Below are 230,686 nucleotides of genomic sequence, written 5' to 3'. Positions count from 1 at the left end.
ATTGCTGCAACACTCAATTCTGCCAAAGAAAAGCCCCCGCAATGCGGGGGCTTTGTGTATGCAGGCTTGGGGTTTGCTGCTTACTTGTAAGTGGCTTCGCGGGCCTTGGCTTCTGCTTCCCACTTGGGCAGCATTTCTTGCTTGAACTTGGCCTTATCGGCGTTCATCTTGTCCATGTCCATACCCAGAGCAGCCTGAGCTTTGGCCTTGGTAGAGATGTCCGGCAGCTCGATTGGCTGCTTCACGCCTTTGGTGGCCAGCAACTGTGCCAGTTGAACGCGGGCATTGGCAGCCTTGTCCACGGCAGTACCCAGTACGCGCAGGGCTTCAGCTGGAGCGTGTGCAGACACACCGTGAGAAGCAATGGCGTAGTCCCAGCGCCACTGAGCGTGACGGATGTTGGTCAGGATAGGCTTCATTTCTTCTTCGGTGGCACCGGCTTTCCAGGCAGCACCGGCTTCGAAGTGAGCAGCAACCAGCTGAGTTTCAGCCTTGGACTTCAGCTCCATCACTTTGGACTTGTTGTCCTTGTAGACGGTCAGCATGTGTTCTTTGTCCTGGCTGTGGCAGGTACCACAGGTTTCTTCGAAACGATCGAATGGGTTGCCCACTTTGTGATCGGTAAACTTCTTACCCTGTTCGTTGGTCACTTTCGGCATGTGACAGTCAACACAGGACACATTGTTTTGACCGTGAGTACCCAGTTTCCAGGTTTCATAACCTGGGTGCTGCGCTTTCAGCATTGGGGTCTTGGACACAGCGTGGGTCCAGTCAGCAAATTGGATGGCGTCATAATAGACTTCCATGTTTTCCACTGTGGTGCCGCCGTCCCATGGGAACTTCACGAAACCTTTGCGATCATCAGACTTTTCGAAGTAGTACTCCACGTGGCACTGGGCGCACACCATGGATTCTTTATCCTGCTTGGAAGCCTTGTCGAATGGGGTACCAATGGCTTCCATGGCGCGGGAAGCAAATGGACGTGACAGGCGCAGTTTTGGGGTGCCTTTTTCGTGACAGTCACCGCAACCAATGGTGTTGGCCACTTCGGCGCCACCTTTGGCCCACTTGCCGGTGAAATAGCCTGATTCGCCCTGCTCTTCAATCAGACGGGGCACGTCAGGGCTCTTACAGCTCCAGCAGGCCATTGGCATTGGGCCATCTTCGGCTGAGGTAGGAGCACCGGTACGCAGGGTGTTGCGCACGTCGGTCAGTGCATACATGTGACCACGGGGGGCGTTGTAGTCTTTGGCAAAACCGTAGCCGGCCCACAAAATCACCAGTGCAGGATCCTGCTCCAGCGCATCTGTGATGGCTTCGCTTTCGGCAGTCGCGTGCCAACTGTTATATTGTTTGCTGAATTTGTCTTTGTATACATCATTGCGTGGCTCGGTTTTATCACTGGCCATCGCACCGGCAGCTACAAAGCTGGCGGCGACCAATGCGCTCAGCGCAAAGGATTTTCCGGTTAGCTTTCTCACCATCTCATCTCCGTGTTAGTTTTTGTGTTTCTGAAATACCCACGACATCTCCAGGGTCAAAAGTAGTCCTGTTAACTCTCCTTTTACATACCTATTAAGTGGTATCGGAGCCAAAGTTTGCACAAGATCAAACTCTGGATGTGTCATTGTTCACACTTTTGCATGAGTACGGGTGTGGTAAAGAAAAAGCTAATGTAGAACATAGGCTTTAGTTGCAAACATCGGCTCTCCTTCTCGACAGGAATTTTCATGAAACGTGGCAGTCTCACCTCCAAGATTCTCGGGCTGATGATGGTGCTTATCCTGCTCTCCAGTGGGCTATCTATCTTCGCACTCGCCAACCTGTCATACAGCTTGGGCGATGCCCGTGCCATCAATGCTTCAGGCTCACTGCGGATGCAGAGTTACCGGTTAATGTTTTATGCCAACTCCGGCAGTGACGAGGCCGAAGATAAAATCCGTGAGTTTGAAGCCACGCTCTATTCACCGGCACTCAAGAACTCCCTTGACTGGAGTACGCCCCAACGCCTTAAAGATCAGTATCTGCTGGTTATCGACAAATGGAAGGTGATGAAATACTTCATCGAAGAGGAAAACTCACGTCTTTATGCCTCTTCGTTGAAGGACTTTGTCGATACCATCGACCTGTTCGTACTGGAAACCGAACATCACGCCGCCTTTAAATTAAAACTCCTTGCAGCCAGCCAGTTGCTGGGCCTGGGGATGATGCTTGCCATCGCCCTGGTGGCGGTACGCTATACCAAGCGCAAGGTGGTGGAGCCGCTAAACCAGCTGATGCTTTCCGCCAACACCATCTCCAAGGGCAATTTCGATGTGGACATGCCCCAGAGCGAGTATATCGAGCTGCAGGCACTGGCCGATGCGCTGGACTCCACCGCCAAGGAGCTGTCGGCGCTCTATGGGGATCTTGAGTCTCAGGTGCAGGAAAAGACCCTGGCACTGACCCGAGCCAATCAGGAGCTCAACTTTCTGTATGACAATCTGGTGATGCTGCACGGCAAAACCCTCGATTACCGTGCATTAAAGGCAGCCCTGGATCAGCTAAAGCAATATGAACAGCTGGATTATTTGCGCCTGATAATTCAGGACGAAGGGGACACAGAAGAAGCCATTGAGGCCGAAGGTGGCTGGCCGGCCGAGCTTGAAGCCTCGTGCCGTTTTCCGCTCACCTTTGAGCACACGGATTTGGGCTACCTCGAGATGGTGTCAGGCAAGGCGCCCAACCGCCCCCTGTTTGAAAACTTCGCCATCATGCTGGCCCGCTCTATTCTCATTCACCAATCGGCCGAGCAGCGTCAGCAACTGGCGTTAATGGAAGAGCGGGGTGTGATTGCCCGCGAGCTGCACGACTCGCTGGGTCAGGTGCTCTCCTTCCTCAAAATCCAAATTTCTCTACTGAGAAAAGGCCTGGACGACAGCTGCCGTAATCCCGAAGTAGAGCAGCAACTTAATGAAATCAACGAAGGTGTGAGCACCGCCTATGTGCAGCTCAGGGAACTGCTTTCAACCTTCCGTCTCACCATCAAAGAACCCAACCTCAAGCACGCACTCGAGGCCATGCTGGAGCAGCTTCGCGGCCAAACACACACCAGGCTCACCCTGGATTACGGTATCCGCGAGCAGCTGCTTGGTGCCAACCAGCACATTCATATACTGCAATTGACCCGCGAAGCCACCTTGAATGCCATAAAACATGCCAACGCCAGTGAAATTGTGATTCAATGCGCTAAGAATTACGAAGGTATGATCAATATCAGCGTCAGCGATGATGGTGTCGGTATAGAACACCTCAGAGAGCGGGACCAGCATTTCGGCATTGGCATCATGCACGAACGAGCCAGCAAGCTCGATGGTCAGCTGCACTTTTCCAGTAATGAAGCAGGTGGTACAACGGTTACACTCACGCTTCCCCCACATCAGGAGCCAAGTCAACATGGGTAAACCCTATTCAGTTCTGGTGGTCGACGACCACCCCCTGCTGCGCCGCGGTATCTGTCAGCTCATTGGATCTGATAAGGATTTCACTCTGTTTGGCGAGGCTGGCAGTGGTCTGGATGCCCTGAGCGCGGTGGCCAATGACGAGCCTGACATCATATTGCTGGACCTGAACATGAAAGGCATGACGGGCCTCGATACCCTCAACGGCCTGCGTCAGGAGGGGGTGACCTCCCGCATCGTTATCCTGACTGTGTCTGACGCCAAACAGGACGTAATACGCCTGCTGCGAGCCGGTGCCGACGGTTATTTGCTTAAAGACACAGAGCCGGATCTGCTGCTTGAAAAACTCAAGCACGCCATGTTGGGGCACAGGGTGATCAGCGAAGCGGTGGAGGAATACCTGTTTGAGCTGAAAAATGCCACCGACGAAAACGAGTGGATAGATGCCCTGACGCCACGTGAGCTGCAGATCCTGGAACAACTGGCAGAAGGTCTGAGCAACCGACTGATTTCAGAGCAGCTGCACATCAGCGAAGGCACGGTGAAAGTGCATGTAAAAAACCTGCTGCGAAAGGCCAACGCCAAGTCCCGCACCGAGATGGCGGTGAGATACCTGAACCGCTGATCACAAAAAAGGCAGCCGAGGCTGCCTTTTTCAATCCCTGTATTTCAGCGGGTTTCCACTATAAATGCCTGCCAGCTTTTCAGGGCTGCTTCCAAATCTTCGAGGCCACAGCTGGCCTCAAGTTCGGCATCGTAGAGGGACATGCCATCGTCCAGCTCATCCTGGTTGTCATACCCCAGCACATTGGCATAGACCCGGGCCTGCTCCTCATCCAGCTCCAGACTGAATTCCCGGCCCGTCAATCGCCACTCGCGCAGCTCCCCGGCCTGAATCGCGGAAATGGCCGCTAGTACGGTAGCCGTGGCAGTGGGCTTGTCACCGAGCTCTTCACCAAACCATCGCCCCATCACCTCATGCTCCATGCTGAAACGAGCCATCACGGAACCATCCAGGCCGTTGCGGCGAAATTCGTACTCCATAATCTATCCACTGTGATTCAAACATCGTTATCGATACGGAAATTTTATCCTATACACGCGGCTCTTGCCTCTTCGCCGCAACAAAGCGGTACTTGAATCCTCTCCCCGCTCTGGGCTAGTGTCATGAAAAGCTTTGAAAAGGAACCAAACATGTCACAGGGATTCATCTACAGCTATTGGCTGAGCGGCGAACGGGCCGGACACCCTCTCGACGAGGATACCCTTAATACCTGGACACCCGACCAGGGAAACATCTGGGTCCATCTCAATTATCACTCCCAGGCGGCACGTGAATGGCTGCACCGAACCGATTTGCCCAAACTCGAAATTGATGCCCTGCTGTCCCGGGACACCCGGCCCAGAGCGATCGCGGCAGACAGCGGCCTGCTGCTGGCTCTGCGCGGTGTTAACCTCAATCCAGACGAGGCGCCGGAAGACATGGTGGCACTGCGGCTATTTGCCGATAAGCACAGGGTGGTGAGCACCTGTCGTCGCAGCCTGCAATCGGTCAAAGAGCTCGCGGCCCTGATAGAAGCCAAAACGGGCCCCACGACACCGGCTGAGTTTATTTTGTCCCTGTGTGACAAGTTAACCACCCGCAAAACAGACTTTATTCACGAGCTGGAAGAAAAACTGGATTTGCTGGAAGACCAGGTCGTCGGCAGCAAGAGCAAGGATTTGCGAAACGACATTGCCGACCTCAGGCGACAGACTGTCATGGTGCGCCGCTATCTGGCACCGCAGCGGGAAGCCTTTACCACACTGCAAACCGAAACCGGGCAACTGTTTAAAAAGAGCGAACAGCTAAAGATGCGGGAAATTCGCGATCGCCTCACCCGCGCCATTGAAGACCTCGATGCCCTCAGGGACAGGGCCAGTGTGACCCAGGAAGAATTGATGAGCCGCCAGTCCGAAGAGCTTAACCAGCGGCTGTATTTTCTGTCGCTGGTGACGGCTGTCTTCCTGCCGCTGGGCTTTCTTACCGGGCTGCTTGGCGTCAATATCGGCGGCATCCCCGGCGCCGACACTCCCTGGGCCTTTGCCCTCTTTTGCGCCATTTTGGTGCTTTTGGTGATATTGCAGCTGTGGCTGTTTTACCGAAAACGCTGGCTGTAACAAAAAGGACGCCATCGGCGTCCTTTTTTCATTTCAATATCAGTCACAAAGTGCTGTCCAGAGTGTCAGCAAAGGTATCCGCATCAATTGGTGCGATAACGGGCCAGTACCTTACCCAGCGAGCGGGAGGCCTCAGCGAGTCTGGCGACCCCCTCTGATGACTGCTCAGCCACTGTACGTATGGTGTTGGACTGGTTACGTATATCACTGAGCTCAGCTGCAATGCTGTTGGCAACGCTGCTTTGCTCTTCGGCGGAAGTGGAGATCTGGATGCTCATGTCGGTAATGGCGCGCGATGAGTCGGCAATTCCCCTCACATCGGCACCTATGTTGGCAATCACACCACTGCTGGACTGGGCCTGACTGACGGTCTTTTCGGTAATATTGGCGATATTACGGCTCTCGCCCTGCAGCTTTTCAATCATGGCCTGAATTTCAACGGTTGCCGCCTGGGTGCGGCTTGCCAAAGTACGCACCTCATCTGCCACCACGGCAAAGCCTCTGCCCTGTTCGCCGGCACGGGCCGCTTCAATAGCGGCGTTGAGGGCGAGCAGGTTGGTTTGCTCAGAAATTGCATTAATGGTGGTGATCACTTCGTTGATTTGGGTGGTGTTGACGTTGAGCGTCGCCACCGAGCTTGACGCCTGCTCAATCAGACCGGACAGCTGCTCAATGTCAGAAATGGCCTTTTGCACCCGCTGGAAACTGCTTTCTACCTGAGTGGCATCCTGCTCGGTTTTTTCAGTGGCCTGACGGGAGATATTGGATACTTCCTGCGCTGAAGCCGTCATTTCTTCCATGGCGGTGGCAACCGAGTCCAACGACACATACTGTCGATTAATCTGCTGCAGGCTCTGTTTCATTTCCCGTCCGAAGGACTCAGAGGTATCGCTCAGGGTATCGGCGTTGGCTTTCACCACCTTAACCAGCTCGGTCAGGGTATCCATGGCTTTATCCAGTGCACAGCCAATGGTACCGAACTCATCACGTCCGGGGTGGAAGCCTAAACGCGAAGTCAAATCCCCCGAGCCGATTTTCTCGGTGGTGGTGTACAGCACCCACAGGGCACCGCCGATAAAGGTGGCAACCCAGTATAAAAATATCGCAAAGGGTAATAACCACACCCCAGTCCAAAGCAGGCTGGCACTGGCCGCAGAGCGCGCCTTGCTCTCCTGGCTGCGCACATCCTGTTCCAGGGAGTAGCTCTGACCATTGGCGGCGATGGCGCTGACAGTAACTGAATCCCCATCGTGGCGATTTTTGCCGCTTCCCATGGTTAATCCCAGGCCGGCGGCTTTCTCAAACTGGCCCGTTGCATTCAGGGTGTCCAGCATGCCCGCTAACCTCGCTTCTGCGGCTTTAACCGAGCTTGCCTCTATGGCATCGACACTCTGGGAGTAGCGCAACCCGGCAGTGGTGCCCAGCGCCAATACAAACAGCAAAAACACGACCCACATCTTGTCGTTAATGGACATGCGGATGAAAATTTTATCGATAGTTCGAAAATCGACCTGCTTCATTGGTACTCCAGAACGCGATTCGGCGAGTTGTTATTATTGCACCAAATTCAAAATCTTGCTCAGTCACTTTACTGATATTCTGCGTGGATTTGCACCAAAAAAAAAGACGCCCAGGGGGCGTCTTTTACCAAAGCATTCCGGATTATTGCGCAGGAGCAGCTTCGGCAGGTGCGGCTTTTTCGATGGACACCAGTTCCACCTCAAATACCAGAGTCGAGTTAGCTGGGATAGTGCCATTGTCACGCTCACCGTAGGCCAGCTCAGCGGGGATCACGAAGCGGTACTTGGAACCCACAGACATCAGCTGCACGCCTTCGGTCCAACCGGCGATTACACGGTTCAGCGGGAATTTGGCAGTCTGGCCACGGTCGTAGGAGCTATCAAATGGCGTGCCATCGATCAGGGTACCGGCATAGTGCACTTCAACCACATCTTCAGCGGCTGGCTTGTCGCCTTCAGCGGCAACCAAGACTTCGTACTGGAGACCAGACTCGGTAGTGGTAACGCCTTCTTTGGCCTTGTTGGTTTCCTGGAACTTTTTACCGTCTTCCAGATTTTTGGCGGCCATGGCTTCTGCCTGAGCAACGCGCTTGTCGTTCAGCTTCTTGTCCAGATTCTGCAGCACTGTCTGCATTTCTTCTTCGGTCAGCTTCAGGGCACCGTTCAGGCCGTTGGCAAAACCTTCAACAATCAGGGTGCGATCCGCTGGCAGGCCGAGGGCTTCCTGCTCTTTGATGTGACCTGACATGTAGCTGCCGATGGAAGCGCCAACACTGTATGCTTCTTTCTGGGCCTCAGTGGTCAGGGAAACAGCTGGTGCAACTTCTGCTGCTTTTTCTTCTTTATTACAGGCAGTTAAACCTACTACGGCCAGGGCGACCAGAGAGTATTTATAAATAGATTTCATTGAAGCTTCCTTAGCGTCCTCAAGTGGTTACAATAACCTTTGTTATTCATCAAACCGCCCCACTTTATACTAGTTACTAAGCTTATGCCATGGGCAGCACCAAGCGGGGGCTGTCCGGAAATACAGACAGCAATGAGACCTGGGCATGTGGAATAAGTTCAACCTATGTAATCTGTGGCTGGCACTGGTTTTAGTGCTCTTATCGGGCTGTTCCCCGAAGCAAGCCGATGGGGTGTTGGTACTCAGTGACGCCCCCAGTTATGGCGCAACCCTGAGCCAGGACGCCGGCATGGCACTCATCAGCACCGAGTCCGGTGGTGTTGAGCTGTGGCAGCTCTCTCCCAAAACCCTCAAACACAGATGGCAACACGGACCTACCAGTAACGAGTCCATCGCCCTTGCCCTGTCGGACAACGGCGTTTATGCCGCCTCATTAAGCCGGGATTCAGTTGCACTGTGGAGGATAGATGACGGTTCTCAGGTGGGGCTTTGGTCACTGCCTTCGGCGGGGCAGGCGCTGGCGCTCTCCGATGGCGGAGGTCTCTTGATAGGACTCGCCGATGGCTCTGTGATGTCGCTCGTGGCCGGCCAAACCAAACTTATCCGATTCCTTGGACACAGCGAGAAGGTCAACAGCGTGGCGCTGTCAGCCGATGGCAAGTTGGCACTCAGCGGGGGCAACGACTATCAGGCCATTCTCTGGCAGGCCGATACCGGACAGCCGTTGCAAACCCTGCAGTTTGATGCCCGGGTACTGGCTGTGGCGCTGTCCTCAAACGGTGAGCTGGCATTCGCCGCCGACGCCAAGGCCGATGCCCGCATTTTTGCCAGCCAATCCGGCAAAGTCATCAGTGAATTACGGATAAAGCAGCGCACCATGACCTTTTCTGCGGCCCGATTCAGCCACAACAATGCGGCATTGCTAACAGGCACCCCCTTTAGGGAAGTACTGCGCTGGCAAACAAAAGATGGAAAAGTAACCGGTCGCTGGCAGGTGAGTCTCTCCAATCGACCGCAAAACAAAGGTGCCGTTGTATACTCAGTGGCCGAAACCGGCCTGCCACAAACACCTGTTGCCAGCATCAGCAGCAGTGGCAGAGTGGAATACTGGTCAACGAGGTAACAATGCAAACAGATATAAAGGCAATGCAACAGCAAATCGAAGAGCTGCAAACCAAGCTCGCTTTCAACGAGATGACGGTGGAAGAGCTGAATCAGGAAGTCATTAAGCTCAACGACATTGTTGCCAAGCAAACTCACGCGATTCAAATGCTGGTGAGTAAGCTTAAAGCGATGGAACCGAGCAATATCGCGACCCAGGCGGAAGAAACGCCGCCGCCCCACTACTGAGTATTCGCCACAGGAACAGGGAATTTCATGGCCAGCATCCAAACCGCCCCCATCGTTATCACAGGAGACCCGGTGCTCTATCAAAAAGCGGCACCTGTCACTGTGTTTGACGCCAATCTGGATAGGCTCGCGCAAACCCTGATGGCCACCATGTTGCAGGCCAAAGGTGTGGGCATAGCCGCGCCGCAGATTGGCGAGAGTCAGCGGCTTTTCATCGTCGCATCCCGCCCCAACGAGCGTTATCCCGATGCACCCCTGATGGAGCCTGTGGTGATGGTCAATCCTGTGCTGCTGTCGGGTTCATCAGAATGGGAGCTGGGTGAAGAAGGCTGTCTGTCGGTGCCGGGAAAACGGCTGGCCATCGCGCGCCATCTCTGGGTCGATGCCCAATGGCAGGACTTGCAGGGCAATACCCACTCCGGTCGTCTTACCGGCTTTATCGCACGGATTTTTCAGCACGAGCTGGATCACCTCGATGGCATCACCCTGCTGGAGCGCATCACCATGGCGTCACAGGAGCAGGCAGCGGCTTCGGGAGAGACACTACTGTGAGCCAACGCTCGGCAGTACTCATAACAGCGCTCTTCCTTGGCGGCTGCGCCATGGGCGGCTTCTTTATGAGTTATCCAGCGCAGATGACACAGGTTAAGCAAGCGCTTTCGGGCCCGACGCCCCTGTCACCGCTGGCACAATTAAGCACAGAGCTCAGCGGCAAAGACGGCCTGCTTTATGCGCAGGAAGCCGGACGGGTCGCACAGGTCGGTGGCGACTTTAAAGCAAGCCAGGATTATTACCGAAGTGCCATTGCGACCTATGCCAAATTCGATGACCAGGCCACCGTCAGCCTCAGCAACCTCGGCGCCAACGCCGGCAGTCTGGTATTGAATGATAATGTTATTCCCTACCGTGGCCCGGGATTTGAGCGGGTGATGGTTCACCAGTATCAGGCGCTCAATTACCTGATGCAGAACGACTTTGAAGGCGCTCTGGTGGAGGTGCGCCGGGCCAATGAATTACAGGCGCTGGAGCAAAAGCGCTATGAAAAATCCAAAGAGTCGGTCAAGGCCATGGCCAATGGCACTGTGGACAGTGAAATAAACCGCCTCGAACAGCAGGCTGGAACGGTTACCAGTTCTTTCTTAAATGCCTACAGCTACTACACCACAGGCCTAATCCATGAGCTCCTGGGGGAAGAAAACGACGCCTTTATCGATTATCGCAAGGCAGCGCAAATCTTCCCGGGCAATCCATACCTGGAGCAGGATCTGGTGCGCTTGGCCAAAAAGCTCGCCATGCCCCAGTATGAGGAATTCAAAGACAGGTTCGGCGAAGCCATACTGCCCGGCCAACAGGACGGCCAGCTGGTACTGCTGCTGGAGCGGGATTTCGTGTTGGCCAAGCAGCCACTCACGGTCCCCTTTACCATCAGCGGAAACTGGCAAACCGTATCGCTGCCAACCTATGGCAGCAGTGGTCCGGCGCCAGCGCCCCTCAGCCTGAGGGGGCTGGATGCGCCCCTGCAGCCGGCAACCATCGCCAACATGGACGCACTCGCCATCAACGCGCTTAAAGAAGACTTGCCCGCGCTGCTCATTCGTCAGGCGGCCCGGGTCTATGCCAAATCAGAGCTGACCCGCAGTGTGGAAAGCCAAAGCAAAAAACGCCGGGACGAGTTTGATGGCGCCGCCGTGGCCATGCAGATTTTTAATGTGTTAAGCGAACAGGCCGATTTACGCAGCTGGCTGACCCTGCCAAAACAGGCCCAGATTGGCCGCCGGTTTTTACCTGAGGGCGATTACAGTGTTACCCTTGGCAATGCCAGCAGGAACATAGAGATACGTCCCGGACAGACTACCCTGCTATGGGCGATTGACACGGGCAGCAACATCCGCTTTTATTCAATCAACATCAAAAGTAAATGGAACTGACTATGAAACACTTCAAACTGATTTTCATCCTGGCAGCGTCCCTTGGCCTGGGCGCCTGTCAATCCAAGGTTGAGTACGGAGACGCCACCGAAGTGGAAACGGTGAATGAGAACTTCGGTTCCACCGATCTGCAGGCCATCACCTCCAAGATGGTGGACAGCATGCTGACCTTCCCGCCTGTGGTGGCCATGACTGCCAAACAGCGCCCCATCATCTTCGTGGACAAAATCAAAAACAAAACCTCAGAGCACATAGATACCGAGTCGGTGACCGACTCCATCAGCAACAAGCTGCTGCGCTCCGGCAAGTTCCGCTTTATCGATATGACCAAGGTGGACGCCGTTCGTAAGCAGCTGGATTACCAAAACAACTCTGGTATGGTTGACCCATCAACCGCCATCCGTTTTGGCCGCCAAATCGGCGCGCAGTACATGCTCTACGGCAACCTGTCCAGCATTGTGAAGCAGGAAGGCAGCACCAAGGATGTGTACTACAAGATGACCATGCGTCTGATGGATTTGGAAACCGGTCTCATCGAATGGTCCGACGAAAAAGAAATCCGCAAGACCAAGTCCAAGTCATTCCTCGGCATGTAATTGCCTGTCTGGGAAGACAAAATCTGAAAATAAAAAACCAGCGCCAATGCGCTGGTTTTTTATTGCGGTGAATCCATCCGTTACAGCCAAATCCCGCCAATCAGCGCAAAGCCTGCCACCAGCGCCAGAATGGGCAACCTGAGCACCTTCAGCGCTGCGAAACCGGCAACCACCAGCGCCATGTCCATGGGGCCCACCACAGCAGAGAGCCAAATCGGCTGGTAGAGCGCACTGAGCAGCAGCCCCACCACAGCGGCATTGACGCCTGCGACCGCGCCCGCCACCCTGGGGCGTTGGCTCAGGCCCTCCCATGCGGGAAGAAACGCCAGCAGCAATAAAAAGCCCGGCAGGAAGATAGCCAGGGTCGCAATCAACGCCCCTGCCACAGCATCCCCGGTGGCCACATCGGCGCCCAAAAAGGTCGCCAGGGTAAACATGGGGCCAGGAATAGCCTGAGCGGCTGCATAGCCGGTCAAAAACCGGTCCGGCGACATCAGCTCGCCAAAATGTCCTTCCAGCAGCGGCAACACCACATGGCCACCACCGAACACGAGGGAGCCAGCCTGAAAGTTCACTGCTGCAATCCACGCCTCACTGCCGCCGCTGAAGGCTGAAACCCCATAAAAGGCGCCACCAAGGAGCAGGGTAAAGGCAAGCAGCCAGCCCCAGCCTATGCCGGCGAGCTTACCGCCAGACCCGCCGGATGGAGACAAGTAAACAACTCCCACCACAGCGGCCAGCGCCAGTACCACAAACTGCACCCAACTGAGCCCGAAAAGCAGCAGCGCTATCGTACTGGCAGCCATAATCAGTCTCGCTGCCGCATGCTGGCAAAACTGGCGGAACATACCCAAACAGGCATCCATCACCACCACCACGGCAAGCAGTTTAAGCCCGTGAATGAGGCCGTCGAACCAGGACTGCCCCAACAGATTGGCACTGGTCACGGACAGCAGATACATCAACATGGCCGATGGCAGGGTAAAGCCGACAAAGGCAGCCAGAGCACCGCCAAGCCCACCGCGGGTGAGTCCTATGGCAAACCCCAGTTGGCTGGAACCTGGCCCGGGCAAAAATTGCGACAATGCCACCAGGGCACCGAACCGCTTTTCATCGACCCAATTGAGTTCGCTGACGAAAGTCTGCCTGAAATAACCGATATGGGCCGCAGGCCCACCGAAGCTGGTCAATCCCAGCATGAAAAAACGCACGAAAATCTGCCACATAGCCTTGAGTTTTCCCCGAATGCGATGGCATCAGAGTATGACATCTTTGTGACACCAAGTTGACATAAAAAAACCACCGCAGCTGCGGTGGTTTTGGGTTTTGCTGGCCCGGGCACGAATTTCGTCTCCCGGGTCTTAACTGCATGATGGGCATTATGCGTGTCGCACTGTCAACTACATCACCAGTAAGCGGCACCGACAAGCAAGAGGAACGAAACACATCGCTCCAGCGTCCAACATCCAGCACTTACTTTTCATACAAAAGCAAAACACAAATGGCATGTAGCATTTTGTAGCCTTTTCCAGTATTTGCTGGAGAGCACAGATTATCGTGATAATCTCTGGGCAAAGAGCCCGAAAAACACACAAACTTATTCCAAAAGCGCTAATAAGAAATAACCCATGAAACCCCTGATACTGTTTATGCTGATGCTGTCTCTGGCTTTCCCCGTGAAAGCGGAAGAGTTGCAAACAGTGACTCCGGGAGACTGGCAGGTCTCGCTGGCCCTTGGCTATGGGATACTGGAAAACCCCCGCAAAAAAACCGAAGACATCACCACCTATGTACTGCCAAGCTGGTATTACTACGGCGAAGACTTTTACGTTGAGAATTTCACCCTGGGATACAGCCTCTACGAAACCGACTGGTTGAGTGTCGATGTACAGGGACAGTTAAACGATGACGGTATCTATTTTGAGTACGATGGATTTGGCAAGTTGTTACTGTCGGACATCCTCGGCTACAAACCCAATACCGGCCCCATAGTTCGTCCGGGGGTTGAGCCGCCCAAACTTGAGCCGGTAGAGCGCAATCTGTCTTATCTCGGCGGTCTCAGCGCAACCTGGTACACGCCCGTGTTCGACCTGACGACAGGAGTGTTTTACGACATCACCGGTGTACACAACGGCTATGAGTGGCAACTCAGTGCCAGAAAGTCCTTCGCCTGGTCTTGGGGCGCCGCAGGCATAGAGATTGGCGGCGTATACAAAAATGCCGATTTGGTGGACTACTACTACAATGTGACGCAAGCAGAGTCCGGCGCCAGACGCCCACCTGCGCCGCTTGAAGCGGCCACCAACTGGCACGTCAAAGGCGTGCTGAACATTCCCCTGAGCGACAGTCTGAACTTTATTCTCACTGTCAATCATACCCGCCTGGGTAAAGCCATAAGAGAGAGCGCTCTGATAGAAAGAGACGATCTTTTCTCGGGTTTTGCCGGCGTCAGCTACAGTTTCTAGGAGCGGGTATGGGAAAGCGAATGTCACTGTTGTTCTTGCTGTCGCCGCTGTGCATAGTGCCGCTGGCCATGGCGGACGAGTTGAATGTTGCACCCAAAGCCTGCGCCACCAGCAGTGAAGCACTTCCCTGCCGTTTCAGTATTTCGGTACATTACCAAACAGATACAGAGCAGAATCTGTGTCTGTGGCTTAAACATGAAGCAGAGCCCCGTCGTTGTTACACGGGGCTGAAAGAGCTCAGTGAAGAACTCTCGCTGGCACTGGAAAAAGATGCCACCATCGAAATCCGGGACATGAATTCCCGCGTACTGCTTTCAACCCAGGTGTCGGTGGTCTTGTTTCAACCACCGCAAAAACGCAAACGCAGGGGGCTGAATTGGGATCTGCTGTAAAACACAAACTGCTGCTGATTGAAGACGACTTGCCCCTGGCAGAACTCATTGTGGATTTTCTTGAGGCCGAGGAGTTCAGTGTTATCCATGCCGAGTCCATTGAAGAGGCCTTTACCAAAAGCCAGGGGCAGAACATAGAGTTGGTGCTCTGTGATGTGATGCTGCCCGGGCAGGATGGCTTCAGCGCCTTTCCGACCTTATCCAAAAAGGTTCCCGCACCCATTATTTTTATGACGGCACTGGCCGCACCGGAAGATGAAATCTTTGGCCTGGAGCTCGGCGCTGCCGACTATATCAGCAAGCCAGTGGTACCCAACCTGCTGCTTGCCCGCATTCGTGCCCGGCTCAGTCGTCCGCCATCGCCCCAGAGCAACAGCCAGATTTGGGAGCAGGATGGCCTCATCCTGCACAAGGCACATCAGCAACTGTGCTTTGCCGATCAGAATTACCCGCTGACAACCCAGGAAACCGAGCTAATGTGGGTCTTTGTGCACCATTTGGAGCAGGTATTGAGTCGTGAATACCTGTTTGAGCAAATCATAGGCCGTGAATACGATGGCCTTGACCGTGCCATGGATCTGAAAATTTCGCGCCTGAGACGTAAACTGGAAAACATCGGCATCCTGGGCCTCGCCATTCGCACGGTGCACGGCCGGGGCTATCTGCTGAGCTTTGCGACCGACGAGATATGAAGCCTCAGCTTATCCGGCTGTTTGTTCTTATCATCGCCTCCTGCGCCTTTATTGTTTGGTCCTTCAACCTTATCTACAGTGCGTCCGACGAGGCATATGGCTACAGCCTCGATGCCGACGCTCTATTAAAACAGGGGCGTTTGGGATTTCGTGAACTGCAACCCGGCAGCATTGCTTTTGCCCCCGAACTGCAGACCCGTCTTGACAATGGCGACGTTATTTCCCTCACCCATCAGGATGGCAAAGAGTTTTATTATCTGCGTCTGGACAGTGGCCATATTCGGGAAATGGGTCCCGTTAATCCCCAGGCGCAGCACGGCCAGCTAAACACCCTGATCCCACTCCTCTACGCTTCACTGGCACTGGCGATTCTTCTGCTTATCGGAAGAGTGTTCAAAGATTTAAGCCTGCTTCAGTCACAGGCGCTGAGTTTTGGTGCGCACCCCAAGCGAATCAAAACCGGCATCAGCCAACGATCGGCGATTTATCCCTTAGCCAAGGGGTTTGAAACCATGACGGGGCAAATTGTCGACTTTTTGGAGCTGCACCGGGATCTGTCGCGGATCATGTCCCACGAGATCCGCACGCCGCTGTCGCGGATGCGGTTTGTGCTGGAGTTGGCCCGGGCGCAATTGTCTGAAAAACACAGCGCCCGGCTGGAAGAAGATATCAATCAAATCGAGGCCCTGACCAAGAGCTATCTGTCGTTTGCGCGGGTTGAGCACCAGCAGCCCAGTCAACATAGCCAGTGGGTGAATGCGCCTGAATTTATCAAAGCCGTGGCAGATAACTTTGCCGTATACGCCCCCAAATACAACGTGCACTGCCAGGTGGACTGCGCCCTCAGTAACGATAAGGTGTTGATTGACCCGCTGAGCATGGATCTGGCCAGCCAAAACCTGATAGCCAATGCTCTGCGATTCGCCAGCGGCAATATCAAGCTGACCCTGGTCGCAGAAACCCGCCATTGGCGGCTAACCGTTGAAGATGATGGCCCGGGCATACAGGAGCCGGGCAAAGACTTGCGCCAGGCATTTCAGCGGGGCAGTAAACAGCAAAGTGCCGGATTTGGCCTGGGCCTCTATATCGTCCGCAAAATTGCCATCTGGCATCAGGGCAAACTGACAGTGGAAAACTCGGCCGAACTTGGCGGCGCCTCAATCAGTCTGCGCTGGCGCAGGTCGCTTCCTTGAGCAGCAGACACAGCACCTCAAAGTGGTCACTGTGGGGGAACATATCGAACAGCTGTATCCGGGCAATGCGATAGCCGGAGATCAGGGCCAGATCTTTAGCCAGCGTCTCGGGGTTGCAGCTGGAATAAATAATGGCTTTTGGACCAAAGGCCGACAAACGCTCACACAGCTCCTCACCTATACCCCGGCGCGGTGGATTCACTATGATGACCTCAGGCACTTCCTGTGCCTGCTGACCCATGGCAAAGTCGGTGGAATCCAGCGCTGCAAACGACAGATTATCCAGTCCCATGGCCGCTGCCGAGGTTTTGGCGCAGTCGATGGCTTCGGCTTCAATCTCAATGCCTGTCACAGGCAACGACGCACTGGCACAGTGCAACCCAAAGCCGCCAACACCGCAAAAAAGATCCCACAGGCTCTTTGGCTTTAATTCTTCGACCCACTTGGCCGCGGTGGCGTACAAACTCGAGGCCACCTCGGGATTGGTTTGGAAAAAGCTTTTGGGGCGGATAAAGAGTGGTACCCCGTTAAAGAACTCATCAAGGCGGGTGACTTGGGTAAGAAAGATTTCCTCTTCACCTTCGAGCCTTGCCATGTGCACCGGTTGCAGGTTCACCGAGACCACCTTGATGGCCGGGTAATCGGCCATGAGTTTAGGCAGTTCACGTTCGACACGGGGAATGGCATCCTTGCTTCTGAGCACAAATCGCAGCATAAACTCACCGCGCGCGGCGCTGCGGGTCAGCAAAATAAACTTAAGCTCGCCCCTGGCTTTATCGACCCGGTAGGGAGGAATGCCTGCGCGGCGCACAAAGGAAGTGAGCTCAAGCAAGAGAGCCTGCATGTCTTGTGGATAGAGGGGGCAATGGCTAAGGTCCACGGGTTGACCATCGGGACCCGGAATGCCCAGTACAGGGGCGTGGGCAGCGCCCATAACCACCATTTTCGCTTTGTTACGAAAACCAAACTCAGGACCGGATACCGGAGCCAAACGCTCGTCTACCTGCAGATTGCCCAGCAGATGGGTGAGCCTGGCTTCTTTCTCCAGCAATTGCTCACTCACAGGCTTGGGCATCAGACGGCACGACTGACAGAGTCCCCGGTTGAAATAGTCACAGCTCACGTTCGGCTCCCACATCGAAAAACGGCGCACACTTTAGCCTGTTTGCGCCATAAAATCATCCCGGTTCACCGGACGGCTGAGGGGCAACTTATCCACATCGGCAATCGCGGTCCTTTCTCCCAGTTGTGCCCTCACCCAGCCAAGGACTTCGGCGGCACTGCTGCGAAAAGTGGTCAGCTTGCCGCCGTAGAGGCTAAGCAGTCTGGGGTGAGAACGGCACGTGTGCATCAGGGTGTCCCGCGGGGCATGAAAGGCATCGCCGCCACTGCGGGGGAGCACCCTGACCCCACAAAAGGTATCTGTGACTTTTTTCTCCAGTTCATCCACTCCACCGGCGTTGGGAAAATAGTGCGCGTAGAGCGCCAACAGGTAACGTTTTTCGGCTTCGGTGACCACGGGCTTGTTGTCCAAATGGGCCAAACGGGTTTCGGTGGTACCCACCAGGGTTTTACCGTACCAGGGCATAACAAACACCACCCGCTGGTCGATGGGAGATTCGAGGTAAAGCACACCGTCGACAGGCGGAATGTCCAGCAGCAAGTGCGCCCCCTGCACCCAGTCAATCTCCAGCGCCGATACACCTGGCGTCACCCGCTCAAGCAGCTGATTCACCCAGGGGCCGCAGGCGTTAATGACCACACTGGCCTGTATTTCATGTTGCAGTCCGTGCTGCGTGAAACTCACCTGACAAGCATCACCACTGTGCTCGATGTGCCCCACTTCAGCCCATTCAAACACGTCAGCTCCAAGCAGGGTTGCACTGTGCGCAACCGCCTCACACAGCAGCCTGTCGTCAGTTTGCGCATCCCAGTATTGGAATACTGCCTCAAGCCCCGAACTGTTTAATCCCTGTAACCTGGACCACTGAGTCTGGCTCAGGGTTTTAAAGCGTCCGAGGGCATCGAATTCGCTCAAGAGTCCATACAGGGATAAGCCCGCCCTGATGGTGAGCGCGCCGCGGCGACTGTTGCGGTAGACAGGAAAATAAAAGGGAACGGCCTTCACCAGAGAGGGCGCCAGCCGTAGCAGTGCACGGCGCTCTTTCAGGGATTTGCGCACGAGATCCAACTGCATTGTCTCGAGGTACCTGAGCCCACCGTGGATGAGTTTACTGGAATTACCGGAGGTCGCTTCGCCTATCCGCTGCCGTTCAATCAGGGCCACCGAATATCCGTCCGCCGCAGCAAACTGAGCTATGCCCACGCCTGCAATACCGCCGCCCACCACCAGCACGTCCACTCGCTTCATCCTAGGATTCCCGCTCCAATAACTTGGCCGCTTTGTCGCACAATCTTTTCAGCTCGGCCAGTTCTTCCAGTCCGGTCCCCACCATACAGCGCATTCTGTCGGGAATATCCCGGGCACCGCGTTTGAGGAGCCTGCCATCATCGGTTAAATGCAGCACCCTGACTCTTTCATCGTGCTCCGAACGGCCACGGCTGACCAGGCCCTTTTGTTCCAGGCGTTTGAGCAGTGGCGTCAGGGTACCCGAGTCCAAATGCAGGCGCTCACCCAGCGATTTTACGCTGAGGCCTTCTTCTTCCCAGAGCACCAGCATCACCAGATATTGGGGATATGTCAGTCCAAGCCCATCCAACACGGGACGATAGGCGCGGATCATCGCATTACTCGCCCGATAGAGCGAAAAGCAGACCTGTCGGTCCAAAGCCAGAGTATCTTGCACCTGAAGCCTCACATCGATTTATATTGCACACAAATTAGTTGTGTTATAGCAAAAAAAATGACCCTATGGCGAGCCAATTTCAGTGAAAAATTACAAATTGTCTCAGCCAATTTACTGACACCCAAACACCGAAAAGAGAGATAGAGACAGTCAGGTTGCGGCGTTGGTTTTCTGACGTTTTTTTCGAAACTGAAACCACCCTGCTTGCCTCTGTCTACAAATTGAATTCCGCTGGGCTTTCCCTTACAGTGGCAGGCCTAAAGAACCCAGGATTTACAGGATTTTGTTCTTTAAAGGTGAAGGATGCTGAAACATATAACTATGATAATAAGCCTTGCAGTTTTTGGCGCCAGCGCCAGCTGTGAAGGCATTACAGAGCTCGGTGCTGTGAATTTCGACAAAAACAGCTCCTACTTCGATGCCGCGGGCACTGCCACCCTGAAACAACTGCTTGAAACCCAACAAACCAGTGCCGACACAGGTAATGGTTATCTGTTGCTCGAATTTGCATTCAATCGCAATGCCGGTGACGATGAGCTGAAAAAATACAATATGTGGCTCGCCGAGCGCCGTATCGAGCGGGTAAAAAGCTACCTGACCAACGCAGGCTTTGGCGCTGTGATGGTAAGCCGTATTCGTACTGCGGTGGATACCGAAAGCCGCGCCCTGGCATTGAAATGGTGCAAGACCAGTGATGAAGACCAAGGCCCAATGTTGGCCGATGCCTCCGTCGCCGAACACCGTCTTTGAAATCAAAGACCTTTCGGTGACCCCAGGGGCATCTTGATCTCAATTCCGGTATTTTTCTGATGTGTTTTACAGTTTTGAAAGCATGATTTAATCCGCCATGGGGATTTCAGTAAAGTAGAGTCAGAGGTTTTGTCTTTGCTTCCCACCTGAGGTGGGTCTGGAGGCCCTATGGTCCGCGCAATCTTGCTTTCATTACTGATGCTATTGTCTATTCCGGCATTTTCAGCCACTGAAGATCTCACCACATCACCGGTTTGGCATCAGACAGATGCCGACGGCAAGCCTGTGGTAAAGCTCTATTTTTTCTGGTCAAAGACCTGCCCCCACTGCGCCGAGGCCCATCCTTTTATCGATGCACTGCCAGAGCAGTATCCCTGGATTTCCCTCGAGTCTTATATGATTACGGCGCCCGGTGCCCGGGAAAAATGGCAGGCCGTTGCCAAGGCCACCGGCTCAGAGGCACGCTCTGTGCCCTATTTCGCCATTTGCGGTAAGGCCAGCGTGGGCTACAGCAGCGCCGAGGTCACAGGTCAATACCTGCTTGGCAGGCTCAAGGAGTGTTATCGCAGCCTCGGTGGTACAGTCGGTGACGATGGCCCCGCGATAACTCCTGCATCCAACACACAGCAGCCGCTCTTTGGTACCTGTAGCTCCGCCGGTGAGGCCGGCACCTGCGATCTGGGTGAAGAAGCCGCCAGCTCTGATGTACAGCCGGTCGAATTACCCTTTATCGGCGTTGTCACACCGGACCAGCTATCCCTGCCACTGCTGACCCTGGTGCTGGCCGGCGTGGATGCCTTTAATCCCTGCGCCTTTTTCGTGCTGCTGTTTTTGCTGTCCATCATGGTCAACGCCAAGAGCCGCAGTCGTATGTTGGTTGTAGGCGGCATTTTCGTGTTCTTCTCAGGCTTTATTTACTTCCTGTTTATGACCGCCTGGCTCAACATGTTTGAACTGCTGGGCGCCGATGGGGATGGTGGCAACATCATTCTCGCCGCCGGTTTGCTGGCGCTGGTGGCAGGTACCATCAACGTCAAAGAATTTTTCTTTGAAAAGGGCGATGTCAGTCTGTCGATGTCCGCCGAAAAACGCACAGGGCTGATTAAACGCATGGGCAAGCTGTCCAGTGCCAGCTCCATGACTGCCATGATCCTGGGCACCACAGTGCTGGCCATCCTCGCCAACGCTTACGAGCTGCTCTGCACCGCCGGCTTCCCGATGATTTATACCAGTGTGCTGGCCATGCACGAGCTGCCCGCAGCCGAGCGGTATTTTTATCTGGTGATGTACAACGTCGTCTACGTGATCCCGTTGGCACTGATAGTGCTGGTGTTTGCCCTGACACTGGGTAAGCGCAAACTGAGCGAGAAGGAGGGGCAAACCCTCAAGCTGATGTCTGGCATCATGATGGTGGGCTTGGGTGGCATGCTGGTACTTGATCCCACCTCACTGCAAAATGTGGTGCTGGCGGTGGCGTTGATCCTCGGTTCCATCGGCATTACCAGCGTGTTGATTATTGGGCGAAAGTTACTTACCGCCCGTCAAAGCTGATGCCAAAGGCGCCATGTTCCGTTGCTATGAGCCCTTGCAATGAGCGACTGTGGCGCTAAAGTTTACTGCATGGTGGCCGATAAGCCGGTATCGACCACATGCAGTCTGGAGGAGTTTTCCGTCGATGAGCATCAACAGCATTGAACCCAATCTGAGCCACGGCGCCATTGGCGTGAAGGTGGCACAACTGGCGAAAGATCAGCAAAAAGTGGAAGGGCAAATCGCCGTCGACCTGATTGCTGCCGCCACTGCGCCTGCCCCAAAGGCAGAACCCGTTGGCAACATTGGCCACAATATAGACACAACCGCCTGACCGTCAACGTTCAATGCGGGAGGCAATGGCCTCATCCAACAGCGCCTGCTGCTCTCGAGCCAGGCGCTTTTGTTTTTCGGCCGCTCTTTCGTCCATATGCTGCTCTACCTGCGCCTCACACTGACGCCGGTCACCATAAGGGTCAACAGGATCCCTGTCGGTTCTAAGCTCGCACAACATCTGGGCACAGCCCCCAAGGTTTAAAAGACTCAGTGCCAGTAATAAGCCCATTCGCCAATGTCTCACACGTCCCCCATCATCAGGTTACCTACAGATGCTCACTAAATAGCATACTGTGACTGTATCCACACTGACTCGGCTCATCCCTGCCACTTGTGATAGAGCACTTACAACTTGAATTGGGACGTCGCGCTTTGCAGCTCTTCGGCAAACTCAGATAGCTCAGACGAAACCTGATGCACCTGATCCAGAATATTCAGGGTTTGTTCGAAAGACGCATTCATATCAACCACATTATCCACCACCCTGGAGGCCACCTGAGACTGCTCATCGGTTGACCTGGCAATGTGGGTGTTCATGGCATTGATACTGACAATTTGTTCCTGAATTGTCTTGAGCGCCAACCCCGTCTTTTGGGCATGCTCCTCGTTTTCACTCGACTTGGACATAGCCACTGTCATGGTACTGACAGATGATTCGGCGGCGCCTTTGAGCCGGGACAGTACCTCACGAATTTCCTTGGTGGCATCAGCGGTTTTCGATGCCAGGGCACGCACTTCATCTGCGACCACCGCAAAACCCCGCCCCTGCTCGCCAGCCCTCGCCGCCTCAATGGCCGCATTCAGTGCCAACAGGTTGGTTTGCTCGGCAATGGACGTGATGACATTCAGTATCGAACTGACACTTTCCGTATCTTTCGCCAATTCATTAATGGCATTGGCCGCATGTTCAATTTCGCGGTTCAACTCCAAAGAGATGTCCATGGTGCGCTGCACCACTGCCATCCCGTCCATGGCTTCACGCTCTGCTATTTGCGCCGCATCTGCTGCCTGACTGGCATTATGGGAAATATCAATCACTGACAGGCGCATCTCTTCCATAGAGGCCTGAACGGTTTGAGCATCACGACTCTGACGCTGGGTAGCGCCCGTTGCCGTTTCCATCTTGTCTTTCAAATCATGGGCATTCTTGAGCAGCGGCGACGTCACATTCACTACCCTCTGGATAGAATCGGCCAGGAGTCCCAAAAAGCGATTGAAGTTACTGGACACCTGCCCAAGCTCGTCGCGACTGCTGGCGGGTAGTTGATGTCGCAAATCCCCCTTGCCATCGGCGAGTTCACCAAGGGAATGGGCCACCCCTTTGGCACTGGCGCTGATTGCACGGGCGATGGACATGGTCACTATGGCCATAAACAGCAGCAGCACAACCCCCACCACCATGGTTAGCCAGAGGCTGTTTTGCGATCTGTCGGCGGCCTCCTTGATGGTATTTTTGAACTCCAATACCTTGGCCTGCTTGTATTGCTGCACATGACCCAGCAGGGCTTCATATACAGCGGACTTTTTCTGACTGATGGCACCTATGTTGGCCATATCTGCAGAACCATCCAACATGCTCTTTGCCAAGCCAGAGGTTATCTGGTTGTAATTGGCGAGCTGCGACTGCATCTGTCGAAGCGTGTCGGTCTCTTTTATGTCTGAGCTCTGCAACAGTGTAAGGTTGGCCGCCAGGTTTTCATGTAGGCCGCCTGCTTGTTCCAACAGGTCTTCATCGGCAAATGACACCGCCTGGGTGTATACCTCCTCGAGCCGCTGCACCAACATCAAATTTTGGTTGGCCAGTTCAACCCGCTGGTAAATCTTCTCTTCCATAAATCCCAGGGTTTCACGATTTTTATTGATAGAGACCAGACTGATAGCCAGGTTCACCGCAAAGATGATCACAGAAATGATGAAGATGACACCGACTTTTTTAAAGATGGGAAGGTTATTAAACCATGTCATAGACAGCCCCTTAAAAGGGGTGCCGACCTGAGTCGGCACCGCCAGTTAGAACTCGGCAACCACCTTTACCGAGCCATTTACCTGACTACTATCAATATAGCCAATAATGTTGGGATTGGAGGATACCAGTCCCAGTACCTCTTCGGCAGTGGTCACTTCCTTGGGGGGAGTGCCCTTTCCTGTAAAGACCTTCTGTGACCAGTATGACTTGAGTTGACTTGATGACTTACCCAGTACATTGGTATCGAAGGCTTCCCTGACAGGCCCGGACTCTATGTTCACCGGCACGGCTTGACTGCCGCCAGGAAAGGACTTTGTTTTTCCAAGATAAATATTCTCAATCGCCTTTTTATCAATAGTGTCGCCATTACCTGGATGCACTATCACGGCTACCCCGGCCCAGGCCTGCATGGCGCTCAGGCATAAAAGGATGGCAGAAATCACGGTTTTCATGGCTCTCTCCTAAAATACCAGGTCTACACCCAGGCTGATTGACTTGGAGTCCCCGGCAACCCGCCAGGAGTCGTCGGTACCGGCCCCGGTTCCGTCGTCTTTTACATCGTCATATTGGATTTTAAAGGCGGCCGATGGGTGGAAATCCCAGCGAAGCCCCACTGAAGTGGTGTTGTGGATTTCACTGCCATCATCAAAGTCGGAATAAGAGACAAAAGGCATGAAGTCTTTAATGCGATAACCCAGAGTCACCAAATAGGTATCGAGATCTGAGTCTTGAAGGGTCAAGCGATTGATTTCAGTCAGCACCACCAGATTGTTCCAATCGATGTTGACCGACAAACCATAAAATTTTCCATCACGTTCGGTTTCGCCGTCCCATTCCACCTGTTCACCACCGATGTAGCGCTCGTTGGTGTACTGCATATGGGTGAGACGTATATCCAGCCATTCATAGTTAAGCTGCACCACCACGCCGCCTATGTCCTTCCAGATTTCCCGGGTGGACTCGCCGAAAAAGAATTCCGACAACAGCTTGTTGGGCTCATCATCTTCGCGGCCAAAATACACCTGACCTGTCAGCGTCCAGTCCCCTATCAGGTAGTTATAAAGGGCACTCACGCCTGTGTAGTTAAAAATCTGCCAGGTGTAATTGTCTGCGGGTGGCCTAATCCAGGGATAGGCGTAGCCCACGTCAAAGAAATCGCTGTAGTAGTAAAGCGGCAGGCGTTTTTTACCGGCTTGTAATGTCCAGTGTTCATTCAGCTCATAGGACAGATAAGCCCACTCAAAGCTGGCAGAGAAGTCGTCTGCGCCCCGGGAGACGATTTGCGCTGTAGCGGAAAGTCCGTCCAGAAGGTCAGCAGAAATTTGCAGGCCAAACAGGGTGTCGGGTTCAAAGCTGAACTCCTCTGTGTAGGCACCCACCAGGGGATAATCGGCCAGGAAGGTGGGTTCGAGCCCAAACTCTTCCACCCCACTGCCTTCCAACACCTTGCCACCGACCACAGAGGCAAACCCGGATATATTAATCTCGGCCAACGCCGGTGCAGAGAGCAGCAGCGTACCAAGACAGATAGCCAATTTGTGCTTCATACAAAACCCTTTATTTGTCAGGTGTATCCGACTTTAAGCTTAGGTCCGAGCAACAAATTGACAACTTTTTGACCAACTTTTATGAACAAAATCAAAAAATGCCTGTCTAACCCGCCATCTCCCCTACTGGCGATGTTGATTGTACGTAGCGGTTACGACCATCCTCTTTGGCCCGGTAAAGGGCCGCATCACTGGCCTCCAACAGGGCTGCCGCATCCATTCCCCGCTGCCACTGAACCAAGCCCTGAGACACGGTAATATGCGCAGCAACCTGAGAATCAGGGTGAGGTATGGCCGCTTTAGCCAGGAGTTTTGCAATACGATTGGCCACTTCCACCGCGCCTGTTAGCGTGGTTTCTGGCAGCAGCACCGCAAACTCCTCACCACCATAGCGCACCGCGAGATCCCTGGGTCTGGCCGCCACATCAGACAAGAGTTGCCCCAGTTGCCGCAGACAATCATCACCGGCCTGATGCCCGAGCGCATCATTGAGCCGTTTGAAAAAATCGATATCCAACAGAATAAGGCTTAACGGATGCCCGGTCCGGGTCGAGGCCCGAATTTCCTGAGCCAGAATTTCATCAAAATGGCGCCGGTTACTGAGGCCGGTAAGGCCGTCAAGCAAGGCCATGCGGCGAAAATGCTTCACCAACCGCCGCTTTTCCACGTTGCGCCGCACGGCTTTTTGAAACCATTTAAAAATCACCCGCTGGGCGCTCATGATGATCAAAAACATAAACAGGCTGCGCATCACGTTGAAGTAAATGCTTTCCGGGTAGACTTCGTAGCGATAGAAAGCCGAATAAAGTAAAAAAGGCGCTACCGTAGCGGCAGTCAGCTTTATGCTGGGAAAGAGCGCCACGGCCATGGCGAGACTGAGCACATCGCTGAGTGTTTCGATTCCGGGCAACACTAAAAGCCCAGAGCTTCGCAGAAACGACATGGATATCAACCAACTGATGACCAGTACCGCTAAAAAGAAGAGGTTCCAACCAAGACTTCTCGACCAGGAGACCCTGGTAAATCTGAGCCCCAGATGTAACAGGCAAAGCGTCCCCGGCAACAACATCATGGTAAAAGCGGTATCCAACCCCAAATCCAGTCCGGGGTCCAACGCGATATTGAGGCCAACAGCAGTCAGCAGCACCAGGCTGGTAAAACTCAACCATTGAAAGCTTGCCAGCATGTACTGGCGCGATTCGTCCTTGAGCGCTTCATCAAACGACAGTGATTCTTTATCCACTCAGATTTCCGATACTTACGAAGATGATTGCATGACTATAGCATGTGCTGCGCGCCATTCTAGGTGTACACAAGCATGAAGAAGTGACAAAAAAGCCGGCAAGAAGCCGGCTTTTACTGTGGTGGTTATCAGGCTGCTGCTGAAGTATCCGCCTCACTGTGGCGAATAAGGTAATCAAATGCACCAAGGCTTGCAGTAGCGCCGCTGCCCATGGCGATGATGATTTGCTTGTAGGCCGAATTGGTCACATCGCCTGCGGCAAACACACCGGGCAGCGAGGTTTGGCCTCGCTCATCCACCATGATTTCGCCGCGAGGGGTCAGCTCCAGTGTGCCCTTGAGCCACTCGGAATTGGGCACCAGACCAATCTGTACGAAGATACCTGCCAATTCAACACTGTGCACATCACCTGTGGCTCGGTCAGTGTAGACCAGGCCGGTTACCTTGTTGCCATCCCCCACCACCTCGGTGGTTTGTGCCTGGGTGATGATGTGGATATTCCCCATAGAGCGAGCCTTGCGAACCAGCACCTCATCGGCGCGCAGCTTACTGTCGAATTCCAGCACAGTCACATGCTCAACAATATTGGCAAGATCGATAGCGGCTTCGATACCCGAGTTGCCGCCACCAATCACGGCAACGCGCTTACCCTTGAACAGCGGGCCATCACAGTGAGGACAGTAAGCCACGCCGCGGCCACGGTATTCTTTCTCGCCGGGCACATTCATTTCGCGCCAGCGGGCACCGGTAGCAATCAGCACGGTTTTACCCGACAGCACAGCACCATTGGCCAGCTCCACCTGATACAGACCGTCTTTGGTCAGCTTCAGTGCCTTCTGGTTTTCCATCACATCCACATCGTAATCGCGAACGTGGGCTTCCAGACTCGCCACCAGCTTGGGGCCTTCGGTGGCTTTCACCGAGATAAAGTTTTCAATGCCAACGGTTTCAGTCACCTGGCCACCAAATCGGTCGGCAACCAGACCGGTACGCAGGCCTTTGCGGGCCGAATAGATGGCTGCAGAGGCACCGGCAGGGCCTGCACCTACAATCAATACTTCGTATGGGGCTTTCTCACTCAGGGCATCGGCTTCCCGGGCTGCGGCCTGGGTATCCACCTTAGCCAGAATTTCCTTCAGGCTGATACGCCCCTGGGAGAAAAGTTCGCCATTGAGGAACACCGAGGGTACAGCCATGATCTGCCGTAACTCCACCTCGTCCTGGAACAGGGCACCATCAATCATGGTGCTGCTGACGTTCGGATTCAGCGCAGCCATCATGTTCAGCGCCTGCACCACATCCGGGCAGTTTTGGCAGCTCAGCGAGATGAAGGTTTCAAACTTCAGCGTCTGTGGCAGTGCCTTGATTTGTTCAATAACAGCCAGATCCAGCTTGAGTGGATGACCACCAGTGTGCAGCAATGCCAACACCAGTGAGGTGAATTCGTGGCCCATGGGCAAACCGGCAAAACGAATGTCGGTTCCCTGAGCATTGGTTACCTGCATCTCAGGGGTGCGCTCGAGCCTGGCCTGGGTCACTGAAACCAACGGAGACAAGGAGGAGATGTCATTGGCCAGGTCGAGCAATTCCTGAGATTTTTTGCTGTCATCGGCAGACACCACGAGTCTGACGTCTTGCCGTAGATTTTGCAGATAGGTCTTAAGTTGCTGTTTCAAATCCGCGTTTAACATGGTGGCTCCAGATGCAAGCAAAAATAAATAACGGGGAGAAAAAGCTCCGGGCCAAATCAGGGGGAGGCCCGGAGCAAGGGGTGATGCGGGTTAAGCCTTAGATTTTGCCAACCAGGTCCAGAGAAGGCGCCAGAGTTTCATCACCTGGCTGCCACTTGGCTGGGCAAACTTCGCCATCGTGGGTAGCAACATACTGGGCAGCCTGAATCTTACGAACCAGCTCGCTGGCGCTGCGGCCGATGCCCAGGTCGTGGATCTCAGCCACTTTTACCTGACCTTCTGGGTTGATTACGAAGGTACCACGCAGGGCCAGACCTTCTTCTTCGATCATCACGCCGAAGTTACGGCTGATGATACCGGTTGGGTCAGCCACCATCGGGAATTCAATCTTGTTGATGGTGTCAGACGTGTCGTGCCACGCCTTGTGGGTGAAGTGGGTGTCGGTAGACACTGAGTAAACTTCAACGCCCATGGACTGCAACTTGGCGTAGTGATCAGCCATGTCACCCAGCTCAGTAGGACATACGAAGGTGAAGTCGGCTGGGTAGAAGAACACCACAGACCACTTGCCCAGCAGATCCTGCTCGGTCACAGGTACGAATTCGCCCTTGTGGAAAGCAGTGGCTTTGAATGGCTTGATGGTGCTGTTGATGATTGATTGAGTCATGTTTTGCTCCTTTATAAACAAACGCTTGGTTCAGTGAATTTGTCAGGGCAACGGCTTGGCGCCCCGTCGATGGAGAGCATAGTAGCCAATGGAATCAATCATTGATAACGGATAAAAACTATCACCTTAATCGGTTTTTTACTTGAACCAATCAAAAAAAGGGAAAACAGTCGTTTTCCCTTTTTCGTTACGGATCAATCAGTGCCGGGTCGTGGCAGTATCAATCAGCACTCTGCCCAGCCAGCCAATGGCTGAGTAAACGCACCCCAAAGCCGGTAGCTCCGGCTGGGCTCAGCGGTTTTTCCGATGAGGACAGGGCATTACCGGCAATATCCAGGTGCGCCCAAGGCACATCCGCGGCGAAGCGCTTGAGGAACATGGCGGCAGAAGACGCGCCGGCACTGCCTTCGGCACCGGTGTTTTTCAAATCCGCGATATGGGACTTAAGTTCATCGCCGTAGCCCTTATCCAGCGGCAAGCGCCAGAGCTTCTCACCCACGGCGGCGCCGGAGGCGGTCAAACCTGACACCAGAGCCTCTTCATCACTGAAAATACCCGCATACTCACGCCCCAGGGCTCGCACCTTGGAGCCGGTGAGGGTTGCCACATCAATCAGCACCCTTGGCTGATAATGGGTTCTGGCATACCACATGCCGTCAGCCAGAATGAGCCTGCCCTCGGCATCGGTATTCATCACTTCCACTGTCAGGCCCTGCGCGGTACGCAGCACATCGCCGGGACGCAGGGCATCACCGGAAACCATGTTTTCAGCCAGCGGCAACACGGCCACCAGATTCACCCTGGTCTTCTGCATCGCCATGGCTTTAACCGTACCCAAAATGGCAGCTGCGCCGGCCATGTCTGATTTCATGTGAGAGATGGAATCCCCCGAAGCCTTAATGTTGTATCCGCCCGAGTCAAAGGTAATGCCTTTGCCGACCATGGCAATGGGCGCCCCCTTGGCGCCTTCCCAGTGAGCCACCACAAGACGGGGGCCGCTTTCGCTGCCCTTACCGACACCGGCCAGGGCGCCCATACCCAACTTTTCTATACCCTTGGCATCCAGCACTGTCACCTTGACGCCCAGGCTCTTGAGTTTACGGGCCTCGGCGGCAAAATCTTCAGGGGTCATATCTCCTGCGGGGGTATTCACCAGATCCCTGGCAAGCACCACTCCTGCATCCACCGCAGCCAGGCGGGCATATTCGGCGGCTGCAGCTTTGGCATCCGACAGCGCGAAGCTGAGTTCACGCTCATCCTGCGTCTTGTCGGTATAGCGACCAAACTGATAGCGTTTCAAATCAAAGCCATGGGCAACTTCGGCTGCCAGATTGGCAGCGTCCGGAGCACCTTCGGCAATCAGGGTGATACGGGTGTCTTTGTGAGCCGCGAGCTTGTCGGCGAGCTTCGCACCCAGAGTATTGAGTTCGCCATCGGTCAACTTGCCATCACCCAGCCCCATCACCAGGATCCGGTTAAGTTGACTACCGGCAGGGGCCAGCACTTCCAGCATTTCCCCTTCGCCACCGTCGAAACCATTTACCTGCATGGCACGCTCAAGGTGGGTGAGACTGCCGTCGCTCATCACGCGCGCACCGGGAAAATCAGTATCCTTAACCTTAAACAGCACCAGAGTTTCGCCACTGGCAGTCAGCTCGGAGGAGAAGTTCACCTTGTCGGCCACTGCGGGCAATGAGAGTAAAGAGGCGAACAGCACAGCAAGAGTGGATTTAGAGGTTTTCAGCATGAGAACACACCTTGTTATTATGGGACTGGCAAGAATAACAAAGGAGTTTTCGGGGGGTAACCCGACCTTACGCCGGGTTAACAGAGGCTTACAATTTTCAACGTCCGCTTAACCAGGTCGTCAGTCCAGCCAGGGGCCAAATCCCAACGAGGCCTTGCCGACATTGAACTCCAATTTGGCCGACAATTCGGCCCGGGCTTGTTTCAGGCCTTCCTCTTTCAGCACGCCCGGCGTCAAGGTGGCAAATACCACCCAGTTACCGCCACTGCTGAGGCTGCCATACACATCGCAGAAGTGTTGCTGCAGTTGTTCACGGACATCACTTCTCTGACGGTGTTCTTTCCAGCAATTGAGCACCAACATACCGCCCGGTTTAAGCAGCCTCACACAGCCCTGAATAAAGCTCGCGGTGAGCTGCTTGGCATCGACGCCGTCGGCACCGTAAAGATCAGCGAAAATAATGTCGACTTTTTTATGCTCGGCGTCGCTGACAAAAACGGTGGCATCTGCCTCAATCAGATTGAGCTTTTTACCCACGGGGAGATAAAAATATTTCTTTGCAATATCAATCACCTCCCCCCTAAGCTCTACCGCTGTTAGCTTAAGCGCACCGTCAAAGCGTCGCAGGGCATGCACCAGAGCGCCGCCCCCCAAACCCAGAACAATGGCACTCTTGGGGCTGGAAAACATCAGCGACTCCAACATCACCTGCACATAGGAGTGTTTGGGCACGTGGGGCGTTTTTTTGTTGAGCTTGCTTTGCTCATCGTTGTCGCCAAAGGCAAGAATGCGCGACTCGCCATTGTCGAGTACCCTGATAGGGCCAAGGGCATCGGAAGTTTGATAGATAACCGAAAAATCAGACAAAATTTTACATCCCGGCCGCTGAATGGCCCTTCACTGGTCCCGGTGTGCCCCTTTAGAATAGAGGGCTTGTGCCGAGGTGTTTTCAAAGGGCTATTATGACAAACCAAATACTGCTTGCCTGTTTTTATTTGCTGGCTTTTTACATTATTCAGCGCAATCTCAAGCGGGTGATCAATGCGCTGGCCGAAAAGAAACAGGTCAGTGCCGCCAGAACCAGTCTTGTCAGCCGCTTTTTAACGGCGGTGTTGTTTTTTATCACACTCTCACTGATGGCCGTGTCGGTTGGGCTGGGTTATCACGATGTCGCTCTCTTTGTGTCATCCGCATTTGCCGTGCTCGGGGTGGCCCTGGTCGCTCAATGGTCCATTCTCAGTAACCTGACTGCGGGCGTGTTGATCTTTTTTGTGTTCCCCTACCGCATTGGCGATCGCATCAAGGTGGTGGACAAGGACGAAGATATTCGCGGTGTTATTCAGGAAATTGCCCTTTTTCATGTGCTTATTCAGCGGGATGACGGCAACCTTATTACTTACCCCAACAGCCAGATTCTGCAAAAATCGGTGATTAAGTTGCTGAACCCCGAGGTTTATGACAACAAAGCCCTCGACGCCAAGGCCATAGAAAGCAAGACAATAGAAGCCAAGACTCAGGAAACCCAATCCCTTGAGACCAAAGCCACTGAGACCAAAGCCACTGAGACCAAAGCCCCCGAGACCACATCTGTGGCTGCCAACGCCGAAGAAGCGCTGGAAGAGAGCGCCAAAAAAACAGTTGAGCAAAAGCCACAACCCAAGGCGCCCTAACCTGAGCGAAAAGCACAACTGTGCAAAACAGACAGAAAGAAAAAAGCGGCCCTGAGGCCGCTTTTTCTATTAGAGGGTTCGCTGAAACAGGGCGATGGCGCTTTGGTACATCTCCAGCGCCAGTGCCGGGTCATGGCGGACATCACCGTCCCGCATAAAGGCATGTTCGGCGTTCACTTCGAGCCAGCTGTGATTAACCCCATGCTGCTCCAGATTGTGCTGGATGAGCCTGCGGCCCTCGCCTGGCACGTGGGGATCTTGTTTGCCAAACACCATATAGAGTTCGCCGCGAATATCGCGGGTGCGACTGAGGGAGTCATTGCCCGGCTGACTGGGTATGGTGCCCGAGTGAATATCGGTGGCATACAGGCAAAAGGCCGCTGCTACATCCGGATTAACCGCGGCGCGATACGCCAGATGACCACCGATGCAAACACCCATGGCGCCAATTTTGCCCTGACACCATGGCTGCCGGCGAACAAAGTCCACCATGGCTGCTGTATCAGAGTCGTGGCTCTCGAGGGGCTTGGTGGCCTTGTCGCTGTTGCCCTTATCTTTGCCCTCATCATCGTAACCCAGCACAGTCCCGGCGGGGTTCAGCTCGTGAAAGATTTCCGGTACCAGTACCACAAATCCGTGCCCTGCAAGCACCGTGGCCATGCGGCTGATGGGCGCCGTTTCCTGAAAAATCTCAGAATAAAACAAAATGGCGGGAAAACTGCCGGGCCCTGCGGGTCGATAAACCCGGGTGCCCATGGGGCCGGTGGCAGTATTGATAACATGGTGTTCGGCACAGACGCGCATCGGGACCTCCTGGAATTGAAACTGCACTCAATCTAGCAAGCCCCGCTGCCGCTGTCAGCGCCGGGTATCAGAAAAGTTCGTTGCCGCAGCGCTCACCGGCCAGGGCTTTTTGCACATTGGTCAGGGTCGTGGTCGCAATGGCGCCGAGCGCTTCTTCGGTCAAAAACGCCTGGTGACCGGTAAAGACCACGTTATGGCAGGCCGACAGGCGGCGGAATACGTCGTCCTGAATGACTTCGTTGGACTTGTCTTCGAAAAAGAGTTCTTTTTCGTTTTCATACACATCGAGCCCGAGGGCTCCAATCTGGCCAACCTTCAGCGCCTCCATGGCATCAAAGGCATTCAGCAGGCCACCACGGCTGGTGTTGATGACCATGACACCCGGCTTCATTTTGGCAAAGGTCTCAGCGCGAAGCAGGTGGTGGTTTTCCCTGGTCAGCGGGCAGTGCAAGCTCACTACGTCACACAGCTTCAGTAATTCATCCAGCGCCAGATAGGGCACTCCGAGGGCTTCCACCGCTGCACTGGGGAAGGGGTCAAAAGCTACCACCTTACAACCAAAGCCCTGCAGGATACGAATGGTCGCAAGGCCAATCTTGCCCGTGCCTATTACGCCAACGGTTTTACCGTGCATGTTAAATCCCACCAGCCCTTCCAATGAGAAGTTGGCATCGCGGGTGCGCTGGTAGGCTTTGTGAATTTTACGGTTCAGGGTCAACATCAGGGCCACTGTGTGCTCGGCGACTGACTCGGGCGAATAGGCGGGTACGTTGACGACCGTCATGCCGAGACGTTTGGCTTCGTCCAAATCCACATTGTTGAAACCGGCGCAGCGCATGGCGATTACACGGGTACCGTTGCCATGGAGTTCATTAAGGACTTCAGCCGACAGCTCGTCGTTTACAAAAGCACAAATCACCTCAAAGCCGTACGCCAGCTTGACCGTTTGCATGCAGAGTCTTGAATCAAAATATTCAATATGGGCACCGAAACTGGCATTGGTGCGGTCAAAGTGCTGCATGTCGTAGTGTTTGGCGCTGAAGAATCCGATTTTCATGGTGGGCGTTCCTGGAAAAAGCCTGAATGGCCGCAGTGTAAGCCAAAATAAGCCAACTGTCGTCGCGCAAAGGGTGATGTGGATCACCTTTAGTTAAAGTCCGGGATAAGAAAAAGGCGGCCCGATTGGGCCGCCTGAAACAGGGTGTAATCACACCCACTCCGTGCTAAGGGAGATCAGTTGTCTTTGGCAAACTTGGCAGCTTCCGCACCTGCGATACGACCGAAGGTCACGATATCGGAGATGGCGTTACCGCCCAGACGGTTGGCACCATGCACACCACCAGTTACTTCACCGGCGGCGTACATACCCTTGATGAGCTTACCTTCTTTGCCCACGACCTCGGCCTTGGTGTCAATCTTCACACCGCCCATGGTGTGGTGAACAGCCGGGGCCACTTCGATGGCATAGTAAGGCGCGCTCGCCAGTTCACGTGGCATGTCGGCGCGTTCGAACTGCTCGTCTTTGCCGCTCTTCACAAAACCATTGTAGGTACCTATGGTCTTTTCAAGCTCAGCGGCAGGCATACCCAGCTTGTCGGCCAGCTCCTTCACTGTTTTGCCTTCGTTTACAATCTTGAGGTGCACGTAACCCTCAATTTTGCTCAGACTCTTGCGTACAGAGTCATCGAAAAGCAGATACGCGCTCTCACCTTTCTGCGCCAGGATTGCTGCAGATGCCTTGTCACGGGTGGTGATTTCGTTCACGAAGCGCTTGCCTTCGCGGTTAACCAGAATTGCACCGTTACCACGCACGGCTTCGGTCACCATCACACCGCCCACAGGGCTGTAGGTGGGGTGAGCCTGAACGTATTCCAGATCCACTGTGTCGGCACCCGCCTGGGTGGCCACATCCAAACCGTCCCCTGTGGCACCGGGGTGGTTGGTGGCTTTAAAGCCTTTGAGTTTGGCATCGTACTTGGCCACGCGATCGTTGTTCTTGGCAAAGCCACCGGTGGCGACCACCACGGCATCGGCCTTGATCACGTAGTAACCTGTATAGGCGCCCTGCACCAGCACACCGGTCACCTGACCGGCGCCGTCTTCCAGAATGCGGACCACGCGGCTGTTGAGGCGGATATCGGCATCACGGGCCACGGCAGCATCCCAGAGAACCTGCGCTACGTGCGCACCCACACCGGCACCACCGGTTGGGCGGTGACTGCGGTTAACGCTGGCGCCACCCATGCGGCCAACGTCATTCATGTCTGCGCCCAGGGCAGTCAGCCAATCAATAGAATCGGAAGAGTTGTTGGCCAGTACTTTTACCAGCTCAGGATTGTTGATGTTGCGGCCACCTTTCATGGTGTCGTCAATCATGATCTGCTTTTTATCAACAATGCCCAGTTTGGACTGAGGCTTGGTTTCGGCGGCGTTCATACCACCTGCGGCAAGCTTGGTGTTACCACCGGGAACGGGTTCTTTTTCAAGCACCACGACCTTGGCACCGGCATCGCGGGCAGAAACAGCGGCCGCAAGCCCGGCACCACCGGAACCTATGATGACCACATCTGTGGTTTCACGGGGACCTGCTGCTATGGCCTTATCCTGGGCAGCTTTATCAGCGTCCACAGGAACAAATTTGCGCTCCCACTTTCCAGCGAAGGGAATTTCATAGCCGAAGTTATGGCAAGCATCGCAATAAGTCACTGACTTTTCGTGGCCTTTGTGGCAGCTGGTACAGGCAATATCACCAATCAGGTGTGATTTGTGGGGAGAAACAATGCCTTCTCGCTCCCCTTCCGCCACTTCAGTAAGGCTGCCGTGGCAGCTAACGCATTGACCGTTTTCAAAGGTCAGATTGTCGTTGCTGGGGCCTTTGTCGCTTTGGTGACAGCTGTCACAACCGTTATCACCGTGGAAATCGGCCAGGTTATCGGCTCCCGCCCATGCAGTGCCCGCCATGATCCCGGAGATCAGTGCCGCCAGTACCGTTTTTTTCATCGCTCCCGTGAACATAAGTGTTCCTCCAAAAAAACTACTTATAAAGAGGTATTTTTATGGCGTGTTTTACACTTAATTACTGTTAATATTCGGAGCAAAACACTGACCACGGCAAAAATAGTAGCACTATCTAAAGGGGTATTTTTTAGAGTAAGTCACAGTCTTTCCACTGAAAATCCTATGCCCGTCGTTAATTGCAGGTGCGGGCAAGCTTTTCGCTCAAGGATTGAAGCCGGTCACAGCAGACCGCCGAAAAATGTCGACCAGGCAACACTTTATCAATAAAAGAACATCGGACTTGCTGGTTTCTCGCCGCAGAACTCCCCTGCAGGGAACACAGCTGGTATGCTGCCGTTATCAATGTCTGCAGATACAACACATGGCCAACAAAGAGCTCTCCGAATCCAGTTTTTGGGTCCAGCGAATAGGTAAAACCAGCCTCAGAGCACTGCATTTGCTCGGGGTTTGTGGTGTGGGTGGTGGTGTGCTGTTCCATCTCGCCAGGGTCGAGTGGCACGACTTTTGGCTCTTGGCCGTGGTCAGCGGCAGCCTCTTGATGGGATGGGAAATTTTGCGGGACTGGCGCTGGCTTATCCAACTGAAAGGCGTGCTCACCCTGGCAAAATTAGGCCTGCTGTGCCTGTTTGTGCCCTTTCCTGAGCACAAAGCCGTGCTGTTTGTGGTCGTTTTACTGCTGTCGGTGCTGGTATCCCATGGCCCTGCCGGGCTTCGGCATTATTCCATCTGGCACAGACGGCGTATTGAAAGCCGCAGGGAAATCAAAGGATGACCCTGGCGCCCTCACCGCTTTTCGATGCATATCCAGAGTTGTTTACCCAGACAAAGCCCCTGCAGGTACTGGATTTGGCCTGTGGCAATGGCCGCAACGGCATCTGGTTTCTGGAGCGTGGGCATCATGTTAGCTTTGTCGATCTGGAAACAACCGCACTTCCGTCCGAGATACAGGGGAATCCAGGCGCGAGCATCCACCCGTTTGACCTTGAACAAGGCAAGGCACCTCTGCTCGGACCGTTCGACGTGATATTGGTATTCAATTACTTACACCGGCCGCTCATGCCGTGGATCCGGGACTCGGTGTTGCCCGGTGGCATACTCGTTTATGAAACCTTCACCGAAGCTCAGGCCAGTATCGGCAGGCCCAAAAACCCGGCGTTTCTGCTGGGCAAAAACGAACTCAGAGAACGCTTTACTGACTGGGAACAAGTGTATTATCGTGAGGACACACCCGAGACACCCGGTGGCAGCGGCGCCTATAAAGCCAGTATCATCTGCCGCAAACCTCTGGATTAACTATGTTTCCTTACCCAGACCAATACCGTAATGCTATCCCACCGCTGATGACAGGCTTCATTGTCCTTTGGGCCCTTGTGGGGCGTGCCATTGCAGGACTCGGCAGCCCGGTCTTTTATTATCCCTTGCTGGCGATGTACCCACTCATTCTCGCCGCCCACGTCTGGCTTATTTGGCATGCACGGGGAATGCGGCGTCTCGATCAGGGATTTTATGCGCTGGTGCACTGCACCCTGGCCTTTGTGGTATGGACCTTTGCCATCATGCACTTGAGAGATGCCGGTTTGTAGCATAAATAAAAGCGGCACCAAGAAGATTCAAGGTGCCGGCTTTGGCGGAAAGGGAGATTTAGTCGTCCTTTTGGTCGAGCAAACATGATTCCTCGGACGCAAGAACCACATTGATGAACACGTAATAGATTATAAATAATCCACTCAGTGCCCCTACGATATATAGACTGATAGACCACATAAACTACCTTCTTTTATTTCGCAGGTATTTAATTAACGACATGTCTCGCTAATTAAAATTGGGAATAGATGACTACGGGTATTCAGCAACTGATTAACGCTCTTGCGTTAATTCTCCGTTATCATCTACACGATAAATAATGCAATCTGGAAATGGTTCACAAATAGCAAGCTTTGGTGCTTCTTCCTGCTGTTTGTTCTCTACATGTGACATATAAAATGGCACAGCAAATACAGTTGAAAGTGCTGCTGCAGATACCATAGTGATATATTTTTTCATAACTAAACTCTCCACGCCAAAAAAAGGCTTAATGATCCAAGGTTGATAAATGGCTGCAGAATGCCGTGCGTCAGTCGCCAGTCGATATACGAGTGGGAGATGCTCACACATTCAGCAGTTAACACATTAATTATCAACCGACCCGGCCACGGGGATGCGCCATTGCTTTTTGCGACCAGCGGATTAGCAACTCAAAGCGACTCAGGGTAAGGCGTCTTTGTTGTGCGCAACCGGGCCAGTTGATGAGTTCAACATTAGGCCCGGGCGTTCTGATTTGGCGACAAGGAAAAGGTTACGAAAAAGTGACGAACAAACAAGTCGCTGATTTAATTAACTAAAAATATATCAGTATTGGCATGAGCCAACACAGACAAGAGCACTTGGTTGTTGTTTGTCATTGAGAGTGTGTTCATAGACACATTGGTAATTTGTATTGGATGCGCAAACTCTCTGTCATTATTGACGTCCAGCTCCATTAGTTTGGTTAAACCATCATCACCTTTCAGGTACCAGATTTTGCCTTGGGCCACATGCCAACCACCTGAAAAGAGGGGCGTGATTTTATCGGTTACCTGCGTTTCCACACCCTGGATTAACTTCCATATTCCCGAACTGTTCATTTTAGAATAGTAAAACTCGCCTGATGCTCTATCGAACTTTCCAGAAAAACCACTTTCTGCCAACAGATTGAGTGTTTTTCCAGTTCGCATATCCACCAGTTGAAGTTGACGTTTCCCAGCCTCAGAAGAGAACAGCACTAATTCATCATCATTCATCCCAAATGAAATATTTCTCACCGAGGTTCTTCCAGGAATAAAATGAATTGCCGACTTGGCAATGTCCAAGGTAAAGGCAGCTCCATTAATAGTACCAGCAAGCAATTTACCATTCGGGGAAAATATCAGTTCGTCTATAAATGAAAACCGGTCAAAGTGGGTGAGTTTGATTTCTTCACCTTTCTGTTTCCTCAGCCATATTTGTGGCAAACCGGTTCGATTGGAGACGAAAGCCGTCAAGGCGCCGTCTGGACTGATGGCACCACGATAATCACGGCGACTGGATGACACCCATGGCTCGGGTTTGGTATTGCCCGGCGCTGACCAATGCCACAGCTCTTCTTCCATCAACTCGCCGACGACAGCGGCCGTTTGTCCCTTGCTGTTTGAGCGAGGAGAGTTGATTTCCTGAAGTATCTTGGTCAGACGAACGCGCTCGTTGGTATCTAAATCGAAACGGTGCAGCTGGCCTTCTTCCGCCCTATAGATCAAACCCTTACCATCTGCCGACCAGGCTACGCTCTTTAATGGGTAACCCACCTTAAGCACCTGGCGCCATTCTCCGGTACTGAAGTTAAAGACCATCAACTGGGTATCAAACCAGCTTAAGTTTCTCAGTACCGCCATTTGCGACTTATCCGGCGACAGGCTAAGGCCATAATCCCCGCGACCTATGCTGTGGGGGCGGCTGAGTTGTTCTTTCTTTAAGGTATTCAGATTGACCTGATAAATCTTTTTAAAATCTTCAATGCCGTCCGAGTCCACGAAGTAGAGCTCCTGCCCCCTTATGGCCAACGCACTGGATTGGGTGGCTTTGTCACACTGGGAAACGACCTTGGCGTTTCGGGTCAGCAAATCCAGCAGAATCAGCTCACAGCGACCTTTACCATCAAAGTTCAGGTACGCCAAATGGCCACCATCATCGCTCCAGGCCGGATAGCGCTGGTTATAAGCTGTTGGAGAGTTGTCAGCCAGTGAAACTTGCCCCGTGGTCAGGTCCTGTATCAGAACACGCCACTCTTTTGCATTGAGATCCCGAAAGGCAAATGCCAGCTTGTTGCCATCCGGTGATAACACGGGATCGACCTCCTGCCCCTCCAGTGAGGTTATAGGCAACAATGAAGCTATGCTGTCTTGCACGGGTTCGGCTTTTGACTTGTCGCTCTGGGTCACAGTATCCCAAACGACGAATGCCAACACAGACAGGAGTACGCCCGCCAATGCGTAAGTCGCCAGGATGAGATGACCAGGCTTTTGCTTGACAGGCACAGGCTTAATATCTGCTGCCATTGCTGAGGAGTCATGCTGCTGGCTGTCTTTAATGTCTATCGGCGCCACGGGAGCCTTTGCATGCCGGACTTCCGAAGTGTGCGTCAAATCAGCAGGTGTTACAGCCTGTCCTTCAAGTGATTCCACCTCTGCTATCAGCAAATAACCGACCTTGGGGACAGTTTGAATAACCTGTTGGCTTCGGGCGTCATCGCCCAAGGCACTTCTCAGCTGCGCAATAATCCTGTTGATGGCATTGTCGGAGACTTGGCCACCGCGCCACACTTCCCTGATAAGCTCGTCGCGACTGACTGGACGACCGGCACGCTCAAGCAGACACACCAATACCTGCATCACCCGAAGTTCGAGTTTGGTGTCAGAGCCATTTTTGGCAATCACACACCGCTCTGGGATAACCATGAAGGGGCCGAGGCGGTATTTTTTATTATTAAACATGCTGTTCGCTTTGTTACTCAGTCTTTATTTTTGTGTTATTTAATCAATATCGGCGAAGGAGTGGAAGCAAAGAACCAAGAAAGCCTGCTTTAGGCTTGCCGCCCTTTGCCCCCTTGGGTATCTTAAGCGCCCCTAACGCCGTGCCGAGAACCATGATGGACGATTTCAGCTACAATCCCCCCATAGACCCCTGGCTGGACATATTGCATCAGGACAAGGACATCATAGTGATCAATAAGCCCAGCGGTTTATTGTCGGTACCGGGCCGGGATCCCATTCACCATGACAGCGCCTGGAGCCGGATCAAGGCCGAACATCCCAATAGCCAGGTGGTTCACAGACTCGACATGGCGACCTCCGGGGTGATGGTGTATGCGCTGCGAAAGAGTGCCGAAGTCGAACTGAAACGCCAATTTCGCGACCGCGAAACCCACAAAACCTACTTTGCCCGGGTGGCTGGTCATGTCAAAGCTGATTGCAGCGTGGATTTACCACTGATTTGTGATTGGCCCAACAGACCAAGGCAGAAAGTAGACCATGAGATTGGCAAACCCTCGCTGACCCATGTCGACGTCATCAGTTACGGCAAGCGCTCCACCCTGGTTAAGCTGACACCTATTACCGGACGCAGCCATCAGCTAAGAGTACATATGATGGCCCTTGGTCATCCCATTCTCGGTGATGGCTTTTACGCCGACCCACTGGCCAAGTCCCTTGCCGATCGCTTACTGCTTCATGCCGCGAGTCTCAGCTTTACCCACCCTTACAGTGGCGAGGCCATGACCTTCAGCACAGAAGTTCCCTTCGCAGAGGCGACGACTAATCAGTAAAGTCACCTTTTCACTGGAAAAATAATACTGAAGCCCGTAAATTATTGTTCAATCATTCGGTAGTTAGAGCAGTTAGCAGTGGATACATCATTTCAGCGCGATCAGTTGGACAACCAGATCCTCGAGGCCCTGATGGCCGATGCCCGCACCCCCTTTGCTGAATTGGCAAAGCGTTTTGGTGTCAGCGCCGGCACCATTCACGTTCGGGTAGAAAAGATGAAGCAGGCCGGCATCATCACCGGCGCCCAAATCACTGTTAATCCCAAAGCCCTGGGTTACGACGTTTGCTGCTTTATCGGCATTAACCTTAAAAGCGCCGGTGACTATCCCGCCGCCATTTCCAAACTCAATGCCCTGGAAGAAGTGGTAGAGGCCTATTACACCACAGGTAATTACAGCATCTTCGTGAAAGTCATGTGCCAGTCCATCGACAGTCTGCAGCATGTGCTCATTAATCGCATCCAGTCCATCGCCGAAATTCAGTCAACCGAGACCCTGATAAGTCTGCAAAACCCCATAGTGCGGGCGGTTAAACCCTGATTGGGATATAGCAATAAAAAAACACCGGACTCAAGTCCGGTGTTTTTTTATTGGCTGAGTCAGAGCTCAAAGACCTTGGTCATCACCTTATAAAGCTCGGTGCCCTGATGTACCGAAGCCGAGGCAAAATGCAGTATGGGCACGCCATCTTCAGGCAGACGCAGCACAGTCAGCTCTTCACCTGTACCGTAGAGATCCAGTCTTAACAGGTTCACCAAGGGATCGCTTGCCTTCATCGGCACGCCCACCTTGCCAAGGTATTCCACCATACCCGCTTTGGGGGCATGAAACTTACGATAGTTTTTCAGGAAACAACCATAGCGTTTCATGGGTTTGGGCAACACGGTTTCGGCAATCACACCACGATGGCTCAAATAGGCCAGAATACCTTCCGCATCTTCCAGCGCATCATCCAAATCTATGCGTTCCTGACTGCCAAGCTCCAGGGTTAATGCCGAGACTCTCACCCCAAGTTCACGACCATGGCTGGAAGCCACCTCGGCCAGTGTCCACCAGGGAACAAAAGCCGCCTCATCCATGGCGCCGCCAAAGCTGTTGGGAATGAGCAAGGTATAAGGTATTGAAAAATATTGGGCGGCGCTGCGTTCATATTCCGGGCAATACAGATGCTTGCATGACTTGGGGCCGGTATGCAGGTCGAGTACTATGTCGGCCCTGTGAGCCATGGATTGCAGCGTAACCGCAAGCCTGTGCCCTGTGGTAACCCCCCAGGGACTATTCAGTCTGCGGGCACATTCTTCCACCAGGGTGGCGCGAAATGCAGTGATAAGCGACTCGTCATCCAGATGGGCGTGTTCCTGATACCAGACCTCGATATTAAACCCATGGTCCAGATACTCGCGGTTCCAATTGACCCCGGTAATAGGGTCGAAACGGCCGAGGGTAAACTCGCCACTTTTTTGGTTGATACCCAGTGGGTTTGCCAGCGGCACCAGAATGATATCCCCCAGAAGCTCGTAGTGCTCAAGGAGTTTCATCAGCTGATAGATCACCGCATTGCCCTGCACCTCTGCGCCATGGACATTGGCCTGAATATACACACTGGGGCCGGCCCCCTTGCCTTTAAAGCGATACACAGGCAAAGACAGTGGCTGACCCGCAGCCAGCTCACCGACCCGAACTTCGTGTTTATCGACGCGCATTATGCCTGACCTTCAAACAGGTTCTCGTGCAGCGCCTTCACGACCTGCGCCGCTTCACTCTCTGCTACCAGAACGCACAGGTTATGGGGGCTCGCGCCCTGACAGATCATCCGCACATTGTGGTTTTCGAGCACAGTAAACACCTGACGGCAAATCCCCGGCGTGCTGGCGATACGGTTACCAATAATGGCCACCAGCGCCAGATTGTCCTCGACCCGAACCCGGCAGTGCTGAGACAGCTCCTGCAGCAAGGCTTCACTGAGCAAACCGCTGCCGGTGGAGTCTGAGCCGGTTTTATCCAACGTCAGTGACACGTTCACTTCTGAGGTGGTGATAAGGTCAACCGAGATTTTATGACGCGCCAGAGTCGCAAAGGTCTCAGCCAGGAAACCGCGGGCATGGAGCATCTGCAGGCTGTGCAGGTTCAACAACGTCTGATCGCGGCGCACGGCCACTGCGCGGTAAATAGGGGGATTTTCTACCTGATGGCGTATCCAGGTGCCGCCCTTTTCTGGTTCGCGGCTTGACCCTACAAACACCTGAATTTGCTGACGTACGGCCGGCAAAATCGTGGCAGGGTGCAATACCTTGGCACCGAAAGTAGCCATTTCGGCCGCTTCATTGAAGCTGATTTCGGCAATGGGTCTGGCGTTGGGAGCCAGGCGCGGGTCTGTGGTGTAAATACCGGCCACATCGGTCCAAATCTCTACAGCATCGGCACGCAGGGCCTCAGCCAGCAGGGCGGCAGAATAATCGCTGCCACCGCGACCCAGGGTGGTGGTGCGACCTTCTGCATCGGCACCGATAAAGCCCTGTGTTACCACTATGTCCCGTTCGAGCAATGGCTGCAGGAAATCCCTGGCCAGTGCCGCTATATCTTCAATCTGAGGTTCCGCGCGGCCGAAGTGGCTGTCGGTTCGCATGACCTGACGCACATCGAAACTGCTGCTCTTGGCACCCTGCTGCCTCAGCACCGCTGAGAACAGCAGCGCAGAGCATTGCTCTCCCATGGACAGGAGCTCGTCCATGATAGCTTTGCTGCGATTGAGGATGAGCGACTCGCTCAGCACAGAAATGCGTGATAACAGGGCATCCAGCGCGGCAGCCACATCCTGTGGGCGCTCCAGCTTATCGAGGATGGCATATTGAATTTGCGCAATCTGCTTGAGCAGTTGCAGGCGACGCTCATCGGTCACTGTGGCCTGGGTCAGCTCTACCAGCAAGTTGGTCACACCGCTGGATGCACTGACTACCACCAAACGGGTAGCAGAATTGGCCAGCACTATGGCGGCACAGCGTGACATGGCATTGAAGTCGGCGACCGAGGTGCCACCGAATTTGGCTACAACAAGAGACATCAGCACACCTCCATCGACGGCGAGTGGAAGACAGCGACATTCAAGCTAAAACGGGTTTTCATGAGTAATCTCCGAACTGACTTCGTTCGAAGAGCCTGGTGCAAAGATACGGCACCCCAAAAGGAGGGAAAAGCGATCGTCACCAGAAGCTCTCCACCAAATAACAGGTGACAATCGTCAGGATTCAGCCTGAACGACCGACAAAACGCACTCAAGCACGTGGTTTTGCCTCGGCGCCAATCTCCCTCACAGGTCGTCTTCGGAGTGATTGCTCCTCAAACCTGCTACCTAGTTGACGCTCCTCTTCTGTGCCTTCCGCGGGGAAGGGACGAAAAAAGTAGCAATAAAGCGGTATTCAAGTCAATGCGAAATTATGCAACTTGAAAAAATGCTGTGTTCACAGAAACTGGAATCCCAATGATGCCACACCCTCTGCCCTGTCGGTTGGTACCAACTCAGGCAATTCATGCACCAGCCGAACCCGGGAGCGGAAGGACCCCAGCTTCTTGGGTTCGCTGTCCATTCGGCAGGGAAGCAACATCAGCTCGTCCCGCATCACATAATAGAGCGCATTTTGCCGGTATTTATGAGCCAAACGAACGCTGTCGTCAGGTTCCATAAACACGGCCCAACTTTTTTCCATGTGGGATAACTGCTCATTGGTGCCGACCAGGGCACGATAAGGCACGCCCAAAGCTTCTATATCCCTTAACAGTTGCCGGTCAAGCAAACGGTTTTGGCAGGCATCCAGGAGCTCACCCATGGGGTTAAAGGCCGTGATAATGGCAAAGTGTGCGTGGGGAGAAAGGTGTTGAGTCAACAAGAAACTTGCCGACTGATAGATGTTCCAAAGCTGCTGTGAATGATTTTCCATGTCAGTGATAATCATGCAAAAGAACCTGAGATAGTTTAGCAGACTCTGTTACGCTGCCTAGCCTTGTGAGCTGGATCTCATTCCGACCATCATCAGTTCATATATTATTCAATAACATAAGCAATATTAATGATAATTAATCGGCGACTACAAAGGATTTGTTAACATTTCAATTGTTAACAAATGCCTAAAACGAGTACAATTGACAGCGTTAGCCATCCAAATCATTCAGCCGTTCATTTGATACAGGCTGTTACAAATTTTCCGCTGATGTCAGTAACTTGGCTAAACAACTGTACAAAATGTGATCCATATTCAATTTAACATTTATACTTTGAAAAAAAATAACGACTTGGGAACTTCAGCAAGTAGTTTTTTATCGAAGTGAGTACAGTTCGCGCTTCCCTTTGAGGGAGGATTATTGAACTAGTCGTAGAGTGTGCCCCAAGGCGTTGTCTCTTTACCTCCTCAGGTTATTTGGGTCTTGCCGGAATAAAAAAGCAGGGCCTGGCTGACAGTCAGCCGACACACCCGATTAGCACAGATTTGTTTTAAATTTAGGTACTTGATTATGCAAAATCCGCACATTCTGATCGTAGAAGACGAAGCCGTTACCCGTAATACATTAAGAAGTATTTTTGAGGCCGAGGGATATGTGGTGACTGAGGCCAACGATGGCGCAGAAATGCATAAAGCCTTGCAGGAAAATAAAATCAACCTGGTGGTGATGGATATCAACCTGCCAGGTAAAAACGGGCTGTTGTTGGCACGCGAACTGCGTGAAATCAACAACATTGGCCTGATTTTCCTGACTGGCCGTGACAACGAAGTGGACAAGATCCTGGGTCTTGAAATTGGCGCGGACGATTATATTACCAAGCCGTTCAACCCACGTGAGCTGACCATTCGTGCCCGTAACCTTCTGACTCGCGTCAATAGCGCTGGCGCCGAAGTCGAAGAAAGAGCCGCGGTCGAGGTTTATCGTTTCAATGACTGGAGCCTGGAAATCAACAGCCGCTCTCTGGTCAGCCCAACCGGTGAGTCTTATAAACTGCCACGCAGCGAATTCCGTGCCATGCTGCACTTCGTTGAAAACCCTGGCAAAATTTTGAGCCGCGCCGATCTGTTGATGAAGATGACCGGCCGTGAACTCAAGCCACATGACCGTACCGTAGACGTGACTATCCGTCGTATCCGTAAGCACTTCGAAAGCCAGCCGGACACGCCAGAAATCATCGCCACCATCCACGGTGAAGGCTATCGCTTCTGCGGTAACCTGGACGAATAAGGGATAACCCCTCTTTAAAAAGCCAATCTTCGGATTGGCTTTTTTTATTATATTTCCCAAAGATACAAGCCTCTGCGCTGTTCCGGCACATGTTCGTAAAGCCAATAACGCCGTACAAAAAAGGCCTGTCGATGACAGGCCTTTTTATTAGGGTTGGAGTTCAGCCATCGCTCAGCGCTTAAGCTCGCTGTCGAGGAAATCTGCCAGGGTGCGATACAGGTGGGTACGCACCTTCTCACCGCGCATCGAGTGCTTGGAGCCGGGGTAATCCACTATACGGAACAGCTTGCCTTCGTCCTGCAACGCCTTGTAAACCCGGGTCGAGTTTTCAAACAGCACGTTATCATCCGCCATACCGTGGTACATCAAAAGCCCGCCCTGATAGCCGCCGACATGGGGGAACACGCTCGCCTTGTCGTAACCCTCGCCGTTGCGGTCCGGATGGCCCATATAGCGCTCGGTGTAATGAGTATCGTACAGGCGCCAGTCGGTCACAGGGGCGCCGGAAATCGCCGCTTTAAAGTGGCTTGGCGCCTTAAAGAGACTCATGAGTGCCATGTAACCGCCATAGCTGTGGCCGTAAATCGCCACCTTATCCCCTGCCACAAAGGGCAGCGTGCGCAGGTAATCCACCCCGGCCATCTGGTCGCGCACCTCGGCATCACCGAGGTTTTGGTAAATCACATACTCGAACTTGGTGCCGCGATTAGCCGAACCGCGGTTATCCAGCTGAAACACCAGATAATCGTTTTGCAGCAGGTACTGGGTAAAGTAATCCTGCTCGCTCCAGCTGTTGGTCACCAGCTGCGCGTGGGGGCCGCCATAAACCCGCACCACCACAGGGTACTTTTTGGCGGCATCGAAATTCACCGGCTTGAACAGACGGTAATGCAGCGCCTGACCATCGTCGGTCTTCAGCGTGCCAAACTCGGGCAGCTGCCACAGACCGGCAAAGGGATACAGTGGGTGGCCAGCTTTGACGGCGTTTTCTTCCACCCAGGCCAGATGCTTACCGGCCGAATCGTGCAAACTCACCTGCGGCGGCTGTGACAGGCTGTTGAAGTAATCCAGATATACAGGGCAGTTTTCAGCAAACACGGTGCCGTGCATACCGGCTTCGGTTGAGAGACGTTCAATCTCGCCGCCCTTGAGGCTCACCCGGTACAGATGACGCTCAATGACCTTATCCTTGCGGCCACTGAAGTACACAAGGCCTGCCTTTTCATCAACATAGGCAATACCATCCACAGTCCAGTCACCCTTGGTAAGCTGACGCTTAACCTTGCCCCTGGCATCGAACAGGTAAATATGGCTGAATCCATCTCGCTCTGAGGCCCAGAGGAAATCGCCGCTATCCTTTAAAAAGCGCAGGTCGTTATTGAGGTTCACCCAGGCCTTGCTGGTTTCTTTCACCAGCAGCTCTGTCTTGCCGGGGTTTGCCACCGCCACTTTACGCAGCTCCAGGGTCTGTTGGTCACGGCTTTGCCATTGGAAACTGAGCTCAGTGCTGTTTGGCAGCCATTTCACCCGCGGCAGGTAGATATCTTTCTCTTTGCCCAAATCCACCCAGTCGGCCTTGCCATCACCCAAGGCAACAATCCCCAGAGCGATTTCCACGTTGTCCTTGCCAGCATAGGGGTAGCGCTGCTCGGTGAGCTTAATACCATCGGCATAGATTTCATTGCGGGTCACCAGCTCCACCGGCGACTCATCGATACGGGTAAAGGCAATGCGCGCTTCATCAGGCGACCACCAGTAGCCGGTCATGCGATCCATTTCTTCCTGAGCCACAAATTCGGCCATGCCGTTTTTGACAGCGCCGCCACCGTCTTTGGTGAGCTGTGTGAGCTTATTGCTTGCCAGCTCATACACATAGAGGTTTTGCTCCTTGATAAAGGAGACATAGTTGCCCTTGGGCGACAGCTTGGCATCGGTGACAAAACCTTCACCAGTAGCAAGCAGACGCACATCGCCGCTCTTGGGGGTAAAGTAATACAGCTGCCCGGCAGCCGGGATCAGCAGCGCCTCGCCGTCTTTGGCCCAGAAGTACTCCATAATACCCTGGCCATAGATGCGCTGGCGCTCGCGGCGGGCCTTTTCTTCATCGGAAAGCTCGCCGCCCGCCAGTTTGTCGGCATCCAGCAGCAGGCTTACCTGGCCGCTCGCCACGTCCATCTGCCACAAATCATAGAAGTGTTGATTGTCGGCGCGGCCCTTCAAAAAGGTGACCTTGCTGCCATCGGGAGACAGCGCCAGACCACGGGGGCTGCTGCCCGCCAATGCAGGGGAGGCATACATGCGCTCGATTGCCAGAGGTTCAGTTCCTGCGCCCGGAAAGGCCGGCGCAGCCTGAATGGAGACGGCAACGCCCGCCAACATCAATGAAGCCACGATTTTTTTAATCATTGTTTTTTCCATGGGTGGTTCGTGAGGTGTGTAATTCAAATCAGTTATCGACTGTAAGCCAACCATTCTGCCCGAAAACTTCGGCCCTGCCAAAGTAATAGCCGATGGCAAAGCCACTGAAAATATCACCAATCTCAGGTATCATTAGCGCCAGAATTATTCCAAAGACCTCCCAAAATTTGTCTAATCAGAAGGACACAAGATGCAGACCCTGTCCCAATCCCTCAAGCAAAGCGCTATCAGTGAGGAACTTGCCAGCCTGTTAACCGTACTGGCCAACACCTCCAAAGACATCAGCCAGGCCGTGCGCCGTGGCGCTCTTGCCGGCGTGCTCGGCGTAGCCGGCACCGAAAACGTGCAGGGTGAAGATCAGAAAAAGCTCGACGTTATCACCAACGACATGCTGAAAGACGCATTGGCTGCCCAAGGCTCTGTGAAGGCGCTCGCCTCTGAAGAAGAAGATGAGATAGTACCGCTGGCGCAAGATGGCCAGTTTCTGGTGTGCTTCGACCCACTGGATGGTTCATCCAATATCGACATCAACTCACTGGTGGGCACCATTTTCTCTGTTCTGCCAGCCCCAAGCGGTGACGTAAGTGAGCAAAGCTTCCTCCAATCCGGTCGCAAACAAGTGGCCGCAGGTTATGTGCTTTATGGCCCATCCACCATGCTGGCGCTGACCACAGGTCAGGGCGTGCAGCTCTTCACCCTCGACCCGGTAAGCGGCGACTATCTGCTAACTGTAGATGGCGTGCAAATAAGCCCAGACACAGGCGAGTTTGCCATTAATATGTCCAACCAGCGCTTTTGGGAGCCGGGCATGCAGGCTTATATTGCCGACCTGATCCAGGGCAAAGAAGGCCCGCGCGGCAAGAACTTCAACATGCGCTGGATTGCAGCCATGGTGGGCGATGTGCACAGGGTGCTGTGCCGCGGCGGCCTGTTCACCTACCCTACCGACACCAAGGACCCGAAAAAGCCATTCAAACTGCGCCTGATGTACGAGGCTAATCCAATGGCATTCTTGGTTGAACAGGCGGGCGGCAAGGCCAGCACCGGCTACGAGACCATTCTGGACATAGCGCCCAGCGAAATTCACCAGCGCGTGGCGGTAATTTTAGGCTCGGCCAACGAGGTTGATGCCTGTCTCGGTTACCACAAATAAGGCTCAAGTTAGTCTTTAGTGCAATGGCGGCGGCCTTTGATTGGCAAGCCGCCAAATCGCGCTATAATACGCGCCAACCGATTTTCTGAAATCTGATTTCAAATACCGTTAAAGGATATGCAAATGAGCTTGAATGCAGTGCCAGCGGGCAAATCCCTGCCAGATGATATCTATGTAATCATCGAGATCCCACAGAACCACGATCCTATCAAGTACGAAGTGGACAAGGACAGCGGCGCCCTGTTTGTTGACCGCATCATGACTGCTCCTATGTTCTATCCTTGCAACTACGGTTATGTGAACCAGACTCTGAGCCTGGACGGTGACCCAGTTGACGTGCTGGTACCTACCCAGTACCCACTGCAGCCTGGCAGCGTGATCCGTTGTCGCCCTGTTGGCGTGCTGAAAATGACCGACGAGTCAGGTGAAGATGCCAAAGTGGTTGCCGTTCCTCATGAGAAAGTGTCTAAAGAATACGGCCACATTCAGGACGTGAACGACCTGCCAGCTCTGCTGAAGGCCCAGATCAAGCAGTTCTTCGAACACTACAAGGATCTGGAAGTTGGCAAGTGGGTGAAGGTTGAAAGCTGGGAAGACGCCGCTGCTGCCCGCGAAGAAATCCTCACCAGCGCCGAGCGCTACAACAAGCAAGCCTAATCGGCCTGTTTGCGACATATTGCGTAAAAGCCGACCTCAGGGTCGGCTTTTTTGTGCCTGCCGCCTGGTAACGTGCGCCATACTCACAGTAAAAAGCCGCCCGAGGGCGGCTTTTTGGTCAGGTATTATTACCTTATACCGGCTTAGTCATCATCGCTGGCAACCTGATGGGGGCGCTCGGTCTGATCGACAATCGTCAGCACCGCGGTGTCGCCCACCACGTTACAGGAAGTCAGTACCATATCGATAAGCCTATCCAGCGCGGCCACCAGCGCAAAGGCTTCCACCGGTAAGCCCATCTGGTGGATAAGCACGCCAATCATCACCATGCCGCCGCCGGGTACGCCACCGGCGCCTACAGAAAGCAGGAAGATACTGAATACCAGCGCCGGCAACTGCTCCATGGTAATAGGCATGCCAAAGGCGTTGGCGATAAAGAAAATTGCCACTGTGATGTAGATGGACACGCCGCCCATGTTCATGGTGGCGCCCAGCGGCACCCCAAAACCGGCCACGGCGCGGTTCACCTTGAGTTTTTCGGTGAGGGTTCGCATGGTCACCGGAATGGTGGCATTGGAGCTGGCGGTAGAGAGGGAAAACAGGATTTGCTCCTGGGTTTTCTCGCGAAACACGCTGGCCTTCACCGGGGTAAACAGCTGCACCGCATAAGGGTAGACCACGAAAATCCACAGCAGCAGCAAGCCAAGAATAAGCACCAGATATTCCATCACACTGAGAAATACCCCGGCTTCCAGGGTGGCGCCCAGTTTGAACATCAGTGCGCCAACACCAATGGGCGCCAGATGCATCACCACCGAAATCAGCTTCATCATGATTTTATTGGCGGTTTGGAACGCCGATACGGCGCCGACCACATGCTCACCCAGCGACTTGATGACGCCGCCAAGGAGCAGTGCCATAAAAATCACCTGCAGCATATTACCCGACATAAAGGCCGCCACCGGATTGCGGGGCACTATGTCCACCACCAGCGCCATCAGGCTCGGCAGTTCGGTGGCGGTAATGGCCAGCTCTCCGCCGCCGGTCATGTCCACTCCCTTGCCGGGTTCCAGCAGCAGGGCCACTGTCAGGGCTGCGAATATCGCCACCAGGGTATTGATGATGTAAAAGCCGAAGGTCTTGCCGCCGAGACGGCCGAAACTCGAGAGATCTTTAAGCTCACAGACGCCGCAAACAATGCTGACAAACACCAGCGGCACCACCAGCATCATGATCATGTTGACGAACATGGTGCCAAGGCCAGAGGCGATTTCAACCAGGGTGCCGGAGAAGAAATTGATATCGTGCAGCACGTACTGCACCAGAGTGCCGGACAGGAGTCCGATAGCGAGGCCAAGGAAGATCCTGGCCGACAGAGATTTGAACATAGATTGCATGCCTGTGTTGTTATTGTGTCTGGGGTCTGCTGCCCCGTTCGCTCCCGGATAGTGAAACATGCCAGCCGCAATTTCAACGAAAATGTATGGACACAATCCTGCAACCCTATAACAAGCAGAACATAACTAGCTGAAATTTAAAAGCTATCACTCAAAAGCAGAAATTTCTGCCTTTACACAGATGCAGCCAATTTTACCAATGGCAAACACTTCCAAAACAATCACTTAAAAACAGCCAGTGGATAAAACCAAAAATACAAAGGCTTTCAGTCAATATCGCCATAACGAACACACCTTACTCAGTAATTCTCTGCATCCACCGCCTCAGCCAGCCCAGCACGCCATGTTACAGCCAATAAAAAGGCCACCCTGAGGTGGCCTTGGCAAGACAAGGGGATTAACTGAGCCACAGCTCCACGTCGCGGATAATAAAGTTGCCGGTATACACAGGATGAGGCTCACCCAAAGGCTCCAGTTCGAAGAAGGACTTATGCTCTTCGCTCAGGCCCTCAAAGCCGCCAATCACCTGATAAATCCAGCTTTCTGAATCCCATGGCAGGGCTTTTTCCTGCAGGTATTCCAGCGCCGACTGGCGCTTGCCCGAATCGATTACCGCCACAAAGTAGTCTTCCACATCCTGCTTGAGCGGATTTTCCGGAATATCGAAGTCCTCCGCCGCACTCAGCACCACGCTGGTTTCTGCCGCCTTGGCCGCAGGCTTCAGATCGAGGCGACTGATGGACTTGATGCGCGCCACCATCTCCATGAGTTCCTGCTCCTGGCTCTGGTTATGCACATCCACATGGGCATCGGCCAGCATGGCCTCGGCGCGGTTAAACAGCATGGGCACCTTGCGGTGAGCCACATGATCCATGGGCTCGTAGTCGGGGTGCATATCTGTGTACAAAAGCCAGCCCCTGAGCAGCCGGGTGCGGCCCTGAATTTGCCGGAAGCGGCCAAGCAGCTCCAAAAGCCTTGCCTGCACCACACTGAGCTCCTGAGTACAGTCACTGAGGGTCTCCTGCAGGGTGGTTACCAGCAGTTTTCGAAGCTCACGGATATCAGAGGCAATCTCCCCAAGCTCGCTGAACTGAAACAGCTCCAGGCCATTTAAGAGCTCAGACACCTGGCTTTGGGCCAGTTCGTTCTCGCGGATTTTGGCGCTGATGGTACCGACATAACCGAATTCGTTGTTAATCCGCCCCCACAGCACCCGAATTGAGTAGCGCAGGTTCTCGGTAAAGGCGTACACATGCTCACTGAGATCGGCCAGATACGCCTCGGCGGCGCTGTAATCCGAGTGGCTGCGCGCCTCCTTATAGTGGTCGGCCAGGGTCTTGATGGTGGCAAGCGCCGAGCCTACGTTGGCATTGATCTGGCGATTGCGCTCATCCTTAAGGCCCTCTTCGAGCAGCGCACGCACGCTGCGGGTAAGCCTTAGGCCCTCATCTTCCTCAGGGCGCCACAAAATGCCCGCCTCGGTGAGCTTTTTCAGCACACCGGCATCGGCGTTGGCCTCGTCCACGGCGCCGCTCAGGTACACATCCATCACTGTCTCGGCGTGACGGCCAAGCATCCTCAGCAGCCGCACCCCGGACTGGTGCAGGTTGCTGCTCATATCAGCTCCCTCTGGGTGGCGGTTTCGGCCTGCGCCTCCAGGTTCAGCCCTTCAGTTTCATCAATAAAGCGAATCACTTCATAGAGATAATCAAGCTTTCCCGTGGCGATGTAGATTTGTTTTTCCACGTTGGGGCGGGTCAGGAAGCCAAGCTCCACCAGACGCTTGAACACCAGCTTAAGCTGAGCATCGACGTTGCTTGAAGTGGAGCCGAACAACCGGTACTGGCTGAGTTTGCCAAGCTGCTCGCGAAACGCAGGAGTCTCTTCGATGCGGCCCTGAAGTTCAGTCAAACGCACAGGCGCGCCTTCGGTAAGGGGCGCATCCTGGCCAGAGGCCTCCTGCACCAACACCAGCCACTCCACCAGCGGAATCAGCGCTTGGCAGATGTCTTTAAACTGGCTGGAAATCACCTTGCGCTCGGCTTCACCCAGCTGGGCATAACCGCAGAAAAACACTTCACCCTCGCCAGCGCTGGCAACGGTACGGTTGATTTGATTGAGGTAGGTTTCGATACGCTCGCGCACTGCAGGCGACTTGAGTGCACGCCAGCCGTCTTCGTCAGTCACGCGGCAGATAAACTCGCCCCGCAAAAGCCGCTCAATCAGTGCACCATGACCCACTAAGCCAGTACCAGTTCCTGAAAAGTTTGCGTCAGACATTACACCGCCTCCCTGGAAATACGGCTGGCCAGCTTATCGGCGATGGGGTTGCTCTTGGGCTTCACCACCTGCAGCTTGCGGGTTTGCTTGTTGATGATATAGCGGTTTTTGAACAGGCTCAGCACCTCAGACTCGGGATTCGGGAAGGCCCCCAGCACCGAGATATTGTTGTTCTCGCAGGCATCGAAAATTTTCTTCACGTTGTTGTGGTGCAGGGTGCCCAGTTCGTCGATGGGCCAGTGCACTGTCACCTGGGCCGAGCCCCGCAGCAGGCGGGTAAAGGCCAGCAGGAACTTACACAAAATCAGGTATGCCATACCATGGCTCGAGGATTCATTCAGCTGACGGTCAGTGCGAATAATCAGATCCGAGTTGCCTTCACGCAGGCGCAGCTCGATTTCCAGCAGCTTGGCGATACCGCCACTGAGCGCCGCCTTGCCGATGATATCAAGCGCCCGGCGCATACTGTTGGTGTAATGCTCGTCCGGCAAACCGGCAAAGCCATCGCTCTTCCAGCGACGGAAGGCGGCCACAAACACTTCCAGCTCGGGCCAGAACTCAAGCTCGCTGATCCGCGAGCGAATGCGCACTGCAGATTCAGACACCCCATCGAGGAACAGCTCTTCGCCCACCTCGCGGGTAATGCGGGCACTTTGGGATGCAATACGGCGGTCGATATCGGCCAGCACGTCGTAGAAGGCGGTGAGATCCACCCCGAAAATCCGGCCCTGCTCCCGCAGCGCCATAATCGACTGGGGCACCATCACGTTCAAAAGCTGCTCCAGACTTGGCACCAGCTTGCGGTAATCCAGAATACGGATGCCCTTGTCGTTGATGGAGGTGGCCTCTTCCCGGGCACGCTCCCAGGTTTCGGCAAGGCCAGAGCCCGACTTGGCGGCAATCACGGTATCGAAGTGCTCTACATACTGCTTCACCGAGCCCACCAGATAATCGCGTTTGAGCAGCAACTCTTCACCCTGACGCAGTCGCTCGCCAATGCTGCCCTGGGCCTCATCGTCGGTGGGCGCGAGTTTAAGGTCGGCCAGTTTACGCAGCAATGAGCGCAGCTTGGTGAGGTTTTCCGAGGCTTCCACCTGGGCGGCATCGGAGGCCTTGCGGCCCGACTCCAGTTCGCTGCGCTGGGTTTTCACCTCGCTTGAGAAACGGGCGAGCTGCTGCTCCAGCTCCGACTGGGCGCGGCGCACCTTGGCCAGCTCTTCGGCAAGCCGTGGCTTGCGGCTAAGCCAGGTGTGCTGATACCAGTCTTCGTAGCGCAGTACGTCGGCGCGGCGACCTTCGGCATCGGCAATCCGGCGCTCGAGGGTGCGGATATCGGCCTTGAGGCCCACAATCTTGTCTTCGTCCACACCGCGGGACTTAAGCTCATTTTTATACCACTGCTCACAGGCCTTGGTTTCGGCCTTGGCGTTGGCGCGGCGGCTCTCGATACCCGTCTTGACCGAAGCAATCTGGGCATCCAGTGCGCCCACCACTTCCTGCCAGTAGGCATTCTTTTCCATCCGCGCTTCGAGGGACTCTTCTTTGGTCTCCTCCAGCCAGTCCTGATGGTCGCGGCCAAGCTGCTTTAGCTGATGCTCGATGGTCACCAAACGCTTACCGGCCAGTTGCTTACGCTCGGCCAGTGCCTTGTTGACCCTGTCCTGCTCGGCGCGCTTTTCATCGAACAAACGGCGCAGGTCTTCACGGGCATTTTTAAAGGCGGTGCGGGCAAAGGTGAGTTCGCGGGAGAGTTTTTCCAGCTCGCCGTTGATTGTCACCAGCTGCTCTTCGGCGGCTTCCTGCACTTCGCGGGCACTGCCGAGGGCTTCTTCAGCCTTGGCAAGACGGCTTCTAAGCTCCTGCTCACTCTGGGCATACTCGGGAATATCCAGCGCCTTTAAGTCCAGCCCAATGCCGAACAGGCTATTGCCATCGGCGCCGCTGTTGGCGTTAAAAGGATGCAGATCGGTGCGGTGTAACAGCTCGGGGGCAATCACCTTACCCAGGTGCTCTTCCCAGCCGGGGGCTTCTTTACGCAGAAACTCCAGCAGGGTGTGCGACTGAGGAAAGAGCATGGTCTTGAGCTCGTCCAGAGCATTCTGGCGCTCGCTGACACGGATACTGGCAAGGCGCAGGGCTTCGCTGGCCTGATCGCGGCGGGAGCGCAGACGACGCTCTTCCAGCGCCAGACGCTCCACGTTGGCGTTGCTGGCTTCCTGCTCTTCGTCGGCACGTTCGATGCGCTCATCAAACACCGCCAGATTGAGCTTTTCCTCTTCGGTGTAGGTCACCGCATCCTGGCGCAGCTTTTCTTCAGAGGCTGCGAGCTTCAGCTCATATTCCTCTTCGCGGAAACGATTCTTGCCCGCTTCCAGCTGATCGCGCCAGAACTGCTCGAGTTTCTCAAGATCGCTGCGGGCAGCGGCTGCCTGACGCTCACGGGCGTCGCGCTGCTTATCCAGATCCTGATCCAGCACTTCCAGGTCGCGGTTGAGCTGCTCAACAATCTTGGAGCGGCGGGCGTTATAGGCGGCCTCTACGTCCTGGTGTTTGTCGGTGAGCAGCTTATGGCGCTCGCTTAAGTTTTCAAGGTCGGTGCGCCACAGCGGCAATTGCTCGAGGTCACCCTTGGCGGTTTCGATATCGGCATCGAGGAAGGCACCGTGCTGATCTTCAATCACCTCAAGTTCGTGCTCGAACTTGCTGACATCACCACGGGCGGCGGAGATTTCCTGGTTCAGCTCGTCGCGCTTTTCCTTCCACTCGTCATCGAGCTGGCGCAGGCGGAAGTTGTATTCCTTGGATGCGGTCTGACAGCGCTCCAGGCGCTCGGCCTCCAGCACTTCGTCATCCTTGTAGCCCTTGTGCAGCCCGGCCAGACGCAGCTCGGCAGACAGCAGCTGATTGAACTCCTGCTCCAGCTTGTCGAACTCGGGACGAATTTCTTCAAATCCGGCAATAAGTTGGCACTCGCGGATCCAGTTTTCCACCTGCTGCGGATTGATGCGCGAAGTAGGCGGATTTACGCCGTCTTCTTCCAGAATGGCGGCAATCATGGACTTCACAGTTTCCATCTTGCCTTCTTTGGAGTGCACCGCTTTGGCGAGTTTTTCGATGTGCCTTAGGGTGTGCTCAGCGTCGCACAGGGCAAACTGGCGGGCATAGCTTCTGAGCTCAACCCTGTTGGTGCCGCTCGACAAAAGAGTGCGATCGTTTTGAATAATGGCGCGGTATTCGCGGGTATTGAGCAGATTGGTGTGGGCAATGCCGGCACGTTTCATCTCGCGACCAAGCTCGGCGGCGGTGTGGCACACCAGGGCATCGCCGTTACGGGCCTTCACATAATCGTCCAGCTCGAAGCCCTTGGCGATAAAACGGTAACTGATGCCCTTGCCATCGCCGTTGGAACTTAATACTGCCTGATACAGCATGCCATCGCCGCGGCGATATTCGTAAATGATATAGCTGCTGTCGTGGGGCAGGTACCAGCGCTCAAAACTGTCACGGGTGGAGGGCACCACCCGGCTTGGGTATTCGCCATAAAACACCGGCACCAGTCGCTGCAGTGTGGTCTTGCCCGAGGCATTGGTACCACAGATATTGGTATGGCCGTCGAGGGCCAGCTCGACCACCCCAGGCAGGTGGGTGTCGATAAGCACGATTCGTTGCAAGCTAGACATCTTTATCCTTAAAGCAAAGCGGCCGCAATCTGGCGGCAAGAGGTCGGGATCACGACCAAGGCCCATGGATGGAATACACGCGTTTAGAGGCAAACACCTGAGCGGAGCGAACACACACGGGAAAGGATTATTAAGGTAAAGGAAAGCCCCGTGGATGGCAATCACACGGGGCCTTGAAGCGGCGCCATATCAGGCTTTGTGAGCTGTTTGGCGGGAATTTAAGCCAAGCTATGCGTTACAGGGTAGCGCGGCGCTCTTCGTAGAACTGTGCCATGCCATCGAGGGCGGCTTCATCGAGGGCTCGCAGGCCACTCATCACCAGGGTCTTAACGCCGGTGCCAACCTGCTTGCCGTCGCTGATAAGGGCAAATTCCAGGGTCACGTCGCCGCGCTTGCCATCCACGCTGAGGCGGGCATCGCTGAGTTCCAACGCAACCTGATCGAAATCCAAGGTATTGAGATCGAACGCCATGCTCTCGTAGATCACCAGTGGACGGTCGGGGTTAATCATGACCCCGTGTTCACGCATCATGGGCACCAGCACATGAATAAAGTTAAGCCCGGAGAAAGACACGTAGCTGCGCACGAAAGACTCGATTTGGGCCTCGCAGCGGCTCACATCGCCCTGGCGGCTGACACTGAGGTAAGTCTTATCGCGGCTGTCACAGATGGGGAAGCTGTCGCCCATCTCGGCCGGGAAGTTCAGGCACACGCCCTCGCCCACCATGCCTTCGAACTTGAATTGCATTTTCTGGCTCAGGCCATAGTGGCTCAGCACCAGCGCAAACAAAAGGTCGCCTGGCACACAAAAGCGCTTGGCACTTTCGTCGTGAATAGGGTTGAAATCTTCTGCGACCCGCTTGGCAAACTCGCTGGCCTGAAAAGGAGAAATCGTTACAGTTTCATCAGTTTGAGTAAAAAAAGGCTCGAGAAACATAGGCAGTGATACACCTGAAATCTTGTTGTGTCGTTTTTTTAGGCCAAGCAGTCTACCTCAATTATGACAATTAACTCACCCGATGACTTGCACCAGTAAGCAACACCTGCGACAGCGGCGAGATAAAAGGCTTTGACAGCAAGGTTTTACCTTTTTATTACAAAGGTAAAGAAATCGGAAATTAAGCTAGTCTTAAGCACCTTTACCTAACCTCCCGCTGCAAATGATAACCATTGTCATTATCATAAAAGGGAGAAACCATGACCACCATCGCCAAGCCAGCTATCAAGCTGAGCCTGCTGTCCAGCGCCCTGCTGGCAAGCTTTACCGCCACGGCAACCGCCAATGCCGACATCGAGCAGATCAGCATTTTCGGTAAAAAGAACCCCATCAACACAGTGCCGGGCAGTGCCCATCAGCTAAGCCAGGAAGAGCTGGATACCTTCAAGTATTCCGACATCATGCGCACCCTGGCCTCGGTGCCCGGGGTCTATATTCAGGAAGAAGAAGGCTATGGTCTGCGCCCCAATCTTGGCATGCGCGGCACGGGTCAGAACCGCTCAGAAAAAATCACCGTGATGGAAGATGGCGTGCTGGCAGCACCGGCGCCTTATGCTTCACCGGCGGCCTATTACTTCCCAACCTCAGGTCGCATGCAGCAAATTGAAGTGCTCAAAGGCTCTTCTACCGTGAAATACGGCCCGCGCACCACCGGCGGCGTGGTAAACATGGTTTCCCGCCAAATTCCTGATGCCGAACTGGCTGGCGCATTCGATGTGGCCCTGGGTCAGGACGGTTACGGCAAGCTGCACGCCCACGCCGGTGGTCAGGGCGAACGCATTGGTGCTGTGACCGAAGTGTACCGTTATCAGGCCGACGGTTTTCGCGACATCAACGGCGTTGGCGGTGACACAGGTTTTGTGAAAAACGATCTGCTGGCCAAAGTGGCCATCGACAGCGCTAAAGATGCCAAATACGCCCAGCGTCTGGAACTCAAACTCAAGTACGCCGATGAAGTCTCCAACGAGACCTACATGGGTCTGACCGATGCCGACTACGCAGCCAAGCCATTCAGCCGCTATTCGGCCTCGCAAAAAGATGAAATGACCACTGAGCACAAGCAGCTGCAACTGAGCCATATCATCGACTTTGGCAGCAGTGTCAGCCTCGCCACCACCGCCTATTACAACGACTTCAAACGTAACTGGTACAAAGCCGACAAGGTTGACGGCAAGAGCCTGTCCAAGGGTGGCATTGACGCCGCCAGCGCCTTCGATGCCAACCCTGAAGGGGCGATTGATGTCAGCGTGAAGGCCAGCAACCGTGGTTATCTGTCTCAGGGTATCCAGACCGAACTGGGGCTGCTGCTTGGCGATCACCAGTTGGATATCGGCCTGCGCCTGCATCAGGACGAGATGGACCGCTTCCAGTGGGCCGACACCTACAGCCTGGATGTCAATCAGCACATGAGCCTGACCAAGGCCGGTGTACCGGGTACCGACTCCAACCGCATCGACAGCGCCGAAGCCATTTCGGCCTACGTACAGGACAGATTCACCCTGGGCGCCTTTACGCTCACCGCCGGTGTGCGCTACGAAGATGTGACCGTAGAGCGTGAAGACTGGGGCAAAGCCAACCCAGGCCGCAACGGCGAAGGAAAGCTCAACGAAAACAGCTTCTCGGCACTGCTGCCGTCGCTGTCTGCCACCTGGCAGCTGACCGACAACACCCTGCTGCTGGCCGGTGTGCAAAAGGGCTTTGCCCCTGCCGCCCCTGGCAACACTGAGGGCCAGGAAGAAGAGAGCTGGAACTACGAGGCGGGAGCCCGCTTTGTGAACGGCAACTTCAATGCCGAAGCCATCGCTTTCTATGGCGATTACAGCAACATGCATGGCAACTGCACCGCCGCTCAGGGCTGTGATGAAGACAAGCTGGACAACCAGTACAACGCCGGCGAAGTAGTGGTGAAAGGGCTGGAATTGTCAGCTGGTCACCAATTCAGCACCGAAGGCGCTCTGAGCTTCCCGGTGAAACTGGCGTACACCTACACCAGCACCGAGTTCCAGAACAGTTTCGACTCTGAGTTTGAAACCTGGGGTTCGGTACAGGTGGGTGACGAGTTCAGCTACACCCCCAGGCATCAGCTATACCTGAGCGCCGGCATCAGCGCCGAGCAGTGGCAGCTGACCCTGGCCGGCCGCTATACCTCGGATATGCGCGCCACTGCGGGTCAGGGTGAGATTGGCGCCGATGACCTGATTGCCGCCAAGACTCTGGTTGATCTGTCCGGTCGCTACTTTATTGATAAGCAGCAGGAAGTTTACCTGACAGTGGACAATTTGCTGGATGAAACCTACATGACCACCCGCGCCCATGGCTCGGTGTTTTCAGGTAAACCCAGAAGTATTACCGTTGGTTATTCCTACAAGTTCTAAGAATAAATCTTAATATTCCTAAGGCGGCTTACATTAAGCCGCCTTTTTCATGCCTTAAATTTATATCTTAAAAATCAATTAATTGGATATTAATCACTGAACGAAAAAAAATCATTACAAATCAGACCACTTTACTTTTGCTTTACGTTTGTTGATCTGGATCATTAATCCCAATGCGAATCGTTTGCATTTGTTAAATCAGTTGTTAGAATCCGCTGCGTGCTTAACCCTCAGATAATAAAACGGGAAAGGGAAATGATGAAAAAGACTCTGATCGCCAGCGCCCTGCTGGGTCTGTTCGCCAGCCAAACTGCCATGGCCTCTGACGAAACCGCCGAACTGCGCAAAGTAATTGAACAGCAGCAACAGGTTCTGAAAGATCTCGAAAAGCGCCTGGAAGAGACCGAAAAGCGTGTTGAGCAGACTGCCGATGCAGCCGAAGCCAATGCCAGCGCCAAGAGCGCCACCACCATCGGCGGCTACGGTGAACTGCACTACAACAACATGTCCAACAAGGATGCCCAAATCGACTTCCACCGTTTTGTGCTGTTCTTTGGTCACGAGTTTTCCAGCAAGACCCGTTTCTTCTCTGAAGTCGAAGTTGAGCACGTAATTGCCTCTCACGATGACAAAGGCGAAGTAGAACTGGAGCAGGCTTACATCGAACACGACTTCAGCGATGCCCTGACAGGTAAAGCAGGTCTGTTCCTGGTTCCTGTGGGTCTTATCAACGAAACCCACGAGCCACCTGCATTTTACGGTGTAGAACGTAATCCGGTTGAGAAAGACATTATCCCGGCGACCTGGTGGGAAGGTGGTTTGGCTCTGAACATCAAGGCTGCACCAGGCCTGGCATTCGATGCCGCCGTGACCTCAGGTCTGAAAGTGGAAGAAAACTTCAAGGTGCGTAATGGTCGTCAGAAAGTGTCTGAAGCCAGCGCCGAAGCCCTGGCTTACACCGGCCGCGTGAAGTACACAGGTGTACCTGGCCTGGAGCTCGCTGCCACTGCCCAGTACCAGAGCGACCTGACTCAGGGCGATGCCTCCCTCGGTGAAGAAGCTGCTGCCACCCTGCTGGAAGCTCATGCCGTTTACAATATCGGTGACTTTACCGTTAAGGCACTGTACGCCCAGTGGGATATCGATGGCGCAGAAGCAGAAATGCTTGGTCGTGACAGCCAAAAAGGTTGGTACGTAGAGCCTTCTTACCGTATCAATGAGCAATTTGGTGTGTTTGCCCGTTACAACGAGTGGGACAACGAAGCCGGTGACAACACTGACAGCAAGAAGAAAGTAACCTCTGTGGGTGTGAACTACTGGATCCATGAAAATGTCGTGCTGAAGGCCGACTACGAGAATCAGAGCGGCGTCCTGGATGCCGATGGCTTCAACCTCGGTGTTGGCTACCAGTTCTGATGCAAGTAGATAGAGGGGGCGTCAGCCCCCTTTTACCTGAGTGACGGCATAACCATGAAGAAATACCTGCTGACCCTGTTGGCCTGCTGGCCCTTGTTGGGGCACGCCGAAACCAGCTTTCAGAGTAATGAAGGCTTTATCGCCGATGCGCTGGGCTCGGTTCCCAAGGCCAGTGTGTTGTGGCTGGATGATACCCAGAAGGCCAACATCGAGAACATTCTTGCCCACGCCTACAACAAACTCAGAGTAAGGTACTGGCGCGATGGGGCACAGACAGTGTGGGTCCTGGACGAAATCGGTAAAGAATCTCCCATCACTGTTGGTATCCACATCGCCAACCAACAGATAGTCAAAACCAAGGTACTGGTATACCGGGAAAGTCGCGGTGATGAGGTCAGGCATGATTTCTTTACCAACCAATTCAAATCGGCGACACTGACGCCCTCCCTTGAACTGGATCGCAGTATCGATGGCATCACGGGGGCAACCCTGTCGGTAAGAGCCCTGACCAAGTTGTCCCGGATAGCCCTGTATCTGGATGCTGCCGTGCAAAAGACCCCATAACGGATGACTCGACGCCTTTCGAATACTGCCGGTAAACAACTCGGTCACCGGCTGCGCAAACAAATCCGCCCCTGGCACAGACGCATCGGCATTGTCGGTGGCCTGTTTTTGTTACTGTTGACCGTAACCGGCGTACTGATAAATCACGCCGACGACGCAGGGCTTGGGCACGCCAGGGTGCGTTTGCCCTGGTTATTGGATTATTACGGGATTCAACTCCCCTCCCATAGCGCGCAATTTGGCGACTACGGCATCACAGATAATTTGCTGTGGCACCACGGTACCATGGTGCTGGAAGCCAAATATCCCCTCATCGCCGCAACCCAATGGCACAATCAAACCATCGCCATTGATGCCGAAAACCTGTATCTCCTCAATGATGATGACCAATTGGTAGAAACCCAGAATAAAGCCACCGGGCTACCTGTACCGCTTAAGGCCATGGCCATCGAAGGTGAATCCCAGCTGTGGCTGAGTGGCGAAAATGGGCAATATCTTGCGGATGAAGACCTGATTGAGTGGCAACGCACTACGTCATTTGCGCCATTGCATTGGCTTGAAGGCAAGGCCGCTGAACAACAGTTACTGGAGGATGCCCGCAGCGCACACCTGCACTGGGAACGGGTATTGCTTGACCTGCATGCTGGCCGGATATTGGGTCCATGGGGCGTCTGGCTTTGGGACCTGCTCGCCCTTGGCTTTGTATTTTTGTCTTTGAGCGGCCTTTACATCTGGATAAGCCAGCAACCCAAACACAAATAAACCCCGCCGCAGATAAAAAAAGACCCGGCATAAGCCGGGTAAAGCAACTGGGCTAAAGCACAGTAACCCAATTGAGGCAATGAAATGGGGTTGAGGGGTTAGGCAACCTTTGCCGGACGCGCAAACCAGCGACGCCACAGTGAAGGCTTAACGGCTTCCTGCGCATCAGGGGCAGGCGTTGCTGTCATCCACATACTGCTGACCCACATACTGCGATAGGCTTTCATCAAAATTCCTCCAAAGCTGAGATGCAGCTCAAGGTATCTCCCGGCCATCAATAAGTAAAATGAATCTATTCCATCGCTTCCATTCCATATTGGCATGAACATTCCAATCAAGAACTTGCACTGTTTTGTGACCCTTGCCGAGACCGGCAGTTTTACCCGCGCGGCCGAAAAACTGCACCTGACTCAGCCCACACTGAGCAAGATGCTGCAACGACTGGAAGACCATTGGCAGCAGCAGCTCATCATCCGCACCAATCAAAAGCTGTCACTGACCCAGGCGGGCGAACTCTTACTTGAACACGCCAGAGAAATTCTGGGGCAGTGGCATTTATTGGAAGAAGACTTATCAAACCTTCGCGGGGTACAAAGGGGATACTTACGTCTGGGCGTGTGTCCCATGATGAGCAGCCTGGTGATTGAACTCCTTACCGCATTTCGTGCCAGGTATCCCGGGGTCAGATTGGAGATGTTCGAGTACGGGGGCTTCGGCTGTGAGAAGGCACTGCTGGCAAACAATCTGGATATTGCCTTTACCGCCCTGCCCGCAACCCACGCCGATGAACTGACCGCGCAGCCGTTGACGGCTTATCCCCTGCTCGCATGCCTGCCGGCAGGCCACAAGCTTGCGAACAAAGCCGCCCTCGACTGGTGCGACTTTGGCTCCCATCCCTTTATCATGTACAACCAGGATTTTGCGCTGGCAAAGCTGCTCGACAGCCTGGCAAGAAATGCCGGAGTAGAGCTGAATGTGGCCTATCGCAGTGGCCAGTGGGACTTTTTGGCAAGCATGGTGGAAGCCAATATGGGGCTGGCCATACTGCCCGCCCCCATTTGTGAAAAATTAACCGACAAGTCGCTCTGTTTCAGGCCATTGAGTGGCGGCCATACGTGGGATCTGGCACTCATCTGGCGCAGTCATCTGCACCTGACCCCTGCGGCGGCTGCCTTTCTGGCCCTCAGTCGTGATAGGGGCCGAGCCACTGCGCATCCGGGGGCAGAATAAGCAGATTACACCTGAGTTTGTGCACCAACTGCTCTGCTGTGCTGCCAATGGAGGCACCGAATATGCCCTCCCTTTGGCGTGCTCCCATCACCAGGTATTGGGCTTTTAAACTGCTGCTGAGCTGATAGAGGCACTGGGCAGGGTCCCCGGCAACCACATGGACCTGCTCCGGTGGCAGGCCAAATTGCGCCAGCGTATCCCGGTGCTTTTCATGGGCTGCGATAAGGATTTCATGGGGAGTAATGATATCGAGCTCCCGCAGTACCCTGGGCACCCGCACCACACAGGCGAGGTGCAAAGGGAGATTAAGCGCACTGGCAAGGCGCTGTCCCTGTTCCAGCACCAGTCGATTGAGAAGCTGTTTATCAGCACTGGTCGCATCCAGGTCGACCGCCATCAGTACCAGCCGCCCCCGCGCGAGGGGATTGGCGGTGAGCAGCATCAGCGGCACCTTGGTATGCCTGATAAGCTGCCAATCTTCGGGCTCCGGTGATTCGGCGCCTTCGATACCCTTTATCATCAACGAATAGCCCTGGCGGGCCGCCTGGGGAAGTGCATGCTCGTGCAGGCGCTTACTCCACACCGCCTCATAAGCCACATCCTGCCGTTGCAGTGTGGCCAACGCTGTCTCCAGCTCATCATGGAGGCATTCGAGTAGCCGTTGTCGCGCAGCGCCTGCCAGGCGGGGATTATAGTACTCGGCACCGGAAAAATAGGCATGCCCATAGGCGTAAACCTTGGGTGTAAGTGCCATTGCATCGGCGATTTCCAGCGCCGTTTGCAATGTTGCGGTTGATTGACCATCCTGTCCGACAATCACAAAGACCTTGCTCATCAAGAGTCCCTCCTTTAAATAGGGTCTTTTGACACCAGTCTAAGCCGCCATGCTTGATTCAAACTGAATAACCCAAATTACAGGCATAAAAAAACCCGCCATATGGGCGGGTTTTTATGGACCGAAGTATTAATTACTTCTTGGCAGCGTTCTTGGCCTTGGTCTCAGCAATTACAGTCTCAGCCACGTTGGCAGGACAGGTGTAGTAGTGAGAGAACTCCATGGAGAACTGACCACGACCAGAAGTCATGGTACGCAGGTGACCGATGTAACCGAACATTTCGGCCAGCGGTACGTCTGCCTTAACGCGTACGCCAGTCAGACCAGCTTCCTGATCCTTGATCATACCGCGACGACGGTTCAGGTCACCGATTACGTCACCTACGTGATCGTCTGGAGTGAACACGTCAACCTTCATGATAGGCTCGAGCAGCTGTGGCTTGGCCTTAGGCATGGACTGACGGAATGCACCTTTAGCGGCGATTTCGAACGCGATGGCAGAGGAGTCAACTGCGTGGTAGGCACCGTCGAACAGCTCAACTTCAACGTCCAGTACTGGGAAGCCAGCCAGAGGGCCTTGACCCATCATTTCTTCGAAGCCTTTCTCTACGGCAGGCCAGAATTCACGAGGTACGTTACCACCTACTACAGCTGACTTGAAGCTGAAGCCGGTACCTGGCTCACCAGGACGGATGCGGTAGTCAATCTTACCGTACTGACCAGAACCACCAGACTGCTTCTTGTGAGTGTAGCTGTCTTCGATGGCGGCAGTGATGGTCTCACGGTAGGCTACCTGTGGAGCACCTACAGTCAGCTCAACGCCGAAAGTACGCTTCAGGATGTCTACCTTGATGTCCAGGTGCAGTTCACCCATACCTTTCAGGATGGTGTCACCGGTTTCCTGGTCGGTTTCAACCTGGAATGATGGATCTTCAGCAACCATCTTACCCAGAGCAACGCCCAGCTTCTCAGAAGCACCTTTGTCCTTCGGAGTCACAGCAATAGAGATTACTGGCGTTGGGAAGATCATAGGTTCGAGAGTACATTCGTGCTTAGGATCACACAGGGTGTGACCGGTCTGAACGTTCTTCATACCCACAACGGCAATGATGTCACCAGCCTGGGCAGAGTCGATTTCGTTACGATCGTTGGCGTGCATTTCCACCATACGGCCGATACGTTCAGTTTTACCGGTAGCAGAGTTCAGGATGGTGTCACCCTTCTTCATCTTACCAGAGTAGATACGTACGAAGGTCAGGGCGCCGAAACGGTCATCCATGATCTTGAACGCCAGAGCGCGCAGTGGCTCGTCTACAGAAACGGTAGCAACTTCGCCAGTCTCTTCACCAGTGTCTGGGTTGGTCAGAGGCTGAGGCTCAACTTCAGTTGGAGAAGGCAGGTAGTCAACTACGGCATCCAGTACCAGCTGCATACCTTTGTTCTTGAACGCAGAGCCGCAGAAGGTGGGGAAGAAAGACAGGTTGATGGTACCCTTACGGATACAACGCTTCAGGTCTTCGATAGAAGGCTCTTCACCTTCCATGTAAGCTTCCATCAGGTCGTCGTCCTGCTCAACGGCAGTCTCAACCAGCATTTCACGGTATTCTTCAACCAGGTCTACCATGTCGGCAGGAACGTCGGTCACAGTGTAGTTTTCTGGCAGACCAGAATCATCCCACACGAAAGCCTGACGGTTCAGTACGTCTACAACGCCTGTGAATTCGTCTTCGCGGCCGATAGGCAGAGTCATTACCAGCGGGTTGGCAGCCAGTACTTTCTTAACCTGACCAACTACGCGCAGGAAGTCGGCACCGATACGGTCCAGCTTGTTTACGAAGATCAAACGAGCTACTTCAGACTCGTTGGCATAACGCCAGTTGGTTTCTGATTGTGGTTCTACACCGCCGCTACCGCAGAATACACCGATACCGCCGTCCAGAACCTTCAGAGAACGATAAACTTCAACTGTGAAGTCAACGTGACCGGGGGTGTCGATTACGTTAAAGCGGTGACCTTTCCAGAAACAGGTGGTGGCAGCAGACTGAATGGTAATACCACGCTCTGCTTCCTGATCCATGAAGTCCATGGTAGAAGCGCCATCGTGAACTTCGCCCAGTTTGTGGATTTTACCGGTCAGCTTGAGGATACGCTCGGTGGTCGTGGTTTTACCCGCGTCAACGTGAGCGAAAATACCAATGTTTCTGTATTTTGATAAATCGGTCATGATTCAACTTTTTTGCTTGGTTTATAAAAGTAGACGGAGTATGCCACAAAAAAGCAGCAGACCACACATCAGGATTTGAGGCGCATATTGTAATTGGGAAGGGCGTCGGGCGCAAACTGCTTAGACGTTTTTTAGCTGACAAAACAGCAGCTACAGAGTTAGCTGGGCCAAAAACGGTTAAAAATCAACCTTGAAGCAGTTTATCTCTGGCAAATAAATTCGCTGTTTTTTTGCACGGACACCGAGTTAAGCTGCCGTTGCCATGGCGGTTTTTTTTGTTCAGGCTGCACCGGAAGAAATCCTGCCAATGCGAAAACTCCCCCGCCCCTGCTCCTTGACCTCATACATGGCAACGTCTGCGGCCTCAAGCAGCGCCTCCAGGGTATGGCCGTGGTGGGGATAAATGGCAATCCCCACGCTGGCGCCCACTTCGCAGGAAAGACTGCCCCGAATGGCTACCGGCCTGGATATCTGAACCAATATTTCCTGGGCAAGTTGACGCAGCTTGTTGTAATCCTCATCAACATCGGGAATGCCAATCAGAAACTCATCGCCGCCCCAACGAATGGTAATACCCTTGTCTGCCAGCTTCACCAGGCGTTCGGCAACGGTTTTCAATACAGAATCACCGGCTTCGTGGCCATAGATATCATTCACAGGTTTGAATTTATCCAAATCAATCAGCAGCATGCCCATCAGCGTCCTGGTTTGATCGGCTTTTCGCATCATATCAACCAACAGGCGTTCACCTGAGCGGCGATTTTTAAGCTGGGTTAAAGGGTCATGCTCGGCTTCAAACCGAATCATTCGTTCCCGATAGGTGCGTTCAGTGATGTCGTACATCATCACTTCGATCAGCGTCTGAGTGCTGTCCTCCACTTTGGAAAACAGGCAATGGACCCATTTGAGTTGGTCGCTTTGCTGACTTCGCAGTTGCAGCTCCATTTCCACGTGATTGAGATTTGCGTTCCCTCTTAGCTCATCAAAAAAACGCGCTAATTCGGCTTCTTCTTCGAACCAGTGGCTGAGGGCCGGTTGGTTTTCGATGGATTCAGTACCACACAAACGCTGGAATGCCTCGTTGGCAACGAGCACATGATTGCCTGGGTCTATCAAGCAAATACCGGCGCTGGCTCTTTCAAAAATGAGCCGGAATTTACGCTCAAGCAGCTCTGTCCTTTGCCGCAAGCTGCGCTCTTTTTCGATGGATTGATTCAGGTTGGCCACCAGCTGATTGATTCCCCGCACCAGGCTGCCTATTTCATCCTGAGCATGGTATTTGGGCACGCTGAGCGGGTTTTTGTCACCGGGCTTGATATTCTCAAAGTTCGAGGTCAGGCGATTTAACGGCGCTGTCAGGGTTTTATGCACCAACAGGGAAACCAGCAGAGCAATCAACGCCGATTGAAGCACCAACATCCACGCTTGTTTGAGTGCAACCTCGGTCGCCCTCGATTGGATGTATTCGTTATTTGGCAGCAATCTGAGCTTGCCCAGCACTTCACCGGCAAAGAACGGATGGGGAATATCGAATTCCAGCACCTGCAGCACATCATCTGCGACAAAACCCCTGGAACTCACCCAGTCGCCGCTGTCTGCAGTAAGTAAAGCGCCAGCCACCAGGTCATTGACCTCAAGACCCTCAACGATTTCTTTACCCAGTTCCACGTCCTTGACGTAAAGCGCAACTGAGGCCGTTTTTTGCACCGTTAAGGCGATTTGCCCAAGTTGATTTTTGACTTCCCTGAGCTTGGTTTCCCTGGCATCCCAGAAAAAATAGAGGCAGGCGACCACCGCCGCGAGAAAGGCTCCCAGCGCAATGGCAACGGCAACTTTGACATAAAGCTTCTGGCGATTAGGGATCAAATTTGTATACCACCTTTAATGCCGGGTCCAGTTCGGTGCTTTTGACAAAAGTAATACCCGAGGGGGTACTGTTCATCAGCTCAAGTAAAGCTTGCCGTTGGTCTACTTCCCTGGGTTGTGTGACCCGCGCAGAAAACTGTAATCGAGCCCAGTAACTGCTTACCTGTGCCAGACTGCGATTGACCAGCTGCCGGTAAAATAGTGCCCGGGTCTCGGTGTCGCTGCTGTTATCGAATACCGTGACCTTGTTTCCGTCCGGAAAAGCTCGGTCGCGCCCCATAAAAATATCGACCACTTCATGATGGCTCAAATTTTCAATACCGTTTTTCGCATTCACCACCACATACAGGGAATCGTCTGCCCTGGCTGGAAAGAATACGAGTAACCAAGCTATCAAACTGATTATTAATATTTTCATAGTCAGAAGGTAAAGCTTAGATTAACGGAAAACAGGTTGACCCTGTCATCATGGCCCATGGGATATGCCCGAACCCACAGACTGGAGCCCTTGGGGTCTATCTCCGAGTGATCCCACTGCAGTTTTAACGCCATGTCTTCGTAAAAGTCCCATCTCAGGCCCAGTGAATACGTACTCTGTGCCAGACGGGACGCCTGATAACTGTATTGAGCGGCTTGATGCAGCGTCAGCAGGGCATTCTTTTCAGGTTCAGACAAATAAGGCAATGAAGCCGGCAGCTCAATCTCGGGCGCCTCCCTGGTGTTTTCTACCTGCGCATATACGGCGTAAAGCGTGAGATCGTCGAATCGACGCCCCACACTGACGTAACCCGACACATAGGGCTGCAGCAAACGCCAATCGGATTTTGTGTATCCAAGCTCCGATTGCACAATCCACTGGCCATCATCGAATTGGAAACCAAGGGCGTAATAACGCGAAAGCATCTCTTCAAAGGCGATTTCCTGAGCCAAAGTCCCGGCCTGGGGCCAAAGAGTGACAGGCACGGCGCGCAGCGCATCCAACAGCATATTGGTATCGGCGTTGGTTCCGGAGGTATCGGCCTGCGCCATAGCGGCACGCACCAGCCAATCGTCCCCCGACAGCGACAGTGTCAGGGCCAGGATGTTATCCAGGGTCAGCAACACATCCTGCTCGGGCCCTTCCAGTTTCACATCGGTTTCGCCAAAGGCCAGCTTGGCCTCGAAGTTAAGCTCGCCTATATCTCGCCGATAGGTGATATCGGCGCCTTCATAGCGACTGATAGAGGAGATGAGATTATAAAACTCGGGAATGGGACGAACCCAGGAGTAGGCATAGCCCACGTCTCTGTACTCGGTCAGCATGTACAGATCGAGCCCCAATCGGCCAGCCCTGAATGCCCAGTTGTTGTTGGGGCGATAACGCAGAAACAACCATTCCAGATTATCTGAAAGTCTGTTGCTGACTCTGTCTTTAAAGACCATCTGAGCCACAGCATCAAAGCTGCCCGATATCTCAGCGTTGAGCTGTAACCCCAGCAGGGTGTCGCCAGCGGTGGACCAACCCTGTCCCACGGCATCCATAGTGTAATCGCGGTGAAAGCCAAGGTTGTCACTGTCGTTGTAGATGGCGCCAAGGCTGCCAAACCCACTGAACCGGACGCCCGTTTCCGCGTGTGCCCATCCCGCAAACATCAGCCCAATAAGGCCTGCTGCTACGAATTTGTGCAAAATTACTCTCCCCGGCTATAGCGCGTTTTATCTATCGCGTTACCAACAGCTTAGAATCTTTTTCTGATCATTGCCGTATTGGAAGCAGCAGGCTTAACGGATGAAAGACCTGCCCCAAAGTCACTTTAACCAAGATTGTAAATCTTTGTAACATATTCATAAAGGTACGGTTTTGCATAATATGTAGCGAACACCGGTTTTTGTGGGGACAGTCAATAAAAAAACCCGCCTCTGGGGCGGGTTTTTACCGGGTTTTACAACCCGTCTTCTGATGGAGTTATGTCAGCAATACGATATCAGTCTTCTACCGGAGACACCACAAACAGCAGATCGCCCTGAGACACCTGTTGACCGTTGGTATTCAGAATACGCTCGATGCGGTACTTCTTGTCTTCCGGATAGAGCACGGCGCCCTTGCGGTTAAAGCTTGCCAGAGTGACCTGGGAGAACATCTTCATCGCTTCGGTCAGCGCCAGCGTGGTGTCGGTGGTCACAATGTCACCTTCACGGACAAACTCAGGTTCACCCGGAGCAGGCGAGCTATAGAAGATACCAGCACCCTGTGCCAATACTTTCAGCTCGTTGGAGTCACCCACACGCAGCGACTCGGTATCCACGCCCTGGGTTTCGGCTGCGGCTTCCATCTCGGCAATCAGCTCAGGGATATCCAACTCAGCCATCAGACGAGGCAGGTAGTTGGTGTCGTACACGCCTTCGTTAAAGGTGGCATCCTTGAGGATACGCTTGAGCAGCGGAATGTTGGTCGCAATGCCTTTAATCACTACGCTGTCCAGGTAGTCGTACATCTTGGTGACCACGTCTTCACGGGACTCACCACGGATGATGATCTGGGCTATCAGGCTGTCGTAGTATGGTGATACTTCCTTACCTTCGGCGGCGATGGAGATAATTTCCACATCGTCACGCTCTGGCATCACGCATTCGGTGATCTTGCCTGGGTTTGGAACCAGCTGCAGTACGCCGTTGCTGTCAAGGGCAGCCTTCTCGGCAGTCACACGCACTTCCATGGCGTAACCGATTTCCTGAGGCTCCAGATCTTCGATTGAGCGACCCGCGGCAATGTCAAACTGGGCAGAAACGATGTCGATACCCGAGGTGGCCTCGGTTACAGGGTGTTCTACCTGCAGACGGGTGTTCATTTCCATGAAGTACACTTCATTGGCATCCAGGTTGTAGATAAACTCCACAGTACCTGCACCCATATAGTCCACGGCATCACCCAATGACTTGGTGTAAGCCATCACTTGCTGCTTCAGCTCAGGTGGCAGCATGGTAGAACCAGACTCTTCAATTACCTTCTGGTTATTACGCTGTACCGAGCAGTCACGCAGACCCAATACCTTGGCGTTGCCAAACTTATCGCGCAGCAGCTGCACTTCGATATGACGCAGTGAGGTCACGTACTTCTCGAGGTACAGGTCACCGTTACCGAATGCGGCAGCCGCTTCGGTAGAGGTCTTCATAAACAGTGGGATCATATCCTCTGGGCGTTTTACCACCTGGATACCCTTACCACCGCCGCCTTGTACCGCTTTAAGCAGCACTGGGTAACCGATTTCACTGGCCACGTTCACCGCCTGCTCGGCGTTGGACAGAATACCGTGTGAACCAGGTACCACAGGTACGTTCTGCGCCTGAGAGGTCTTGATTGCGTTGGACTTGTTACCCATGGTGGTCATGGAGTGCACGCTTGGACCGACGAAGTTAACGCCATTGTTTACGCACAAAGCAGCAAACTGTGGGCTCTCTGACAGAAATCCGATACCTGGGTGCAGGGCGTCTACGTTCTCGTATTCGGCCACTTTCAGCACAGAGTAGGCATTCAGGTAGGATTCGTCTGAGGTGTTACCACCCAGACACACCAGCTTGTCGTTTTCCTTCAGCATATCGGCTGGAACGGCAGTCATATCCGGGTCGGACGCCACCAACACCACGTTGATGTTGTTGTCATGGGCCTTACGGATAAGCTTCACAGCAGTACAGCCACGGGCATGTACCAGTACCTTGTCGATAGGCTTCATCAGGGCACGGGGATCATCCTGACGGATTTCTTCGTCCACCACCTGAGCCTCTGGCACCAGAGTAGAGATAGCGCCCTTGATAACTTCTTCAATCTTCTGGGTTGGCATCGGCATCAATGGGTCGATGCTGGCCAGCTGAGAATCCAGAGTGTCGCTGAAGGGGTTATACACCAGGCCATTCATGGCGCCCGGCACCTTCGACAGGTAGTTCGACAGGGTTGAAGTGGACGGCAGATAAGCAGGTACCACCATTTGACCTGCGAACGGCATATTGGTGCCTGACAGGTAATAGGTCTGCACCAACGGGTGAGTCACGAAGGATGCCTGGGCACCACCGGTACAGTCACCGAAACCGAACATCAGAACCGGCAGTTCGTTGTCACGGATAAAGCGGGTGATACGATCGTTTACCACGGCCATGGAGAACAGGGCTGCTGCACCTTCTTTGGTCTGCATACCACCGGAAGAGATAAAGCAGATAACCGGCATGTGGCGCTTGGCACACTCGATAAGCAGTGCAGAGAACTTCTCGGCGGAAGCCATATCGAAAGCACCGGCCTGGAAGGCGGTGTTGGAAACGGCGATACCTACCTTGAGTGAAGCCCCCTTGTGCTCAAAGTCAGCCATACCTGTGATAAGGCCGCAAGGACGAATGCCCTTGTCCAGCGCGTCTTCAATCGACAGACGGAAGCCGGGGAAGTTGAGCAGATTGGCGGTCATCTTGTCGCCGTTCAGTTCATCAAAATTGCTGAAGAACTTATTGATGACGTTTTCCCAGGTCATCTTGCCGGCTTTCTTCTCGTCGCGGAGCACCTTCTGGATCAGCAGATCCTGGTAACCCATGGTCAGGCGGTTCCAGAAGTCTTTACGACGACCGATACGCACAGGGTTGATGGCACCGGTGTACTTGCCGGTATCGTCTTCACTGTCGAAATATTCGGGCAACAGACGCTCGAAGAAGTACGTCAGGATCACGAACAGCGAGTCGTTCAGCTGTGGGAAGCCCACGCTCTTCCACTGTTCGGTCTTGGTCAGCAGTTCGGCACGGTTTGACTGAGACATAAAGTACTTCAGCCACTTGTAGAACTTGCTCTTGTCGTTGGCAATGTCCTGGGTGGACAGGGCGCGGTCGATGGCCTTGTGCAGCAGGCTGTCAACCGAGGCACGGGACAGACTCTTGCTCATCATGGCTTCTTTGGCGATAGAGGCCAGACTACCCACCACGTTGTCATACAGGGCGTTGAAAATAAGGATGTTATAGCACTGCCAAATAAAATCTTCGCGCAGTTCCTTATTCACCACCACATCCAGCACAGTGAGATTGTTCAGCTCAGGCCAGTTGGCCTCGGTCACCTCGGCAGGCAGGGTTTCCAGATAATGGATAAGTCCCTTGAAGTTGTTGGCAGCGTTGGATTTCCAGCGGTGGTACAAAGACCAGCCGATGTTGAACAGCAGCGCTTTTTTAGCTTTTTTGTAGTTCTCTTTTGGTTCACCCAAAATCAAACGGGTCAGCATGTTACGTTCGGTGCTGACTTCACTGCGTTTGTTGACAAAGTTGTTCCACAGCTTGGACAGCTCTTCGTCGTATACCACTTTATCCGGCGCAGACAACCAAGCCTGGAATACCTTTTCCTGCTCCTTCTGGATACGATCCAGCAAGTCACCCTCGGGTACGCTCACCTTGGACAGACGGCCATACTGCTCCATGGAGATGGAGTGGATACGGCTGCGCAGCGTCAGGTAACGCAGATAACGGTAAGCACTGCCGAACAGGTTAAGGTGCATGGTGGGGCTGCTCGCCACCGCCATGTCGGCCGTGCTTTCCAGCGCCTTGAGGCTGTTTGAAGGGTTGAGGAAACGGGTCAGACTGCGCTCGTAGTGCTCGCGCAAATCTTTGGATTCTTTAACGAAGTTAACAGCAGCGCGCTCAACAGCCTCAATAGAGCTGATGATGGCGCGGCGCAGATTGTGCTGACGCTCATCGCGGTCTGAAGGCGAGAAGTCGATGATGCCGTCGATGCAACCTGCGTTGTACAGTTCCTCTGGGGACACACCAACAGACTTGGCACATTCCTGCCAGGAGAGGTTGTACTTGCGGGCAATGCTCTGCAGACCCTGAGGCTGGATGGTGTTGAAGATACCATCACGCAGAGACAGCAGAATGTTGGCAGCCGCCAGTGGAATCGCACCACCGGAATAACCGGCACCAATCACGATACCCACGGTTGGCACATCAACGTTGGCACTCTCGGCGATGGCCTTGGAAATGGAGTGTGCCTGGTTGTTGCTGTTGGCAATCTCACCGGCATCGGCACCGGGTGTGTCGATGAGGTAAACAATGGGCATGGACAATTCGGCGAAATGACGAATAGCCTTGCAGGCCGCCAGGTGATGCTCAGGCATCCAGGCGCCGTTGGCGGTGGTACGTTCCTGGGCAACAAAACCGATACGACGGGTACGGCTGCCAAAGTTCAGGTCCACTTCAGCGCTGTAGAAAGAGCCCATATGGGTCTCTGTGATGACCTTACCCTTGAGATCGGCAATAATACGCTTGGCGCCGGGGCGGTTTTTGTCCTGGGTTGGCTGAATGACCTTGGCGACATAGCCGTCAACATCCAGTTTTGCCAGGGACTTGAGGTTAGTCTGGATGGCAGCATCGTCCAACAGACCTTTGATTTCCTCAGATAAACTTTGTTTGCTGTGCTCAGGGAACAGCGAAAAATCCTTTGCCAGGTGTTCCGCTTGCAGAAACAGCGGATCAGGCTTTTGTGCTTGAGTCATGTTTTTGGGCTGCTTGTTGGTGGTCATTAAGAGATCCTCTGCTAAGCCTCTGAAAATTTTTAGCCATCAAATATACCTTCCTTCGGTTTGCAAATACCATTAAACTGCCTTGGACGCTTTGTTCCATTTTTGAGACGATAGAAAAAACATGCCAGATTTGAATGGGATGGCGCTATTTGCCGCAGTGGTCAGATCTCAGGGTTTCAGCCAGGCAGCCCGGGATATTGGCATGCCAAAATCCACCATTAGTCGTAAAGTTGCTCAACTGGAAGAAGAACTTGGCGTACGACTGCTGCAGCGTGACAGCCGCAATTTGAGCCTCACCCAGGTCGGCACCCTTTTTTATCAGCACTGCGAAACCATAGTGAATGAGCTTGAGGCTGCCAAGGCGGTGATCGAGCATACCCACGCGGACGTTTCCGGTTCCCTTCGCATCGCCATCCCCGTCTCGTTCAGCCAGGAATTAATCGCCAATTTGTGCAGTGGCTTTTTACGCCTCTATCCCAGTGTTGAGCTCGATGTGCAGTTTACCGACTCGGATGTGGGTCTGGTGGGTGAAGGCTACGATATCGCCATCAAGTATGGCCCACTGCAACCTTCCGACAATGTGGCGAGATTACTGTTTGAGCGTCAGCCTATTTTGGTGGCAAGTCCCGGCTATCTGAAAAAGTACGGCACCCCCGCCACGCCAAAAGAGCTGGGGCAGCATGCCGGCATTCTACTTGGCACCACACGCTCAGCCCCCATCTGGCCCCTGGGCAAAGGGGGCCGTAAAACCATGGTCAGCTTCAATCGCAAGGTGCGGGTAAACAGCGCCGTGATGGTGCGTCAGTTCGCATTGGATGATTTTGGCATTGCCATGTTGTCCCATGCCCAGTGCAAGAAAGATCTCGCCAGCGGCGCCCTGCTGCCCATACTCCCCGAGTGGCCCATGGAGCCTTTTAAGGTGTATGGCGTCTATTCCAGCCGCAAACAGCTGGCCACCAACATCAGTGTGTTTCTGGACTTCTTTATCAAGCGTTTCGGCAGTCAGGAGTCCCTGCTTGGCATGATGGGCTAAGGCACTCCTATTATCCGCCTATTCATCATGGCGAGACCGAAAAGCTCGCCTTTTTCCCCATGCTGTGGTACCCCTAAAGTTTGACTAAACTAAAGCTAACCCCATAGTCTGAAAGATGAATTTTGTCGTTAAGGATGCCCCATGTTAAAGCGTATGCTCCCTGCTCTGTTCGTCGCCGGTCTGGGTACTCTCCCCCTCCTGGCACAGGCCAATCTCGACGTGGAAGAACTGCGGCTTCCCAAGGCAAACAGCGACCTCGGTGAAGTGGCAAGCCGCTATCAGGGGCTGATTGACGGCCTCAAAGACAAATTGGCCGCCGGCAACGAAGAAAAGGCCGTGACCCAGGCGATGGCATATCAGGGCATTCGGCTGTGGCAGCAGGCGGTGCGGGATGTGCAGTCCGGCCATATCGATGACCGCAGCTTGTATTGGGCAAGACTGGCTATGCGAACCAGCTTAAAGCAGGACAAAGCCGGCTATGCCATTGTGCCCTGGCAAAGAGATATTCTGGTGCGCGCCGTGGAAACAGCCTCCCGGGGTTTTTCGGATATCCATTTTGGTGACGATGTGCAAATTCGTATTCTGCTCACCGGCTTTGACCCTTTCTTCCTCGATCGCAACATTGGCCAGAGCAACCCGTCGGGCATTACCGCGTTGATGCTGGATGGCTATAAATTCAAGGTAGGCGGCAAGCAGGCGCAGATTGAAACCGTTATGATCCCGGTGCGCTTTGCCGATTTCGATCAGGGCATGATTGAATCACTGCTGACTCCCTTCTATCGCAAGCGCTCCATTGATGCGGTATTTACCGTGAGCATGGGACGGGATGATTTCGACCTCGAACGTTTCCCCGGCCGCAACCGCAGCGCCGAGGCCCCGGATAACCTGAATGTGCTCACCGGCGCCACCAAAACCCAACCCATAGCCCCCATGCTGAACGGGAAGTCACTCAATGGGGATGAATTCGTAGAGTTCTCGTTACCTGTGACAGCCATGCAAGCGGCGCCGGGTAACTACAAGGTCAACGACAATCGCAAAGTCACCACTCTGGGCGGAGGCACCTTTGAAGCATCTTCCCTCGCTGAGCTTCAAGAAGCCATTTCGGTTGAAGGCTCTGGTGGCGGCTATCTGTCCAATGAAATTTCTTACCGCGCCGTGCTGCTGAGGGACCAGTTTGGCCTCAGGTTACCCGTTGGTCATATCCATACTCCCAAGGTTGCCGGATATGACGGCGAAGCAGGGAAAGCCATAGCAGAGCAGGTGCGCGCCATGGTTGAGCTTGCCGCCGCAACGCTGTAAACACCGCCAGGCTTGTTTGGGTTCTGGGGACAGAGGTATTATGCCAACGCCTCTGTTTTCAGGACCCTTATGTTTTCCCTTTTTCGCCAGTCCAAACGGCCTGCCAGATCACAACTCGCCACAGATGCCATGGCGCCTGCAACCGCAGTTCAGGAAGATGCCTGCCTGCATCTCGAGCGCGCCTGTCTCAGGGCCGAAGCCGGACTTGGCCGGGACATTCCAAGGCCCACATTGAGGTTCGATATCCGGGGCAAAACAGCAGGTATGGCGTACAGCAGTCACAACCTTATCCGGCTGAATCCCAAACTGTTGGAAGAAAACCCGGACATCTTCTATACCGAAGTCATCCCCCATGAGCTTTGCCATCTGCTGGCCCATTCTCTCCACGGCAAGGTCAAACCCCACGGCAAGGAATGGCAAGCATTGATGCGCGGCCTGTTTGGGCTATCCCCCCGCACCACCCATAGTCTGGACACCAGCAGCGTCAGCAGAAGTATCGAATACCGCTGCCAATGTGGCCCGGTTCCACTCTCCGTCAGGCGCCACAATAAAGTTGTCAGGGGCGATACACGCTATCTTTGCCGTCGCTGTGGCGACTACCTGAAACAGCCCGATAAACGCTGACGAGACTCAGTGTGAATACATGACCACTCGCACTGCGGCATGCGCTGAGGTTGTCAGCCCTACCCCATTGGATTAACATCCCAGCCAATCAAAAAAGCCGCAATAAAAGCGGCCAGCAGCATCAGGAAACCCATTGCGCTATCTACTTGCTTTGGCAGCATTTGTTGCCCCATTGTCCCTGTGTTTTGCCCAGAATACGCCGCCATCCAACTTTGCCGAAGCCAAGCGTACGGCGCAAAAAATCTATGCCGCCCTGCCGATGCAGAGCTTTTACTGCGGCTGCAGCATTCAAACCAAGGGTAAACGCTGGGAAGTTGACCACAACAGCTGCGGCTATCAGGTCCGTAAAAACGCCGGACGGGCGGAGCGGATAGAGTGGGAGCATCTGGTACCGGCCTGGGAATTCGGTCACCAGCGCCAGTGCTGGCAACAGGGAGGCAGAAAGGAGTGCACTCAAAACGACTCCACCTTCGTGCGCATGGAGGCCGACTTACATAATCTGGTGCCCGCCATAGGCGAAATCAACGGCGACAGAAGCAACTACCGTTTCCGTGAATGGAACGCCGCCCCAACCCAATATGGTCAGTGCGAGATGGTGGTGGATTTCAAGGCCCGCCAGGTACAGCCACCACGTCGAAGCCGCGGCGCCATCGCCCGCAGTTACCTTTACATGCAGGCACAATACGGTCTCAAGATTGCACCGGCCCAATTAAAGTTGTTTGAAGCATGGGATAAAAGCTATCCAGTTGATAGTATTGAGTGCCAGAGAGACCAGCTTATTGCCGGCGCCCAGGGTAACCACAATCCCTTTGTCGCACGCGGCTGTAAAGCGGGTGCCCTCGATGTTCAAACCGCAGATTAACAGTTTCAGGATCCCGAATGCGAATTCCAAGAATTTTCCAGCCACTTGACCTGTCTCCTTCAGCGGAGTTTGCCCTCGATGAAGATGGCTTTGCCCACGTGGGTCGGGTACTTCGCATGGGTGAAGGCGAGCAGATCAGGGTATTCAATGGCGATGGTAAAGATTACCTGGCTGACATAGTCTCGGCAGGTAAAAAGTCTCTCACGGTAAAAGTGGTTGCAGTTGAAGACAACCAGAGTGAGTCACCGCTGCATTTGCATCTGGGCCAGGTCATCTCCCGTGGTGACCGTATGGATTTCACCCTGCAAAAGTCGGTGGAACTCGGTGTTAACACCATCACGCCACTTTTTTCTGAGCGCTGCGGCGTCAAGCTCAGCGGTGAGCGGCTCGATAAAAAAATTGCCCAGTGGCAAAAAATCGTGATCAGCGCCTGTGAGCAATGCGGCCGTGCTACTGTGCCAGAGGTTCGCCCCGTCATGGAACTGGCAGACTGGTGCGCCGAGCAAACACAGGCCCTTAAATTGAATCTCCATCCCCGTGCCGGCCATGGTATCAATGGCCTGGTGCTGGACAATCCCAGGGTCAGGCTGCTTATTGGCCCAGAGGGCGGGCTGTCGGCAGAAGAAATTGCCATGACAGAAACCCACAAATTTACCGAAGTATTGCTCGGCCCCCGGGTACTTCGTACTGAAACGGCCGCGCTGACCGCCATTACGGCACTGCAAATGAAATTTGGCGATCTGGGTTAAACCCGGCTCCCCCGCATGAGAGGACGCAAGATGATTAAACTCGGCATAGTGATGGACCCCATCAGCGACATCAACATCAAGAAAGACTCCAGCTTCGCCATGCTGATGACCGCCCAAAATCGCGGCTATGAGCTGTTTTATATGGAAATGCAGGACCTGGCCATGGTCAGGGGTGAGGCCCGCGCCCGCATGCATCCGCTCAAGGTAATGCAGAACGCCGATTGCTGGTTTGAATTGGGCGATGCAATTGAGCAGCCGCTGGCCGAGCTTGATGTCATCCTGATGCGTAAAGACCCACCATTTGACACCGAATACATTTACGCGACTTACATGCTGGAGCGAGCCGAAGAGGCGGGCGTGTTGATTGTCAACAAGCCGCAGAGCCTCAGGGACGCCAACGAAAAGCTGTTTACCGCCTGGTTCAGTGAGTTTACCCCTCTGACCATGGTCACCCGCGATGCCGGCCGTATCCGCGATTTCCATGCCGAGCATGGTGACATCATCTTAAAGCCGCTGGACGGCATGGGCGGCGCCTCTATCTTTCGCGTCAAACAGGACGATCCGAACCTTGGCGTCATCATAGAAACCCTCACCAACCACGGCAATTGCTACGCCATGGCCCAGGTGTTTATTCCTGAAATCACCGCCGGCGACAAGCGCATTCTGGTGGTGGATGGTGAGCCTGTTCCTTATTGCCTGGCGCGCATCCCCAAGCAGGGTGAAACCCGGGGTAATCTTGCCGCAGGTGGCCGCGGTGTGGCCCAGCCATTGTCCGAATCAGACTGGCGCATCGCCAAGGCGCTGGGGCCAGAGCTCAAGCGCCGTGGGCTGATTTTTGTGGGCCTGGACGTGATTGGTGACAAGCTCACCGAAATCAACGTCACCAGCCCGACCTGCATCCGTGAAATCGAAGCCGCTTTCGAGGTGGACATCACAGGTATGCTGATGAATGCCATCGAAGCCCGTATCAATAAGAAATAACCGTGGGCGCCTGGCGCCCTTCTGCCTTGGGGAACCCTATGTCATCGAAATTATTGGCCCTGTTGCTGCTGGCCCTACCCCTGACAGCCTCTGCGGCCGATCCGCTTAAAACCCCATCCAAGCCCAAAAACATGGTCATCATGATTGGCGATGGCATGGGGCCGGCTTACACCTCGGCCTATCGCTATTTTAAAGACAACCCGGACACGGAAGAAATCGAGCAAACCGTGTTCGACCGTCTGCTGGCGGGGATGGCGAGCACCTATCCGGCACCTGTGTCCGGCTATGTAACCGACTCGGCCGCCGCCGCCACGGCGCTGGCAACTGGCCACAAGAGCTATAACGGCGCCATTTCGGTGGATGTGAACAAAGCTCCCCTGCCCACCCTGTTTGAGAAAGCACGGGAAGCCGGTTTAGCCACGGGCGTTGCCGTCTCCAGCCAGATAAACCATGCCACCCCAGCCGCGTTTCTGGCCCACAATGAAAGCCGCAAAAACTACGACGAGCTGGCCACAGCCATACTGAACAGCAATGCCGAAGTGCTGCTGGGCGGCGGTCAAAAGTATTTTGATGAGTCACTGCTCGCCGACTACCGCGCCAAGGGCTACCAGCATCTCACTGACATCGCCGCGCTCGACACCATCAGCAGTGGAAAGGTGCTGGGCCTGTTTGCCGAAGTGCAATTGCCATGGGTGATAGATAACCCGGACGCACATCAGCTTTCTCGCCTCACGGCCAAGGCATTGGAGCTACTGTCCCAGAATGACAAAGGTTTTGTGCTGTTGGTGGAAGGCAGCCTGATTGATTGGGCAGGCCACAACAATGACATAGTGACTGCCATGGCCGAGATGGACGAGTTTGCCCGCGCCATTGAGGTGGTGGAAGAATTCGTCCGCACCCGCGGCGATACCCTGATGGTGATTACTGCCGATCACAATACCGGTGGTCTGAGCATAGGGGCAGATGACCAATACCTGTGGGATGCAGCACTGCTGCGGGGCGTGACGGCAAGTCCCGATGCGATGGCGGCGGCTATCATCGCCAACGATGTCTGGCAGGAACAGCTTGAAACGCAATTGGGCTTTACCCTTGAGTCCGATGAGCAAGCAGCGATTTCACGGGCGAGAATGCAAGGGCAGGACGTTTTAAGCACTGCCATCAAAACTATTCTGGATAAACGCAGCTATACCGGCTGGACCAGTGGCGGCCACACTGCGCTCGATGTGCAGGTATTTGCCCAGGGCCCCGCATCCGGACTCTTTATCGGCCATCAGGACAACACTGAAATTGCCCAAAAGATGATGAGCCTGCTGCCTAAACCTAAAAAAGCAGCAGCTGTGGTAGAACCCACAGCCCCCTCGGTAACCCTGCCACCGGAAGCGCCTGTCAGTAACACCGAACAGGCGAGTGAGTTTGTGCCAGAGTCCGCTCAGCTACCGGAAGTCAGCCAAGAGACTGAAGCCAAAGCGACCAGCAACTAACCCGCCATTTTGCCCAGGAGTTCGCCATCGCCACTCCTGGGCCACTCCCGCCCTTCGGTAATGCCGGTTAAGATGTCCATCGCCTTGTCTTCACTGATGGGTTTGGAGAAGAGATACCCTTGGGCAAGCTCGCAACCTGCAGTTTCCAAAAACTCCCTCTGCAGTTCGGTTTCAATGCCCTCGGCCACCACGGTTCTGCCCAGATGATGCGCTAAATCTATTACTGTGGTGACTATGTGGGTATCGGCACCATTCTCCAGCACCCCAGCGGTAAAGCACCTGTCAATTTTTAGTACATCAAAGGGGAGCTGCTTTAAGTAACTCAACGATGAGTAGCCGGTACCAAAGTCATCAATGGCAATGCGCACACCCAGCAGTTTCAGCTCTCGCATTACCTCCATGGCCTTGTCTACTTGTTCAATCACGCTCTCTTCCGTCACCTCCAGCAGTAAGCAACTTGGTGGAACGCCTGAAGCCGTCAGCAATTTACGAATAAAATCACTCAACCCCGGAGTGAGATAATGGCGGGCCGACAAGTTCACCGCAATATAGAGATCGTCCCACCCCTGAAGTCTCAACCGCTTGAGCATTTCCACGGCTTCGCCCAGCACATAATTGCCAACCTTGATAATGGCATCACTCTCTTCGATATGGGGGATGAAACTGCCCGGCATGATTAAGCCACGACTGGGATGAAACCAACGGATAAGGGCCTCAAAACCCTTTATTATGCTGCCATCCAACGAGACGATTGGCTGTAAAAACAGCATAAGTTGCCGCTCGCTGATAGCACTGCCGATTTCCTGCTCAACCATCAGGCGATTATTGGCCTTGTGCAACATATCTTCAGTAAAGACACGGAAGTTGGAGCGGCCGGCGTCCTTGGCCTGGTACATGGCGAGGTCGGCATACTTAATCAGCTCTTCGGCACTGGTGGTTGGCGAGTCACACATGGCCACCCCTATACTGGTGGTGACAATCAGCTTGTGATTCCCCAGTACCACAGGCTGCTGCAACGACGCGAATATCTTGTGTATTACCCGCCGCACGTCCTGCTCATCGCGGATACCCCGCAGCAAAATCAAAAATTCATCGCCCCCCTGGCGGAATACCGTGTCCATACTGCGAACACTGTTGCCCAGTCGCGATGCGATGATTTTCAGCAGCTCATCGCCCTCGTTGTGCCCTAGGGCATCATTGATACGTTTAAACGCATCCAGATCCAGAAACAGCAATGCCAACTTGTCGTGTACCCGCCCCACACAGGCAATCGATTTATTAAGCTCATGAATTAACATTGATTTATTAGGCAAGCCTGTGAGCATATCCAGCATCGCCAGCCGCTCCAGCTCTCGGGTATAAGAGTCGACATCGGATTCCAGGACTTGCTGCCGTTCAGTGAGCGCCATCATGGCCCGGCCCATCTCATCCACCTCATCGGATACCAGCACACGCCCCGAACCCAATTTCGTCCTGATTTCATCAAACTTTTGCTCGGCAATCAGCGGCAGCATGCGGGTGTATAGCTCAAGACGGCGGATGGGTGACCATGCCAGCAGCCCAAGGGTAGCACCAGTGAGCAACAAGGCAATCAGCAGTAATCCCAACATATTTTGCTGAAACGCTTTCAGCAGAAAATGCCATTCATCCAACTGCCACAGCACTATGATCCCGGGTCCATCTTCGGTGGCATCCAGAGAATAAAACCACATCGCGTAAGGGTGGCCAAGAATATAGTAGAGGCTCTGTTTGTTGGAAATTTCCTGCCAGTTCCACTGGATTTTGGCTTGTTCCAGCAAGGGAAGACTCAATGTCCGATTACTGATACTGAAAAGACGGCGCCCCCAGAAGAGCGAGTCCTGAGTTACGTTTTCCCTGGGCCCCAATACTGCCAACTCGAATTCCTCCTGGGCCCGGAAGCTACTGAGCAGGTTAGTCAGCTCAAATTCCAGGTAATACCGGAAAGACTCCTTGTTGTGCAGTACCGGCACCTGAATTTGCAATAAGCAACGTTCCACACAATCAATACGCCAAATGGGCACGCTGGCCTTGCTCCATCGCTGGAACCATTTGTACTCACTGTCACCCGGCAAGCGTCCAAGGTAAAAGCCGCTGTGGCTAACGGAGCCAATGCGTCCAAAAGCATCCATGCCCCAGGCAAGCTGCATATCCGGCCATTGCTCATTGAGATCTTTATGGCTTATTTGCGGTGCATATACACGGGGGCCAGCGTAAAGGAGCACCTGATGAGCACTGCTCACGGCATCTTCCACCGCCTGATTAACCGCACGGCGCAGGTGCTGCTGCAATGCGTGCTGTTGAGATTCAAGTAAAAACGCCTGCTGATGTCCAAGCTCTCGATAGGCAAAGGTACCCAGCACCAGGGTGAGAATACTCATCAGCGCAAACACGGCCCCCAATAATTTCCATCTCAGGCTCAGATACCAACGGCTTTGTGCTATCTCATTCATAGGCTCACCATTGCAATCGATACGAGAGTTGCAGCGCAAAAATGGACCAGTCTTCGTCCTGTGTTGCGGGATTTTTGTTGAGGATAGGTGGTACCCAGGAGGCGCCTTCGACCCAGTGATATTCCACCCCTAACAGCCAGCTGTCGGCAAAACGCCACTTGAGCCCCAGGCTCCAATCTTTGCTGTAACCAAAATACTCAGGCAATCCCTGCAGTGCGAGACGCTTCCCATCGGGATCGTCCAGATTTTCCACCGAATGGTCATAGCGAACAAACCATTCCAACCGTTCTCCCAGCAGATAACGGACATCAAGGTAATAGCCACGATAGGGCTGCTCGGCACCCCATTCCCCCAACATCATGTTGTCGCTTAAGGTTCGCCAACCCCGAGAATATTCAGTGGTGAATTCCCATTGGGCCCAACGGTACTGAGCAGAAAGCACATAGTTCAGCAACTTAATGTCGCCGTTCATATTGCTCAGATCGGTCTCGAAATTCAGCCTGGTTTGATACAAATTAGCGCCCAGCCGCCAGCTGTCGTTGCTGTAATCAAGGTCCAGCGAGTAAAAGTACTCAGACTCAAATTCACCAAAATCCAGGGTACCGAGAATATTCCGGCTCAAATCATCGGTGACATGCAGCACGCCGCCACTGACATTCCATTCCAGCGTGCCGCTGCTCAGCCTGTGACTGCCAAACAGTCCAACACCATCGATATGTGACTGGGCATCGCGGTAGTAGTCGGCATAAATGGACTGGGGCAGGAGTATGGCGGGGCGGGTAAAGGGCACGTCACGGGTACTGGAATAAAACCCGATTTCGTTTTTCACCCGGCCAACACGGATGCCGGCAAAGCCATTATCGAGGGGGTGAAGGTATTCGGCGAACAGGTAATCCAGGTGAAAATGTTCATCGCTGAGATTACCCCGTTGCCGGTAAACCAGGGCGCCTGCCAAACGAATATTCTCTGTGGGGCGCCAGGAGGACATCAGCGATGCTTCAGACAGCGCAACACTCACATCATCGCCATCGGTAAAAAAGTCACTGCCGTTTACACCCACAAGCCCCTGGCTGAGGTAGCCATTGAATTGCCACTCATCAGCATAGGTTACACCGCTGTAGAGCAACGAAAGCAGCAGACAATCAGTGACTTTCATGGGCAGTGTCCTTTGCAGTTGTCTCATCCGGTAGGTAGCCGATTGCGCCGGGGGTTTCCGTTACTTTGCGCCGCATCTGGTCAGGGGAGGCGACTATTTCGGGGCGATCGGCGGTCCCCGAATATACCAGTCGGTCCCAGTGACGTTGCAGTACATAGGGGAACACTTCCAACGACTCTGTACAAAATTGCCTGTGCAGTTCAGATTCCGGCGGCAATATAAATACCCGGATAGGGCTTCCATCAGGCCAAAACAATCGTTGCCGTGAAAAAATCAACCTCAGCTCTGACACCGTAAGACCTTTGGCCAGAGTCTCGTCATGGGCAATGATTTCGGCATTTGCTCCCAAACTAAGCACCAATAACCACATCCATGTCGTTAAACGGTACATTGACACTCCCTTTCTGGTCGCTAACGCCCGGGCAGCCATCCAAAAATTAGCCCGAAGCAGTCTGTAGCCTTCTTTTATAGCGTAGGTGACGAATCCGTTGTTTGCTCGTCAAAAGTGGCTGAAGACTCCCAAGCCTATGGGCTATAATCGGCTCAAATTTCGCGACGCAGAACACCACATTGCTTACCAATCCCTCCGAGCTCCTGACAAGAAACATAGAGCAGCTTGAAAATCAACGCGTTATGTTAATAAACATCGAGGCGGACGAGCTGGGCTATAGCTTGACTCGCCACTGCACCGAAGTCGCGGCGCTGGCGCTCGACTTTAATCATTTTCAGGCACAACCACGGGGTAAAAATGGGTTTCGCTGTGAGTTTGGTCACCAGTGGAGCCGGGATGAAAAGTTCGACGTGGTGGTGGTGTATTTCCCCAAAGCCAAGTCCCTGGCACCTTATTTATTTGCATTGGCAGCGTGGCACCTGCACCCAGATGGCACTTTGCTGATCACCGGTGAAAACAAAGGTGGCATCAAGTCAGTGGATAAACTGCTGGGCAGCGCCTTTTCCCCGGCCAGTAAAATCGATAACGCCAGACACTGCCTGCTGTACAGTGCCACCCTGATAGCAGAAGCAACCAAGCCCACTGCCGAAGATTGGGTGAGCCGGTATCGGCTTTCACTGCCCGGAGGGGATATTCAAATCTGCAATATGGTGGGCGTGTTTTCCGACAAGCAACTGGACCAGGGCACCGCTTTACTGTTGGATAACCTGCCCAGGCTTGAGGGCCGCGTGCTGGATTTCGGCTGCGGCGCCGGTGTGATAGCCATAGCGCTGATGCAGCAAAATCCCGAGCTTCAGTTGGAGTGCGTGGATATCAATGCCATGGCGCTCCTTTCCTGTGAGCTGTCACTCAAGGCCAATGGCATGCAGGCGAAAGTCTATGCATCCGATGGTTTGGCGCAGACTGAAGGCCTGTTTAATGCCATTGTTTCCAACCCGCCCTTTCACGACGGTTTAAGCAGCACCACAGATATCGCAACCCGGTTTGTGGCCGACAGTTACAAGCAACTGCAAAAAGGTGGCGATTGGCAAATCGTTGCCAACCGACACCTACCTTATTCAGATACCATTGCCAAGGTGTTTGGGGAGGTCAATACGGTGGCAGAAAACAACAAGTACAAGGTCTACGCCAACAAAAAACGTTGAAAATATTATGCTCTACGCCCTGATTCAGGGCGTTTGGCACCCCAGCCCTCATTCGCCAGTTGCGAAAAAAATCACTAAACTGAAAATCAGTGCACAAATTAGCCACTGAAGTCTTTTTTGGTGAAAGTTTATCTTGTTATACTCCGAAAGCTGTATCCCTGACTAAGCCCCTGCCGTAAATGGGGTTTATCGTCGTCATCCGGCGGCTCGAAGAAAAATAACAACAGATAAACGGGTAATAATTATGTTGGCTCCAGAACTGCTCGAATTGAGCGAAGATGGTCTTAAAGCGGAACTCAGACTGATCCCCGCAACACATGGCCCTGTCAGCGAAAATGATTTAAGGGAATTGCTGGCCCTGCCCGGCTTTACCGATCTTTGTCCACTGGAACCCGTTATCCAAAAAGCTGTCATCAGTATCAACAAGCTATGTGGACAGGATGATGGCAAATTTGAGCAATTTTTTGCCATTGCCGAGCGTCGTAATGGCAAAGTCATCATCGAGGTCAGCCCGGATCAAATGCAGGCTGAGATGGAAATTTTCGCCGCCTACGGCGGTAACCAAATTACCCTGCAGGATGTCTTGGTGGCTTTAAAGGCCGAAGGCGTTTCCATGGGGCTCAGCAAGGTGCGTATTGAGCAACTGCTGAAACAAATTCCCACCCTTGCCCCCGGCGCCAGTTGCAAACAAGTCATTGCCATCGGTAAGCCCGCGGTTAACGGTGAAAACGCAGTTCTTGACCGTAAAGTACCCCTCGCAAGGGAACGTTTGCTGCAACCACAGGAGCGGGAAGACGGTACCGTGGATATGCGCAACCTGGGCTCGGTTATCACGGTTAAACCCAATGATGTGCTGATGGTCAAGCTCCCGGCGACAGATGGCATACAGGGTTTTACCGTGAAAGGAACCCCTCTGCCTCCAACCCCCGGAAAAGACCTGCCTTTAATCCCCGGTGAAGGTACGGCGCTATCGCCCCAAGATCCCCATAAATTAATTGCCACTGTGGCAGGTCAGCCGGTTGAAACCCGCACCGGCATGCAAGTTGACGACATGCTGCAAATCAAAGAAGTGGATGTGAAGTACGGCCACGTCAACTTCAAGGGCTCGGTGTTAATCACCGGCGATGTGCATGAAGGCATGCAGGTGAAGGCCAGTGGTGACATTACCGTGATGGGTTTTGTCGACTCGGCGCAGCTGGAGGCCGATGGCGACATCATCGTCAGTAAAGGGGTCATTGGCCGCCAACTGGCCGATAACAAACACTCCACAGTGCTCAAGGCCAAAGGCCAGATTGCCGCGCAGTTTGTACAATACTCAGAACTCGTCGCCGAAGGCGATATTCAGGTGACCAAACAGCTGCTGCACAGCAACACCACTACCCTGAGTAAACTGTTGGTCAGTGACAACAACGGCCGCCGCGGTGATTTGGTCGGTGGGCAGGCCCACGCAGCCAAGGGCGTACGCGCCGTAGTTATAGGCGCTACCGCAGGCACCAAGACAGAAATATTCTGCGCCATGGATTTGAGCGACTTGAAGAACGAACTCAAGGCCCTGGATGAGAGCGTCAAGTCCATGGTGGTTGCCTGTCTCGACATCGACGCCCGGATCCGCAAACTGCCGCCCAAGAGCGAATGGCAGGACGATCCCGTTATGCTCGAACAGGTGCGTATGATGATGGAGCAGAAAAAACGCATGTCAGACGAGCGCGTTCTGGAAGAACAGCGATTCGAAGCCCTCAAGCAGGAAGTTGACAATTACTATGCCAATTATCGGGTAGAAGTGCTTAAACACATTTTTGCCAACGTCGAGCTGCATATAGGTCAGGCCTTTAATCGCACTCAAAGGGAACACGGTACCTGTATAGTCACCAATCAGGGGCAGGAAGTGCATTTCGATTACAGTGCCAAGCCCTGAGCGAATGATCACCGGTTACCTCCCCCATCGTCAGTTAATCTGGCCAGCCCTGCTCAAACAGCAGGGCTGTGACGAACTCTTACCGCTGGGTTCCGCCAACGATTGGCACAGGTTCTGTGCTGACTCCAAACATCTGCTGCAATATGGCGACAGCCTGATAGATGCCAACTTTAACCGCTTTGAACTTGGTGAAGATGCCCACTGGCACCCAACCGCCTCCCTGCCACCCGAGGGGCTGAACGACCTTATTCGCGCCCACTGCGCCACCCTCGGTCACTGTTGCCTCAGCAAAATGCATTTATATTCTCTGATGGATGCCATCGATTTTCTCAATGCACTGGAGGGCTGAAAAAGCCCGTATTTCCCGCTATGATGCTCGCCAATTTATTGTATATGGCCATGTTGACGGTCAGATGCGTGTTAACCGCAGGGAAATGAGGTGCATTTTGGAATTGCTCAGAGTTCAGTGTCTTGGAAAAACCTTGAGGTTGGAAGGCTCACTTGCCGGTTGGCAGGAACTCTATTGGGATAACCAATTAGTGTCACAAAAGGCAGCTGGCGTAGAGAATGACGGCCTGCGGGTACACGAATTCAATCTGCAATCCCACCAGCCCAATCAGGAAGCCCCGGAGCAAATCGCAGTGCGGCTCGAAACCGATCTGATTTGGCAACCCTTTAAGCTGAACTATCGCCTCCTGGCCGAAGACCAGGTGCTAGCCGAAGGCACCCGCACCGAAAAAGACATGGAGCGCCAGGAACCCGAACTGCCCCGGAAAAATACCCAAAAGCTGAGCCTGGTAGGTTTGGCCTCCCTTGGTTTTAAGCTGCTCAAAAGTGCCAAGGTCATCAAAGCCGTGCTGGCAGGTGCCAGTCTGGCCGCCTACAGCTGGCTGTTTTCATTCCAGTTTGCATTGGCGCTTATCGCCTGTTTGGTGATACACGAATACGGTCATGTGCGGGCGATGAAATACTTCGGCATGAAAACCAAAGGCTTTTATCTGATCCCCTTTATGGGCGGTCTGGCCCTGTCGGAAGACAAGATAAACACCCGCTGGCAGGATGTGGTCATCTCCATCATGGGCCCCACCTTCGGTCTTTTTATGTCACTGGCCTGTTTGGTGGGCTGGTGGGTAACTGACAATCCGTTTTTCGCCGGTCTCGCCGCCTTTAACTCGCTCTTGAACCTCTTTAATTTGCTGCCTATCCTGCCACTGGATGGTGGCCATGTGATTAAGAGCATCAGCTTTTCCATGAACAGCAAAACGGGCTTGTTGCTGTGCGTGCTCGGTGCGGTATTTGGCGTTTGGCTGAGCTACAGTCTGGGGCTGGCGCTGCTGGGCTTTTTACTGTTGATTGGCAGTGCGGAAATCCTGTTTGAGTGGCGCGCCCGTCATCACAGCCATTTGATCCCATTGGACAGATACGGGCAGATTTTCTCAACGGTCTGGTATCTCCTCACTCTGGCGGCCTTTATCGGCGTCATCTGGTATTTCGCCGGTATGGGTGATGGTTTGCTGGGACTGCCGCTGCAAATCCTGCAAAGCTGACCGACAAGAACTCAAAAGGGCGCCACTGGCGCCCTTTTTACTTTGGTTTACCCGTGGCTAACGAGCACGTGGGCTCGACCCCCGTACTTTCAATTGCACCGGCAGTCGCTGCAACCCCTGAATCTGCTTGCCACTGCGGATGTCTTCCAGTACCTGACATACTGCAGCACCGAGAGCATCGGCATCAATGGCGATGCTACTCAGCGCCGGCGTCATCAGGCAGGAGTCTTCCAAATCGTCAAAGCCTACAATCGCCATATCTTCACCGGGCAGAAGGCCCTGCAGCCTTAATTGCTCAATGGCACCGTAGGCAACAATGTCGGTAAAGCACACCAGCGCCTCGGGGCGCTGTGATGATGCGAGCAGCTCAGCCATGGCAAGGCGACCGCCATGGCGATTGGTGAGCGGCGTTTCCCACACACCTGCAGGTTCGAGTCCGGCTTCTGCCAGCGCCGCCTTAAAGCCCGCCAAACGCTCACCGTAGTCTGAAATACGCTGATTACCGCCAAAAAAGCCGATACGGGTATAACCCTGGCTCAGCAGATGGCGGGTCGAGGCCAGTGTGCCGGCGTGGTTGTCGGGCTGCACTGTGGGTACGCTCGCCCCCGCCACTTCCCGCATGATATGGATAACCGGCACTGTGGCGGCGAGCCTATCCACCCAGACCGCATCTGTGCCGGGCGCAGGACAAATCACGAAAGCCGCCACATTGTATTCTTTGAGGCTTTGCACCAATTGGCTTTGGGTATCTTTGTCTTCACCCGAGTTCACCAACATGGAAAACAGCCCCATCCGGCGGATATTGGCTTCAAGCCCCACCGCCAGCTGCGCCGAGTAGGGGTTGGTCAGGTCGTTGATGACAATCGCCACCAGATTGGAGCGCTTACCCCGAAGCGACGCCGCCTCACGGTTGTACACATAGCCCAGTTCGGCCATGGCCGCCTGCACCTTGTCACGGGTGGCAGGGTTGACCTTGTCACTGCCCTGCAGCACCAGAGATACCGTGGATTTGGAGACGCCTGCTGCCTTGGCCACGTCAATCACAGTCACGTTTTTCTTGGTTGTTTTTGCCTGCATTCCTGTTCCCTGAGTCTGGTCTGAAGAGTCGCCAGCGCATCAAAAGGGTTTGAATTATAACCAGTGACTCATTATATTAACACAAATTGGAACGTTCCAAATTTGTTTTATCCAGACTAACCCTTTGCCTTAAAAAGAGAACAGCGAGGAGCCCTGCGGATGGGAATGTTAACAAAATGGTCGCTGCTGACCGGCGTAATGCTGGGCAGCCTTCAGGTGCAGGCCGGGGATCTGACCCAGTGGGTCGACCCCTTTATTGGCACCGGCGGCGATGGCCATACCTTTCCCGGCGCCGTAGTGCCCTTCGGCATGGTGCAGTTAAGCCCCGATACCGACAACCCGATGCGCGGCGTCTCGCCCCAGAGTGAAATCTACAAACGCTGCGCCGGTTACCATTATGACGACAGCACCATAGTCGGCTTCTCCCACAACCATTTCAGCGGTACAGGCCACTCAGATCTGGGCGATCTGCTCATTATGCCACTGACCGGCGAGCCCAGAACCGAACCAGGCACGGCCGCCGACCCTGACAGCGGCTATCGTTCCCGCTTCAGTCACGACGATGAAGAAGCTTCCCCCGGCTACTACAGAGTAAAACTCACCGATTATCAAATCGATGCTGAGCTTACTACCACAGCCCGCACCGGCATGCACAGGTACAGCTTTCCCAAAACCGATCAAGGTCATGTGGTTATCGATCTCACCCACGGCATCTACAACTTCGCCAATAAGGTGATCTGGAGCGATGTGCGGGTGGTGGATGACAGCACCCTTATCGCCTCACGCCGCTCCAACGGCTGGGCGCACGAGCGCCCCATGTACTTCGCCATCCGCTTCTCCCGCCCTTTCGACGATATCGAGCTGATTAACGAAGACAACGCCCGCTACCGCTGCATGGGCTGTCTCGACAATAAAAATGGCAAGCACTCCACCATAGTCAACAGCCGCATTCCTTTCACCGCAGGTAAGGCAGTTAAGGTACTGGCCCGCTTCGATAATCCCCATCAGGCGCCGCTGTTGGTCAAGGTGGGCGTATCCGCGGTGGATAAAAGCAATGCACTGGAAAACCTGAACCGCGAGCTGCCCCACTGGGACTTTGATAAGGTACGCAGCGACGCCAAAGCCGCCTGGCAAACCGAGCTTGAGCGCATGGAAGCCAAGGGCGACAAGTCGCAAAAACGCCAGTTCTACACCGCGCTTTATCATGCGCTGCAGGCGCCAAGCCTGTATCAGGACGTCAATGGCGAGTACCTGGGCGTTGATGGTGAAATCCATAAAGCCGACTTTACTCACTACACCCTGTTCTCGCTCTGGGACACCTACCGTGCCCTGCATCCGCTGCTGACTCTGGTTTCCCCCGAGCGCGTACCCGACATGATTAACTCCATGCTGGCCCACTACGACCAGAGCTATGACCGCATCCTGCCGATTTGGTCGTTCCACGGCCACGAAACCTGGACCATGATTGGCTACCATGCGGTGTCGGTGATAAGCGATGCCTGGCAAAAAGGCATTCGCGGTTTTGATGGCGAGCGGGCGCTGGATGCCATGACGGCCACCGCCAACCACCCCAATTACGATGCCATTCCCGAGTACCTGAAATACGGCTACGTGCCCATGGATGTGCTGCCAGAGTCAGTGTCCATCACCCTGGAATACGCCTACGATGACTTTGCCATCGCCCGCATGGCCGAAAGCATGGGCGAGACAGATATCGCCAAAGCCTTCGATAAGCGTGCCCAGAGCTGGCGAAATGTGTTTGATCCTGAAACCAAATTTGCCCGTGGCCGCGACAGCAAAGGCAACTGGGATAAAGACTTTGATGTGGAAGAAGCCAAGTACATGGGCCCCTTCACCGAGGGCAACAGCTTCCAGTACAGCTTCTACGTACCCCACGATGTGGCAGGCCTTATCAACATCAAGGGTGGCGATGCCGCCTTTATCGAGCGTTTGGACGAACTTTTCACCCGCCCGCTCCATGCCGACAAAATCAAGGAACACGAAGACATTGCCGGCCTGATTGGCCAGTACGCACACGGCAACGAGCCCAGCCACCATATCGCCTATTTGTACAACCACGCAGGCGCCCCCTGGATGACCCAGGCACGTATTCGTCAGATCATGGACACCCTCTCCAACGACACCCCATCGGGCCTAGCCGGTAACGACGATGTGGGCCAGATGTCGGCCTGGTACCTGTTCTCCGCCATGGGCTTTTACCCGGTTACCCCGGGGGACATGACCTATGTGATAGGCGCGCCGCAGCTGCCGGAAGTCACCCTCAAGCTCAGTAATGGCAAGCGCTTTAAGGTTATCGCCAAGGGGCTGTCGAAGGACAATTTGTACGTTGCCAGCGTGAGCCTCAACGGCAAGCCGCTGAGCCACAGCTATCTGCACCATAACGACATCATGGCCGGTGGTGAACTGGTGTTTGAGATGGCAGCAACGCCGAACAAAGCCTGGGGCAAGGCGATTGATGCGCGCCCCAAGGCCATGAGCCCTTATAAAAACTAAAAGCGTCCACCGTCAAAACGGGAAAGGACACACAAGGACTGACAATGCACACACCCCGTACCCTAATCGGCCTGGCCGTCACAGCCGCACTGGGCGCCATCGCGCTCAGTGGCTGCGGCAGCAACGACTCAGACACAAATCGCAGCCAGGTTGGCAACAGCGCCGCCAATGAGGCGACCAAAGGCCCGAACTGGATTACCCAGCCGGTGGACTTTGTTAATCCGCTGATTGGCAGCCAGGGCGTATTCAACCATCGCCAGGCGGCCAACGTGGCCGTGGGCGCCTCGCTGCCCTTCGGTATGTTCAATTTTGGCCCCGAGCACGCCTACACACAGGCGCTGCTTGATGAAAGCGAAGGCTTGAAAAAGCGCGTACTGGAAGAAAAGGTGCGTATTCCCGTCTCCCCCGGCGGTTACAACTACGACGCCACCCGGGTTAAGGGATTCAGCTTCACCCGCCTGTCCGGCACCGGCTGCCTCGGCGCCTCAGGCGAAGTGCCTGTGCTGCCGTTTTTGGAACCCATCAGGCACTCACCCGATACAGATTTGATGGACGCTTACTACAGCGTGGGATATAGCCACGCCAACGAAAGTGTGCGCCCCGGCAGTTACCGTCTTACCTTGGATAACGGCGTTGGTGTGAACTTAAGCGCCACTGAGCGCAGCGGCATCGCCGAGTTTGATTTCCCCAAAGATGCCGACGCCAAGCTCCTGTTCCGCACCGCCTACAATCAGCTTGGCAGCGAACACGCCAGCACCCGCTTTAATCCTGAAACCGGCGAAATCACAGGCTCAGTCACCAGCGGCAACTTCTGCGGCTATCTGGGCGAAGCCAACCGCTACAGCTATTACACCCTGCACTTTGTGGCCAAACTGGACGTGCCCGTAACCTCCAGCGGTGGCTGGCAGGATGACAAGATGCTGCCGGGCGCCAGCTACAGCGAGGGCGGCACCGGCTACGGCCCCAAGGGCGTGCCCGAGCTTGGCAAGGGCTCAGGCCTGTGGCTGGAACTGGATACCGCCGCGCAGCAAAAAGTCACCATGCGGGTGGGGATCTCTTACGTGAGTGAGGCCAACGCCCGCCACAACCTGGCCGCCGAGCAGGCCCATAAAGACTTTGGTGCCGTGGAAACTGCGGCCAATAACCGCTGGAACGAGACCCTCGCCAAGGTCAGGGTTGCCGCCAACACGGAGGCAGACAAAGACCGGCTTACCACCTTTTACACCGCGCTTTACCATGCGCTGCACCACCCCAACCTTTTCAGTGACGTTAACGGCGAATACACCGGCTTCGATGGCAAGGTGCATAAGCTGAGCGCGGGTCAAGCCGCGCAGTACGCCAACTATTCCCTCTGGGATGTGTACCGCTCGCAGTTGCAGCTGATAAGCCTGATGGAGCCCAAAATCGCCTCCGACATGGCCCAATCGATGCTCAATCAGGCCAATCAATATGGCGGCGTGTGGGACAGATGGACCCACAACTCGGGCGCGACCTCGGTAATGTCCGGCGATCCCGCCACCATCGCCATCGCCAACTTTGTCGCCTTCGGCGCCGATGATTTTGCAGTGGAAGCCGCCTATAAGTCTCTTTACAAGGCCGCCACCGAGCCTACTCAGTTTGACCTTGGCGACACCGGCTGCCCTGTGTTCTGCCGTGGGCAGCGGCCTTCGCTGGATCAGTGGTTGTCGCTCAACTACATCTCAGACCAATCCAACAGCTGGGAAGGCGCCAGCGAAACCCTGGAGCAGGTGAGCGCCGACTTTGCCCTGTCGCAGCTTGCCGCAAGCCTTGGCCATGAGAGCCAGAGCAAGCAGCTGCTGAAGCGCGCCGGTTACTGGAAAAACCTCTACAACCCCAAGGCCACCGCCGAGCTTGGTTACATTCAGGGCCGCAACAAAGACGGCAGCTGGAAGGCCGATTTCGACCCGGCGAGTCCGCATCTGTTTGTTGAGGGCAGTCCGGCCCAATACCTGTGGATGTTGCCCTTTGATGGCGCCGGCATGTCGGCGCTGCTTGGCGGCGACGCCGCAATGGAAGCAAGGCTCGATGGCCACTTTATCAAGCAAGACGGTAGCTATGTGCTGTTCCGCGACGATGCCTTCTTTGCCGATGTAAGTAATCAGCCATCCATCAATAGCCCCTGGATGTACCTGCACACTGGCGCCGCCTATAAAACCCAAAAGGTGGTGCGCGAGACCCTGAACACCCTGTGGCTGCCAACGCCCAAGGGCATCCCGGGGCAGGATGATTTGGGGCAAATGTCGTCCTGGTATGTGTTCTCGGCGCTGGGGCTTTACCCCATGCTGCCGGGCCGCGCCGAGCTGGTACTGGCCGCCCCTGTGTTTGAAGCCGCCGAGATAGGCAAGCTCAGCATCCGCGCACCCGGCGCCAGCAACGACAGACTCTACATTGATGAAATAGTGCTTGATGGCAAACCCAGTCTGAAAAGCTTTATTCCGGCGGATTACGTAGAGCGAAAAACCTGCCTGGAATTCAAGCTTTCAGACAAGCCGAACCCGGCCTTTGGCCAGGCCAAGACCGACCGTCCGCCTTCATTTTCACTGACAGGAAACTAAGCCATGGCCTTCGTTTCATCCACCCCATCCCACAGCGAAAGCGCCACGCCGACTCAGAGCCATCAGCAACTGCTGTTTGGTGCCATGACCAGTTTGTTTTTCATCTGGGGCTTTATCACGGCGCTGAACGACATTCTTATCCCGCATCTGAAAGGAATATTCGAGCTCAGCTACACCCAGGCGATGCTGGTGCAGTTCTGCTTCTTTGGCGCCTACTTTCTGGTATCGCCGCTGGCGGGGCTTATCATCGCCCGCATCGGCTACCTGCGGGGCATCATCTTTGGCCTGTGCACCATGGCCACAGGTTGCCTGCTGTTTTACCCCGCCTCCAGCCTTGAAGAGTATGAACTGTTCCTGCTGGCGCTGTTTGTGCTGGCCTCGGGCATCACCATCTTGCAGGTTTCCGCCAATCCGTTTGTGGCTCGCCTCGGCCCCGAGCGCACTGCCGCCAGCCGCCTGAATCTGGCCCAGGCGCTGAACTCGCTGGGTCATACGCTGGGCCCCCTGTTTGGCAGCCTGCTGATTTTCGGCGCTGCCGCTGGCACCCACGAAGCTGTGCAGTTGCCCTATCTGCTGCTGGCCGCCGTGATTGGCATTATTGCGGTGGGCTTTATCTTCCTTGGCGGCAAGGTCAAACAGACCGATATGGGGGTAGATCATCGCCACTCGGGATCGCTGCTGACCCATAAACGCCTGCTGCTGGGCGCGCTGGCGATATTCCTCTATGTGGGCGCGGAGGTGTCGATTGGCAGCTTTTTGGTGAACTACTTTGCCGAGCCCAGCATCGGTGGTCTGAATGAGAAGAGCGCCGCAGAGCTGGTGTCCTGGTATTGGGGCGGCGCGATGATAGGCCGTTTTGCCGGTGCAGCTCTCACCCGCCGCTTTAACCCGGCCATGGTGCTGGCAGCCAATGCCGTGTTTGCCAACCTGCTGCTGATGGTCACCATCATTTCCAGCGGAGAGCTGGCCATGATTGCAGTGCTGGCGGTGGGCTTTTTCAACTCCATCATGTTCCCCACCATCTTCACTCTCGCCATTGAAGGTCTTGGGGAACTCACCAGCCGAGGTTCGGGCCTCCTGTGTCAGGCGATTGTAGGCGGCGCCATATTGCCGGTAATACAAGGCCTTGTTGCCGACAATGTGGGTGTCCAGCTGAGCTTTATCGTGCCAACCGTTTGTTATTTTTACATTTGTTGGTATGCCTTCTTTGCCCGTAACCGGGCACATGGAGAAACTGCATCATGAGTAAAAGGGTGCTGTGCTTCGGTGAAGCCCTGATTGATTTTCTGTGTACCGGCAACGATGAAGACGATGGCCTGATGCTGCCCGGCTTTCGTCAATATCCGGGCGGCGCCCCGGCCAACGCGGCGGTGGCGGTGGCCAAGCTCGGTGGCCATGCCCGCTTTGCCGGCTTGGTGGGCAAAGACAAGTTCGGCGACTTCCTGGCCCATTCGCTGGCCCGTTACGGCGTGGACATCAGCCTGCTTGGCCGCCACGAAACCGCCCCCACCTCACTGGCCTTTGTGCATTTGAACGATGAGGGCGACCGCAGCTTCAGTTTTTACCGTGATGGCGGTGCCGACACCCTGTTTGATGCCTCCGCAGTGGATAACAGTTGGTTTGAAAACACCGCCATCTTACACCTGTGCAGCAACACCCTGACCACGCCCCAAAGCGCAGAAGCCACCCTGTCGATGGCCGACAAAGCCATTGCCGCCGGGCTTTACGTGAGCGTGGATGTGAACCTTCGCCACAACTTATGGCAAGGCAACCGCGCCTGCAAAGAGACAGTGATGCGCCTAGTGCACAAGGCCCATGTGCTCAAGTTTGCCAGGGAGGAACTTGAGTATTTGGCAGATAGCAATCAGCTCGACTTTATCCAAACCCTGCTCGATTCCGGCTGCAAGTTGCTGCTGGTCACTGATGGCGGCAATCCGGTACGCGCCTTTTTCGGCAAGCAAAGCTTCACCTTGGCAGCGCCCAAGGTGGATGTGGTGGATACAACAGCAGGCGGTGATGGTTTTATCGGTGGCCTTTTGTTTTGCATCGCCCGCGATGGACTGGATAGCCTGCTCGAAACTGAAACCACCCTCAACGATGCCCTTGGCTTTGCCATTGGCTGCGGCGCTCTGGCGGTAAGCCGCCCCGGTGCCTTCCCGGCACTGCCGGGACTCGCCGAGGCCGAGGCGTTTCAGGCCTCGATGGGCGACACCTTCCAGCCGATGTCCTTTGAGCACACAGAAAACCAGACCTGAAAGCAGAGACACCTATGAACTTCTACAGTCGTGACTTTTTGATGGCTCACTCCCAAAGCATTCTGGACTTTTACAACCCACGGGTACTGGATGCCAGCGGCGGTTACTTTCACAACTACTATGATGACGGCAGCCTGTTTGACCCGGGGTTTCGCCAGCTCGTGAGCAGTTGCCGCATCACGGTGAACTATGCACGTGCCGCCGAGGTGCTGGATAAACCTGAGTATCTGGCCCACGCCCGTCATGGCCTGCAATATCTGCTGGAGGTGCATCTGCAAGCGGATGAGCGCTTCGCCTGGACACTGAAAAACCATCAGCCCGAGGACATGACCCAGCAGGCCTATGGCTATGCCTTCGTGCTGCTCGCCTTCGCTGCTTGCCGCAAGGCCGGGATTTTACCGGACAACGACAAGCTGCTGTGGATCTTCCAGTTGCTCGAGCAGCGCTTCTGGCAGCCGGAATATGGCCTCTATGCCGATGAAATCAGTGCCGATGGCGTGCTGTCTGACTATCGCGGCCAGAACGCCAACATGCACCTGTGTGAAGCCATGATTTCCGCCTTTGAAGCCAGCGGCGAAGGCCGCTTCCTCGACCGTGCCATGGAGATTGCCGACAGGATTGCCAATCGTCAGGCGGCGCTCACCGGCGGCATCATCTGGGAACACTTTACCCCCGAATTCGCCATCGACTGGGACTACAACAAGGACGACCCCAAGAACCTCTACCGCCCCTGGGGTTTTCAGGGCGGGCACCAGACTGAATGGGCCAAGCTGTTATTATCACTCGCCCGCCACAGCCATCAGTCCTGGCTGATAAGCCGAGCCAAAACCCTGTTCGACACCGCCTTTGACAAGAGCTGGGACGAGGAGCACGGCGGTATGGTGTATGGCTTCGGCCCGGATGGCGACTGGTGTGACGACGACAAGTACTTCTGGGTGCAGGCAGAAAGCTTTGCCGCAGCCGCCATGCTGTATCAGCAGACCGGCGAGCAAAAGTACCTCGATGCCTACAACGCCCTCTGGGACTACGCTTGGCAACATTTCGTCGACCATGAGCACGGCGCCTGGTTTCGGGTGCTGTATCGAAATAACCGCAAGTATTCCAACAAGAAAAGTGCTGCCGGTGCCAAGTGTGACTACCACACCCTCGGTGCCTGCTTCGATAGCCAGCGGGATTTAACCTAACCCGGTGTATCCAAGGTCTGTTCCAACGTCACAGAATCAAAGGTTCCTTCCATTTTGCCGCCCCAGGGCGGCTTTTTTTTGCCCGCAATTCAAGGAAGACCCCAGGTTCACCGGATGATTAGTGTACAAAATGCTACCCGAATCAGGTTGAGACGCCGCCGCCAACACCCTATGTTGCAAAATTGTTCATTGTCCTCTTTTGAAGACAGCAGGAAATAAATATGGACTTTAACGCCCACAATCCTGTCAAAAAACAAACGGGCAAACATGCATAATCAATTCATAGAAAAGACAATTTAAAGGCAGCGCATCCACATGAAACCATTGTTTGGGCTTTCAAAAATTGCCACCCTGTGTTTAACACTCACAGGTGCAGGCGTAGTCGCCATTCCGGCTTATGCCGATGACGATATCCAGGATCAGGCCTCAGCCACCCTGCAATTTACCCTGATCACAGGCGAAAAAGTCTCTGCCGTGGTCAAACCCAATGGCCAACTCGCGGGCATTCGTTTGCACAGCGAAGACGGCACTGAGCAAGTGACCAGCCTGTATCAGGTAGGCAACGACCAGTACATCATCACCCCCAAGTCCCAGGCCTTAGTGGAATCCCGACTGGTGGATATGGAGCTGTTTAATATCTCCAAACTCCATGCGGGTGGCTATGACGACGCCTCAAGCGCAACCTTGCCGGTGATCATTCAGTATCGCGATGGAGCCCTCGCCGGCAGCGCCGTACCTGTTGCACCGCTCGGCAGTGAGCTGGTCAGCGAGATTGAACTCATTGACAGCGCCGTTATCGGCATCAACAAAAAAAACGCCGCCGAAGTGTGGCAATCTCTGACTGCCGACACCAGCGTAGAAGCCCTGTGGCTGGATGCGGTTATCCACGCCGATAAGTCTATCCCGTCGACAGCCGCTCTCACTCCCACGGTACCATTGACCGGTGCCTATGGCCCACTGGCAATGCCGTATCAGGGCCATGGAGTAAAGGTTGCCGTGCTCGATACGGGTTACGACACCGAGCACCATGACCTGCACGGCCGCGTGATTGCATCAAAAGACTTCACCTATTCCAGTAACGGCGTGGACGATGTGAACGGCCACGGTACGCACACAGCCTCTACCATCGCAGGAACAGGTGCCGAGTCCAACGGCCTGTGGGTGGGTGTAGCCCCCGGTGCCGAGCTCATTATCGGCAAGGTGTTGGGTAACAACGGCGGCGGCAGCACCTCCGGGATTTTGAACGGTATGCAGTGGGCTGTGGCCCAAGGCGCCGACATTGTCAGCATGTCTCTGGGTGGCAGCGGCACCAGTTGCAGCGGCCCGCTGGTGGACATGGTTGAGGCCCTGAGCAATCAGGCGCTTTTTGTGGTTTCGGCCGGCAACAGCTTTACCCGCGAAACCGTGGGTTTACCCGGCTGTGCCCCAAGCGCCCTTACCGTTGGCGCCCTGGACAGAGATAACAACACAGCGTCTTTCTCCTCCCGCGGCCCGTCTCCCGATGGCCACTCGGCCAAGCCCGATATCAGCTCCCAGGGGGTTGATGTGGTGGCTGCGGCATCCGGTGGCTTTGGCAGCACAGCGTATCGCGCCCTGTCAGGTACCTCCATGTCGGCACCCCATGTGTCAGGTGGCGCAGCCATCCTCATGCAGGCACGCCCGGAGCTGAGCCCCAAGCAGGTGAAAGATGTGCTGACCTCTTCGGTGCAAAAAACCGACGCCCACGTGCTTGAGCAAGGTGCCGGCCCCATGGATGTGAACCGCGCCGTGGGTCAGGTCGTTATCGCTGCGGCGAATCAGGAGCTGGGACGCTTTGACTCTGCCGCGCCTGCCGGTATGCATCAAGCCGCCGTGACCCTGAACAACCTCTCTGACGCTGACGTTACCCTGAGACTGACCCTGGACCTGATTGGTGAAGACGGCAGCACCCGCCTGCCGGCTACCCTGGCCGGTCTGGGCACCAAGTCGGTCACCATCCCGGCGGGTGGCAGTACCGATGTGCCGGTATGGATTGATTCAGACGTTGCCCTGAGAAGCGGCGCCTACGGCACCATCACCGGCCGCTTGGTAGGCAGCGATAAAGACACCCAGGTCACAGTGCCAGTATCCTTTTGGATTGAGCCACCCATGGTGGAGCTGTCTGTCTCCCTGACAGATCATATGGGCTTGCCGGCCTCTTCCCCATCCAAGGTGTACATCATCAACGAGGAGGACGATTGGGGCAGCCTTATCACCCTCAGCAATGGTGCCGGCAGCAAGATGGTACCCAAAGGAAACTACAGCGTTATCGCCAACATCATGACCTATGATAACGCAAGCAAAACCTCGGGCCTGGTGGAATCCGCCACTCAAATGGCTTACCTGGACTACAAAGTTGAGACTGACACGGCGCTGAGCTTCGACTCCAGAACTGCCAAGAAACTGCAGTTCAAGGCCGACAAACCACTGGCAACTCAGGGGTTCTCCTTCGGCTTTACCTATGCGCTGGACGACAACAAGCTGGCCAAACTGGCGGCTATCGAGCTGGCACCCGACTACGTGGATAACTTCTACGCCTGGTCTCAGGGCCATGACGATCGTTTCCGCTCGTTCGTGACAACCCGCGCCGTGGCGCCTGAAACCGTGCTGACTACGGCAGACGGCGAAGTGCTGAACTATGTCAATCAGGGGTTGTCGCTGGCGTTCAATGGTGAAGGTGAGGCTCAGGTCGTGAATGTGGGCGATGCAGGCTACGGTACCGACTGGAGCCAGTTCGATCTGCAGGGTAAGATTGCGCTGATTGCCAACCCCTACTATCTCACCTCTTACATGATCTCCAACGTGGCCCAGAAAGGTGCTGCCGGGGTTATCTTCTATCGTCCAGGTGCTGCCGGGCGCTATAAAACCGGTATCACAGGCACGGCCAAAATTCCTGTGGTTGCCCTGAGCAGCGAGCAGGGACAAGTACTGGCTGACATGGTTGCCGAAGGCAAGGATACGGTACGCTGGTCGGGTACTGCACCGGAATACTCACCCTATTCCTACTTTATCAACCACATCACCGATGGCCACGTGCAGTCAGGCGTTATCACACTGCAAGAAAAGAAAATGCACAAGATAACGGCAGCTTATCATTCCCAAAATGACAACCGCCCTGCCTGGCAGGACACAATGGCTGCGACCAACAGTACCGGTGAATTCTACTCAACTGGCAGTCCGCACATGCTGATGACTCCGCTGGTTCGTGATGAGTACTACACGGCCACCAGCAAAAACGCCTGGACCAACATTGTGATGAAACACGATAAGCTGGCTACCAACGGCGGTTACTTTGATGGACCAAGACGCATGACCGAAGGCGCAGTTGAGCACACCAACTGGCTCAAGGGTGCCCGTACCGGCAGTCTGAATTCGGGCAATAGTGCTATCGCCAGCCGCGATACCAACCTGCTGAGCTTTGGCTTCTCCATCTACGGCGATGCCGATGGCCACGATGCCGTCACCGGCATGAACGAGAGCGGCGCCTATGGTGTTAAACTGGATGGCAGTAATGTGTATCTGAATGCCGGCACCCTGACAGTGCCAGACTATCCTGCCGAAGTGAGCCTGGAGCTGCGCTCCTATCCTCGCGGCGTGGGCAGTTCATCTCCAATTAGAGACAACTTGGGTTCTTTCTACATGGGGGTGTACAGCTTTACCACCATGCCGGAAAACCAGGGCGTTCAGCCAGTATTGATGCCAGCGGTGGACTTGCCGCTGGCACTGGATAACACCGCCGTTGCCGGTGAGCCTATCAAGGTGACCCTGGGCGCTATAGTCGATGGCAAGGGCCCAGCCAACCTGACCGAGGTAAGCCTGCAATATGGCTATGGTCAGGAATGTTTGCCGGTGAGCCCAAGCGTGTTTCTGTACTGCCCTGTTTCGCAGAAGTTCGCCGACAGCAGCTGGCAGTCTGCCGAAGTCACTCAGGAAAATGGCCAGTGGGTTGCCATCATCCCCAACGCGGCCGAAGCCGGTAACTACGTGCACCTGAAGCTGACCATGTCAGACGAAGGTAATAGCCGTGCCGAACAGCTGATGATGCGCGCCTATCAGTTGAAGTAAGCACTGCGTGTGTTTAAAACCTTCAAAGCCGCACTGCCAAAACCAGTGCGGCTTTTTCTTCGGATTCCACCGCTATCAACCAAGTCAAAGCACGACACTCAGAGGCTTGGGAAAGACGATTAACAACCGCGATTGCGTGGAACACAGTTCCCGTTGAAGTTATTGGCGCGACGGAAAAACAAAAAAGCCAGCTCAAGGCTGACTTTTAAGTTGGTACCAGAGGTCGGACTCGAACCGACACGCTTTTAAGGGCGGGGGATTTTGAATCCCCTGTGTCTACCAATTTCACCACTCTGGCACAAATTTTCTCATTATCAGGCTTCTAACCCGACAATGACGTTGGATTATACGCGGCCCCATTCTCTTGGCAAGCCCTTTCCCGCGCTTACCGAAAAAGGATGTTTCGATTGCGCAAAAATACGACAGGCGACGTTAGTCGGCGCCTTTGGCCAGCAGATAGGGAGCATATTCCTTATCGCTGCCCTGGATGTGGTTGATAAGCCAGGCCTTGAGAAACGCCATCAGCTCATCGGAGACATTTTCCCCCCTGCCAACCCGGCGCTGGAAGTCGAGCACCTGAGTGACCAACTGCTTGTGCTCGTTTTCGTGGGCCTGACTCTGAGGGTAGCCAAAGCGGGCAAACAGCTCCTCTTCGTAGCTGAAGTGGTTAGCTGTGTAATCCACCAGCCCCTGTACAATACGTTTGATTGCCGCCAACCCATAGCCCTCATTGATGGCCCGGTGCAGCTCGTTTATCAGGGTAATCAGTCTTTGGTGTTGGCGATTGACTTCGGCCATACCAATGTCGAGGGAGGGGCCCCAGCTGACAAAGGCTTTCTCATGGCTGATACGGCTCTTGTCCACATGGAATCTGTGCAGCAGCGAACCGATTTCCTGAGACATGTTGAAGAGTTTAAGGCTGGCAAGATTGTTACGGTTGGTATTGGCAGCATTTTCGGTCGCCTGATGGGAAATAGAGGCAATAGACTCGTTGATTTGCTCGGCCACTTGCTGCTGATGCTCGGACGCGGCGGCGATTTGGTGGCTCATCTGGGTGATTTCGCCAACCTGCGTCACTATCACTGTGAGTGCTTCGCTGGCCTCACTCACCAGCCCCCGGGTTTCCTCTGCAAGTGCTACAGAGGCATGCATCACGGCCACCCCATTGCGACTCCCCGCCTGCAGCGCCTGTATTTGCTGCTGAATTTCCACTGTCGCCTCTGAGGTGCGTTTGGCCAGATTGCGCACTTCATCTGCCACCACAGCAAAACCACGGCCGTGTTCGCCGGCTCTGGCACTCTCAATGGCAGCATTGAGGGCCAGCAAGTTGGTTTGCTCAGCAACCTGAGAGATGGTGTCGATAATGCTGCTGATGCTGGCGGCATCCTGCGCCAACTGCTCGATGACAATTTCACTCTGGCTGATCTGCTCGGCCATCGAGTTAATGCGTCCCACCGCCTGATTCACCAGGCGACCACCATGCTCGGCGCGGCCCATGGTGTCATCGACCGAAGCCGCAACACGTGAAGCGCTGGCAGAAATATCCTGCACCGTATGAACCATTTGCGCCATGGAGGCTGCCGCCTCTTCGGTACGCTGTTCCTGTGAGGCCACACCCAAGGCAGCAAGTTCGCTGACAGACTTAAGCTCTCTGGCAACCTGATTCATCGCCTCGCTGGTATCCGAAAGCGCCGACACGGTCCGGGTGACGTCTTCACTCATGCGCTGTAGCCCTTTGGCGACCTGCGCATAGTTATCACCAGCGTAACCATCAAACCTCTGTGTCAAATCACCGTCGGCAAGATTAGCTACCCCGGTCTCCAAACTCGCCAGGGTTTTGGCCTGCCCCATAAGGCCAACACCAATGATAACTGCCGCGAGCAGCAGCGCCATGGCTTCAAGCCACAGGGATTTGGCCAACAACAGCACCAATACAACTAACAGCAGCAGCCAGCCCAGTCGTTGGAACATCTTGTTTTCAAAAAGCATTGGCATCCCTCAAGCTCACTACGCGGCTACCCCAAAAGAGAGGGAGCCAGGTAGTTTCTCTGTTCATCCCAAAATCAATTATGGTTCAGGCTCTCAAAATTGAGCAAAAGTTGATTCACATCAAATTATTAACACTTGTTTTTCATAGTGCTAATCAATAGGGAGCTTTATTGATCAAGATCAGGAAAGCCAACTGAACTGAGAGTTACCTTAAATCCGACTTCACGGAAAAGAGGATTTCAATCATGGCGTTTTGGCTGGATTTGATGTTTGGTAACCCGATAGGGTTAATGTCAATGATAGTGATCTTCACCACTTTAGGGATAATTTCCTACATCATGTGGATGCTGTTTGTGAAGTCTGCGAAGCCTTAGTTTTTGCTTTCAATGTTCTTAACTGTGCATGTTTCAAGAGTGAATTAGGGGGCCGAATGGCCCCCCTTTTTATGTCTGTGTTTTTGTTCGGCGCGGCTCAGGCAGCGCGCTGGGGTGGCTTGCGGTGTGATACCACGTTACCCACAAAGCCAGGACGCGCCTTTATCAGGTTTTGCATATCTTCCTGACTCAACTCCCCATTGGGCAATCTGAGCACATTTCGGTTCAGATGCTCTCTCGCCAGCATGCTTATCTTGTAATCTGCCGTTGAACCCTGGATGGCATAGTGCTTCACATTGCCGAGGCACTCAAGAATATTGGTATCCACCAGGCTGCGAACTGCCAACTCTTCCGTCGGCAGGGTCAGAATGGTTTTTCCCTGTAAAAAGAACTCTCTGAGCAGCGCACGTTCAGCCGGATCGAGCAATTTCACCTTGTGCTCAATGACTTCTTTTTTCCGTTTGGTCCCCAGATAACTGATAGCCTCGTCCAATAAGAAATTGGCCAAAAGCGATGCAAAAAAAGCGCAGGCAACAATCAACCCAAGGCCTATCAAGGCCGACTCCTGAATTACCCACTGGTCAAGATGCAAAGTCGCCAGCCAGGATTGCGGCGCAAATTTCAATGTCAGGGTCGCTATCAGCAGCCAAAGCATGCTTCTAAATCCCCAGGCTTTCAGTGACGCTACCCCCGGGACATTCAATTCAGGCACCTTCATCACACACCTCTTCCGTCAAAAAATTGAACTTCTGCTCACTCAAAGCAAGTTGGATGCCAGCCTTAACAGATATGTCAATTTGTACTCAGGTTGCAGAATTTCAGCGTTTTTTTATTAGCCAAACTATGCTTATACATATTCAAATGCAGGTTAGGACTAATTAGAAAGCATGCTGGGTTTTTCTCGTCAGGCGGTGAGCAGCAAAATCGGTCGCAGGCTGATGATTTCGATCGTGCTGTTCAGCTCGCTTATCACCCTCATCACCACCGGCTATCAGCTGTTTAATGACTATAACGGCGATCTTAACCGTATCGATCGTGCCTTCTCAAACATCGAGAAAGTGAATCTCGACGTACTGGCGGCCAGTATCTGGGTGATTGATGAGCGTCTTATCAATACTCAACTTGAAGGCCTTATCCAGCTGCCCGATATTACCTATATCTCCATCGATGACGACAGCGGTCAGCATTGGAGCCGTGGTGCGCCCATCGACAAGAACTTTATCGAGAAGGTGTTTTCTCTGAACTACAGCTCCGGCAGTGAAAGCATCTCTGTGGGTAAACTCACCATCCAGGCCGACTTGAATGCCGTGTACGAACGTATTTATGACAAGGCCATAATCATATTGCTCTCCAACGCCATCAAAACCTTTTTGGTGGCCGGTATGATCCTTATCCTGGTGTGGCTCAACATTACCCGCCACCTCAATACCCTGGCAGCCTATTGCCAGGACATCAGCGTCGAATATGAGTATCAGCCGCTGACGTTTCAAAAGCGCGGTGCCCAAAACGAATTCGATCAGGTCGCCCTGGCAATAAACGAAATGCAGGAGCAGCTGCATCGCTCATTCGGTGCCTTGAAAAAGTCCAAGTCCGACTTGCAACACGCGCTGGAAGACCGGGAACGGCTGCTGGAACTGGAGCGTTCATATAAGGAAGAACTCGCCAAGCAGGTAAAAGAGCGCACCATGGAGCTGGAACAGTCGCTGGTGATTCTGAAACGGGCGCAGGAAGCGCTGGTTGAACAGGAAAAAATGGCCGCCCTCGGTGGTTTGGTGTCCGGTGTGGCCCACGAAATCAACACCCCAATTGGGATTTGTCTGACCGCCGCCAGCACCCAGTTGGCTCACATCGATGAGCTAATCAGCCTCATTCACAGTGAAGAGGCCACCCTGGAGGAAATCAACGCCATCCTCGAAGAGTATCAGCAAAGCTGTGAACTCATCGTCAGCAACATCACCCGCGCAAGCAACCTCATCCAGAAGTTCAAAACCATTGCGGCAGAAAACAGCCATGAGGCCCACGAGCAAATCCCCGTTGCCCAGCTGTGCCGTGACATTCACGACTCTACGCAACTTATCTATGCGCCAACAGTGGCCAATATGGAACTGGATATTGCCGATGAATTGCAAGTGGAAACAAACTACAGCCTGCTCAACCAGATCCTGAGTAATCTGATGTCCAACATCTATGCCCATGCCTTTGCACAGGGACGGGAAAATCTGTTCCGGGTAGAGGCGTATCTGGAAAACCGGCGCCTTATTATACGCCTTGAGGATAATGGGCCCGGGATTTCAGCCGATGTCGCCGAGCATATGTTTGAGCCCTTTTATACCACCACCCGCGCCCGGGGCGGCACTGGGCTGGGATTATCGGCGGCATTCAACGCAGCCACCCTGCTGAAAGGCAGCGTGCGTTATGAAGGAAAGTCAACCCTGGGAGGGGCCTGCTTTGTCCTCAGCATACCGGTAAAACGGGATGACAATCTGCAGGCCAGCGACTCAGTCAAAGACGGCTATCAATTCCATATTTAGGCTTTTTGCTTAAGCCACATCAACACCCGGCTCACCGCCATAAAACCAAAGGTGCCGGTGACCACGGTCACGGCGCCGAAGCCTGAAGCGCAGTCCATTCGCATGCTGCCACCTTCGGCAGGCTTGGTGGCACAAACCTCGCCATCCTTACCCGGATAAGTCAGCGCCTCGGTGGAAAACACCGCTTCGACGGCAAACTTGCGCTCGAGATTACGGGAGAAATTGTATTCACGACGCAAAATATTGCGCACCTTGGCAAGCAGGGGGTCCTGAATGGTGCGGGAAAGATCTGTCACCTGAATTTTCGTGGGATCCAACTGGCCGCCGGCACCGCCCACGGTAATGATGCGAATTTTGTTGCGTTTGCACCAGGCTATGAGTGCGGCCTTGGGTTTAACGGCATCGATACAATCCACCACATAGTCGATACCGCATGCGGGCCCCAGATACTCGGCGAGGTTGTCGGGGGTGATAAAGTCTTCCAACTCGTCAATCTGGCATTCAGGGTTGATAGCGCGGATACGCTCTGCCATCACCGCCACTTTGGACTGGCCTATGGTGTCGCTCAATGCGTGAATTTGGCGATTGGTGTTGGTCACGCACACATCATCCAGATCCATCAGGCTAAGGTGACCGATGCCGCTGCGGGCAAGGGACTCTGCCACCCAGGTGCCGACGCCCCCTATGCCTATAACCAGCACATGGGCTTGCTGAAAACGCACCAGCGCCTGCTGACCATAGAGTCTGCCAATACCACCAAATCGGTCCAGATAGGACTGTGTCAGCTGCTGTTCCACCTGTGGATCCCCATGCCGTAAAAAACGCCGCATTCTAGCCTAAAGTGCCGCAGCCCGAAAGCACGGGACGTTTCAGAGCGGCTTGATACAAATCAGGCCATGTGTGCCTGACATGTTAGCACTGTCAGCGACAGGTTCCAGAAGATAAATCGAGCGGTTACACTTTCAGCAAAAACCTGTTTTATCAAAGTAAAACAATAGGATATAAACAAGCCTCATTTTATTTAGCGTGATCTGGATCACGCTCTGCCTTTTAACGGACTGCCACACTGCTGCCGCATTCAAGAAAGGGGCGACAACCCAACGCCCCTGTCCCGTCAATAGTGAGGAATCCGCCATGAAAAAATCTCTTATCGCATCGGCCGTTGCCACGGGTGCCGCCCTGTCTTCTTTCGCCACCCTGGCTGATGGCCCTGCGTTTTATGGCCGTGTCGACCTGGCCGCCACCAATTCCAATACAGGTTACGCCACCCAAAACCAAAAAGATGGCACTGTATTTGAAAACAATTTCTCTTGGCTCGGCGTAAAAGGCAGCGAACAGCTTAGCCAAAATATCGCTCTGATTTATCAAATGGAATTTGGCGTAAATAACTTCGACAATTCAGGCGACACTTTTAATACCCGTAACACCTTCGTGGGCCTGCAAACTCAAGCGGGTACCGCTTTAATTGGCCGTAACGACACCGTATTCAAACAGTCAGAAGGAGGCTTCGACCTGTTTGGTAACACCAACGCAGATATTGATCTGCTGGTGGCAGGGCAAAGCCGCCTCGGTGACAGCATCACCTACTACTCCCCGAAAATCGCTGACATTCTCACGCTGAACGCCACCTACGTCATGGAAGATAACTATGAAAAAGGCAGCTGGTTCAATCCCGGTGAAGACGATGAGTGGAGCGGTAACACCTATGCTCTGTCCGCGACCCTGGGTGACAAGGCCCTGAAGGCCCAAAACTACTATGTTGCAGCTGCATACAACGATGGCCTGGATGGCATTAGAGCTTACCGCGGCGTGGCTCAGGTTAAATTCGGGGAGCTGATACTCGGCGCGCTCTATCAAAACTCGGAACATGTGGCAGATAAATATAGCAATCTGGAAGGTGACACCTGGTTTATCAACGCCGGTTACAAGCTGGGTAACACAACCCTGAAGGCCACCTACGGCCAGGACGATTCAGGGCTGGGTAAGTATGTCGGCCGCATGGTGGGTGATTCTGATTTTGGCATGGAACAGGTCGAGAACGTCGATTTACAGCAATACACCCTGGGTGCCGATCATCGTCTGAGCAAAAATACTTTGGTTTATGGTCATTTCACCCGATTTGATGGGGATATGTTGCTTGGCGGCACCAAGGTCTCTCTGGACGACGACGTGATCACCCTGGGTCTGCGGGTAGACTTCTAAGCATCTGATAAAAATACCCATAAAAAGCGACCTTCGGGTCGCTTTTTAATGCAAAAAATTTGTCACTTTTATTGCAGTTATATGCATCACTGCTAAAGTTAAATCAAATTTGTCGACATGAATTACCCATTTAGAGGTAGTAAGCACTGATTTTTACTCGATTTATCGTAAAAATGCCCTCAAGAAAGGATTCAGTCACAAAAATGCCTTAAATCCTTCCTGTACGGCCTGAAAATTTGATCCACTCCACAACTTGTAATCGGCAAACCTGTAAAAATCGTCGGCAACTTTGTTACGAGGCTGGCTGGATACCTGTAACAAACCAGCGAAAACAACTCAATAACCATAAAAATGGAATAGAACTTCGGTTCTAGGGAGCATGTAAACATGAAGAAGACCCTTATCTCTGCATCAGTAGCATCGGTAATGGCCCTGGCATCATTCGGCGCGCTGGCCGAAGGTCCTCAGTTCTACGGCCGTATCGAGCTTGCAGTAACCAACTCTGATGCCAGCTCTACCCTGCAATCCGGCACCAATGGCGCTACCGTAGGCGAAAGCGGCACCTACTTTGAAAACAACTTCTCTCACCTGGGCGTGAAAGGCTCTGAGAACATCAGCTCTGGTATCGATATCGTTTACCAACTGGAGTTCCAGGTAGAAAACACCTCTTCCAAAGGTGATACCTTCAAGCCACGTAACTCATTCCTGGGTATCAAGACCGGTGCCGGTACTGTACTGGTAGGTCGCAATGACACAGTATTCAAACAAGCCGAAGGCGGTGTTGACGTATTCGGTAACACCAACGCGGATATCGACCGTCTGGTTGCTGCTCAAACCCGTAGCGCCGACGGTATCTGGTACTACTCTCCAGTCATCGCTGACCTGGTGACCCTGAACGCCACCTACCTGATGGAAGACAACAACAGCAGCGACGACGCTCAGTATGCCCTGTCTGTAACCGTGGGTGACAAAGGCCTGAAGAAGCACAACTTCTACCTGGCCGGTGCCTATAACAAGGGCATCAGCAACGTAGATGCATACCGTGCCGTTGCTCAGGTAAAACTGGGTGGCTTCAAGGTAGGCGGTCTGTTCCAGAACACTGAAAAAGTGGACAGCGGCAACGACAACAACACTTACTTCGTCAACGTGGCTTACAACCTGAGCGGTGTAAACCTGAAAGCCGAATACGGTAAAGACGAAGCAGGTTTTGGTAAGTACTACTCTTCTCTGAAAGGCACTGAGCCAGCTACCGATGTAAACGTAACCAGCATCACAGTGGGTGCCGATTATCGCGTATCCAAATCCACCCTGCTGTTCGGTCACTATGCCATGTATGAAGGTGACCACGTGGTTGCCGGTAACAAGGTTGACCTGAAAGACGACAACGTGTTCACCGTAGGTGTACGTTACGATTTCTAAGCCTTGGCTTAACCAAATCGGAGGCCGGGTTTAAAGCAACCGGCCGCCGTGAAGGCACAAAAAAGCGACCGCATGGGTCGCTTTTTTTATGGTCGCCTTACCAGAAATGCCAACGGCAATAGAGAGATTACTTACGCACCAACAGGTAAGCAGCTTCATTGAGCCAGGGCACGGTTTTTTTTACAAAGCGGGGGTTGTCGGCAAGCACATCCTGACTCTCAAGCGTTGTGACCTCAAAATATGCCCCGATGAACTCCTGCACCCAATCGGGTGAAACCGCAAAAGGTGGGCCCATCAGGGCTTCCTGAGGATAGTCGAGGGTAATGAGCAATCCCGGCGTACCGGCGGGGATCAAGGCGGCGAGCTTACGCACATAATCGATGCGCATCTCTGCTGGCCAGGCGATGAGGGCGGCGCGATCGTAAAAACCACTGCACCCGGATATCAGATCATTATCCAGGGTGAAGAAGTCACCCTCAATCAAGGTAACGCCCTGTGCACTGTGATGTACGTGCTCACCCAGGGTGCGGCTTTGGGGCTGTGCACCTGCGGCTTCAAAAAACTGGCTCACTGCCAGTGCCGACAGTTCGCTGCCGATAACCTCGTGCCCCTGGGCGGCCAGAAATTCCATGTCGAGGGATTTACCGCACAAGGGGACAAACACCTTGCCTTTGCCTTCAAGTTTCAGGCTTTCCCAGTGTTTGACCAAGAATGGGTTGATATCCGATTGATGAAATCCAATCTGTTGTGACTGCCACTTGTCGTGCCAGAATCCGGGCTCCATGACCATCCCCTATGACGAAAAAAGACGCCTTACTCTAGCGGCAAAGTCTGGGGGATGCAAAGCTCGCTTCAGGGCGCGTTCAGTGCCTCGTTCACCTGACGCAACCAAACACAGTTTTCACACTGGCACTTGCGCCGGGTCAGGTGATAGGGCGACAAATTGGAGTCGACAAAGTCTACGGCCACCAACAACTGCTGCCTCAGATCTTCTTCGCTTTTCTCTTCCAGCGATACCAATTCGTCATTGTGATTCATCCACACGCATTCCATGCCCTGATGGCAATAGATGCAGCGCTCATCGACACTGTTATAAAAGCCCGAATGGGGGCAGTGCCTCAGTTCCATCGACTGAATGATACGCTTGCGTGCAAAGTCATACAGTTCAATCAGTTGTTGTTTCTTTTGGGCGTTCATCCTGCCCTCCTCAATCGCCGCCAGCCTGCGGTTAAGCAAAGTATAAATTGATAAAAACACCTTAGCCTGTGCTGTCTGCGCCGGAGTTGATTTGCATCAAAATGGAGGGTAAAAAACTTGGGTAGGCAGCCGCTAAATACCTTGCCTGTCTGCGGCGGATATGGCTTTAATGATGGATTGATATCAGCGCCGGGGATCCCGTTTTTGTCCGCCCAAACGCCACAGCTGCAACACTTCTATATTTCTGAAGAACAATCCATCTACCTGCTCAAGGCCGACGACGCCCGTAAACACAAGGCGTGGGTGCGCCTGTGTAAGCAACAGCTGTCCAAACTGGGTTACAGGGACATAGAGTTTATTGGCAAGGGCGCCTATGGCTTTGTGTTTGCAGGGGTCAACGAGGCCGGCGAAGCACACGTATTCAAGTTTTCCCGTATTACTTTGCCCCAGCAAATCCAGGACAGGCTGGAAGAAGAAGCCTTTATGCTATCCCATTGCCGCCACCCCAATGTGCCGCCGCTGGTCAAATTTGAGCGTGTGGGCAAACAGGGGATTCTGGTGATGGCCCGAGCTCCGGGGGAAGAGCTGGAGCAGCTGTGTCGGCGCCGAGGCGCACTACCTATTCCCATGATAATGAGCATTGCGCGCCAGCTGGCTGATTTGCTTGTGTATCTTCGCACCGGCAGGCCGTTGGTTCACGGCGATATCAAACCATCCAATCTGGTTTATGACGAAGCCACCGGCCATTTGTCCCTGATTGACTGGGGCTCGGCGGTGTTTGCCCAGCGAGATGAACTGGGGCGGCCGGTGGAAGAACATGTGATGAATCTGCTCTCCAGCGACCAGCAGCACACCAATGCCCGTATGGGGGATGTGTACTTTATCGGTGATGAACAGCTCAGTGGCGCCCTTTCGAGCCCCCGATTCGACGAGCAGGGGGTAGCGGCCACCCTGTATGCCCTGGCATCGGGACAAGCCAGCCGCTTTGGTTCCCGGGTTATTCCGCCCACCAGCATTGGCCTGCCGATGGAGCTAGCCCGTACTCTCGAAGCCATGCTCAGTGATGATGCCCAGACCCGTACCCGGGGCGGCGACTATTTCCTTCGCAGCATGCGCCACAGTCACCGCCTGCTGTTACCGAATATCCCCCGCCCCGAGGCCATGGCCGAAATTCCTGTGTGGGTACAAAACCGTGGCAAAGAGGTAGATACGGTGAGCTACAGCTCGCGCAAGTCCTTTTTACGCGAGCACAACGCCGATGAACCCATCGCCCGAGTCGATGATGTGCAGCTGGATAAGTACTACCGCAATTTCCTGGCCGGCATGGGGGATACGGAGAAGGGCTTTATCGCCGCGGTGGGCAGATTGGGGCAATACCCCATAGTGGGCGGACTCGCTATCCATTGGCAGCAGGACGGGGTATTTATCGACTCCAATCTGGCGCTCCACGACGCCGCGCTCAAGCAGGCGTTGGTGCAGGCGGTCAATAACATGGTCACCCTGGCCAGGGGCATAGGTCGCCTCGGTACCTTCAAGGCCTGCTTTTTTAATGCGAGGGACACTCTGCACATCAGCCGGGATTCGACCAGCGGCACCTTTGTGGCGAGCCCCGCTCAGCAGTTACCCTTTGAAGTGGGCGATGTGCCCATGTTGGAAGACAAGTCGCGGCTGCACTCGTACTTTGAAGATGGCAAAGATCCGGACGAAAATCTGGAGCTGCCCGCCGAAATCATGACCGAGCTTGGCTGGCTAAACCAAATTCACCACACAGGCTGCATCATCTTTGAGGCCCTTGGCGATCACTTGAAGATCCACAGCTACTTAAAGCTGCTTAACCCGCGCAAGCAGGCGGCCTTCAGGGCCAGCCTCGACAGGATTTTGCACCATGTGGATAAAATTCACGGTAACGGCGTATCGGGCTTTATGAAGCTGCCGTACAAGAACACCCGCAGGTTCGCCAAAATCAGTACCAAGCCCGAGGCCTTTTATCCCAAAGATCCCAGGCAGTTACAATCCGAAACCTGACTTATAGAGTGTGAGACAAGATGCTGAGAGCGCGCGGCCAGTATACCCGGCGCGCGGCTCAGTCTTTGGGCTTGTTGGTGTCAGACTGGGCGGCATCACCTTCACTGGCCGGATTTTTCGGCTGGTCCAGCTGATGACTTCGCGCCATGGGGTCATCTTTGCGCTCAAAGTCGCCGTCAAAGGTGTTGCCCCCATCACGATTAAAGGGGGCATTTCCGAAAGGACCCTGGCCGAAGGGACCTTGACCAAAAGGACCCTGACCAAAATTGGCGCCAAAACCGCCCTGACCTACCACTCTCAGTTGCAAGCGCTTCAGCAGCAAGGCAGCCAGGGGTTTGCGGGTAATGGGTGTCAGCAGCAGCAAACCGATAAAGTCGGTGACAAAACCCGGGATCAGCAGCAAGACGCCGGCCATGGCCAGCATCATGCCCTGAACCAATTCGGACGTGGGCGCCTCCCCCTTGGCCATTTTCTGCTGCGCCTGCATCAGGGTGGACAATCCCTGACTGCGCACCAGAGATACCCCCACCACCGCAGTAAAGAGCACCAGCGCCACTGTGGTCAGGCTACCGAGGGCTTCACCAACCCGAATCAGCACCGAGAGCTCGACCACGGGGATCAGGATAAATATCAGAACAAAAGCAAAAAACATGGCGGCCTCTAATGCAGTGGGTTGCAAGATATATGGGGGCTGTCCGGTCAAATTTCAAGAGTATCGGCTGTCGCTGCGGGGAAACAACCCGTATCACTATTTCAGCTTTCTCTTAATGCAAGAGTCAGACAAAACACGTAAAGTGTTTGCCAACCTGAGCTTAAGGCTAACTTAGCAGCCTTAAGGGAGTTTTAAACCTTGGGAGAGATCATGGCACATTCCATGGATGACTATATCCTGGTTATGACCACCTGCCCCTCAGAGGATGTCGGCCTTGCCATTGCCAAACGTCTGGTGAGCAACAGCCTTGCTGCCTGTGTGCAGCAGGGTGGCCCCGTGACTTCGGTGTACCATTGGCAGGGGAAACTCTGTGAAGACAGGGAATATCCCTTATTCATCAAAACCCGGCGGGCACTGTATGCCGAGGTGGAACGGGTGATTTCTGAGCTGCATCCCTACGAGTTGCCTGAGATTATCGCGACGCCCGTAACCGAGGCCCTGCCCGGCTATTTGAACTGGATAAACGACAATACACAATCATGAAAAAAATCATCACCCTGCTGTTTAGCTGTCTGCTGTTATTGGCGCCCTCGACCCATGCCAATGATATTTTTGGCAAGAAGTTCGATTTCCTTAAGGGCGAGCCCGAGCTGATGCCCGTGAATGAAGCCTTTGTGTTCGATGCCGTGCAGGACGGGGATCGGATGCGGCTGTCCTTTGTGATTGCCGATGGCTATTACCTGTACCGCGACAAGCTCAAGTTTGAGGCCGACAACGCCACCCTGGGCGAGGTTGCTCTGCCGCCGGGCAAGCTGCACAACGACGAGTATTTTGGCGAGCAGCAGGTGTTTTACAGCTATGTTGAGTTCACCGTTGCCCTCAAAGAAGCACTGGAGCAGGGCACGCTGACAGTCACCTTTATGGGCTGCGCCGAAGGCAAACTCTGCTTCCCACCCACCAAGGTCAGTAAGCAGCTTGCCGCTGTGGCACCCAACGATGGCAAGCTGTCGGGCGAAACCGCAGAGCAGCTAACCGGCGGCACAGTTTCAAGCACGTCCGCCTCAGCCCCCCTGACTCAACAGGACAGTCTGGCGCAGATGCTGACCGAGGGAAATCTCGGTTGGACCTTGTTGATTTTCTTCGGGTTGGGGATTGGTCTGGCACTCACGCCCTGCGTGTTCCCAATGTACCCCATTCTCTCGGGCATCATCGTCGGCCAGGGTGAAAAGCTGTCCACGGGCCGCGCCTTTACCCTGTCCATGGCCTACGTGCAGGGCATGGCAATTACCTACTCTCTGCTGGGGCTGGTGGTGGCTTCGGCCGGGATGAAATACCAGGCCGCGCTGCAGCACCCCGCCGTGCTTATTGGTCTTGCGGTACTCTTCTTTGTTCTCAGCCTGTCAATGTTCGGCCTGTATGACCTCAAACTGCCGTCATCCTGGCAGGAGAAGATGAATGGCCTATCCAACAACCAGAAAGGTGGCAACCTCACCGGCGTTTTCATTATGGGGGTGATTTCCGGTCTGGTGGCCTCGCCATGCACCACTGCCCCCTTGTCGGGTGCACTGGTGTACGTGGCACAAAGTGGCGACCTGCTGATGGGCTTTGCCGCCCTGTACGTGCTCAGCATGGGCATGGGTCTGCCACTGCTGCTGATGGGCACGTCCGGTGGTAAATTGCTGCCCCGCGCCGGTGCCTGGATGGAAATCATCAAGACGGTGTTTGGCTTCCTGCTGATTGCGGTGTCAGTGATGATGATTGGCCGCATCTGGCCGGGCATGGTGTCTGACTTGCTGTGGGCCCTGTGGGGCGTGGCACTGGCGGGCTACCTGCTGCATCAAAACAAAAAGACCGAGTTCAACTGGAAACAAACCGTGCGCACTGTGCTGCTGATGCTGGGGCTGCTGGCGGCGTTCTCCTACGGCTTCCAGGCTGTGATGGGTGGTTTGGGCTACCAGATGCCCACCAACAAGGCACAGCAAGCCGTGAAGGGAGTTGAATTCAAACGCATCAAGTCGGTGGAAGATCTCAATGCCGAGCTGGCCATTGCCCGCTTAGAAGGCAAGTTTGTAATGCTGGATCTCTACGCCGATTGGTGTGTGGCCTGCAAGGAATTTGAGCACATTACCTTCCCCGACCCGGAAGTGAAGAAGCGCCTGGATAACATGGTGCTGCTTCAGGCCGATGTAACCAGGTCAGACGCCACCGACGTAACCTTGCTGGAAACCTACGATGTGCTGGGCCTGCCGACGCTGCTGCTGTTCGATCCCCAGAGTGGCCTGCGTGATGACCTGAGAGTCACCGGCTTTATGGGCCCCAAAGAGTTTGCGGCGCACCTGGACCTGCTGCAAGTGCATTAATCCCCATTTCCCTTTATAACTAAAGGCAAAGATTTCACTGAAATCTTTGCCTTTTTCATCTCACATTAAATAAAGTCCGCTAAGATACCTGATTTATAGCTGAATTATCTGTTAAGGAGTTTCATGGAGCCGGCCATTCTCGTCATCACCCTCGCTTGCGGCCTCTTGGTCAACCGCGTCGGTTTGCCGCCATTGATAGGATATCTGGCCGCCGGCTTTGTACTCTTTATGTTTGGCATTGAAGAATCCAGTTTGCCGATGCTGCAGCAATTTGCCGATCTCGGTGTAACCCTGCTGCTGTTTGCCATTGGCCTGAAACTGGATATTCGCAGCCTGTTCAAGGCCGAAGTCTGGGCCGGTGCCAGCCTGCACCTGGTGGGCACCATGCTGTTTTTGGTTCCCGTGCTCAAACTGCTCGGTATTCTGGGCTTGAGCCAACTTACCGACCTCAGTCTTAATCAGCTGTCGCTGCTGGCCTTTGCCCTGAGCTTCTCCTCCACGGTATTTGCGGTGAAGGTGCTGGAAGACAAAGGGGATATGCAAACCCTTTATGGTCGTGTCGCCATTGGTATCCTCATCATGCAGGACATCTTTGCCGTAGGCTTCCTGACCGTGTCCAAGGGGGAATGGCCTTCCATCTGGGCGCTGACACTGCTGTTGCTGCCAATAGCCAGACCGCTGATTTACCGCGCTTTTGATCGCGTTGGCCATGGTGAACTCCTGGTGCTCTTTGGTTTGGTCATGGCCCTGGTGCTGGGTGCCTGGCTCTTTGAAGCCGTGGGGCTTAAGCCCGATTTGGGCGCTCTGATTATCGGCGTGTTGCTTGCCGGCCACCCCAAGGCATCAGAGCTTGCCAAGTCATTGTTTTACTTCAAAGAGCTCTTCCTGGTGGCCTTCTTCCTCACCATAGGACTCAATGGGCTGCCAAGCCTGGAAGACGTGGCGCTGGCGGGGCTCCTGGTGGCACTCATTCCCTTCAAGGTCGCCCTCTTTGTGGTGCTGCTGACCCGCTTCAAGCTGCGTTCCCGTACCTCTATGCTGGCTTCGTTCAACCTGGGTAACTATAGCGAGTTCGGTCTGATTGTCGCGGCGGTGGCCGCGTCCAAAGGCTGGCTGCCGTCACAGTGGCTCATTATTATCGCCGTGGCGCTGAGCTTCAGCTTTTTGCTCGCAGCTCCCCTCAACAATATGGTGGGTAAGATTTACCAGCGATACCAGCAGCCCCTCAGACGCATGGAGCGCCCGCCCCTGCATCCGGAAGACAGACCCATCCCCATTGGTAACCCCCGTTTCCTGATTTTGGGTATGGGCCGTATTGGTTCCGGTGCCTACGATGAGCTGAAACTCAGATTCGACGGGGAAATCCTCGGCATTGAGCACAAGCAGGAACTGGTGGACTTCCACCGAGCACAGGGCCGTAATGTAGTGCAGGGCGATGCCTCGGATACCGACTTCTGGGAAAAGCTCGACAGAGCCCCCAACCTGGATCTAGTCCTCCTTGCCATGCCCCATCACGCGGGCAACCTGTTTGCGGTAGAACAACTGAAGAAACAGGACTATCAGGGTAAGATCAGCGCCATTGTCCAGTACGCAGAACACACCGACTCCCTGAAAGAGAGTGGCGTGCACAGCGTCTACAACCTCTATGAAGCTGCGGGTGCGGGTTTTGTGGAACACGTCGCCACGGAGCTGATGCCCGCAGAGGGTGAACTGGCTCAGGCCAGAGGCTGATTTGAAACGCCGCGAATTCGCGGCGTTTTTGTTTGTTCACTTATCGCAAAAATCTCAGTTTTCCGGCTTTTTAAGACGTGGTATAACTCAGGGAAGCCGCCATTTCGTGCGGCACTTCAGAATAACCCGGTTATCAATGGGATCAGTGAGCATGTCGAACCCTGCGCAGCGCGCCACCAAGCTGTTTGTCCAAACTTTCGGGACCAAGGCCGATGCCTATTACCAGGCTCCGGGCCGGGTCAATATCATTGGTGAACACACAGACTATAACGATGGGTTTGTGCTGCCGGCAGCCATTAATTTTCATACGGTTATCGCAGTAAAAAAGCGTGATGATGACCGTTTTCGGGTCGTCACAGAGGCCTTTCCCGGTGAGCTGAGGGAGTGGCGTTTCGGCGAAGAAGGCGAAGTCACTGCCGGAGGTGACTGGGTAAACTACCTCAAAGGTTTCACCCAGGCAGTGGGCCAGGCCGGACTCAAAGCCAAGGGGCTCGACCTGGCGGTGGTAAGCAGCATCCCTATGGGAGCGGGCTTTTCATCCTCAGGCGCGCTGGAAATTGCCTTTGGCACGGCGTTGAATGACACCTGTCAGCTCCACCTTTCCCCCATGGCCATTGCCCAACTGGCACAGCGCGGCGAAAGCCGTTTCCACGGCAGTACCTGCGGCGTGATGGACCATATGACCAGCGCCCTGGCCGAGGCGGATTCAGCCCTGCTGATTGACTGCCTGGATCTGGATATAGAAGCCGTGCTGATCCCCGATAACCTGAGCCTTATCATCGTGCATTCGCCACTGGACCCCAAGTTACTGGAAGAGGCCTATAAGGCCCGGGCCGATGAATGCCGCGATGCCGCCGAATTTTTCGGGCTCGACTCCTTACGGGATCTGGAACTGGACGAGCTCAAGGCCGCCAGCGACGTGCTGGATGAAACCCTCTATAAACGCGCCCGACATGTCATAACCGAGAACCTGCGCACCCAGAGCGCCGGCCGGGCATTGAAGCGCGGTGATGTGGCCAGGCTGTCGGAACTGATGGCACTTTCCCACGCCTCGCTGCGGGATGACTTTGAACTCATGGTCCCGGAAGTTGAGACCCTGGTGCAAATCATGGCTCAGGCCATTGGCGACCGTGGCGGGGTGCGAATGACCGACGGCTGCAGTGTCGTTGCGCTGGTGGAACATGATTTGACCGATGCCGTGGTACACGCGGTAGAGTCGGAATACCCTGCCAAAACCGGGCTGGAGCCCGTGCTGTATATGTGTGCCCCAAGCGCAGGTGCAGGACGTATCGACGGCTGATTTTTTCAGCCAAAACATACGAATGCAATCACTGTTTCGTGCCAGGGCTATCGTTTATAGTGCTTTGACTTTTATATGGATAAGGCAATCTACTCATGGTGCGTCACTCAGTGCTCGACTCCTGGAAGGATCCCAGGGGCGGAGAAATCGAACGGGTCCGATTGGATAACGGCCAGTTGGCCATCGAAGTACTGAGTCTGGGCGGTATCATTCGCTCACTCTGGGCCCCCGACAGCCGGGGCGAGCGCGCCAATCTGGTACTTGGCTGTGACAGTGTCGAAGACTATCTCACCCAGAGTGCGCACCTTGGCGCCATTGCCGGACGCTATGCCAACCGTATCGCCCACGGCAAATTGCACTATGACGGTGAAGACTTCCAACTGGATGTGAATCAGGCAACCAATTGCCTGCATGGCGGCCGGGAAGGTTTTAATCGCAAGCAATGGACGCTGGGATTGCTTCCCGACGGTGTGCGTCTGAGCCTTCGCAGCCCCGATGGTGACATGGGATTTCCGGGCAATTGCTCGGTCCAGCTGGATTACCGGCTGGCGGGCAACAACCTCTACGTTGAAATCATGGCGATGACCGACAAACCCTGCCCGGTCAACCTGACCCAACACAGCTACTTTAACCTCGACGGACGCGCCGATTGTCTCGATCACACTGTGACCATGCACGCCAAGACGTTTCTGCGCTGTAACGAAGCTGGGATACCGACAGGACACGCCTCCACCTCCGGCACACCGCTGTCGTTGCAGGATGTTCGCCTTGGTGACCGGGTACAACACCCGGACTTGGCCTCCACCCGCGGTTTTGACCACTGTTTTGTTATCGACAAGACGCAGGACGAGCTGGCGTTGGCGGCCGAGCTTCACAGCCCACACTCGGGCAGACTCCTTAAGCTCTATACCAATCAGCCGGGTGTACAGCTCTATGGGGCGAATTTTCTCGATGGCGAACGTGGGCGGCAGGGCAAAATTTATCGACCCTATCAGGGTGTTTGCCTGGAGCCACAGCTGTTTCCGGATGCGCCGAATCAACCCGACTTGGGCAAGGCCTGGTTAATGCCGGGGGAAATCTATCATCACATCAGTCGTTACCAGTTCGAGGTCAAAGACTGAATCGAGGTAACCCAGCGCGCCATTGATGCAGCTCAGCAAGGTCCTACCAACAAAGTGATGGAAGGTGCTGAAGCACTGGATGCTGCGGGGTGAGATCTCACCACTAAACAGAAAAGCGCCAGGTCGACCATTGGGTCGACCTGATTGCAGCAATCGAAGGATTAATCGTCGAAATCGTCGGACCAATCGTCTCCGAAATCGTCGCTGCTACCGCTGCTGCCACCACCACTCAAGTCTTCATACTCAGGCTCAGCTTCGGCTTTGGCCTTGCGGGAAGAGGCTGGTGCATCCTTGATATTGCTCAAGTTGATCCGTGCGTGGTGCTTTTCCATAAAGGACGCACGAGCGGCTTTCCATTCTCCGCTGTAATTGCTCTCGGCAGCCTTGAGTCCGGCATCATCAAGCTCATGCAGGTTGGGCTTAACGATGTCTTCAACATACTCAATAATGGCTTTGCGCTCGGTGTTATAAAGATAAACACGTCCCGCGGAAGCTTCGGGCAACTGATTGTCGTGAATGACGATGGAAGTTCCGCGAGCAGTTTTCAACACTCCCCACCAAACCTGTTTCTTCGCCGTGTTATACATATATGCCAATACCTTTTAATCAACACATACACTAGGAATTTACGGTTGTTTGAATTCGCGGGGAAGCACACCACCCCAGCAAAAAATCGACCGAATAACTCGGACGCTTCAAGTTGGGTATTCTTACAGAATCTTTCCGAGAATCAATGCCAAATTAAGCGATTTTTTTGTGATATTTAGATTAATTTCAACCTGTTTTTTTCATTTTTCCGTTTAATCTCGACTTTAGTCGAAAATTTCGCCATATCAAGCAATTCCCTTGAGGCTGAGCACCAGCTTTCCATGATGGGATTTTGCCTCCATGATGCTGTGGACCTTCACCACTTCATCAAGGGGATAAACACCAAAAAGGGGTATACGGCATTGACCGGCTTCGAGCAGCGGCCAAACCTTCTCTTTAAGCTGCGCTGCGATGGCTGCCTTGGCCTCGATACTCTGGGGTCTTAAGGTTGAGCCTGTCCACAGGATGCGTTTACTCATGATGCGAAACACATCCACCTCAGCCTTGGGGCCAGCCTGCATGGCAACAGAAACCATGCGGCCATCATTGGCGAGCATTTTCAGATTGTTATTAACCATGGCACCACCCGCCATGTCCAGCACTACATCCACACCGCGGCCTTCAGTGGCTGCAAGCACCTTGTCCACCAGCGCCTCATCCCGGTATTCAAAGGCCATGTCTGCCCCCAAACTCAAGCAATAATCGCGTTTATCGGCACTGCCTGAGGTTACCAGCACCCGCGCCCCAAACGCCCTGGCCAGCAGAATAGCCGTGGAGCCAATGCCACCGCTGCCGCCCTGAATAAGCAAGGTCTCGCCCGCCTTGAGGCCACCGCGCATAAAGAGATTGCCCCACACGGTAAAGAAGGTTTCAGGCAGGCCTGCGGCCTCCTCAAGGGACATAGTTAAGGGTATGGGCAGACAGTGTACTGCGGGGGTCACCACCAAGGCGGCATAGCCACCGCCGGGCACCAGGGCGCAAACCTTGTCTCCCACTTTTGGCCAGCTGACATCGGCGCCAACCTCAACCACCTCGCCGGAAACTTCCAGGCCCAAAATTGGCGAAGCGCCCGGCGGTGGAGGATAAGCGCCTTTGCGCTGCGCCAAATCCGGTCCGTTAACGCCGGCGGCGGCGACCCGAATCAGCACCTCGCCGTTTTTTGGGGAAGGCGCAGGCCCTTGCACCAGTTTCATCACCTCGGGGCTTCCGGGGGCATCAAACACAACCTGAGTATGGAGTGAAGTCATAAAGAAAAATTACGCAGACTGAGAAAAGTTGTCCCAAGCATAGCAGCTTCCGGCAAGGCTAAAAGATGAAACTTAACCGGGACTTGAAACATACAACCGCCAGTCTGGGTAAGCAGTGTCCACAAAGCAGCGCCTCCCACAGGGAAGTGCCCCTTACACTGGTTTTACGTCTTGTGCGCGAGAAAATAAGATAAAAAGGTCCGCGATAGCGGACCCTTCATATCAACACCTGGCCAAAAATGCTTGCAACCTAACCTCGGCCGCTTACGCTTTTTTGCCAAAACTGCTTGGATAAACCACTGGTTTTACTTGAAAGGCGTGACATACGTGCCCCCAACTGCTCGGCCTCACGGGATTGGCTGAGCACGGCTTCGGCCAGCTCATTGATGGTTTGCAGCGAGTCGCTGATACTGCCCGCCGCGCTGGACTGCTCGGTCATGGCGTGGGCACTGTGATCGGAGAGGGATTTAATGGTGTTGATGGCACTATCCAGCGCCCCAAAAGCCTGTTGCACCTGCTCAAGTCTTGCGGCCAGATTCTTGAGCTGCTGCTGACTGTTATCCAGATTGGCTTCGGCCCTCGCCGTACTGGACTGGAATTTGCGCACTATGCCTTCTATCTGTCCGGTCGACTCGCCGGTGCGTCCTGAAAGCTGTCGCACTTCATCGGCCACCACGGCAAAACCGCGTCCTGACTCGCCGGCACGGGCGGCTTCGATGGCAGCATTGAGCGCCAGCAGATTGGTTTGCTCTGCTATGGTGCCTATGACTTCAAGCACCTGATTGATGGCCTGGCTGTCGCTGGCAATCTCACGCACAACGGCGTCGCACAGACTCATTTGCTGCTGCAGCTGCTGCATGGCCCGTTCAACCTCCGCTAGCTGCTGTTGCCCAAGCCCCATGGCACTCTGGCACTGTTCCACATCGCTGGCCACCGCCAGCGTATGCTCTTTGACCTCGGCAAAACTCACGTGCAGCTCTTCCACCGCAGCGGCGGCCTGCTGAGTTTGCTGACGCTGACCATCGGCCCGTTCGGCGCTGCGGGCAATGGCATCAAGCAGCTCATTGCTTTGGTTCGCCATGGTCTCGGTGGAGTCGGCCATCCGCCCCATCACACCGCCGGTTTCGTTGGTCATAAAACGCATGGCGAGCATAAGATCACCAATTTCATCCCGCCGACCTGTGTATACCGCTCGGGCCACGGGATCCTGAATAATACCGCGTGCCTCACTGGCAAGATCGCGCAGCGGCGCCAATAAACCACGGCACCCCAACAGGGCGATGGGCAACAGCGGTAACATCAACCAGAAAGACCACTGGGCAGCAAAGGCCGACAATCCGAGCATCAGGGCAGTCCACAGCATGAGTTTGCCACACACTCCAAAGCGGCTATCCCTGAGTGTTGCGGGCTGATGACCTTTCACCAACTCGGCATACAATGACTCGGCGCGCTCCCTGTGTTTGGCGTTCACCTTGCGGCGCACCGACTGGTATTCGTGAACTTCGCCATCTTCATATACGGGAGTGACATAGGCATCGACCCAGTAATAGTCCCCGTTCTTACAGCGGTTTTTCACCAACCCCATCCAGGGGCGTCCTTCGCGAATTCGATTCCAGAGCATCTTGAATGCCGCAGGTGGCATATCGGGGTGACGGATGAGATTGTGAGGTTCATTCACCAGTTCCTCTTCCCGGAAACCGGCAATATTACAGAAGTCCTGATTGACGTACTTGATACGCCCTTTCAGATCCGTGGTAGAAAGAATGATGGCCTCGTTGTCGAGCACCACCTCCCTGAGGGTAACGGGTTGGTTGTTGCGCATCTTTTATTCTTGTTGGCCAATTGATGCGCAAGATTTTCACCTTTTAACGCCTGTATTAAATTGATGCAGTGCAAAAAAAGTGTCTCTGAGATGTCTGTTTATTGATCCACTGCACATTTGCAGCAAACAAAAAGCGCTAGTCAAAACCTTTAAAATATACAGTCACTTAAAATCTACTCAGCCGCGAACTCAGCCAGCTATTGCGGCAAAACTCCCCCGACAAAGCCCAGCCAGGCTTTGGGGTGCCAGGGCAATCTCAAGCCCCCGTCGACCGGCGCTTACATGCATCTGCTTCAAGGGCTCGGCACTGATATCTATGAGTGTGGGCAACGGCTTTTTCTGCCCCAGTGGACTTATGCCCCCCACCAGATAACCGCTGGAACGCTCGGCGGCCGCCGGATTTGCCATCACCAGCTTTTTTTGCCCCAGGGCTTTGGCAGCCAGTTTAAGATTCAGCTGCTTTGCTACCGGCACCAAGGCCACGGCGATGGGGGCAGACTTTTCGTCCAGTGCCACCATCAGGGTTTTAAAAACCAATTCGGGCGCAAGCCCCAATTTGTCGGCGGCCTCCATACCGTAGGACTGAGCGCGGCTATCGTGCTCATATTCGAGCACCTCAAAAGGGATCCCGGCCTTTTCGGCCTGTTTAATCGCTGGAGTCATGGGCGTGGCTGGTTTGGAATTTTCTCCAGTGTGCCAGCCTGATAGCGATGGGTAAATCCAGTCTGAAGCGAAAGCGTGTTAATGCGGGCTGTATGCCAAAACCCAACAGGCACCATGTGACCCAAACACGCTTTCCTGAAAGTGATTAAGAAAAACCACACCTGTAATCTGTGGTGGCAGCCCCAGACTAGCTGACCTGGCTTAACTCCAGGCCATTGTGAAATGCAACCCTGTCACGGCCGGATTGTTTGGCATGGTAAAGCGCCGAATCGGCACGCTCGAGGATTTGTAGCCAGCTTTGGTCCCTTTCACGCCGCTGAGCCACACCTAAGCTGACGGTAAGATTGACTCTGTCTTGCCCAAGGGTAACAGGTTCATTTTGAATTTTGACTCTTAGCCGATTGGCCAACTTACGAGTGCACTCATCATCACTGCCGGGTAAGAGAATGACAAATTCCTCGCCGCCAAAGCGGAACAGATAATCGTAGCCACGCAGCAATAAGGCGCAGGTGTTGGTGACATGTTTGAGCGCCGCATCACCATCAACGTGGCCATAGGTGTCGTTGATTTTCTTGAAATGATCTATGTCCAACACCATGAGCCCCAGCTCGGATGAAGTGCGGGCACTGCGCTCAAACTCACGCACGGCAATGTCATTCAGGGCACGACGATTGAACCAGCCGGTAAGGGGATCTGTAGTGGTAAGTTGCCTCAGTTCAAGCTCCTGGCGGCGAATAACCATCGTGGCGCAGGCCATGGTACCCAGGCTTAAAAACACAAAAATCGCCAGGGTGCCCGAGGTTTGGAAAAACTGGCTCCCGGCGTATGTCAGGTTCATCTCGGCTGAAGTGCCCAGGATCAGAGTGCGCAATAACAATTGCAGCAAAAACAACAGCTCCAACACTAACAGGGGCATGCACGCCAGCCTCAGCTCCCTGGCGCCGTAACGCCAGAGTACGGAGATAGTCAGGCCGCTGATGAGCATCAACAGTGGGAAAAACAGTAACAGACGGTTGGCGACGGACGCCTGAACCCAGGGCACGGCGTGCACTGCCGCAATGAAGATGGCCACCGCCACACCAAACTGCCAGTGGGTTTTCAGGCCGAAGTAACGCCTCACCCCCATCAGAACGGCACAGTGTCCGGCAAAATAGAAGGCGTTAGTGAGTACCGGTGCCACCCAAAATGGTTGCGGAAAATGAAACACCAACACAGTCAAACCATTAGTCGCCAAAAAACATAAACCGGCAAAGGACCAGTCGAGCAGACTGTATTCCCTGGGGCTGGCGATAAAGAGTCCCAACAGGCTGATGGTCATCATGGCGCTGGCAAAGGCCGTGGCTATATGTAGGGTGTAAGCGTCCATTCTCACTCTCTTTTTATTGCACTGCACAAATCAGAATGCAGTACCGTATAAGATATTTCTGGCGCCATGTTAACCCAGTCTCGCCAGCGAACTCCAACAAACTTTGATCAGGTTTACCCATATCCGGGCTCACTGAGATCCAGCTTGCCCAAGTTGGCAAGCCACAGACCGCAGAGCTCAGGGGCGGAGTTTGATATAAAGCTCTCCTTCGCGGATTTCTATATCTTCGACCCCATCGGCAAAGGCATTCCAAAAGCCACTGTCGCCGAATTCACTCACCAAATTCACCTGCTTCATATTGCCAAGCCAGGCATTGGGAAGGGGCACGCCCATCAGGCTCACCCCAACCAAAGCCACCACAGGACGGCGACGCTGATCCAAATGGATATCCAGCCCCGCATTCACCCTCAGGGTTTCACCGGCCATGATGGGAAAGTCTCTGGGAATGGGGATCAGCAGTTTGGCACTGGCGAGGTTGTCGGAAAAATCAATCGCCAGTCGCTCGGCAAACTCCGGGCTGCGACCAATCATGGCGTTGACCTCTTTTTCACTGAAAGTCACCTGTCGCAAATCATCCCGCTCCCGGTAGGGCTCGGGAGTCAGGTCCGTACTTCCCCGGTTGGCTGTCCCTTGCCTGTCTTTATTCGATGGACGTTGAATATCCCAGCCCAGGGTGTCCAGCTTGGCCTCGAGGTTCTTCTCCTCTTTGGCGCTCAGGGTCACCGGGGTAAAGGGGCTTGGGAAAATATAGGTACGGATAATCAAAAAGCTTGCCACGACAGTCAATAACATCACGGCCAGAATAATGAGCAATACCTGTGCACCACTGAAGCCACGTTTATCAGCGCTGGTTCTTGTATTCATCCACTTGTCCCCTATCGTCTTTGCCCGGCATGTTACCGCCCTGACGCTCGAAAGGACAGCACCACGGATAGCGAGAGTAGTCAGGACAGAGCCCTGGCTGGCCCGAATCACTCACGCTGCTTTTTCCCTTCCATTAAATTATTCTAATGTTATCGATTTAGGTTTATGCTGAACATCTTTCATGATGGGAGAAGATTTCATGACATCCAAACTAATCGTGGCTTTTGGCCTGTTGCTGATGGCCACAACCCATGGTGCCCAGGCGACAACGGCACCCGCCATGCCACCACAGGCAGCACTTTGCGGCAGTTGCCACGGCCCCCAGGGCCTCGGCGTAGAACCGCTGGGACCTCGTTTGGCGGGGTTATCGAGCGAGTACATTCAAAAGCAAATCAAAGATTTTCAATCTTCAAAACGGCAAAACCCCACCATGACACCCATGGCCATGACGCTGCAGGGCGATGCCTTGATTGCCCAGGTCGCGGATTATTTTGCGGCGCAAGCCGTACCCAGCGTCAGCATTCAGCGCCGTGGTGAGCAAGTGACATTTAAGGACAGCGCAGAGCAACTTGCCTACCAGGGAGATTGGTCCCGTGAGTTACCGGCCTGTGTCACCTGCCATGGCCCATCGGGCATCGGCGCTGGCACCTTCCCCCGTCTTGCCGGACAACAAGCCAGCTACCTCAAGAGTCAACTGCTGGCCTGGCAGGCAGGAACGCGTCAGGGTGACAGTGACAGCATGATGGCCAATGTTGCCAATAAGCTCTCGGCGGCGGAAATTGACGCCATTGCCCACTATTTTGCCAACCTGAAGTAAGGACGCCCGACATGAAACCTGTACTGATGTTGATGCTGGGCGCCGCAGCGGTTACGGCCGCCCACGCTGCTCCACCTGCCACCACCAGCCTGCCCGATCGCCAGGCACAGCTACCCTCATCTCCCAAACTCGAGGGCCAGGAATATCTCATCCCAAGACCACTGGACAGCATTCCTCAGGGTGCCTTTGGCGATAAGGTACGCCTCGGCTATCAGTTATTTGTGAATACCCAGCAGCTGAGGGGCAAGTATGTTGGCAACGAGCTTAACTGCGTAAATTGCCATATGGATGCGGGCCGCAAACCCAATGCCTCACCCATCTGGGGGGCCTTTTTTGCCTATCCGGCGTACCGCAAGAAAAACGACAAGGTCAACAGCTTTGAAGAGCGCATACAGGGCTGCTTTACCTATTCCATGAATGGCAAAGCGCCACCTTCCGGCAGCCCTGAACTGGTTGCCATGTCCGCCTATGCCTATTGGCTGGGAATGGGCGGCCTGATGGATCAATACGGTGTTGCCGGCGAAGTGCCCCAGCTTGATGATGCCGAGTTGCTAAAGGGCGGAAAGCGCGATGATTTTCCAGCACCGAATGCCATCAAGGCGGCATTGACGGTAGACGCCCGAGCGCAACTGCCCGGCAGGGGTTATCCGGCAATCCCCAAACCAGAGCTGCCTTACGATGCCAGCCGAGGTGCCTTGGTGTATCAGGCCCATTGCCAATCCTGCCATGGCAGTGACGGGCAGGGGCAGGCCATCGCCGGCGTCTATGCCTTGCCGCCCCTGTGGGGACCGCAAAGCTTTAACTGGGGAGCGGGCATGCACAGGGTCAACACGGCTGCTTTTTTCATCTATGAAAATATGCCACTTGGAAAGAGTATACAGCTGACACCTCAGCAGGCCTGGGATGTGGCGGCCTTTATCAACGCCAAAGAACGGCCCCAGGATCCTCGCTTCGAAGGCAATCTGGACGCAACCAAGTCTCGCTACCACAAGCACGATGGTTACTACGGCACCACCCAGGATGGGGTGCTGCTGGGTAAAGACGCCTTCCCTGTGTTTCCAGCCACACACTGAAATGTAAACGCCCCTGCCCGATGATGCGGGCAGGGGCTACTGTACCTATATTTATTCAACGGGCAGAGGCTGCTACCGGCAGAGTACGCAACCACGCTGCGCGCCTGCGATGACTACAGGTGCCAGATTGTCTGCGCGTCAGGGGGCATGGATAAAGCGGGCAATACGCTGATAGGTGCTTAAACACTCTTCTGCCACCAGATCGTGAAGCAGCATATAGGCGTGGATCATGTCCTCCAGCCCGTGATGCTCTACCTTTACCCCCACCCGCTGTAACGCCTCGGCGTAGGCCCGACCTTCATCGCGCAGCGGATCGCAGCCGGCAGTAAAAATCAGCGTTTCCGGCAACCCAGCCTCAATACGACCATGCAGTGGCGATGCCGCCCTCACCTTTTCAGCATCCAGGGCCGTATATTGAAAGTACTGCTCGAAATACCACTTCACCCTTGGTGTTTCCAGCAAGAAACCCGCGCCGTTACTCTCGTAAGAGGCGCTCGTCATGGTGTAATCCACGCTGGGGTAAATCAGAATTTGCTTGCGAATAGCAAGGCTCGGCTCAGCCAGACTGCGCTCACTCAAACTGGTGCAGATGGCACCGCCGGCACTGTCGCCCATGATGCAGGGGCCGGTGATAAAAGCGACGTCCTCCAGCACTTCGGCGTAGTGGCGCAGGGCATGCTCGCAATCCTCAAGACCCGCAGGATAAGGATGCTCAGGTGCCAAGCGGTACTCCACACTAATCACCACGCAGTGAGCTGTGCTCGCCAACTGGCGGCAGATGGGGTCGTATAGCTCCACACTGCCGCACATGTGGCCGCCACCGTGAAAGTGCACCACCACTGGCAAGGCGCTATGTGGGTCGGGGCTGTAAACCCGGGCGGGAATGGCTCGGTCACCAAGTTGCCAGGCTCTGTCGGCGATGTAGCTCACATCGGGTTTACAGGTCATGAAGGCGGCGAGCTTATTCAGATTTTCCCTCAACAGCGCCGGTGTGAACTGAATGTTTTGCTCCCTTGCAAGGGCAATATTTTGGTTGGCCTGGGCCAGAAACTCCGCCAGCTTTGCTGACGCCGAACCACGTGGAGAGTCTTGCATGCTTATTCCTTGGGTTTTCCGGTTTCAGGGAGAAAATAGCTGCCAACAAATACGGTGGCGCTCAGCAGGGTAATAAGGACAAAAGAGGCGAAATAGCTGCCCTGATTCATGTCCACCAACTTGCCAAAGAGCCACAGCACTATGGTGGAAATGAGATAGCTGATGGACCAGAAGAGGCTGAAAATCACCGTGATTTTTTGCCCCGTCATCTTTGGCAACTCGTGGGGAATGCTGACAAGGGCGGTCACCGGCAGGAAGATACAAAAACCCAGTACGATGGCGCACAGGGTTTGCAGCCAGGGTTCGGTGCCAAAGGATAAGCCCAGCACAGTGATAAAAATCACCAGCCCGCTTATCCGGATAATAGGCAGTCGCAGGGGCTGTTTGCGGCTGTAGAGGATACCGGCGACAGTGCCGAGAATACCAAAGCCAATCACCCACTTACTTTGGCTGATGCCCGCCTGGGGATAAAAGGTAAACAGGCAAATATAAAAAGACAGCAGACCCGAATAAGTTAAGGCGTAAGCCCAGTTAAAGCCGTCCTTCAAACCATCGAGATAACTGTAATGGCTGGACTCTTGGGCTGGCACACCAGCACCTGGCTGCTCGCGGTCGAACTTCACCATCAGCCACAGCAATGCCAGCACCAGACTTGCCAATGAAAACACCAGCAAACTTTGCTGCCAACCGCCGGTAATGGCATTGATGGCGGGCATGCCCCAAAGCACGATTGCGGTGCCCACGTTAAAGGCCACCGCGTTTAAGCCGTTGATCACCGGGCGCTCTTCGGGGGCAAACCAGTGCATCACTATGGGGTTGAAATACACAATCATAAAGGCGCCGCCAAGCCCCATCAGAAAGCGGCTGACCAGGAGCACATCGTAGTTGGGGGCGTAGGGCGTGACTATGCCGGTCACTATCAACAAGGCCGCCACCAAAAAGGCGTATTTCACCCCGAATTTCAATGTGAGGTAGGCTGCGGCAAAGGTGCCGACAATCTTCGCCAGGGTCACGGCGCCGCTCAGTAAACTTGCCGAGGCAAAGCTCTCGATATGCATCGAGGCCATTATCTGGTCCATACTCGCGGTGCCGCCAACCCATGCCATGGCAAATAATACGTAACTGGTAAAAACCAGACCTTCCACCAGATATTTATGGGTTATTTTCATAGGCGTAATAGCTCAAAACCTGAGATGAATATTGGGGGCTAGGTTATCTGATGAAGTGGGATAAAGAAGTACTACCTTAGTGCACCGCAGAGGGATCAAGCCTTTAACAATCGGCCTGCCTGGTGTAGCTTGGCTGGGTATTGGAACATCATTCTGGGGTTTATTTTGCTGGCTTGGCTGTCTGTTGATACCTGGTGGATCAGCGTTATTTCAATCGCCTATTTGGCCGTGCTCTTTATTGTTGCTCAATGGGGGCAAAACCAGCCCTTCGGCCAGTGGCGAAAAAGACCCTGGGTTTACAGCCTGTCTTTGGGGGTATGTTGTACCTCCTGGGCCTTTTACGGCACGGTCGGCCAGGCCGCCACCACAGGGGCCTGGCTGGCACCCATTTATATCGGCTCCATTATGTGTCTGGTGCTGGCCTGGCCCATGTTGATGCGCACCCTGCACATAGTAAAAAGCCAGAACCTCACCTCCATCGCCGACTTCATTGCCTGCCGCTTCGACCGCTCGCCCAAAATTGCCGCCGGTGTGGCCATGGTATCGCTGCTTGGCACCATTCCTTACATCGCCCTGCAACTTCGGGCCATCAGCACCAGTTTTGATCTTCTGACCGGCACCTTCCAGTCTGGGATAAGCACGGCGTTTATCGTGACTATTGTGCTGATTATATTCAGTATTCTGTTCGGCACCCGCCAGTTGTCGGCAAGTAAGCAAAATCAGGGGCTGGTGCTGGCCATTGCCTTCAGCTCGGTGGTGAAGCTGCTGGCACTGACGACTGTAGGCATCTTTGCCACCTTTTATATTTTCGACGGCTTCAGCGATCTCCTCACCCGGAGCCAAGCGCTCCCCACCAGCACAGAGGCCAACTCCCTCTATTTTGTGCTGTCGCAAATTCTGCTGGGGGCCATCACCATCTATGCCCTGCCCCAGGAGTTCCACATGATGATGATTGAGAATCATCATGCCAAAGAGCTCAAATCTGCCCGTTGGATGGTCCCCCTGTACCTGCTGCTGATGAATGCCTTTATTCTGCCGATAGCCCTTGCAGGCCAGCTGAGTTTCCCTGGCGGCAGTGTGGATGCCGATACCTATGTGCTTACCCTGCCACTGTTTTACCAACAGGCCTGGTTGGGGGTACTGGTGTATCTCGGTGGTCTTGCCGCGGCAACCGCCATGGTGATTGTGGCGGCCATTGTACTGAGCACCATGATATCCACGGAGATACTGACTCCCCTGCTGCTCCGTCTGCCCAGATTCAGTTCTCAGCAAACACCGCAGCTTGCGGGAATTCTGCTGAACCTGCGCCGCGTAGCCATTGCCGCCATCCTGTTATCGGCCTTTGCCTTTGAGCGCTATATCGACCAGCAAAATCACCTCGCCAGCATAGGCCTTTTATCTTTTGTGTTGTTGTCGCAATTTGCCCCCGCCGCCGTGGGAGCGCTGTACTGGCGCAGGGCCAACACCCAGGGGGCTTTCTGGGGCATGTTGCTGGGCAGCCTGGTCTGGCTCTACACCCTGCTGCTGCCCGCCACCTTCCCCGATGCCAACTGGGTTCTCAATGGCCCTTGGCACATCGGCTGGTTAGCTCCCAATGCCCTCTTTGGCCTTAATGGATTGGATAACATCAGCCATGGCCTCTTCTTCAGCCTGCTGGTGAATATCGGTAGCTTCGTGCTTATTTCCCTCTTCCGGGAGCAGAGTGTAGGTGAGCTTTTGCAGGCCGATGTGTTTGTAAACCGCAAGCAGTTGCAGCTTGAGCGCCATCTGTCGGTGAGCGATTTAGCCAGCCTGCTGCACAGGTTTATCAACAAAGAAGAAGCCGATGCCCTGGTCGCAAAAGCCAAACTGCTGGGCTCTGAGCTGTCGTCCCGCCGGGAGGAACTGGTGGATTACACCCGGCTGAAACTCTCAGGGGTATTGGGGTCAGCCTCCACCCGCATGGTGATGAACGCCGCCTCCCGCGCCCAGCAAGTGCCGCTGGAGGATGTGGTCAGCATTGTCGATGAAGCCAACCAGATATTTGAATTCAACCGCGAACTGCTGCAATCGGGGGTGGAAAATATCGAGCAGGGGATAAGCGTGGTCGATGCCGACATGCGCCTGGTAGCCTGGAACAAGCGTTATATTGAGCTCCTTGATTATCCTAAAGATTATGTAAAAGCGGGCATCCCAATCGAGAAGCTGCTGCGCTACAACATAGAACGCGGCATCATAGTCGGTGACGAGGCCCACGAACTGGTGGAGAAGCGCCTCGCCCATATGCGCAGCGGCAGCCCCCATCATTTCCAGCGCACCATGCATGATGGCAGGGTACTGGAAATCCGCGGCCAGGCCATGCCCGGGGGCGGCTTTGTCAGTACCTTCAGCGACATTACCGCCCACATTCAGGCCGAAAAGGCACTGCAGCAAGCCAACGAGACGCTGGAGAAACGGGTCGAAAGCCGCACCCGGGAGCTCGCCAAGGCCAAGGCCGAAGCCGAAGCCGCCAACAGCAGCAAAACCCGTTTTTTGGCCGCGGCCAGCCACGACCTGATGCAACCCTTTAACGCGCTCACCCTGTTCACTGAGATGCTGAAGCAAAGGGTGACCTCCACCGAGCTTCAGGATTTGGCGACCCATATCGAAGACTCCCTCAATGTGGTGGAAAGTCTGCTGTCTGACCTGGTGGAAATCTCCCGCCTCGACAGCAGCAGTCTGAAAACCGAGCAGAGCCAATTCGCCCTCGATGACTTGCTCTCGACGCTGGTAAACGAATTCAAGGTGTTATCCAAAGAGCAGGGGATTGAATTTGGCTATCAGTTTTCATCCTGCTTTGTGCAAAGCGACCAACGCCTGCTGCGGCGCATCATTCAAAATTTCCTCTCCAACGCCTTTCATTACTCCCCTGCCGGCGCCCTGAATCAGGTTCAGGCAGCATCGCGAGTACAGCTGGAGGGCGGAGAGTCGATGGCAAGCGGCGGCGAATTTGTCCCAAGAGTACTGCTTGGGGTTCGCAGGCGTCAGGACAGCCTGCTTATACAGGTGTGGGACAATGGCCCGGGGATCCCTGCGGAAAAACAGCAGGCAATTTTCGGTGAATTTGAACGCCTGGAACAGACCCGGGAAATTCCCGGGCTCGGCCTTGGTCTGGCGATTTGTGACCGCATAGCCAAGCTGCTTGGCATCCGGATTTATCTGCATTCTGAGCTTGGTAAAGGCACTTGTTTCAGCGTGGAAGTACCAAGGATAAGGCAGCAAAAGCTGCCCGGTAATGTGGTCAAACTGCGGCGCGACGACGAGACCATGGGCGACAGCTTCGATATTCAGGTGCTGGTTATCGACAACGACGAGCTGATGCTAAAAGCCATCTCTTCGCTGCTTCTCGGCTGGGGTTGTAAGGTACTGACGGCCAGAGATGAAGCGAGTGCCCTGGCACAGCTTGAAGGGGCGGACACGCCCAGAGTGATTCTTGCGGATTATCACCTGGATGATGACCAGAACGGGGTTTCGCTGGTGCAAAGCCTGCTTGAGCATCCAAGGCTTTTGCAAGCGCGCCCCACCTGCGTTATCTGCTCGGCAGACCCCTCAGAGGCCGTCCGGCAGCACACCAGCAGCGCCAACTTCAGCTTTGTGCGTAAACCGGTGAAAGCCACTGCACTTAAGCGGCTGATTAAGCAACTGTCATGAGTCATTGCATCGGCTTAATACAGGATTGATTAACGCAACGCTGCGCGAGGGCACACCCCGGGCGCAAACAAAAACAGTGGCCATATGCCACTGTTTTTTATCTGCTCTTTTTATCTGGGCTTTTTATGTTCTTAAGCGGTTTGCTCAGGCAGTCGCCGCCTGCTTGTCGCTACTGGTGATCATCAATTGCTGGAACACCAGCCCTGCCTGAGTGCGATTGTAGACTTCCAGTTTCAGCAGTATGGCCGACACATGCTTTTTAACCGTGGTTTCCTTGATATTGAGATCGTAGGCAATTTGTTTGTTAAGGCGGCCATTGGCAATGCTGGCAAGCACAGTGTATTGCTGCGGCGTGAGCTGAGCGAGCTGCTTTGCCAGCCGCTGATGCTCTGCCGCCGTCTGTTGGTCGACATTGATGTCGGTGTTCTCCGGCAGCCACACCTCGCCATCGAGCACTGTGCCTATGGCATCGGCTATTTGATTGAGGTTGGCCGACTTGGGAATAAAGGCGCTGGCACCCAAATTGATGGCCTTGCGAATGATGTCGGGCTGATCGTCCGATGACACCATGATCACCACGATATCGGGGAAATGGTTCTGCAACAGGGTTAATCCGGTAAACCCTTCATTACCCGGCATATGCAGGTCGAGAAATACCAGCTCAATATCGGGATGACTTTCAATGACTCTGATGAGTTCCTGAAAGTTTTCGGCCTCCAATACTTCAGCCGTATTTACATTTTTGAGAACGGCCTGAGTTAATGCTGCGCGAAATAGTGGGTGGTCATCTGCAATAGCCACTTTTATCTGAGACATAATCCACTCCCTTTATTTTTAACCCAGTTTAATCACACCAGAAATTAATTCCAGACAAACCTGTCCTGCTTCAATAAATAACCGACTCAGGGGAGTCGGTTATTTACGAATTATGCTGGCAATAAATGCTAGAAACTGTATCCCACGGTGAGTGAAATGGTTTCCGGATCGCCATAATAGCCAATTAATGTATTGTCACCACCCAATCCTGGAATATAGCCACCGTTACCGTCCGGCGTCACAAAGGCATAGTTACCCACCAGGTATTCTTCATCGGTGATGTTTTTCCAGTGCAATCCGGCAGTCCAGTGACCGTCATTGCTGTACCAGTTCAGCCCCAGATTCAGCAGGCCATAACCGTCCTGGCTCAGCAGGTTATCCACTACAGCCAGGTCATAGTCGCTGCGGTAGTAGTAGTTTCCGTTTGCCACAAAGCTGCCGAAATCCGTGTCTATGTTGTAGCTGAAGCCCACGTTGGCCGTGGTATCCGGGGTGTTGGTGATGGTGTAAGTATCGCTGATATCGATTTGATTCCCATCCGCATCGTAAGAAATCACCTCATCGAAGTTGGCGTCGATAAGACCCAGGCTGGCGAACAGGTTCAGTGATTCAGTGGCAGCATATTCCAGCTCAAGCTCCAGACCGGATGCAGTGGAGGTACCAATGTTCCCGAGACGCTGATTGAGGTCAGCAGCATCTTCACCGGGCAAGACGGTCACGAACTGGCGATCTTTATGGTTAAGGTAAAAAGCCGTGGCGTTGATGCGCAGGTTGTTGTTCCACTCGCTCTTCACGCCCACTTCAAATGAATCAACCACTTCTGGATCTACTGCCGGCTCAGGCCCGGTCGCCCTTGGGTTAAAGGTACCGGACTTAAAGCCTTGGGAGTAACTGGCGTAGAACATCATGTCGTCGTTTAGCTGGTACTCGACCCCGACTCTGGGGGTGAATCTGGACCAGGTCTCTTCATCGTCGAGCACCTTGGGGATACTGGCTTCAATCTGGGCCTCGTCCCGTACATAACCCGGATACCAACCTGTCTCTGGATAGATGCTGTCGAAAATCACCCCGTTGTAAACGGTGGCATCCTTGGTCTCGCGGGTGTAACGGGCACCCAGGGTCAGCGACAGTTTGTCGGTGATATCGTAAGAGCCCTGAGCATAGGCGGCATAGCTTTCGCTGTTGTTGCAACCCCGCACTTCACGGGTCAGGCCACCGTAAGCCTTGAAAGCCTCTTCAAGAATGGCATCGAACACGCCGCAGGAGTCACCTTTAAAGTAATAGAGGCCAGACACCAGCTTGAGATTTTCACCATCATAGTTTGCCTGAAACTCCTGACTGAACTGCTCATCATCGTAGATGGCAGGCACATCGAAGATACGCAAGCTGGTGTTGTCAAAGTCGATGTTGGTGGGCGAATAGCTCTCACGGGATGAGGTGACTGACTTAAGGGTCCAGTCATCATTCAGGCCATATTCCAGCGTCAGCCCCCAACCCTCGGTTTCCACCTTGTTCCAGGTGGGCATGCTGGTATAGGAGTCGTACTTGCTGTCAGGCACGGGCGCATTGGTGAGCAGGCTTGGTAGAATACGATACCCACCTTTGGCGTTGGAATCGTCCTCTGTTTTGTCATAGGTCAGACGCATAAAGAGCGCATCTGTCGGGGTATATTCCAGGCTGATACGGCCTGCCATCAGGTCTTTATTATAGTTTTCAGTGTCTTGATCGTTCAGCGCCGAAGTAACAAAGTCACCGTAACCGTCACGGCTTAAACTGGCCACCGCAAAACCAAAATAGAGTTTATCGTCAACCAGGGGGTACTGACCTGCTACCTTGAAATCACGCTGTGCATAGCTGCCAACGGTGGCGTTCAGGCTCAGCTCGGCATCGCCGCTCATCTTCCTGGTCACGTACTTCACCGCACCACCTATGGTGTTTTTACCATAGAGGGTGCCCTGCGGGCCGCGCAGCACTTCGATGCGCTGTACATCGAGAATGTCCAGCACTGCGCCCTGTGGACGGGCAACATACACATCATCGATATAAATTCCGACCCCGGGCTCATAACCCCAGAGCGGGTCTTCCTGGCCTACACCACGGATAAAGGCGGTGAGCGTTGAGTTGGTGCCCCGGCTCGCCTGCAGGGTGGTGTTGGGGGAAAACTGCTGAATTTCGGTCATGACATTGATGCCATTTTCAGCCAGATCCGTGGCGCTGACCGAGGTCACGGCAACGGGCACATTCTGCAGACTTTCCACGGTTTTGCGCGCGGAAACCTCAATGCGTTCCAAGGTGGCTTGCTTCTCCCCTGTGCTATTTTCATCTTCGGCGACAGCATATTGTGCTGCCAGTGCCGATGAGATAGCTAAAGCAATGCAACTCATTTTAATAGTGTTCTGTTTCATACAGAGTTCCCGTTGTAGTATTTATTTTTTAAAGGTTGGTACTTACTGCTATTTAAGTTCACATCGACTCTATAGCAGTTCCTTAAAAATTAAATCGGTACTATAGTAGTATGTGTTTATAACCAGTTGTTTTTAAATTGATTCAACTAAACAACGTATTCATTCTGCCATCGATAAAATTTCAAAATCATATCGAATTCAAGACTATTTAAAAAGTCAAAGTGATTTTAAAACCGGCTAAAGAAGCGGTGTGAAAACTCATTTAATTTAATCAGCCTATAATCCCCAGGACCGAATAATTTCATCCATACTGCCGATGGGTGCCTTCAATAAAAAGTCCCCTTCTTTTCCGCCATTATTTATTTCCGGATTCACTGCAATGCCATGGCCCATGTTATTAATCTCCACCAAAGCAACCCGCAAAAGCCCATTCGCATCGGTCCAGCGGCTTATCCGATAATCGGTAGATTGTTCGACCCTTGGCGCTGTCTCCATTCCGGATAACTGCACCCACTGCGCCGCGAGGCTCTGGGCATTTTGTGGATGCACCACCGCATCTGTGGTGCCCGTCCAGATGCTGAGGGTCGGCCAGTGGGCTTGCTCGGGATGTAACTTGTGCGCGAAGCTAACAAGTTCTTCAATGGATTCAGCCGGCCCTTTTTTCATGCAGGAAATGGCTTTGGTAAGGTTATCGGCACAGGGATAAGGCAGGCCAGCAATCACGGCCCCGGCGCTGAAAAGGTCCGGATAATTTACCAGTGCCGCGCTGGCCATGGCACCACCGGCAGACAGGCCCACCAGATACACACGTTTGGCGCCGGTACTGGCCTGCGCCCGGGTAATCATGTTTTTCAGCGATAGCATTTCGCCGCTGTCCGCCTGAGTATCCTGCGCGGAAAACCAGTTGAAACAGCGCTTTACGTTATTATCAAAACTCTGTTGTGGCACCAGCACGGCAAATTGCTTCTCTTGGGCAAGGCCAGTTAACCCGCTGTTGTCAGCAAGCTCGATACCGTCCTGTACGCAGCCGTGCAGTAATACCACCAGGGCACTGCCGGGGTTGGTTGCAGGCGTATAGATTGAAGCCGTCAACGCCCCGGGATTGGCACCAAAGTCGTTAACCGACTCAAATACCTGGGCGGAAGCATGGGCCGCAACACTCAGAGAGAGACTGCAGCTTAAGACAGCCGCGGCCTTAAGCGCCAACGAAGAGATTTTGAGCATAAACAGGCTCCAACACAGAAATACAGACACTGCAAACTTGCGTAATTTGCACCCGGCTGACAATGGCACTTTAGATCCAGAACTGTCCTGACCCACGCCACAGACACAAGCATTAGCTTCCGGACTTATCCCCGCTGAAAGCTCATTTCGGGCACATGCTCAGGCACCACCAACTCACCAGCCGTGAGTTTGATAATCTCTTCCACACTCACACCGGGGGCGCGCTCCAGCAGATGGAACTTCCCATCTTTAATTTCGATAAAGGCGAGATCGGTGAGCACCTTTTTAATACAGCCTTTGCCGGTCAGCGGCAGGCTGCATTGGGTGAGCAGCTTGGATTCGCCCTGTTTCGAAGCGTGGGTCATGGTCACTATGATGTTGTCGGCCCCCGCCACCAAATCCATGGCGCCGCCCATACCCTTGATGAGTTTCCCCGGGATCATGTAAGAAGCAATATTGCCCTGGGTATCCACCTCGAAGGCGCCGAGCACGGTTAAATCCACGTGGCCACCACGGATCATGGCGAACGACTCAGCGGAGTCGAACAAGGCCGCGCCGGTCGCCATGGTCACGGTTTGTTTGCCCGCATTGATAAGGTCGGGGTCGACTTCATCCTCAGTGGGAAAAGGCCCCATGCCCAGCAGGCCGTTTTCCGATTGCAGCATGACTTCCATCCCATCGGGAATGTAGTTAGCCACCAGGGTAGGAATACCTATGCCGAGGTTGACGTAATAGCCGTCTTTGAGTTCCTGTGCGACACGCTGGGCGAGTTGTTCTCTGGAAAGTGCCATGGTGAACTCCTATTGGCCTTGTGAAGAGGGACGTATGGTGAGCTGCTCGATGCGCTTCTCGAAACTGCCCTGGATCAATCTGTCGACGTAAATGCCGGGTGTATGAATTTCATCGGGGTCCAGCTCGCCTGGCGCAACAATTTGCTCCACCTCAACCACGGTAATCTTGCCCGCCATGGCCGCCAAAGGATTGAAATTACGTGCCGTTTTACGAAAGACCAGGTTGCCATAGGTATCGGCTTTCCAGGCTTTGACGAGGGCAAAGTCGCCCTTGATGGACTCTTCGAGAATGTATTGCCGGCCGTTGAACTCTTTCACTTCCTTGCCCACGGCCACCTCGGTACCAAAGCCCGTTGCCGTGTAAAAGGCCGGAATTCCGGCACCCGCCGCACGCATTTTTTCCGCCAGCGTGCCCTGGGGGGTCAACTCCACTTCCAGCTCGCCCGACATCATTTGCGCTTCAAAGTTGGCGTTTTCCCCCACGTAGGAGGCCACCATCTTCCGGATTTGTTTATCCAGCAGCAGAATGCCCAAACCGTATTCGGTTGTGCCGCAGTTGTTGGACACCACGGTGAGGTTTCGCGTGCCCTTGCGTTTGATTTCCTTGATGAGATTTTCAGGGATGCCGCACAAGCCAAAACCTCCGGCTATCACTGTCATCCCGTCTTCGAGTCCAGCCAACGCCTGTGCGTAACTGGTAACGACTTTATTCAATCCCGCCACAATCTGCTCTCTTACCCTAGGTGATGTGTGGCGCTTACTATCACTCAATTTTCGGGGGCGGCCTATGGTACTAAGGTCCCAAATAAAAGCCGGGCCCGTTGCTCTATTCTGGGGACATCAACCGCGAGCCTGTCAGCCCGGACGCACGCGCCCTGCGCGCGAAAAATGTCGATCTGGCGGACTTGCATCACATGCACAGAGTAACGGGAGACACCAGTGATGTCGGGTGGACAAAGGAGTTTAGAAGGCAAGGTCGGGCTTATCACAGGCTCCACCAGTGGGATTGGCCTGGCCACGGCTCAGGTACTGGCCGAGCAGGGTTGCAACCTGATATTGCATGGGCTGTTACCAGAGGATGAAGGCCAATCCCTGGCGGCCGACTTTGCGGCCCAATACGGCATTCGCACCTTTTTCAGCAATGCAGACTTGCGCCAGCCAGAGAGCATCCACCGCTTTATGACAGAAGGCACAGAAGCACTCGGCAGCATAGATATTCTTATCAACAATGCCGGAATTCAGCACACGGACTCAGTGGCCGATTTCCCGCTTGAGAAGTGGAACGATATCATTGCGATAAATCTGTCGTCGGCCTTTCACACCATACAACAGGCCGTACCCGCCATGGCGCAAAAACGCTGGGGCCGGATCATCAATATCGCCTCGGTACACGGCTTGGTGGCATCGGTGAATAAGGCTGCCTATTGTGCTGCCAAGCACGGCATTGTGGGCCTGACCAAGGTGGTTGCCATCGAGTGCGCCGAGCAGGGCATTACCGTTAATGCCATCTGCCCCGGCTGGGTTGACACTCCCCTTATCAACAAACAGATAGAGGCCGTCGCCAACACCAAGGGGCTTGACTATCACGAAGCCAGATACCAATTGGTCACCGCCAAACAGCCGCTGCCGGAAATGCTCGACCCCAGGCAAATAGGCGAATTTGCGCTGTTCCTCTGTGGTAATGCCGCCCGCGGCATCACAGGGGCTTCACTCGCCATGGACGGGGGCTGGACGGCCCAGTAACCCGGGGTACGTGAGGAAGATACCCGGGCATTGGCACTGGATTGCCCAAAAACAAAAAGCTCCCTGATGGGAGCTTTTTTGATTCTGACCTTTCGATTCAGACCAAGAATTAATGGACTGAATTAGAACGGGATATCGTCGTCCCAGCCATCATCCAGATCAGGGGTGTAGTTTTGCTGCTGTGGCTGAGGCGCTGGACGCTGCTGTGGTGCCTGCTGTGGCTGGTAAGCCGGAGCAGACTGCTGAGGCTTGCTCTGATAACCGCCCTGCTGCTGTGGCGCCTGCTGACCATAACCACCCTGAGCCTGCTGTGGCTGCTGATAAGCCGCTTGCTGAGGCTGCTGTGCAGGAGCGCTGTAGCTTGGCTGTGCGGCCTGCGGCGCCGGTGCGTATTGGTTTTGAGCCGGTGCGCTGTAACCGCCCTGAGACTGGCCACCCTGACCAGCTGCAGGCGCGCCCTGACCCTGGCCCTGGTTGCGTCCACCAAGCATCTGCATGCTGCCGCTCTGATCCACTACGATTTCAGTGGTGTATCTGTCCTGACCACTCTGATCTTTCCACTTACGGGTTTGCAGCTTGCCTTCCAGGTATACCTGAGAGCCCTTGCGCAGGTACTCACCGGTGATTTCAGCCAGCTTGCCAAACATCACCACACGGTGCCATTCGGTACGCTCCTGCTGCTGACCTTGGTTGTCCTTCCAGGACTCACTGGTGGCGACCGTGATATTGGCTACCGCATTGCCGTTGGGCATGTAGCGCACCTCAGGGTCTTGCCCAAGGTTACCTACCAGAATCACTTTATTCACACCACGACTGGCCATTCAATCTCTCCCGAAATTTTGCGTATAAAACAGAGTTAATTTGCAGAGCCTAACACAGCTCTGGCTTCTCTTAAATCGAATTGCTCATCCACTTTGAGGTAAGCAACTTTTTCTTCAAGCACCACAATAGCTTCGGCTACACCGGCCAATTGCGACAGCTTGCTGGCCATCTCGCGGGCCTGCTCGCGGCCTGCCACCTTGGCTTCCAGGGTGTAGCTCTTGAGCAGCACCGGGTTCTTCATCCCCAGAGTGAGCAAAAGCCACAGCGCCATCAAACCCAGCGCCACCACAAACACGCCCGCCGCTCCCAACAACTGGAAGGCGCCGCCGCCCAGCAGACCACCGCAGAAGGCGCCAAGGAACTGACTGGTGGAATACACGCCCATGGCCGAGCCCTTTTCACCCACGGGGCAAAACTTGGCAATCAGGCTGGGCAGAGAGGCTTCAAGGTAGTTAAAACCGGTAAAAAACAGCAGCACGGCAAAGGCCAACAACCACAGGTTATCGGCAAAGAGCGCCATCACCGCAAGCGCCAGCATCATGATCACCAATGCCACCTGGAACATGCCCTTGGTGTTCTTACGCTTCACGCCGATGATGATAAGCGGCACCATCAAGAAAAAGGCACCGATAAAGGCCGGGAAGTAGAGCATCCAATGCTTTTCTTTGACAAGGCCTGCATCCACCAGATCCAGCGGCAGCGCCACAAACACCGCCGTCAGCACCAGGTGCAAAATAAAGATACCGGCATCCAGGCGAAACAGCTGCGGGTCTTTGAGCATCCGCATCAGCTTGGCAGGCGCCGCCAGGGTGTCACCCTTGGGTGCCTGATGCACCGGATTTGGCACCAAAAGCTGCACTATCAGCATGCCAAAAAGCGCCAGGCCAGCGGTGAGGGCAAAGAGCCCCGAAAGCCCCATATGCTGCGCCACCACAGGGCCCACCAGCAATGACAGCGCAAAGGAAAAACCGATACACATGCCAATAATGGCCATGACCTTGGTGCGCTGCTCGTCACGGGTCAGGTCGGCGGCCAGCGCCAGCACGGCGGCGGCAATGGCCCCCATGCCCTGCAGGGCACGGCCGAAGACGACCCCGTAGATGCTGTCGGCCATGGCGGCAACCACGCTGCCCACGGCAAACACCAGCAAGCCGATAAGAATAATGGGCTTGCGGCCAAATTTATCCGAGAGGATCCCCATGGGGATTTGCAGCAGCGCCTGGGTCAAACCATAGGCGCCAATGGCGATACCCACCCACAGGGGCGAGAAACCTTCGAGGTGTTGGCCGTAAAGGGCAAACACCGGCATGATCATAAACAGACCCATCATTCGCAGGCCAAATACGCTGGCCAGTGAAAAGGCGACTTTTTTCTCGGTGGCCGAAAGACCGCTGTTAGCCATGACTGAAAACCTTGATTCAAGAATGCACCGGGGGCGCGAATGGTAGCACAGCGGCCACACTCCCCCAAGTTGGCGATCCGGCGTTTGAGATGCCGGAAGTGAAAATTGTCACGATTGTAAATTTGATCCACGCCGCTGGCAAAGGGGTATTGCAGCTCACACCCAAATCCTCTGGCAGCAGTCTTTGGTGCGGCTGTAGTTTCAGGCGCAAATTATGCGATACTGATGGTCTTTTTTCCGGCGTTTAGAAGTGGCAGATGGACAAGATTGAAATCCGCGGGGCCCGCACCCACAACCTCAAGAATATCAACCTGACAATTCCCAGAGACAAGCTGATTGTGATCACAGGTCTTTCGGGCTCAGGTAAGTCGTCGCTGGCGTTTGATACCCTCTACGCCGAAGGCCAGCGCCGTTATGTGGAATCTCTCTCTGCCTACGCCCGCCAGTTTTTGAGCCTGATGGAAAAGCCCGATGTGGACCATATCGAAGGTCTGAGCCCGGCCATTTCCATCGAGCAGAAGTCCACCTCCCACAACCCACGCTCCACCGTGGGCACCATTACCGAGGTGTACGATTATCTGCGTCTGCTGTTTGCCCGTGTGGGCGAGCCCCGCTGCCCTACCCACGGCCAACCGCTGGCGGCTCAGACCGTGAGCCAGATGGTCGACAAGGTGCTGGAACGCCCCGAGGGCGAAAAGCTGATGCTGTTGGCCCCTGTGGTCAAGGCCCGCAAGGGTGAGCACGTTAAGCTGCTCGACAGCCTGTCGGCCCAGGGCTATATCCGCGCCCGTATCGACGGTGAGGTGTGCGATCTGTCCGATCCCCCAACTCTGGATCTGCATGTGAAGCACACCATCGAAGTGGTGGTCGACCGCTTCAAGGTAAAGGACGACATGCAGCAGCGCCTGGCGGAGTCCTTTGAGACCACCCTTGAACTGTCCGGCGGCATCGCCGTGGTGGCCAGCATGGAAGAAGGCGCTGCCGAGGAGATGATTTTCTCGGCCAACTTTGCCTGCCCACATTGCGGTTATTCCATGGCCGAGCTGGAGCCACGGATTTTCTCCTTCAATAACCCTGCCGGCGCCTGTCAGACCTGTGACGGCCTGGGAGTACAGCAATTTTTCGACCCTGAACGGGTTATCGTCTCCGGTGAACTGTCGCTGGCGGGTGGCGCCGTTCGCGGCTGGGACAGACGTAATTTCTATTATTTCCAAATGCTCAAGTCGCTGGCGGAGCATTATGAGTTCGATGTGGAAGCCCCCTTCAGCGAGCTGAACTCCAAGGTGCAAAAGATTGTGCTTTACGGCTCAGGCAAAGAAGAGGTGGCCTTCCGCTATGTGAACGATCGCGGCGATGTGGTGGTACGCAAGCACCCCTTCGAAGGCATTCTCAACAATATGGACAGACGCTATCGCGAGACCGAGTCCAATACGGTGCGCGAAGAGCTGGCCAAGTACATCAGCAATCAGGCCTGCAGCAGCTGCGGAGGCTCGCGCCTGCGGGAAGAAGCCCGCCATGTGTTTATTGAAGATCTCAACCTGCCAACCCTGACCCACTGGTCCATCGGCGAGGCCATGGATTACTTCAACCAGTTGGAATTTGAAGGGCAAAAGGCGCAGATCGCCGAGAAAATATTAAAAGAAGTGCGCGATCGCCTTGGCTTCCTGGTAAACGTTGGCCTCAATTACCTGAGCCTGGCGCGCTCGGCCGAAACCCTCTCCGGCGGTGAGGCCCAGCGTATCCGCCTGGCAAGTCAGATAGGTGCGGGTCTGGTTGGGGTGATGTACGTGTTGGACGAGCCCAGTATCGGCCTGCACCAGCGCGACAATGAGCGACTGCTGAATACTCTCACTCACCTGCGGGATCTCGGCAACACAGTGATTGTGGTGGAGCACGATGAAGACGCCATCCGCATGGCCGACCATATTATCGACATAGGCCCGGGCGCCGGTGTTCATGGTGGCGAGGTGATCTGCGACGGCGATTTGGCCGCCATCACCGCCTGTGAGCATTCGGTCACCGGTCAGTACATTTCCGGCAAGCGCAAAATCCAGGTTGAGGGCGGTCGTACCCCCATCAACCCAGCGCAACTTATCGAACTGAAGGGTGCCCGTGGTAACAACCTCAAGCATGTCGACCTCAGCATTCCTGTTGGCCTCTTTACCTGCGTGACCGGGGTGTCAGGCTCGGGTAAATCCACCCTGATTAACGACACCTTCTTCAAGATTGCCCACAGGGCGCTCAACGGCGCCACTGTGGATGAACCCGCGCCTTACACCAGCATCACAGGGCTTGAGCAGTGCGACAAGGTGGTGGATATCGACCAGAGCCCCATCGGCCGTACCCCACGCTCCAACCCCGCCACCTACACAGGCATCTTCACCCCCATACGGGAACTCTTTGCCGGTACCCAGGAGTCCCGCACCCGGGGTTATCAGGTGGGCCGCTTCTCCTTTAACGTTAAGGGCGGCCGCTGTGAGGCCTGTCAGGGCGATGGTCTTATCAAGGTAGAGATGCACTTCCTGCCGGATGTGTATGTGCCCTGCGACTCCTGTAAGGGCAAACGCTACAACCGCGAAACCCTGGAAGTGAAATACAAGGGCAAGAACATCCACGAAGTGCTGCAGATGACGGTGGAAGACGCCCGGGAATTTTTCGATGCCGTGCCCGCCATCGCCCGCAAGTTGCAAACCCTGATGGACGTGGGCCTGTCTTACATTCGTCTCGGCCAGAGCGCCACCACCCTGTCGGGCGGCGAGGCCCAGCGGGTAAAACTGGCCAAGGAGCTGTCGAAACGCGACACGGGCAAAACCCTGTATATTCTCGATGAGCCAACAACGGGTCTGCACTTTGCCGATATCCAGCTGCTGTTGGACGTACTGCACCGCCTCAAGTCCCATGGCAACACCATAGTGGTGATTGAACACAATCTGGATGTCATCAAGACAGCCGACTGGATTGTGGATTTGGGCCCCGAAGGCGGCTCTGGCGGTGGCACCATTTTGGTGGCCGGCACGCCGGAGGAAGTGGCCGAGCATCCCACCTCTCACACAGCGCGCTTCTTAAAGCCGCTGCTGCAACGCTAGAGGCATTCACCATGGGACAGGGACGTCTTGGGTACCAGACTTTGGGAGCAGCCTTGTTGGCATGTTGGCTGACAGCTTGCGTGTCTGCACCCACATGCAGGCGTGACCTGACGGCCGATTGGGTTTCGCTGACTGCAATAAATCAGGATGTTACATATCTGGCCTCGGCGTCCCTGGCCGGTCGCAAAACCGGCACCGAAGGGGCCTTGCTTGCCCGCCAGTATCTGGCTGTGCGTTTTGGCGAGTCGGGTCTGCAGCCGGTGGCGGCAGACTTTTCGCCCATGACGCCGGAAAGCCTTGAGCAAACGGCACAAGACAGCCACCCCTTCTTTCATCCCTTCAGCATTGAAAAACTCTTCGGCCAACGTGAGGGAACCAACGTGATAGGGCTGCTGCCGGCGGCGAAGGCCAGTTCGCGCTGGCGGGTCGTGCTGGCCCACTACGATCATCTGGGCACAAGCGGCTCCAGACATTTTGCCGGTGCCGATGACAATGCCTCCGGCGTCGCCGCCCTGTTGGCGCTGGCAAAACAAGCGGCAAAGGATCCGTCGCGCCCGGCGGATCTCAACCTGCTCTTTGTGGCAACCGATGCCGAAGAGCCTGGGCTGTATGGCAGTCAGGCGCTGGCAACCCATCTCGGCGAGCTTGGTATAGTGCCCGAGTTGGCGCTGAATCTGGATATGGTCGGCCATCCCGGCAGTCCCTATGCCATCTACATGGAAGGCAGCCGCAAATTTGCCAATGCCGATGAACTCAGGGCGTTGGTGGAGAGTAACGGTCTCTGTGCCCGTCTCAGTCATTCACGGTTAGAGCGGGATGGCAGCGCCATGAAGGTGAACTATCTCAAAGCCTCTGATCACTACCCTTTCCATAAAAGCGGCGTGCCCTGGCTGTATTTTGGTGTGCCTCCCCACCCTCAGTACCACACGGTGGACGATACCCCGGATAAACTGGACTTCAACTTCCTGGCTGCGACCATAGAGGCGGTATACCCTTTACTCTGGACCCGGCTGGAACCCAAGCAGCCTCAGGGGTAAAAGTTAATCTTTTGTTATTTTGCCCATTTGGCGCCAAAAAAGGGCCAAAATCGTCAAAATGGATATTTTCTTGGCCAAAATCAGCAAAGGCTGCTATACTCTGGCGTTTTCGGATTCGGAACGGGAAATCGACACGGGGTTGGTTTTCTGGTCTGTCTAGTGAATCAACAAGCGCAATCACGCGCACCCTAAGGCGTTATCCATGTCATCCAATGAAAAGACTTTCCGCGAACTCGGTCTGACCGAGTCTGTTTTGCGTGCCCTCGACGAGCTGGGTTATGAAACCCCTACGCCCATCCAGGCCGCCAGTATCCAACCTCTGATGTCCGGCCAGGACATCCTGGGTCAGGCACAAACAGGTACGGGTAAAACCGGTGCCTTTGCACTGCCACTGCTGTGCAGTGTCGATGCCAACCTCAATGCCCCGCAAATTCTGGTGCTGGCCCCAACCCGCGAACTCGCGGTACAGGTTGCCGAAGCCTTCACCAGCTATGCCAAACACATGAAGGGTTTCCACGTACTGCCTATCTACGGTGGCCAGAGCATGTATCAGCAGCTCCAGGCACTGCGCCGTGGTCCACAGGTGGTTGTGGGTACACCAGGCCGTGTTATGGACCATATGCGCCGTGGCACCCTGAAGCTCGACACCCTTAAGGCGCTGGTACTCGACGAAGCCGATGAAATGCTGAAAATGGGCTTCATCGACGATATCGAGTGGATCCTCGAGCACACCCCGGAGAGCCGCCAGCTGGCGCTGTTCTCGGCCACCATGCCTGAGCAGATCAAGCGCGTTGCCAACAAGCACCTGCGCAACCCGGTGAACATCAGCATCGCCGCCAGCCACACCACAGTGGAATCTATCGAGCAGCGTTTTGTGCAGGTTTCCCAGCACAACAAACTCGAGGCCCTGGTGCGGGTACTGGAAGTGGAAAACACTGAAGGTATCATCATCTTCGTGCGTACCCGTAACTCCTGTGTGGAACTGGCCGAAAAGCTGGAAGCCCGTGGTTATGCCGCATCACCTCTGCACGGTGATATGAACCAGCAGGCCCGTGAGCGCGCCGTAGATCAACTGAAATCCGGTAAGCTGGATATTCTGATCGCCACCGACGTGGCCGCCCGTGGTCTGGACGTTGAGCGTATCGGCCACGTAGTTAACTACGATATTCCTTACGATACCGAAGCTTACGTACACCGTATTGGTCGTACCGGCCGCGCGGGTCGTACCGGTATGGCAATTCTGTTTGTGACCAGCCGTGAAATGCGCATGCTGCGCACCATCGAGCGTGCCACCAACAGCCGTATCTCTCCAATGAAGGTCCCAAGCCCTGAGTCAGTGGCCGAGCGCCGCCTGTCTCGCCTGGGTGAGCAGGTTGCCGGCATCCTTGCCAACGAGCACCTGGACTTTATGAAAGGCGCCGTGGCTCAGCTGTGTCAGCAGCTGGAAGTGGATACCGAGCAACTGGCCGCAGCCCTGCTGCATCAGGTGCAGTTGGAGCGTCCATTGCAGCTGCCTGCCATGCACGAGCGTCAGCGTGACAACTTCGACGAGCGCACCGGCCGTGGCCAGAATGATCGCGCCGAGCGCGGTGATCGTGAAGGCCGTAACGAGCGCCGTCGTGACTCCCGTCCTCTTCCGGGCAATTTCGGCAGTGCCGATACCCTCAAGGACAACCCGGACATCAGCATGAAGCGTTATCTCATCGATGTGGGTCGTGACCATAACGTGGGTGTGGGCAACATCGTCGGCGCCATCGCCAACGAAGCCAACATCGACAGCCGCTATATCGGCCAGATCCAGCTGTACGATGCAGTGACCACAGTTGACCTGCCAGACGGCATGCCAAAAGAAGTACTGCAGCACCTGAAAAAAGTGCGCGTATGTGGCAAGCCACTGAACATCCGTGAAGTCAGCACAGATGGCAGCGACGAAATCCCGGTAAGCAACGGTCCTGTTTCCAAGCGCCCACGTAAGCCATCCGGCGATCGTCCTGAGCGCGGTGAGCGTAAGTTCAACGATCGCGGCGGTGACCGTGGTGACCGCGGTGGTGATCGTGGCGACCGCAAGTTCGGCGAGCGCAAGAGCTTCGACAAGAAGCCTGCCAGCAAGCCACGCCGTCCAAAGGAAGACTAATTCCTGATAAGAAAAGCCCCCCCTGAGGTGGCTTTTTTATTGGCGACTATTTTTGTATCGGCCACTGGCACTGAGGCTTTGGCACTGGTAGAGTAAGCGCCAACAAGGGGAGTAACTTCTCGCTGGTTTGTCGTCATGACGGTGCTTTGCACCCGGCAACCAGGCAGCCATGGGGGGCTGTAAGTGAGACCTTGCCGACGGGCAAGGTGTATCTCCAATTCAGAGCAGCTTGTACCGTCTGGTACAGGCTGTTTTTGTTTTGGGAGTATTACTCGTGGAAACCTGGTGGTTGTGGGCTGCGTTTGCAGCCATAGTGCTGACCCTGCTGTGGGTCGATATTAAATTTGTAGGCGGCAAGAGTCATAAAGTCTCGATGAAGGAGGCGCTGACCTGGTCGCTGGTGTGGTTTGCGGTGGCTATGGCGTTTAACGCCGGTGTCTGGGCGTGGTTCGATTACTCGGTTGGCCGTGAAATTGCCAACGACAAGGCGCTGGAATTCCTGACTGCCTACGTGATTGAAAAAGCGCTGGCCGTGGATAACGTCTTCGTTTGGTTGATGATTTTCTCTTACTTTGCCATTCCACCTGAGCTGCAACGGCGGGTGCTGCTATATGGGGTGCTGGGTGCCATTGTGATGCGCGCCGGTATGGTATTTGGCGGCATCTGGCTGATTAACCAGTTCCACTGGTTGCTGTATGTGTTTGGCGCCTTCCTGGTGTTCACCGGCGTAAAAATGCTGCTGACCGCCGACAAGGAAACTGACCTTTCCACCAATCGCGGACTGCTGTGGCTGCGCAGTAAGATGAAGTTGACCGAGCATCTGGAAGGTGAACGTTTCTTTGTGCTGCGTGAAGGGGTGAAATATGCCACACCGCTGTTTTTGGTGCTGATATTGGTGGAGATAAGCGATCTTATCTTTGCGGTGGACAGCATCCCGGCCATTTTTGCCGTGACCACAGATCCCTTTATTGTGCTCACCTCCAACATCTTCGCCATCATGGGCCTGCGGGCCATGTACTTCCTGCTGCAGGGCGCGGCCGAGAAGTTCAGCCTGCTTAAATATGGTCTGGCCATCATCCTGGTGTTTATCGGCTTTAAGCTGATGCTGATTGATGTATTCCACCTGCCGATTGCAGTGGCACTTGGCGTTGTGGGCACTATCCTGGTGGGCTCCATGCTGCTGAGCCTGTGGGTGAACCGCGACAAGCCCACACAGTTCGAATAATGCGATGCACGCTGCTGAATAGCAGCGGGTTAAGTAAAAAGGGGCCGAGTGGCCCCTTTTCGTTGGCGCTTTAACGCCGGTCTTGGTCTTGAGTGCGACCTCAATGGCCTGCATTGGCCAGCGCTGCCGGAGAGGCAGCAAGCGCCTCGGCCGCCGCCACGTTGAACGGCCGGGTCTTCAAGAGTCCCAGCGCCTCGAGCCGCCGGCAGCTTAAGGTGCAATCTCTCGGTCGCCTGGCGGTATCTGTGGGGCTCGACTGGGCTATCAAATGGCCGCTGTCTTTACCCAAAATCTGGGCCAGCGCCACTATCATGCCGTGCTTGGTCATGGTCTCGGCAGCGCTGAAATGATAGATGCCGCTGATTTGCTCACCCTCGAGATGTTTGCCAATCATGCCATTGATGGCATCGGCTATGTCCGCCGTTGATGTTGGCCTGCGAATCGCCCAGTCATCCACACCCTGCTTTTGATAATCCAGCAGCTGCTCAATCAACACCAACACCGCCGACTCATTGAGGCGCTCCACCTCACCATACAAAATCGGCAACCTCAGTATGGCGGCATCCGGCATCAAGCTCGCCGTGGCCTTTTCCCCCAGCAACTTGGTTTCGCCGTAAAAATTCACCGGATTGGGGGCAGCATCTTCACTGTAGGGCGGCTCAGTGCCATCAAACACATAATCAGTGGAGATATAAATGAGCCAGGCACCACAGGCCCTGGCCGCCTGGCACAGGGCCTCGGTGGCCGATAAGTTGAGTGCCTTGGCGGCGTCCGGGTTTTGTGCCGACACATCGGGTCTACGCTCGGCGGCGCAGTGCACTATCACCTGGGGCGCAATATCAGCCACCGCTGTTGCAACGGCATCGGCATCGGTTAAATCCAGCCGAATAATGCCCTCTGCGGCGCGGCTGAAACCTGTGCCTGTAACTGTGTGGCTGGCAGACAATGCCCTGACCACGGCGCGGCCCAGAAGCCCGGTTGCCCCCGTTACCATAATGTTTGCCATTAACAACCTCCTGAATCGCCCCTGAATCGCGCCTGCCACATGTTAGCCAGGCAAAGAATGGCCAAAGCCTAGCACGGCAAGACTTGGCTTTACATCAGCTTACGATTAAATACGCCTCAGATCTTGTGGCCACAGCGCGCTTTTTTTACCCTTGGGGCACATTCAGTCCGCCTTGTTCACACAGGCGGCGAAACAGAGGAACTCACAAAGCAGCATCTATGGACAGCAGCCAAGCACGAAACCCGCTTCCCTCCCTGATTGCCGGCCCAATTCTCCGTCACTGCGACCACAGCAGCATGACGCTGTGGCTGGTCAGCTCGCGCCCACTGCGAGAGCCTGTGCTGACGCTAAATGGCAAAGCGCATCAGCCGCACATAGATGAATTCCCCCTCGGCGAGGCTGCCTGGATGTACCTGCTGACAGTCTCTGGCGACGACCTGCTGCCCGAAGGCCAGTCAATTTCTTACGATCTTATCGACGGCAAAAGCAGTCTGCTTGGCGAGCTGGATGGACTTTGTTATCCCGGGCAAACCCTGCCAAACCTGAGTTACAGCGGCAACATACACTCATTGCTGCACGGCAGTTGCCGTAACCCTCACCATCACAGTGGCGATGCTCTGGTGGCGGCCGATACCCTGCTGGCTGAAGGAAAATCTGAGCGGCCTGCGCTGCTGATGCTAAGTGGCGATCAGGTGTATATCGACGATGTCGCCGGCCCCATGCTCTATGCCATCAAGCAGGTCATTGAGTTACTGAAACTCCGGCATGAAGACTTTGTCGGCGCTCCTGTCGCGGGCAGCGACAATATCGATTACTCGCCTGCGAAGCTGTACCAGAGGTACAAGCGGCTTCTGCCCCACACCCAATATCCGGCCAAAACCGCACTGTGGCGTTGGTACATCAATCATCCGATTTTTACGTCCTCCATTGCCGAGAACCATCTGGTGAGTTTTGCCGAAATGACGGCGCTGTATTTACTGGTTTGGTCGCCAGAGCTTTGGCATTTGATTGATATTCCCAAATCACCTCAGGGGCTGAATGGTAAACGCCTCGCCCAGTGGCAGAAGGAATGGGATCATCTGCTGGCATTCAGGGCCGGACTCAGTCAGGTGAGGCGCCTTATGGCCCACTTGCCCACTTACATGATCTTTGACGATCACGACATCACCGACGATTGGAACCTCACCGCAAAATGGGAAGAAGCGGCCTATGGCCATGCCTTTTCCAAGCGCATCATTGGCAATGCCCTGCTGGGCTATTGCCTGTTTCAGGCCATAGGCAACGCGCCGAAAAAGTTTGAGTCAGTGATATCTGAACTCGAGGCGATGCTGGCACCGCCGAGACTGGATGTATCGACGCAGGACGCAATGATAGATAAGTTGCTGAGGTTTGAAGACTGGCATTTTCACCTGGACACCAGTCCCAGACTGGTGGTGCTGGATACCCGCACCCGCCGCTGGCGCAGTGAGTCCAATCTCGCCAAGCCCTCGGGCTTGATGGACTGGGAAGCCCTGATGGACTTTCAGCAGCAACTGATTGGCCAGGAAAAGGTGATTATTGTCTCGGCGGCCCCCATGTTCGGGGTCAAGCTGATTGAAGCCGTGCAGCGCACGGCCACTCTGCTGGGTGGTTCTCTGCTGGTGGATGCCGAAAACTGGATGGCCCATCCCGGCGCCGCCGGCGCCCTGCTGTCGATGTTTATGCACCGCAAAACACCGCAGGAGTTTATTATTCTCTCGGGGGACGTGCACTACTCCTTTGCCTACGATGTACGCATCCGTTTCCGCCACGCCAGCCCAAACATTTATCAAATTACCTCCAGCGGCATTAAAAATCAGTTCCCTGAAAAACTGCTGCCCTGGTTCGATAAATTAAATGGCTGGCTTTACGGTTATTTCTCGCCGCTGAACCTGTTCACCAAGCGAAAACGCATGCTTATCCGTGGCCGCAGACCCAATGGCGAGCGCAGCAAACGACTGGTAAATCAAAGTGGTATTGGCCTTGTTCACCTGTCAGAATCAGGTGCCCCCCGCCGTATTGCCGTGCTCCATGCCGACATGAGCCAGACCGAGTTTCTGCCGCCACGGGAACACTGACATCGAACAGGAAGGTGCAGACACCAACCTGATTTGCCAGATAAGCGCTGCTGATGCAGAGCCATGCCTGGCATCTGGTGGCGTTAAAAACGATCGAAACTCACTTCCACCGGCACCCCTTCCACCACCAGCGACAAGGGCTCAACCGGGGTCAGCGTCACTTTTAGCACGGGCTTTTCTCCATCGAATGGACCAGACAACTGCTTGGGCAACTTGCTCACCAGCTCTGTCGGCTCTTCGATGCGTCCATTGAAGCTCTCGCCATTGGGCAGCTTGATGCTCGCCTGCTGGCCCAGGTCTACATAGTCCAGGTACTTGGGTTCAAGGTACGCCACAACCACAGGGTTGGCACGCCCCGAGAGCAGCAGCAGCGGACGCTCTGCGGCCAGTTGTTCACCTACCTGCACCTGAATATCGGCAATTCGCGCATCGTAAGGGGCACGTATGGTGAGCTGCTCCCGGAGCGCCTTGAGACGGGACAACTCCAGCTCCATTCGCTGACGGCTCTGGGTCACCACCCCCGCCTGACGGGCTTCCTGCTGGCGCTGAAGTTCGCTGACCAGTTCAGCTCTGGCCTGCTCCAACGCCATTTTTGCGGAGGTGTGCGCCTGCAGCACCGCCGCCATATCCGCGGTAGGCACCACGCCTTTGGCGCGGAATTTCTCAAACTGGGACAGGAGCTCATCCTGACGAGTCATCCCCTCTTCGGCGACGCGGATTTTCTCGCCGATTTGTGCACTGATCTCGGCCCCCAAATCGCGAAATTGCTGCATCTGGGTGAGTTGGCGCTCAAGCCCCTGGATCTGGGCATCAAGGGCGGGATCTTTCAGCACCAACAGTGGCTGCCCGGTAATCACAACATCGCCCCGGGTTTGATATACCGCATGCACCACGCCTGAGGCGGGGGAACGCATCTCCAATGGCTCGCTGGTCACTATGCCGGGCGCGAGAATAAACAGCCACGGCTTGAGCACAAACCAGAGCACCAGCAACACAGGGGCAATAACCAGGGCCAGCAGCATATACCAGCGACCGCGATAACCGCCTCGCTTTGGGCTGTCGTAGTTGACCTTGAGGCCGGCATCCACAGTGGGTGCCTGAGATTTGTCCGACGGACCGTAACTTACCTTCACTTAAAATCGTCTCCCGCGCTTCATCACCCACCAGGGGGCCATAGCGCTCTCCTCGTGAGAGCGGCGCACCGCTTCGTTAAGAAGCGCAAATGCACATATCAGTCCATATACAAGGCACAAAACGAGTACACAGGCAATGCAAACGGTTAGGACTGCGTTTAAACATTAGTCTTCCAATGGCCTGCAATAGTCGCAGCCATGGTGTGACTTGCTTGACTGGCAACAATGATAATGGACTAACTAACTGAATTCACCTGCAAACCCATCACAGCCGACATCCAGCTTCTCCCCGGTGATGGGGTCGGTAAATCTGAGCCGCTTGGCCACCAGCTTTAAGGGGGTATTAAAGTTATCTGCCGATTGGGGTTGCAGGCTGGGGTAAAAACGATCGTTTTCCAGCGGCATGCCGAGACTCTGCATGTGCACCCTTAGCTGATGAGTGCGACCTGTGATGGGGCTGAGCTCAAATAAACCGCGGCCATCCTTCACCTTGAGCAAGGCGATTTCAGAGTGGCTGTTGGCCTCTCCCGGCACGACCTGCATCAAAAACGACGGGTCTGCCGGTTGCATACGATTTTTCACTGTCCAGCGCTGCGGCAAAGCCTGCCCCTCGCCATGCTTTGCCAGGAGTTCTGGCGTTAACCGGGCAATGGCTTCGTAGTCTTTGCGTATTCCACCATTTAAGAAAAGTTGATGGTACTGATGCCGGGTTTCCGGGTTCAGGCTCATCAGAATAACCCCGGCGGTTTCCCGGTCGAGTCTGTGGGCCGGACTGATGGTGTCGATGGCGGTGGCAAGCCGCAGCCGATGCACCAGACACTCGTTGACATAGTTACCCGAAGGGGTCACCGGCAAAAAATGCGGTTTAAACACCAGCATCATATGCGCATTGCGGCACAGTATTTTCTCGCTGAAGGGGATCTTGGTCTCGGCCACAACTTCGCGGTAGTAGTAGACCCTTGCCGTGGGGCGATAGGGCGTGAGCAGTGTAATAAGCGTGCCATCCTGCCAATGCACCTTGCCATCGAGAATGCGGCGACGCCAAACCTCTTCGCCGATACGGGCGAAATGGCTGCACAAAAAACCGAATACCGTGGTGCTGGGGTTATCCCGTGGCAAGACCACATAAGAAGGTTGGGCCGCACGGGCGGTGGCGGTTAATTCAGACACAAGATGGCTCCCTGGCAAGAGGGCGCCCAGTGTAAAGGCAAAGCGCAAGCGGGGCAAACACCCCGCATTCGCTTATCCGGCGTGGGATTTGATGAGCTTGAGCACAAAGTCCATGGCCTTGTGACAATCCGGCTGATTAATCAGCTTGAATTTGTCCTGGCTGTACATGGGCAGCACCTCTAGCCAACGCTGGCTTACCCAGGCCGCATCCTCAAGGTGCACATCGCTGTACAAACCGAAAAGATCCGGATTGACCTGGTAAAACTGCTCCAGCGCCGCACTGATGATTTCGAACTCGCCATCAATGGGCTCTTTTTCCCAGTTGTGGCAAGGGGCCGCTCTCACCTTCCACAGCAGGTCTTTATCCTGCCTGGCAGAGAGAATTTCCACCCGCTGACGCCCCTCAATAATGATACTCGGGGTGTCGTCTTCCAACTGGTTAAAGTCGATGATCTCGCATTGGGTTGCTTCCGGATAGCAAGGTGGATGACCGTTGGCCTTGTGCATCGCGAAGGCCAGAGGGTAATACCCTTTGAACACTTCTGCCACCATGCGCAAATAGCGCGGCTCAACAATCCTCAACTCAAGCCGTCCATCTGGCAACAGTAAGGCGTCGTGGATCAGTAACGCCATGTCCTGTGATTGCATGGTAACCTCCTGCAACGGTCTGCGGAGTAACACTACTCAACTGATCAAATTTTAGCAGGTGAGTGGCACCAATCATCAATGAACAAAAATTAATCAGTCTCAGGCATTAGACCCGCTATCACAGTGATTTGTTTCATCCCGGAAACGATTCAATCCGGGAGATGTCGCCCTCAAGCACCCGGGAAAACTCCTCTGCCAACCGTTCGCTGGCCTGGGCCGCCTGTCGCCAACTGCGCTGACGGCTCTGTGTGTCGAGGGTTTTGAAATCGTCCCGGTCAGGAATTTTTCCATTGGGCAGGGAGGCGACAAACCCGGCGCTGGGCACCAGCAGCAACGCATTGTCATAATTGGCCACGGCCCTTCGCCACGGCAGCGATTTATCAAACCAACCGGGCTTGATGGAGGGGAAAAAATGCGGATACAGGGTGAGTCCCTGGTGCTGCTCAAGCGGGAAATCAAAATGGTAGTCGGTAATGCCACCGTCATAGAAGTGCCCTTCCCCCGCGCCTTCTATGTGCCCCACCGGGGCCAGCACCATGGGAATGGAACCGGTGGCCTGCAACACGTCCGCCAGGTTATCCTGACTCAGCTTGCAATCACGGCTGGGCAGATCGGTGAGCAGACGAAAGTGGGAGTCATTGTCTGCCTGGGAAAACACCAGCCGTTCAAAGTGCCAACCCAGACTGCGACGACTGACGAGATTGGTGGCCGCCGTTACCGAAAGCCCCAGTGCCAGGGGCAGCTTGCCATTAACGCGATTTAGATGTCGCCCACGACAGACCACAAAATGCGAGCGAAATACCGGGTTGGCCAATATCTCGGCGGCGCCTGTGTCACCCAGAATCCCGGCCACAATACCTGTGACCTGACGGCTGACCTCTTCACGGCTGGGTTTGGTGTCGTAACGCTGGCCGATATAAAAGGCTTCCAGGCGGCCATAGGCCGCCAGCACGTCCTGCTGCGCCAAACAGGCTAGCCGCCAGGCTCCGGAGGAGGCACCCAGGGTATAGAGTGGCGTCTTACGGTCTTTAAAAAACTCACTGAACAGATACTTATCGAGCCCGGCAATGCCAAGCCATTTGGGGCCACCGGACGCCGCCAGCAGACGGCTGAAAAGCTCAGGCTTGAGCCCCTCCTCGCGGATCCGTTTCATGGCGGTTTTGCCGGCCAGTAATCTGAGTGCGTTCAATCTTTTACCCTTGGGTCGTCTACAGCAATAAGGCTAGAGGTTACCTCAATTCTTAACGATGCCAAAGCAGGCGGCTTTCGCTATACTCCAGCACGCCAGCGTGGCCAATGAGGCCCGCGTATCAGCCCGGAGCTTTTATGATTGTCGACAAACTCGAAAACAGACACAGATACAGTAACCTCCATTCAGGTATCCAGGCCGCACTCGAATTTTTGGCCAACACGGATTTGGCCGCCTTGCCCAAGGGCCGCCACACCATTGATGGCGATGCGCTCTTTGCCATAGTCAACGACTACGACACCCAGCCCCCGGGCACAGAACCCTTTGAAACCCATAGACGCTATGCCGACGTACAGTTTGTTGTAAGTGGCGAAGAAGCCTTTGGTTATCTGCCGCTCGAAGATCAAGCCCCCCTGGCGCCTTACCATGACGCCCATGATTTTATCGAATATGACTACGAACAGAATCGCGAGGCCGCCTGCTTTGTACCCTTGAAGGCTGGGATGTTTGCCATTTTCATGCCGGAAGACATGCATATGCCGGGTACAGGCACTACACCCGTACGGGTTCGCAAGGTAGTGTGCAAAGTGCTACTTTGACAGTTAACCGCATGATATTCAGATAAAAATAAATAAGTAAATACTCAAACTGACACAAAACTTTCGTCATTTTGTCATCTGGTCTCGTCAGACTTTCGGGCGTTTAAATCACGCCCTACACATTAGAAAGTCAAAAGAGATCAAGCATGAAACACAAAAGCCTGCTGGCAGTAGCCATCGCAGCCGCACTGATGAGCGGTTGCAACGACGATAAAACGGTTGAAGTGATCAAGGAAGTGGAAGTCATCAAGGAAGTGGCTCCCGAGGAAATCACCTCGGTGAAGAACGTCATCCTGATGATCGGTGATGGTATGGGTGCCCAGCAGGTTGGTCTGCTCGAAGAATACGCCCGCCGTGCCCCGCATTCCACCTACAACAGCAAAGGGAACCAAACCGCCCTCAAGCGCCTGGGTGATGCCGGCCAGATGGGTCTGTCGCTCAATGGCCCCGATGGCAGCCTGGTAGTGGACTCCGCCTGCTCTGCCAGCCAGCTGGCAACCGGCAAAGCCGCAGGTTCAGAAATGATTGGCCTGGATGCCCAGGGTTATGTGGTTGAGACCATCCTTGAGAAAGCCAAAGCCAAAGGCAAGGCAACAGGTCTGGTCTCCGACACTCGCCTGACTCACGCCACCCCCGCGGCCTTCGCCGCCCACCAGCCACATCGCAGCTATGAGTCTGCCATTGCCGCCGAGCTTATCGACAAGGCCGTGGTAGACGTGATGCTCTCCGGTGGTGCCCGCGAATTCATTCCTCAGGATGCCGGCAGCAACGACGCGGTAAAAGCCGAGCTGGCCGCCCTGGGCGCCGGCACGTCGGTTGTGAAAAAATCCAAGCGTAAGGACGATCGCAATCTGGTCAAAGAAGCCAAGGATACCAAGGGCTACCAGCTGGCATTCGACAAGGCGCAGCTCAATGCCGCCGACGGCGACAAGTTGCTGGGTCTGTTTGCCAACTCCGGCATGATGGATGCCATCGCCTACAAGGCCTGTCAGGAAGCCGGTGATTGTAAAGAGCCTTCGCTGCGTGAAATGACCCTCAAAGCACTGGATATTCTGTCCAGGGACGAAGACGGCTTCTTCCTGATGATTGAAGGCGGCCAGATTGACTGGGCCGGCCACATCAATGACGCCGGCTGGATGCTGCACGAGCTGCTGCGTTTCGACGAAGCCGTGGATGCCGTTTATGAGTGGGTTAAAGACCGCGACGATACTCTGGTAATTGTCACCGCCGACCACGAAACAGGCAGCTTTGGGTTAAGCTACAGCCGCAAAGATCTGCCAGACGCCCAGAGCCTGCCCGGTGACGGTATGCAGGGCGCCGACTATCAGCCCAACTTCAATTTTGGCAGCCTGGACAAGCTGGACCGCCTCTATGCCCAAAGCGGCACCTTCTACAACATGATGGACATGGTCAGCGCCGACTGGGCCTTCGACAGCTCCACCGGTGACGAATGGGCCGGCGCCATTAACCACTACAGCGACTTCAAGGTAACACCAGAGCAAGCCGCGCCGGTCGCCCTGCGTGAAGCCAACGAGTACTGGGTCGATGGCCACAGCTACCTGTCTGCCACCGTGTTTCCCAAGGTTAATGATTTCAAGGAATTCTACGTTTACGCAGACGAAGTCCACGCCAACCTGATTGGCCGTGCCCTGGCTGCGGATCAGAACGTGGTTTGGGGTACAGGCACCCACACGGCCGCGCCAGTGCCCGTATACGCCTTTGGTCCTTATGGTGTGACCAAGCAATTCTCCACCATGCAGCACCACACCGAAGTGGGCCAGAAAATGATGGCAGCGCTGCTGGGTGAATAACCAAGCTGGGTGACAAACCAGGCTCGGTGACAAACGCTCGGTGATTAAAACGCACCCGCAAAAAAGCCGCCCATGGGCGGCTTTTTTATTGGGTGCCCCCCGCTTGGGGCAAGCTTTGGGTAACGGCGGTTCTATCTCTATCAAAACCCCTATCAAGGTACCAATATACACTTGAGCGCAGGTGCCCCATACCCCCAAACCACTTCGGCTTCGCCCTGATGCTCCCAAAAGCTTTCATTGGGTCCCTGATAGCGTGCGCCGCTGCCGCTTGGGGCAACAAACATCAGCGACACAGAATCGCCCCGCTCGGCGATGGCACTGGCGGGGTCGGTGTCAAAATAGCTGATAATCACTTCGCTGTTATCGCCGCAGCGCCAACTGAAAGGGCCCTTCATGGGCACCAAACGATAGCGTGCCTGTAATTCAGCCGTCCGGGTTCGATAGCTCTGGGCCACACAAGCGGCCAGTTCTTCGGATTTCCAGCAATCATTGCGGCCTTTAATCCAGCCCCGCTGCTCCGCCTTGAGGGTTGGTGGATGTTCATTGACAGCCTTCATCAGGGCCGCCCTATAGGTATCTGCCAATCTTCTGTCAAGCGCAGCCAGCGCCGGGTCGCTACACACCAGCTTTTCGGCCGAGGGAGCATTGTCAGCTAATTTACTGCAATCAAAAGAGGGAGCCTCGGCTGCCGCCACGCCCAGAAATGCCAATGCAAAAACACCGGTGATCATGCTGAGTTTCATCCATTAATCTCCTTTGCCTGTATAGGTTTGCCGCCTTGCCAGCGGCCTTCAAGCTGTTATGCTGCCATGGTTCACAGGAGAATCCATGTCTAACGAATTGAAAGCACTGCTGTGCAATGCCCTTGTATGCCCGGGAAGTGGACATCTGCTGCTGGGTAAAAAGTGGCTGGGCTGGTTGATACTGCTGCTGACGGCAATCAGCCTTTCTCTGCTGCTCAGTGACGTTTACCGGGTCGCCAACGACATTGCCAACGAGATAATGTCAGGGATGCTGCCACTGGACATGCCGCAAATTCTGGCAGAGATCCACAATCGCAGTAGCGCCATCGACTCATTTGCACTGTACCTGGTCATCGGCGTGTGGCTGTTTGGGATTCTGGACAGCCTGAGACTACTTATTCAGCGCCGCGCCACAAATCAATGAACTCAAAATAACAGGGCACCAGCAAGTCAGCCAGGTCGCCGTAGTCCGGCTTCCCCTCCGGGCAGTAGAGCGCCGAACGGCAACCGGCGCTATGGGCCGTCTGCAGGTCAAACAGATAATCACCAACGTAGAGCACCTGGTGCGGCGCAAGCTGCCAGATTTGCATGATGTGGATGAGGCCGGCAGGGTCGGGCTTGGCCGGCGCATCTTCCCGGGTCAGCAAGACGTCAACCGATAATCCCAGACGCGACAGCGTCAGCTGTGCGGCCTGACGCATATTGCGAGTCAAAATCGCCGTCGGCAGCGGTATTTGCTGCACAAACTGCAGCAGTTCTGCTGCGCCCCCTATCCATTCAGCCTGATGAGAGGCCGCCATTTCATAGTGATGCACTGTCGCCATGGCATCGGCCTGCTCCGCCGCAGGTAAACCTGCAATATGGGCCAGAATATCCTGTCCGGCAGTGAGCCCGAGCGCCTGCCGGATAGCCGGAAAGTCTGGGTTGGAATGGGCCAGGGTGCCATCGAGGTCGAAGACAACGGCGCGAATGTCCGAAAGCCAGAGCGACGGCTGTGCCTGACGGCTCACGGCTGCACGCTCCCGGGTTTACTGAACGAAGCCAGATATCTTGGCAACAATTGAAGCGTGGCCACCGCCAGCACAATCAGCACTATTCCCATCATGCTCACAGAGCTCAGGGCATCGGACTGGAAGCTCTCTGGCCACCAGTCAAAGGCGACGACAGCCGCCGTTAAACTGAAGCTGACTATGGGTGTCAGGGCGAGCATGGCACTCACCTGCGCCGTGGGCCAATACTTCATCGACTGACCAAAACAGCCGTAGGCCACCAGGGTATTGATAGCGCAAAAGCCTGCCACCAACCAGGCATTGGTATCCATGGCCCCAAAGGCTGTGAACTCACAAAAGGGCGCCATCAGCACCACACCCACACCGTAGATAAACAGCAGCACATTGGCCGGTGAAATCCTGGGGATGAGCGCCTTTTGGATAAGGGCATAACTGGTCCAGGCCAGCGCCGAAAACTGCACTATGGCAAGCCCCAGCAAGAGCTCACCGGCATCCCCTTCAAAACTTAATCTGGGAGCAAAAAACAGATACATGCCTACGGCGAGCAAGGCAAAACATCCAAGCTGCACCGCCTTCAATCGCTCGGCGAAAAACATCACTCCGCCAAACGCCAGAAAGAAAGGCGCCGTCTGGAAGCTGAGCTGCGCCACACCGGGCGCCAGATAATCGAGGGAGTAAACGAAGGAAACGTAATTGGCCATCAGCAGCACAGCCGCGCCAAAGAGGAGCAGCCAGTCCTGCTTTGCCAACGCTGCAAACTGCCGCAACCGACCGCCTAACCATTGCACCGCCACACTGACAATCAGGGCCACCAAAAACCGAAACCAGGTCAGGGTAACAGGGTCGATAAAGTCGGCCGATAATTTGAGCGCGATGGGAAGCATGCCCCAAAAAAACACGGCGACGGCGACATAAATAAAACCGGCCCGAAACGATGCAGCATCCACTTCATGCTCTCCAAAGAGGAAAGCGCCAATGATGCAGCAAGCACAGAGACAACTCCAGCACTATCAGCCGGGGGCTTTGCCCTGATACAACCAGCTGAGCCGTGGCAAAGCCGCCAGATCCAGATGATCGCCATAACTGGCCGCACTGATTGCTTTGGGCGGTTCGGGCTCATTCTCGAGGGTAGCCATTAAAATTTCCTGGGCTTCTTTTTCGCCATGCACCAGCACCAGCGGCGGCCGCCCCTCGAAGTGATGATACCAACGCAGCAGTTCGGCCTGATCCGCATGGGCCGACAAACCGCCCACGGTATGAATACGGGCGCGCACATCAATGGATTGCCCATTGATAGTCAGCTTATCCACCCCATCCACCAACGCCCTGCCCGGTGTACCTTCGGCCTGATAGCCGCAGATGATCACGTCGCATTCGGGTCGGTAGAGGTTGTGTTCCAGATGGCAACGGATACGCCCGCCGTTACACATGCCACTGCCAGCAATGATGATGAGCCCCTGATGTACCTCATTCAGTGCGATGGACTCGTCGGTGCTTTGAATAAACTCCACGTCCGTGAGCAAGGGGTGCTTACCCGGATGTTGGCGCACAAAGCGTTTGAAATCATCATCCATCAGCGGCAAGTGGCGTATGTACACCTTGGTGGCCTCAATGGCCATGGGGCTATCCAGGCAAATGGTCCAGCGCGAAAGGTCCCAGTCTTTGGCATTCAAATGAAACAGGTACAACAGCTCCTGCGCCCGGCCCACCGAGAATGCCGGGATAAGAATATTGCCGCGACTGTCGCTGATGGCCTTGGCAAAAATTCCTTTAAGCTCTTCCAGTGTGGCTTCCCAGCTGCGGTGCAGGCGGTTGCCATAGGTAGACTCCATGAGCACCAGATCGGCGCGGTCCACCAAATCGGGATCCCGCAGTATCGGCATACCGGCCCGCCCCAAATCGCCTGAAAACACCAGACGTTTCTGGCGCTGGCCGTCATCCAGCTCCAGCTCCAGCAGTGCCGAGCCCAGAATATGCCCGGCATCCCTGAGGGTGATGGTCACCCCCGGAACAGGGTCCAGCCGCATGCCATATTCCAGCGGGATAAAGCGGGTCATGGCAACATCCACATCCTGCTCATCGAAAAGTGCTTCCAAAGGTTCCAATCCTTGTTTCAGCCGCTTTTTGTTTTGCCGCTCTGTGTCCCTGCCCTGCAACATGGCCGCATCTTTAAGGAGTATTGCGCAAAGGTCGAGGGTGGCGCTGTGGGTATAAATGGGGCCGCTGTAGCCTTGCTTTACCAGCAGAGGCAATCGACCGGAATGGTCAATGTGGGCATGGGATAAGACCACAGCATCCAGGCTTGCGGGGTCGAAAGGGAAGGGTTCGCGATTTCGGGCTTCCTGCTGCTTGCCTCCCTGCAGGAGGCCGCAATCCAGCAGCAGGCGTTTACCGTTGAGTTCCAGTAAGTGACAGGAGCCTGTGACTTCCTCTGTGGCTCCCCAAAACGTCAGGGTCATACTCATGACATTGCCTCCTGCAATCACGCTGTAAGTACATCAGCAGATTGCCGAAAAAGCGTATAAAACTCAAAAAGTTTTATGTTTAAAGACCTGCGGTGGTACTTCGCGCCGGGTCGAGCAGCGCCAGTGCCTCGCCAACGGGCAAAGGCCGGTGGAAATAAAATCCCTGCACAAAATCCACCTGCATGGATTTCAGTAGCTCCAGTTGCGCCTCGGTTTCAACTCCCTCAATAATCAGCTGCTTTTTGAGATCCCGTCCAATACGCAAAATCCCCTGCAACACGGCGATGGCTTCGTCGCTGTCGGTCAGATGAGAGATAAAGGCTCTGTCTATCTTGATGACCTGAATAGGCAATCGCAATAAATACCCCAGGGAGGAGAAACCGGCCCCAAAGTCATCCAGGCAGATGATAAAGCCGCTTTGATGCAGCCGATGCAGCTCACTGATGGCCCGGTCTGAGTGCACCAGTGCATTTTCGGTGATTTCCAGCTCTACACGGTCAAAAGCCACGCCGGCCCGGAGAAATTCGGCCTTGAGATCGTCGACAAAGGTCTCGTGGTGCAGTGAATTAGCAGAGATGTTCAACGACACAGGGACATTCAGCTCAGGATGCTGAGTAATGAGCTCGCAGGTCGCCCGCGCTACATAGAGATCCAGGCCGTAATAGAGGCCGGATTTTTCCACTGCCGGGATAAAGGCGCCCGGGGGAATGTTGCCCTTTTCCGGATGCTGCCAGCGGATGAGCGCCTCATAACCCACTACGGCACCGGTGTGAATGTTCACCTTGGGTTGCAGCACCAGATAGAGTTCCCGATTATCCAGAGCAATGCGCAGGTCGCTGAGCACGGTCATGCTGTCTCTAGATGCCTGCTCGTAGCGCTTGTTAAAGGTTTCACCGGAGCCACGCCTGTGCTCCTTGGCCACCTTCAGCGCCGACTCGGCATGCCTGAGCAACTGTTCCATATCAGGCTCTTGAGTAGCATCCAGCACGGCGCAGCCCACGGTAAGACCCAATCGAATCGATTGCTCGTCTATCATCAGGGGTTTGGCGCAGCGCACCGCCAACTCATGGGCGGTGAGTTTTACCTCAGGCAAGAGCACGGCAAACACATCCGCATGCAAGCGGGCAATCAGGGCACGGGTCGAAAATTCTTTGCGCAATACCCGCGACATTTTGTCCAGAATGTTGTTACCAAACTCGTACCCCAGGGACTCGATAATCTGGTGGAAATAATCGATATCCACCATAAAGAGACTCGCAGCCCCAGGGTCAAATTGTTTCAGGAAACTGGCGCCATACTCCACCAATCCGGCGCGGTTGTGCAGGCCGGTCAGCTCATCGAAAAAGGCCGCCTTGTTGAGGTGAGCAAAAAACTTGGCATTTTCCAGCCCAAGTGCCACGTTCAGGCAAAACACCTGTAACAGCTCCTGATCCACCTTGGTCAGACCGGTGGCATTTTCGGCGACGATCACCCCCTGCCAGCCCGATGGCGTCGACAGATATAAACAACTACTGTTGGGATGAAATACATGTTGATGGGCGTTGAGGGTTTCCTGCACCAGCTTGCGCTGCTCAAGCTCGGGACTCAACTCGTCCAGACTCTTACCGTAAAAGGAGCGGAACTTGTCACTGGCGGCCACCACAAAAAACTCGTGATTACCGGAATCTATGGCAAAGGGCCCGTTCATTGGCCGTTTGGAGACACAAAACAGGCTATCGGCCTTGATGTTAAAGAGGGCATCAATTTGCTCGAGCACCCCACCGGCAAACTCATGGAGCGATCGTTCCTGAAACAGATTTGCGGCCGCATTAATTACCGACCTTAATCCCTGACGACTGCGCTCCAATGCATCCATCTGACTGAAACATCGCAGTCCAGTTGCCACCACAGTAAACAGTTTATTGCGTGTCAGCTCGCTCTTGGTCTTGTAGGAGTTGATTTCGTACTTGAGGATAACTTCTTCTTCGGGGGTATATCCGGGCTGGCCTGTCCTGAGGACAATTTGCAACAGGTGGTTATCGAGTTCATTGCGAATGCGGTCCACCAGCATCAAACCGGCCTCATCGGTTTCCATCACCACGTCCAACAGCACCAATGCCATCTCGGGGTGTTTTTTCACCAGCTCGAAGCCTTCTTTGGCATTGAATGCCGATACAAACTCAAGGGGGCGTCCGAATACACGAACATGTTTCAGGGCCAAACGGGTAACATCGTGAATGGCAGGCTCATCGTCAATAATACCGATGATCCAGGGGGCAACAGGAGCCTCAGGCTGAAGCGGCTGTTCCTCAAGTTTACGGGCGCTGGCAAAGAGTTTACCCACGATTGGCCCCCCCGCAATTAACAGCAACTCGCACCGACCGTTCCATTCAGGCTCCTGCATTAAAGACTTGGTTCAAGTGTAGCAGCAATTAATACCCGATAATGTTAACCGACGCTATTGTCAGGTAGTCTTAAACTGATGAAAGCGGTAATACCCAACATCAGCGCACTGACCCATAAACAGGCTTCCAGACCATAAAATTGGAACACGGCTCCCGATAACAGTGTACCCATAAGACGGCCAGCGGCATTGGCCATGTAGTAGAATCCCACATCCAGCGAAACCCCGTCTTCATCGGCATAATGCACTATCAAAAAACTGTGCAGTGCCGAGTTGATGGCAAAGAGCACGCCAAAAATCAGTAGCCCTGCAAGCAACCAGTAGAGGCTTAAACTGCCGCCCTGTCCGGCATCCCCCATGGCATACAACCCCATGGCGATAGCCGCCGGTGACAAGGCCAGCAACACCACCCAAAAGGTGGCTTCACGGCCACCGGGCAAGCGCCCCTTTCGGCGAATAAGCCGAGGGGCAGCAGCCTGTACCATGCCATAACCAATAATCCAGGCCGCCAGAAAACTCCCGACCTGCCAATGGCTCCAGCCAAAAAGACTGGCGAGGGACACAGGCAGTGCCACCACGAACCAGACATCTCTTGCCGCAAACAAAAAAAATCGCGCTGCCGACAGGGTATTGACTCTGGCACTTTTAGAAAAAATCTCTTTGAATTTTGGCTTGTTTTTGGCCTTGCCGAGCTCATGCCTGAGACCACTCAGGCTATCAAGCCAAACCAGCCCCAGCAGGATCAGCAGGATTGCAACGGCACCTGTAAAGCCAACCAGCGACAACAGTGCCCCGCCGACAAAGAAACCCACGCCCTTGAGGGCGTTTTTCGAGCCGGTAAGCAGGGCCACGTACTTGAACAGCCGGTCATCTGCACCATCCTTGGGCACCAGAGACTTGATGGCGCTCTTGGCACTCATCTTATTGAGGTCTTTGGCAATACCTGACAGCGCCTGAGCCGCCATCACCCAGGCCACAGTGAGCCAGGCCGACGGCGCCAACAGCATGCCCAGTGCCAGAATCTGCAGCCCCATACCTATATTCATGGTGCGATTAAGACCAATACGGGCACCCAGCCAGCCCCCTACAAGATTGGTCACCACGCCAAAAAACTCGTAGAACAGGAACAACATGGCGATCGCCAGCGGCCCATACCCCAACTGGTGGAAGTAGAGCACCACCAACATCCGCAGGGCCCCATCGGTAAGGGTAAAGGCCCAGTAGTTGGCAGTGACCAACAGGTATTGACGCTGATCCGGCGTCAGTGTATTGCCCCTCGCAAACATAGGATTTACGCCTTATCCCGTTGTCCGACCATCAACGCCAGTTCGGCCACGCGGTTGGCATAACCCCACTCGTTGTCGTACCAGCAATAGAGCTTAACCTGGGTGCCGTTAACCACCATGGTGGACAGGGCATCCACCACGCTGGAGCGGGGATCGGTGCGATAGTCGATGGACACCAGCGGTCTTTCTTCAAATCCCAAAATGCCCTTGAGTTCGCCTTCTGCGGCGGCCTTGAGCAGGGCATTCACCTCCACTTCAGTGGTGGGGCGCTCCACTTCGAATACGCAGTCGGTCAGCGAGGCATTGGCCAGCGGCACCCGCACGGCGTGGCCGTTAAGGCGTCCCTTGAGCTCGGGGAAAATATGGGTAATGGCGGTGGCGCTGCCTGTGGTGGTAGGGATAAGGCTCATACCGCAGGCGCGTGCCCGACGCAGGTCCTTGTGAGGTGCATCCAGAATGGTTTGGGTGTTGGTGATGTCATGAATGGTGGTCATGGAGCCATGCTTGATGCCCAGCCCCTCGTGGATCACCTTAACCACGGGCGCCAGACAGTTGGTGGTGCAGGAAGCCGCAGTAACAATCGGGTGCACATCCGGGTTGTACAGCTCGTGGTTAATCCCCATCACCACGTTAAGCACGCCTTCTTCCTTCACGGGTGCCGTCACCACAACCCGCTTAACGCCCTGAGCAAGATAGGCTTCAAGCACCGCCCTGGTTTTCATCTTGCCGGAGGCCTCAATCACCAGATCGCAGCCCGACCAGTCGGTTTCTTCGATGGTCTTGTTCATACTGGTGCTGATCCGCTTTTCACCAATGAGGATATTGCAGCCATCGCTGGCCACCGGATGCTGCCAACGGCCATGGACGGAATCAAATTCCAGCAGGTGCGCCAGCGCCGTGGCATCCCCCGCCGGGTCGTTGATATGTACAAATTCAAACGCGTCACTGTTCCATGCTGAGCGCAGCGTGAGACGCCCCATGCGGCCAAAACCGTTGATACCTACTTTAATCTTGCTCATTTTGTCTCTTCTCCCAGTCAGACACGCTATTAACAGCAGCGTCCGGGTCTGCAACCCATGGTCGCCAAACGTTGTTTTTCATCCACCAGCCAGTCTGGTCCTTTCTGCGCCAAATGTGCCAGTTGCCCGGCACACCACAGTGGCAGGTCATCGGCCTGGCGGTAGTACACCCACTGGCCCTGACGCCTGTCTGTCAGCAAGCCTGCGTCTTTTAAAAGACGTAAATGGCGTGAAATTTTGGGCTGACTCAGATTAAGCGCCTCCGTCAGCTCACACACGCACAGCTCAGTTTCCCCCACAATCAGCATCAGGATTCTGAGCCGGGTATCATCGGCCAGCGCTTTGAAAAAACTCACTACATCCATCGCCGCCTCCTCAATCATATATGGCTGCCATAATATATGAAATTCCATATGTGTATAGTTACACTTTTGTGAAGTTACACTTTCTATGTCAGGCCGTGCCCCATCGCGTGCATGCCCCGCTTACTTGCACCTCACTTATTCGCACCTTCCTCAGTATTAACCAATCAGGACAAACTTGTTTGCAGGTAAAATATTCTCCCCAGACTGCTAAATAACCGCAGAAATTATTAAAGTCTGACTAAATAATTTCAGAAAAATTATTCTACCGTAAGTCACTGCCCTACGGGAAAATATTAAGAATCGGCTGACGACAAAATCAACCAAGAAATAGAACACATCTTCAACCGGCCTTGAAAATTCAGCCGATAATTTACATAATAGCCCGGTCAAATTCATTCGAATGCTAAAAAATACAACACGAAAATGTTGACTTAGTTGGCTTTCAAATGATTTTTTCCGCGATTACAATCAAGCAGTTAAAAAGGAAATCATCATGTCATCCTCTAACTCACAGGATCCAGACACGAACGTGTTACTGGATACTACCGCTATTAAAAATAAGCTTATTTATTCAGTTCAATTAGTCTGCTTTTGGCTAATTCTCTCAAGCTATATATTCCCTTGGCTATCAGCCAATATCAAAAATATACTTCCTTCGAAAAGCAGGTAATTTTTAAATGGAACACTCCAGCTATATTTCGCTGGCACTCTACTTTATTGCCATGTTGGCAATAGGGCTGTTTGCCTATCGTAATTCCACCGATGATCTTGCGGGCTATATGCTTGGCGGGCGTCAGGTCAGCCCCCAAGTTACCGCCCTTTCCGCCGGGGCATCCGACATGAGCGGTTGGATGCTGATGGGGCTGCCCGGCGCCATGTTTACCATGGGCTACGACGCCCTGTGGATTGCAGCAGGATTGTTGCTCGGTGCCCTGCTGAATTATCTGCTGGTCGCCCCCAGACTCAGAGTGTTCACCGAAGAAGCCAATGACGCCCTCACACTGCCAGACTTTTTCAGCAAGCGCTTCAATAAAGACAACGGCTCGGTGCGCATGATTTCAGCGGCAGTCATCATCCTATTTTTCACCCTGTACACATCCGCAGGATTGGTCGCTGGCGGTAAGTTTTTTGAATCGGCGTTTGGCTTACACTACCAAGTCGGTTTGCTGGTCACTGTGTCTGTGGTGGTAGCCTACACACTGCTCGGTGGGTTTCTGGCGGTCAGTCTGACTGACTTCGTGCAAGGTTGTATCATGTTCATCGCATTGGTGTTGGTACCCTTGGTTGCACTGCAGGAGTTCAACAGTGGCAGCGAAATGCTGGACCAGGCCGGGCGCAGCATTACGCCGTTGACCGACTCCTTCGAACAAATGAGTCTATTGGCCATCATCTCCAGCCTCGCCTGGGGACTGGGTTACTTTGGTCAGCCCCATATCATTGTGCGCTTTATGGCAATTCGTTCGGTGAAGGACATTGCGACAGCCAGAAATATCGGCATGAGCTGGATGTTGGTCACCATCATAGGCGCGTTGGCAACCGGACTCATCGGCGTGGCTTACGTGAACAAATTCAAGCCGGGTTTGGATGATGGTGAGACTATCTTCATTCTATTTTCTGAGATCCTGTTTCATCCGCTTATCAGTGGCTTCCTGTTGGCGGCGATTCTGGCAGCGATTATGAGCACCATTTCCTCGCAGCTCCTGGTGTCATCCAGTTCACTGTCTGAGGATGTTTATCGCGCCCTGTTTCATAAAGAAATGGATCAGAAAGCCACTGTGACCGCAGGTCGCATCGGCGTGCTCGCGGTGGCGGCGGTGGCAACCTTGCTGGCGCTGGACAATAACGCCAGCATACTGTCTCTGGTCGGCAATGCCTGGGCAGGCTTTGGTGCCGCTTTCGGCCCCCTTGTACTCTTGAGCCTGTTCTGGCGCAGAATGACCCACAGCGGTGCAGTCGCTGGCATCATCAGTGGTGCGGGCACTGTCATTGTCTGGAGTCAGCTGCCACTGCTTGAAAACAGTCAACCGCTGTCCAGCCTGATATATGAAATCGTGCCCGGATTTATTGTCAGCGCCACCACCATAGTGCTGGTGAGCTATCTGGGGCGTGCGCCCTGCAAGACGACCCAAAAAGCCTTTGAGGTCACCCGGGAAAAGCTCAAACAAGCCACCTGACCCTCGAGTGCCCGCCGCTACGGCGGGCCTTTTGGTATCTAATGCAGCGAACAGTCTTTTAGCTGTACGGACTACCGTCGCCATGGCAAATTTTCCCAATCGTTGTAAAATACCCCATCTTTTGCAGTGGGCAGATAGTCAGTGAACCATCCCAATCACAGTCTGGATACCAAACGCACTTTTCTGAATGCGCTCTCGTATCATTCGCTGCAATCCCCGATATTCCGGGAAACAGGCACACACCATAATAAGCCTGCCCGACTTAACACTGACCCCACACATTCAGAGGAATACTCGTCATGAGTCTTGCTGATTCCGTACTGGCCGTGAACAACGACCTGCCCATCCGTACCGACAAACCTGTGCACAGCGGCAAGGTACGCAGCGTTTACTGGCTGACCGAGGCCGACAGCGCCCGCCTTATCCGCGAACGCGGCTACGATGTCCCTGCCGACACGCCGCTGGCCATCATGGTGATCTCTGACCGTATCTCCGCCTTCGATTGCATCTTCCACGGTGAAGGCGATTTGCGTGGTATTCCCGGTAAGGGCGCGGCCCTCAATGCCATCTCCAACCACTGGTTTGGGCTGTTCAAAGAGAACGGTCTGGCCGACAGCCATATTCTGGACATTCCACATCCTTTTGTTTGGATCGTGCAAAAAGCCCGCCCCATCAAGGTTGAAGCCATCATTCGCCAATACATCACAGGCTCTATGTGGCGCGCTTACCAAAAGGGCGAGCGTGTGTTCTGTGGCATCACATTGCCAGAAGGACTGGAAAAAGATCAGAAGTTGCCTGAGCTTTTGATCACCCCGTCCACCAAGGGCATTCTCACCGGTATTCCCGGCGTGCCAGAACAGGACGATGTAAACATCAGCCGCGCCGATATCGAAGCCAACTTCGAAGCCTTTGGTTTTGAAAAGAAAGAAGATATCGACCTGTACGAAAAGCTGCTCAAAGAAGGTTTTGGCGTAATTTCCGAAGCGCTGGCCAAACTTGATCAGGTGTTTGTGGATACCAAGTTTGAATTTGGCTATGTCACCGACCGCAACGGCAATTCCAAGCTGATTTACATGGACGAAGTAGGCACCCCGGATTCTTCCCGTATTTGGGAAGGCGCCGCCTACCGCGACGGCAAAATTGTGGAAAATTCAAAAGAAGGTTTCCGTCAGTTCCTGCTGAACCACTTCCCTGATCCGGACATCCTGCTCAACAAAGACCGGATGCCGGAACGTGAAGCCCTGGCCCGCGACAATGCCCTGCCGCTGGATGCCATGATGAATGTATCCCGTACTTACACCGGCATCGCCGAGAAGGTAACTGGCCGCAAGATTGAACTGTCCGACAATCCCAAGGCAGAAATCATCGCCATCCTCAAAGAGCAGTACGCTTTGGTGGATTAAGGCGTACGCGCCCCGAAACGGCGCACTTAATTCCGCACAACAAGCCCCGGCCAATGCCGGGGTTTTTGTTACCTTAAAATCGCGTTATCCCTTCTATAAGCCCCTGTATCAAACCTTTAGCCGACAGAAAAAACACTATAATTTAAAGTGCCCTTCCCCTACATTCAGCCAAAGGAGGGAAGTATGGACAAGCAATATATTCTCTACCCAACAGACTTCTCTGAAAGCTCAACCCACGCTCTGCAACAGGCTCTGGATCTCGCCCAAAAGAGCCATCAAAAACTGCGCCTGCTGCACGTGATAAGTCGTCCTTATGGCGATGACATCACCACAGAGCCACACCATGAAGACAACTTCGGCATAGTGGTAGCCAACGCCACAGAGCAGCAGGCCCATTCGGCAGCCTATGCCAAAGAAAGGATCAACGCCTTGCTGGCCGGCCTGCCACCGGATCAGGAAGTGGAAATACAAATAGACAAGGGCAATGCCACCAGCCAGATCCTTGCCGAGGCGGCACGGGATGATGTTGCCATGGTAGTCATCGGCTGCCATCATCATGCCCCTTTCACCCACTGGCTACATCCCAATGTGGCAGCGCAGGTAGTGAACAAAGCCCACTGTCCCGTATTGGTGGTCAGGTAGGGCAACTTCTCCAACAAAAAAGGCACCCGAGGGTGCCTTTTGAACAGTCCAATGATTAGAGATTACGGTAGGTAAAGCTCAGTTCATCGGCGCGGTTGGCCTGACCTTCCGAAAACTCATACATGCAGGAGTCGTCGGTGTAATCCATGAAGTTGGTGATGGGGTCCAGGCCGGGATAACGGCTACCGGCGCAGGAATCACGGTTCACAGGACAACCATAAGCAGGGCTGCGCTCTGCCGGAGTATCGGCAACATAGTCACCATTGCCGCTGCAGCCACCCTGGAAGGTGTGATACAACCCCAGCCAGTGGCCCACTTCATGGGTACCTGTGTCGCCTTCATTATAGGGCGCGGCACTGCCGCCGGGCAGGCTGGAGTAGAGCACAACCACACCGTCATTTACCGGATCGGATGCATAGCTGCTTGGGAAGGTTGCCCAGCCCAGGAGGCCGCCGCCCATGTTGTTGGTGTAGAAGTTGAGGTCTGAGGCATCGCCCTGGCGCAGTGCCGCCTTCATTTCCTTCTCAGCGGTTGAACCATGGGTAGCCGTGAACCAACTGTTATTGGCCGTACGGGTGATACCTGCCACTTTAAAGGTAAAGGGCGTATTGGCATAAGCATCGTTCAGCACATTGATTTGGGAATTTATTGCACCTGCAGACAAATCACCATTGCCGCCGTTATCAGTGATTACGTGCATATACACATCAACCACCACGCTGCCATTGGGACGAGGCTGATAAGTGCTGCCACCACCGCCTCCGCCACCACCTGGCTTACCTTTGGCGGCCTTCAGAGTTTGAAAATGTTTCTCACGTAATTCGGCTTCCTGGATGCTGGGCTGCTTGGTACCACAGCGCAGGAAGGATGCATTGGGGTTGGCATTGTCTAAGGCATTGTCGTTTTTGGCATTGCCAATCGCAGGCACTGTAGCCAAACCCAGTGCCATTATCAGGGTAGAGGTCTTTGCAATAAAGCTCACAATGGGCTCCTTGTCTTTATCTTGTTAGTCAAATCACGGCGTACCGTGCGACACAGACACCAACGACGCAGCCTGAAACGGCACAAACTACATGATGTAACCCTAAAGCTAGCGAATCACCCGGTGTTAATCAAATGATCCAGCATTGTTAATTGAAATGATAAGACCAGTGTTCCCAATATCCGGGCTTTCATCTGCACAGCAGCAACCCGGCGAGACGCTGGCAAGGGCGCTGCACCCTTGGCATACTGGTCATCTTCTTACTGACTCCTTACCACTATGCACATAGCTTCCTGCCAATTCGAACAACACGGCGCCATCATTCAGCACATCTTTAACCACGCCATCGCCAACACCACAGCGCTCTACGAATATGAGCCAAGGGACATGGCAAGAATTGCAGCCTGGTTTGCACAAAAGGAGGGGGCGTACCCTGTGCTGGGTGCCTTTGATGAAAAGGGTGACTTGATGGGATTTGCCAGCTATGGCCCATTCCGGGGCTTTCCGGCAAACCTCTATTCGGTGGAGCACTCTGTTTATGTTCATCCGGATCACCGTGGCAAAGGGGTCGCACTGCAGCTGATGCAGGCGCTTATTCAAGCGGCGAAGGATGCCGGATTGCATATGATGGTGGGCGGCATAGATGCCAGCAACAATGCCAGCATAGCCCTGCACCAGAAGCTTGGCTTTGAACATGCTGGCACCTTAAAAGAAGTGGGCTATAAGTTTGATCGCTGGCTGGATCTGGCCTTTTATCAGCTGAAGCTCAGCAACTAATCCTCTGCTTTAAAAAGATATAGAGAGCCGGTATCGGCTCTCTATATTGTTCGCAAACCAGTCAGACCACACGAAATTCAGATCAGTCTTTCAGTCGATAAGTCACTTCGACCCTGTCCGACAGGGTAATGTCACCGGACTGATAGCTTTGCCCTACCCCATTGTCGGCTTCCATCATGGCCGCTTTGTACATCACCGGGCGAACCGGCCCCTGATCGTAGTAGCGTATATGCCACACGCCCTGAATTTTGGCGCCAAAGCCCTGGGCCAGCGACTCGGCCTTGGACTTGGCATCGGCAATGGCAAGCTCCCGCACCCTGGCACGGGCGGCGCTGTCATCGCTGAGCTCAAAGCTGATATTGCCCACCCGGTTGATTCCTTCGGTCAGCGCCGAGTCCACTATTTCATTCACTCTGGACACATCTGTGATGCGCACCGTCACCCGGCGATTGGCGCCATAACCTATCAGCTGAGGCTCGGCATCCTTGTGGTACTTGTACTCGGGATTGATGATGAGATTGGCACTTTCAATCTGCTCGCGCTTCACACCGGCGGCCTCCAAACGCTTGATAAAACCGGCCACGGCCTTGTCAGAAGCGCCCTTTACATAACGGGGATCCTTACCTTTGGATACCACCTCAACCGAGATAACGGCGGTGTCGGGCGTCACTTTCAGCTCGGCGACTCCCGTGGTGTCCAAAGTGGGGAACTCGTTTGCCTGTGCTGATGAAGTCAGGGCTGTCACGGCAAACAGGGCACTCACGCCGAGGGCTGTCAGAGTTTTTTTCATGGGATTCTCCTTGGTTTTCAAATCTGTCTGACGTTACAAACGACATAAAATTCAAAAAGGGTTAAATTTTTCAAAAAAATTTTCCATCATCTTGCTGAACAAATTTTCACCACACACCCTGTACCTTTCGGGCACTTGCGGTATAATCGCGCGCACTTTTTTACTGCCCACAGCCCAAGCCACTGTGCACCCGGCCCGGCGCGGTAAATGAAACCAGTCACGCAATATCGGAACGCGCACTTTGAACAAGACAGTCGAAACTTTTGATCCCAAGCAGACTACCACGCTCGAGACCCCAGCCAAGACCCTGGCAGCAGAAGCCAAGGCCAGCGACGGCACCATTCAGGGCAATCGTATCGGCTTTGTCAGCCTGGGCTGCCCCAAGAATCTGGTGGACTCAGAGCGCATTCTGACCCAGCTGCGTATCGACGGTTACGAGGTAACCAACAGCTACGACAATGCCGATCTGGTGATTGTAAACACCTGTGGCTTTATCGATGCCGCTGTGGAAGAGTCGCTGGACGCCGTGCGTGAAGCCCTTGAAGAAAACGGCAAGGTGATTGTGACCGGCTGTTTGGGTGCCAAAGAAAACCAAATTCGCGAAGTGCACCCCGATGTGCTGGAAATCACCGGCCCCCACAGCTATGAGGCTGTGCTGAACCACGTACACAAGTATGTGCCAAAGCCTGAGCACAACCCTTTCACCTCGTTGATCCCCCAGACAGGTGTAAAGCTGACGCCCAAGCACTACGCCTACCTGAAGATTTCTGAAGGCTGTGACAACCGCTGCACCTTCTGCATCATCCCAGCCCTGCGTGGCGACCTGGACAGCCGCGGCGTCGGCAGTGTGCTGGACGAAGCCAAGCGTTTGGTTGAAAGCGGCGTACAGGAAATTCTGGTAGTGAGCCAGGACACCTCCGCCTACGGCAAAGACAAAGATGGCCGCACCGACTTCTGGAACGGCATGCCGGTAAAACAGGACATCACCAGCCTGGCACGCCAGCTGGGTAAGATGGGCGCCTGGGTGCGTCTGCACTACGTGTACCCATACCCCTGGGTTGACGACTTGATCCCGCTGATGGCCGAAGGTCTCATTCTGCCTTACCTGGACCTGCCGCTGCAGCACGCCAGCCCACGCGTTCTCAAGATGATGAAGCGTCCGGGCCGGGTTGACCGCCAGTTGGATGCCATCAAGAAATGGCGTGAGATCTGCCCTGACCTGGTGATCCGCTCTACCTTTATCGTGGGCTTCCCCGGCGAAACCGAAGAAGACTTCGAAATGCTGCTGGACTTCCTGCGTGAAGCACGCCTCGATCGCGTTGGCTGTTTCAAGTATTCCGAGGTGGATGGCGCCGTGGCCAATACCCTGGCCGAGCTTATCAGCGAAGAAGTGAAAGAAGACAGATACGAGCGCTTTATGGAAGTACAGGCCGAAATCAGCGCCGAGCGTCTGGCCCGTCTGGTTGGCCGTGAGCTGGATATTCTGATTGATGATGTTGACGAAGAAGGTGCCATCGGCCGCTCTTACGCCGATGCCCCTGAAATCGATGGCATGGTGTTTATCAATGGCGAAACCGAGCTGACTCCCGGTGATATGGTGCGTGCCCGTATCGTTGCCTCGGACGAGCATGATCTCTGGGCCGAATTGGTCGCCCTGGAAGACTGACGTTCAGCGCATTAAAAAACGGGCTTTATGCCCGTTTTTTGTCTTTGCCGTGCCAAACGCCCTAAAATCAAAAGGGGCATCGCCCTTAAGCTGATGCCCCTTCTGGTTGCGAGCCTTGCGTTGATAAGACCCTTTGCCTTTTTTCGGTTTCTCGACCTTCAACCTGAACAGGTCTGAGGTCACCAGCGCCTTGACGGCGTTGTCGCGGATCTCTCCGCGGCCATGATCGTGATGCTTGCTCACTGATTTGCTCCTTTGGTTAAAAACCGGCCAAGCATAAGACCAATGGCCACCGGGATCCAGATCAAATTTACGCGTTCGTACGCTATTTCTGTTTTCCCCCACCCAGTTTTTTGTGTAACTCTTAAGCAGGCATGAAGCCAAGAACAGAGCAATCAAGGAGATATATTAAGTGAGGCCGCCGTTATTCTTACTGTTGATGCTCTTGAATGTGCCCGCTGTTGGGTGCGAGTTGACCATGGGTTACCGCACCAACGAACGCCTGCCTTATATTCACGCAGAGCCCACGGATACCGGGCTTTTTGTCACCCTCTTTGAGGAGGCAGCAAAGCGTATTGGCTGCAACCTGACCATAATCCGTGCCCCGAAAAACCGCATTATTCGCGAATTGGAGCAGGGCCATATCGATTTCTACCCCAGCTTGAGCTTTACCCCGAAGCGTGCCAAATATGCCTGGTTTTTCCCGAACGGCCTGCCGGAGCGCTATACCGGGATCAGCCGGATAAATTCGCCGGATATCAAACAGCTCGATGAGCTGGTTCCCCATAAGATGGTGCTTCTGATGGCACCCGGCAGTTACGACCTTGGCGGACTGCCCAAGGGACTCAATCAGCGCCGCCCCCAGGACCTGGATATTCCCAAGGCCTTTGCCATGCTCAGGGCCAACAAGGGCGACTTCTTTATTTATGATGAATTTACCCTGGAGTATTACCTCCATCAGGAAGGGGGTGATGGCCTCAAACTGCACCCTGATTGCTGCGAAAAGCCCCGCACCATGTTCTTTGGTTTTTCCCGCAAGAGTGCTCATTTTCAAGAGATAGCCAACCCGGACTTTTTAGCCGACAAGCCGATGTCCGCAAACAATCAGCCGGGTATACCGTCACCCAACAGTGTTGCCAGGCAGCTGGTGCAGGCGCTTACCGAGATGATGCATGATGGCACCATCGCAGCCTACAGAGAAGCTGTGTTACATCCAGAGATACAAGCACCCTCTGTCATCACACCAGAAGTTCAAGCCACAGACGCGCCGCCAACCGCTGCAGAAGCCGCCTCCAAACAAGACAAACTGCAGCCATAGCCGGTCCACTGGCTGAGTGATGCCTTCACCGGGTTTTGGCTAAAATCGGCTACAAAAAAGCCCCGGCAATACGGGGCTTTTTTTGGCCTGAATGGCCGATTCTGTCAGGCGTATCAGTTACCTGCTACCTTCATGCTATCCAGCAGGATACCGCCGGCGCGGATGGAAGAGCGCAGATCTCTGTCCTGACTCACGGCCTGAATACTGCGATACATGTCTTTAAGGTTACCGGCGATGGTGATTTCTTCCACCGGGAACTGGATTTCACCGTTCTCCACATAGAAACCGGCCGCGCCGCGGGAATAATCACCCGTCACCATGTTCACGCCCTGCCCCATGACTTCGGTCACGATAAGCCCCTTGTCCATCTGGCGTACCAGGGCATCGAAATCCACGCCTGTGTCATTCAGGGTCCAGTTGTAAATACCACCGGCATGACCTGTGTTGGTCATCCCCAGTTTACGGGCCGAATAGGAGGTCAGCAGGTAGGTGGCGAGCAGCCCGTCCCTGATGATGTCTCTGTCCACAGTCGCCACCCCTTCGCTGTCGTAGGGGGCGCTGGCAAGGCCCGCCAGCAGATGCGGCTCTTCGCGGATATTCAGCCACTCGGGGAACACCTGGGTGTCCAGCGCATCCAGCAGGAAGCTGGATTTGCGGTACAGGCTGGAACCACTGATTGCACTGATAAGATGACCAATGAGGCCGGTGGCAACCTCGTGGGCAAAGAGTACCGGCATGGTACCTGTGGCAATTTTGCGGCCACCGAGGCGACTTAATGTCTTGGCAGCAGCCTTTTGCCCCACCAGCTCGGGAGACAGCAGCTCGGCATATTTGCGGGAAATGCTGTAATCGTAATCCCGCTGCATGTTGCCATCGTCTTCTTCGCCAATCACAACGCAGCTTAAGGAGTAACGTGAAGAGCAGTAGCCATTGAGGAAACCATGGCTGTTGCCATACACCTTGATACCCGTGTGGGCATTGGCGCTGGCACCATCGGAATTTTTAATGCGCGGATCGGCGTCGAGGGCAGCAGCCTCGGCGCGAACAGCAAGCTCTGTCAGCTCTTCCGGAGTCAGGCTCTCTGGATGATAGAGATCCAAATCAGCCACGGCTTTGGCCATTAAACTGGCTTCTGCCAAACCGTTGCAGGGGTCAGAGGAGGTGTAGCGGGCGATATCATCTGCGGCCTTTACTGCCTGACGGATGGCCTCGGGGCTTAAATCAGAGGTGGATGAACTGCCCTTGCAGCCATCGCGGAATACCGTGATCCCCAGTGCACCGTCTTTATTGAATTCAACGGTTTCCACTTCCTTGAGTCGGGTAGAAACCGACAATCCCTGTTGCTTGCTGATGGCCACTTCGGCGGCGCCGGTTCCCAGGGTTTTGGCGTAGTCCAGCGCCATGGCCACGGCATCCTTGAGGGCGTTCAATTCCAATTCAATTTTGTTAGATGACACTGTCTTGCTCTTGTTCACTGCCTGATGGGGCTAAGCATAACAAAGCCCTGTGGCAAATCACATCCACAAATGTGCTCCCTTTGCAGACAAAATCTGCGCCCGAGGCAGCAGTTTCCCCTGCTTAATGGTAATATTGCCGGATTGCGTGTAGAGAGGTTTTTAGCGAATGAACGTCGTTGGCGATCCAGAGAATTTCAAACAGCCCTATGATGATGACGAAAACTATGTCAGTAAGTCATCTTTCAAGCGGGAATCCCATGCTGCCCAGGACCTGGGTAAGCGTCTGCTTGGTCTGAGCAAGAGCCAGCTCGAAAAGCTGGATCTGGAAGAAGACTTGCTGGATGCCCTGGCTGCAGCCAAAAAAATTAAACCCAACAGTGAGGCCCTGCGCCGTCAGGTCCAATTTATTGGCAAACTGATGCGTAACCTGGACACCGAGGCCATAGTCGCTTCGCTGGACAAACTGGCCAACAAGAACAACAACCAGGCAGCCCGTCAGCATGTACTGGAAAAAATTCGCGATCGTTTGCTCACCGAAGGCGACAGCGAGATCCAGGCGCTGGTAGAGGAACACCCCGCATTTGACCGTCAGAAGCTGCGTCAGATGGTGCGTGCCACTGCCAAGGAAGTCAGCAAAGATGCCGAAAAAGGTCTGGAGTCCAAGGCGGCCAAAGAGCTGCTCAAGTACCTTAGGGACAATACTCCCGAGTCTTGAAGACTGCCATACCGCCAGACAGATTAACGCCCCGCAATGCGGGGCGTTTTTTATGCCTGTTTGGGGATACCCGGGCGATCAACTTCCCGCTGCCTGACAGCCAGCCCCCACCACGCCAGCGCCAGATACACCAGTGCCAACACCCAAAGGGTTAGCCATTCAGAGAACACAGCGTCAAATCCCGCCCCCAACTGATTGAGTTTGAGCATGCCAAAAATGGCAGGCACCGCCGGAATGGCCTGTGCCGCCATCACCAGAGGCTCCGGAATGAGCGAAAGCGGCCACACAAAACCGCTGACAAACAGAATCGGCATGGAGGCCAGCAACATCACCTGAGTAGGCATGTCGCGGCGGCGGAACAGGCAACTCGCCGCCACCCCGGCCGCGGCGGTAGCCACATAAAAAGGCACGATAAAGGCAGCGATATCCCCAAGCCCCGCCTGCACACTGACCCCATACCAGTGATAACACCAGCCAAGGTAAAAAGCGCCAAGGGCAGCATAGATAAGGCTAAATGCCGCAAGACGGCCCATCAAGAGTTCAAGGGCCGACACCTGCTGCCAATAACCCGATTTACGCCATTGCCCGGCCCCCAAAATACCGGTACCAATCAGCAATGTCTGATGCAAAATGAGCAGGAACAGGCCGGGCACCACATAGGGGGTGTAACCCAAACCCGGGTTATAGGCAGGCACTGCATTCAGGTGCATGGGTGCCAGACTGAGGCTGGCACCGGCAAAAGACTCGCCCCGACTCAACATCCCCAGCAGCTGTACCGACTTTGCAGCATCCATACCGGCGGTCACCAGGCCCTCCACCAGTGCCGAGTAAACCAGAAAGTAACTGGCATCGCCGCCATAGCTGAGAGTCGCGCCCTTGCCCAGCAGGAGATCGCGTTTAAAGCCCGCCGGGATCACCAGCAAGCCATGGAAGTCGCCGCTGGCAATATAGTGCTGCGCCTCGGCCACACTGCCTGCCCCCCTCGCCACCCGGATTTTCGGGCTGGCATCGGCATGACGGATAAGCTCCCTGCTGAGGCTGGTATTATCCAGGTCAACCACCACCAGCGCCTGCTCGGTAGGCACCTGATTCAAATAGGGCAAGGGGTACAACAAGGCATAAAACAGCACCCCACCAAACAGGGTCACGGCAATCGCCTTATCGGCGACTATGGCTTTGAGTTCCTCAAGGATAAGCCGCAGCAGTGTCATGGCTGCGCCTCCTTAAGCCCTTTTCGTGCCAGCAGCCCTATTGGTAACAAAAGCAGAAAAAATGGCATAAAAGACAAATTCTTACTCAGTAACTCCATGCCGCTTACACCGTAGCTCACCAGGGCAATATGGGAGTCAATATAGTGGCTCGATGGCATCAGCAGTCGCCAATACTGCGCCGCTGCCGGCATATCGTGCACCGGAAAAGTCACCCCCATAAAAGCAAAGGCCGGGGCAAACAACGCGGTGCAGAAACTCACCACACGGGCGGACTCCTGCATCAAAAAAAATATCACTGCCACTATCAAAAAGACCGCCAGCAGCAGGCCCAGCATGGCGGGGATGAGCCACAGCGGCGAGGCCGCCACCGGCAGTTTCAAATAGCCAAACAGCAGCGCATGGATAAAGAGCCCCTGCAGCATCAACAGCGGTGTGTAGCAGAGCAACTTGGCACCCAGTCTTGGCAGCATGCCAATGGCTTCTTGCCGCGCCGCGGGCTCCAACTCGCGGTTGAGGGCGTTGGCAAACACCAACATGGCCGTGAGCTGCCACAGGGCAATCAGCACCGGCGGCACCAAAAAGCCCACGTAGTTGTTGTTACGGTTAAAGAGCGCCGTGGTTTGGGTGGCGACGGGGGCGATATTGATGTGCGCCTGATGGGGATTGGCTCCCCGGGCCAGCTGCTTGCTGTAGGCCAGCGGCTTCATGGCATCGGCAATGGCTTGCTGCAAATTGGCGGCAAGCAGTTTGCCCACCAATAAGAACTGGCCGTTGTAACGCACATCCACCGTGGGCTGTGCGGCAGTTTTTAATTCGCGGGAAAACCCGTGGGGCACCACCACCAAGGCATAGACCTCGGCGCGGTTCATGGCATCCTGGGCCTGTGGCAAAGACGCAAAGGATATGGGGCTGACGACAGGGTTTGCGGCCATATGGCGGCCCAGCTCACGGCTCAGGCTGCTGTTATCCAGGTCCACCATGGCCACCGGCAGTTGCCTCGGCAAGGCGGCACTGAAAAGCCACCAAAGTGCCAGCATGGCAAGAATGGGCAGGTAGCTGACCAATGCCAGTTGCCAGGGGTTTTGCCACAGTGCGCCAAGCTCACGGCGCAACAGGGTTTTCATCGCTTATTCCCAAATGGCAGACATGCCAACCCGCAACCCTTCGATGGGGTGCTGGGGCACCAGCTCCACCTTGAAGGTGCGCAGGTCAAAGTCGTGGCCACTCTCGGTGGAGCGCCAGGTGGCAAAGTCGCCCATTACCGCAATGTGGCTCACCTTAAACTCGGTGCGGGTATCCAGCGCTGGAATATACAGCTGTTTCAGTTCGCCTTTTTTCACATCCTTGAGCATGTCTTCCCGCAGCTGGAACACGGCCCAGGCGTCATTCATGTCCACCAGACTCACCACAGGGAAACCGGACGGCGCCAGCTCGCCGGATTGCAGCAGCACTTCCGACACTTCACCGCCCCGTGGCGCGCGCATCTGGCTGTCGGCCAGAATGGCGCTCACTTCTTTCACGGCGCCCTCGGCCATGCGGGCATTGCCGGCGGCGGCCGCCTTGGTTTCTTCCCGGGCGCCTTCTTCGGTCATCTGATACACCGCCAGTGCCGCCTGCTCCGTGTATCTGGCCGCCTGCCACTGGGTATAGGCTTCATCGCGCTTTTGCCTTGGCACCACGCCTTCGTTAAAGAGGTTATCCACTCTCTCGAAAGTGGTTTTGGCGAGATCCAACCCGGCTTTAGCCTTGAGCCACTGTTCTTTCTGGGCGGCAATCTGCTGCTTGCGGGCACCTGTGTCGGCCTCAAGCTGCATGGCGCGGGCAGCATCCCGGCCCCCTTCAGCCTGCATCAACTTGGCATTAAGCTCGGGGCTATCAATCACGTAGAGCAAGTCCCCTGCCGCCACAGTATCGCCGGTGCGCACCATCACCTGTTCAATGCGGCCGGGCACCTTGGAAGAAACATGGTATTCACGGGCTTCAATCTGGCCCTGCAAGGGCGCCTTGGCAGGTGTGTGAGCCAGCATCAGCCCCCAGCCGAGGGCTATCACCAGCGCCACCAGTGCAGACGTTGCCAGCAAACGGTTGACTGTCATTGTTTTTCTCCCATGGTGGCCGACACCCGCTGGGCCTGACCGATAAATTCATCCAACAGCCCTGAGATGGCCATCAGGCGCGCATAGGCCTGCACATAACGAAACTTGGCACCCAGCTGCTGGGTATCCACGGCGGTGAGTTTCAGTTCGGCGTCCACCCGCTCGATAGAGGTGGACATGCCCTGATTAAAGGCAAGCTCCCTAAGCCGCAGGTTTTCCATCGCCAGCGCCCGCGAGCTGTCGAGGGCACGGTATTCTTCTTCGGCCTGCTTAAGCTGACGAAAGCTTTGCTCCAGTAACAGACTCAAGTCTTCCCGGGTTTGCGCCTTGGTGTGGCGGGCCTGCAGCAGTGCGCTGTGGGCGGCTTCGACCTTGCCACTGCGGCCGTCGCGGGAGAGCAGCGGCATCTTAAAGCCCACTCCCAACATCCAGTCCGGCTCCATTTTCGCGAACAGACTATCGTCCTCGTACAGGGTGTAGTTGCCGTAAAGGAATACTGTGGGCTTGTAGGCGCCGCGCTCAACTTCAATCAGGCCGCTGGCCTGGGTTTCCTTGGCATCCAGTAACTTAAGCGCCGGATGGGATTTTTGGGTCAGCTCTGCGAGGCGCGGCAGCGAAGGTTCGCTTGGCGCAATAAAAAGCCCTGACGAGGGGGTGTCGGCTTTTTTCAGCAGGCTTTTCAGGGCGATATTGGTCATCTCATACTGACGGCGACTGCTGGACGCCTGCACCCTGGCGTTATCCAGGGCCACTTCGGCGTTCAGGCGCTCGACTTTGGCGATTTGTCCCTGGGCCTCAAGCTTGCGGGCATGGTCGACGTGTTTTTCCAGCGACGCCACCAACTTGTCCTGGGTACGGGCCAGCTCTGCCGCCACCATCACCCCGTAGTACCTGTCCACCAGGGTGGTAAACAGCTCGCGGCGAGTGAGCTCACGCTGCTGCTCTTCTTCAGCAAGCAGGGCCTCGTGTATACCCTGGGCCGCACTGATGCGCCCACCCGTGTAGATGGGCCACATGGCCGACAGGCTGGCACGGAAAATATCCTGCTCGGTAAAAGGAGTGATAAAAAGTTCGCCGGGAATACTGCCAAGGGCCGCACCTAGGGCGGGCGGCAGACTTGCGGGGTCGAGTGAGGCCATGGGATTAAGATCCCGAAGGTCCATCTCCAGCGGCTTTTCAAGGCGAGTATAGCTGCCATTGAGCGACAGCTCCGGCAGGTTCATGTCTTCACCGGCATCACGCTCGGCGCGGGCCCGGTCGACCTTGGCACTGGAGGCTGCCAGTTTATCGCTAACCTGTTGCAACTGCTGCCAGGCCTCATCAAAACTCTGGGCATGGGCAGCTGTGGCTATCACAGACATGCCGGCGCAAGACGCAAGCACGGCCGCAAACAGAGCTGATTTAGTGATGCGGCCTTTTTGCGCAACAAGCGCACGCCTTGCCCGCTGACGGGACGAACACACCATTTTTGGCAGACAAACCAGTGTGGTGATAGGTTTCATTGACACCCCTAGAGCATTAACTCTAATTCCAGTGGCGGATGATAGCATTCCATTCTCTGACTCACCAACGGGCAGTTGAGCGCCATGACATCCACATCACGTTTGCCATCTCAGATCAGCACCCGTGCATTGCCGCCCAATACCCTGCGCCGCAAAGACTCAGTCGCCAGGCCGAAAAGGCCGCCAATAAGCCTTGGTAAGTCCCCGGATCCTAATCTTTTTTGGTGAATGTTTAAACCTTGGAGTGTGACCCCATTCAGTAACCAATACCCTTGATGACAAATGCCTGCATCAGGATTGCTTCGCAAAAAGTGTAACTGGTAGCTAACTGGCGATTGCGCAGCGGAGCATTTAACCCACGACCTTCTGTCGCTTATAGAGCGACTAATCTGCAAAGCCGCAATCAACTATCAATCACAGCAGGCTTATAAACGCAGCACATTACAACTCGGGTCGCACAGGCAAAGCAAACACCACTTGCCCCGCGAGACTAACCAACTGACTTCCAACGTTACCGTGCGATCACCAAGCAAAAAAAAAAAACACTAGACGACTGGTCTAATTGTCGATATTATCGCCGCCATGAACACCAAAACCCAAGACACCCGGCAACACATACTCGACATTGGCTACCAACTGGTGGTCAACAAAGGCTTTGCCGGTGTGGGCCTGTCGGAACTGCTGAAAAACGCCGAGGTGCCCAAGGGCTCCTTCTATCACTACTTCAAGTCCAAGGAGCAGTTTGGCGAAGCCCTGATCCAGGCCTACTTCAGCGACTACTTAAGCCAGCTGAACCAGCTGCTTGAAGCTGCCCCGGGTAATCACTTTGACAAGCTGATGCACTACTGGCAGCGCTGGAGCGAGCAAAATAGCTGCCAGGGCCAGGCAGGGAAATGCCTGGTGGTAAAGCTTGCCGGTGAGGTGTCGGACCTGTCGGAGCCCATGCGTTTGGCACTCCTTAGTGGCACCAACCGCATCATAGGGCGAATAGCCGATTGCATAGAGCAGGGGCGAGTGGCGGGCGAGCTCAACATCGGCGACAGCCACCAGATTGCCGAGCAGCTTTATAACCTGTGGATCGGCGCCAGCTTGCTGAACAAGATACGTTTGGACGATGCGAGCCTGCAGCAGGCACTGCTGACCACCAGACAGGTGTTGCAGCCCACGGCCTGAGCCGGAAGCCAAACAAAAGCATAGTCCCAAATCCAAGCCGCTATTTCGATAGCGGATTTTTTGAAACGAACACTAGACGACTGGTCTAATTTAAATAGAGGACAGAGTTATGACTGATTCCATCAACCGCCGCATCGTGTTGGCCTCACGCCCCGTTGGCGCCCCCACCAGCGACAACTTCCGCCTGGAAACCCTGGCCAAACCCGAACCCAGGCAGGGTGAAGTGCTGCTGCGCACCATCTACCTGTCACTCGACCCCTATATGCGCGGCCGCATGAGCGATGCCAAGTCTTATGCCGAACCTGTAGCCTTGGGCGAAGTGATGATTGGCGGCACCGTCTGCCAGGTGGAAGTGTCCAACCATCCTGACTTTGCCGTGGGTGAGTGGGTACTCGCCTACAACGTGGGCTGGCAAAGCTATGCCGTGTCCGGCGCCGAAGGCCTGCTGAAACTGGGGGCCAATCCAAGCCACCCTTCCTACGCCCTCGGCGTGATGGGCATGCCGGGCTTTACCGCCTATATGGGCCTGCTCGACATTGGCGCGCCCAAAGCCGGTGAAACCATAGTGGTGGCCGCAGCCACCGGGCCGGTTGGTGCTACCGTGGGCCAAATTGGTAAGCTCAAGGGCGCACGGGTAGTGGGTATTGCCGGCGGCGCCGACAAGTGTCGCCATGCGGTTGAAGTACTTGGCTTTGATGCCTGTATCGACCACAAGTCAGCCAACTTTGCCGCCGAGCTGGCCGCCGCCTGCCCCGACGGCATCGACGTGTACTTTGAAAACGTCGGCGGCGCCGTGTTCGATGCCGTCATCCCGCTTTTGAACACCAGCGCCCGTATTCCGGTGTGCGGCCTGATTTCCCAGTATAACGCCACCGGGCTGCCCGCCGGACCGGACAGACTGTCGTTGCTGATGGGGCTGATTTTGACCAAGCGCATCAAGGTGCAGGGCTTTATCATTTTTGATGATTATGGCCACCGTTACGGAGAGTTTGAGCAGGACATGAGCCAGTGGCTGGCCGAGGGTAAAATCCAGTACCGTGAACAAATTGAGCAGGGTCTGGAAAACGCCCCCGAGCAACTGATTGGCCTTCTGGAGGGCAAAAACTTCGGCAAGCTGGTCATTCAGGTGAACCAGCCTCTCTAAATGTTTGCCTGAATCCGGCGCTAAGCCCCCAAGGCCGCAGCGAAGAAGTCCAGAGCCAAGCTTTAAGAGCTGAGTATTCAGGAAGAATCCTCGATGAAAAAGCCTGTCCAGTGGACAGGCTTTTTATATAAGTGGCTGATGCCCGACACCTTTCAGGGGCGATAAGCCTGCACAGCGTTTTGGGATTCCGGCGCCTCACTCAGTGCCGCCAGCCCCGGATCCACAGGCTCGCCCCTGGCTGTCTCACCGCTGTTTACCTTGGCATCCGGTTTATCTGCCGGTTTAGTCTGCTCAGCCTGTCCGCCACACGCACCACAACAACTCATTTCGATGTCCTCGCTTTGGTTTTCCTGGCCCGGATTTCCTGCAAGCTCAGGTGTCTCCGATTGGAGATGCGAGCCAACCTTAGAGCAGTTTTCCCCGGAGGTAATTGACCTGGGTCAGTTGCCGGATGCTGTGAACGAGCGACTGAGTGACGGAATTCGCCCAATAAAAAAGGCGATCCCCAGATCGCCTTTAAAAAATAGTCTCGCGTTTAATAATCAGTACCGCCTGATTGAGTGGCGGGGCCTCAGGCGGTGCCACCCACGGTTAAGCGATCGAGTCTAAGGGTAGGCTGGCCAACGCCGACGGGCACGCTCTGGCCGTCTTTGCCGCATACGCCCACACCCTTGTCGAGCTCGAGATCGTTACCCACCATGGAAATTTGGCTCATGGCCTCGGGGCCGTTGCCAATGAGGGTCGCCCCCTTGATGGCACGGGTGATTTCGCCTTTTTCTATCAGGTAGGCTTCAGAGGCCGAGAACACAAACTTGCCCGAGGTGATGTCCACCTGACCGCCGCCGAAGTTGGGTGCGTAAATGCCCTTCTCCACCGACTTGATGATATCGGCAGGGTTGTCCTGACCGGCTGTCATGTAGGTGTTGGTCATACGTGGCATGGGCAGGTGGGCGTAAGACTCACGGCGACCGTTGCCTGTGGGCGCCACTCCCATCAAACGGGCGTTAAGCTTGTCCTGCATATAGCCTTTCAGGATACCGTTTTCAATGAGCACGGTACGGTGGCTTGGCACACCTTCATCGTCTATGGTGAGGGAGCCGCGACGGCCCGGCAATGTGCCATCGTCCACCACAGTCACCAATTTGGATGCCACCTGCTGGCCCACCTTACCACTGAAGGCGCTGGAACCTTTGCGGTTAAAGTCGCCTTCCAGACCATGGCCAACGGCTTCGTGAAGCAGTACACCCGGCCAACCCGGACCGAGCACCACAGGCATTTCTCCGGCTGGAGCATCCACGGCGGTGAGGTTTACCTGGGCCTGACGCACAGCTTCACGGGCAAAGGCAAAGCACACCGGCATGCCGCTGTCGTCATTGGCAAAAAGGGGCGCGAAATCGTGGCGACCACCGCCACCGGCACCGCCGCGTTCACGCTTGCCGTTTTCTTCCATAATCACCGAGCAGTTGAAGCGTACCAGCGGACGAATATCGGCCGCCAGGGTACCATCGCTGGCGGCTACCAGGATTTCTTCGTGCACGGCTGAGAGGCTCACCACCACCTGGATGATGCGGGAATCGAGGCTACGGATGTAGGCATCGGCCTGACGCAACATGGTGATTTTGGTGGCTTCTTCCATGGCCGCTATGGGGTCGGCGCTGTCGTACAGGGTCTTGGCGCCCTGGCGAGTCCAGGCTTTGACCTGATAATCGCTGCCGACCTGCGCTATACCGCGGGCCGCCAGCGCTGCCGCTTCGAGGGCGGCCGGAGTGATTTCATCGGCGTAGGCGAATCCGGTTTTCTCGCCACTGATGGCGCGCACTCCCACACCCCGCTCAATGTGGAAGGAGCCTTCCTTGATGATGCCGTCTTCCAATACCCAGGTTTCGTGCCTGCTGCCCTGAAAATAGAGATCAGAAAAGTCCACATTATGGCTGTGGATGAGTTTGAGGTACTCGGCCAGGTTATCCAGGCTCAGGTTGTTGGCGAGCAGACTCTGTTCAACTTGGGTTAAAAACGGCATCTGGTTTCTCTTTTCCCTAATAAAATTCTGTAGTTATTTACCGGCTTTCGCGGGCAGCAGCTCGGGGGCTGCAAAACGATTATGGCTGGCCACCGGCATGGCGGCACGTACCCTGGCCAACTCGTCCCTGTCGAGCCTCGCCTGCACCCAACCTGTGCCTTGGGCAAGCTCGGCGAGGGTGCGCCCCCAGGGGTCAATCAGCATACTCTGGCCCCAGGTTTCACGGCTGCCGGTATTGTGGGCGCCCCACTGGGCGGCGCCAAGTACAAAGCATTGGCTCTCTATGGCACGGGCCTTGAGCAGTATTTCCCAGTGCGCTTCCCCTGTCACCCTGGTAAAGGCAGCTGGCAATGCGATTATCTCGGCACCCGCCAGTCTCAATGCACGGAACATGTCGGGGAAGCGTACATCGTAACAAATGGCGAGACCCAGTTTACCGAAGGGGGTGTCCACCACCACCAGGTTCTCACCGGGGCAAAAGGTGTCGCTCTCTCGGTAGGTTTTGGTGCCATCGGCCACATCCACATCGAACAGGTGGATTTTTTCATAGTGCCCCAGCACAGTGCCGGCGTCATCGAATACATAGCATCGGCTATAAACCCGGCCATCGCCACTGCGGGCGGGGATAGTGCCCGCCACCAGAAATACTCCAAAGCGGGCCGCCAGTGTCGCCAGCGCCTGTTTCAGTGGCTCATCTTCGCCGGACCAGGCGAGCTGTTCACTCTCATGACCACCAAACAGCAAACAGCACTCGGGCAGCACCACCAATTGGGGCTCTCCGGGCACTCTTGGCAGCCGCTCAAGCTGCGATTCGATAAAGGCCAGATTGGCCTGCACATCCCGGCTGCTCTGGCATTGCAGCAAACTGACCTGCATGCGGATCTCCACGGCGTAAATAATGGCTCAATTGTACCGGCTTGGATGTGCCGGGCAACTGCGACAAAGGTTCAGGCTCGCCGGTCAAGGGCGTTTCAGGAATTTCGGGCTCCGGCTCTTCTGTTTGCTCCGGCACAGGATCGTTGACGGGCGCCGACTCAGGCACGGATTCTGGCTTTGCCTGCTCAGGGGCTTGTTGCTCTGGCCCAGACTGCGCAGCTGGAGTCGGCTCTGGGCCCCCTTGCGCCACCGGCGCATCGCCATCCGCTGAAGTTGCTGGTGCCTCCTTTGGTCTTGGTAGTACCGACTCAGGAATCTCTATCTCTTTGCTCTTACGCTCAAGCTCTTCGAGCATCGGGTCCGTCATGGTACCGGAGAGACGGAAGCGGATTTCCGAAATCACCTCAATCACGGGTTCCAATACCTTGGTGAGGGCAAAGGCGCCGAGGCCCATGGTCCAGGCGCTGGTACTGAGCAGCACCACGGTTGGCACACTGGAGGCCAGTTGGGGCACAAAACGAATGTCGTAGTTCAGGCTCTGGGTGGTCAGGTCGGTATAGCCACGTACCTTCATATTGCCGGCGATGGCGTCCATCTCGGTATCGCGGGTTTTCACCACACCATTATCCAGTTCCAGAGTACCGGCAAAACTGTTATAGAACATCCCCTTGCCAAATACATCCGTGAAATCCAGCGACAGCTTGCGCAGCAGCGAATCCAGGCTGAAGAGAGAAAAGATACGCGCGCCCTTGTCGCTGATTTCGGTCAGGCTGCCTTTGCCGAGTGCAAACTTGAGCCCGCCGCTGAGAGTGCCAAGGTCAAATTCGTGGGGTGCCCCCTGCCAGTAAAGCTCGGCGCTGATATCCAAAGGCGAATCCTTGATGCCCGGGGTAATGCCCAACTGCAGTGCCAAGGCATCAAACTTATCCGCCTTGAGGCTGAACTCCATGCGGGTTTGGTTGACGTCCATCAACCAGCCGCCCTGCCCCTTCAAGGTGGCCGCATCGGATGAGAGTGACAGGGTTTGAAAATTGTAGCGGCCCGGCTCGGGCAACCCCTGTAGCACCAGGTGCCCAAGGGCCCGGTCGTAGAGCCGGAAGTCATCCACATCCACCGCGATTGGCGGCAGATTACTGCTGAACTGCTCATCCCCCAACACCGAGGTTTCGGCCTCAGCCTCGGTGAACTCGGGAGACAGATATAATTTGCTGGCCCTGAGTTTAATGCCGCCACTGTGCCAATCGGGGAAGAGATCGATATCACCGCTGAACTCATTGGCATCTGTGCTGACGCGCCACAGTCCATCTTCCGGACGGGCAAATATCAGCGCATCGGCAAGGGACTGACCGAATATCGTCAGCTCGCCGATATCTGCATAAATGCCTTCCAGGCGCGGGAAGAAGCCGTTGGGCTGATGTTCTGGGTTGGTCTGTGCGTCTGGAGATACTTGCTGGGCACTGTCAGATGTGGGCTCTGCAGTGCTTGAGTCCACAAATCCCATAATGATGGGCAGCCAGTCATTAAAACTCGCCTGGCGCAAGGTAACATCGAGGTGGCCTCCGGTTGCAGAGCGAGCGCTCTGTGCAAGGGAGGTCACTGCCGCTACTGAGGCTGACTGTGTGGCAGCGGGCTCAGCGTGCTGTGTTGCATCCCCGGCTGACGTGGACTCAGGTTCCGCCTGAGTCAGACCGGCGGCTGCGGTGACGGTGCTGTCGCCCGCGCCTTCTGCAGCACCTGGGTTTTCAGGCGCCGTTGAGTTCTCGGAATCGCTGATTGTTTCGGACACGCCGACGCTTTGTGGCGAGGCGAGGCTGTCAGCCAGGGTCAGCAGAAAACTGTCCATGGTGCCGCTCGATGGCAGTATATGGCCGGCAAAATGTCCCTTATTGTCCAGAAACACATCCAGTGTCAGGCCATCGCCATTGCCCTGCAGCGCCAGTTTAAGCGGCATGGGTACGCCCACATTTTTGGCAAAGGGAGGAGGCAGTTTCAGCTCGGCGTTGCGCAAACTGGACTCAGCCTCTGCCTTAATATCAAAACCACCGGTCTTGGGCAGTGTGAGGGCCAGAGTGCCCTGCCACGCCAGCACACCGGCGTAGAAATCACTCAGGGGGTTGTCCAGTGATGGCGGCAAGGAGGCCAGATCCCAGCCACTCTTGAGTTTGGTATCCACTCGATAGCCATTGGCGCCATCTGCACCAAACACATCCAGACTGAGGGGCTGACCGAAGAGTCGGGCACTGAGCCCCCCGGCCTCAATCCTGTCGTTGGCAAACCTGAGCTCGCCCTTGAGGCGGTTGAGCTGTACGCCTGGGGTATCAAGGTATACGGGGGTATCATCAAAGAGCACCAATCCCTGGATGTCAGGCTTGCCGCCATGGTAAAGCGGAATGACGAGGTCCAGATCCCCTTTGACTGCGCCCTGCACCTTCACCACGTCCAATACGGCGCCTACTGAGTGTTTCAAAGGAGAAGACTGCAGCACTGCTGTGGCTGCAGGTCCTGTGGTGGCAAGCGCCGCCTCCACGTGCAATACGGTTTCGTGGCTCATTTCGGGAATATACACATGGGCTCCGGCGGCATTAACCGCCTTGAGCTTGCCTTCATCCACCCAGATATCCATGCGCAGGTTTTCAAACAGGGCACGCAACGACAAATCCGTCACCGCCGGCCAGTCAGGCTGGAAGGCGTAACTGGCCTCGTCCATCACAAAGCCCGCCTGAAAAATACCGCTGCTGTCCCGATAGGGGAAATCCTTGAGCGCACCATTCCATACCACGGCTGCATCTCGTGTACGACCTGCGATAATTGCCCCTTCCAGATAGTCGGCCAACTCGTTGCCCATGGCAGCACGGGGAAAATAGTAGCCGGCACGGGCAGCGTCGCGCACCTCAACACCTGCGCTGAGCGCCAGATGAGTCGGTTGGCTGAACACCATTTTCATGGCCGCATCCACTGCCAGGTCGGGATTTTCGAGCTGCACCGAGGGGGCGAGCAGTGCGTTTTCGGTCACATCAAAACCAAGTTCCATCCCTGGGGTTTGGAAGACCAGCGGCGCTTTAAAGGCTTGGGTGCCAAAGTCGACTTCGAGGGTCTGCGCAGGTAAGGAAGCCCGCAGTAATTCGCCATCGAAAAACAATTTTGCATCGAGCTGTTTAAGCCCGGGAATATGACCCACCTGCAGCCATCCCAGCCCACTGACCCCGGCGCTTACCGCCAGTTGATGGGTTGCATCCTGCTGAGCTGTGCTTTGCAACGCCTTATAGTGCAGGCGCATGTTCTGTAACTGCCCCTGGGGGTGCATGGCAAGCAGGGTTTTCAAGCCATCGATAGTGAGCCCGGGAATAAGGGGGACCAGGGGGGATAAGGAACCTAAATCCAGCGCATCCAGTTCGGCCTTAAGCTCAACACCATCGTACATGGCGGCCATCCTGGCCTCTGGCCAGGGCATATCATTGCTCACGAGCGCCAGCTGGTCACTGCCAAATAACCAGCCTCGGCCATGGCGTTGCCACACCAGGCTGCCACCATCGACGGCAAAGCGCTGCTGATTTTCAAGGCCGGGCCACTGCACATAGGAAGGTGAAAACTGCACCAGCGCCGACATCAAACTGAGGTCGGCCACATCGGCCCAGGCTTCAAAATTGACCACACCGGCCAAGGGTAAGGGCTCTGTCTCGTTGAAGGGATTGGGTTGGCGGGCTGCCCACTCACCCAAATCCAGCGCCCGTGCGGCCAGATACAACTGGCCATGTATGCTTTCCGGCTGACTTCCATCGCCTTTCAAATCGATTTGCAGCGACAAACGCTCGGAGACAGACGCCCTGTCATCCAGATACACATAGCCTTCTGCCCGGTGGCGACCATCTAGGTTCAGCCAGCGCAAGTCGCCCACGTAGATTGGGCGGAAATCGTGGTGCTTGCTCTTGAGCTGCACAGTGGCGTCGGTCAGGGCAAATTGCTGCAGCTGCTCCAGCAGCAGGGGCGACAGCCAATCTATTACCCGGGTGGACTCTTTTACCCGAGCGGTGTCGTTACTGGCAGGAATAGGCTCTTGCGGGCCTGAGCCCCCCATGGCGTCAAGGTCCAGGGCAATCTGTACCCCTTCGAAGGCCACGTGCTCCACCGTGGGTTCGCGGCTTATCAGCGTTTGCCAAAAATCCAGCTTGATGTCGGTGCGTTTGATAATCAGGGTAAGCGGGAGCCCTTCCTGGGGAGGCAAAATCAGGTTTTCAACCGTCAGTGATGGCCCGAAGGCTTGCCACTCGGCCGCCAGACGACTGACTTTGACTTCAATGCGGTAGTTTTCCCACAGGTAATCAGTCACTTTGTCGCGGGCTTGTTCCAGTTGCGGCAGCAGGCTGCGGATGAGGCTGACCCCCAGTGCAAACAGCACCAGTAAGGTTGCCAGCGTTAATCCACAAATCCGGCCCAAAGCGGCCGGACGCCAGAATGCTGCCACTAGACCATTACCACATCGTACTTATTCTGGGCATACAGGGGCTCCATCTGTACCCGGATCCGCTTGCCAATATAGACTTCCAACTCGGCCACATGGTGATGCTCATCGCCGCTGAGGCAAGCGTGCACCGCAGGCGCGCAGTACACCAAGAATTCATCGGCATCATAGGCCTTATCGAGACGTATGATTTCACGGAAAACTTCGTAGGTAACAGTTTCCACCGTCTTCATATAACCGCTGCCCTTACAGGCCGGGCACTCGCCGCAGAGCACATGTTCGAGACTCTCCCGGGTGCGTTTGCGGGTCATTTCCACCAGCCCCAAGCCGGAGAAACCGCTGACATTGGTCTTAACCCTGTCGTGGGCGAGGGCCGATGTCAGGCTCGACAGCACACGCGCTCGGTGGTCTTCGCTGAGCATGTCGATAAAGTCAATGATGATAATGCCGCCGAGATTACGCAGCCGCAGCTGGCGGGCAATGGCCTGGGTCGCCTCGAGGTTGGTATTGAAGATGGTTTCTTCAAGATTTCGATGGCCAACAAAGGCGCCCGTGTTGATATCTACAGTCGTCATGGCCTCGGTCTGGTCGATAATCAGGTACCCACCCGACTTGAGTTCTACCTTGCGCCCCAGGGCCCGCTGGATTTCGTTTTCCACATCGTAGAGGTCAAAGATGGGCACACTGCCGCTGTAGAGTTCAATTTTTTCTTCAAACTCCGGCATAAACTCCTGAGCGAAATGTTTGAGCTCTTCGAAGGTGCTGCGGGAGTCTACCTGAATACGGTCCAGATCCGTGCCGACAAAGTCGCGTACAATGCGCACCGGCAAGGCAAGATCCTGATACAGCAGTGAACTGCCCTTGCGCTTGCGCCGCTCTGTCACCTTGGCCCAGACCCGTCGCAGGAAGGCGGCATCCTGTGCCAACTCTTCGGCGCCGGCACCTTCGGCCGCGGTGCGGATAATAAAGCCACCATCCTCGTCAACAAAGGGCAGTGTGGCTTCTTTCAGGCGGGTTCTTTCATCTTCAGATTCAATACGCTGGGACACACCCACATGGGCAGAGCCGGGCATGAATACCAGATAGCGGGAAGGCAGTGTGATGTCGGTGGTCAGGCGTGCGCCCTTGGTGCCCAGGGGATCTTTTACTACCTGCACCATGATGTCCTGGCCCTGACGCACCAGCTCGGCAATGTCGCGCACCACAAAGTTGCCCTTTTCCACATCGGCCACACATTCAGTATGGGGCATGATGTCGGAGGCATGTAAAAACGCGGCCTTATCCAGGCCGATGTCAACGAAGGCGGCTTGCATGCCCGGAAGAACCCGGCTGATTTTGCCCTTGTAGATATTGCCCACGAGGCCGCGTTTCATCCGGCGCTCGATATGGACTTCCTGCAACACCCCGTGTTCCACCAGCGCCACTCTGGCCTCGTTGGGGGTGACGTTAATCAAAAGCTCAGAGCCAATCTTGCGCGGATTTTTCTGACTGGAGTTACTCACAGTGTTCACGGTTACCCCTCAGGGAAAGTCAGTTAATCGATTGGGGCCGATGCAGCTTAAATCAGTGAAAATGCAGCCAGTAAACGGCGACTCTCCACCAAAGGTAGCCCAACAACGGCGCTGTAACTGCCATCGATGGCTTCAACAAAGACACCACCCAGCCCCTGAATACCATAGGCACCGGCTTTATCCATGGGCTCACCTGTGTCCACATAGGCAAGAATATCCTGCCGGGACAGGTCGGCAAAGCGTACCTTGGTTGTCACAGTGTCGCACAACGTACGGTCACCGTCAGTGAGGGCCACCGCAGTCATGACCTCATGTTCGCGGCCAGAGAGCGCACTCAGCATGGCAACGGCTTCGTCTTTATCACCGGGTTTGCCAAGGAGCGACCCATCGAGCACCACTATGGTGTCTGAACCCAGCACCACGGGCGCATTGATGTGCCCGCAAAGTGCCAGCCCGGCCTTTGCTTTTTCGACCGCAAGACGTGCCACATAGTTCGCAGGTGACTCACCGACCAACGGGGTTTCATCGATATCGGGATTAACGCGATCAAAGGAAAATCCCGCCACGCCCAAACCAGCCTGAGCCAGTAGCTCACGGCGACGGGGTGACTGGGATGCCAGCACCAGAGTCATGAAATTTATCTCACTTTATAACGGCGGCGCACCCGACGCAGGAACCAGAACACCCAGGGCCAGATAACGAGGCTGGACAACACAGGCCAAAAGATGGCATGGGAGTAAGTGGCCTTGGTCAGCACGTACTGCAGCCAGTACACCACCAGATGAAACACCCCAACCAGGGATGCAACCAATAAAGATTGCTGCCAGATGGTGAAGTTACGCATACGCTGGAAATGCAGCGCCACCACGTAAATCACCAGTGAAAAGGCCAGCGCCCTGACGCCAAGGGTCGCGCCCAGCAATACATCCAGTACCACACCCAAAATCCAGGCGGTCAGAATGTTGTATCTGTGGGGCAAAGCCATGGTCCAGTAGATGAGTACCAGCAGCAGCCAGTCCGGACGCCAGGCGGCAACCAGATCCGGCAGCGGCATAATTTGAAACAATAAGCCGACAAACAGAGTCAGCCATACAACGATGCGGCGATTGGGGGCCTGCAGACTCATTGGGCCTCCTCAGTGGCGATTGGGGCGGCCTCTGTGGCAGGCTCATCCTGAGCCGGCGCATCAGCTGCGTCAGCGGAGCCCTCAACGGCTTCGGTATTCACAGGGTTACTTCCGGCATCGGGCCAAATCAGCAGCAAGTAACGGATACGGTCCAGCGCCGCCAGCGGCTGTGCCATGACCTTGGCATAGGATTGAGCATCGTCACGCTCTACCACGGTAACGCGCGCAACCGGGTAACCTTCAGGAAAACGACGCCCAAGACCCGAGGTCACCAGCAAATCGCCGACTTTGACGTCGGTGCTTTTCGCGACGTGTCTTAATTCAACTTCATCCAACTCACCAGTGCCATTCACTATCATGCGCACATCGTTGCGGGTAATACGCACAGGGATGGCATGACTGGTGTCTGACATCAGCAGCACCCGCGCCGTAATGGCACTGACTTCAACCACCTGTCCCACTATGCCCTGGGCATCGAGCACAGGCTGGCCCACATAGACCCCATTCTGGGTACCGCGGTTAATAACGATTTGCTGATGGAAAGGATCGCTGGCCACTTCCATCACTTCAGCCACCATCTTGCGGGCATCCATGTGCAGGGGCGAGCCCAGCAAGGTGCGCAGGCGCTCGTTTTCCTGGCGCAGATGTTCGAAACGCTGCAGTCGCTCGCTCATCATCAGTTGCTGACGCAACATTTCGGCATTCTGACGTTCCAGCATGGTGCGGGTAGCGAGCATTTCGGCAAAGCCATCCAACATGTCGCCGGGAACATTGGCCAGATACTGCAGTGGGCTGAGCAGTGTCGCCATAGACTGGCGCACCGGCGTGAGGCGATCATTGGCCACGATAAGCAGCACCGACAAAATAATTGCCAGTGTCAGTCGGAATTGGTTAGAGACGCCGCGAACAAAAATAGGCTTCATAAAACAAAGGAGGCGGTAGCATTACCGCCTCTTTCACCTGTGGTGTTAATTTTCTTCGGAGAAGAGATCGCCACCGTGCATGTCGATCATTTCAAGGGCCTTACCACCGCCTCTGGCCACGCAGGTCAGCGGATCTTCGGCCACCATCACAGGGATACCGGTTTCCTGCATCAGCAGGCGGTCGAGGTCACGCAAGAGCGCACCACCACCGGTGAGCACCATACCGCGCTCGGAGATATCGGAAGCCAGCTCCGGTGGAGACTGCTCTAGTGCCACCATCACGGCACTGACGATACCCGACAGTGGCTCTTGCAGGGCTTCGAGAATTTCGTTGCTGTTGAGGGTGAAGCTTCTTGGCACACCTTCGGCCAGGTTGCGGCCGCGCACTTCGATTTCCAGCACTTCGTCGCCTGGGTAGGCGGTTCCTATGGTGTGCTTGATACGCTCGGCGGTAGCTTCACCAATCAGGCTACCGTAGTTACGACGCACATAATTGATGATGGCATCGTCAAACTTATCACCACCGATACGCACGGAAGAAGAGTACACCACACCGTTCAGGGAGATGATGGCCACTTCCGTGGTACCACCACCGATATCCACTACCATGGAACCTGTTGCTTCAGATACCGGCAAACCGGCACCGATGGCCGCCGCCATTGGCTCTTCAATCAGATACACTTCGCGGGCACCGGCGCCCATGGCTGATTCACGGATGGCCCGGCGCTCCACCTGGGTGGCTCCTACTGGTACGCACACCAGCACCCGGGGGCTTGGGCGAAAGAAACTGTTGTTGTGAACTTGCTTAATGAAGTGCTGCAGCATCTTCTCAGTCACGTAAAAGTCGGCGATTACACCGTCTTTCATCGGGCGGATCGCCTGAATGTTGCCAGGGGTACGTCCGAGCATCAGCTTGGCTTCGGTACCCACAGCAGCCACGGACTTTTGCCCTGAGCTGTTGCGTTCGTTACGAATTGCCACCACCGAAGGTTCATTGAGGACAATACCTTCTTCACGCACATAGATAAGGGTGTTGGCGGTACCCAGGTCGATCGAAAGATCATTGGAAAAAATGCCACGCAGCTTTTTGAACATGTAACCAGCCTGTTTTTCTGAGAGGAGCCAGAGAAAAGAAAAATCAGCTAACTTTATCAATGCCACCCTGATTCCACAAGACTGGGGAGGTTAACAATCGCTAATGAAGTGATTTTTTTTGAACCGAAAGTAAGGTGATGAAAAATGCGGCAGTTTTTCACACCAAACCAGACTCAGTTCCACCGTGTTTGAGCGTCAAATTCTCTGTAGTCGTCAATTGATCTCGCGCCAAAAAATAATGCGATCGTCGCCTCGGTAACGACCAAAATAGGCACTTGCCCTGGGATCGCTGAGGGTTTGCGGCTCGCTGCCGCTCCAATTCCAGTACCAATGCAGCCAATCCGACACATCCAGTGGCGCCGTCACCTGTCCGCGGTAAAAGGTGGTGCCCAAAGCCTGCCAGAAGAGCGGCAATTGCCCTTGACTGAAACTTGCCGATGTAGCGCTGCGGTCGATACTTTGCCCGGCCAGCAATCCCGGCTGATACAAATAACCCAGAGCAGGGTTATCCACCTGAAAACTTAAAGGTACTGAGGCTATGCTGCAGCTGTCCTCGGTGGACAGCGTCCAGGCACTGCCGTTCCAGTATTGAGCATAGGCTGGCATGCGCAATATATCGGTCTCAGGGCCGTAGGTGTTATCCAGCACCGCCCGGCCGTGGCGCATGGGCACAGTGCCCAGTCGCTGGGCGCTGCAGCCATCGGGCATCACACTGCAGTCACCGACGCTGTCTGGATTCATATCCAATGGCGCAAGCCTGGAGAGTTCTCCGTCCATATCATTCACCCAGAGGCCAATATCCAACAGCTCAAAAGGGCCATCCATGCCGGGGGCCGTGGTGCGCGCAAAAATGAATGTAGATGTGCTGTCAAACGCCATAACGCCCGCTGCCCAGGCCCCTGCCAAGGCGCTCAATCTGGCAGACAAGTCCGTACCATTGTTGTCATTTTCCGCCGCCAGTACCGCCTTGCCTTTGGCAAAATCATCCCGGTAATTCACCGTGACCTGATTCTGGTGATTGTGCGCCTCAAGCTGCATCGACAGCGGGGTCGGCTGCCCCATGTAACTGAAACTTGGCGAGTTAAGCAAGCCACAAGCTGGGATCAGACTGACGTCTTTCACCGCAAAGTCCGCAGGCACAAAGCGGCCAATATTGCCGGACTGTGCCAGCGGAATGCGATAAAACTGGCTGCCAAGGTAGGTATTCGGCGCCTGGGCGCTGAAAAGGAATACCCCCACCTCATTAATGCTTTGGCTGATTTGGTTGGCGCCCACCTGAGCTTTATGGGAATAGCTGCCAGTGCCTACTATCCCGTCACTGCCGCCCACAGGCGCCACCAGGGTACTGCCGAGGGTGATGTTCTGTATCTCAAAATTGGGGGTTGTTGCGTTATCGCAATATTCATTGTCAGTATCTGAGCTCCAGGCATGGGCCGAGATGAGCAAGTCAAAGCTGTCGCCGGTTTTGCGATAGGCGGCGCAAGTGGCATCCCCTGCCGGGCAGCTCGCCAGCGTGTCTTTGGCTCTGACACACATTCCCACAGGAAAGCTGACGAAGCTGTCGCTGCCATCCAGCTGCAAATTCCCTTCACTGCCGCCACCCAGATACCTGGCATTGAGCGCAAGCTGGCCGGCGTCCGGATAGTTCACACTCAAGGTGGCCTCACCCTGGCTGTTAAAGTTCAGGGGGATAGAAGTCGCATCCTGGACGCTGGTACCTATAGAGCTACTTTCTACCGTCATCTTCGGACTGCCCACCAGGGTTGTGACATCTGGACTGAGGTAGTCGCTCCAGAATGCCAGCTGCTTGCTGGTGTTTTGAAACGTGGGGACACAGCGCTGCGACTGGTCGTCTTTACGCACTGCACTCAGGGTAATACTTGCGGCCTTACCCGCCAGCTTGTCTGGCACATCAAATAAAAGGCCACTGTCGGCAAAGGCTAAGGTACAGGAGGCCATGCTGGGTGTGCTGCTTCCCCGCTGACACAGAGTCGGGTTCACTGCCACCGGTGAAGAGCTGCCCACACCGATAGTCACCGGCGGCGCCACCACAGTATGCCAAAGCCGCTTTTGGCCACTGCCATTCACCAGGCTGATATTGTTGCCGCCTTCCCAGCCCGTTACGGCATTCGCTGCAGTTAAGGTGGCGCTGACCGGGTCTGTGACCAACTCACTGCAGCTGCCATTTTTACAGGCCAGCACTGTGACTGTCTCGGCTTTACAGGTCAGGGGACTTTGGGAGTATTGCAGCAGAAAGTGGTCAATTTGGATGGCCTTTTGCTTATCGCACATACCGCCGAAATCAGCATTGTCCACAACTGAGAGATCCACATCCACATCGCCGTTGCCCTGGATAGCCAAAGAGCCCCCGGCGGCCAGCGCACCATCGAGGGACGCATTACCTGTGATATGTACTGAGCCCGCAACATACAGGATGGCATTGATGTAGTTTTGTCCTGCCATACTGAAGGAGCCACGAACATAGATAATCAGGTCTTCAGCGCGACCACTGGCGTTGAGACTGGCTTGGTTCAAATCAAAACTATCAAAGTAAAGCCTGGTAGTGCGGCCATTGGTGTTGATATAGCTTCCGTGACTGAAGCTGCCGCTGGAATAGTTGTAATCCCCTGGCGTAAAACTGTCATTGAAATTGCGGTTGTTCAGGGTGCACGACGACGCCCTTCCGTGTTTGCTGCATTCAATATTGCCACGACTGGTTTCGAGGTTGGGGGGCGGTAGCAGTCCTGGATTGTGATTGCCCGTTGGTGGGTCCGTAAAAATATCGGAGCAAACCGGCACAGCCATGGCCTGTGGCAGCCAGCAAAGCAGTACTATCAGCAGAAGTCTAAGGAATGGCACGGGCACTGACCTCCACGCTACGGCTTACTCTCAGGTCACCACTTTCGCAGAATGCACGGCTGACAACGAGATACTGAGTCACCCCTTCGGCACTGAAACTATTGCAGGACAGATTCACCACACAACCATGGAATCCCACCATCGCCGGCGGCGTCCAACTGTCGCTGCTGTTGCACACAGGTGCGCCGCCACTGATGGGGAACAGCTTCGCCATGGCCGCATCGGCGCCGCTGTTGGCTGAAGCCAGCGCCCGTGCGCCCCACACTTCCAGTGTCAAGGCTTCATCGGCATCGCTGACCATGCGGATAAGCGCCGCCGCGAGCAAAAACATCACAGTGATCACAAAGATCCCTACGATGAGCACACTGCCTCGCTGCCTGGAACGCATAGGGAAATTAGGGGACATTGGCTGTATGTACCTGATGTTGATATTGGAAGGTTTCGCCGTTCACAGCAAAGCCCACGTCCAGCTGTACCATGGCATTGTTTATCAGGGTGGAAGCCTGCAGTGCGATGGGCGCAGGCGTAGTCACCGCGTTTGCCATCAGTGCCGAACGCCCCGAAAGCTTCATGGCAGGCACATCGGGTTGCACCGCACTGAGACCATAGCCACTGAAGCGCCACAGGCTGATATTGTGACTGGTCAGCTGCTCGATAAAACAATAACTCACCACATCCTGACTGAAGTATATACGGCGGCTCGGCGAGCCCTGACTGAAGCGTACCGGCTTATCAAAACTCAGCTCCAGTGAATCGACGCCGTCTATCACCGACTTCACGGCAAAACGCTTGCCGGTATCACCCGTCGCCAGTGGGTAAACATCTGTCGCCATCAGGGGGTAAACGTGGGCCATTTGCCCGGCGGTAATGCTGGTATTGGCACCATCGCGCATCACCTTGGCCTGCTGCGCCGTAGCATCTGGTGATATGGCCAATGTCAAATAGCTGGTGCTCGCTGCAATAGGCACCATTTCGAGACATTGCCAGCTATCGGTGCCATCGCTGCCGGCACCAAGCCTCAAGCTGCCGGGAAGCGCGCGGCGAATATCACGGGTGAGGCGTTCGATGGCATACCGGCTCTCACCCGTCACCTGCTCAACGGCCGACGACTCGATAAAAATGCGGGTGCCGAAGATGATGAAGCTGCTCACCCCCACGGCCAATACCCCCAGCACCAGGATCACGGTGACCAGTTCCACCAGGGTGAACCCCCGGGCGCTTGGCCCAATCGCAGCGCAGCGCATCAGTAGTTGCTCCTCACGGCATGGTAAGTGATTACTTCGCCTTGAGGTGTGGTGACATGAATGGCGATAAGTTTATTCACTTCAGGGGCCGAACTGCTGACCTCCACGGCCAGTTTGAAGCCGGGGTAACGGTCGATATAGCGCTGGCTCGAGTTCAGCATAAACTGGGATTCATTCAATCCATGGTAGTCATCCACATCATCGAAATCATTACGCCCTTCCCCCTCCGGCCCCATTTGAGTGCTGCAGGCCAAGGCTGAGGGCGAGCCACAGGCCGGCACGCCGCCATTGATATTGCTGTGTTCATCGTACCTTTTGCCCCAGATCTCATTGAGCACCGACTGTGCCAACTCAGCACTTCTTACCCGCTGCAGCGTCATTGCCGCCCGGTCTGCCTGGGGAAAAAGCATGCTGGACAGCAATACCAGTGCAATGGCCAGCACCAGCATGCCAACCACCAGCTCTACCAGGGTAAATCCCGCTGTGCGTTTGGATAACACTGGCACATTGCTGAGACTAACGGGCATGAATATACCCCTCAGATTCTATCGCCAGCACCAGGGTTTCGTCAGCGATAGCCAGGATACAGTCGCCGCTGCAGCCCGTGGTGGGGAGTCGGCCGAGGGTATCAAAATCCAGATTAAAACTGCGGGTTCCACCGGCAAGCAGCGCCAGCTCACTGCCGCCCTGAAATCCCTGCCAGGGCTGCTCATGGGCGGTGTCCTGAGCTCCGGAACATTGATTGGCGGTGCGACCTTGATAACGTTCGATGCGGTACCCCTGGCTGCTGGATACGGCCACGCGAATACAGAGATCGGTATTATTCATGGCGAAGAGCTGCGCCTTACGCAGCTCAGCCATAAATTCATTGCGAAGGGAGTAGGCACTGTAGGAAGAAGCAGATAACAGGCGAGGAATGGCCACCACCGCCAGAATCCCTATCAGGATGATGGTGGTAACAAGCTCAATCAGGGTAAAACCACGCGATAGAGAATGACGTGACTGCATCCAGCGCTCACCTGCAATACTAGGTCATTCAAGTTTCCAACAACTTGTGCCATAAGGCAAATTTCAGACCTTGACTATATACCTGAAACTAAAAGGCCTGCGAAGCAGGCCTTTCTTATCAGCAGTCGTCGGCACCCGGCATAGCACTGAAGACCGGCCCTACCGTTTGGCTGGTTGCTTGGGTGTAGGTAAATCGACATGTTGCAGGCGACCCTTTCTGCCAAATCGTTGCGACCCCAGCAGCTGAAAAGATCACCCACTCCGCAGCTGTCTCATTGGCAACTGTAGGATCTGTGGCACTGGTACCAGCATCGAAATCAAACTCCAAAGCATTTTCCAGTTCAGCCTCAGTAGCCTGAAGGTAACCGAAATGAGTTACCGCCGGAGTACCTGTCCCGATATCAACAGATGGTGCTGGTGTCGCATTGTTGGCATTTCTCTCCACACCAGCTAGGGCTGCACGCGAATACACCAGAGAGTTTGCTCCCTGAATAGCGGCTTTGGCACCACTCAATGCACTGACTCTCGCATCCGACTGCAGATTGATAAACTTAGGCGCTGCCGTCACGGCCAGAATGCCCAGGATGATGATCACCACCACCAGTTCAATCAGGGTAAAACCTTGCTGTTTTTTCATGCTTTCTTACCTTTCTGTGAAATTAATTTGTCTGATATTCAGGGGTTGGTGAAGCTGAGCACCTTGCCGGTACCCGGATTATAGGTAATGCCGGAGGCGCCTGACGTGGTCAGATCCGGTACCGGGGTGGCAATGCCGGTATTGGGGTCCAGGTTCAAAGATGACACCTGATGGTACACACATAAATCCAGGCCATTAACCGTTTGACCATTGAGATCGTTACTGCTGCCACCTGCGCCACCGATTACCCTCACGGTATAACGTTGCTTACGGGCGTCCTGGGTATAAAGCACGTTACGGGGCGTGCTTTGCAAAATCAGATTAAATACCTGCTGGCAGGTGGCATCTGTCATATCAGTGGCAGATACATTATTGTCGCCGGTGGGGTAACCAAAGCGTTTGTCGAGCCCTATTTGGGAGCCATCCAGCAATACGTAGTCGTTGTTGCGGCCATCGATTTCCCACTGGGCGCGCACGAAACTTACCGCCGTAACCAAACCACCGCTCACCGCATCCACGCTGGCTGCTTCTGCTTCGTCGGTGATGTTCAGAAATCTGGGTATAGCGGTCGCCGCCAATAGCCCAAGGATAACTATGACTATCACCAACTCAATCAGTGAAAATCCCTGCTGTTTAGCTTTCATAGGTGCCCCCAATCGTCCATTTCCCCATTGTAGCAGCTAAATTCATCTTGAAAAGTCTCATATATAACAGCTAATTAGTATGGTTGACCAAGGTCACTTTTCCGGTATCCAAATGGTAGCTGATAAGACTGTGTGCTTCGCCCAAATACTGGCAACTGCCGCTGCCAGTATCAAAAGACACATCGATTAAATCTTCTGTGCCATAACCCAGGAGCTGCTGCCACAATGCCCGGCAACCGATGGCATCTCTTTGGGGCGGCTGCGGCCAGCCGACAGCGCTCATATGAATAAGCACTGGGGCAGCCGGTGTGTCTCTGTCCAGCAGCTCCCACTCCAATTTGAGTATCTCACCCCGCCCCTGCCCCAACCATTTGGAGCGCGCCATTGACACAAGATTCTGCAGGCGTCCCTGTTCCATCACCATGCTGTGGGATGCAACGGACTCCAATCCGGAAAAATACCTGAATCCCACCACAGCCAGCAGTAACAGCATTACTATCACCGCCAACATACGGCGATAGATACCAATCAGTTCTCCTTCGGCTTCCCGCTGTGGTAACAAGGTTCAGCCTCCCTTGACCACGTTGAGCATGTCCCACATGGGCAGGTAAATACCCAGCGCCAAAATGAGCACTATGCCGGCCACGATTCCGATGAGAATAGGCTCAAGCTTGGCGGTAAGATTTTTCAGGTCGTAATCCACTTCGCCCTCATAAAAATCGGCGGCATCGTTGAGGAGCTGTTCCAGCTGTCCAGTCTCTTCCCCCACCGCCACCATCTGCAGCACCAGGGGGGTAAAGAGTTTGCTGTGGTTGGAAACCCTCAACATGGACTCGCCGGACTCAATCCCGCGGCGCATGGCGACAATTTTGTCGTGCATGTAGGCGTTATCCACCGCGTCGGCCACCAAGCTCAGGGCCTGGGTCATAGGGACACCGGCGCCCATCATCATGGCGAAGCTGCGGCAGTAGCGAGACAGGGTCGAGCGTTCAATGATGGAGCCCACGGCTGGCATGTGCAGCTTCCACTGATCCCATTTTTTTTCACCCTGCTCCGTTTTATGCCAATAGGCGAGACCGCCCACAAGCCCCACAAACAGCAGTGCCAACAGCCACCAGTAATTGACAAAAAAGTTGGATGTGGCAATCAGTATCCGGGTCGCCCAGGGCAGCTCGGCGCCAAAGCGGGAAAACATGTCGGCAAATTTGGGGATCACCATGATGTTTAAAATCACCATGGCCAGGGAGATGGCTATCAGCACAAACGTAGGGTAACGGACCGCTGACTTGATGCGGCGACGGGTTTCCTGCTCGCGCTCGAGATAACCCGACAACTGCAAAAAGACATCTTCCAACTTACCCGTGTTTTCGCCCACATGCACCATGGAAACAAACAGGGCATCAAACACCTCGGGATGATGATTCATCGCCGATGACAGGGGGCGACCCGCGGTCAGCTGCACAGAAATATCATCCAGCGCCTGCTTCATTTGCTGGGAATGGGTGGTTTCGCTAAGCCCGGCAATGGCTCTGAGAATCGGGATCCCTGAGCGGGTCAGGGAGTACATCTGCCGTGTAAAAATCTGTAACTCTTCCAGGCTTACCCTGCGGCGAAACAAACTGGATACGCTGACACCTTCACCCCGGGGTTTGGTTTCGCGAAACTCCAGCGGAATAACCGCCCGCGACAGCAACTGATCGGCCGCCGCATTCTCGGAGGCGGCATCAAGCTCCCCCGTTACCTGCTGTCCCTGGGCATTGCGCCCCCGATACTTATAGACAGGCATCGTCAGGCTCCCGCCCCATCAAACTGAGCCATTTCCTGCGACAGAGGTATCTGGGTTTCGCTGACGTCCTCCACCAGCCTGGCGACCTCTTCAATGGTGGTCATCCCCTGCTTCAGGTAATTGAGTGCTGAGATAAGCAAGGGGGTAAAGTTGGGGCTGGCGTAAGCCGCGTGGGCAAACGCCTGGGGGTTGCCGGTGCGCATGGCATCCACCATGGCTTCATCCAGCTCCAGCAACTCGAAAATACCGATACGGCCACGGTAACCTGTACCACTGCAGCTTTGACAGCCAGTGCCCATGCGAAAACGGGCCTGAGAAAAATCCATCCCCTTACTGACGCTGGTTAGCCAGGCGTTATCCTGACTGGTCAATTGATAATCCACTGCACAGTTTTGGCATACGCGTCGCACCAGGCGCTGGGCAATGATGACCCGCAGCGCACTGGCCACCAAATAACTGGCTGCCCCCATGTCCAGTAGTCGCAGTGCCGAGGTGACCGCGTCGTTGGTGTGCAGAGTCGAAAGCACAAAGTGCCCCGTCAGGGCGCCCCGCAATCCTATTTCCACGGTCTCGTGGTCACGCATCTCCCCTACCATGATGATGTCGGGGTCCTGACGCAGTGTGGTGCGCAGCACATTGGAAAAATTCAGCCCAATCTTGTGGTTAACCTGCACCTGGTTGATGCGGGGCAGCTGATATTCCACCGGGTCTTCCACCGTGATTATCTTGCGATCGGCCGTATTGAGTTCACTCAGGATGCCGTAGAGGGTGGTGGTTTTGCCGCTACCCGTAGGACCTGTCACCAGCAGCATGCCGTGGGGCCGCTTAATCTGTTTCCGTACCCGCTGCAGAATCGCATCCGGCATACCGGTTTCATTCAGGGTCAGCAAACCGGCCGATTGGTCAAGCAGACGCATTACCACAGACTCACCGTGGTAAATGGGCATGGTGGAAATACGCACGTCGATTTTGTGGCCTTTCACTTCCATATGGAAACGGCCGTCCTGAGGCAGGCGTTTTTCGGAAATATCCAATCCCGCCATCAGCTTGAGACGAAGCACCAGCGCTGCGGCTATGGTGACTTCGTTGAGTATGGTTTCCTGCAGGTGGCCATCCACGCGTTGACGGATGCGCAGCGATTTGTCGCCGGGTTCGATGTGAATATCCGATGCCCGCATCTGTACTGCGTCTTCGAAAATCGACTGCAACAGTTTTACCACAGTGGTTTCACTGTCACTGTCACCGGCGGTCAGCGCGGCCAGATCGAATGCCTCGTCGGCGGCATATTCTTCTTCGAGCTGCCCGGCCATTTGGGCAATTTGCTCGGTGCGCCGGTACAGGTTGTCAAAGGCCTGCATCAGCTGGGCTTCAGGGGCAACCACCAACTCGAGGCGCTTGGGTGCCAGCAGCACTTCCAGGTTATCCAGCGCCTGCAGATCCGCCGGATCGCTCATGGCGACCACCACCGCATCCCCCTTATCTTCAATCACCAAGGCGCGGTAGCGACGGGCCTGAACTTCTGGCAGCAGATTCACCACAGCGGGAGGCACAGGACGGCGACTGATATCGAGATAGGGAATATTCAGCTGTTGGGATAGGAACTTAAGCAGCTGATCTTCGGCAATATACCCCATATCAATCAGGGTTCGCCCCAACTTACGACCGGTGCTCTTTTGCTGAGCCAGTGCAGCAGTCAGCTGCTCCTCACCAATGATTTGTTCCGAGACCAGCAAATCCCCAAGGCGCATCTTGAGTTTTGGTTTCATTGGCTATCTCCCAACTGCGTCAATCTGTTTTCTATGTAGGCACGGGCGTCGGCTGATAACCCGGCGGTGCTGAGCGCACGCTGATAGTGATAACGGGCATCGCTCAACTTGCCCTGTGCATCCTGTGCGTAGGCAAGCCCCAGCCACCACTGGGCTTTTTCCATACCGCTGCTCAAAAGCTTCTGGTAGGCGGTTTCGGCCAGTGCGTAATCTTCTTGTTCACGGGCAATATCTGCCACCAATAGCCACTTATCCCGGGCAAGTGTGTCGCTGTCACCAATCGACTGAAGGGCTGCCAGCGCCTGCTGCTTATCACCCTGCTCGCGCCACAGACGACCAAGGAGCAGCGCAAAAGACGACTGCTCAGGAAATTCGGCCAGCCCACGCTGCAGCAGCTTAATGGCTTCCCCGGCTTGCCCCTGCCCATAATGCAGCGCCGCCAATTGGCGTCTTGCTTCATGCCGCGCTGGCTCATAAGAAAGTGCCATGGCGTATTGGCGCATCGCCTCATCAAGCTTGCCGGCGTCCCTGGCGGCATTGGCCTTCACCATGGCGCGCTCGGCTTGCTCTGCCGGGGTCAGCACTACCTCGGTCACGGCCATGCTGCCTGGCGCAGGCGTATTGGTATTCAGGGCGGCGCTGGAAGAACCAGTCACCGGCGGCTCGCTTAAGGTTTTCACTGACAAAGCCGGCGCAATTACCTCACCTGCCGCAGAGGCTGTGGTCGGTTCGGTTAAGGTCTCAGACTCGCCATCCTCCGTTGCGTTTTGGGTTGTGCTCCCTGACTCGCTTACTGGCTCTCTCGACACACCTGATTCAGTGCCTCGACTGGCATTTGCGGGCTCCTGGCCATCTGACGCCTGAACAGGAGGCTCCTGACTATGAGATTCCAAGACGCTGCTCCCCGGTTCCATTTTTACCGGTGCAGTTCCTGCTGTTGCCATGTTTTCCGCAGCCTGTTGTGCGGAACCCTGAGGGCCTGATGCAATCGTTCGCTCGCTATCAGACGCCTTCAGGCTCCACAGCATCAGCGCCATTGCGACAAGGAGCAGCGACAGCAAGATAAGCCAGCGCCAGGGCAGCCCGGGGGATTTGCTCGCTGAAATGGCAACTGCGGCGGGCACTTGTTGCAGCTGATGTGGCTCGGAGCGCTTATCCAAATCTTTCAGCATTTGATTGATAACGCTCATAATCCGCCCCCGCGCCACCATAAGCCCATGGCGGCCACCATCAGGCTGCCCAGACTAAGCACCGGCAACCAAAGAGGCCAGAAGGGTTTGGATGCATCTTCGGTATCCCTTATGGCACCCAGCGCCTGGCGTCGCCCAATGCGGTGCAGGCCCTCGCCAAACCCCAGCATTAACGCCTTATGGGCCAGGATATTGATAAGTCTGGGTATTCCTCTCGATGCCCTGGCGATGGCGGCGATGGCGGCATCATCGAAAAGGCCTGTATCGCTTAACCCCGCCACCTTCAGTCTGTGCTGCACATAGGCCGCTATTTCTTGCCGGTTGAGGGGGCGCAAACGATAGCTGAAGGTGATCCTTTGCCTCAGTTGTCTCAGTTCAGGGCTCGCGAGTCTCTCATCCAATTCAGGCTGACCAAAGAGCACCACCTGCAGGAGCTTGCGACTCTCAGTCTCCAGGTTGGTGAATAGCCTTAAGGTTTCCAAACTCTCCTGAGGCAATGCCTGGGCTTCATCCAGAATAAGCACCACGCTGTGACCGTGGGCGGCCAGCGCCATCAGTTGATGCTGAATAAGGCTGGTTAACTGCTGCTGATCGATATTGGCGGAGTATTTGAGGCCAAGCTCCAGTGCCAGCGCCCAGCGCAGTTCGTTGGGCGACAGGCAGGGATTGGGCAGATACGCACAGCGAAGCGGTGCGGGCAGGTCGTTGAGCAGCTTTCTCAAAATCAGGGTTTTACCGGTCCCCACCTCACCGGTGACCTTGATAAAACCTTCGCCGGTTTGCAGTGCAGTTTGCAGCACCTGCAGCGCCTCTGCATGGGGCGCCAGTGCGAAAAAAAATCCGGTATTCGGGGTCAGCGCAAACGGCATTTCCCGAAGACCAAAGTGCTGCAAATACACCTTATTCGCCCTCTGGATACCAACGATCCAACAAGGCCTTTGAGCGTTCCAACTCTTTCTGCCAGGTGCCGCTTACGACCACGGTGGGTTTGAGCAGTATCACCAGCTCAGTTTTACGAACAGACTGACTACGGTTGGTGAAGGCTTCACCGAGGAGCGGAATATCCCCCAGCAGCGGCACCTTGGACACCAGTTCCATGCTCTCACTCTTCATCAGACCACCAATCACCACCACATCGCCCGACGTTGCTTTAATCACGGTATCCGATTCGCGGATCTCACTCTGGGCCAGAGGCAGTTCCAGATCGCTGTTGCTGATTTTGATGGTCTTGGTTTGTTCTTTCACATCGATAACTGAGGGATGCACGTGCAGCAGCACATTGCCCTGGCCGTCAATTTGCGGGGTGACGTCCAGTGCGATACCGGAGAAAAAGGGCGTCAGCTCGACTTCGGGACTGGTCACAGGCGTAGTGCCCGCCACAGTGGTGGATGACACATCGGTGACAAAGTATTCATCCTTGCCCACCTTTATCACCGCCTTTTGGTTGTTGGAGGCAGTGACACGGGGGCTCGACAGCACATCCACGTCCCCCTGGGTATCGAGGAGGGTAATCATAGTGCTAAAGTCTGCACCCGAGAGTTTCAGTGAAGTCATACCACCCAGAACAGAAGTAATCTGATCACCAAAGTTTCCGCCTGAAGTCCCAAAGCCGACATCGACACTGTGACCACGTCTATCGTAGGCCCCTGTCATACCATCCCAGACATTACCTTCTACACCGCCATCACTGAGCAGCCTATCCCACTGTATGCCTTGCTGATAACCATCAGACAGGGTCACCTCAAGCACCTTGGCCTCCAAAATCACCTGACGCTGCAGGTGGGTTTCGGCGGTGGCCAAGAACTCCCTCACCTGACGCAGTTCGCCCGGCAGCGCACGCACAGTCACCAAACCGGCCTGGGGCGTCACCACTACATGGCGGTTATTACCGGTGCCACCAATCAGGGATTCGAGGGTTTCTTTCAACTCCCCCCAGAAGTCGGTTTTGTTGCGGGACTGGATAAAGGTGCCGTTGGTGTTGTTGCCGTTGGAATTACCGTTAACGCCGTTGTTTGCCCCATTATTATCAAAGGCATTATTGCCATTGCTGCCGTTGTTGTTATTGCCGTTGTTATTGTTGTTATTGTTGTCTGAAATACGGCCGGACGTCACAGAGGTTAAAGACACCCCCATGCGCTCCATGTAGAGGTAGTTCACCGGAAAAGTTTCGGTACGCATTCCCGATGGGAACACCTTAAGCACCTTGCCCTCGTGGCTGACCTCATAGCCGTACAGATCTTCAATCACCTGCAAGGCCTCACTCAGGGTCACCCCTTTGAGCGACAGCGAAATCCGTCCCTGCACCTCGGGGTGTACGGCCACACTGAAGGGAGTGCCTTTAACGAGACTGGGGAAAAACACCCGGGCATCCACCGCATTGGCGGCCACATCGAAACGGCGCTCCGGTGGCAGATTAGGCGCAAATACTGTGTTGCTGCCAGCGAGTTCGCGGGAGACCGAATCCGGCAGCTTCGCCGGTGGCTGAGTTTCTACACTTTTTTGAGCCACAACCTCCTTGAGCGCGTCTTTTGACGCCTGAGGATTGGGCCTGTCAGTGGTTTGGCATGCTATCAGGCACAGCGACAGCAGAGGGGTAAGGTATTTGATACCAGAAATTGCCATATCTTTTATCTCTCTGTAATAGCCTGAAACAGCCTGAGGGTTTTCCCGTCAGACAGGGACACATAATCACTGCCAATAGCGGTTATCCTCGCGTTACCGATACTGTCGCCCAAGGTAAGCACCCGGTTACCTATCACGGCATATTTCGCCTCGGGGGAGTTGATGATGCTGGTCAGCCGACTTCCCTGGGTAATGCCCACGGCCTGTGCCCTGAAGTCCGCTGGCTGGGTTGGGTCCCTCAGTGGCTCTGCCGCCTGGGATGCGCCGCACAGGCACAAAAGTAAACTACTAATTCGCCACACGGATAAAGTCCTCATTTACGCTCAGGGTATGCAGCATCAGCTGCACCTCGGCTTTGGGATACGCCTTAACCCGGTAATCCATTCGCTTCCAATAAAGCTTATTTTCAAGACCTTCCACCGCCTCAACAAACCGCTGAACCGCAAAAAAATCCCCTTCCAGAGTCAGCGCCATGCCGTGGGAATACAGGTTCAGTTTCTGTTCGCCCTCACCCACTTCAATAAGGGGCACGGGAGTGATGGATTCAAACCCGGTAAGTGTCAGCCCCTTGGCACCATCCAGCATTTTGGCCAAGACACTGGGCATCAGGCGGGCGGGTACCATATCCAGGGTTTGCTCTTCCAAGGCTTTATCCAGCTGTTGATGCTCTTTCTCCAGCAGTGCCTTGCGCTGAAGAAAATCCCGGTTTGGATCCTGAGCCAATCGCTCCTGATACAGAGCAAGCTGCTGCTCACTGATGTGGTTAGTGGCCAGGGTTTGACTTAGGGTCTGGCTTGCCTGGCGATATTCCTTCCACAGGCTCTCCACCGGCATGGAGAGCAACATGAGTAGTCCAAACAAGGTGGCAAAAAAGATAATGCCCCGCTCTCTTATGGTCAGGGCGTCGTATTTGGTCGCGAGGGAATCGAAACGGCTCATGGTTTCTGCTCCTCCCTCAGTGCGCCACTGGTGAGAATAAAGCCCAGCGGCGCGCCTTCTTCACGGGCCATGGTCATGGTTGAAAACTGTTTCCCCTGCAGGGTTTGGGTGTGCTTAAGCCGTTCGACCCACAAAGGGACACTGGTGGGCGCCTTGGCAAAGCCTTCAAACCTGAGCTCACCTTCGGCCACCAAAATACGTTCAAGCCAGACATTGCCGTCGGCGGCAGAGGCCAGGTCAGTCATGAGCGAGCCATAGCCACCGCTGGCAAATCGCTGCTGATTGCCAAGCTCACTCAGGAGTTGCCGTTTCAACGCCAGAAAATCCTGCAGCTCAGTCACCTCAGCCACCAGGGTAGCGTCAGCCTTATGGTTTGCCAGCTGAGCCTCCAGCTGCTGCTTTTGCTGCCCGAGGCGCTCAGATTCGGCTCTGGCACTGTTAAGCTCTGCCTTTACGGTTGAGAGCTGCCATCCAAGTGCAATGCCCGCCAGCAGCAGTATGGCAAGCACGGCGACCACTGACTGGGTCAGGAGGGTGAAATTCAGCCGCTGCCGGGTGGGCAGCAGGGACTCGTCGTATAGATTGATACGGGTCTTGGTCATGGACGCGCCCCCAAAAACTCTTCACAGGCGAGGCGGGCAAAGGTCTGTCCCACGGGCTCGGCATTTAAGGCCGTGACCCGCTGATTGAAGTTGGCACCCACCAACCTGGCCAGCGCCTGGGTCGCCCCCTGAGTCAACAGCTCTATGCTCGCCACCGGCGGCTGACGCAGTTGGCTCTCGAAATAATCCATGGAACGTTGCAGCTCCAAACTGAGATTGTCGGCAGCGCCATAGGCCAAATCAGACTCGGCTATTTCGTCAAGTTCACTGAATCCCCGTACCCGACGCTGCATCCACAGCTCACCGTCTTTGATGACAGTCAGCAGCAATTCATTGCCGGGCACATGGCTTACCACCATGCGCGCCTGCGGCTCGGCGGCAAACAGTCTGGCAGTAACCAACTCTTCAATGCCAATACCGACTATCTCGCAGTCCTTGTCATCGGCGGCCAGCACCAGTTGTTCAAGAGCGCTGCGACTGACAGTCACCACGGTTACTTTGTTGGAATGCGTATGGGGAGGCTCAAAATAATCCAGCTTCAGGGAAGAAACCGGCTCAGACACCATATCTTTAATGGACCAGCGAACAGCATCGGCCAGTTCACTTTCGGGCACGGCAGGTTTGTCGGTGAGCAGCAATTGATAGCGCCCGGCACCCAATACCAATGCCAGACGCGCCGGGCCAAAGCGGGACACTATGGCCGCCATCAGCCCTTGCCAATTATCACCATCGAGAGGAATTTCAGCAGCTTCTGTCTCGGCGCCTGCAGCCGGGAACACCCAACAGCTGTTGTTCGCCAGATAGAGCCCAAGGTCGCGCCGCTCAGTTTTCTTGTGCCAAAAAGAGGATCGGCCCATTGCAGTCATGTCCGTGTGATTATGCGCCTTGCCATGTACCGCGTGAAACGCGCCAAGTCAGGGAAAGTGGGCGGCGATGGCGTACTAATTAGTTATTTTTAATAAGTATTATGCAGAGATTACCCCATAAGATAGGCCGAGGGCCTGTGTTTCACAAGGGTTTTGGCACAAATTGCCACTCAGATCTGCTGTGGATCGCCAAAGTAACTGCCCTGACCGGCACTTACCCCCAAAATTTGCAGTGTTTGCCACTCTTCAAAAGAGCCAACCCCTTCGGCAAACACCTGCACATCGGTGCGGTATAAACTGCCGATAAGACTGCGGACAAACAGCTGATTTTCTGGACGTAAATCGATTTGACGGACCACTGAGCGATGCAGCTTGATAAAGTTAAAACCCAGCTCACGGATATATTGGGTACTCACCACCTGCTGCCCCACATGGTCAACACAGATACGGCTGCCCATTTTGCGCAGCATATTGAGTTTGGGCTCGAGCTGACTGCGATGCTTCATCACCATGTCTTCGGTGACCTCGAACACCAGCCGGGAAGCCAAATGACGGTACTCGAGCAAGGTGGTTTGCAGCCAGCGCACAAAGGCACGGCTGGTAAGCGAGTCCACACTCAGGTTGATGCTGTAATGACGCTTGGCAGTGCCGGTATCAGACATCAACTCAAACAGGGTACGCTCCACTACCTGCCGCTCGATTTGCGGCATCAGGCCGCATTTCACCGCCATGGGGATAAACAGAGTCGCCCTGACCAGACTGCCCATGGGGTCACGTACCCGGGTAAAGATTTCATGGTGATGATGACTGCCATCGCCTTCGCACACAGGCTGGGCAAAGGTGACGAAATTTCGGTTAACCAGGGCATTTTCAAGAAAAGAGCGCCAGCGAACTGAACCCTTGGCAAATTCTTGATCCACAGCGCCCTTGTCATACATAAACCAGCCACTCGCACCCTGCAGCTGCGCGGCGCGCAAAGCCATATCGGCCTCGTCCAGCAAGGGCTCGGGCATGTCTCCTTCTTTAAAGTAAGCGCCCCCTAGATGGAAAAAGTTATCGGCCTCTTCAATTTTCGGCAGCGGCTGCGCCAGACAAATTTTCAGCAACTTATCAGCAAGGGCATCGGCTTCCACCAGGGAGATTTGCGGCACTACGATAGCCAGCTGATTATGGGAGCGGCGGGCGAAGATACTGTTGGCCTGGGTTTGCAACACCAGATTGATGGCATTGATAGTGCTGTGCAGCAGCTCAAGTACCACTTCATCGCCGACCTCCTGCTGCAAAATATCCAGGTCTTCCATTTCAAGCAGATACAACACACCCGGCGCCAGCATGCCCTGGTCGCTTGAGAGCGCATTGAGGCGGTTTTGTAAAAACAGCCTGTTACCTATCCGGGTTTGGGGATCGAGAAAAGTATTGGAGCGAATAAATTTATCGAAACGGGCCCGCTCTTTGTGGGCGTCGGCAAGTTCCGCCAGCAGTCTCGATAGCGCCCGATTGATTAGACGTGGTTTACCGTTCCCAGGTGTTTTTGCCGCCTCATCCAGCTTGCCATCGAGAATAAGTTTGCTGCGCTGCGCCAGCGCCTCAATGCCTTCAAGCTCAGCGGAAAACCACAGAAATCCGAAGCGCACGAATCCCGCCACCGCCACTATGCCCACCAGCAAGATCATCAGCTCACGCCAGCCAAGTCTGTGGGCCGAAAACGGACGGGGAAGCTCCAGTCGCATCCTGAGCGCATCATTGGCATGGAGAGTGCGTTCGTAAAGTACAGTCTGCTCCGAGCCGAGATTGCCCTGATATTCAAATACCAGCTCATCTCCCCGGGTTAAACGGAAACTGACGGTGTTGTAGGCCAGCAGCATGGGCGGCAACCAGCTATCCAGCTCCCAACTGCTCTGATGCTGATAATGGTTAACCAACATGGTTTCCAGCTCGGCGACCTTTTGCTGCTGAAAGCGGTAGGTCAGCTGGACGAAACTCATCAGGGCGCTGAGCAAAAACACAAAAGCGACAGCCGCCAGCGACATCATCCAGAAGCTGATGAGTTTTTTGGTCAGCATGCGAGTCAGTTGCATGAGATGAAGCCGTCCTGATGTTTTAGTTCTTATGTGCCGGCAAGGCCCCGGCGGGACACTGCAAATTGTTAAAAATTATCAGGTACTCAATAACAAAAGGCAACCACAAGGGTTGCCTTTTGTCTGTCTTTACCACTGAGGGGTTTGGATTAGGCCAGGTAGTTCTCTGGCAGGGTGTCGATGGCAGCAACACCGGAGTCGATGGCAGCCTGGGCCACAGCACGGGCAACCCTTGGCAACAAACGAGGATCCATGGGTTTTGGCAGCACGTACTCAGGGCCAAAGTTCAGACTGCTGACATTGGGATAAGCAGCCAGCACAGAGGCAGGCACCGGCTCTTTCGCCAGGTCTGCCAGGGCGTGTACGGCGGCAATCTTCATTTCATCGTTGATGCGTGAAGCGCGAACATCCAGTGCACCGCGGAAAATGAAGGGGAAACACAGCACATTGTTGACCTGGTTGGGGTAATCACTGCGGCCGGTACCCATGATGATGTCCTTGCGGGTATCGTGGGCCAGTTCCGGCTTGATCTCGGGATCCGGGTTGGAACAGGCAAAGATCACCGGATTGTCGGCCATCAAGAGCACATCTTCGGCGCCAAGGACGTCCGGACCGGACAGACCCAGGAACACGTCGGCGCCCTTAATCACATCCTGCAGCGTGCGCTTGTCAGTGTTGTTGGCAAACAGCGCCTTGTATTCGTTCAGGTCATCGCGGCGGGTGTGGATGACACCTTTGCGGTCCAGCATGTATACATTTTCACGCTGGGCACCACACTTTACCAACATGGTCATACAGGCGATGGCGGCGGCGCCGGCACCCATACACACGAATACGGCTTTATCGATGGATTTACCCTGAATTTCCAGCGCGTTGATCATGCCGGCAGCGGTGACTATGGCAGTGCCGTGTTGATCGTCATGGAAAACCGGAATGGCGCAGCGCTCAATCAGCTCACGCTCAATCTCGAAACACTCGGGCGCCTTGATGTCTTCCAGATTGATGCCGCCGAAGGTGTCGGCAATGGCTTCAACGGTATTGATGAATTCTTCTGTGGTGCGGTGCTTCACCTGAATATCGGTGGCATCGATATTGGCAAAATGCTTAAACAGCAGCGCCTTACCTTCCATCACGGGCTTGGAGGCCAGGGGACCCAGGTTACCCAGACCCAAAATGGCGGTACCGTTGGAAATCACCGCAACCGTGTTGCCCTTGGCGGTGTAACGATAAGCGTCGGCAGGATTGGAGGCGATTTCGCGCACCGGCTCGGCCACACCCGGGCTGTAAGCCAGCGCCAGATCCATGCTGGTTTCAGCGGGTTTGGTGAGACACACAGCCATTTTTCCAGGAACCGGAAATTCATGATAATCGAGTGCTTGTTGACGAAGGTCTGCCATTTTTTAATCCTGAACGACGTTTTTATGGGTAAATCCGCGTGTAAAAGGGCATAGCAACAGCAAGTTCAGGCCCCTTTACTGAGGCCATAAAGATTACGCGAATTACCTGGGCTTTGAAACCAACCTTCAACAATTTTCAGGGACTTGATCGTCGCCAACACATCAAAGCGCCATTTTCAGCAATTAACTTTGGCAAACAAAAGCCAAACCATTAATTAACTTTGTTGTTTTTATACTGAAGCAACTCGTGAAAACCGCCTTATTGGCGCAGCGCAACGCGATTTGTGTAGCAAAATTACCAAATTTAATTCCATTTTCATGACTTCACCGGAAATCACAGCCGAAAGTCGTAAAATCATCGCTCGGAAAATAAACTCATCTGACCTCGGTGCACACAACACGGTTCGCGGCCGGGTTGGTGGAAAAATGAAGAACAGGGTCAGGCGCAAAAGCAAAAAGGGCACCACGAGGGTGCCCTTTTTATGAATTCATTGCTGTTGCAATTACTTCTTGCCAAGCATACCGAAACGCTTGTTGAACTTGTCGATACGACCACCAGTGTCAACCACTTTCTGGGTACCTGTGTAGAATGGGTGACAAGCACCACACACGTCCAGGTGCAGGTCTTTACCTACAGTGGAGTTGATCTTGATAACGTTACCACAGGTACAGGTGGCAGTGATCTGGGCGTATTCAGGATGGATACCTGGTTTCATCGGGATTACCTCAAAGTAAAGGCCATGTCGCTCTTCCAACCCGAAGTCGGACACCACATGCAGTTAATAACAAGTATGTTAGGGCGCAGAATGGTACAGGATCTCACCCATACTGACAAGCGGATTATCGCTTAAAAAGCCAGCGATTCACTCCAGGCTTTTGGCTTCAAAAATGCGTCTCGCCTCACGGGTATCCGGATAACGCCCCAGCAGCGCCGGTGATGGGCACTCCAGCTTCACATCTTGCTTAAGGCCGCTGATTTTGCCCTTGGTAAAGGCGCGGGGGTTGGCATCAAACAGTGCCATCATGGTGCTGTATACGTTGGTATTCCAACGCGGCGCATAACGGCTGGCAATGCGCCAGAGGGTCTCGCCTGGCTGGTACTCCACGGCGCAGCCACTGCTGTGGTTGGCGGCGCTGGCAGCCGCCATTTGCAAAGGAGTGGATTTCGCCACAGGAACAGACTCGGGAGCCAACAGTTCGGCGGCCTTTCTTGGGGGCGCGCTCGGCGCTTTCGCGACTCGCTCCTGGCCGCCAAACAGCGGGATAACCTTATACTCCTGCCACTGATTGACCACGTATTCGCGCACCACCAATTCGGCATTGGCGTCTGTCACATTGTCAACGCCAAACAGCAACAACATAAAATTGTTCAGGGGCTCCACCATGAGCTTTTCTTCCCGGGAACCCTGGCGCACCACAAACTCCAGTCGCGACAGGTCACTGCGCTCAGACACGATGTTGACTCGCAGGCGCGGGTATTCCCCCAGGGTGAATTGGCTTTTATTGATACTGACATGGGATAGACGCGCCTGTGCGGGCGTCAGGGCCTGAACCATCAACAGCAAGGCAAGGATGAAAAGTCTTGTCATTGTTTTTCCTGCATCGTTTTCTTGCATTGTTTTTCTTGCATAGCTACCGGGCTGCTTTAGCTGTGGCTGAGTTCCCACGCTGCCGTTACACTAGAGGCAACTCAAGCCAGATGTACCTGATTATGCCACAGTTTGTTGAAGTTGCTCTGCCGGTTCCCATGCGCCGCAGTTACAGCTATCGATTGCCAGCACAGCCAAGCTCTGCACCCTGCCCCGGCAAAAGGGTCAAGGTCCCCTTTGGCAAACAACAACTGATAGGTCTTATTACCGCCATCAAAGACAACTGCGAGCTGCCCGAAGCCCAAATCAAAGAAATCATTGAGATAATCGATGATGAACCGGCCCTGTCTGAACCACTCTATAAACTGACTCTCTGGGCCGCAAGGTATTATTTTTGCAGTCAGGGACAGATGCTGACCCAGGCATTGCCGGTGGCACTGCGCAAAGGTGCGGATGCCGCCCCCAAGAGTCGCACCTGGCTTAAGTTAACCGACAAGGCCAGAGAGGCTGGCATCGCCACCCTGAAGCGGGCACCTGCCCAGCAAAAGCTCGCCGAAATGCTCTGGCAGCATCCCCTGAGCCTGGATGAGTTCAACGCCATGGAGCTCAGCAAGGCGGCGCTGAAAGGTCTCGAAGACAAAGAGTGGGTAAAGCGAGAACAGGTACCGGTAGACATCAACCTTAGCTGGCGAACATCTCTTGAGCTTGGGGAAGCGCCCCATAAGCTTAACAAGGAGCAGGCCGTAGCGGTCGCCGCCATCAACGCCGCCCAGGGGTACGAGTGCGCGCTGCTGGAGGGCATCACGGGCTCAGGTAAAACAGAGGTGTATCTTTCAGTATTGGAAAAGGTTCTGAGCGAAGGCAAACAAGCCCTGATTTTGGTGCCTGAGATAGGCCTGACGCCCCAGACCATTGACCGCTTCCGTCGCCGCTTCAAGGTTGAAGTTGCGGTCATCCACTCCAACCTCACCGACAATCAGCGCCTCGATGCCTGGCGTGCAGGGCGCAGCGGCGAAGCCGCCATCATTATCGGTACGCGCAGTGCGCTGTTCACGCCCATGGCGTTCCCCGGCATTATCATCCTCGACGAAGAGCACGACAGTTCCTTCAAGCAGCAGGAAGGCGTGGGCTACCATGCCCGTGACTTGGCGGTGATGCGTGGCCATTTGGAAAATATTCCCGTGGTGCTGGGCTCGGCCACCCCTTCGTTGGAGTCGCTGCAAAACGCCCTCTCGGGTCGTTACCGGCACCTGCATCTGGGGGAGCGGGCCGGCAACGCCAAAAAGGTACGCCAGGGCATTATCGATATCCGCAACCAGCCGCTGAAGGCAGGTATGTCGGCGGCGCTGCTCAACGAAATGCGGCTGCATCTGGATGCAGGCAATCAGGTGCTGCTGTTTTTGAATCGCCGCGGCTTTGCTCCGGCGCTCCTGTGCCATGAGTGCGGCCATTTACATGAGTGCGATCGCTGCGATGCCTTTTTTACTGTGCATCAAAAGCTTGGCGAAATTCGCTGTCACCACTGCGGCAACCAATATGCGATTCCGCGCCAGTGCCATAACTGCGGTTCCACCATGCTGATGGGCCAGGGCATAGGCACAGAGCAGCTCGAGCAAGTGCTGAAAGACGAGTTCCCCAAGTACCCTGTGGTTCGCATCGACAGAGACACAACCCGCCTCAAGGGCTCACTGGAAAATCACCTGCAGGCCATTCATCGGGGCGACTACAAAATCCTGGTGGGTACCCAGATGCTGGCCAAGGGCCATCACTTCCCAGACGTGACTCTGGTGGGCCTGCTGGATGTGGATGGCGCCCTGTTCAGCGCCGATTTTCGGGCGCCGGAACGCTTTGGCCAGCTCTACACCCAGGTGGCGGGCCGTGCCGGCCGCGCCGCCAAACCCGGCACTGTACTGCTGCAAACTCACCAGAGCGATAACCCCATACTGCGGGAGCTGATGCACAAAGGCTACGGTGAATTTGCCCGTGGCCAGCTCAGTGAGCGCAAACAGGCTGCACTGCCACCGGCGTGGCACATGGTGCTGGCACGGGCCGAAGCCCACAGAGCAGAAGATGCCGAGGCCTTTTTGGCTGCCATGGCAGCCATGTTGCCAAGGGACAAGGGGTTTGAAGTGATTGGCCCCCTGCCCGCCCCCATGGACCGTAAGGCCGGCAAGCACAGACGCCAGTTGATGTTTCAGGCCGAGCAACGTCAGGGATTACAGCAGGCGCTGGAAGCCATCTTGCCTGCCATCGACCTCCTGCCAGAGGCCAAACGTTGCCGTTGGAGTCTGGACAGGGACCCGCAGGATTTGCTGTAACCACAAAAACACCTAAGGCACTGACTTTAAAAGATTCAAATCTTTTCAAAAAGAATCACATCTCACTTTTGTCGGTCTTTCTTATGCTGTCATCTGGGCGTACACCCCCAATTCCCAACAGGGACTAAACGGACGCATAACTTAAGGATCGAATCATGCACATATCCCTCTTCTTACGCGGTGGTCTGTTACTGCCGCTGGCACTTGGCCTGGCCGCCTGTGGTGGCAGCGACAATGACGACAACACAGAGCAACCCACTGAACCTGCCCAGCTGAAGATTGGCGGCAGCATCAGCGGCCTAAATGGCACTCTGGGACTGACGCTCACCGCTGGCAGCACGCAAACCCAAAGCGTCACAGCAAGCAGTTTCCAGTTCACCAACAGTGTGGCTGAAGGCACGGGATTCA

192 protein-coding genes, 1 tRNA gene, 1 pseudogene and 1 riboswitch (1 of these 195 only partly in view) are annotated in these 230,686 nt (G+C 54.7%); of the genes and pseudogenes, 79 read left to right on the top strand and 115 right to left on the bottom strand.

Translation table 11 applies throughout. From position 1 onward, the window contains the following. Positions 1 to 80: 80 nt before the first annotated feature. Complete coding sequence (gene nrfA, locus K0H79_RS03280) at positions 81 to 1,484, bottom strand: ammonia-forming nitrite reductase cytochrome c552 subunit (protein ID WP_220066766.1); 1,404 nt, start codon at positions 1,482 to 1,484, stop codon at positions 81 to 83. A gap of 246 nt (positions 1,485 to 1,730) precedes the next feature. Here nrfA and narQ point away from each other — a divergent pair, with 246 nt between their 5' ends. Then, entirely contained in the window at positions 1,731 to 3,443 is a 1,713-nt protein-coding gene (narQ, locus tag K0H79_RS03275) for a nitrate/nitrite two-component system sensor histidine kinase NarQ (RefSeq protein WP_220077297.1), read from the top strand. Then, on the top strand, positions 3,436 to 4,065 hold the full coding sequence (locus K0H79_RS03270) for a response regulator (protein WP_220066764.1): 630 nt from the start codon (positions 3,436 to 3,438) through the stop codon (positions 4,063 to 4,065). The genes narQ and K0H79_RS03270 overlap by 8 nt, the downstream gene beginning before the upstream one ends. A 44-nt stretch (positions 4,066 to 4,109) precedes the next feature. Here the strand turns inward: K0H79_RS03270 and K0H79_RS03265 are convergent, their stop codons facing one another. After that, positions 4,110 to 4,484: a YacL family protein gene (locus K0H79_RS03265; protein WP_220077296.1), complete on the bottom strand. Its 375-nt coding sequence runs from the start codon at positions 4,482 to 4,484 to the stop codon at positions 4,110 to 4,112. A gap of 150 nt (positions 4,485 to 4,634) precedes the next feature. Here K0H79_RS03265 and K0H79_RS03260 point away from each other — a divergent pair, with 150 nt between their 5' ends. After that, positions 4,635 to 5,600: a zinc transporter ZntB gene (locus K0H79_RS03260; protein ID WP_220077295.1), complete on the top strand. Its 966-nt coding sequence runs from the start codon at positions 4,635 to 4,637 to the stop codon at positions 5,598 to 5,600. Between the two features lie 83 nt (positions 5,601 to 5,683). On the opposite strand, the gene K0H79_RS03255 is transcribed toward K0H79_RS03260, so the two are convergent. Together K0H79_RS03255 and fkpA are read right to left on the bottom strand one after the other, a co-directional pair. Continuing rightward, positions 5,684 to 7,120, bottom strand: a complete 1,437-nt coding sequence (locus tag K0H79_RS03255) for a methyl-accepting chemotaxis protein (protein ID WP_220077294.1) — start codon at positions 7,118 to 7,120, stop codon at positions 5,684 to 5,686. Between the two features lie 142 nt (positions 7,121 to 7,262). Next, positions 7,263 to 8,027, bottom strand: coding sequence for an FKBP-type peptidyl-prolyl cis-trans isomerase (fkpA, locus tag K0H79_RS03250; protein WP_220077293.1), 765 nt, complete (start codon positions 8,025 to 8,027; stop codon positions 7,263 to 7,265). Between the two features lie 145 nt (positions 8,028 to 8,172). On the opposite strand from fkpA, the gene K0H79_RS03245 reads away from it, so the two are divergent. Genes K0H79_RS03245 through lpoB form a run of 5 tightly spaced genes read left to right on the top strand, consistent with a single transcriptional unit; the run spans position 8,173 to position 11,901 of the window. Then, entirely contained in the window at positions 8,173 to 9,150 is a 978-nt protein-coding gene (locus K0H79_RS03245) for a WD40 repeat domain-containing protein (RefSeq protein WP_220077292.1), read from the top strand. A gap of 2 nt (positions 9,151 to 9,152) precedes the next feature. Then, the gene (locus K0H79_RS03240; RefSeq protein ID WP_408733368.1) at positions 9,153 to 9,377 is read left to right on the top strand and encodes a SlyX family protein; all 225 of its coding nucleotides are present in this window, start codon (positions 9,153 to 9,155) and stop codon (positions 9,375 to 9,377) included. A gap of 27 nt (positions 9,378 to 9,404) precedes the next feature. Then, entirely contained in the window at positions 9,405 to 9,929 is a 525-nt protein-coding gene (gene def / locus K0H79_RS03235) for a peptide deformylase (protein WP_220077291.1), read from the top strand. 50 nt (positions 9,930 to 9,979) lie between these two features. After that, positions 9,980 to 11,305 (top strand): COG3014 family protein, encoded by a 1,326-nt coding sequence (locus K0H79_RS03230; RefSeq protein ID WP_258405519.1) that lies wholly within the window; start codon positions 9,980 to 9,982, stop codon positions 11,303 to 11,305. A gap of 2 nt (positions 11,306 to 11,307) precedes the next feature. Further along, the gene (gene lpoB, locus K0H79_RS03225) at positions 11,308 to 11,901 is read left to right on the top strand and encodes a penicillin-binding protein activator LpoB (protein WP_220066756.1); all 594 of its coding nucleotides are present in this window, start codon (positions 11,308 to 11,310) and stop codon (positions 11,899 to 11,901) included. Between the two features lie 80 nt (positions 11,902 to 11,981). Here the strand turns inward: lpoB and chrA are convergent, their stop codons facing one another. Then, positions 11,982 to 13,127, bottom strand: a complete 1,146-nt coding sequence (chrA, locus tag K0H79_RS03220) for a chromate efflux transporter (RefSeq protein ID WP_220077289.1) — start codon at positions 13,125 to 13,127, stop codon at positions 11,982 to 11,984. Positions 13,128 to 13,529: 402 nt separating this feature from the next. Here chrA and K0H79_RS03215 point away from each other — a divergent pair, with 402 nt between their 5' ends. Genes K0H79_RS03215 through K0H79_RS03200 form a run of 4 tightly spaced genes read left to right on the top strand, consistent with a single transcriptional unit; the run spans position 13,530 to position 16,643 of the window. Further along, complete coding sequence (locus K0H79_RS03215) at positions 13,530 to 14,366, top strand: MipA/OmpV family protein (protein WP_220066753.1); 837 nt, start codon at positions 13,530 to 13,532, stop codon at positions 14,364 to 14,366. Positions 14,367 to 14,386: 20 nt separating this feature from the next. Continuing rightward, the gene (locus K0H79_RS03210; RefSeq protein ID WP_220066752.1) at positions 14,387 to 14,758 is read left to right on the top strand and encodes a DUF3019 domain-containing protein; all 372 of its coding nucleotides are present in this window, start codon (positions 14,387 to 14,389) and stop codon (positions 14,756 to 14,758) included. Next, on the top strand, positions 14,743 to 15,450 hold the full coding sequence (locus K0H79_RS03205) for a response regulator transcription factor (protein WP_220077288.1): 708 nt from the start codon (positions 14,743 to 14,745) through the stop codon (positions 15,448 to 15,450). Before K0H79_RS03210 ends, K0H79_RS03205 begins: the two co-directional genes overlap by 16 nt. Beyond that, entirely contained in the window at positions 15,447 to 16,643 is a 1,197-nt protein-coding gene (locus K0H79_RS03200; protein WP_220077287.1) for a HAMP domain-containing sensor histidine kinase, read from the top strand. Before K0H79_RS03205 ends, K0H79_RS03200 begins: the two co-directional genes overlap by 4 nt. Here the strand turns inward: K0H79_RS03200 and rlmC are convergent. From rlmC to K0H79_RS03185, 3 genes are read right to left on the bottom strand one after another with little or no spacing between them, the layout of a single operon-like run. Beyond that, a complete protein-coding gene (rlmC, locus tag K0H79_RS03195; RefSeq protein ID WP_220078075.1) occupies positions 16,612 to 17,781 on the bottom strand; it encodes a 23S rRNA (uracil(747)-C(5))-methyltransferase RlmC in 1,170 nt (389 codons plus the stop codon). The genes K0H79_RS03200 and rlmC overlap by 32 nt on opposite strands. An 18-nt stretch (positions 17,782 to 17,799) precedes the next feature. Further along, entirely contained in the window at positions 17,800 to 19,014 is a 1,215-nt protein-coding gene (locus K0H79_RS03190) for a glycerol-3-phosphate dehydrogenase/oxidase (protein ID WP_220077286.1), read from the bottom strand. 1 nt (position 19,015) lies between these two features. Continuing rightward, positions 19,016 to 19,450 carry a MarR family winged helix-turn-helix transcriptional regulator gene (locus K0H79_RS03185; RefSeq protein WP_286670262.1) on the bottom strand — a complete coding sequence of 145 codons (435 nt, stop codon included), beginning with the start codon at positions 19,448 to 19,450 and terminating at the stop codon, positions 19,016 to 19,018. Between the two features lie 321 nt (positions 19,451 to 19,771). Between K0H79_RS03185 and K0H79_RS03180 the strand changes: the two genes are divergently transcribed. From K0H79_RS03180 to K0H79_RS03170, 3 genes are all read left to right on the top strand, one after another. Continuing rightward, complete coding sequence (locus K0H79_RS03180; protein WP_220077285.1) at positions 19,772 to 20,200, top strand: hypothetical protein; 429 nt, start codon at positions 19,772 to 19,774, stop codon at positions 20,198 to 20,200. A 168-nt stretch (positions 20,201 to 20,368) separates the two neighbouring features. Beyond that, a complete protein-coding gene (locus tag K0H79_RS03175) occupies positions 20,369 to 21,751 on the top strand; it encodes a cytochrome C biosynthesis protein (RefSeq protein ID WP_220077284.1) in 1,383 nt (460 codons plus the stop codon). Positions 21,752 to 21,875: 124 nt separating this feature from the next. Next, a complete protein-coding gene (locus K0H79_RS03170; protein ID WP_011758743.1) occupies positions 21,876 to 22,064 on the top strand; it encodes a hypothetical protein in 189 nt (62 codons plus the stop codon). Between the two features lie 3 nt (positions 22,065 to 22,067). Here the strand turns inward: K0H79_RS03170 and K0H79_RS03165 are convergent, their stop codons facing one another. From K0H79_RS03165 to K0H79_RS03125, 9 genes are all read right to left on the bottom strand, one after another. Continuing rightward, positions 22,068 to 22,295 (bottom strand): hypothetical protein, encoded by a 228-nt coding sequence (locus K0H79_RS03165; RefSeq protein WP_220077283.1) that lies wholly within the window; start codon positions 22,293 to 22,295, stop codon positions 22,068 to 22,070. Positions 22,296 to 22,411: 116 nt separating this feature from the next. Continuing rightward, positions 22,412 to 24,031, bottom strand: a complete 1,620-nt coding sequence (locus K0H79_RS03160) for a methyl-accepting chemotaxis protein (protein ID WP_220077282.1) — start codon at positions 24,029 to 24,031, stop codon at positions 22,412 to 22,414. Between the two features lie 45 nt (positions 24,032 to 24,076). Next, positions 24,077 to 24,484, bottom strand: coding sequence for a phosphate ABC transporter substrate-binding protein (locus K0H79_RS03155; RefSeq protein WP_220066744.1), 408 nt, complete (start codon positions 24,482 to 24,484; stop codon positions 24,077 to 24,079). A gap of 9 nt (positions 24,485 to 24,493) precedes the next feature. Then, entirely contained in the window at positions 24,494 to 25,579 is a 1,086-nt protein-coding gene (locus K0H79_RS03150) for an OprO/OprP family phosphate-selective porin (protein ID WP_220077281.1), read from the bottom strand. A gap of 106 nt (positions 25,580 to 25,685) precedes the next feature. Further along, positions 25,686 to 26,822, bottom strand: a complete 1,137-nt coding sequence (locus tag K0H79_RS03145) for a GGDEF domain-containing protein (RefSeq protein WP_220077280.1) — start codon at positions 26,820 to 26,822, stop codon at positions 25,686 to 25,688. A 128-nt stretch (positions 26,823 to 26,950) separates the two neighbouring features. Then, positions 26,951 to 28,513 (bottom strand): alkyl hydroperoxide reductase subunit F, encoded by a 1,563-nt coding sequence (gene ahpF / locus K0H79_RS03140; RefSeq protein ID WP_220077279.1) that lies wholly within the window; start codon positions 28,511 to 28,513, stop codon positions 26,951 to 26,953. A 97-nt stretch (positions 28,514 to 28,610) separates the two neighbouring features. Next, the gene (gene ahpC, locus K0H79_RS03135; RefSeq protein ID WP_011758735.1) at positions 28,611 to 29,180 is read right to left on the bottom strand and encodes an alkyl hydroperoxide reductase subunit C; all 570 of its coding nucleotides are present in this window, start codon (positions 29,178 to 29,180) and stop codon (positions 28,611 to 28,613) included. A 220-nt stretch (positions 29,181 to 29,400) separates the two neighbouring features. After that, positions 29,401 to 30,927, bottom strand: a complete 1,527-nt coding sequence (locus tag K0H79_RS03130; RefSeq protein WP_220077278.1) for a leucyl aminopeptidase — start codon at positions 30,925 to 30,927, stop codon at positions 29,401 to 29,403. A 120-nt stretch (positions 30,928 to 31,047) separates the two neighbouring features. Next, positions 31,048 to 31,794 (bottom strand): spermidine synthase, encoded by a 747-nt coding sequence (locus tag K0H79_RS03125; protein ID WP_220077277.1) that lies wholly within the window; start codon positions 31,792 to 31,794, stop codon positions 31,048 to 31,050. Positions 31,795 to 31,889: 95 nt separating this feature from the next. On the opposite strand from K0H79_RS03125, the pseudogene K0H79_RS03120 reads away from it, so the two are divergent. Then, positions 31,890 to 32,366 (top strand): annotated as a pseudogene (locus tag K0H79_RS03120) (mechanosensitive ion channel family protein); the annotation flags it as partial. A 300-nt stretch (positions 32,367 to 32,666) separates the two neighbouring features. Here K0H79_RS03120 and K0H79_RS03115 read toward each other — a convergent pair. From K0H79_RS03115 to fccA, 3 genes are all read right to left on the bottom strand, one after another. Continuing rightward, positions 32,667 to 33,401 (bottom strand): dienelactone hydrolase family protein, encoded by a 735-nt coding sequence (locus K0H79_RS03115; protein WP_220077275.1) that lies wholly within the window; start codon positions 33,399 to 33,401, stop codon positions 32,667 to 32,669. Between the two features lie 67 nt (positions 33,402 to 33,468). Next, the gene (locus K0H79_RS03110) at positions 33,469 to 34,458 is read right to left on the bottom strand and encodes a 2-hydroxyacid dehydrogenase (protein ID WP_220077274.1); all 990 of its coding nucleotides are present in this window, start codon (positions 34,456 to 34,458) and stop codon (positions 33,469 to 33,471) included. 176 nt (positions 34,459 to 34,634) lie between these two features. Beyond that, positions 34,635 to 36,416: a fumarate reductase flavoprotein subunit FccA gene (gene fccA, locus K0H79_RS03105; protein WP_220077273.1), complete on the bottom strand. Its 1,782-nt coding sequence runs from the start codon at positions 36,414 to 36,416 to the stop codon at positions 34,635 to 34,637. A 364-nt stretch (positions 36,417 to 36,780) separates the two neighbouring features. Between fccA and K0H79_RS03100 the strand changes: the two genes are divergently transcribed. From K0H79_RS03100 to K0H79_RS03090, 3 genes are read left to right on the top strand one after another with little or no spacing between them, the layout of a single operon-like run. Continuing rightward, on the top strand, positions 36,781 to 37,191 hold the full coding sequence (locus K0H79_RS03100; RefSeq protein WP_220077272.1) for a hypothetical protein: 411 nt from the start codon (positions 36,781 to 36,783) through the stop codon (positions 37,189 to 37,191). Next, positions 37,188 to 37,712 (top strand): bifunctional 2-polyprenyl-6-hydroxyphenol methylase/3-demethylubiquinol 3-O-methyltransferase UbiG, encoded by a 525-nt coding sequence (locus K0H79_RS03095; protein ID WP_220077271.1) that lies wholly within the window; start codon positions 37,188 to 37,190, stop codon positions 37,710 to 37,712. The genes K0H79_RS03100 and K0H79_RS03095 overlap by 4 nt, the downstream gene beginning before the upstream one ends. Before the next feature lie 2 nt (positions 37,713 to 37,714). Then, positions 37,715 to 38,002 (top strand): hypothetical protein, encoded by a 288-nt coding sequence (locus K0H79_RS03090; protein ID WP_220066732.1) that lies wholly within the window; start codon positions 37,715 to 37,717, stop codon positions 38,000 to 38,002. Between the two features lie 274 nt (positions 38,003 to 38,276). On the opposite strand, the gene K0H79_RS03085 is transcribed toward K0H79_RS03090, so the two are convergent. Both K0H79_RS03085 and K0H79_RS03080 read right to left on the bottom strand, forming a co-directional pair. Continuing rightward, on the bottom strand, positions 38,277 to 38,462 hold the full coding sequence (locus K0H79_RS03085; RefSeq protein WP_041409663.1) for a hypothetical protein: 186 nt from the start codon (positions 38,460 to 38,462) through the stop codon (positions 38,277 to 38,279). A gap of 326 nt (positions 38,463 to 38,788) precedes the next feature. Next, positions 38,789 to 40,963, bottom strand: coding sequence for a winged helix-turn-helix domain-containing protein (locus K0H79_RS03080; protein WP_220077270.1), 2,175 nt, complete (start codon positions 40,961 to 40,963; stop codon positions 38,789 to 38,791). A 155-nt stretch (positions 40,964 to 41,118) separates the two neighbouring features. Here K0H79_RS03080 and rluA point away from each other — a divergent pair, with 155 nt between their 5' ends. Both rluA and asnC read left to right on the top strand, forming a co-directional pair. Then, complete coding sequence (rluA, locus tag K0H79_RS03075) at positions 41,119 to 41,793, top strand: bifunctional tRNA pseudouridine(32) synthase/23S rRNA pseudouridine(746) synthase RluA (RefSeq protein WP_220078074.1); 675 nt, start codon at positions 41,119 to 41,121, stop codon at positions 41,791 to 41,793. 78 nt (positions 41,794 to 41,871) lie between these two features. Then, positions 41,872 to 42,333: a transcriptional regulator AsnC gene (gene asnC / locus K0H79_RS03070; RefSeq protein WP_011758723.1), complete on the top strand. Its 462-nt coding sequence runs from the start codon at positions 41,872 to 41,874 to the stop codon at positions 42,331 to 42,333. A gap of 59 nt (positions 42,334 to 42,392) precedes the next feature. Here the strand turns inward: asnC and K0H79_RS03065 are convergent, their stop codons facing one another. The 3 genes from K0H79_RS03065 to K0H79_RS03055 form a co-directional block, all read right to left on the bottom strand. After that, the gene (locus tag K0H79_RS03065) at positions 42,393 to 43,496 is read right to left on the bottom strand and encodes a succinylglutamate desuccinylase/aspartoacylase family protein (RefSeq protein WP_220077269.1); all 1,104 of its coding nucleotides are present in this window, start codon (positions 43,494 to 43,496) and stop codon (positions 42,393 to 42,395) included. After that, a complete protein-coding gene (lysC, locus tag K0H79_RS03060) occupies positions 43,496 to 44,854 on the bottom strand; it encodes a lysine-sensitive aspartokinase 3 (RefSeq protein ID WP_220066729.1) in 1,359 nt (452 codons plus the stop codon). Before lysC ends, K0H79_RS03065 begins: the two co-directional genes overlap by 1 nt. Positions 44,855 to 44,992: 138 nt before the next feature. Further along, positions 44,993 to 45,168: riboswitch (Lysine riboswitch) on the bottom strand. 83 nt (positions 45,169 to 45,251) lie between these two features. Then, entirely contained in the window at positions 45,252 to 45,728 is a 477-nt protein-coding gene (locus K0H79_RS03055; RefSeq protein WP_220078073.1) for a DUF3293 domain-containing protein, read from the bottom strand. Positions 45,729 to 46,299: 571 nt separating this feature from the next. Between K0H79_RS03055 and arcA the strand changes: the two genes are divergently transcribed. Beyond that, positions 46,300 to 47,016, top strand: coding sequence for a two-component system response regulator ArcA (arcA, locus tag K0H79_RS03050; RefSeq protein ID WP_011758719.1), 717 nt, complete (start codon positions 46,300 to 46,302; stop codon positions 47,014 to 47,016). Positions 47,017 to 47,187: 171 nt separating this feature from the next. Here arcA and K0H79_RS03045 read toward each other — a convergent pair whose 3' ends face one another. Further along, positions 47,188 to 49,395, bottom strand: coding sequence for a S9 family peptidase (locus K0H79_RS03045; protein ID WP_258405518.1), 2,208 nt, complete (start codon positions 49,393 to 49,395; stop codon positions 47,188 to 47,190). Positions 49,396 to 49,624: 229 nt separating this feature from the next. Between K0H79_RS03045 and K0H79_RS03040 the strand changes: the two genes are divergently transcribed. Beyond that, the gene (locus K0H79_RS03040) at positions 49,625 to 50,587 is read left to right on the top strand and encodes a class 1 fructose-bisphosphatase (protein WP_220077267.1); all 963 of its coding nucleotides are present in this window, start codon (positions 49,625 to 49,627) and stop codon (positions 50,585 to 50,587) included. A 123-nt stretch (positions 50,588 to 50,710) separates the two neighbouring features. Next, positions 50,711 to 51,244 (top strand): inorganic diphosphatase, encoded by a 534-nt coding sequence (ppa, locus tag K0H79_RS03035; RefSeq protein WP_126165766.1) that lies wholly within the window; start codon positions 50,711 to 50,713, stop codon positions 51,242 to 51,244. A 143-nt stretch (positions 51,245 to 51,387) separates the two neighbouring features. On the opposite strand, the gene K0H79_RS03030 is transcribed toward ppa, so the two are convergent. From K0H79_RS03030 to K0H79_RS03010, 5 genes are all read right to left on the bottom strand, one after another. Next, on the bottom strand, positions 51,388 to 52,632 hold the full coding sequence (locus K0H79_RS03030; RefSeq protein ID WP_220077266.1) for a dicarboxylate/amino acid:cation symporter: 1,245 nt from the start codon (positions 52,630 to 52,632) through the stop codon (positions 51,388 to 51,390). 406 nt (positions 52,633 to 53,038) lie between these two features. Next, entirely contained in the window at positions 53,039 to 54,259 is a 1,221-nt protein-coding gene (locus tag K0H79_RS03025; protein ID WP_220077265.1) for a phosphoenolpyruvate carboxylase, read from the bottom strand. Next, the gene (locus K0H79_RS03020; RefSeq protein ID WP_220066724.1) at positions 54,256 to 54,921 is read right to left on the bottom strand and encodes a hypothetical protein; all 666 of its coding nucleotides are present in this window, start codon (positions 54,919 to 54,921) and stop codon (positions 54,256 to 54,258) included. Before K0H79_RS03020 ends, K0H79_RS03025 begins: the two co-directional genes overlap by 4 nt. Next, positions 54,921 to 58,601, bottom strand: coding sequence for an ATP-binding protein (locus tag K0H79_RS03015; protein ID WP_220066723.1), 3,681 nt, complete (start codon positions 58,599 to 58,601; stop codon positions 54,921 to 54,923). The genes K0H79_RS03020 and K0H79_RS03015 overlap by 1 nt, the downstream gene beginning before the upstream one ends. 235 nt (positions 58,602 to 58,836) lie before the next feature. Next, the gene (locus K0H79_RS03010; RefSeq protein ID WP_220066722.1) at positions 58,837 to 59,538 is read right to left on the bottom strand and encodes a DUF3581 domain-containing protein; all 702 of its coding nucleotides are present in this window, start codon (positions 59,536 to 59,538) and stop codon (positions 58,837 to 58,839) included. Between the two features lie 260 nt (positions 59,539 to 59,798). Between K0H79_RS03010 and K0H79_RS03005 the strand changes: the two genes are divergently transcribed. The 4 genes from K0H79_RS03005 to K0H79_RS02990 all read left to right on the top strand — a co-directional run bounded on the left by K0H79_RS03005 (position 59,799) and on the right by K0H79_RS02990 (position 64,715). Further along, the gene (locus K0H79_RS03005) at positions 59,799 to 61,973 is read left to right on the top strand and encodes a TonB-dependent receptor domain-containing protein (RefSeq protein ID WP_220077264.1); all 2,175 of its coding nucleotides are present in this window, start codon (positions 59,799 to 59,801) and stop codon (positions 61,971 to 61,973) included. Between the two features lie 258 nt (positions 61,974 to 62,231). Further along, a complete protein-coding gene (locus K0H79_RS03000) occupies positions 62,232 to 63,389 on the top strand; it encodes a porin (RefSeq protein WP_220077263.1) in 1,158 nt (385 codons plus the stop codon). A gap of 54 nt (positions 63,390 to 63,443) precedes the next feature. Next, the gene (locus K0H79_RS02995) at positions 63,444 to 63,953 is read left to right on the top strand and encodes an FMN-binding protein (RefSeq protein WP_220077262.1); all 510 of its coding nucleotides are present in this window, start codon (positions 63,444 to 63,446) and stop codon (positions 63,951 to 63,953) included. A 3-nt stretch (positions 63,954 to 63,956) separates the two neighbouring features. Beyond that, positions 63,957 to 64,715: a PepSY domain-containing protein gene (locus K0H79_RS02990; protein WP_220077261.1), complete on the top strand. Its 759-nt coding sequence runs from the start codon at positions 63,957 to 63,959 to the stop codon at positions 64,713 to 64,715. A 98-nt stretch (positions 64,716 to 64,813) separates the two neighbouring features. Here K0H79_RS02990 and K0H79_RS19270 read toward each other — a convergent pair whose 3' ends face one another. Beyond that, positions 64,814 to 64,942 (bottom strand): hypothetical protein, encoded by a 129-nt coding sequence (locus K0H79_RS19270; protein WP_258405465.1) that lies wholly within the window; start codon positions 64,940 to 64,942, stop codon positions 64,814 to 64,816. A 94-nt stretch (positions 64,943 to 65,036) separates the two neighbouring features. On the opposite strand from K0H79_RS19270, the gene K0H79_RS02985 reads away from it, so the two are divergent. After that, a complete protein-coding gene (locus K0H79_RS02985; RefSeq protein ID WP_220077260.1) occupies positions 65,037 to 65,945 on the top strand; it encodes a LysR substrate-binding domain-containing protein in 909 nt (302 codons plus the stop codon). On the opposite strand, the gene K0H79_RS02980 is transcribed toward K0H79_RS02985, so the two are convergent. From K0H79_RS02980 to K0H79_RS02955, 6 genes are all read right to left on the bottom strand, one after another. Continuing rightward, complete coding sequence (locus K0H79_RS02980) at positions 65,899 to 66,780, bottom strand: universal stress protein (protein WP_220077259.1); 882 nt, start codon at positions 66,778 to 66,780, stop codon at positions 65,899 to 65,901. The genes K0H79_RS02985 and K0H79_RS02980 overlap by 47 nt on opposite strands. Positions 66,781 to 66,913: 133 nt before the next feature. Beyond that, a complete protein-coding gene (fusA, locus tag K0H79_RS02975; RefSeq protein WP_220066715.1) occupies positions 66,914 to 69,004 on the bottom strand; it encodes an elongation factor G in 2,091 nt (696 codons plus the stop codon). Positions 69,005 to 69,283: 279 nt separating this feature from the next. Further along, positions 69,284 to 70,870, bottom strand: coding sequence for a diguanylate cyclase domain-containing protein (locus tag K0H79_RS02970; protein WP_220077258.1), 1,587 nt, complete (start codon positions 70,868 to 70,870; stop codon positions 69,284 to 69,286). After that, the gene (locus tag K0H79_RS02965; RefSeq protein WP_220077257.1) at positions 70,860 to 71,288 is read right to left on the bottom strand and encodes a hypothetical protein; all 429 of its coding nucleotides are present in this window, start codon (positions 71,286 to 71,288) and stop codon (positions 70,860 to 70,862) included. The genes K0H79_RS02970 and K0H79_RS02965 overlap by 11 nt, the downstream gene beginning before the upstream one ends. A gap of 2 nt (positions 71,289 to 71,290) precedes the next feature. Next, the gene (locus K0H79_RS02960) at positions 71,291 to 72,538 is read right to left on the bottom strand and encodes a porin (protein WP_220077256.1); all 1,248 of its coding nucleotides are present in this window, start codon (positions 72,536 to 72,538) and stop codon (positions 71,291 to 71,293) included. Between the two features lie 296 nt (positions 72,539 to 72,834). Continuing rightward, positions 72,835 to 77,388, bottom strand: coding sequence for a biotin carboxylase N-terminal domain-containing protein (locus tag K0H79_RS02955; protein WP_220077255.1), 4,554 nt, complete (start codon positions 77,386 to 77,388; stop codon positions 72,835 to 72,837). Between the two features lie 121 nt (positions 77,389 to 77,509). Here K0H79_RS02955 and K0H79_RS02950 point away from each other — a divergent pair, with 121 nt between their 5' ends. The 7 genes from K0H79_RS02950 to K0H79_RS02920 all read left to right on the top strand — a co-directional run bounded on the left by K0H79_RS02950 (position 77,510) and on the right by K0H79_RS02920 (position 84,417). Next, the gene (locus K0H79_RS02950; protein WP_220066710.1) at positions 77,510 to 78,421 is read left to right on the top strand and encodes a LysR family transcriptional regulator; all 912 of its coding nucleotides are present in this window, start codon (positions 77,510 to 77,512) and stop codon (positions 78,419 to 78,421) included. Between the two features lie 141 nt (positions 78,422 to 78,562). Further along, positions 78,563 to 79,720 (top strand): hypothetical protein, encoded by a 1,158-nt coding sequence (locus K0H79_RS02945; protein WP_220077254.1) that lies wholly within the window; start codon positions 78,563 to 78,565, stop codon positions 79,718 to 79,720. A 69-nt stretch (positions 79,721 to 79,789) separates the two neighbouring features. Then, on the top strand, positions 79,790 to 80,344 hold the full coding sequence (locus K0H79_RS02940; protein ID WP_220077253.1) for a SprT family zinc-dependent metalloprotease: 555 nt from the start codon (positions 79,790 to 79,792) through the stop codon (positions 80,342 to 80,344). A 133-nt stretch (positions 80,345 to 80,477) separates the two neighbouring features. Further along, positions 80,478 to 81,206: an endonuclease gene (locus K0H79_RS02935; protein ID WP_220077252.1), complete on the top strand. Its 729-nt coding sequence runs from the start codon at positions 80,478 to 80,480 to the stop codon at positions 81,204 to 81,206. A 17-nt stretch (positions 81,207 to 81,223) separates the two neighbouring features. After that, positions 81,224 to 81,955 (top strand): 16S rRNA (uracil(1498)-N(3))-methyltransferase, encoded by a 732-nt coding sequence (gene rsmE / locus K0H79_RS02930; protein ID WP_220077251.1) that lies wholly within the window; start codon positions 81,224 to 81,226, stop codon positions 81,953 to 81,955. A 30-nt stretch (positions 81,956 to 81,985) separates the two neighbouring features. After that, positions 81,986 to 82,936, top strand: coding sequence for a glutathione synthase (gene gshB, locus K0H79_RS02925; protein WP_220077250.1), 951 nt, complete (start codon positions 81,986 to 81,988; stop codon positions 82,934 to 82,936). A 38-nt stretch (positions 82,937 to 82,974) separates the two neighbouring features. After that, positions 82,975 to 84,417 (top strand): alkaline phosphatase, encoded by a 1,443-nt coding sequence (locus tag K0H79_RS02920; protein ID WP_258405464.1) that lies wholly within the window; start codon positions 82,975 to 82,977, stop codon positions 84,415 to 84,417. Here the strand turns inward: K0H79_RS02920 and K0H79_RS02915 are convergent. The 3 genes from K0H79_RS02915 to K0H79_RS02905 are packed head-to-tail and all read right to left on the bottom strand — an operon-like array spanning position 84,414 to position 88,435. Further along, complete coding sequence (locus tag K0H79_RS02915; protein WP_220077249.1) at positions 84,414 to 86,888, bottom strand: bifunctional diguanylate cyclase/phosphodiesterase; 2,475 nt, start codon at positions 86,886 to 86,888, stop codon at positions 84,414 to 84,416. The genes K0H79_RS02920 and K0H79_RS02915 overlap by 4 nt on opposite strands. A gap of 4 nt (positions 86,889 to 86,892) precedes the next feature. Continuing rightward, a complete protein-coding gene (locus tag K0H79_RS02910) occupies positions 86,893 to 88,044 on the bottom strand; it encodes a hypothetical protein (RefSeq protein ID WP_220077248.1) in 1,152 nt (383 codons plus the stop codon). Further along, positions 88,031 to 88,435, bottom strand: a complete 405-nt coding sequence (locus K0H79_RS02905) for a hypothetical protein (RefSeq protein ID WP_220066702.1) — start codon at positions 88,433 to 88,435, stop codon at positions 88,031 to 88,033. The genes K0H79_RS02910 and K0H79_RS02905 overlap by 14 nt, the downstream gene beginning before the upstream one ends. Positions 88,436 to 88,614: 179 nt before the next feature. Between K0H79_RS02905 and K0H79_RS02900 the strand changes: the two genes are divergently transcribed. The 4 genes from K0H79_RS02900 (at position 88,615) to K0H79_RS02885 (ending at position 93,102) form a co-directional block, all read left to right on the top strand. Further along, complete coding sequence (locus tag K0H79_RS02900; RefSeq protein WP_220077247.1) at positions 88,615 to 89,640, top strand: class I SAM-dependent methyltransferase; 1,026 nt, start codon at positions 88,615 to 88,617, stop codon at positions 89,638 to 89,640. A gap of 244 nt (positions 89,641 to 89,884) precedes the next feature. Continuing rightward, the gene (locus K0H79_RS02895) at positions 89,885 to 91,555 is read left to right on the top strand and encodes a DUF342 domain-containing protein (RefSeq protein ID WP_220077246.1); all 1,671 of its coding nucleotides are present in this window, start codon (positions 89,885 to 89,887) and stop codon (positions 91,553 to 91,555) included. A gap of 4 nt (positions 91,556 to 91,559) precedes the next feature. Then, positions 91,560 to 91,904, top strand: a complete 345-nt coding sequence (locus tag K0H79_RS02890) for a DUF4144 domain-containing protein (RefSeq protein WP_220077245.1) — start codon at positions 91,560 to 91,562, stop codon at positions 91,902 to 91,904. Between the two features lie 85 nt (positions 91,905 to 91,989). Then, positions 91,990 to 93,102, top strand: coding sequence for a site-2 protease family protein (locus K0H79_RS02885; RefSeq protein WP_220078072.1), 1,113 nt, complete (start codon positions 91,990 to 91,992; stop codon positions 93,100 to 93,102). Between the two features lie 57 nt (positions 93,103 to 93,159). Here the strand turns inward: K0H79_RS02885 and K0H79_RS02880 are convergent, their stop codons facing one another. After that, a complete protein-coding gene (locus K0H79_RS02880; protein WP_220077244.1) occupies positions 93,160 to 94,179 on the bottom strand; it encodes a LacI family DNA-binding transcriptional regulator in 1,020 nt (339 codons plus the stop codon). A 159-nt stretch (positions 94,180 to 94,338) separates the two neighbouring features. Here K0H79_RS02880 and K0H79_RS02875 point away from each other — a divergent pair, with 159 nt between their 5' ends. From K0H79_RS02875 to K0H79_RS02850, 6 genes are all read left to right on the top strand, one after another. After that, positions 94,339 to 96,693: a GH92 family glycosyl hydrolase gene (locus tag K0H79_RS02875; protein ID WP_408733367.1), complete on the top strand. Its 2,355-nt coding sequence runs from the start codon at positions 94,339 to 94,341 to the stop codon at positions 96,691 to 96,693. Positions 96,694 to 96,737: 44 nt separating this feature from the next. Further along, on the top strand, positions 96,738 to 99,269 hold the full coding sequence (locus K0H79_RS02870; RefSeq protein ID WP_220077243.1) for a GH92 family glycosyl hydrolase: 2,532 nt from the start codon (positions 96,738 to 96,740) through the stop codon (positions 99,267 to 99,269). 3 nt (positions 99,270 to 99,272) lie between these two features. Then, on the top strand, positions 99,273 to 100,514 hold the full coding sequence (locus tag K0H79_RS02865; protein WP_220077242.1) for a sugar MFS transporter: 1,242 nt from the start codon (positions 99,273 to 99,275) through the stop codon (positions 100,512 to 100,514). Beyond that, positions 100,511 to 101,524, top strand: a complete 1,014-nt coding sequence (locus K0H79_RS02860; RefSeq protein WP_220077241.1) for a carbohydrate kinase — start codon at positions 100,511 to 100,513, stop codon at positions 101,522 to 101,524. The genes K0H79_RS02865 and K0H79_RS02860 overlap by 4 nt, the downstream gene beginning before the upstream one ends. A gap of 14 nt (positions 101,525 to 101,538) precedes the next feature. Next, positions 101,539 to 102,708 carry an AGE family epimerase/isomerase gene (locus tag K0H79_RS02855; protein WP_220077240.1) on the top strand — a complete coding sequence of 390 codons (1,170 nt, stop codon included), beginning with the start codon at positions 101,539 to 101,541 and terminating at the stop codon, positions 102,706 to 102,708. A 315-nt stretch (positions 102,709 to 103,023) separates the two neighbouring features. Then, positions 103,024 to 106,791, top strand: a complete 3,768-nt coding sequence (locus tag K0H79_RS02850; RefSeq protein ID WP_220077239.1) for a S8 family serine peptidase — start codon at positions 103,024 to 103,026, stop codon at positions 106,789 to 106,791. A gap of 211 nt (positions 106,792 to 107,002) precedes the next feature. Here K0H79_RS02850 and K0H79_RS02845 read toward each other — a convergent pair. Further along, positions 107,003 to 107,089, bottom strand: a tRNA-Leu gene (locus K0H79_RS02845). A 134-nt stretch (positions 107,090 to 107,223) separates the two neighbouring features. Beyond that, positions 107,224 to 108,762, bottom strand: a complete 1,539-nt coding sequence (locus K0H79_RS02840) for a bacteriohemerythrin (protein ID WP_258405463.1) — start codon at positions 108,760 to 108,762, stop codon at positions 107,224 to 107,226. A 263-nt stretch (positions 108,763 to 109,025) separates the two neighbouring features. Here K0H79_RS02840 and K0H79_RS02835 point away from each other — a divergent pair, with 263 nt between their 5' ends. Beyond that, positions 109,026 to 109,154, top strand: coding sequence for a DUF3149 domain-containing protein (locus tag K0H79_RS02835; RefSeq protein WP_011758669.1), 129 nt, complete (start codon positions 109,026 to 109,028; stop codon positions 109,152 to 109,154). 97 nt (positions 109,155 to 109,251) lie between these two features. On the opposite strand, the gene K0H79_RS02830 is transcribed toward K0H79_RS02835, so the two are convergent. Then, positions 109,252 to 109,872 (bottom strand): superinfection exclusion B family protein, encoded by a 621-nt coding sequence (locus K0H79_RS02830; protein ID WP_220077237.1) that lies wholly within the window; start codon positions 109,870 to 109,872, stop codon positions 109,252 to 109,254. 169 nt (positions 109,873 to 110,041) lie between these two features. Between K0H79_RS02830 and K0H79_RS02825 the strand changes: the two genes are divergently transcribed. Next, positions 110,042 to 111,685, top strand: a complete 1,644-nt coding sequence (locus K0H79_RS02825; protein ID WP_220077236.1) for an ATP-binding protein — start codon at positions 110,042 to 110,044, stop codon at positions 111,683 to 111,685. Here K0H79_RS02825 and tcdA read toward each other — a convergent pair. After that, complete coding sequence (gene tcdA / locus K0H79_RS02820; RefSeq protein WP_220067791.1) at positions 111,682 to 112,470, bottom strand: tRNA cyclic N6-threonylcarbamoyladenosine(37) synthase TcdA; 789 nt, start codon at positions 112,468 to 112,470, stop codon at positions 111,682 to 111,684. The genes K0H79_RS02825 and tcdA overlap by 4 nt on opposite strands. Positions 112,471 to 112,819: 349 nt before the next feature. On the opposite strand from tcdA, the gene K0H79_RS02815 reads away from it, so the two are divergent. Together K0H79_RS02815 and K0H79_RS02810 are read left to right on the top strand one after the other, a co-directional pair. Next, positions 112,820 to 113,887, top strand: a complete 1,068-nt coding sequence (locus K0H79_RS02815; RefSeq protein ID WP_220077235.1) for a porin — start codon at positions 112,820 to 112,822, stop codon at positions 113,885 to 113,887. A gap of 387 nt (positions 113,888 to 114,274) precedes the next feature. After that, positions 114,275 to 115,306, top strand: coding sequence for a porin (locus tag K0H79_RS02810; RefSeq protein ID WP_220077234.1), 1,032 nt, complete (start codon positions 114,275 to 114,277; stop codon positions 115,304 to 115,306). A gap of 127 nt (positions 115,307 to 115,433) precedes the next feature. Here the strand turns inward: K0H79_RS02810 and K0H79_RS02805 are convergent, their stop codons facing one another. Together K0H79_RS02805 and K0H79_RS02800 are read right to left on the bottom strand one after the other, a co-directional pair. After that, positions 115,434 to 116,090, bottom strand: a complete 657-nt coding sequence (locus tag K0H79_RS02805) for a thiopurine S-methyltransferase (RefSeq protein WP_220077233.1) — start codon at positions 116,088 to 116,090, stop codon at positions 115,434 to 115,436. Between the two features lie 68 nt (positions 116,091 to 116,158). Continuing rightward, entirely contained in the window at positions 116,159 to 116,503 is a 345-nt protein-coding gene (locus K0H79_RS02800; RefSeq protein ID WP_220066641.1) for a hypothetical protein, read from the bottom strand. A gap of 204 nt (positions 116,504 to 116,707) precedes the next feature. Between K0H79_RS02800 and K0H79_RS02795 the strand changes: the two genes are divergently transcribed. Then, the gene (locus K0H79_RS02795) at positions 116,708 to 118,528 is read left to right on the top strand and encodes a protein kinase domain-containing protein (protein WP_220077232.1); all 1,821 of its coding nucleotides are present in this window, start codon (positions 116,708 to 116,710) and stop codon (positions 118,526 to 118,528) included. A gap of 58 nt (positions 118,529 to 118,586) precedes the next feature. On the opposite strand, the gene K0H79_RS02790 is transcribed toward K0H79_RS02795, so the two are convergent. After that, the gene (locus K0H79_RS02790) at positions 118,587 to 119,180 is read right to left on the bottom strand and encodes an FxsA family protein (RefSeq protein ID WP_220077231.1); all 594 of its coding nucleotides are present in this window, start codon (positions 119,178 to 119,180) and stop codon (positions 118,587 to 118,589) included. A gap of 210 nt (positions 119,181 to 119,390) precedes the next feature. On the opposite strand from K0H79_RS02790, the gene cutA reads away from it, so the two are divergent. The 5 genes from cutA to K0H79_RS02765 all read left to right on the top strand — a co-directional run bounded on the left by cutA (position 119,391) and on the right by K0H79_RS02765 (position 125,692). Beyond that, positions 119,391 to 119,723: a divalent-cation tolerance protein CutA gene (cutA, locus tag K0H79_RS02785; RefSeq protein ID WP_220077230.1), complete on the top strand. Its 333-nt coding sequence runs from the start codon at positions 119,391 to 119,393 to the stop codon at positions 119,721 to 119,723. Next, entirely contained in the window at positions 119,720 to 121,540 is a 1,821-nt protein-coding gene (locus K0H79_RS02780) for a protein-disulfide reductase DsbD (protein ID WP_220066637.1), read from the top strand. Before cutA ends, K0H79_RS02780 begins: the two co-directional genes overlap by 4 nt. 123 nt (positions 121,541 to 121,663) lie before the next feature. Next, positions 121,664 to 123,271, top strand: a complete 1,608-nt coding sequence (locus tag K0H79_RS02775; RefSeq protein ID WP_220066636.1) for a cation:proton antiporter family protein — start codon at positions 121,664 to 121,666, stop codon at positions 123,269 to 123,271. A gap of 151 nt (positions 123,272 to 123,422) precedes the next feature. Continuing rightward, positions 123,423 to 124,571, top strand: a complete 1,149-nt coding sequence (gene galK, locus K0H79_RS02770) for a galactokinase (RefSeq protein WP_220077229.1) — start codon at positions 123,423 to 123,425, stop codon at positions 124,569 to 124,571. Between the two features lie 95 nt (positions 124,572 to 124,666). Continuing rightward, positions 124,667 to 125,692, top strand: coding sequence for an aldose epimerase family protein (locus K0H79_RS02765; RefSeq protein WP_220077228.1), 1,026 nt, complete (start codon positions 124,667 to 124,669; stop codon positions 125,690 to 125,692). Positions 125,693 to 125,853: 161 nt separating this feature from the next. On the opposite strand, the gene K0H79_RS02760 is transcribed toward K0H79_RS02765, so the two are convergent. From K0H79_RS02760 to K0H79_RS02735, 6 genes are all read right to left on the bottom strand, one after another. Continuing rightward, a complete protein-coding gene (locus tag K0H79_RS02760) occupies positions 125,854 to 126,279 on the bottom strand; it encodes a hypothetical protein (RefSeq protein ID WP_220066633.1) in 426 nt (141 codons plus the stop codon). Between the two features lie 246 nt (positions 126,280 to 126,525). After that, on the bottom strand, positions 126,526 to 127,527 hold the full coding sequence (locus K0H79_RS02755) for an NAD(P)H-quinone oxidoreductase (RefSeq protein ID WP_220077227.1): 1,002 nt from the start codon (positions 127,525 to 127,527) through the stop codon (positions 126,526 to 126,528). A gap of 250 nt (positions 127,528 to 127,777) precedes the next feature. Further along, the gene (locus K0H79_RS02750; protein ID WP_220077226.1) at positions 127,778 to 129,349 is read right to left on the bottom strand and encodes a PAS domain-containing methyl-accepting chemotaxis protein; all 1,572 of its coding nucleotides are present in this window, start codon (positions 129,347 to 129,349) and stop codon (positions 127,778 to 127,780) included. Positions 129,350 to 129,538: 189 nt separating this feature from the next. Next, on the bottom strand, positions 129,539 to 130,012 hold the full coding sequence (gene ybaK / locus K0H79_RS02745) for a Cys-tRNA(Pro) deacylase (protein WP_220077225.1): 474 nt from the start codon (positions 130,010 to 130,012) through the stop codon (positions 129,539 to 129,541). A 187-nt stretch (positions 130,013 to 130,199) separates the two neighbouring features. Further along, entirely contained in the window at positions 130,200 to 131,378 is a 1,179-nt protein-coding gene (locus tag K0H79_RS02740) for a GGDEF domain-containing protein (RefSeq protein ID WP_220077224.1), read from the bottom strand. Positions 131,379 to 131,555: 177 nt separating this feature from the next. Continuing rightward, positions 131,556 to 132,242 carry an arginine N-succinyltransferase gene (locus K0H79_RS02735; RefSeq protein ID WP_220077223.1) on the bottom strand — a complete coding sequence of 229 codons (687 nt, stop codon included), beginning with the start codon at positions 132,240 to 132,242 and terminating at the stop codon, positions 131,556 to 131,558. A gap of 199 nt (positions 132,243 to 132,441) precedes the next feature. Between K0H79_RS02735 and K0H79_RS02730 the strand changes: the two genes are divergently transcribed. After that, the gene (locus K0H79_RS02730) at positions 132,442 to 133,059 is read left to right on the top strand and encodes a c-type cytochrome (RefSeq protein WP_220077222.1); all 618 of its coding nucleotides are present in this window, start codon (positions 132,442 to 132,444) and stop codon (positions 133,057 to 133,059) included. 11 nt (positions 133,060 to 133,070) lie between these two features. Then, a complete protein-coding gene (locus K0H79_RS02725) occupies positions 133,071 to 134,132 on the top strand; it encodes a c-type cytochrome (RefSeq protein WP_220077221.1) in 1,062 nt (353 codons plus the stop codon). Positions 134,133 to 134,270: 138 nt separating this feature from the next. Here K0H79_RS02725 and K0H79_RS02720 read toward each other — a convergent pair whose 3' ends face one another. After that, entirely contained in the window at positions 134,271 to 135,227 is a 957-nt protein-coding gene (locus K0H79_RS02720) for an alpha/beta hydrolase (protein WP_220077220.1), read from the bottom strand. A gap of 2 nt (positions 135,228 to 135,229) precedes the next feature. Continuing rightward, positions 135,230 to 136,396 (bottom strand): CynX/NimT family MFS transporter, encoded by a 1,167-nt coding sequence (locus K0H79_RS02715; protein WP_220077219.1) that lies wholly within the window; start codon positions 136,394 to 136,396, stop codon positions 135,230 to 135,232. Positions 136,397 to 136,561: 165 nt separating this feature from the next. On the opposite strand from K0H79_RS02715, the gene K0H79_RS02710 reads away from it, so the two are divergent. Continuing rightward, positions 136,562 to 140,065 carry a PAS domain-containing hybrid sensor histidine kinase/response regulator gene (locus K0H79_RS02710; RefSeq protein WP_220077218.1) on the top strand — a complete coding sequence of 1,168 codons (3,504 nt, stop codon included), beginning with the start codon at positions 136,562 to 136,564 and terminating at the stop codon, positions 140,063 to 140,065. 144 nt (positions 140,066 to 140,209) lie between these two features. Here the strand turns inward: K0H79_RS02710 and K0H79_RS02705 are convergent, their stop codons facing one another. From K0H79_RS02705 to K0H79_RS02685, 5 genes are all read right to left on the bottom strand, one after another. Then, positions 140,210 to 140,881, bottom strand: coding sequence for a response regulator transcription factor (locus tag K0H79_RS02705; protein ID WP_220066622.1), 672 nt, complete (start codon positions 140,879 to 140,881; stop codon positions 140,210 to 140,212). A 128-nt stretch (positions 140,882 to 141,009) separates the two neighbouring features. Further along, positions 141,010 to 143,286 (bottom strand): TonB-dependent receptor, encoded by a 2,277-nt coding sequence (locus K0H79_RS02700; protein WP_220066621.1) that lies wholly within the window; start codon positions 143,284 to 143,286, stop codon positions 141,010 to 141,012. 276 nt (positions 143,287 to 143,562) lie between these two features. Next, entirely contained in the window at positions 143,563 to 144,510 is a 948-nt protein-coding gene (locus tag K0H79_RS02695; RefSeq protein WP_220077217.1) for a PHB depolymerase family esterase, read from the bottom strand. A gap of 125 nt (positions 144,511 to 144,635) precedes the next feature. Continuing rightward, positions 144,636 to 145,301, bottom strand: a complete 666-nt coding sequence (locus K0H79_RS02690) for a CoA transferase subunit B (protein ID WP_220077216.1) — start codon at positions 145,299 to 145,301, stop codon at positions 144,636 to 144,638. A gap of 9 nt (positions 145,302 to 145,310) precedes the next feature. Further along, positions 145,311 to 146,024, bottom strand: a complete 714-nt coding sequence (locus tag K0H79_RS02685) for a CoA transferase subunit A (protein ID WP_220066618.1) — start codon at positions 146,022 to 146,024, stop codon at positions 145,311 to 145,313. A 219-nt stretch (positions 146,025 to 146,243) separates the two neighbouring features. Here K0H79_RS02685 and K0H79_RS02680 point away from each other — a divergent pair, with 219 nt between their 5' ends. Next, complete coding sequence (locus K0H79_RS02680; protein WP_220078070.1) at positions 146,244 to 147,044, top strand: 3-hydroxybutyrate dehydrogenase; 801 nt, start codon at positions 146,244 to 146,246, stop codon at positions 147,042 to 147,044. 122 nt (positions 147,045 to 147,166) lie between these two features. Here K0H79_RS02680 and ssb read toward each other — a convergent pair whose 3' ends face one another. Beyond that, positions 147,167 to 147,865: a single-stranded DNA-binding protein gene (gene ssb / locus K0H79_RS02675; protein WP_220066617.1), complete on the bottom strand. Its 699-nt coding sequence runs from the start codon at positions 147,863 to 147,865 to the stop codon at positions 147,167 to 147,169. 35 nt (positions 147,866 to 147,900) lie between these two features. After that, the gene (locus K0H79_RS02670) at positions 147,901 to 149,268 is read right to left on the bottom strand and encodes an MFS transporter (protein ID WP_220077215.1); all 1,368 of its coding nucleotides are present in this window, start codon (positions 149,266 to 149,268) and stop codon (positions 147,901 to 147,903) included. A gap of 257 nt (positions 149,269 to 149,525) precedes the next feature. Here K0H79_RS02670 and uvrA point away from each other — a divergent pair, with 257 nt between their 5' ends. From uvrA to K0H79_RS02650, 4 genes are all read left to right on the top strand, one after another. Next, positions 149,526 to 152,354, top strand: coding sequence for an excinuclease ABC subunit UvrA (gene uvrA / locus K0H79_RS02665; protein WP_220077214.1), 2,829 nt, complete (start codon positions 149,526 to 149,528; stop codon positions 152,352 to 152,354). Between the two features lie 80 nt (positions 152,355 to 152,434). Next, positions 152,435 to 153,391, top strand: a complete 957-nt coding sequence (locus tag K0H79_RS02660) for a M28 family peptidase (protein ID WP_220077213.1) — start codon at positions 152,435 to 152,437, stop codon at positions 153,389 to 153,391. Positions 153,392 to 153,593: 202 nt separating this feature from the next. Continuing rightward, complete coding sequence (locus tag K0H79_RS02655) at positions 153,594 to 155,525, top strand: DEAD/DEAH box helicase (RefSeq protein ID WP_220066613.1); 1,932 nt, start codon at positions 153,594 to 153,596, stop codon at positions 155,523 to 155,525. Positions 155,526 to 155,799: 274 nt separating this feature from the next. Further along, entirely contained in the window at positions 155,800 to 156,750 is a 951-nt protein-coding gene (locus K0H79_RS02650) for a TerC family protein (RefSeq protein ID WP_220066612.1), read from the top strand. Between the two features lie 100 nt (positions 156,751 to 156,850). Here the strand turns inward: K0H79_RS02650 and K0H79_RS02645 are convergent, their stop codons facing one another. Further along, a complete protein-coding gene (locus K0H79_RS02645; RefSeq protein ID WP_220077212.1) occupies positions 156,851 to 157,756 on the bottom strand; it encodes an SDR family oxidoreductase in 906 nt (301 codons plus the stop codon). A gap of 218 nt (positions 157,757 to 157,974) precedes the next feature. Between K0H79_RS02645 and K0H79_RS02640 the strand changes: the two genes are divergently transcribed. Then, positions 157,975 to 159,852 (top strand): alkaline phosphatase D family protein, encoded by a 1,878-nt coding sequence (locus tag K0H79_RS02640; protein ID WP_220077211.1) that lies wholly within the window; start codon positions 157,975 to 157,977, stop codon positions 159,850 to 159,852. An 83-nt stretch (positions 159,853 to 159,935) separates the two neighbouring features. Here the strand turns inward: K0H79_RS02640 and K0H79_RS02635 are convergent, their stop codons facing one another. From K0H79_RS02635 to K0H79_RS02620, 4 genes are all read right to left on the bottom strand, one after another. After that, complete coding sequence (locus K0H79_RS02635) at positions 159,936 to 160,985, bottom strand: HlyD family secretion protein (protein WP_220077210.1); 1,050 nt, start codon at positions 160,983 to 160,985, stop codon at positions 159,936 to 159,938. A 240-nt stretch (positions 160,986 to 161,225) separates the two neighbouring features. Continuing rightward, on the bottom strand, positions 161,226 to 162,155 hold the full coding sequence (locus K0H79_RS02630; protein WP_220077209.1) for a pseudouridine synthase: 930 nt from the start codon (positions 162,153 to 162,155) through the stop codon (positions 161,226 to 161,228). 72 nt (positions 162,156 to 162,227) lie between these two features. Next, the gene (locus K0H79_RS02625) at positions 162,228 to 162,803 is read right to left on the bottom strand and encodes an LON peptidase substrate-binding domain-containing protein (RefSeq protein WP_220077208.1); all 576 of its coding nucleotides are present in this window, start codon (positions 162,801 to 162,803) and stop codon (positions 162,228 to 162,230) included. A 133-nt stretch (positions 162,804 to 162,936) separates the two neighbouring features. Then, a complete protein-coding gene (locus tag K0H79_RS02620) occupies positions 162,937 to 163,992 on the bottom strand; it encodes an alpha/beta hydrolase (RefSeq protein WP_220077207.1) in 1,056 nt (351 codons plus the stop codon). A gap of 137 nt (positions 163,993 to 164,129) precedes the next feature. On the opposite strand from K0H79_RS02620, the gene K0H79_RS02615 reads away from it, so the two are divergent. Then, complete coding sequence (locus K0H79_RS02615) at positions 164,130 to 164,591, top strand: YhcH/YjgK/YiaL family protein (RefSeq protein ID WP_220066603.1); 462 nt, start codon at positions 164,130 to 164,132, stop codon at positions 164,589 to 164,591. 146 nt (positions 164,592 to 164,737) lie between these two features. Continuing rightward, complete coding sequence (locus K0H79_RS02610) at positions 164,738 to 166,402, top strand: alkaline phosphatase (protein ID WP_220077206.1); 1,665 nt, start codon at positions 164,738 to 164,740, stop codon at positions 166,400 to 166,402. Between the two features lie 152 nt (positions 166,403 to 166,554). Here the strand turns inward: K0H79_RS02610 and K0H79_RS02605 are convergent, their stop codons facing one another. Next, positions 166,555 to 167,145, bottom strand: coding sequence for an MliC family protein (locus K0H79_RS02605; protein ID WP_220077205.1), 591 nt, complete (start codon positions 167,143 to 167,145; stop codon positions 166,555 to 166,557). Positions 167,146 to 167,230: 85 nt separating this feature from the next. Here K0H79_RS02605 and K0H79_RS02600 point away from each other — a divergent pair, with 85 nt between their 5' ends. Next, the gene (locus tag K0H79_RS02600) at positions 167,231 to 167,569 is read left to right on the top strand and encodes a hypothetical protein (protein WP_220077204.1); all 339 of its coding nucleotides are present in this window, start codon (positions 167,231 to 167,233) and stop codon (positions 167,567 to 167,569) included. Here K0H79_RS02600 and K0H79_RS02595 read toward each other — a convergent pair. The 7 genes from K0H79_RS02595 to K0H79_RS02565 all read right to left on the bottom strand — a co-directional run bounded on the left by K0H79_RS02595 (position 167,541) and on the right by K0H79_RS02565 (position 175,673). Continuing rightward, positions 167,541 to 168,155, bottom strand: a complete 615-nt coding sequence (locus K0H79_RS02595) for an HAD family hydrolase (RefSeq protein ID WP_220077203.1) — start codon at positions 168,153 to 168,155, stop codon at positions 167,541 to 167,543. The genes K0H79_RS02600 and K0H79_RS02595 overlap by 29 nt on opposite strands. After that, a complete protein-coding gene (locus tag K0H79_RS02590) occupies positions 168,152 to 169,039 on the bottom strand; it encodes a DMT family transporter (protein WP_258405515.1) in 888 nt (295 codons plus the stop codon). Before K0H79_RS02590 ends, K0H79_RS02595 begins: the two co-directional genes overlap by 4 nt. 126 nt (positions 169,040 to 169,165) lie before the next feature. After that, a complete protein-coding gene (locus K0H79_RS02585; RefSeq protein WP_220077201.1) occupies positions 169,166 to 170,620 on the bottom strand; it encodes an MBL fold metallo-hydrolase RNA specificity domain-containing protein in 1,455 nt (484 codons plus the stop codon). Positions 170,621 to 170,699: 79 nt separating this feature from the next. Further along, positions 170,700 to 172,943, bottom strand: coding sequence for an EAL domain-containing protein (locus K0H79_RS02580; RefSeq protein ID WP_258405462.1), 2,244 nt, complete (start codon positions 172,941 to 172,943; stop codon positions 170,700 to 170,702). Positions 172,944 to 173,047: 104 nt separating this feature from the next. Continuing rightward, a complete protein-coding gene (gene arsJ / locus K0H79_RS02575) occupies positions 173,048 to 174,289 on the bottom strand; it encodes an organoarsenical effux MFS transporter ArsJ (protein ID WP_220077199.1) in 1,242 nt (413 codons plus the stop codon). A gap of 5 nt (positions 174,290 to 174,294) precedes the next feature. Next, positions 174,295 to 175,308, bottom strand: coding sequence for an ArsJ-associated glyceraldehyde-3-phosphate dehydrogenase (locus K0H79_RS02570; protein WP_220066594.1), 1,014 nt, complete (start codon positions 175,306 to 175,308; stop codon positions 174,295 to 174,297). 29 nt (positions 175,309 to 175,337) lie between these two features. Continuing rightward, positions 175,338 to 175,673: a metalloregulator ArsR/SmtB family transcription factor gene (locus K0H79_RS02565; protein ID WP_220066593.1), complete on the bottom strand. Its 336-nt coding sequence runs from the start codon at positions 175,671 to 175,673 to the stop codon at positions 175,338 to 175,340. Between the two features lie 677 nt (positions 175,674 to 176,350). On the opposite strand from K0H79_RS02565, the gene putP reads away from it, so the two are divergent. From putP to K0H79_RS02550, 3 genes are all read left to right on the top strand, one after another. Then, on the top strand, positions 176,351 to 177,847 hold the full coding sequence (putP, locus tag K0H79_RS02560) for a sodium/proline symporter PutP (RefSeq protein WP_220066592.1): 1,497 nt from the start codon (positions 176,351 to 176,353) through the stop codon (positions 177,845 to 177,847). Between the two features lie 299 nt (positions 177,848 to 178,146). Continuing rightward, positions 178,147 to 179,250 carry a phosphoribosylaminoimidazolesuccinocarboxamide synthase gene (locus K0H79_RS02555; protein WP_220066591.1) on the top strand — a complete coding sequence of 368 codons (1,104 nt, stop codon included), beginning with the start codon at positions 178,147 to 178,149 and terminating at the stop codon, positions 179,248 to 179,250. Positions 179,251 to 179,433: 183 nt separating this feature from the next. Then, complete coding sequence (locus tag K0H79_RS02550; protein WP_220066589.1) at positions 179,434 to 179,892, top strand: universal stress protein; 459 nt, start codon at positions 179,434 to 179,436, stop codon at positions 179,890 to 179,892. A gap of 55 nt (positions 179,893 to 179,947) precedes the next feature. Here the strand turns inward: K0H79_RS02550 and K0H79_RS02545 are convergent, their stop codons facing one another. Further along, complete coding sequence (locus tag K0H79_RS02545; RefSeq protein WP_220077198.1) at positions 179,948 to 180,874, bottom strand: zinc metalloprotease; 927 nt, start codon at positions 180,872 to 180,874, stop codon at positions 179,948 to 179,950. A 279-nt stretch (positions 180,875 to 181,153) separates the two neighbouring features. Here K0H79_RS02545 and K0H79_RS02540 point away from each other — a divergent pair, with 279 nt between their 5' ends. Further along, positions 181,154 to 181,651 carry a GNAT family N-acetyltransferase gene (locus K0H79_RS02540; RefSeq protein ID WP_220066587.1) on the top strand — a complete coding sequence of 166 codons (498 nt, stop codon included), beginning with the start codon at positions 181,154 to 181,156 and terminating at the stop codon, positions 181,649 to 181,651. Positions 181,652 to 181,733: 82 nt separating this feature from the next. On the opposite strand, the gene K0H79_RS02535 is transcribed toward K0H79_RS02540, so the two are convergent. Continuing rightward, a complete protein-coding gene (locus K0H79_RS02535; protein ID WP_220066586.1) occupies positions 181,734 to 182,441 on the bottom strand; it encodes an SIMPL domain-containing protein in 708 nt (235 codons plus the stop codon). 241 nt (positions 182,442 to 182,682) lie between these two features. Here K0H79_RS02535 and rimO point away from each other — a divergent pair, with 241 nt between their 5' ends. Beyond that, positions 182,683 to 184,107, top strand: a complete 1,425-nt coding sequence (rimO, locus tag K0H79_RS02530) for a 30S ribosomal protein S12 methylthiotransferase RimO (RefSeq protein WP_041409650.1) — start codon at positions 182,683 to 182,685, stop codon at positions 184,105 to 184,107. Positions 184,108 to 184,110: 3 nt separating this feature from the next. On the opposite strand, the gene K0H79_RS02525 is transcribed toward rimO, so the two are convergent. Next, positions 184,111 to 184,350 (bottom strand): ribosome alternative rescue factor ArfA, encoded by a 240-nt coding sequence (locus tag K0H79_RS02525; RefSeq protein WP_220077197.1) that lies wholly within the window; start codon positions 184,348 to 184,350, stop codon positions 184,111 to 184,113. A gap of 235 nt (positions 184,351 to 184,585) precedes the next feature. On the opposite strand from K0H79_RS02525, the gene K0H79_RS02520 reads away from it, so the two are divergent. Then, entirely contained in the window at positions 184,586 to 185,425 is an 840-nt protein-coding gene (locus K0H79_RS02520) for an ABC transporter substrate-binding protein (protein WP_258405461.1), read from the top strand. 113 nt (positions 185,426 to 185,538) lie between these two features. Here K0H79_RS02520 and pmbA read toward each other — a convergent pair whose 3' ends face one another. Further along, positions 185,539 to 186,882 (bottom strand): metalloprotease PmbA, encoded by a 1,344-nt coding sequence (gene pmbA / locus K0H79_RS02515; RefSeq protein ID WP_220077196.1) that lies wholly within the window; start codon positions 186,880 to 186,882, stop codon positions 185,539 to 185,541. A gap of 166 nt (positions 186,883 to 187,048) precedes the next feature. Here pmbA and yjgA point away from each other — a divergent pair, with 166 nt between their 5' ends. Continuing rightward, entirely contained in the window at positions 187,049 to 187,597 is a 549-nt protein-coding gene (gene yjgA / locus K0H79_RS02510) for a ribosome biogenesis factor YjgA (RefSeq protein WP_220066582.1), read from the top strand. A gap of 50 nt (positions 187,598 to 187,647) precedes the next feature. Here yjgA and K0H79_RS02505 read toward each other — a convergent pair whose 3' ends face one another. Genes K0H79_RS02505 through K0H79_RS02490 form a run of 4 tightly spaced genes read right to left on the bottom strand, consistent with a single transcriptional unit; the run spans position 187,648 to position 192,265 of the window. Further along, a complete protein-coding gene (locus K0H79_RS02505) occupies positions 187,648 to 188,808 on the bottom strand; it encodes an ABC transporter permease (protein ID WP_220066581.1) in 1,161 nt (386 codons plus the stop codon). After that, positions 188,805 to 189,932, bottom strand: a complete 1,128-nt coding sequence (locus tag K0H79_RS02500; RefSeq protein ID WP_220077195.1) for an ABC transporter permease — start codon at positions 189,930 to 189,932, stop codon at positions 188,805 to 188,807. The genes K0H79_RS02505 and K0H79_RS02500 overlap by 4 nt, the downstream gene beginning before the upstream one ends. Before the next feature lie 3 nt (positions 189,933 to 189,935). Then, on the bottom strand, positions 189,936 to 190,904 hold the full coding sequence (locus K0H79_RS02495) for an HlyD family secretion protein (RefSeq protein WP_220077194.1): 969 nt from the start codon (positions 190,902 to 190,904) through the stop codon (positions 189,936 to 189,938). After that, the gene (locus K0H79_RS02490) at positions 190,901 to 192,265 is read right to left on the bottom strand and encodes a TolC family protein (RefSeq protein WP_220078069.1); all 1,365 of its coding nucleotides are present in this window, start codon (positions 192,263 to 192,265) and stop codon (positions 190,901 to 190,903) included. The genes K0H79_RS02495 and K0H79_RS02490 overlap by 4 nt, the downstream gene beginning before the upstream one ends. A gap of 723 nt (positions 192,266 to 192,988) precedes the next feature. Between K0H79_RS02490 and K0H79_RS02485 the strand changes: the two genes are divergently transcribed. Continuing rightward, positions 192,989 to 193,579: a TetR/AcrR family transcriptional regulator gene (locus K0H79_RS02485; RefSeq protein WP_220066575.1), complete on the top strand. Its 591-nt coding sequence runs from the start codon at positions 192,989 to 192,991 to the stop codon at positions 193,577 to 193,579. Between the two features lie 109 nt (positions 193,580 to 193,688). Next, positions 193,689 to 194,723: an NADP-dependent oxidoreductase gene (locus K0H79_RS02480; RefSeq protein ID WP_220066574.1), complete on the top strand. Its 1,035-nt coding sequence runs from the start codon at positions 193,689 to 193,691 to the stop codon at positions 194,721 to 194,723. A 152-nt stretch (positions 194,724 to 194,875) separates the two neighbouring features. On the opposite strand, the gene K0H79_RS02475 is transcribed toward K0H79_RS02480, so the two are convergent. The 30 genes from K0H79_RS02475 to K0H79_RS02330 all read right to left on the bottom strand — a co-directional run bounded on the left by K0H79_RS02475 (position 194,876) and on the right by K0H79_RS02330 (position 227,960). Beyond that, positions 194,876 to 195,049, bottom strand: a complete 174-nt coding sequence (locus K0H79_RS02475; protein WP_220077193.1) for a hypothetical protein — start codon at positions 195,047 to 195,049, stop codon at positions 194,876 to 194,878. Positions 195,050 to 195,294: 245 nt separating this feature from the next. Beyond that, positions 195,295 to 196,743: a metalloprotease TldD gene (tldD, locus tag K0H79_RS02470; protein WP_220077192.1), complete on the bottom strand. Its 1,449-nt coding sequence runs from the start codon at positions 196,741 to 196,743 to the stop codon at positions 195,295 to 195,297. 33 nt (positions 196,744 to 196,776) lie between these two features. After that, positions 196,777 to 197,619 (bottom strand): carbon-nitrogen hydrolase family protein, encoded by an 843-nt coding sequence (locus K0H79_RS02465; protein WP_220077191.1) that lies wholly within the window; start codon positions 197,617 to 197,619, stop codon positions 196,777 to 196,779. Beyond that, positions 197,543 to 202,081, bottom strand: coding sequence for a YhdP family protein (locus K0H79_RS19265; RefSeq protein WP_258405460.1), 4,539 nt, complete (start codon positions 202,079 to 202,081; stop codon positions 197,543 to 197,545). The genes K0H79_RS02465 and K0H79_RS19265 overlap by 77 nt, the downstream gene beginning before the upstream one ends. Beyond that, positions 202,081 to 203,547, bottom strand: coding sequence for a ribonuclease G (rng, locus tag K0H79_RS02455; protein WP_220067788.1), 1,467 nt, complete (start codon positions 203,545 to 203,547; stop codon positions 202,081 to 202,083). Before rng ends, K0H79_RS19265 begins: the two co-directional genes overlap by 1 nt. Positions 203,548 to 203,636: 89 nt before the next feature. After that, entirely contained in the window at positions 203,637 to 204,221 is a 585-nt protein-coding gene (locus K0H79_RS02450; RefSeq protein WP_220077190.1) for a nucleoside triphosphate pyrophosphatase, read from the bottom strand. Between the two features lie 5 nt (positions 204,222 to 204,226). Then, on the bottom strand, positions 204,227 to 204,715 hold the full coding sequence (gene mreD, locus K0H79_RS02445; protein WP_011758589.1) for a rod shape-determining protein MreD: 489 nt from the start codon (positions 204,713 to 204,715) through the stop codon (positions 204,227 to 204,229). Further along, positions 204,712 to 205,638, bottom strand: coding sequence for a rod shape-determining protein MreC (mreC, locus tag K0H79_RS02440; RefSeq protein WP_220066569.1), 927 nt, complete (start codon positions 205,636 to 205,638; stop codon positions 204,712 to 204,714). Before mreC ends, mreD begins: the two co-directional genes overlap by 4 nt. A gap of 45 nt (positions 205,639 to 205,683) precedes the next feature. Beyond that, on the bottom strand, positions 205,684 to 206,733 hold the full coding sequence (locus K0H79_RS02435) for a rod shape-determining protein (protein ID WP_011758587.1): 1,050 nt from the start codon (positions 206,731 to 206,733) through the stop codon (positions 205,684 to 205,686). A 213-nt stretch (positions 206,734 to 206,946) separates the two neighbouring features. Next, the gene (locus K0H79_RS02430) at positions 206,947 to 209,592 is read right to left on the bottom strand and encodes a DUF6701 domain-containing protein (protein WP_220077189.1); all 2,646 of its coding nucleotides are present in this window, start codon (positions 209,590 to 209,592) and stop codon (positions 206,947 to 206,949) included. Next, positions 209,579 to 209,998, bottom strand: coding sequence for an MSHA biogenesis protein MshP (locus K0H79_RS02425; protein WP_220077188.1), 420 nt, complete (start codon positions 209,996 to 209,998; stop codon positions 209,579 to 209,581). Before K0H79_RS02425 ends, K0H79_RS02430 begins: the two co-directional genes overlap by 14 nt. Continuing rightward, entirely contained in the window at positions 209,988 to 210,836 is an 849-nt protein-coding gene (locus K0H79_RS02420; protein ID WP_220077187.1) for a PilW family protein, read from the bottom strand. Before K0H79_RS02420 ends, K0H79_RS02425 begins: the two co-directional genes overlap by 11 nt. Continuing rightward, entirely contained in the window at positions 210,836 to 211,363 is a 528-nt protein-coding gene (locus tag K0H79_RS02415) for a prepilin-type N-terminal cleavage/methylation domain-containing protein (protein WP_220066565.1), read from the bottom strand. Before K0H79_RS02415 ends, K0H79_RS02420 begins: the two co-directional genes overlap by 1 nt. Further along, a complete protein-coding gene (locus tag K0H79_RS02410) occupies positions 211,353 to 211,844 on the bottom strand; it encodes a Tfp pilus assembly protein FimT/FimU (protein WP_220077186.1) in 492 nt (163 codons plus the stop codon). Before K0H79_RS02410 ends, K0H79_RS02415 begins: the two co-directional genes overlap by 11 nt. 118 nt (positions 211,845 to 211,962) lie before the next feature. Then, positions 211,963 to 212,481: a prepilin-type N-terminal cleavage/methylation domain-containing protein gene (locus tag K0H79_RS02405; protein ID WP_220077185.1), complete on the bottom strand. Its 519-nt coding sequence runs from the start codon at positions 212,479 to 212,481 to the stop codon at positions 211,963 to 211,965. Between the two features lie 38 nt (positions 212,482 to 212,519). Next, complete coding sequence (locus K0H79_RS02400; RefSeq protein WP_220066561.1) at positions 212,520 to 213,125, bottom strand: prepilin-type N-terminal cleavage/methylation domain-containing protein; 606 nt, start codon at positions 213,123 to 213,125, stop codon at positions 212,520 to 212,522. 70 nt (positions 213,126 to 213,195) lie between these two features. After that, positions 213,196 to 213,687: a hypothetical protein gene (locus K0H79_RS02395; RefSeq protein ID WP_220077184.1), complete on the bottom strand. Its 492-nt coding sequence runs from the start codon at positions 213,685 to 213,687 to the stop codon at positions 213,196 to 213,198. A gap of 3 nt (positions 213,688 to 213,690) precedes the next feature. Continuing rightward, positions 213,691 to 214,911, bottom strand: a complete 1,221-nt coding sequence (locus K0H79_RS02390) for a type II secretion system F family protein (RefSeq protein ID WP_220077183.1) — start codon at positions 214,909 to 214,911, stop codon at positions 213,691 to 213,693. 2 nt (positions 214,912 to 214,913) lie between these two features. After that, positions 214,914 to 216,677 carry a GspE/PulE family protein gene (locus K0H79_RS02385; protein WP_220077182.1) on the bottom strand — a complete coding sequence of 588 codons (1,764 nt, stop codon included), beginning with the start codon at positions 216,675 to 216,677 and terminating at the stop codon, positions 214,914 to 214,916. Further along, on the bottom strand, positions 216,674 to 217,867 hold the full coding sequence (locus tag K0H79_RS02380; protein ID WP_220077181.1) for a lipopolysaccharide assembly protein LapB: 1,194 nt from the start codon (positions 217,865 to 217,867) through the stop codon (positions 216,674 to 216,676). Before K0H79_RS02380 ends, K0H79_RS02385 begins: the two co-directional genes overlap by 4 nt. Beyond that, positions 217,864 to 218,766, bottom strand: coding sequence for an ExeA family protein (locus K0H79_RS02375; protein WP_220077180.1), 903 nt, complete (start codon positions 218,764 to 218,766; stop codon positions 217,864 to 217,866). Before K0H79_RS02375 ends, K0H79_RS02380 begins: the two co-directional genes overlap by 4 nt. A gap of 1 nt (position 218,767) precedes the next feature. Then, positions 218,768 to 220,483 (bottom strand): pilus (MSHA type) biogenesis protein MshL, encoded by a 1,716-nt coding sequence (gene mshL, locus K0H79_RS02370; RefSeq protein ID WP_220078067.1) that lies wholly within the window; start codon positions 220,481 to 220,483, stop codon positions 218,768 to 218,770. 11 nt (positions 220,484 to 220,494) lie between these two features. After that, positions 220,495 to 220,791, bottom strand: a complete 297-nt coding sequence (locus K0H79_RS02365; protein ID WP_258405459.1) for an MSHA biogenesis protein MshK — start codon at positions 220,789 to 220,791, stop codon at positions 220,495 to 220,497. Continuing rightward, a complete protein-coding gene (locus K0H79_RS02360) occupies positions 220,778 to 221,428 on the bottom strand; it encodes an MSHA biogenesis protein MshJ (protein WP_220077178.1) in 651 nt (216 codons plus the stop codon). The genes K0H79_RS02365 and K0H79_RS02360 overlap by 14 nt, the downstream gene beginning before the upstream one ends. Next, on the bottom strand, positions 221,425 to 222,030 hold the full coding sequence (locus tag K0H79_RS02355) for a PilN domain-containing protein (protein WP_220077177.1): 606 nt from the start codon (positions 222,028 to 222,030) through the stop codon (positions 221,425 to 221,427). Before K0H79_RS02355 ends, K0H79_RS02360 begins: the two co-directional genes overlap by 4 nt. Continuing rightward, a complete protein-coding gene (locus tag K0H79_RS02350) occupies positions 222,027 to 222,896 on the bottom strand; it encodes an MSHA biogenesis protein MshI (RefSeq protein ID WP_220077176.1) in 870 nt (289 codons plus the stop codon). The genes K0H79_RS02355 and K0H79_RS02350 overlap by 4 nt, the downstream gene beginning before the upstream one ends. Before the next feature lie 170 nt (positions 222,897 to 223,066). Continuing rightward, entirely contained in the window at positions 223,067 to 224,974 is a 1,908-nt protein-coding gene (csrD, locus tag K0H79_RS02345) for an RNase E specificity factor CsrD (RefSeq protein ID WP_220077175.1), read from the bottom strand. 149 nt (positions 224,975 to 225,123) lie between these two features. After that, positions 225,124 to 226,371 (bottom strand): malic enzyme-like NAD(P)-binding protein, encoded by a 1,248-nt coding sequence (locus K0H79_RS02340; protein ID WP_220077174.1) that lies wholly within the window; start codon positions 226,369 to 226,371, stop codon positions 225,124 to 225,126. Positions 226,372 to 226,874: 503 nt separating this feature from the next. Next, positions 226,875 to 227,087 (bottom strand): 50S ribosomal protein L31, encoded by a 213-nt coding sequence (rpmE, locus tag K0H79_RS02335; RefSeq protein WP_011758567.1) that lies wholly within the window; start codon positions 227,085 to 227,087, stop codon positions 226,875 to 226,877. 147 nt (positions 227,088 to 227,234) lie between these two features. After that, positions 227,235 to 227,960 (bottom strand): FimV/HubP family polar landmark protein, encoded by a 726-nt coding sequence (locus K0H79_RS02330; protein ID WP_220077173.1) that lies wholly within the window; start codon positions 227,958 to 227,960, stop codon positions 227,235 to 227,237. Between the two features lie 122 nt (positions 227,961 to 228,082). Here K0H79_RS02330 and priA point away from each other — a divergent pair, with 122 nt between their 5' ends. Together priA and K0H79_RS02320 are read left to right on the top strand one after the other, a co-directional pair. Beyond that, a complete protein-coding gene (priA, locus tag K0H79_RS02325) occupies positions 228,083 to 230,278 on the top strand; it encodes a primosomal protein N' (RefSeq protein WP_220078066.1) in 2,196 nt (731 codons plus the stop codon). 155 nt (positions 230,279 to 230,433) lie between these two features. Continuing rightward, positions 230,434 to 230,686 carry the beginning of a hypothetical protein gene (locus K0H79_RS02320; RefSeq protein WP_220077172.1) on the top strand. It continues 1,595 nt past the right edge of the window, so 253 of the gene's 1,848 nt are visible here — the first part of the coding sequence; the start codon lies at positions 230,434 to 230,436; the stop codon falls past the right edge of the window.

The sequence above is a fragment of the Shewanella sp. FJAT-52076 genome (assembly GCF_019457455.1).
Taxonomy (GTDB): domain Bacteria; phylum Pseudomonadota; class Gammaproteobacteria; order Enterobacterales; family Shewanellaceae; genus Shewanella; species Shewanella zhangzhouensis.
This window is presented reverse-complemented; position numbering and strand designations above follow the sequence as displayed.

Coding starts and splice junctions, on each gene's coding strand:
- cutA (WP_220077230.1), top strand. CDS start 119,391: ATGGCACATTCCATGGATGACTATATCCTGGTTATGACCACCTGCCCC.
- K0H79_RS02405 (WP_220077185.1), bottom strand. CDS start 212,481: ATGAAAAAACAGCAAGGTTTTACCCTGATTGAACTGGTGGTGGTGATC.
- uvrA (WP_220077214.1), top strand. CDS start 149,526: ATGGACAAGATTGAAATCCGCGGGGCCCGCACCCACAACCTCAAGAAT.
- K0H79_RS02330 (WP_220077173.1), bottom strand. CDS start 227,960: ATGACAAGACTTTTCATCCTTGCCTTGCTGTTGATGGTTCAGGCCCTG.
- K0H79_RS02905 (WP_220066702.1), bottom strand. CDS start 88,435: ATGTACCGTTTAACGACATGGATGTGGTTATTGGTGCTTAGTTTGGGA.
- K0H79_RS02340 (WP_220077174.1), bottom strand. CDS start 226,371: ATGGCAGACCTTCGTCAACAAGCACTCGATTATCATGAATTTCCGGTT.
- csrD (WP_220077175.1), bottom strand. CDS start 224,974: ATGCAACTGACTCGCATGCTGACCAAAAAACTCATCAGCTTCTGGATG.
- K0H79_RS03150 (WP_220077281.1), bottom strand. CDS start 25,579: ATGAAGCACAAATTGGCTATCTGTCTTGGTACGCTGCTGCTCTCTGCA.
- K0H79_RS03215 (WP_220066753.1), top strand. CDS start 13,530: ATGAAACCCCTGATACTGTTTATGCTGATGCTGTCTCTGGCTTTCCCC.
- K0H79_RS03270 (WP_220066764.1), top strand. CDS start 3,436: ATGGGTAAACCCTATTCAGTTCTGGTGGTCGACGACCACCCCCTGCTG.
- K0H79_RS02730 (WP_220077222.1), top strand. CDS start 132,442: ATGACATCCAAACTAATCGTGGCTTTTGGCCTGTTGCTGATGGCCACA.
- fusA (WP_220066715.1), bottom strand. CDS start 69,004: ATGACCGATTTATCAAAATACAGAAACATTGGTATTTTCGCTCACGTT.
- K0H79_RS03025 (WP_220077265.1), bottom strand. CDS start 54,259: ATGAGCAGCAACCTGCACCAGTCCGGGGTGCGGCTGCTGAGGATGCTT.
- K0H79_RS02860 (WP_220077241.1), top strand. CDS start 100,511: ATGAGTAAAAGGGTGCTGTGCTTCGGTGAAGCCCTGATTGATTTTCTG.
- def (WP_220077291.1), top strand. CDS start 9,405: ATGGCCAGCATCCAAACCGCCCCCATCGTTATCACAGGAGACCCGGTG.
- K0H79_RS02995 (WP_220077262.1), top strand. CDS start 63,444: ATGAAGAAATACCTGCTGACCCTGTTGGCCTGCTGGCCCTTGTTGGGG.
- K0H79_RS02950 (WP_220066710.1), top strand. CDS start 77,510: ATGCCAGATTTGAATGGGATGGCGCTATTTGCCGCAGTGGTCAGATCT.
- K0H79_RS02590 (WP_258405515.1), bottom strand. CDS start 169,039: ATGCTTCCCATCGCGCTCAAATTATCGGCCGACTTTATCGACCCTGTT.
- K0H79_RS02780 (WP_220066637.1), top strand. CDS start 119,720: ATGAAAAAAATCATCACCCTGCTGTTTAGCTGTCTGCTGTTATTGGCG.
- arcA (WP_011758719.1), top strand. CDS start 46,300: ATGCAAAATCCGCACATTCTGATCGTAGAAGACGAAGCCGTTACCCGT.
- K0H79_RS02495 (WP_220077194.1), bottom strand. CDS start 190,904: ATGACAGTCAACCGTTTGCTGGCAACGTCTGCACTGGTGGCGCTGGTG.
- K0H79_RS02695 (WP_220077217.1), bottom strand. CDS start 144,510: ATGCTCAAAATCTCTTCGTTGGCGCTTAAGGCCGCGGCTGTCTTAAGC.
- K0H79_RS02540 (WP_220066587.1), top strand. CDS start 181,154: ATGCACATAGCTTCCTGCCAATTCGAACAACACGGCGCCATCATTCAG.
- ppa (WP_126165766.1), top strand. CDS start 50,711: ATGAGCTTGAATGCAGTGCCAGCGGGCAAATCCCTGCCAGATGATATC.
- K0H79_RS02965 (WP_220077257.1), bottom strand. CDS start 71,288: ATGAAAATATTAATAATCAGTTTGATAGCTTGGTTACTCGTATTCTTT.
- K0H79_RS02825 (WP_220077236.1), top strand. CDS start 110,042: ATGCTGGGTTTTTCTCGTCAGGCGGTGAGCAGCAAAATCGGTCGCAGG.
- K0H79_RS19270 (WP_258405465.1), bottom strand. CDS start 64,942: ATGAAAGCCTATCGCAGTATGTGGGTCAGCAGTATGTGGATGACAGCA.
- K0H79_RS02715 (WP_220077219.1), bottom strand. CDS start 136,396: ATGAAAATAACCCATAAATATCTGGTGGAAGGTCTGGTTTTTACCAGT.
- K0H79_RS02915 (WP_220077249.1), bottom strand. CDS start 86,888: ATGAATGAGATAGCACAAAGCCGTTGGTATCTGAGCCTGAGATGGAAA.
- K0H79_RS02355 (WP_220077177.1), bottom strand. CDS start 222,030: ATGACCAAGACCCGTATCAATCTATACGACGAGTCCCTGCTGCCCACC.
- K0H79_RS02425 (WP_220077188.1), bottom strand. CDS start 209,998: ATGTCCCCTAATTTCCCTATGCGTTCCAGGCAGCGAGGCAGTGTGCTC.
- K0H79_RS02775 (WP_220066636.1), top strand. CDS start 121,664: ATGGAGCCGGCCATTCTCGTCATCACCCTCGCTTGCGGCCTCTTGGTC.
- K0H79_RS03110 (WP_220077274.1), bottom strand. CDS start 34,458: ATGAAAATCGGATTCTTCAGCGCCAAACACTACGACATGCAGCACTTT.
- K0H79_RS03015 (WP_220066723.1), bottom strand. CDS start 58,601: ATGTCTAGCTTGCAACGAATCGTGCTTATCGACACCCACCTGCCTGGG.
- K0H79_RS03165 (WP_220077283.1), bottom strand. CDS start 22,295: ATGGGCTTATTACTGGCACTGAGTCTTTTAAACCTTGGGGGCTGTGCC.
- ahpF (WP_220077279.1), bottom strand. CDS start 28,513: ATGTTAAACGCGGATTTGAAACAGCAACTTAAGACCTATCTGCAAAAT.
- K0H79_RS02605 (WP_220077205.1), bottom strand. CDS start 167,145: ATGAAACTCAGCATGATCACCGGTGTTTTTGCATTGGCATTTCTGGGC.
- galK (WP_220077229.1), top strand. CDS start 123,423: ATGTCGAACCCTGCGCAGCGCGCCACCAAGCTGTTTGTCCAAACTTTC.
- K0H79_RS02480 (WP_220066574.1), top strand. CDS start 193,689: ATGACTGATTCCATCAACCGCCGCATCGTGTTGGCCTCACGCCCCGTT.
- K0H79_RS02985 (WP_220077260.1), top strand. CDS start 65,037: ATGAACATTCCAATCAAGAACTTGCACTGTTTTGTGACCCTTGCCGAG.
- K0H79_RS02565 (WP_220066593.1), bottom strand. CDS start 175,673: ATGGATGTAGTGAGTTTTTTCAAAGCGCTGGCCGATGATACCCGGCTC.
- K0H79_RS02485 (WP_220066575.1), top strand. CDS start 192,989: ATGAACACCAAAACCCAAGACACCCGGCAACACATACTCGACATTGGC.
- K0H79_RS02625 (WP_220077208.1), bottom strand. CDS start 162,803: ATGCAATCACAGGACATGGCGTTACTGATCCACGACGCCTTACTGTTG.
- K0H79_RS02990 (WP_220077261.1), top strand. CDS start 63,957: ATGACTCGACGCCTTTCGAATACTGCCGGTAAACAACTCGGTCACCGG.
- K0H79_RS02390 (WP_220077183.1), bottom strand. CDS start 214,911: ATGCCTGTCTATAAGTATCGGGGGCGCAATGCCCAGGGACAGCAGGTA.
- fccA (WP_220077273.1), bottom strand. CDS start 36,416: ATGTTCACGGGAGCGATGAAAAAAACGGTACTGGCGGCACTGATCTCC.
- K0H79_RS02750 (WP_220077226.1), bottom strand. CDS start 129,349: ATGCGCAACAACCAACCCGTTACCCTCAGGGAGGTGGTGCTCGACAAC.
- K0H79_RS02720 (WP_220077220.1), bottom strand. CDS start 135,227: ATGCAAGACTCTCCACGTGGTTCGGCGTCAGCAAAGCTGGCGGAGTTT.
- K0H79_RS03055 (WP_220078073.1), bottom strand. CDS start 45,728: ATGGAAAATCATTCACAGCAGCTTTGGAACATCTATCAGTCGGCAAGT.
- K0H79_RS03090 (WP_220066732.1), top strand. CDS start 37,715: ATGTTTCCTTACCCAGACCAATACCGTAATGCTATCCCACCGCTGATG.
- rlmC (WP_220078075.1), bottom strand. CDS start 17,781: ATGTGGGAGCCGAACGTGAGCTGTGACTATTTCAACCGGGGACTCTGT.
- K0H79_RS02505 (WP_220066581.1), bottom strand. CDS start 188,808: ATGACACTGCTGCGGCTTATCCTTGAGGAACTCAAAGCCATAGTCGCC.
- K0H79_RS02680 (WP_220078070.1), top strand. CDS start 146,244: ATGTCGGGTGGACAAAGGAGTTTAGAAGGCAAGGTCGGGCTTATCACA.
- rsmE (WP_220077251.1), top strand. CDS start 81,224: ATGCGAATTCCAAGAATTTTCCAGCCACTTGACCTGTCTCCTTCAGCG.
- K0H79_RS03200 (WP_220077287.1), top strand. CDS start 15,447: ATGAAGCCTCAGCTTATCCGGCTGTTTGTTCTTATCATCGCCTCCTGC.
- K0H79_RS02610 (WP_220077206.1), top strand. CDS start 164,738: ATGAAACACAAAAGCCTGCTGGCAGTAGCCATCGCAGCCGCACTGATG.
- K0H79_RS02385 (WP_220077182.1), bottom strand. CDS start 216,677: ATGAAACCAAAACTCAAGATGCGCCTTGGGGATTTGCTGGTCTCGGAA.
- K0H79_RS02640 (WP_220077211.1), top strand. CDS start 157,975: ATGGACAGCAGCCAAGCACGAAACCCGCTTCCCTCCCTGATTGCCGGC.
- K0H79_RS02490 (WP_220078069.1), bottom strand. CDS start 192,265: ATGTCTGTGATAGCCACAGCTGCCCATGCCCAGAGTTTTGATGAGGCC.
- K0H79_RS02415 (WP_220066565.1), bottom strand. CDS start 211,363: ATGCCCGTTAGTCTCAGCAATGTGCCAGTGTTATCCAAACGCACAGCG.
- K0H79_RS03155 (WP_220066744.1), bottom strand. CDS start 24,484: ATGAAAACCGTGATTTCTGCCATCCTTTTATGCCTGAGCGCCATGCAG.
- K0H79_RS02400 (WP_220066561.1), bottom strand. CDS start 213,125: ATGAAAGCTAAACAGCAGGGATTTTCACTGATTGAGTTGGTGATAGTC.
- K0H79_RS02885 (WP_220078072.1), top strand. CDS start 91,990: ATGAGGTGCATTTTGGAATTGCTCAGAGTTCAGTGTCTTGGAAAAACC.
- K0H79_RS02465 (WP_220077191.1), bottom strand. CDS start 197,619: ATGCAGGTCAGTTTGCTGCAATGCCAGAGCAGCCGGGATGTGCAGGCC.
- K0H79_RS02655 (WP_220066613.1), top strand. CDS start 153,594: ATGTCATCCAATGAAAAGACTTTCCGCGAACTCGGTCTGACCGAGTCT.
- lpoB (WP_220066756.1), top strand. CDS start 11,308: ATGAAACACTTCAAACTGATTTTCATCCTGGCAGCGTCCCTTGGCCTG.
- K0H79_RS02840 (WP_258405463.1), bottom strand. CDS start 108,762: ATGTTCCAACGACTGGGCTGGCTGCTGCTGTTAGTTGTATTGGTGCTG.
- K0H79_RS02700 (WP_220066621.1), bottom strand. CDS start 143,286: ATGAAACAGAACACTATTAAAATGAGTTGCATTGCTTTAGCTATCTCA.
- K0H79_RS03130 (WP_220077278.1), bottom strand. CDS start 30,927: ATGCTGAAAACCTCTAAATCCACTCTTGCTGTGCTGTTCGCCTCTTTA.
- K0H79_RS02830 (WP_220077237.1), bottom strand. CDS start 109,872: ATGAAGGTGCCTGAATTGAATGTCCCGGGGGTAGCGTCACTGAAAGCC.
- K0H79_RS03245 (WP_220077292.1), top strand. CDS start 8,173: ATGTGGAATAAGTTCAACCTATGTAATCTGTGGCTGGCACTGGTTTTA.
- K0H79_RS03095 (WP_220077271.1), top strand. CDS start 37,188: ATGACCCTGGCGCCCTCACCGCTTTTCGATGCATATCCAGAGTTGTTT.
- K0H79_RS03100 (WP_220077272.1), top strand. CDS start 36,781: ATGGCCAACAAAGAGCTCTCCGAATCCAGTTTTTGGGTCCAGCGAATA.
- K0H79_RS03085 (WP_041409663.1), bottom strand. CDS start 38,462: ATGAAAAAATATATCACTATGGTATCTGCAGCAGCACTTTCAACTGTA.
- fkpA (WP_220077293.1), bottom strand. CDS start 8,027: ATGAAATCTATTTATAAATACTCTCTGGTCGCCCTGGCCGTAGTAGGT.
- K0H79_RS02940 (WP_220077253.1), top strand. CDS start 79,790: ATGTTTTCCCTTTTTCGCCAGTCCAAACGGCCTGCCAGATCACAACTC.
- K0H79_RS02350 (WP_220077176.1), bottom strand. CDS start 222,896: ATGACTGCAATGGGCCGATCCTCTTTTTGGCACAAGAAAACTGAGCGG.
- K0H79_RS02500 (WP_220077195.1), bottom strand. CDS start 189,932: ATGAAAACCCTGTTGCGCCGTGAGCTTGGCGCACTGTGGCAAAACCCC.
- K0H79_RS02550 (WP_220066589.1), top strand. CDS start 179,434: ATGGACAAGCAATATATTCTCTACCCAACAGACTTCTCTGAAAGCTCA.
- K0H79_RS02670 (WP_220077215.1), bottom strand. CDS start 149,268: ATGGCTAACAGCGGTCTTTCGGCCACCGAGAAAAAAGTCGCCTTTTCA.
- K0H79_RS02760 (WP_220066633.1), bottom strand. CDS start 126,279: ATGTATAACACGGCGAAGAAACAGGTTTGGTGGGGAGTGTTGAAAACT.
- K0H79_RS02920 (WP_258405464.1), top strand. CDS start 82,975: ATGTCATCGAAATTATTGGCCCTGTTGCTGCTGGCCCTACCCCTGACA.
- K0H79_RS02790 (WP_220077231.1), bottom strand. CDS start 119,180: ATGTTTTTTGCTTTTGTTCTGATATTTATCCTGATCCCCGTGGTCGAG.
- K0H79_RS03265 (WP_220077296.1), bottom strand. CDS start 4,484: ATGGAGTACGAATTTCGCCGCAACGGCCTGGATGGTTCCGTGATGGCT.
- ahpC (WP_011758735.1), bottom strand. CDS start 29,180: ATGACTCAATCAATCATCAACAGCACCATCAAGCCATTCAAAGCCACT.
- mreD (WP_011758589.1), bottom strand. CDS start 204,715: ATGAGTCTGCAGGCCCCCAATCGCCGCATCGTTGTATGGCTGACTCTG.
- K0H79_RS03115 (WP_220077275.1), bottom strand. CDS start 33,401: ATGCGCGTCTGTGCCGAACACCATGTTATCAATACTGCCACCGGCCCC.
- K0H79_RS03065 (WP_220077269.1), bottom strand. CDS start 43,496: ATGCGCGTCGATAAACACGAAGTTCGGGTCGGTGAGCTGGCTGCGGGT.
- K0H79_RS02910 (WP_220077248.1), bottom strand. CDS start 88,044: ATGAAAGTCACTGATTGTCTGCTGCTTTCGTTGCTCTACAGCGGTGTA.
- K0H79_RS02865 (WP_220077242.1), top strand. CDS start 99,273: ATGGCCTTCGTTTCATCCACCCCATCCCACAGCGAAAGCGCCACGCCG.
- K0H79_RS02555 (WP_220066591.1), top strand. CDS start 178,147: ATGAGTCTTGCTGATTCCGTACTGGCCGTGAACAACGACCTGCCCATC.
- priA (WP_220078066.1), top strand. CDS start 228,083: ATGCCACAGTTTGTTGAAGTTGCTCTGCCGGTTCCCATGCGCCGCAGT.
- rluA (WP_220078074.1), top strand. CDS start 41,119: ATGGACGATTTCAGCTACAATCCCCCCATAGACCCCTGGCTGGACATA.
- arsJ (WP_220077199.1), bottom strand. CDS start 174,289: ATGTTTGCGAGGGGCAATACACTGACGCCGGATCAGCGTCAATACCTG.
- K0H79_RS02805 (WP_220077233.1), bottom strand. CDS start 116,090: ATGGAGCCCGGATTCTGGCACGACAAGTGGCAGTCACAACAGATTGGA.
- K0H79_RS03020 (WP_220066724.1), bottom strand. CDS start 54,921: ATGTCTGACGCAAACTTTTCAGGAACTGGTACTGGCTTAGTGGGTCAT.
- K0H79_RS03040 (WP_220077267.1), top strand. CDS start 49,625: ATGCAGACCCTGTCCCAATCCCTCAAGCAAAGCGCTATCAGTGAGGAA.
- K0H79_RS02360 (WP_220077178.1), bottom strand. CDS start 221,428: ATGAGCCGTTTCGATTCCCTCGCGACCAAATACGACGCCCTGACCATA.
- K0H79_RS02740 (WP_220077224.1), bottom strand. CDS start 131,378: ATGGACGCTTACACCCTACATATAGCCACGGCCTTTGCCAGCGCCATG.
- K0H79_RS02690 (WP_220077216.1), bottom strand. CDS start 145,301: ATGGCACTTTCCAGAGAACAACTCGCCCAGCGTGTCGCACAGGAACTC.
- K0H79_RS03175 (WP_220077284.1), top strand. CDS start 20,369: ATGGTCCGCGCAATCTTGCTTTCATTACTGATGCTATTGTCTATTCCG.
- lysC (WP_220066729.1), bottom strand. CDS start 44,854: ATGTCTCTTGTTGTAGCCAAATTCGGTGGCACCTCGGTCGCCGACTTC.
- K0H79_RS02835 (WP_011758669.1), top strand. CDS start 109,026: ATGGCGTTTTGGCTGGATTTGATGTTTGGTAACCCGATAGGGTTAATG.
- K0H79_RS02815 (WP_220077235.1), top strand. CDS start 112,820: ATGAAAAAATCTCTTATCGCATCGGCCGTTGCCACGGGTGCCGCCCTG.
- K0H79_RS03240 (WP_408733368.1), top strand. CDS start 9,153: ATGCAAACAGATATAAAGGCAATGCAACAGCAAATCGAAGAGCTGCAA.
- ssb (WP_220066617.1), bottom strand. CDS start 147,865: ATGGCCAGTCGTGGTGTGAATAAAGTGATTCTGGTAGGTAACCTTGGG.
- K0H79_RS03230 (WP_258405519.1), top strand. CDS start 9,980: ATGGGCGGCTTCTTTATGAGTTATCCAGCGCAGATGACACAGGTTAAG.
- narQ (WP_220077297.1), top strand. CDS start 1,731: ATGAAACGTGGCAGTCTCACCTCCAAGATTCTCGGGCTGATGATGGTG.
- K0H79_RS02600 (WP_220077204.1), top strand. CDS start 167,231: ATGTCTAACGAATTGAAAGCACTGCTGTGCAATGCCCTTGTATGCCCG.
- K0H79_RS02570 (WP_220066594.1), bottom strand. CDS start 175,308: ATGAGCAAGATTAAAGTAGGTATCAACGGTTTTGGCCGCATGGGGCGT.
- K0H79_RS02520 (WP_258405461.1), top strand. CDS start 184,586: ATGGGTTACCGCACCAACGAACGCCTGCCTTATATTCACGCAGAGCCC.
- K0H79_RS03260 (WP_220077295.1), top strand. CDS start 4,635: ATGTCACAGGGATTCATCTACAGCTATTGGCTGAGCGGCGAACGGGCC.
- K0H79_RS02615 (WP_220066603.1), top strand. CDS start 164,130: ATGATTGTCGACAAACTCGAAAACAGACACAGATACAGTAACCTCCAT.
- mreC (WP_220066569.1), bottom strand. CDS start 205,638: ATGAAGCCTATTTTTGTTCGCGGCGTCTCTAACCAATTCCGACTGACA.
- K0H79_RS02725 (WP_220077221.1), top strand. CDS start 133,071: ATGAAACCTGTACTGATGTTGATGCTGGGCGCCGCAGCGGTTACGGCC.
- K0H79_RS02705 (WP_220066622.1), bottom strand. CDS start 140,881: ATGTCTCAGATAAAAGTGGCTATTGCAGATGACCACCCACTATTTCGC.
- K0H79_RS02855 (WP_220077240.1), top strand. CDS start 101,539: ATGAACTTCTACAGTCGTGACTTTTTGATGGCTCACTCCCAAAGCATT.
- K0H79_RS02585 (WP_220077201.1), bottom strand. CDS start 170,620: ATGAGTATGACCCTGACGTTTTGGGGAGCCACAGAGGAAGTCACAGGC.
- K0H79_RS02380 (WP_220077181.1), bottom strand. CDS start 217,867: ATGAGCGTTATCAATCAAATGCTGAAAGATTTGGATAAGCGCTCCGAG.
- K0H79_RS03170 (WP_011758743.1), top strand. CDS start 21,876: ATGAGCATCAACAGCATTGAACCCAATCTGAGCCACGGCGCCATTGGC.
- chrA (WP_220077289.1), bottom strand. CDS start 13,127: ATGTGGCAGATTTTCGTGCGTTTTTTCATGCTGGGATTGACCAGCTTC.
- K0H79_RS03030 (WP_220077266.1), bottom strand. CDS start 52,632: ATGTTCAAATCTCTGTCGGCCAGGATCTTCCTTGGCCTCGCTATCGGA.
- K0H79_RS02870 (WP_220077243.1), top strand. CDS start 96,738: ATGCACACACCCCGTACCCTAATCGGCCTGGCCGTCACAGCCGCACTG.
- K0H79_RS02755 (WP_220077227.1), bottom strand. CDS start 127,527: ATGACTTCACTCCATACTCAGGTTGTGTTTGATGCCCCCGGAAGCCCC.
- K0H79_RS02765 (WP_220077228.1), top strand. CDS start 124,667: ATGGTGCGTCACTCAGTGCTCGACTCCTGGAAGGATCCCAGGGGCGGA.
- K0H79_RS03000 (WP_220077263.1), top strand. CDS start 62,232: ATGAAAAAGACTCTGATCGCCAGCGCCCTGCTGGGTCTGTTCGCCAGC.
- K0H79_RS03005 (WP_220077264.1), top strand. CDS start 59,799: ATGACCACCATCGCCAAGCCAGCTATCAAGCTGAGCCTGCTGTCCAGC.
- K0H79_RS02450 (WP_220077190.1), bottom strand. CDS start 204,221: ATGACTCTGGTGCTGGCATCCCAGTCACCCCGTCGCCGTGAGCTACTG.
- K0H79_RS02850 (WP_220077239.1), top strand. CDS start 103,024: ATGAAACCATTGTTTGGGCTTTCAAAAATTGCCACCCTGTGTTTAACA.
- putP (WP_220066592.1), top strand. CDS start 176,351: ATGGAACACTCCAGCTATATTTCGCTGGCACTCTACTTTATTGCCATG.
- ybaK (WP_220077225.1), bottom strand. CDS start 130,012: ATGACTCCAGCGATTAAACAGGCCGAAAAGGCCGGGATCCCTTTTGAG.
- K0H79_RS02955 (WP_220077255.1), bottom strand. CDS start 77,388: ATGACCACCAACAAGCAGCCCAAAAACATGACTCAAGCACAAAAGCCT.
- K0H79_RS02475 (WP_220077193.1), bottom strand. CDS start 195,049: ATGAGTTGTTGTGGTGCGTGTGGCGGACAGGCTGAGCAGACTAAACCG.
- K0H79_RS02645 (WP_220077212.1), bottom strand. CDS start 157,756: ATGGCAAACATTATGGTAACGGGGGCAACCGGGCTTCTGGGCCGCGCC.
- K0H79_RS02800 (WP_220066641.1), bottom strand. CDS start 116,503: ATGAACGCCCAAAAGAAACAACAACTGATTGAACTGTATGACTTTGCA.
- K0H79_RS02980 (WP_220077259.1), bottom strand. CDS start 66,780: ATGAGCAAGGTCTTTGTGATTGTCGGACAGGATGGTCAATCAACCGCA.
- K0H79_RS03010 (WP_220066722.1), bottom strand. CDS start 59,538: ATGTTTCTCGAGCCTTTTTTTACTCAAACTGATGAAACTGTAACGATT.
- K0H79_RS03180 (WP_220077285.1), top strand. CDS start 19,772: ATGATAATAAGCCTTGCAGTTTTTGGCGCCAGCGCCAGCTGTGAAGGC.
- K0H79_RS02420 (WP_220077187.1), bottom strand. CDS start 210,836: ATGCGCTGCGCTGCGATTGGGCCAAGCGCCCGGGGGTTCACCCTGGTG.
- tldD (WP_220077192.1), bottom strand. CDS start 196,743: ATGCCGTTTTTAACCCAAGTTGAACAGAGTCTGCTCGCCAACAACCTG.
- K0H79_RS02810 (WP_220077234.1), top strand. CDS start 114,275: ATGAAGAAGACCCTTATCTCTGCATCAGTAGCATCGGTAATGGCCCTG.
- K0H79_RS02735 (WP_220077223.1), bottom strand. CDS start 132,242: ATGAATACAAGAACCAGCGCTGATAAACGTGGCTTCAGTGGTGCACAG.
- K0H79_RS03210 (WP_220066752.1), top strand. CDS start 14,387: ATGTCACTGTTGTTCTTGCTGTCGCCGCTGTGCATAGTGCCGCTGGCC.
- rpmE (WP_011758567.1), bottom strand. CDS start 227,087: ATGAAACCAGGTATCCATCCTGAATACGCCCAGATCACTGCCACCTGT.
- gshB (WP_220077250.1), top strand. CDS start 81,986: ATGATTAAACTCGGCATAGTGATGGACCCCATCAGCGACATCAACATC.
- K0H79_RS02880 (WP_220077244.1), bottom strand. CDS start 94,179: ATGCAGGCAAAAACAACCAAGAAAAACGTGACTGTGATTGACGTGGCC.
- yjgA (WP_220066582.1), top strand. CDS start 187,049: ATGAACGTCGTTGGCGATCCAGAGAATTTCAAACAGCCCTATGATGAT.
- nrfA (WP_220066766.1), bottom strand. CDS start 1,484: ATGGTGAGAAAGCTAACCGGAAAATCCTTTGCGCTGAGCGCATTGGTC.
- K0H79_RS02410 (WP_220077186.1), bottom strand. CDS start 211,844: ATGCAGTCACGTCATTCTCTATCGCGTGGTTTTACCCTGATTGAGCTT.
- K0H79_RS03045 (WP_258405518.1), bottom strand. CDS start 49,395: ATGTTGGCGGGCGTTGCCGTCTCCATTCAGGCTGCGCCGGCCTTTCCG.
- K0H79_RS02895 (WP_220077246.1), top strand. CDS start 89,885: ATGTTGGCTCCAGAACTGCTCGAATTGAGCGAAGATGGTCTTAAAGCG.
- K0H79_RS02875 (WP_408733367.1), top strand. CDS start 94,339: ATGGGAATGTTAACAAAATGGTCGCTGCTGACCGGCGTAATGCTGGGC.
- K0H79_RS02945 (WP_220077254.1), top strand. CDS start 78,563: ATGTTAAAGCGTATGCTCCCTGCTCTGTTCGTCGCCGGTCTGGGTACT.
- K0H79_RS02435 (WP_011758587.1), bottom strand. CDS start 206,733: ATGTTCAAAAAGCTGCGTGGCATTTTTTCCAATGATCTTTCGATCGAC.
- K0H79_RS02890 (WP_220077245.1), top strand. CDS start 91,560: ATGATCACCGGTTACCTCCCCCATCGTCAGTTAATCTGGCCAGCCCTG.
- K0H79_RS03255 (WP_220077294.1), bottom strand. CDS start 7,120: ATGAAGCAGGTCGATTTTCGAACTATCGATAAAATTTTCATCCGCATG.
- K0H79_RS03080 (WP_220077270.1), bottom strand. CDS start 40,963: ATGTTTAATAATAAAAAATACCGCCTCGGCCCCTTCATGGTTATCCCA.
- K0H79_RS02535 (WP_220066586.1), bottom strand. CDS start 182,441: ATGAAAAAAACTCTGACAGCCCTCGGCGTGAGTGCCCTGTTTGCCGTG.
- K0H79_RS03190 (WP_220077286.1), bottom strand. CDS start 19,014: ATGAAGCGAGTGGACGTGCTGGTGGTGGGCGGCGGTATTGCAGGCGTG.
- K0H79_RS03160 (WP_220077282.1), bottom strand. CDS start 24,031: ATGACATGGTTTAATAACCTTCCCATCTTTAAAAAAGTCGGTGTCATC.